Origin of the sequence: Streptomyces uncialis, from assembly GCF_001905345.1 — a bacterium.
In the GTDB taxonomy this organism is placed as follows: Bacteria; Actinomycetota; Actinomycetes; order Streptomycetales; family Streptomycetaceae; genus Streptomyces; species Streptomyces uncialis.
This window is the reverse complement of the sequence record NZ_LFBV01000004.1, coordinates 1-230,686: the sequence shown is the minus strand read 5'-3', so window position 1 is coordinate 230,686 and position 230,686 is coordinate 1. Positions and strand designations below refer to the sequence as shown.

175 protein-coding genes, 1 tRNA gene, 1 rRNA gene, 1 pseudogene and 1 riboswitch (1 of these 179 cut by a window edge) are annotated in these 230,686 nt (G+C 71.9%); of the genes and pseudogenes, 63 read left to right on the top strand and 115 right to left on the bottom strand.

The window, feature by feature from the left end:
* From AB852_RS18165 to AB852_RS18120, 10 genes are all read left to right on the top strand, one after another.
* On the top strand, positions 1–691 hold the 3' portion of the coding sequence (locus tag AB852_RS18165; protein WP_218623272.1) for a DUF1702 family protein. The gene continues 287 nt to the left of window position 1, outside the view; the window shows 691 of its 978 coding nt (coding positions 288–978); its start codon lies off the left edge, out of view; the stop codon is at positions 689–691.
* A 14-nt stretch (positions 692–705) separates the two neighbouring features.
* Positions 706–2,655, top strand: a complete 1,950-nt coding sequence (locus AB852_RS18160) for a CRTAC1 family protein (protein ID WP_073789568.1) — start codon at positions 706–708, stop codon at positions 2,653–2,655.
* Positions 2,652–3,653 carry an enediyne biosynthesis protein gene (locus AB852_RS18155; RefSeq protein ID WP_073789565.1) on the top strand — a complete coding sequence of 334 codons (1,002 nt, stop codon included), beginning with the start codon at positions 2,652–2,654 and terminating at the stop codon, positions 3,651–3,653. The genes AB852_RS18160 and AB852_RS18155 overlap by 4 nt, the downstream gene beginning before the upstream one ends.
* Positions 3,650–9,502, top strand: a complete 5,853-nt coding sequence (locus tag AB852_RS18150; protein ID WP_143201250.1) for a type I polyketide synthase — start codon at positions 3,650–3,652, stop codon at positions 9,500–9,502. The genes AB852_RS18155 and AB852_RS18150 overlap by 4 nt, the downstream gene beginning before the upstream one ends.
* Positions 9,495–9,929, top strand: coding sequence for an acyl-CoA thioesterase (locus AB852_RS18145; protein WP_073789563.1), 435 nt, complete (start codon positions 9,495–9,497; stop codon positions 9,927–9,929). Before AB852_RS18150 ends, AB852_RS18145 begins: the two co-directional genes overlap by 8 nt.
* A gap of 41 nt (positions 9,930–9,970) precedes the next feature.
* Positions 9,971–11,605 (top strand): MFS transporter, encoded by a 1,635-nt coding sequence (locus AB852_RS18140; RefSeq protein WP_079184727.1) that lies wholly within the window; start codon positions 9,971–9,973, stop codon positions 11,603–11,605.
* Between the two features lie 290 nt (positions 11,606–11,895).
* Complete coding sequence (locus AB852_RS18135) at positions 11,896–13,206, top strand: ABC1 kinase family protein (RefSeq protein WP_079184726.1); 1,311 nt, start codon at positions 11,896–11,898, stop codon at positions 13,204–13,206.
* A gap of 33 nt (positions 13,207–13,239) precedes the next feature.
* Positions 13,240–14,508, top strand: a complete 1,269-nt coding sequence (locus AB852_RS18130) for a KR domain-containing protein (RefSeq protein ID WP_073789558.1) — start codon at positions 13,240–13,242, stop codon at positions 14,506–14,508.
* Between the two features lie 73 nt (positions 14,509–14,581).
* Positions 14,582–15,901, top strand: a complete 1,320-nt coding sequence (locus tag AB852_RS18125) for a HEAT repeat domain-containing protein (RefSeq protein ID WP_079184725.1) — start codon at positions 14,582–14,584, stop codon at positions 15,899–15,901.
* Between the two features lie 43 nt (positions 15,902–15,944).
* The gene (locus AB852_RS18120) at positions 15,945–16,598 is read left to right on the top strand and encodes a DUF6073 family protein (RefSeq protein ID WP_073789556.1); all 654 of its coding nucleotides are present in this window, start codon (positions 15,945–15,947) and stop codon (positions 16,596–16,598) included.
* Positions 16,599–16,755: 157 nt separating this feature from the next.
* Here the strand turns inward: AB852_RS18120 and AB852_RS18115 are convergent, their stop codons facing one another.
* On the bottom strand, positions 16,756–17,820 hold the full coding sequence (locus tag AB852_RS18115; RefSeq protein ID WP_073789554.1) for a cobalamin-independent methionine synthase II family protein: 1,065 nt from the start codon (positions 17,818–17,820) through the stop codon (positions 16,756–16,758).
* Between the two features lie 560 nt (positions 17,821–18,380).
* Here AB852_RS18115 and AB852_RS18110 point away from each other — a divergent pair.
* On the top strand, positions 18,381–21,128 hold the full coding sequence (locus tag AB852_RS18110) for a hypothetical protein (RefSeq protein ID WP_073789551.1): 2,748 nt from the start codon (positions 18,381–18,383) through the stop codon (positions 21,126–21,128).
* Between the two features lie 161 nt (positions 21,129–21,289).
* Positions 21,290–21,826 carry an RICIN domain-containing protein gene (locus AB852_RS18105; RefSeq protein WP_073789548.1) on the top strand — a complete coding sequence of 179 codons (537 nt, stop codon included), beginning with the start codon at positions 21,290–21,292 and terminating at the stop codon, positions 21,824–21,826.
* 66 nt (positions 21,827–21,892) lie between these two features.
* On the opposite strand, the gene AB852_RS18100 is transcribed toward AB852_RS18105, so the two are convergent.
* Positions 21,893–22,687, bottom strand: coding sequence for an alpha/beta fold hydrolase (locus tag AB852_RS18100; RefSeq protein WP_073789545.1), 795 nt, complete (start codon positions 22,685–22,687; stop codon positions 21,893–21,895).
* Positions 22,688–22,769: 82 nt separating this feature from the next.
* Here AB852_RS18100 and AB852_RS18095 point away from each other — a divergent pair, with 82 nt between their 5' ends.
* Both AB852_RS18095 and AB852_RS18090 read left to right on the top strand, forming a co-directional pair.
* Positions 22,770–23,420 carry a TetR/AcrR family transcriptional regulator gene (locus AB852_RS18095; protein WP_073789542.1) on the top strand — a complete coding sequence of 217 codons (651 nt, stop codon included), beginning with the start codon at positions 22,770–22,772 and terminating at the stop codon, positions 23,418–23,420.
* Positions 23,421–23,729: 309 nt separating this feature from the next.
* The gene (locus AB852_RS18090) at positions 23,730–24,164 is read left to right on the top strand and encodes an ATP-binding protein (RefSeq protein WP_178391052.1); all 435 of its coding nucleotides are present in this window, start codon (positions 23,730–23,732) and stop codon (positions 24,162–24,164) included.
* 81 nt (positions 24,165–24,245) lie between these two features.
* Here the strand turns inward: AB852_RS18090 and AB852_RS18085 are convergent, their stop codons facing one another.
* The 6 genes and pseudogenes from AB852_RS18085 to AB852_RS18060 form a co-directional block, all read right to left on the bottom strand.
* Complete coding sequence (locus AB852_RS18085; RefSeq protein ID WP_079184791.1) at positions 24,246–25,520, bottom strand: serine hydrolase domain-containing protein; 1,275 nt, start codon at positions 25,518–25,520, stop codon at positions 24,246–24,248.
* A gap of 277 nt (positions 25,521–25,797) precedes the next feature.
* The gene (gene argF, locus AB852_RS18080; RefSeq protein ID WP_073789537.1) at positions 25,798–26,832 is read right to left on the bottom strand and encodes an ornithine carbamoyltransferase; all 1,035 of its coding nucleotides are present in this window, start codon (positions 26,830–26,832) and stop codon (positions 25,798–25,800) included.
* A gap of 320 nt (positions 26,833–27,152) precedes the next feature.
* Positions 27,153–28,385, bottom strand: coding sequence for an arginine deiminase (locus tag AB852_RS18075; RefSeq protein WP_073789535.1), 1,233 nt, complete (start codon positions 28,383–28,385; stop codon positions 27,153–27,155).
* Between the two features lie 229 nt (positions 28,386–28,614).
* Positions 28,615–28,932 (bottom strand): annotated as a pseudogene (locus AB852_RS18070) (response regulator transcription factor); the annotation flags it as partial.
* A 182-nt stretch (positions 28,933–29,114) separates the two neighbouring features.
* Positions 29,115–29,870, bottom strand: coding sequence for a class F sortase (locus tag AB852_RS18065; RefSeq protein ID WP_079184723.1), 756 nt, complete (start codon positions 29,868–29,870; stop codon positions 29,115–29,117).
* A gap of 61 nt (positions 29,871–29,931) precedes the next feature.
* Positions 29,932–30,507, bottom strand: coding sequence for a hypothetical protein (locus tag AB852_RS18060; RefSeq protein ID WP_143201249.1), 576 nt, complete (start codon positions 30,505–30,507; stop codon positions 29,932–29,934).
* A gap of 342 nt (positions 30,508–30,849) precedes the next feature.
* Here AB852_RS18060 and AB852_RS18055 point away from each other — a divergent pair, with 342 nt between their 5' ends.
* The 3 genes from AB852_RS18055 to AB852_RS18045 all read left to right on the top strand — a co-directional run bounded on the left by AB852_RS18055 (position 30,850) and on the right by AB852_RS18045 (position 36,212).
* Positions 30,850–32,430: a 3' terminal RNA ribose 2'-O-methyltransferase Hen1 gene (locus AB852_RS18055; RefSeq protein ID WP_073789530.1), complete on the top strand. Its 1,581-nt coding sequence runs from the start codon at positions 30,850–30,852 to the stop codon at positions 32,428–32,430.
* Positions 32,427–35,165 (top strand): polynucleotide kinase-phosphatase, encoded by a 2,739-nt coding sequence (locus AB852_RS18050; protein ID WP_245876820.1) that lies wholly within the window; start codon positions 32,427–32,429, stop codon positions 35,163–35,165. Before AB852_RS18055 ends, AB852_RS18050 begins: the two co-directional genes overlap by 4 nt.
* Before the next feature lie 123 nt (positions 35,166–35,288).
* Positions 35,289–36,212 (top strand): LLM class F420-dependent oxidoreductase, encoded by a 924-nt coding sequence (locus tag AB852_RS18045; RefSeq protein ID WP_073789528.1) that lies wholly within the window; start codon positions 35,289–35,291, stop codon positions 36,210–36,212.
* 248 nt (positions 36,213–36,460) lie between these two features.
* On the opposite strand, the gene AB852_RS18040 is transcribed toward AB852_RS18045, so the two are convergent.
* The 6 genes from AB852_RS18040 to AB852_RS18015 form a co-directional block, all read right to left on the bottom strand.
* Complete coding sequence (locus AB852_RS18040; protein WP_073789525.1) at positions 36,461–36,943, bottom strand: DUF6099 family protein; 483 nt, start codon at positions 36,941–36,943, stop codon at positions 36,461–36,463.
* A 164-nt stretch (positions 36,944–37,107) separates the two neighbouring features.
* Positions 37,108–37,605, bottom strand: coding sequence for a nucleotide pyrophosphohydrolase (locus tag AB852_RS18035; protein WP_079184722.1), 498 nt, complete (start codon positions 37,603–37,605; stop codon positions 37,108–37,110).
* A complete protein-coding gene (locus tag AB852_RS18030; RefSeq protein WP_073789523.1) occupies positions 37,605–38,912 on the bottom strand; it encodes an AAA family ATPase in 1,308 nt (435 codons plus the stop codon). The genes AB852_RS18035 and AB852_RS18030 overlap by 1 nt, the downstream gene beginning before the upstream one ends.
* 140 nt (positions 38,913–39,052) lie before the next feature.
* Positions 39,053–39,436, bottom strand: a complete 384-nt coding sequence (locus AB852_RS18025) for a cell division protein SepF (protein WP_073789520.1) — start codon at positions 39,434–39,436, stop codon at positions 39,053–39,055.
* A 368-nt stretch (positions 39,437–39,804) separates the two neighbouring features.
* Complete coding sequence (locus tag AB852_RS18020) at positions 39,805–40,251, bottom strand: pyrophosphohydrolase domain-containing protein (protein ID WP_073790404.1); 447 nt, start codon at positions 40,249–40,251, stop codon at positions 39,805–39,807.
* A 142-nt stretch (positions 40,252–40,393) separates the two neighbouring features.
* A complete protein-coding gene (locus AB852_RS18015) occupies positions 40,394–40,825 on the bottom strand; it encodes a hypothetical protein (protein WP_073789518.1) in 432 nt (143 codons plus the stop codon).
* 490 nt (positions 40,826–41,315) lie between these two features.
* Between AB852_RS18015 and AB852_RS18010 the strand changes: the two genes are divergently transcribed.
* Positions 41,316–42,245, top strand: coding sequence for a hypothetical protein (locus AB852_RS18010; protein ID WP_245876819.1), 930 nt, complete (start codon positions 41,316–41,318; stop codon positions 42,243–42,245).
* A 149-nt stretch (positions 42,246–42,394) separates the two neighbouring features.
* Here the strand turns inward: AB852_RS18010 and AB852_RS18005 are convergent, their stop codons facing one another.
* Positions 42,395–43,741, bottom strand: a complete 1,347-nt coding sequence (locus tag AB852_RS18005) for a M64 family metallopeptidase (RefSeq protein ID WP_073789513.1) — start codon at positions 43,739–43,741, stop codon at positions 42,395–42,397.
* Between the two features lie 740 nt (positions 43,742–44,481).
* Between AB852_RS18005 and AB852_RS18000 the strand changes: the two genes are divergently transcribed.
* Positions 44,482–45,792 (top strand): helix-turn-helix transcriptional regulator, encoded by a 1,311-nt coding sequence (locus tag AB852_RS18000; RefSeq protein WP_245876847.1) that lies wholly within the window; start codon positions 44,482–44,484, stop codon positions 45,790–45,792.
* A gap of 69 nt (positions 45,793–45,861) precedes the next feature.
* Here the strand turns inward: AB852_RS18000 and AB852_RS17995 are convergent, their stop codons facing one another.
* The 10 genes from AB852_RS17995 to AB852_RS17945 form a co-directional block, all read right to left on the bottom strand.
* Positions 45,862–46,659: an enoyl-CoA hydratase/isomerase family protein gene (locus tag AB852_RS17995; RefSeq protein WP_073789511.1), complete on the bottom strand. Its 798-nt coding sequence runs from the start codon at positions 46,657–46,659 to the stop codon at positions 45,862–45,864.
* Positions 46,656–47,786: a cytochrome P450 gene (locus AB852_RS17990; RefSeq protein ID WP_079184721.1), complete on the bottom strand. Its 1,131-nt coding sequence runs from the start codon at positions 47,784–47,786 to the stop codon at positions 46,656–46,658. The genes AB852_RS17995 and AB852_RS17990 overlap by 4 nt, the downstream gene beginning before the upstream one ends.
* 274 nt (positions 47,787–48,060) lie before the next feature.
* Positions 48,061–49,434 carry a cytochrome P450 gene (locus tag AB852_RS17985; RefSeq protein WP_178391051.1) on the bottom strand — a complete coding sequence of 458 codons (1,374 nt, stop codon included), beginning with the start codon at positions 49,432–49,434 and terminating at the stop codon, positions 48,061–48,063.
* 73 nt (positions 49,435–49,507) lie between these two features.
* The gene (locus AB852_RS17980) at positions 49,508–50,098 is read right to left on the bottom strand and encodes a GTP-binding protein (RefSeq protein ID WP_073789508.1); all 591 of its coding nucleotides are present in this window, start codon (positions 50,096–50,098) and stop codon (positions 49,508–49,510) included.
* Entirely contained in the window at positions 50,073–50,447 is a 375-nt protein-coding gene (locus tag AB852_RS17975; protein WP_073789506.1) for a DUF742 domain-containing protein, read from the bottom strand. The genes AB852_RS17980 and AB852_RS17975 overlap by 26 nt, the downstream gene beginning before the upstream one ends.
* Positions 50,444–50,848, bottom strand: a complete 405-nt coding sequence (locus tag AB852_RS17970) for a roadblock/LC7 domain-containing protein (protein WP_073789505.1) — start codon at positions 50,846–50,848, stop codon at positions 50,444–50,446. The genes AB852_RS17975 and AB852_RS17970 overlap by 4 nt, the downstream gene beginning before the upstream one ends.
* Positions 50,845–52,086, bottom strand: a complete 1,242-nt coding sequence (locus AB852_RS17965) for an ATP-binding protein (RefSeq protein ID WP_073790395.1) — start codon at positions 52,084–52,086, stop codon at positions 50,845–50,847. Before AB852_RS17965 ends, AB852_RS17970 begins: the two co-directional genes overlap by 4 nt.
* 876 nt (positions 52,087–52,962) lie before the next feature.
* Complete coding sequence (locus AB852_RS17955) at positions 52,963–53,673, bottom strand: anti-sigma factor family protein (protein ID WP_073789503.1); 711 nt, start codon at positions 53,671–53,673, stop codon at positions 52,963–52,965.
* Positions 53,670–54,236, bottom strand: coding sequence for a sigma-70 family RNA polymerase sigma factor (locus AB852_RS17950; RefSeq protein ID WP_073789502.1), 567 nt, complete (start codon positions 54,234–54,236; stop codon positions 53,670–53,672). Before AB852_RS17950 ends, AB852_RS17955 begins: the two co-directional genes overlap by 4 nt.
* A gap of 59 nt (positions 54,237–54,295) precedes the next feature.
* Entirely contained in the window at positions 54,296–55,282 is a 987-nt protein-coding gene (locus tag AB852_RS17945) for a DUF1996 domain-containing protein (RefSeq protein WP_073790393.1), read from the bottom strand.
* Between the two features lie 618 nt (positions 55,283–55,900).
* Here AB852_RS17945 and AB852_RS17940 point away from each other — a divergent pair.
* The 3 genes from AB852_RS17940 to AB852_RS17930 all read left to right on the top strand — a co-directional run bounded on the left by AB852_RS17940 (position 55,901) and on the right by AB852_RS17930 (position 60,088).
* Positions 55,901–56,407: a hypothetical protein gene (locus tag AB852_RS17940; protein WP_245876818.1), complete on the top strand. Its 507-nt coding sequence runs from the start codon at positions 55,901–55,903 to the stop codon at positions 56,405–56,407.
* A gap of 902 nt (positions 56,408–57,309) precedes the next feature.
* Complete coding sequence (locus tag AB852_RS17935; protein WP_143201248.1) at positions 57,310–59,067, top strand: hypothetical protein; 1,758 nt, start codon at positions 57,310–57,312, stop codon at positions 59,065–59,067.
* Positions 59,068–59,155: 88 nt separating this feature from the next.
* The gene (locus AB852_RS17930; RefSeq protein WP_073789500.1) at positions 59,156–60,088 is read left to right on the top strand and encodes an SCO0930 family lipoprotein; all 933 of its coding nucleotides are present in this window, start codon (positions 59,156–59,158) and stop codon (positions 60,086–60,088) included.
* Between the two features lie 656 nt (positions 60,089–60,744).
* On the opposite strand, the gene AB852_RS17925 is transcribed toward AB852_RS17930, so the two are convergent.
* The 3 genes from AB852_RS17925 to AB852_RS17915 all read right to left on the bottom strand — a co-directional run bounded on the left by AB852_RS17925 (position 60,745) and on the right by AB852_RS17915 (position 63,504).
* Entirely contained in the window at positions 60,745–62,019 is a 1,275-nt protein-coding gene (locus AB852_RS17925; protein ID WP_073789499.1) for an NAD(P)/FAD-dependent oxidoreductase, read from the bottom strand.
* Complete coding sequence (locus tag AB852_RS17920) at positions 62,019–62,342, bottom strand: 2Fe-2S iron-sulfur cluster-binding protein (RefSeq protein ID WP_073789498.1); 324 nt, start codon at positions 62,340–62,342, stop codon at positions 62,019–62,021. The genes AB852_RS17925 and AB852_RS17920 overlap by 1 nt, the downstream gene beginning before the upstream one ends.
* 229 nt (positions 62,343–62,571) lie before the next feature.
* On the bottom strand, positions 62,572–63,504 hold the full coding sequence (locus AB852_RS17915) for a LysR family transcriptional regulator (RefSeq protein WP_073789497.1): 933 nt from the start codon (positions 63,502–63,504) through the stop codon (positions 62,572–62,574).
* Between the two features lie 224 nt (positions 63,505–63,728).
* Between AB852_RS17915 and AB852_RS17910 the strand changes: the two genes are divergently transcribed.
* From AB852_RS17910 to cydC, 4 genes are all read left to right on the top strand, one after another.
* Entirely contained in the window at positions 63,729–65,081 is a 1,353-nt protein-coding gene (locus tag AB852_RS17910; protein ID WP_073789496.1) for a cytochrome ubiquinol oxidase subunit I, read from the top strand.
* A 122-nt stretch (positions 65,082–65,203) separates the two neighbouring features.
* On the top strand, positions 65,204–66,256 hold the full coding sequence (gene cydB / locus AB852_RS17905) for a cytochrome d ubiquinol oxidase subunit II (protein WP_079184720.1): 1,053 nt from the start codon (positions 65,204–65,206) through the stop codon (positions 66,254–66,256).
* 72 nt (positions 66,257–66,328) lie between these two features.
* Complete coding sequence (locus tag AB852_RS39835) at positions 66,329–68,458, top strand: ABC transporter ATP-binding protein/permease (protein ID WP_107499275.1); 2,130 nt, start codon at positions 66,329–66,331, stop codon at positions 68,456–68,458.
* 62 nt (positions 68,459–68,520) lie between these two features.
* A complete protein-coding gene (gene cydC / locus AB852_RS17890) occupies positions 68,521–70,260 on the top strand; it encodes a thiol reductant ABC exporter subunit CydC (RefSeq protein WP_073789495.1) in 1,740 nt (579 codons plus the stop codon).
* Positions 70,261–70,592: 332 nt separating this feature from the next.
* Here the strand turns inward: cydC and AB852_RS17880 are convergent, their stop codons facing one another.
* Entirely contained in the window at positions 70,593–71,813 is a 1,221-nt protein-coding gene (locus tag AB852_RS17880) for an McrC family protein (RefSeq protein WP_073789493.1), read from the bottom strand.
* Complete coding sequence (locus tag AB852_RS17875; protein ID WP_073789492.1) at positions 71,810–73,657, bottom strand: DUF4357 domain-containing protein; 1,848 nt, start codon at positions 73,655–73,657, stop codon at positions 71,810–71,812. Before AB852_RS17875 ends, AB852_RS17880 begins: the two co-directional genes overlap by 4 nt.
* Positions 73,658–74,090: 433 nt before the next feature.
* Between AB852_RS17875 and AB852_RS17870 the strand changes: the two genes are divergently transcribed.
* On the top strand, positions 74,091–74,780 hold the full coding sequence (locus tag AB852_RS17870) for a hypothetical protein (protein ID WP_073789491.1): 690 nt from the start codon (positions 74,091–74,093) through the stop codon (positions 74,778–74,780).
* Between the two features lie 373 nt (positions 74,781–75,153).
* Here AB852_RS17870 and AB852_RS17865 read toward each other — a convergent pair whose 3' ends face one another.
* The 7 genes from AB852_RS17865 to AB852_RS17840 form a co-directional block, all read right to left on the bottom strand.
* Positions 75,154–76,212: a TIGR02679 family protein gene (locus AB852_RS17865; protein ID WP_245876817.1), complete on the bottom strand. Its 1,059-nt coding sequence runs from the start codon at positions 76,210–76,212 to the stop codon at positions 75,154–75,156.
* 6 nt (positions 76,213–76,218) lie between these two features.
* The gene (locus AB852_RS40845; protein ID WP_245876816.1) at positions 76,219–76,395 is read right to left on the bottom strand and encodes a hypothetical protein; all 177 of its coding nucleotides are present in this window, start codon (positions 76,393–76,395) and stop codon (positions 76,219–76,221) included.
* A complete protein-coding gene (locus AB852_RS17860; protein WP_245876815.1) occupies positions 76,386–80,471 on the bottom strand; it encodes a TIGR02680 family protein in 4,086 nt (1,361 codons plus the stop codon). Before AB852_RS17860 ends, AB852_RS40845 begins: the two co-directional genes overlap by 10 nt.
* 38 nt (positions 80,472–80,509) lie before the next feature.
* Positions 80,510–81,748, bottom strand: a complete 1,239-nt coding sequence (locus AB852_RS17855; RefSeq protein ID WP_073789489.1) for a TIGR02678 family protein — start codon at positions 81,746–81,748, stop codon at positions 80,510–80,512.
* Entirely contained in the window at positions 81,745–83,307 is a 1,563-nt protein-coding gene (locus AB852_RS17850; protein ID WP_073789488.1) for a TIGR02677 family protein, read from the bottom strand. Before AB852_RS17850 ends, AB852_RS17855 begins: the two co-directional genes overlap by 4 nt.
* 621 nt (positions 83,308–83,928) lie before the next feature.
* The gene (locus AB852_RS17845) at positions 83,929–85,257 is read right to left on the bottom strand and encodes a class I SAM-dependent RNA methyltransferase (protein WP_073789487.1); all 1,329 of its coding nucleotides are present in this window, start codon (positions 85,255–85,257) and stop codon (positions 83,929–83,931) included.
* Positions 85,258–85,378: 121 nt separating this feature from the next.
* A complete protein-coding gene (locus tag AB852_RS17840; RefSeq protein WP_073789486.1) occupies positions 85,379–87,430 on the bottom strand; it encodes an APC family permease in 2,052 nt (683 codons plus the stop codon).
* 411 nt (positions 87,431–87,841) lie between these two features.
* Between AB852_RS17840 and AB852_RS17835 the strand changes: the two genes are divergently transcribed.
* A complete protein-coding gene (locus AB852_RS17835) occupies positions 87,842–88,510 on the top strand; it encodes a potassium channel family protein (RefSeq protein ID WP_073789485.1) in 669 nt (222 codons plus the stop codon).
* On the top strand, positions 88,510–89,187 hold the full coding sequence (locus AB852_RS17830) for a potassium channel family protein (RefSeq protein ID WP_073789484.1): 678 nt from the start codon (positions 88,510–88,512) through the stop codon (positions 89,185–89,187). The genes AB852_RS17835 and AB852_RS17830 overlap by 1 nt, the downstream gene beginning before the upstream one ends.
* 137 nt (positions 89,188–89,324) lie before the next feature.
* Here the strand turns inward: AB852_RS17830 and AB852_RS17825 are convergent, their stop codons facing one another.
* The 8 genes from AB852_RS17825 to AB852_RS17790 all read right to left on the bottom strand — a co-directional run bounded on the left by AB852_RS17825 (position 89,325) and on the right by AB852_RS17790 (position 97,110).
* Positions 89,325–90,119, bottom strand: a complete 795-nt coding sequence (locus AB852_RS17825) for a DUF3159 domain-containing protein (protein ID WP_073789483.1) — start codon at positions 90,117–90,119, stop codon at positions 89,325–89,327.
* A 3-nt stretch (positions 90,120–90,122) separates the two neighbouring features.
* The gene (locus AB852_RS17820) at positions 90,123–90,530 is read right to left on the bottom strand and encodes an OB-fold nucleic acid binding domain-containing protein (protein WP_073789482.1); all 408 of its coding nucleotides are present in this window, start codon (positions 90,528–90,530) and stop codon (positions 90,123–90,125) included.
* 209 nt (positions 90,531–90,739) lie between these two features.
* On the bottom strand, positions 90,740–91,423 hold the full coding sequence (locus tag AB852_RS17815; protein ID WP_073789481.1) for a response regulator: 684 nt from the start codon (positions 91,421–91,423) through the stop codon (positions 90,740–90,742).
* A gap of 62 nt (positions 91,424–91,485) precedes the next feature.
* Positions 91,486–94,029 (bottom strand): DUF4118 domain-containing protein, encoded by a 2,544-nt coding sequence (locus tag AB852_RS17810; protein ID WP_073789480.1) that lies wholly within the window; start codon positions 94,027–94,029, stop codon positions 91,486–91,488.
* 183 nt (positions 94,030–94,212) lie between these two features.
* The gene (locus tag AB852_RS17805; RefSeq protein ID WP_107499290.1) at positions 94,213–94,884 is read right to left on the bottom strand and encodes an ABC transporter ATP-binding protein; all 672 of its coding nucleotides are present in this window, start codon (positions 94,882–94,884) and stop codon (positions 94,213–94,215) included.
* A gap of 333 nt (positions 94,885–95,217) precedes the next feature.
* Positions 95,218–95,985, bottom strand: a complete 768-nt coding sequence (locus AB852_RS17800) for a DUF3710 domain-containing protein (protein ID WP_073789478.1) — start codon at positions 95,983–95,985, stop codon at positions 95,218–95,220.
* A 1-nt stretch (position 95,986) separates the two neighbouring features.
* Positions 95,987–96,529, bottom strand: coding sequence for a dUTP diphosphatase (dut, locus tag AB852_RS17795; protein ID WP_178391050.1), 543 nt, complete (start codon positions 96,527–96,529; stop codon positions 95,987–95,989).
* Positions 96,526–97,110 (bottom strand): PaaI family thioesterase, encoded by a 585-nt coding sequence (locus AB852_RS17790; protein WP_073789477.1) that lies wholly within the window; start codon positions 97,108–97,110, stop codon positions 96,526–96,528. Before AB852_RS17790 ends, dut begins: the two co-directional genes overlap by 4 nt.
* A gap of 90 nt (positions 97,111–97,200) precedes the next feature.
* Here AB852_RS17790 and AB852_RS17785 point away from each other — a divergent pair, with 90 nt between their 5' ends.
* Positions 97,201–97,659, top strand: coding sequence for a DUF3093 domain-containing protein (locus AB852_RS17785; RefSeq protein WP_073789476.1), 459 nt, complete (start codon positions 97,201–97,203; stop codon positions 97,657–97,659).
* Positions 97,660–97,722: 63 nt separating this feature from the next.
* On the opposite strand, the gene AB852_RS17780 is transcribed toward AB852_RS17785, so the two are convergent.
* The 4 genes from AB852_RS17780 to AB852_RS17765 all read right to left on the bottom strand — a co-directional run bounded on the left by AB852_RS17780 (position 97,723) and on the right by AB852_RS17765 (position 101,323).
* Positions 97,723–98,715, bottom strand: a complete 993-nt coding sequence (locus AB852_RS17780; protein ID WP_073789475.1) for a hypothetical protein — start codon at positions 98,713–98,715, stop codon at positions 97,723–97,725.
* Between the two features lie 13 nt (positions 98,716–98,728).
* Positions 98,729–99,025 carry a DUF4193 domain-containing protein gene (locus tag AB852_RS17775; protein ID WP_073789474.1) on the bottom strand — a complete coding sequence of 99 codons (297 nt, stop codon included), beginning with the start codon at positions 99,023–99,025 and terminating at the stop codon, positions 98,729–98,731.
* Between the two features lie 395 nt (positions 99,026–99,420).
* Positions 99,421–100,665, bottom strand: coding sequence for a sensor histidine kinase (locus tag AB852_RS17770; protein WP_073789473.1), 1,245 nt, complete (start codon positions 100,663–100,665; stop codon positions 99,421–99,423).
* A gap of 4 nt (positions 100,666–100,669) precedes the next feature.
* On the bottom strand, positions 100,670–101,323 hold the full coding sequence (locus AB852_RS17765; RefSeq protein WP_073789471.1) for a response regulator transcription factor: 654 nt from the start codon (positions 101,321–101,323) through the stop codon (positions 100,670–100,672).
* Positions 101,324–101,654: 331 nt separating this feature from the next.
* Between AB852_RS17765 and AB852_RS38660 the strand changes: the two genes are divergently transcribed.
* On the top strand, positions 101,655–101,834 hold the full coding sequence (locus AB852_RS38660) for a hypothetical protein (protein ID WP_073789469.1): 180 nt from the start codon (positions 101,655–101,657) through the stop codon (positions 101,832–101,834).
* Positions 101,835–102,098: 264 nt separating this feature from the next.
* Here the strand turns inward: AB852_RS38660 and AB852_RS17755 are convergent, their stop codons facing one another.
* Complete coding sequence (locus AB852_RS17755) at positions 102,099–102,917, bottom strand: inositol monophosphatase family protein (RefSeq protein WP_073789467.1); 819 nt, start codon at positions 102,915–102,917, stop codon at positions 102,099–102,101.
* On the bottom strand, positions 102,914–104,086 hold the full coding sequence (locus tag AB852_RS17750) for a ferrochelatase (RefSeq protein WP_073789464.1): 1,173 nt from the start codon (positions 104,084–104,086) through the stop codon (positions 102,914–102,916). The genes AB852_RS17755 and AB852_RS17750 overlap by 4 nt, the downstream gene beginning before the upstream one ends.
* A 210-nt stretch (positions 104,087–104,296) precedes the next feature.
* On the opposite strand from AB852_RS17750, the gene AB852_RS17745 reads away from it, so the two are divergent.
* Both AB852_RS17745 and AB852_RS17740 read left to right on the top strand, forming a co-directional pair.
* Positions 104,297–105,532: an MFS transporter gene (locus tag AB852_RS17745; RefSeq protein WP_073789462.1), complete on the top strand. Its 1,236-nt coding sequence runs from the start codon at positions 104,297–104,299 to the stop codon at positions 105,530–105,532.
* Positions 105,501–106,811: a D-arabinono-1,4-lactone oxidase gene (locus AB852_RS17740; RefSeq protein ID WP_073789459.1), complete on the top strand. Its 1,311-nt coding sequence runs from the start codon at positions 105,501–105,503 to the stop codon at positions 106,809–106,811. The genes AB852_RS17745 and AB852_RS17740 overlap by 32 nt, the downstream gene beginning before the upstream one ends.
* A gap of 201 nt (positions 106,812–107,012) precedes the next feature.
* Here AB852_RS17740 and AB852_RS17735 read toward each other — a convergent pair whose 3' ends face one another.
* Entirely contained in the window at positions 107,013–108,152 is a 1,140-nt protein-coding gene (locus AB852_RS17735) for a hypothetical protein (RefSeq protein WP_073789457.1), read from the bottom strand.
* Between the two features lie 545 nt (positions 108,153–108,697).
* Here AB852_RS17735 and sepH point away from each other — a divergent pair.
* On the top strand, positions 108,698–109,786 hold the full coding sequence (gene sepH / locus AB852_RS17730; RefSeq protein WP_073789455.1) for a septation protein SepH: 1,089 nt from the start codon (positions 108,698–108,700) through the stop codon (positions 109,784–109,786).
* Between the two features lie 120 nt (positions 109,787–109,906).
* Here sepH and AB852_RS17725 read toward each other — a convergent pair whose 3' ends face one another.
* Positions 109,907–110,734, bottom strand: a complete 828-nt coding sequence (locus AB852_RS17725; protein ID WP_073789453.1) for a sulfurtransferase — start codon at positions 110,732–110,734, stop codon at positions 109,907–109,909.
* 208 nt (positions 110,735–110,942) lie between these two features.
* On the opposite strand from AB852_RS17725, the gene AB852_RS17720 reads away from it, so the two are divergent.
* Positions 110,943–111,746 (top strand): VOC family protein, encoded by an 804-nt coding sequence (locus AB852_RS17720; protein ID WP_073789451.1) that lies wholly within the window; start codon positions 110,943–110,945, stop codon positions 111,744–111,746.
* 153 nt (positions 111,747–111,899) lie between these two features.
* Here AB852_RS17720 and AB852_RS17715 read toward each other — a convergent pair whose 3' ends face one another.
* From AB852_RS17715 to AB852_RS17700, 4 genes are all read right to left on the bottom strand, one after another.
* The gene (locus AB852_RS17715) at positions 111,900–112,559 is read right to left on the bottom strand and encodes a thymidine kinase (RefSeq protein WP_073789448.1); all 660 of its coding nucleotides are present in this window, start codon (positions 112,557–112,559) and stop codon (positions 111,900–111,902) included.
* Between the two features lie 95 nt (positions 112,560–112,654).
* On the bottom strand, positions 112,655–113,842 hold the full coding sequence (locus AB852_RS17710; RefSeq protein ID WP_073789446.1) for an alkaline phosphatase family protein: 1,188 nt from the start codon (positions 113,840–113,842) through the stop codon (positions 112,655–112,657).
* Complete coding sequence (locus AB852_RS17705; RefSeq protein WP_073789444.1) at positions 113,842–114,429, bottom strand: DUF5998 family protein; 588 nt, start codon at positions 114,427–114,429, stop codon at positions 113,842–113,844. The genes AB852_RS17710 and AB852_RS17705 overlap by 1 nt, the downstream gene beginning before the upstream one ends.
* Before the next feature lie 175 nt (positions 114,430–114,604).
* Positions 114,605–117,487, bottom strand: a complete 2,883-nt coding sequence (locus tag AB852_RS17700) for a bifunctional acetate--CoA ligase family protein/GNAT family N-acetyltransferase (protein ID WP_073789442.1) — start codon at positions 117,485–117,487, stop codon at positions 114,605–114,607.
* 349 nt (positions 117,488–117,836) lie between these two features.
* Between AB852_RS17700 and AB852_RS17695 the strand changes: the two genes are divergently transcribed.
* Positions 117,837–118,118 carry an HPr family phosphocarrier protein gene (locus AB852_RS17695; protein ID WP_073789440.1) on the top strand — a complete coding sequence of 94 codons (282 nt, stop codon included), beginning with the start codon at positions 117,837–117,839 and terminating at the stop codon, positions 118,116–118,118.
* 267 nt (positions 118,119–118,385) lie between these two features.
* Here AB852_RS17695 and AB852_RS17690 read toward each other — a convergent pair whose 3' ends face one another.
* The 4 genes from AB852_RS17690 to AB852_RS17675 form a co-directional block, all read right to left on the bottom strand.
* The gene (locus tag AB852_RS17690) at positions 118,386–119,090 is read right to left on the bottom strand and encodes a GntR family transcriptional regulator (protein ID WP_073789438.1); all 705 of its coding nucleotides are present in this window, start codon (positions 119,088–119,090) and stop codon (positions 118,386–118,388) included.
* Between the two features lie 290 nt (positions 119,091–119,380).
* A complete protein-coding gene (locus AB852_RS17685; RefSeq protein WP_073789435.1) occupies positions 119,381–120,169 on the bottom strand; it encodes a M23 family metallopeptidase in 789 nt (262 codons plus the stop codon).
* 13 nt (positions 120,170–120,182) lie between these two features.
* Positions 120,183–120,346, bottom strand: a riboswitch (cyclic di-AMP (ydaO/yuaA leader).
* A 394-nt stretch (positions 120,347–120,740) separates the two neighbouring features.
* Positions 120,741–122,111: a M16 family metallopeptidase gene (locus AB852_RS17680; protein ID WP_073790385.1), complete on the bottom strand. Its 1,371-nt coding sequence runs from the start codon at positions 122,109–122,111 to the stop codon at positions 120,741–120,743.
* A 20-nt stretch (positions 122,112–122,131) separates the two neighbouring features.
* A complete protein-coding gene (locus AB852_RS17675; RefSeq protein ID WP_245876846.1) occupies positions 122,132–123,508 on the bottom strand; it encodes a M16 family metallopeptidase in 1,377 nt (458 codons plus the stop codon).
* Between the two features lie 323 nt (positions 123,509–123,831).
* On the opposite strand from AB852_RS17675, the gene AB852_RS17670 reads away from it, so the two are divergent.
* Positions 123,832–126,282 (top strand): DNA gyrase/topoisomerase IV subunit A, encoded by a 2,451-nt coding sequence (locus AB852_RS17670; RefSeq protein WP_073789430.1) that lies wholly within the window; start codon positions 123,832–123,834, stop codon positions 126,280–126,282.
* Positions 126,283–126,433: 151 nt separating this feature from the next.
* Here AB852_RS17670 and AB852_RS17665 read toward each other — a convergent pair whose 3' ends face one another.
* Complete coding sequence (locus AB852_RS17665; RefSeq protein WP_073789427.1) at positions 126,434–127,579, bottom strand: CobW family GTP-binding protein; 1,146 nt, start codon at positions 127,577–127,579, stop codon at positions 126,434–126,436.
* A 277-nt stretch (positions 127,580–127,856) separates the two neighbouring features.
* Here AB852_RS17665 and AB852_RS17660 point away from each other — a divergent pair, with 277 nt between their 5' ends.
* The 3 genes from AB852_RS17660 to AB852_RS17650 all read left to right on the top strand — a co-directional run bounded on the left by AB852_RS17660 (position 127,857) and on the right by AB852_RS17650 (position 131,203).
* Positions 127,857–128,792 carry a ferredoxin family protein gene (locus AB852_RS17660; RefSeq protein WP_073789425.1) on the top strand — a complete coding sequence of 312 codons (936 nt, stop codon included), beginning with the start codon at positions 127,857–127,859 and terminating at the stop codon, positions 128,790–128,792.
* Between the two features lie 96 nt (positions 128,793–128,888).
* Positions 128,889–130,529 carry a sensor histidine kinase gene (locus tag AB852_RS17655; protein WP_073789422.1) on the top strand — a complete coding sequence of 547 codons (1,641 nt, stop codon included), beginning with the start codon at positions 128,889–128,891 and terminating at the stop codon, positions 130,527–130,529.
* Positions 130,526–131,203, top strand: a complete 678-nt coding sequence (locus AB852_RS17650) for a response regulator (protein WP_073789420.1) — start codon at positions 130,526–130,528, stop codon at positions 131,201–131,203. The genes AB852_RS17655 and AB852_RS17650 overlap by 4 nt, the downstream gene beginning before the upstream one ends.
* Before the next feature lie 140 nt (positions 131,204–131,343).
* Here the strand turns inward: AB852_RS17650 and AB852_RS17645 are convergent, their stop codons facing one another.
* Positions 131,344–131,592 (bottom strand): hypothetical protein, encoded by a 249-nt coding sequence (locus AB852_RS17645; protein ID WP_073789417.1) that lies wholly within the window; start codon positions 131,590–131,592, stop codon positions 131,344–131,346.
* A gap of 331 nt (positions 131,593–131,923) precedes the next feature.
* Complete coding sequence (locus AB852_RS41370; RefSeq protein WP_266507550.1) at positions 131,924–132,055, bottom strand: hypothetical protein; 132 nt, start codon at positions 132,053–132,055, stop codon at positions 131,924–131,926.
* A 146-nt stretch (positions 132,056–132,201) separates the two neighbouring features.
* Between AB852_RS41370 and AB852_RS17640 the strand changes: the two genes are divergently transcribed.
* Positions 132,202–132,897, top strand: coding sequence for a response regulator (locus AB852_RS17640; protein ID WP_073790383.1), 696 nt, complete (start codon positions 132,202–132,204; stop codon positions 132,895–132,897).
* Between the two features lie 321 nt (positions 132,898–133,218).
* Here AB852_RS17640 and AB852_RS17635 read toward each other — a convergent pair whose 3' ends face one another.
* Complete coding sequence (locus AB852_RS17635) at positions 133,219–135,342, bottom strand: DNA gyrase/topoisomerase IV subunit B (RefSeq protein ID WP_073789414.1); 2,124 nt, start codon at positions 135,340–135,342, stop codon at positions 133,219–133,221.
* A gap of 442 nt (positions 135,343–135,784) precedes the next feature.
* Between AB852_RS17635 and AB852_RS17630 the strand changes: the two genes are divergently transcribed.
* The gene (locus AB852_RS17630; RefSeq protein WP_073789412.1) at positions 135,785–136,018 is read left to right on the top strand and encodes a DUF7455 domain-containing protein; all 234 of its coding nucleotides are present in this window, start codon (positions 135,785–135,787) and stop codon (positions 136,016–136,018) included.
* A gap of 179 nt (positions 136,019–136,197) precedes the next feature.
* Here the strand turns inward: AB852_RS17630 and AB852_RS17625 are convergent, their stop codons facing one another.
* Entirely contained in the window at positions 136,198–137,139 is a 942-nt protein-coding gene (locus AB852_RS17625) for a S1 family peptidase (protein ID WP_079184719.1), read from the bottom strand.
* A gap of 107 nt (positions 137,140–137,246) precedes the next feature.
* On the opposite strand from AB852_RS17625, the gene AB852_RS39830 reads away from it, so the two are divergent.
* Positions 137,247–137,420, top strand: a complete 174-nt coding sequence (locus AB852_RS39830; protein WP_178391049.1) for a hypothetical protein — start codon at positions 137,247–137,249, stop codon at positions 137,418–137,420.
* Here AB852_RS39830 and AB852_RS17620 read toward each other — a convergent pair.
* The gene (locus AB852_RS17620; protein WP_073790381.1) at positions 137,417–138,955 is read right to left on the bottom strand and encodes an RNA polymerase sigma factor; all 1,539 of its coding nucleotides are present in this window, start codon (positions 138,953–138,955) and stop codon (positions 137,417–137,419) included. The two genes, AB852_RS39830 and AB852_RS17620, sit on opposite strands and share 4 nt — an antisense overlap.
* On the opposite strand from AB852_RS17620, the gene AB852_RS41365 reads away from it, so the two are divergent.
* A complete protein-coding gene (locus tag AB852_RS41365; protein ID WP_272925989.1) occupies positions 138,897–139,031 on the top strand; it encodes a hypothetical protein in 135 nt (44 codons plus the stop codon). The two genes, AB852_RS17620 and AB852_RS41365, sit on opposite strands and share 59 nt — an antisense overlap.
* A gap of 1,154 nt (positions 139,032–140,185) precedes the next feature.
* Here AB852_RS41365 and AB852_RS17615 read toward each other — a convergent pair.
* From AB852_RS17615 to AB852_RS17600, 4 genes are all read right to left on the bottom strand, one after another.
* Positions 140,186–141,073 carry a FadR/GntR family transcriptional regulator gene (locus tag AB852_RS17615; RefSeq protein ID WP_073790379.1) on the bottom strand — a complete coding sequence of 296 codons (888 nt, stop codon included), beginning with the start codon at positions 141,071–141,073 and terminating at the stop codon, positions 140,186–140,188.
* Between the two features lie 162 nt (positions 141,074–141,235).
* Positions 141,236–143,851: an ATP-binding cassette domain-containing protein gene (locus tag AB852_RS17610; protein WP_073789410.1), complete on the bottom strand. Its 2,616-nt coding sequence runs from the start codon at positions 143,849–143,851 to the stop codon at positions 141,236–141,238.
* A 241-nt stretch (positions 143,852–144,092) separates the two neighbouring features.
* Positions 144,093–144,854: an NUDIX hydrolase gene (locus AB852_RS17605; protein ID WP_073790377.1), complete on the bottom strand. Its 762-nt coding sequence runs from the start codon at positions 144,852–144,854 to the stop codon at positions 144,093–144,095.
* Between the two features lie 234 nt (positions 144,855–145,088).
* Complete coding sequence (locus AB852_RS17600) at positions 145,089–146,735, bottom strand: DUF4192 domain-containing protein (RefSeq protein ID WP_073789407.1); 1,647 nt, start codon at positions 146,733–146,735, stop codon at positions 145,089–145,091.
* Positions 146,736–146,869: 134 nt separating this feature from the next.
* Between AB852_RS17600 and AB852_RS17595 the strand changes: the two genes are divergently transcribed.
* Together AB852_RS17595 and AB852_RS17590 are read left to right on the top strand one after the other, a co-directional pair.
* The gene (locus tag AB852_RS17595; RefSeq protein ID WP_073789405.1) at positions 146,870–149,053 is read left to right on the top strand and encodes a RecQ family ATP-dependent DNA helicase; all 2,184 of its coding nucleotides are present in this window, start codon (positions 146,870–146,872) and stop codon (positions 149,051–149,053) included.
* Between the two features lie 316 nt (positions 149,054–149,369).
* Entirely contained in the window at positions 149,370–150,011 is a 642-nt protein-coding gene (locus AB852_RS17590) for a hypothetical protein (RefSeq protein WP_073789402.1), read from the top strand.
* A gap of 244 nt (positions 150,012–150,255) precedes the next feature.
* On the opposite strand, the gene AB852_RS17585 is transcribed toward AB852_RS17590, so the two are convergent.
* The 8 genes from AB852_RS17585 to AB852_RS17550 form a co-directional block, all read right to left on the bottom strand.
* Entirely contained in the window at positions 150,256–150,924 is a 669-nt protein-coding gene (locus AB852_RS17585; protein WP_073790375.1) for a hypothetical protein, read from the bottom strand.
* A 69-nt stretch (positions 150,925–150,993) separates the two neighbouring features.
* The gene (locus AB852_RS17580) at positions 150,994–151,695 is read right to left on the bottom strand and encodes a ribonuclease HII (protein ID WP_073789400.1); all 702 of its coding nucleotides are present in this window, start codon (positions 151,693–151,695) and stop codon (positions 150,994–150,996) included.
* Positions 151,696–152,032: 337 nt separating this feature from the next.
* A complete protein-coding gene (locus AB852_RS17575) occupies positions 152,033–152,671 on the bottom strand; it encodes a TetR/AcrR family transcriptional regulator (RefSeq protein ID WP_073789397.1) in 639 nt (212 codons plus the stop codon).
* Positions 152,672–152,838: 167 nt separating this feature from the next.
* On the bottom strand, positions 152,839–153,099 hold the full coding sequence (locus tag AB852_RS17570) for a hypothetical protein (protein WP_073789395.1): 261 nt from the start codon (positions 153,097–153,099) through the stop codon (positions 152,839–152,841).
* Positions 153,100–153,210: 111 nt separating this feature from the next.
* Complete coding sequence (locus AB852_RS17565) at positions 153,211–154,794, bottom strand: DUF4153 domain-containing protein (protein WP_425444174.1); 1,584 nt, start codon at positions 154,792–154,794, stop codon at positions 153,211–153,213.
* A 702-nt stretch (positions 154,795–155,496) separates the two neighbouring features.
* Positions 155,497–156,429: an ADP-ribosylglycohydrolase family protein gene (locus AB852_RS17560; protein WP_073789393.1), complete on the bottom strand. Its 933-nt coding sequence runs from the start codon at positions 156,427–156,429 to the stop codon at positions 155,497–155,499.
* A 12-nt stretch (positions 156,430–156,441) separates the two neighbouring features.
* Positions 156,442–157,101: a histidine phosphatase family protein gene (locus AB852_RS17555; RefSeq protein ID WP_073789391.1), complete on the bottom strand. Its 660-nt coding sequence runs from the start codon at positions 157,099–157,101 to the stop codon at positions 156,442–156,444.
* A gap of 165 nt (positions 157,102–157,266) precedes the next feature.
* The gene (locus AB852_RS17550; protein ID WP_073789388.1) at positions 157,267–157,872 is read right to left on the bottom strand and encodes a YdbC family protein; all 606 of its coding nucleotides are present in this window, start codon (positions 157,870–157,872) and stop codon (positions 157,267–157,269) included.
* 211 nt (positions 157,873–158,083) lie between these two features.
* Here AB852_RS17550 and AB852_RS17545 point away from each other — a divergent pair, with 211 nt between their 5' ends.
* Positions 158,084–158,620 carry a TerD family protein gene (locus tag AB852_RS17545; protein WP_073789386.1) on the top strand — a complete coding sequence of 179 codons (537 nt, stop codon included), beginning with the start codon at positions 158,084–158,086 and terminating at the stop codon, positions 158,618–158,620.
* Between the two features lie 228 nt (positions 158,621–158,848).
* Here the strand turns inward: AB852_RS17545 and AB852_RS17540 are convergent, their stop codons facing one another.
* Entirely contained in the window at positions 158,849–161,746 is a 2,898-nt protein-coding gene (locus tag AB852_RS17540) for a vitamin B12-dependent ribonucleotide reductase (RefSeq protein ID WP_073789384.1), read from the bottom strand.
* Between the two features lie 166 nt (positions 161,747–161,912).
* On the bottom strand, positions 161,913–162,458 hold the full coding sequence (gene nrdR / locus AB852_RS17535) for a transcriptional regulator NrdR (protein WP_073789382.1): 546 nt from the start codon (positions 162,456–162,458) through the stop codon (positions 161,913–161,915).
* A 717-nt stretch (positions 162,459–163,175) separates the two neighbouring features.
* On the opposite strand from nrdR, the gene lexA reads away from it, so the two are divergent.
* The gene (lexA, locus tag AB852_RS17530) at positions 163,176–163,961 is read left to right on the top strand and encodes a transcriptional repressor LexA (protein WP_073789380.1); all 786 of its coding nucleotides are present in this window, start codon (positions 163,176–163,178) and stop codon (positions 163,959–163,961) included.
* Between the two features lie 96 nt (positions 163,962–164,057).
* On the opposite strand, the gene AB852_RS17525 is transcribed toward lexA, so the two are convergent.
* The 5 genes from AB852_RS17525 to AB852_RS17505 all read right to left on the bottom strand — a co-directional run bounded on the left by AB852_RS17525 (position 164,058) and on the right by AB852_RS17505 (position 172,562).
* Positions 164,058–166,034 carry an ATP-dependent DNA helicase gene (locus tag AB852_RS17525; protein ID WP_073789378.1) on the bottom strand — a complete coding sequence of 659 codons (1,977 nt, stop codon included), beginning with the start codon at positions 166,032–166,034 and terminating at the stop codon, positions 164,058–164,060.
* A gap of 40 nt (positions 166,035–166,074) precedes the next feature.
* Positions 166,075–168,006 carry an IucA/IucC family protein gene (locus tag AB852_RS17520; RefSeq protein ID WP_079184788.1) on the bottom strand — a complete coding sequence of 644 codons (1,932 nt, stop codon included), beginning with the start codon at positions 168,004–168,006 and terminating at the stop codon, positions 166,075–166,077.
* A 153-nt stretch (positions 168,007–168,159) separates the two neighbouring features.
* A complete protein-coding gene (locus AB852_RS17515; RefSeq protein WP_073789376.1) occupies positions 168,160–168,882 on the bottom strand; it encodes a GNAT family N-acetyltransferase in 723 nt (240 codons plus the stop codon).
* A gap of 28 nt (positions 168,883–168,910) precedes the next feature.
* A complete protein-coding gene (locus AB852_RS17510; RefSeq protein WP_079184717.1) occupies positions 168,911–170,884 on the bottom strand; it encodes an IucA/IucC family protein in 1,974 nt (657 codons plus the stop codon).
* A 322-nt stretch (positions 170,885–171,206) separates the two neighbouring features.
* Positions 171,207–172,562: a diaminobutyrate--2-oxoglutarate transaminase family protein gene (locus AB852_RS17505; protein ID WP_178391065.1), complete on the bottom strand. Its 1,356-nt coding sequence runs from the start codon at positions 172,560–172,562 to the stop codon at positions 171,207–171,209.
* A gap of 316 nt (positions 172,563–172,878) precedes the next feature.
* On the opposite strand from AB852_RS17505, the gene AB852_RS17500 reads away from it, so the two are divergent.
* Complete coding sequence (locus AB852_RS17500) at positions 172,879–174,093, top strand: trypsin-like serine peptidase (RefSeq protein WP_073789372.1); 1,215 nt, start codon at positions 172,879–172,881, stop codon at positions 174,091–174,093.
* Between the two features lie 443 nt (positions 174,094–174,536).
* On the opposite strand, the gene hflX is transcribed toward AB852_RS17500, so the two are convergent.
* The 5 genes from hflX to miaA all read right to left on the bottom strand — a co-directional run bounded on the left by hflX (position 174,537) and on the right by miaA (position 182,483).
* Positions 174,537–176,036, bottom strand: a complete 1,500-nt coding sequence (gene hflX, locus AB852_RS17495; RefSeq protein ID WP_073789370.1) for a GTPase HflX — start codon at positions 176,034–176,036, stop codon at positions 174,537–174,539.
* A gap of 432 nt (positions 176,037–176,468) precedes the next feature.
* Positions 176,469–178,034, bottom strand: coding sequence for a M1 family metallopeptidase (locus AB852_RS17490; RefSeq protein ID WP_073789368.1), 1,566 nt, complete (start codon positions 178,032–178,034; stop codon positions 176,469–176,471).
* A gap of 125 nt (positions 178,035–178,159) precedes the next feature.
* The gene (locus tag AB852_RS17485) at positions 178,160–180,319 is read right to left on the bottom strand and encodes a RelA/SpoT family protein (RefSeq protein ID WP_073789366.1); all 2,160 of its coding nucleotides are present in this window, start codon (positions 180,317–180,319) and stop codon (positions 178,160–178,162) included.
* 599 nt (positions 180,320–180,918) lie between these two features.
* Positions 180,919–181,437, bottom strand: a complete 519-nt coding sequence (locus AB852_RS17480) for a hypothetical protein (protein WP_073789364.1) — start codon at positions 181,435–181,437, stop codon at positions 180,919–180,921.
* Positions 181,438–181,544: 107 nt separating this feature from the next.
* Positions 181,545–182,483, bottom strand: coding sequence for a tRNA (adenosine(37)-N6)-dimethylallyltransferase MiaA (miaA, locus tag AB852_RS17475; protein WP_073789362.1), 939 nt, complete (start codon positions 182,481–182,483; stop codon positions 181,545–181,547).
* Between the two features lie 181 nt (positions 182,484–182,664).
* On the opposite strand from miaA, the gene AB852_RS17470 reads away from it, so the two are divergent.
* On the top strand, positions 182,665–183,000 hold the full coding sequence (locus tag AB852_RS17470; protein WP_073789360.1) for a hypothetical protein: 336 nt from the start codon (positions 182,665–182,667) through the stop codon (positions 182,998–183,000).
* 480 nt (positions 183,001–183,480) lie between these two features.
* Here AB852_RS17470 and AB852_RS17465 read toward each other — a convergent pair whose 3' ends face one another.
* Both AB852_RS17465 and miaB read right to left on the bottom strand, forming a co-directional pair.
* Positions 183,481–184,206 carry a class III extradiol dioxygenase subunit B-like domain-containing protein gene (locus AB852_RS17465; RefSeq protein WP_073789358.1) on the bottom strand — a complete coding sequence of 242 codons (726 nt, stop codon included), beginning with the start codon at positions 184,204–184,206 and terminating at the stop codon, positions 183,481–183,483.
* A gap of 198 nt (positions 184,207–184,404) precedes the next feature.
* Positions 184,405–185,913 carry a tRNA (N6-isopentenyl adenosine(37)-C2)-methylthiotransferase MiaB gene (miaB, locus tag AB852_RS17460; protein WP_073789356.1) on the bottom strand — a complete coding sequence of 503 codons (1,509 nt, stop codon included), beginning with the start codon at positions 185,911–185,913 and terminating at the stop codon, positions 184,405–184,407.
* 206 nt (positions 185,914–186,119) lie between these two features.
* Here miaB and AB852_RS17455 point away from each other — a divergent pair, with 206 nt between their 5' ends.
* A complete protein-coding gene (locus AB852_RS17455; protein ID WP_073789354.1) occupies positions 186,120–187,115 on the top strand; it encodes a TAXI family TRAP transporter solute-binding subunit in 996 nt (331 codons plus the stop codon).
* Between the two features lie 217 nt (positions 187,116–187,332).
* On the opposite strand, the gene AB852_RS17450 is transcribed toward AB852_RS17455, so the two are convergent.
* Together AB852_RS17450 and AB852_RS17445 are read right to left on the bottom strand one after the other, a co-directional pair.
* Positions 187,333–188,736, bottom strand: coding sequence for a sensor histidine kinase (locus AB852_RS17450; RefSeq protein ID WP_073789352.1), 1,404 nt, complete (start codon positions 188,734–188,736; stop codon positions 187,333–187,335).
* A 9-nt stretch (positions 188,737–188,745) separates the two neighbouring features.
* Positions 188,746–189,444: a response regulator transcription factor gene (locus AB852_RS17445; protein WP_073790369.1), complete on the bottom strand. Its 699-nt coding sequence runs from the start codon at positions 189,442–189,444 to the stop codon at positions 188,746–188,748.
* A 533-nt stretch (positions 189,445–189,977) separates the two neighbouring features.
* Between AB852_RS17445 and AB852_RS17440 the strand changes: the two genes are divergently transcribed.
* The 8 genes from AB852_RS17440 (at position 189,978) to AB852_RS17410 (ending at position 197,098) form a co-directional block, all read left to right on the top strand.
* Positions 189,978–190,754 (top strand): amino acid ABC transporter ATP-binding protein, encoded by a 777-nt coding sequence (locus AB852_RS17440; RefSeq protein WP_073789350.1) that lies wholly within the window; start codon positions 189,978–189,980, stop codon positions 190,752–190,754.
* A 180-nt stretch (positions 190,755–190,934) separates the two neighbouring features.
* On the top strand, positions 190,935–191,852 hold the full coding sequence (locus AB852_RS17435) for a glutamate ABC transporter substrate-binding protein (RefSeq protein WP_073789348.1): 918 nt from the start codon (positions 190,935–190,937) through the stop codon (positions 191,850–191,852).
* Between the two features lie 153 nt (positions 191,853–192,005).
* Positions 192,006–192,653, top strand: coding sequence for an amino acid ABC transporter permease (locus AB852_RS17430; protein ID WP_073789345.1), 648 nt, complete (start codon positions 192,006–192,008; stop codon positions 192,651–192,653).
* The gene (locus tag AB852_RS17425) at positions 192,650–193,600 is read left to right on the top strand and encodes an amino acid ABC transporter permease (protein ID WP_073789342.1); all 951 of its coding nucleotides are present in this window, start codon (positions 192,650–192,652) and stop codon (positions 193,598–193,600) included. The genes AB852_RS17430 and AB852_RS17425 overlap by 4 nt, the downstream gene beginning before the upstream one ends.
* A gap of 397 nt (positions 193,601–193,997) precedes the next feature.
* Positions 193,998–195,590 carry an FAD-dependent monooxygenase gene (locus AB852_RS17420; RefSeq protein WP_073789339.1) on the top strand — a complete coding sequence of 531 codons (1,593 nt, stop codon included), beginning with the start codon at positions 193,998–194,000 and terminating at the stop codon, positions 195,588–195,590.
* A 252-nt stretch (positions 195,591–195,842) separates the two neighbouring features.
* Positions 195,843–195,890, top strand: coding sequence for a hypothetical protein (locus tag AB852_RS41645; protein ID WP_331454204.1), 48 nt, complete (start codon positions 195,843–195,845; stop codon positions 195,888–195,890).
* Between the two features lie 171 nt (positions 195,891–196,061).
* On the top strand, positions 196,062–196,559 hold the full coding sequence (locus AB852_RS17415) for a cupin domain-containing protein (protein WP_245876814.1): 498 nt from the start codon (positions 196,062–196,064) through the stop codon (positions 196,557–196,559).
* 131 nt (positions 196,560–196,690) lie between these two features.
* A complete protein-coding gene (locus AB852_RS17410; RefSeq protein WP_073790368.1) occupies positions 196,691–197,098 on the top strand; it encodes a rhodanese-like domain-containing protein in 408 nt (135 codons plus the stop codon).
* Positions 197,099–197,334: 236 nt separating this feature from the next.
* Here AB852_RS17410 and recX read toward each other — a convergent pair whose 3' ends face one another.
* The 4 genes from recX to AB852_RS17390 all read right to left on the bottom strand — a co-directional run bounded on the left by recX (position 197,335) and on the right by AB852_RS17390 (position 201,381).
* Positions 197,335–198,087 carry a recombination regulator RecX gene (gene recX, locus AB852_RS17405; protein WP_073789334.1) on the bottom strand — a complete coding sequence of 251 codons (753 nt, stop codon included), beginning with the start codon at positions 198,085–198,087 and terminating at the stop codon, positions 197,335–197,337.
* A gap of 3 nt (positions 198,088–198,090) precedes the next feature.
* The gene (gene recA, locus AB852_RS17400; protein WP_073789332.1) at positions 198,091–199,215 is read right to left on the bottom strand and encodes a recombinase RecA; all 1,125 of its coding nucleotides are present in this window, start codon (positions 199,213–199,215) and stop codon (positions 198,091–198,093) included.
* 402 nt (positions 199,216–199,617) lie between these two features.
* Positions 199,618–200,916: an AI-2E family transporter gene (locus AB852_RS17395; RefSeq protein ID WP_073789330.1), complete on the bottom strand. Its 1,299-nt coding sequence runs from the start codon at positions 200,914–200,916 to the stop codon at positions 199,618–199,620.
* A 270-nt stretch (positions 200,917–201,186) separates the two neighbouring features.
* Positions 201,187–201,381: a DUF3046 domain-containing protein gene (locus tag AB852_RS17390; protein ID WP_073789327.1), complete on the bottom strand. Its 195-nt coding sequence runs from the start codon at positions 201,379–201,381 to the stop codon at positions 201,187–201,189.
* A gap of 79 nt (positions 201,382–201,460) precedes the next feature.
* Here AB852_RS17390 and AB852_RS17385 point away from each other — a divergent pair, with 79 nt between their 5' ends.
* Entirely contained in the window at positions 201,461–202,456 is a 996-nt protein-coding gene (locus tag AB852_RS17385; protein WP_073789325.1) for a hypothetical protein, read from the top strand.
* 19 nt (positions 202,457–202,475) lie between these two features.
* On the opposite strand, the gene AB852_RS17380 is transcribed toward AB852_RS17385, so the two are convergent.
* The 3 genes from AB852_RS17380 to AB852_RS17370 are packed head-to-tail and all read right to left on the bottom strand — an operon-like array spanning position 202,476 to position 204,569.
* Positions 202,476–202,784, bottom strand: coding sequence for an AzlD domain-containing protein (locus AB852_RS17380; protein WP_073789322.1), 309 nt, complete (start codon positions 202,782–202,784; stop codon positions 202,476–202,478).
* The gene (locus AB852_RS17375; RefSeq protein ID WP_245876813.1) at positions 202,781–203,707 is read right to left on the bottom strand and encodes an AzlC family ABC transporter permease; all 927 of its coding nucleotides are present in this window, start codon (positions 203,705–203,707) and stop codon (positions 202,781–202,783) included. Before AB852_RS17375 ends, AB852_RS17380 begins: the two co-directional genes overlap by 4 nt.
* Position 203,708: 1 nt before the next feature.
* Entirely contained in the window at positions 203,709–204,569 is an 861-nt protein-coding gene (locus AB852_RS17370; protein WP_073789319.1) for an AraC family transcriptional regulator, read from the bottom strand.
* Between the two features lie 120 nt (positions 204,570–204,689).
* Between AB852_RS17370 and AB852_RS17365 the strand changes: the two genes are divergently transcribed.
* On the top strand, positions 204,690–209,552 hold the full coding sequence (locus tag AB852_RS17365; protein ID WP_073789316.1) for an ATP-dependent helicase: 4,863 nt from the start codon (positions 204,690–204,692) through the stop codon (positions 209,550–209,552).
* Between the two features lie 167 nt (positions 209,553–209,719).
* On the top strand, positions 209,720–210,517 hold the full coding sequence (locus tag AB852_RS17360) for an Fpg/Nei family DNA glycosylase (protein ID WP_073789314.1): 798 nt from the start codon (positions 209,720–209,722) through the stop codon (positions 210,515–210,517).
* A 187-nt stretch (positions 210,518–210,704) separates the two neighbouring features.
* Here AB852_RS17360 and AB852_RS17355 read toward each other — a convergent pair whose 3' ends face one another.
* The 10 genes from AB852_RS17355 to AB852_RS17305 form a co-directional block, all read right to left on the bottom strand.
* A complete protein-coding gene (locus tag AB852_RS17355) occupies positions 210,705–210,947 on the bottom strand; it encodes a hypothetical protein (protein WP_079184716.1) in 243 nt (80 codons plus the stop codon).
* A 260-nt stretch (positions 210,948–211,207) separates the two neighbouring features.
* Positions 211,208–211,678, bottom strand: coding sequence for a Dps family protein (locus AB852_RS17350; RefSeq protein WP_073789312.1), 471 nt, complete (start codon positions 211,676–211,678; stop codon positions 211,208–211,210).
* Between the two features lie 395 nt (positions 211,679–212,073).
* A complete protein-coding gene (locus tag AB852_RS17345; RefSeq protein WP_073789309.1) occupies positions 212,074–212,445 on the bottom strand; it encodes a helix-turn-helix domain-containing protein in 372 nt (123 codons plus the stop codon).
* A 109-nt stretch (positions 212,446–212,554) separates the two neighbouring features.
* Entirely contained in the window at positions 212,555–213,079 is a 525-nt protein-coding gene (locus tag AB852_RS17340) for a CinA family protein (RefSeq protein WP_073789307.1), read from the bottom strand.
* A complete protein-coding gene (gene pgsA, locus AB852_RS17335; protein WP_073789305.1) occupies positions 213,076–213,768 on the bottom strand; it encodes a CDP-diacylglycerol--glycerol-3-phosphate 3-phosphatidyltransferase in 693 nt (230 codons plus the stop codon). Before pgsA ends, AB852_RS17340 begins: the two co-directional genes overlap by 4 nt.
* Positions 213,765–215,291, bottom strand: a complete 1,527-nt coding sequence (gene rimO / locus AB852_RS17330; protein WP_073789302.1) for a 30S ribosomal protein S12 methylthiotransferase RimO — start codon at positions 215,289–215,291, stop codon at positions 213,765–213,767. The genes pgsA and rimO overlap by 4 nt, the downstream gene beginning before the upstream one ends.
* A gap of 228 nt (positions 215,292–215,519) precedes the next feature.
* Positions 215,520–216,374 carry a helix-turn-helix domain-containing protein gene (locus AB852_RS17325; protein ID WP_073789300.1) on the bottom strand — a complete coding sequence of 285 codons (855 nt, stop codon included), beginning with the start codon at positions 216,372–216,374 and terminating at the stop codon, positions 215,520–215,522.
* A gap of 426 nt (positions 216,375–216,800) precedes the next feature.
* Positions 216,801–219,569, bottom strand: a complete 2,769-nt coding sequence (locus tag AB852_RS17315) for a DNA translocase FtsK (protein WP_107499288.1) — start codon at positions 219,567–219,569, stop codon at positions 216,801–216,803.
* 361 nt (positions 219,570–219,930) lie between these two features.
* Complete coding sequence (locus AB852_RS17310; protein ID WP_073789294.1) at positions 219,931–220,611, bottom strand: response regulator; 681 nt, start codon at positions 220,609–220,611, stop codon at positions 219,931–219,933.
* A 241-nt stretch (positions 220,612–220,852) separates the two neighbouring features.
* Positions 220,853–226,393, bottom strand: a complete 5,541-nt coding sequence (locus AB852_RS17305; protein WP_107499273.1) for a HAMP domain-containing protein — start codon at positions 226,391–226,393, stop codon at positions 220,853–220,855.
* Positions 226,394–226,655: 262 nt separating this feature from the next.
* Here AB852_RS17305 and AB852_RS17300 point away from each other — a divergent pair, with 262 nt between their 5' ends.
* Positions 226,656–229,355, top strand: coding sequence for a SpoIIE family protein phosphatase (locus AB852_RS17300; protein WP_073789289.1), 2,700 nt, complete (start codon positions 226,656–226,658; stop codon positions 229,353–229,355).
* 64 nt (positions 229,356–229,419) lie between these two features.
* Here AB852_RS17300 and AB852_RS17295 read toward each other — a convergent pair.
* The 3 genes from AB852_RS17295 to rrf form a co-directional block, all read right to left on the bottom strand.
* Positions 229,420–229,492 (bottom strand) — tRNA-Thr (locus tag AB852_RS17295).
* 126 nt (positions 229,493–229,618) lie between these two features.
* Positions 229,619–230,353, bottom strand: coding sequence for a DegT/DnrJ/EryC1/StrS family aminotransferase (locus tag AB852_RS17290; protein ID WP_073789287.1), 735 nt, complete (start codon positions 230,351–230,353; stop codon positions 229,619–229,621).
* 102 nt (positions 230,354–230,455) lie between these two features.
* A 5S ribosomal RNA gene (gene rrf, locus AB852_RS17285) occupies positions 230,456–230,572 on the bottom strand.
* Positions 230,573–230,686 lie beyond the last annotated feature (114 nt).

Below are 230,686 nucleotides of genomic sequence, written 5' to 3'. Positions count from 1 at the left end.
CGCCGTCGGCCCGCGCCGCGACCGGGTGGCCGGCCTGCTGAAGACCTCGGGGGCCGCCCACACCTATATGGTCCATGTCGGCGCGGGCTGGGCGCTCGCACGGCTGCCGCGCCCCCTGTGGCGGCACGCCGTCCCCACCGACCCGCTGCTGCGCTGGCTGGCCCTGGACGGCTACGGCTTCCACGAAGCGTACTTCCGGACCCCGGCCCGCGCCGACGGACGGTGGTCGGCCCGGCTGCCCGGCTGGCCGGGCCTGCCGGACGCCGTTGCCAACGTTGTCGACCAGGGGATCGGCAGAGCCCTGTGGTTCGTGGAGTGCGCGGACCCCGAGCGCATCGCGGCACGGCTGCGCGGGTTCGCCCCGCGGCGCCACCCCGATCTGTGGGCCGGGGTGGGACTGGCGGCCGTCTACGCGCAGGCGGGCACCGACCAGGCGTTGCGGCTGCTGGTCGAGAAGGCGGGCGAGCACCTCCCCCCGCTGCGGCAGGGCGCGGCCTTCGCCGCGGAGGCCCGGACGCACGCCGGACTGACCACCGACCACACCGAGCACGCCGTGCGGGTGCTGTGCGGTGTGGACGCCCGTACCGCGGCGGCGGTCACCCGTGAGACCCGGCAGGCACTGCCCCCGGACGGGAGGGAGCCCGCCTACCAGGAATGGCGTCGCAGGATCCAGCGGCACTTCACCGACTGACGGATTGGACACCCATGCCCGGAGACCGCTCCTCCCGCCTACGCAAGAGCATCCCCGTCCTGGTCGCCCTTGTCCTGATGACGACCACGATGGTCGCCGCACGCAAACCCGAACCGTCGCCCGGAGCCGTGACCAGAACCGCCGCCGACTACGCCTTCACCCGCCTGCCGATCGCCTACCCCCCGGGCTACCAGCCGGGCGAGCGGACCGTCCGGCCGGTGCACCCCGCCTACAGCAGGATCCAGTCGTGGATCTCGTCGGTGGGCGCGGGGATCGCCATGAACGACCTGGACGGCACCGGCTCGTCCGCGGACCTGTGCGTCGTGGACTCCCGTACCGACAAGGTGGTGGTTACACCGGTCCCGGGGACGGGCACGCGCTACACCCCCTTCGTGCTGGACCCCGCGCCGCTGCCCATGGACTCCGTGATGGCGCCCATGGGCTGCGTCCCGGGCGACTACGACGAGGACGGGCGGATGGATCTGCTCGTCTACTACTGGGGCCGTACCCCGGTCCTGTTCCTGCGCGACGGCTCACGGACCCCGCTGTCCCACCGCTCGTACACCCCGCGTGAACTCGTACCGGCCGAGGGGCCGGCGGGCGGCACCTACCGGGGCCCGCGCTGGAACTCCAACGCCGTGTCCGTCGCGGACTTCGACGGCGACAGCCACCCGGACATCTTCGTCGGCAACTACTTCCCCGACTCCAGGATCCTGGACCCCGAGGGCACCGACGACGTCGTCATGCAGCACTCCATGTCCCACGCCCGGAACGCGGGAGGCGGGCATCTGCTGCGCCGCACCGCGGCCGGGGCCCGCTACACGGAGGTGCCGGGCGCCCTGCCGCGCGGCCAGGCGAAGGGCTGGACGCTGGCCGCCGCCGCCGCGGACATCGACGGGGACCTGCTGCCCGAGCTGTACATCGGCAACGACTTCGGCCCCGACCATCTGCTGCGCAACGACTCGTCGCCGGGCCGGATCGCCTTCACGGCGGTGCACGGGCGCCGGGGCCCGACGACCCCCAAGTCGAAGGCGCTCGGCAACGACTCCTTCAAGGGGATGGGCGTCGACTTCGCCGATCTGCGCGGCAGGGGACGCTTCGACATCTTCGTCTCGAACATCACGACGTCCTTCGGGCTCCAGGAGAGCAACTTCGCGTTCCTCAACGACGCCTCCGGACCCGAGGCGGCCCGGCGCGCGTTGAAGGACGGCCGTGCCCCGTTCACGGACCGCAGCGCGGACCTCGGGGTGGCGTGGAGCGGCTGGAGCTGGGATGCCAAGGCCGCCGACTTCGCCGGTGGCGGGCTGCCCGCGATCGTACAGACCAACGGCTTCGTGCGGGGCGACACCAACCGCTGGCCCGAGCTCCAGGAACTGGCCATGGCCAACGACGAACTGCTCAGGTTCCCCCAGGTCTGGCCGGATTTCGAACCCGGCGACGATCTGTCGGGCCGTCAGCCGCTGTCCTTCTGGGCACCCGACGGCAAGGGCGGGTACATAGACATCGCGGAGCGTCTCGGTATCGACGAGTCGATCCCCAGCCGGGGCGTCGCCCTCGGGCACTCCCGGCCCGGCGGCGGTCCAGGACTCGCCGTCGCCCGGCAGTGGGGCGCGCCCGTCTACTACCGCAACGACGCTCCGGCCGCCGACCGGCGGATCACCCTGGACCTGCGCAAGCCGGTCCGCGGGGACCGAGCGCCGTCCGGCGGCACACCGGCCGTCGGCGCCCAGGCCCGGATCACCGTCGACGGACGGACCACCCTGCACCAGGTCGACGGCGGCAGCGGCCACTCCGGCAAACGTGACTTCCTCCTGTCCGGCGGACTCGGCGACAGCGCGTCCGCCCACGTGGAGATCCGGTGGCTCGACACGACGGGCACCCCGCGACGGCAGTCGCTCACGCTGAACGCCGGACGGCACACGCTCCTGCTCGACGCCCGCGCCACGGAGGTGACCAAGCGATGACCCATCTCGCCCGGCCCCAGCAGGACATACCCGACCGGACGCGTCCCGGTGCCGACCGGGAAGCACCGCCCGGGACGGAGAAGAAACGTCCCCTCCCCGATCCCCGCTATGTGGCCCTGCGCAACTTCGCCCTGTCGATCTCGGTACTCAACATCCTCGGCTACACCGTGCTGGGCTTCGAACAGCCGTGGCTCTGGCCGCTGGCGGCGGTCGCCGCCGCCTACGCGACGGAGATCCTGCTGGAGTGGCTCACCGCCTGGAGCGAGCGGCGGCCCACGCGCTTCGGCGGGGGGTTCCGGGCGCTCTACGAGTTCCTGCTGCCCGCCCACATCACCGCGCTCGCGTGCAACATGCTGCTCTACGCCAACGACCACATCCTGCCGATGCTGTGCGCCGTGGTGATCGGCGTCGCCCAGAAGACCGTGCTGCGGGCGCCGGTGAAGGGCCGGATGCGGCACTTCATGAACCCGTCGAACTTCGGGATCACCGTCGTGCTGCTCGCCTACAGCTGGATCGCCATCGCGCCGCCCTACCACTTCACCGAGCACCTCAACGCGTACGGGAGCTGGGGGCTGCCCGCCGTGATCCTGATCGCCGGGACCCTGCTGAACGCCAAGCTGACCCGCAAACTGCCCCTGATCGCGGGGTGGGTGGGGGCGTTCGTCCTCCAGGCCGTGGCCCGCTGGCTGTTCCTGGACAGCAGTCTGGTGTCGGCGCTCTCGGTGATGAGCGGGGTGGCGTTCATCCTGTTCACCAACTACATGATCACCGACCCGGGCACCACCCCGTTCCGGCCCCGGGACCAGGTGGTCTTCGGGGCGAGCGTGGGTGTCGTGTACGGACTGCTCATCCTCGCGCACATCCCGTACACGCTGTTCTTCGCGGTGAGCCTGGTGTGCGCGGTACGCGGCGCGGGCTGGTGGGCCGCGCACGCGCTGACCGTGCTCCGCCGTCCGGCGCTCCCCTCGGGCGCGCCCGCCGCCGGGGCCGGCGCGTGAACGCGGCGCCGCGGATCAGCGTGGTCGGGATGGCCTGCCGCTATCCGGACGCGGACGATCCGGACCAGCTCTGGGAGAACGTCCTGGCGGGCCGCCGGGCCTTCCGGCCCATCCCGCCGGAGCGGCTCGACACCGCGGACTACCTCCCCGGGGCAGCGGGCGCCGACTCGTTCGCGCTGACGCATGCCGCGCTCCTGGAGGGATTCACCTTCGACCGGGCGGACTTCGGGATCGCGGGCACCACGTTCCGCACCACCGACACCGTGCACTGGCTCGCGCTGGACACCGCGCGCCGCGCGCTGCTCGACGCCGGTCTGCGGCAGGGCCGGGGGCTGCCGCGGGCGTCGACCGCGGTGGTCCTCGGCAACTCCCTCACCGGGGACAGCAGCCGGGCCAACTCGCTGAGGCTGCGCTATCCGTACGTCCGGCGGATCGTCGCACGACTGCTCGACGAGCGGGGCATGGGCCTGCGGGAGTCGGCCGAACTGCTCAGGGAACTGGAGCACCGGTTCAAGGCGCCGTTCCCCGAACCCGACGAGGACACCCTCGCGGGTGGGCTGGCCAATACCGTGGCCGGACGGATCTGCAACCACTTCGATCTGCGGGGCGGCGGGTTCACCGTGGACGGCGCGTGCGCGTCGTCGCTCCTCGCGGTCGCGGACGGCTGCCGGATGCTGGCCTCCGGTGAGGCCGACGCGGCGATCGTCGGCGGGGTCGACCTCAGCATCGATCCGTTCGAGCTGATCGGTTTCGCCCGTACCGGGGCGCTCGCCACCGACGAGATGCTGGTGTACGACCGGGCGTCGCGGGGCTTTCTGCCCGGCGAGGGCTGCGGGGTCCTGGTGCTGATGCGCGAGCGGGACGCCGACGCCGCCGGTCTTGAGGGCCGCGCCGTGCTGACGGGGTGGGGGGTCTCCAGCGACGGCGCGGGCAGCATCACCCGCCCCACGGCCGAGGGGCATCTGCTGGCCGTCCACCGGGCCTACACACTGGCCGGGTACGCGCCCGGGTCCGTCGGCTGCTTCGAGGGGCACGGGACGGGCACCAAGGTCGGTGACACCACGGAACTGGGCGCCCTGTCCACCGCGCACGGCACGGACGGGCCGCCCGCGGTCATCGGCTCGGTCAAGGCCAACATCGGTCACACCAAGGCCGCCGCGGGGGTCGCGGGACTCATCAAGGCGGTCCAGGCGGTACGGCACCGCGTGCTGCCGCCCGCGACCGGGGTGCGGCTGCCCCATCCGCTGCTGACCGCGCGGGGCCGGTCGCTGCGGCTCGCGGAGCGGCCGGAGGAGTTCCCCGCGGGCCCGGTCCGGGCCGGGGTCTCCGCCATGGGTTTCGGGGGGATCAACACCCATGTCGCCGTCGAGGCGGCCGGGCCGCGTCCGGCGGCCCGTACGGTGATGCCGCTCGCGGCCCGTACCCCCCAGACGTCCGAACTGCTGGTGCTCGCCGCGGCGGACGGCCCGGCGCTGCGGGAGCGGTGTCTGCGGCTCGCCGCCCTGACCGCGCGGATGTCGTACGCGGAACTCACCGATCTCGCCGCCACCCTGGCCGCCGGGCACAGCGGCCCGGCGCACGGGGCGCGGGGCGCCGTCGTCGCGGCCACCCCCCGGGAGGCGGGCGCCCGGCTGACCCGGCTCGCGGACCTCGCCGTCTCCGGGGCCGGTCAGGTCGTGGACCCGTCGGGCGGGGTGTTCCTCGGCCAGGGCTCCGGACGGCCACGGATCACCCTGCTGCTGCCCGGCCAGGGCGCCCGCGGCGCGGGACAGGCGTTCCGGGCGCGTTTCGACCGGGTGTGGGCCGAGGTCGCGGCCCTCGGCGGGGCCGGTGTCCAGGACGGCGCGGACACCCGGGTGGCACAGCCGCGCATCGTGTCCGCGTCCCTGGCCGCGCTGCGGGTGCTGACCGGGGTGGGGGTCGAGGCGGACACCGCGATCGGGCACAGCCTCGGGGAACTGACCGCGCTGCACTGGGCGGGGAGCTTCGACGCCGCGACCCTGCTGCGGCTCGTCGGGCACCGCGCGGAGCTCATGGCCGCGGCGCCCGGGGGCGCGGGCGCGATGACCGCGCTGGACGCGGCGGCCGACCGGGTGGAGGAGTGGGCCAAGGGCACCGGGGCGGTGGTGGCGGCGCTGAACGGGCCCCGGCAGACCGTGGTGTCCGGGCCGCCGCCGGAGGTCGCGGCCGTCACGGCCGCGGCGCGGCGGGAGGGGGTGGACGCCACCGCGCTCCAGGTGTCGCACGCGTTCCACTCACCGCAGATGGCCGGGGCCGCGCGGGCCCTCCCGGACGCGCTGGCCGGCGAGCCGGTCGGTCCTGCGCTGCGGCCGGTCGTCTCCACCGTCACGGGGCGGCTGCTGGGACCCGGCGACGATCTCTCCGCCCTGCTCGCCCGGCAGTTGGTCTCCCCCGTGCTGTTCGCGCGGGCGGTGGGCGCGGTGGCCGACACCACCGAACTGTTCGTCGAGGCGGGTCCCGGCCACTCCCTCGCGGCGTTCGCCGCGGCATGCGCCCCCGGGGTGCCGGTGGTCAGCGTCGCCACGGACGCCGCCTCCGTACGGGGGCTGCTGGACGTGGTGGCCGCGGCCCACGCGCTCGGTGCCCCGGTACGGCCGCGGGTCCTGTTCGACGACCGGCTGACCCGGCCGTTCCCCCTCGACCGGACGTTCCGGTTCCTGACCAACCCCTGCGAGGAGGTACCGCCCGCCCCCGCCGACCATGAGCCCCCGCCGAGCGCCGCGGACGGCACGCCCGGGAAGGCCGAGGGCCCGGCGGCCGGGATCGCGGACGCCCCCGCCGACGCGCTCACCGCGCTGCGGGCGCGTGTCGCGGAGCGGGCGGAGCTGCCGGTGGCGGCGATCGGCCCGGAGCTGGCGCTCCTCGACGACCTCCATCTGAGCTCCATCACGGTCGGTCAGATCGTGGCGCGCACGGCGGCGGACATCGGTGTGGATCCGCCGGTGGAGATGACCCCGATGGCCACGGCGACGGTCGGCGAGATCGCCGCGCTGCTCTCCGCCGGGCCGGAGCGCGCCGACGAGGCCGCCTCCGCGCCGGTCCCCGGGGTGGGTTCCTGGGTACGCGGGTACCGGATGGACTGGGCGGCGGACCCGCTGCCCGCCACCGGCCCGGACACGGAACCGGACACCGCGCCCACCGGTACCGAAGGCTGGCAGGTCGTCGCGGACCCGCGCGACGCGTTGGCCGGTGTGCTGCCGGCCGCGCTGGCCCGGGTGTCCCGGTCCGGCGGCACCCTGCTGTGCCTGCCCGCGCGCGCCGGCGCCGGGACGGCCGGACTGCTCCTGGCCGCGGCCGGCGCGGTCAAGGACGACGGTCTGCTGGTCGTGGTCCAGCGCGGCCCGGTGGGCGGCGGCTTCGTCAAGTCGCTGCACCTCGAACGTCCGGCCACCACCGTGTGTCTGATCACCGTCCCCGGGATCCCGGACGGCGAGCTGCGCGGGGAGCGGTGGGTGTCGCGGCTCGCGGCCGAGACCGCGGCGGCGCGGGGCTTCACCGAGGCGCGCTATCGCGCCGACGGCACCCGGCTGACCCCCGCGCTGGCCCCGGTCCCGCTCCCGGCCGCGCCGGGGCCCGCGCTCAGCGCCGACGATGTCGTCCTCGTCACCGGGGGCGGCCGGGGGATCACCGCCGAGTGCGCCCGGATGCTGGCCGCGGGGAGCGGCGGAGCCCGGATCGCCGTCCTGGGACGTACCCGGCCCGAGGACGACGAATCGCTGCGGGAGAACCTCGCCCGGCTCGGCCCGGACGTGCGGTACACGAGCGCCGATGTCACCGACCCCGAGGCCGTCAGGTCCGCCGTCCGCGGCATCCGGGCCGCCCTCGGTCCGGTCACCGTGGTGGTGCACGGCGCGGGACGCAATGTGCCGACCGCGCTGCGGTATCTGGACGAGGAGGAGTTCGACGCCACCGTCCGCCCGAAGGTGGACGGACTGCGGCTGGTCCTGGACGCCCTCGGCGACCGGGCCCCGCGGCTGCTGCTCGCCTTCGGCAGTGTCATCGGCCGTTCCGGGCTGCGCGGTGAGGCGCACTACGCCGCCGCGAACGAGTGGCTGCGCGCCTTCGTCGACGACTACCGCCGTGACCGGCCCGGCTGCCGGGGCCTGACCCTGGAGTGGTCGGTGTGGTCCGGCACCGGGATGGGCGACCGGCTGGGGGTCCTCGACTCGCTCGCGCGGCAGGGCGTCAGCCCGCTCACCGTGGACGACGGACTCGATGCCCTGGGCCGGGTGCTGGCCGATCCGGCGCTGGCAGGTCCGGTGATCCTCGCTTCCCGGACCGGCACCCCGGCGACCCTCGCGTACCGGGACCGGACCGAGCGGGACGGACGGTTCGCGGAGCGTGTGCTGGTGGACTGCCCCGGCGCCGAACTGATCACCGAGGCGGAACTGTCCCTGGGCACCGACCCGTACCTCCAGGACCATGTGCTGGAGGGCCAGGCGCTGCTGCCGGGGGTGATGGCCCTGGAGGCGATGGCCCAGACGGCGACCGCGGTCCGCGGGCCGTCCCGGGTCACGGCGCTGACCGATGTCGTGTTCCACCGGGCGGTCACGGTCGCCGAGCGCGGCACCACGGTCCTGCGCATCGCGGCGCTCGCCCGGCACGACGGCACGGTCGACGTGGTGATCCGCGGCGACGGGACGGGGTTCGCGGTCGACCATATGAGCGGCACGGTCCAGTTGAGCGGGACCGGCGATCCGGCCGCCGTCGCGGAACCGGAACCGGCGCCCGTACGGGAGATGCCGGCCGGCCCGGTCTCCGACGGCCGCGGACCGGCGCTGGACCCGGGGCGCGATCTGTACGGCGGCCCGCTGTTCCAGAGCGGCCGCTTCCGGCGGGTGCTGCGGTACCGGGAGATCGCCGCCCGCGGTTGTGCCGCGGTGATCTCCACGGCGGACGACGGCGACTGGTTCGGGATGTTCCACCCGCGGACGCTCGTGCTCGGTGACCCGGGCGCGCGGGACGCCTTCCTGCACGCCGTGCAGGTCTGTGTGCCCCATCGGACGCTGCTGCCCGTCTCGGTGGGCCGGATCACCTTCGGGCGGACCGCCCGGGCGGCGGGAGAACTGCTGCTGACGGCGAGGGAGACGGCGCACGACGGCGACGAGTTCGTCTACCGGCTCACCGTCACCGACAGCTCGGGCCGGGTGGTCGAGCGCTGGGACGACCTGGTGCTGCACGCCGTCCGCGCACCGCGTCGCGCCGGAGGCCCGCGGCCCTGGCCCGCCGCGCTGCTGCCCCCGCTGCTCACCAGGGCGTGGGGGCCCGCCGGGCCCGGTCCACGGGTCCTGGTGGAGCGCACGGGGGGCCCGGGCCGGGGTAGTTCACGGGATGTCCTCGCCCGGCTCACCGGGGGCGGCCTCCCCGGTACCCGCCGCCCGGACGGCAGGCCGGACCCCGAGGACGGCGGCCCGCACGTCAGCGCGTCCCACGGCGCCGGACTCACCCTCGCGCTCGCGGCGGACCGACCGGTGGGCTGCGACATCGAGGAGGTCGCCCACCGGGACGAGCCGGACTGGGCCGGGCTGCTGGGCCCGGGCGGCACGGCGCTGGCCGCCGCCCTGGTCACGGCCGGCTGGCCCGCCGCCGCGCTGCCCGCCGACCACGCGCGGACGGCCGTCTGGGCGGTGGCCGAGGCCCTGCAGAAGGCCGGTGGCGGTCGCGGCGACCGCCCCCATCTGCGGCGGGTCCGCGACGACGGCGGCGCCGAGTTCACGGCGGGCCGGTTCACGGCTCTCGCCTATCCGGTCGTCACCAGGACCGGGCCGGACGGGACGGTGCCCTGTGTGGTCGCCGTCGCTCATGAGGAAAGGGAGGGTCATGCCTGATTTCTTCGAGTACCGGCACATCGTGGGCTTCGAGGACACCAACCTCGTCGGCAATGTCTACTTCGCCCACTACGTGTCCTGGCAGGGGCGCTGCCGGGAGAGCTTCCTGAAGGAGCACGCGCCCACGGTGCTCGACGAACTGCGTGCGGGACTGAGGCTGTTCACCGTGAGCTGCCGTTGCGAGTACTTCCGGGAGCTGACCGCCTTCGACACCGTCGCCGTCCGGTTGCGGCTGGATGAACTCCTCAGCACCCAGGTCGGCTTCAGCTTCGACTACGTCCTTCTCGACGCGGAGGGCGAACACCTGGTGGCACGTGGTACCCAGCGGGTGGCCTGTCTGCGCAGCGACGGCCGGGAGACGGTACCCGTACCGGTGCCCGCCGCGCTGCGCGCCGCCCTGGAGCCGTTCCGCCGGATACCGGCGTGAGGGGCCCCCGCAGGTCAGGGAGCATCACCTTCCGCCGGCCGGTGGTCTTCTGGACCGGGACGGCCCTGGGCACCCTGGGTGCCGCACTGCATCTGCCCATGTACATCGAGGCGCGGTCCATGCATTACCACATGGCCGGGATGCGCCCCGACGCCACGATGAACATCGGTATGGCCGTGATCGTCCTCGGGGTCGGGCTGGTCCTGTGGGGTCTGCTGCCGCCGCGCCGGGAGAAGCCGGCCCCCGCCGACCTGCGCATCCGTCCGCTGGACGACTCACGGCTGCGCCCCGCGCACATGGGTCTGATCATCGTGCTGACGCTCGCCGTCACCATCGACGTGATGAAACCGACCACCCTCTCCTTCGTCGCACCGGGGATGGCCGCCGAGTACCACCTCACCTCGCCGCTGCACCCCGACGGAGGTCTCCCGGTGGCGCTGCTGCCGTTCTTCGGACTTCTGGGCACGGTGGTGGGCTCGCTGCTGTGGGGCACCCTCGCGGACCGCATCGGGCGGCGTCCGGCCATCCTCTTCGCGGGCGTGCTGTTCATCACCACGTCGGTCTGCGGGGCGATGCCCTCGTTCACCGGGAACCTGGTGATGTGCTTCTTCATGGGTGTCAGCGCGGGCGGCATGCTGCCGGTGACCTTCACCCTGCTGGCGGAGACGGTGCCCACCCGTCACCGCGGCTGGCTGCTCGTCCTCATCGGCGGGAACGCCGCCCTCGCCTACGCGATCACCAGTCAGCTCGCGGAGTCCCTGATGCCGCAGTACGGCTGGCGCATCCTGTGGCTGGTCGGCATGCCCACCGGGGTACTCCTGCTCCTGCTCAACCGGTGGATACCGGAGTCCCCCCGCTATCTGCTGCTGGCGGGCCGCGCCGACGAGGCCCGCGCGGTGATGGAGCGGTTCGGATCGGCGGCCGTCACCCCGGCGCGGACCGGGCCACCGGCCGGGCCGCGCACGGCGGAGCCCGGACCGCGTACGGAGTCCGGTACGAGGGCGGCGCCGGGGAGCGCGGCGGGAACCGGATCGCGAGCGGGGGCCGGCCACCAGGGCGGGCCGCTGCTGCTGGCCGGACTGCTGCTGCTGGCGCTCAGCGTCGGCATCGTCACCTACGGCTTCCAGTTGTGGGTACCGACCGACCTCCAGCGCATGGGCATCAAGGACATGGACGCCGACCGCATCCTGCGCAACGCGGCGCTGTTCGGACTGCCGCTGAACGTCGTGGCCGCGCTGGCCTACGGGTTCTGGAGTTCGAAGTGGACAGCCGTGGGACTGAGCGCCCTGACGGTGGTGCCGCTGGTCTGCTTCACCGTGCTCGGTGACGGGGTCGCCGACCGGCGCGGACTGCTGATGGCCCTGCTGGCGGTACCCATCGCCAGCATCTACGCCCTGGGGGCGATCACGATCGCCTACGCCGCGGAGATCTTCCCCACCGCCCGCCGCGGGGGCGCCACCGGACGGGTCGCCGGTCTCACCAAGTTCGGCGGGGTGGCGATGCTGGTGCTCACCCTGCTGTCCCTCACCGCACCGGAGTTGGGGGTCACGGCGGCGGCGGGCGCGATCCCCCTGGCCGCCGCCGTGCTGCTGCTGGCGGTGGCGGGGGTGGAGACCCGGCACCGCGCGATCGACGAACCCCTCGACGTACGACCCCGCCCGGTCGAAGTGCCGTAGTCCCGCCGCTCCCGGGAGCGGGCGGACGGCCGGACGGTGTCGTACGGGTCCCTGGCCGGCCGCTCCCGAACGCGCGGACGCCCTGGCCGTTCCGCTGGGCCGACCGGGGGACCCGCTCTGCCGGGTGCGCCGGAGGGGCCAGGCCGGGATCGGCCCACGAACAAACAACGACTATACGATTCTTAAGCTTCACCCTCGTGCCAACGCCCCCGCGCGGACCGGTCGGACGAGTTCCGGCCCGGTCCGCGCTGGAGCACCTGTCCGACGCCGGAACCAGCCGAGGAGACACGATGGCCGTGCACACCCCGTCCGGAGCGCAAGCCGACGCGGCGCCGCCAGGGCCCTCCCCTGTCGGCTGGCCCCGTCGGTCCGGCCGCCTGCTGTCCCTCACCGCGGTGGCCGCGCGGCATCTCGCCGCCGGGGCCGCCGACCGGCTGGCCCGCCCCGGGCGACGGGGCCGGCCGCCGGAGCGGCTGCCCCGGCTCCTCGGCGACCTGGGCCCCACCTATGTCAAGGGCGCCCAACTCCTCAGCACCCGCGCGGATCTGCTGTCCCCGGCGGTCTGCGACGCGCTGGGACGGCTGCACGACCGGGTCCCCGGGATGAGCGCGGCGCAACTGGACCGCGCCCTGTCCGAGGCGTACCCGGACGGCTCCGCATGGCCGTTCCGGACGTTCGACCGGACGGCCGTCGCCGGGGGCAGCATCGCCTGTGTGTACCGGGCGGCCCTGCTGGACGGCACCGACGTGGCCGTGAAGCTGCTGCGGCCGGGGGTGCGCCGGGCGATGGAGACCGACTTCGCGCTGCTGGCGTCCGGCGCGCGCCTGGCCGAACGGCTGCCGCCGCTGCGCGGGGTCCCGGCCCGCAGGGTGGTGCGGCAACTCGGCGACGCGCTGCTGCGCCAGGTCGACCTCGCACGGGAGGCGGACTCCCTGGCCCTGCTGCGGGCCAACCTCGCCGATCTGCCGTTCGTGCGGGTGCCCGCGCCGTTCCCCGCCGCCGCGGGTCCGGGCGCGCTGGTGATGGAGTACGTCGAGCGTCTCGAACGCTTCGCCCCGGGCGACTTCGGCAAGGAGGAACGCAGACAGATCGTCAGGAATGTGCTCCGGTGCGTGTACCGGATGCTGTTCATCGACGGTCTCGTCCACTGCGACATGCATCCGGGCAATCTGTATCTCGGCCCGGACGGCTCCGTGGTGCTTCTCGACGCCGGGTTCGTGGTCCGGCTGGAGCCCCGGGTGCGGCTGCTGTTCGCCCGGTTCTTCATGAACCTCTCGCTCGGCCGGGCGGCGGAGGCGGCCGAGTCGGTGCTGCGGAGCGCCGAGCACGTACCGGCCGGCTGCGACCTCGACGCGTTCCGGGCCGAGATCGGCGCCCTGGTGGAGGAGAGCGCCGGGCGGACGGCCGGCCAGTTCAGGCTCGCGCCGTTCGCGACCAGGCTGTTCGACATCCAGCGCCGCAGCGGGGTGGCGGCGGCCCCAGAGTTCGTCTTCCCGCTGATGTCGCTGCTGGTGCTCGAAGGCATGATCAACGACTTCGACGTGGACGTCGACTTCCAGGGCGAGGCCATCCCCACCCTGCTCGCCGCCCTGAACGGCTGACGACCGCCCGCCGATCCCGGAAGAGGCACCGCGATGGACGAACTCGCCGTACACCGGTACGCGCCGGGACCCCGGGCCCGGCTGGGCAGCGGTCCGCCCCGCTCCTGGTCCGTGCTCGGGGAACCCTCCACCGCCGCCGAGCGGATGCACCGGGCCCGGGTGAGCGGCGCCGCGCCGGCCGTCGCCGTCGTGCTCGGCGAGCACTACGGGCGGCACGCGGACCGCGCGCTGCTCCAGGGGCTCGCCCTGCGCCGGACGCACGGCTGGCCCCTGGTCCTGGTGCACCGGGGCGCGGGTGGCGGGAGCCTGTTGCGGGCCGTGGCGCTGGAGGAACCCGGCCCGCCGCTGGCCACGGTGGAACTTACGTGCGCCGGGGCCGAGGCGACAGTGGCCGAGGTCGCCCGTGCGGCGCTCGGCGACACCCGCTGGCCGGACCCGCCGGGAAGCCGCCGGGACGTACTGGCCGGCGCGGACGGGCGCACAGCCTTCGCCCACTGGCGGCCGTCGGCGCTCCCCCGCGGCGCGACCGCCGAGGGACCCGTGCTGATCACCGGCGGACTCGGGGGCCTCGGACTGCGGATCGCGGCGGTGCTGGCGGCGGCCGGTGCCGACGACATCACCCTGCTCGACGTGACGCCCCCGGGCGCGCTGCCCCGCGCGGACGCCGCGGTGCTGGGAAGGCTGCGGGCCCGGGTCCCGGGACTGCGAGTGCTGACCGCCGACGTGACCGATCGCGCGGCGGTGGCCCGGACGCTGGCCGGGGCACGGCCGGTGACCGTGGTGCACTGCGCGGGCCGGGTCGCCGGGGCCCCGGTGAGCGACTGCGCGCCCGGTGATCTCGCGGCACTGCGCGGGCCGAAGGCCACCGGGCTGTCCCATGTCCTCGCCGCGGTACGGCACTCGTCGTTGCGCGCCCTGCTGTGTTTCGGCTCGGTGACGTCCCACCGCGCGCACCGGATGATGGGGGGATACGGGCTCGCCAACGAGATCCTGCGCAGAAGGGCGCTGGCCGTCGCCCCCCGGCTCCCCGGCTGCGCCGTGGTGGTGGCCGAGTGGTCGCTGTGGAGCGGTGCGGGGCAGGCCCATCGGATGGGTGTGGTCGCCGGGGCGGCCCGTCAGGGCATGGCCCCCATACCGCTGCGGACGGGGCTGGACGCGGTGACCCGGCTGCTGGCGTGGCCCCGGGGTCCGGAGCACGCCGCCGCCCTGCTGCTCACTCCCGTCGCTTACGGCGCTCTGCCCACGGCGGTGGTCGACGAGGGCGACACGGCGGGGCACTCCGGCAGGCGTGCCAATCTCTGAGAAGCGCTCCCCACCTTCCCTCACTTAATTTGTCTATAACGACCAGCCGACTACATGGTAGGGAAGGACTGGTATGGCCATCGACTTGCGCCGAAAGTCACCGGCAGATCTGGCGGAGGGCCGGGCGAACGGCTGGGCCGATACGGTCGAGGACCCGGTACTGCTGGAGGACCTCGGCACCGAACAACGCGAAGCGCTGAACTTCGCCTACCGGACCACGCTCAGCAATGTGGACCCCCGGTTCGTCGCCGGTGACCCCGCCGCGTGGGCGAGCGACTTCGGGTACGCCCTGGACCGGGTGGCGATCCGACTGGACAACCGCAGCAACGAGGAGCTGCGCCGTGCGGCCCTCCAGCACGCCGACCCCGCGATGCGGGAGCAGGCGCTGTTCGAGTACGCGGACCGTGACCACGCGGACGCGATCGAGCTGCTGACCCAGGCGATCAGGCAGGACACCGACCGTCAGGTCCGCTGGGACGCGCTGTGGGCGGTCGAGAAGCTGGGCGGCCCCGAAGCCATCGCGGCGCTGCGGCAGTTCCTCGACGACCCCGACCCGGAGATCGCGGAGTGGTCGAAGCTGTTCATCAGCGAGTTGCAGACCGGTGACCCGGCCTTCGACGACCGTGAAGGCAGCTTCACCCCCGGCCGGACGTTCGACGAGACGATCTTCCTGCTGATCCACTGCGATCTGTATGTGCGGCTCGACCCGTCGAACCAGCACTGGGGCAAGATCTCCCTGGCCCCGCAGGGTCTGGCGCGCATCTACGGGCAGGCGCACGCGTGCCCGAACGTCGCCACGCGTGAGAAGCAACTGGTCATCGCGAAGACGATCGAGGGGCTGCACGCCGACGGCACCCCGCACGTGGACAACTATCTGTTCCGCGGGTTCACCGAGCGCAGCCGGCGGGACCGCGGCAACTTCTTCTTCGAGTCGCTGGTGCCCCGGCCGTTCTTCAAGTCCGGCCGCGCCGACGACCCGTCGGAAGGTGTCCGGGAGGCGAACATCGGCTTCGCCCGGTACGGGACCTGGCATCTCGACCCCAAGTTCCAGGTGCGCGGCGAGGCCGCCATCCGGTACGTACGCGGTCGCTTCCAGGGCTGGGGGCACGTCAATCTCTCCCGGATCGCCGGGCGCTCGCTGGAAGAGATCCTGGTCCCGGGCAACGGCGTCCTGTCGACCCTGCACGACGAGGAGGTCGGTCCGATGACCAACGCCTTCATCCTCGGCACGTTCAAGGGCAAGCTCAACGACTGGGACGGCGACGGGGTCATCGACCTCAACTCCCGGGACGTGTACTCGACGGCCGATGGGGACATCGACACCGATCAGGACGGGATCCCCGACCAGGCCGGACTCACCTGCTGCGACTGGACCACCCAGCAACTTCCGTGAGCGGCCGCCGGTTGCCACCTCCCAACGACGAAAGGCAATTGAGATGACCGACTCGTCATCCCGGCCCACCACCGTGTACGGCCGTCCGGTCACCACGGACGGTGTTCCCAACCTGTACGAGGGCACCGCGGTGGCCCCGTGGACACCTCCGGCGCCCGGTATCGACAATCTGGGCATCACCTCGGTCGACACCTTCGCCGTCCCGGGTGTCGGTGAGTACACCGTCGACTTCAGCGGCTATGTCCGGGTGGTGCGGTCCGAACCGACCTCCGAGGAATGGTCCAGCGCCGAGGTCTACACCAACCTGATCGAGATGAAGATGGTCGGTGAGTGCGCCGAACTCGGGCGCATCACCGTCACCCTCAACCCGGACTGCCTGTCGACGGGCCAGATCCGTACCCCGTTCGACCCCTACGCGGGTGAGGGTCCGGCCGCCAAGGCGTGCCGGATGGCGGTGGGAGCCATCTTCGACATGCCGAAGCTCGGTCTGCGGCTGGCGAACAAGGAACCCATCATCCTCACCATCGACGATGTGCGGCAGATCCCGCCCGCCGGTTCCCCCGGCAAGGGCCAGATCTACCGGATGCTGCCGCTGCACGACGTCCAGCGGCTCGACGACTCCCCGGTGGCCTATGTGACCAGCCTGCGCTTCACCATGGGCGGGTACACCACGGTGGAGGCCATGGCCGCACGGTGACGGCCGCCCGCGTCAAGGGGCGGGCAGGGGCCGGCTCCCGGCCTCTGCCCGCCGGGGCGCCCGGGCCTCCCTCCGCCCGGCGCCCATACCGCGGGCGGCACCAGGGTGCCGGACCCCGGCCCGGGTTCCGGCACCCCGTCGCGGGTGCGCTACCGCTTCAGAGTCCGAGGGCCTCGGCGGCCAGGGCGGTCCCCCGTACCCGCGCGTCGATCTTCGCGAAGGCCACGTCGCGCGAGGTGGACGTGTCGTCGGCGAACGGCGAGAAGCCGCAGTCGTCGCAGGTGCCCAACTGCTCCACCGGGAGGTGACGGGCCGCGAGCAGCACCCGGTCACGTACTTCCTCCGGGGTCTCCACCCTGGGGTCGATCGGATCGGTCACGCCCACGAACACCCGCACACCGGGCGGCAGATGCTCGGCGATGATGCCGAGGACGCGTTCGGGGTCGGGCTCGCTGGCGAGCTGGACGTAGAAGTTGCCCGCCTTCAGCTGGAAGAGCTTCGGCAGCAGGCCCGCGTAGTCGACATCGAGGCTGTGGGTGGAGTCGAGGTCGCCGCCGGGGCAGGTGTGCACCCCGATCCGGGCCCGGTCGGCCTCGTCGAACCGGCCGAGGACCTCATTGTTCAGGGCGATGAAGCCGTCGAGCAGGGCGCCGCCCGGGTCCAGCTTGAGTGCCAGACGGCCTTCGGTGAAGTCGAGCTGCACCACATGCGCGCCCGCTTCCAGACAGCCGCGGATGTCGGCCTCGGCCTCGTCGGCCAGATCGCTCAGGAACGCCTCGCGGGAGTATCCGTCGATGGCGTCGGCCGGGTACAGCAGGCTGAGCGCCGAAGGCGCGATGACCGCCTGCTTGAGGGGACGGCCGGTGTGCCGCCGGGCGTCACGCAGATACGAGTCCGCGCGGACCTGGTAGCGGAAGGGGCCCTCGGTCAGATGCGGCAGCTGCCGGACATGGCCGTCGGCGAAGGGGAGGGTGACGCCGTGCGGGTCGAGGGTGGCCAGACCCGCGACCGGGTAGGTGGCGAAGCTCGGCTTGGACTGCTCGCCGTCGACCAGGACCGGGCAGCCGAGCGCCTCCAGACGGGCGAGCGTGTCCACCGTCGCCCGCTGCTGAAGCTCCGTCAACTTCCCTTCGCTTAGGCGTCCTTGGGCGTGCTCACCGAGCGCCTCCTGGAGGGCGCGGGGCCGGGGGATGCTGCCGACAGGTTCTGTGGGGATGCTCATGCGCGGACCATAGGAAGCCTCCCTCCTCCCACGCAAGGCAGCGTGACCGGGTCGAGCGGTCGTACTCCCGGGCGGCGGTCCGGGGCGGGCGGACCTCCGGACGCCGTATCGCCCCAGGTCACCGAGTTCCTCGCGGCGCGACCGCCCGCCGGTACGCACCGTGGACCGGCCCGCGCGGCGAACCATGGGCCTTGGCGGGTTCACCGGTTCTGAGTACTTCCCCCGGTGCCGGACGGCGGCGGAGCGTGGCCCCGGATCGGAACCGACGACAGCTCCGCCGCAGCACCGACGCCACCCACGGGGAGCCCGCGCGCCGCGCGTCCGGACCGGGCGGCGCCGGCGTTCACGCCAAAGCCCGGCGGGGGCGTGCGCGGGCGGCGGCGGGGTGGCACCCCGGTTCCTCGTCGCAGGTGGGAGGTCCGGGCGCGGTGACACGGGGACGCCACAGAAATCGGACATCTCTTCTTGTTGTGGGGTATTCGGGGTGGTGCGGCGCTGCCAGAATCCCGCTCCGGCTGGGGCTTCCCCGGGCTTCAGGGCCTTCGAGAGGAGAGCGTGTCATGGGGTTCATGCGGTTCAGGACGACGGGCTACAACTGGGTGCAGGCGTATCCGGCGGGCGGTGAGTGGCGGCTGCTGTTCGGGCGGGGCAAGGAGGGTGCCCTGGTCAGCGAGCAGCGCTTGCTGAGCCAGGAGTGGCTCAGCACGATCGTGCCGAAGCTGGTCCACGCCCAGGGGCTGTACGCGAGTGACTGCGCGCTGCTGCTGTCCCGTCCCGGGGAGTCCCTGCGGAGCCTGTTCCTCCGGGGCGACACCTATGAGTGGTTCGACTGGGAGCAGGGGAGGGTCCTGAGCGAGGGGCCGTGGGCCGGGCTGGAGAACTGGGGCGCCGCGCTCCCGGCCGGGTGGCGTTCGCAGATCGACGCCCTGTTCCCGGCGCCCGACGCGGCGGGCGGGGCGCGGCAGACGTACTTCTTCAAGGGGAACCGGGTCCTCACCCTGAACTCGTCCACCGGGGTGGTGCGCGAGGCGCTGATCACCGACGGTCCGGACGCGTCGGACTGTGCGGGCTGGGCGCGGTTACCGGAGGAGTTCCGCCAGGACCTGGATCATGTCGCGGCGTACAAGGCGGCGTCCGACGGGACCCGGCAGAGTCTGCTGATCAAGGGCACCCAGGGTGTTCTGCTGAACTGGAGGACCGGGTTACTGGCCTCCGGCGCTCTCGACCGCCTCGGGATACCCGGCCTGGCGGCGCTCCCGGAGCGGTTCCGCGTTCCCTACCGTCCGGTCACCGGTCGCTGGACCGGTGCCGTCGGCAACCAGCGGATCGAGCTCCGGGTCGATCTGGAGGGCGAGCGTCCGCTGGGCGTCGTCAGCGGTGATCTGTTCACCGGCGACACCTGGACCGACTCCTTCCGCACCAGCGGCACTCTGATCGTCACACCGAGTGTCAACAGGTTCACCCTCATCCAGTCGGGTCTGTCCTGGGCGAACAACTCACCGCTGACCGACCTCTTCCTCACGCTCCCCCGGACCGCCGTGACCAGCCCCGAAGGCAGCAACGCCAGCCTGATCCTCCACGGCGCCGGCGCCGGCCAGGAACTGAACCTCGGCTGCTACTACGCCGGTCCGGCGCTGCGGTCGGTGGAGATGGAGACCGACGCCCTGGCGGGCACCCAGGTCTTCCAGCAGTACGACACCTCCCGGGGCAATGCCCCGCGGGGCTACCGCCACCGGAGCCTGACCGTCGCCTCCGCCTACGCCGAGGCGGGCGTCGAGCTGAAGAACGCGGGGCAGGTCAATGTGGTCGCCAATACCTCGGGCGACGACCTGCGGTGGTCGGAGGCGGAGCTGCATGCCGCGATGACGGCCAACTTCAGTCTGCACCGCGAGGTGGAGCAGTGGAAGATCTGGACCTTCGTCGCCACCCGCTACACCCTCGACGGTGCCGCCGGGCTCATGTTCGACCAGATGGGCAGGGAACGTCAGGGCATGGTCGTCTTCCACGACACCCTGCGGGACTACGGTCTCATCGGCGACTCCATGGAGCTGTTCTGCTACGTCCACGAACTCGGGCATGTCTTCAACATGCTCCACGCCTGGGAGAAGAACATTGCCAAACCGCCCGCCCCGCTGGGGCCGAACAGCGGCTTCGGCGAACTGTCGTGGATGAACTACCCGCAGGCGTACAACAACGGTGACCGGGCCGGAGGACAGCACTTCTGGCAGGACTTCCCCTACCAGTTCAGCGACAACGAACTGCGCCATCTGCGCCACGGCTACTACCGTCATATCGTCCCCGGCGGTGACAACGCCCTCACCAACGCCGCCCTTGACCTCAGCGCCACCGCACAGGCGTTCATCCTCCCGTCGGCCGGTGAGGACCCGGGGCTCTCCCTCTCCCTCGGGGGGAAGCAGGTCTTCGGCTACGGCGAACCGGTCATGGCCGAACTCCGGCTCTCCCGTACCGGTGTGACCGGGGACGCGACAGTGGCCGCGAGCATCGGCCCGAAGGGCGAACGCACCACCATCGTGATCAGCGACCCCTACGGCCGTACCCGCGCCTTCCGCCCCGTCGCCCGCGCCTGCACCGGCCACGGCGACGCCGAACGGACGGTCACCCTCACCGAGGACCGGCCGTCGGTGTACGAGACCGCCTACCTCGGCTACGGCAGCGACGGACTGTACTTCGCCGAACCCGGTACCTACCGGGTCACCGCCGTCCACACCGGACTCGACGGCGCCCGCACCGTCTCCGCCACCCGCACCCTCCGGGTCCGGACCCCGCTGGACCGCGCGGACCAGGAGGTCGGTGAACTCCTCACCGGCGACCAACAGGGCACCCTGCTCGCCTTCCTCGGCTCCGACGCCCCCCATCTCACCAGCGGCAACGACGCCCTCCAGGAACTGATCGAACGCCACGGCGACCACCCGCTCGCCGCCTACGCCCGCCTCGCACACGGCGCCAACGCCGGACGCCACTTCCAGACCATCGGTGACGGACAACTCCATGTCCGCCAACCCGACATCACCACATCGGTCACCCAGCTCACCGAGGCCATCGCCACGTCGCGCACCGACCAGGACACCGGACTCGACAACCTCACCCTCAACGCCGCCCTGCGCCGTCTCGCCACCGTCCACGCCAAGGCCGGTGACCTCGAACGCGCCGACGCCACCCTCGACACCCTCGTCACCCACTTCCACGACCAGGGCGTCCCGGCCCACGTCGAGCAGCGCATCCAGCAGCAGGCCGACGAGACCCGCACCCGGATCCACCAAGCGGCCGGAGAACCCACGGCTCCCTGAACCGGCAAGGCACCCGCCCCGGCAGCGGGGCCGTCACCCGAACGGCTGAGGTGACGGCCTCGGCTGTTTCCCTCGGTCTCCGCTGGCAAGCCATCAGCTTGCCAGCGGGGCGGGCATGTCACGGCGCCCCGTCCGAGACGCAGAGGAACCGAGGTGTCGTCATGCGCACACGTCACAAGGCGCTGACCGCTCTGGCCGTACTGGCCGCCGCCCTGGGCGCCGTCACCGGTCCGGCTGCCCTGGCCGCGCCCGAAGCCGCGGCGCCCGCCGAGCCGCCGGGCACCCAGGTCTCCATCGAGACCTTCGCCGCCAAATGCCTCGATGTGCGGACCCCGGACAGCGGCGCGCCGCTCGTCCAGGCCGACTGCGACAACACCTCCCGTACCCAGCGGTTCTGGGTGAACACCGTCGCCGGGGGTGTGGAGATCCGCACCGCCGACAACCTGTGTCTCGATCTGGAGGCCGCGAAGCGCGGCAACGGGACACGGATCATCCAGTACCCCTGCGGAACGCTTCCCAGGTTCTCCCAGACCTTCCTCACCTTCCCGGCCGCCGGGGACGCGACCCTGTCCACGATCCACACCATCGACCTCAGGTGCTTCGACGTCGCGAACGCCGACGAGGCGGCCGGCGCGGGCATCATCCAGTTCACGTGCAGCGGCGACTCCAACCAGAGCTTCAGGCTCCGCGAGGTCTAGCCGGGCTGTCGCGCCAGGCCGGGGGCGTGACCTGACACCGGCAGGCGGCGATCGCTCCGGTCCGCGTCAGCGTTCCAGGTGGTCCAGGAAGTCCGTGATGAGCGCCAGCCATGCTTCGGGGCGCTCGGCGAAGGGCAGATGGCCGGTCGGTATCCCGACGAGCCGGGCCCCGGGGATCCCCTCGGCCACCTCGTGGTGCAGCTCGGGACCGACCATGAAGTCCTCGGTCGTGGAGATCACGAGGACCGGCACCGCGATCCGGGCCAGATCCTCGCGGACGTCGGTCCGGACGACCAGGTCGGCGTGATCGCCGCCGCCCGGCGGGAGGGATCGCGCGGTCTCCCTCACCAGGGCGTCGAGCTCGTCCGAGCTCATGGCCGCCAGCGCCGACGTGCCGAGCGCCAGAGGTGTGAGGTAGCGGGCCAGCGGCACATGGGCGCCGGAGGTGTGGAGGTGCCGCCAGCGTTCGGCGAGACGGCGCAGCGCGGCGTCGGGCCGGGCCACCGGAGCGGTCAGCACCAGGGCGGTGACCCGCTCCGGGTGCCGGACGGCGGCCCGTATCGCGACGGCGGTACCCAGGGAGTAGCCGACGACCGCGAAGGTCTCCAGCCCCTCGGCGACCGCGGCGGCCACCAGCTGGTCGGCCAGCCCGTCCAGGGTGAGGGGTGCGGCCGAACGGGGGGTGGCCCCGGTACCGGGGTAGTCGGCACCGACGACGGTGCGGTTCGCGGCGAGCCCGTCGAGGATCGGTCCGTAGTTGCCCGCGACGCTTCCGCCCGCGCCGTGGGCGAGGAGCAGCCCCGGCCCGGCACCTTGGACGCTGCGGGCGAAAACCGGTACGGGCAGCGCGATTTCGGGCACGGGGATCTCCTCAGATGTTCTGTAGCGATCACTAGCAATCCGACGGTAGCAGGTTTCTTAGCGAGCGCTATAAAATGCCTCCATGACGAAGACCGGAGGCCGCCCCAGGAGCTTCGACCGTGAGGTCGCCCTGGAGCGCGCGCTCACCGAGTTCTGGCTGCACGGCTACGAGGCCACCTCGATCGCCGCGCTCACCGCGGCGATGGGGATCAACGCACCCAGCCTGTACGGAGCCTTCGGGGACAAGCGGAGGCTCTTCCGTGAGGCGATCGGCCGGTACCGGGTGACCTACGGCGCGTTCGGTGGACGGGCGCTGGCGGAGGAGACGACGGCGTTCCTGGCGATCCGGCGGGTGCTGCGCGAGGCCGCCCACGAGTACACCGACCCGGGCCATCCGCCCGGCTGCATGATCATCACCGCCGCGACCAACTGCACCCCGGCGGCCGACGAGGTCAAGGCCGAACTGCGCGCCCTGCGCGAAGCGGGCAGGGACGCGCTCCAGGAGAGGATCGCCGCCGACGCGCGGGCCGGGCGCCTGGCCCCCTCGGTCGATGTCCCCGCGCTCGCCATGTTCTACGCGGCCACGCTTCAGGGCATGTCCACCCAGGCGTGCGACGGTGTCGGCCGCGAAGCCCTGGAACGGGTCGCCGACATCGCCATGACCGCCTGGCCCGACGGGGCCGGGACCGACCGGGCCGGGACCGGTACCGACCGGGGCGGTGCGGTGCGGTAGCGGTCCGGGGGCAATGGTGGGGCGCGGCGGCGGTACCGGGGCGGCGCGGGGTACCAGGGGCGCGGCGGCAATGCCGGTGCTGGGCGGTGCCGGGGCGGGGCGGTGGCAGGGCTGGGCCGGTGCCGACGCGCGGTCGGCGGGGCCGGGGCGGGGCGGCACCCGGTCCCGGAACGGTGCGGTGGCGGTACCGGGCGGGGGGTCCCACCTGGGGTGGAGGGCGTGGGGGCGCCCTGCCGTCGGTGGGGCGGGGGCACCCCGTACCATTTCCTTGGTTGACGGCAGAACCATTCTCGCCCGATCGGATTCGCCTTGTACGAGCATTCCGCTCCCGCCTCCTGGCGTATCGCGTTGCCGCATTCCGCGGCCGCGGTGCCGGTGGCACGTGCGCTCGTACGGACCGCGCTCGCGGACATCGAGCACGCCGCCGACTGCGACACCGCGGAACTCCTCACGGCGGAGCTGGTGGCGAACGCCGTGGAACACACCTCGGGCGACGACCCGATAGAGCTGGTGGTCGAGCTGCGGTCGGGCGGCTGTCAGGTCGAGGTGCACGATCCCGACCCGTGTCCGCCGGGCAGTCTCACCCGGCCCGATCCGGCGGGACCGCCGGACCCCTGGCAGGAGCACGGACGGGGACTGCTGCTGATCCGCGCGCTGAGCTCGTCCTGCGGGCACCGCCCCACCGAGTCCGGCAAGGCGGTGTGGTTCACGCTGCCCGCGCTCCCCCGCCCGCGGCCCGCCTGACGCGACGGCCCCCGCCGCGGGACGACCGGCCCGGAACCGCGACGCGCCGTCGCCGGTGCGCCACCCGAGGTCGCCGGTGCGTCACCCGAGGCAGTCCCGGACGGCCTTGACCAGGTTCGCCGCCCGGGGGTCGTCCGGCCGGAAGTTCCAGAGGTTGGTGACATAGCCGAAACCGACACCGGCGTCGGGGTCCGCGAAGCCGATCGATCCGCCGGAGCCCGGGTGGCCGAACGACCCCGGCCCGAGCATCGGCATCGGCGGGCAGGCCCGCCAGAACCCGAGCGACATGTTGAAGGAGCGTTCCGCCGGGATGTCGAGCCCCGGCGGCAGCCCGTGCATCCGGGTGCCGCCGGTCTGGACGGCCGTCGCCCGCTCGACCGCCGGCGGATCGAGCAGCCGGACACCGTCCACGTCGCTCACCGTGGCGGCGTACATCCGGGCCACCGAGCGCGCGTCCGAGAGCATGTTGGCCGCCGGGAACTCCGCCGCGCGCCAGGCCCGGGTGGTGTAGTAGTCGGAGGTGTTGTCCAGCGCGCCACCGAGCTCGCCGCTGCGGGCCTGGACCGAGTCGGCGCCCCACACGGCCTCGACCCACGCGACGACCGTGTCCGGGTCCAGCCCGGTCGCCGCGGCCATCCCGGCGATCAGCTCCTCCAGACCGAACGGCGCGGCGGCCGCGATCCGGGCCACCCGGTCCTCCTGCTCCTCGGGCAGCCCGATCCAGGCGCTCAGTCCGAGCGGGGCGGCCACCTCCTCGGCGAAGAACGTACCGAGCGACCTGCCGGAGATCCGGCGCACGACCTCGCCGACCAGGAACCCGTACGTGACGCTGTGGTAGACGTGCTCCGTACCCGGCCGCCACAGCGGCTCCTGCGTTTCGAGCGCGCGGATCACCGGGTCCCAGTCGCATGCCTGCTCGAACGTCAGCGGTCCGTCGACGAGCGGCAGTCCGGCCTGGTGCGACAGCAGCCAGCGCACCGATATCCGTTCCTTGCCCGCGGCACCGAACTCCGGCCAGTACCGGACCACCGGGGCGTCCAGATCCAGCTCACCGCGCTGCGCCAGCATATGGGCGCAGATCGCGGTGGCACCCTTCGTCGTGGACGCCACCTGGACGATGGTGTCCCCGCGCCACGGCCGGTTCGCCTCGCGGTCGGCGAGGCCGCCCCACAGATCGACGACGGGCCGCCCGCCCACGTAGACACCACAGGCCGCACCGACCTCGCCGGGCTCCCCCGCGAAGTTCGCGCGGAACACGTCGGCGACCTTCCCCCAGCCGTCCTCGACCCCGTGCTCGGCCACCCCGTACCCGGCGTCCTCGCTCAGCGCGGGGGTCCCGTTCGTCGTGTTCTCCATGCTGTGTCCTCTCCGGCGCGGTGACGGCTCCGCGCTCCCCTGGTCCCTCGGCGTGAAGAACATCAGGTACCGCTCGACCGCGTCGACCGACCGGTGGGAGTTGTCGGGAAGCCGCCTGACGTGTGCCTTGTACACACGCCATCACCGCTGAACGCCGCTCCACCGGCGAGCGGTGGGACGGGCCAGGGCCAGGGTCAGAGCCAGAGTCAGGACGGGTACGGGGACGGGTACCGGGACCGGGACCGGGATGCGGGCGGCCGGGAGGAGCCGCCGCCCGTCAGCTGCCGGACCGGGCCTCCGCCGGGTCGGACAGGGTCGCCACCAGGACGGCCTTGATGGTGTGCAGGCGGTTCTCCGCCTCGTCGAAGACGACGGAGTGAGACGACTCGAAGACCTCGTCGGTGACCTCCAGCGACTCCAGTCCGTGCCGCTCGTACAGATCACGGCCCACCTGGGTGCCGAGGTCGTGGAAGGCCGGGAGGCAGTGCAGGAAGCGGACGTCCGCGTTGCCGGTGGCGCGCAGCACGTCCATGGTCACGGCGTACGGGCCGAGCGCGGCGATCCGCTCGTCCCACACCTCCTTGGGCTCCCCCATCGACACCCACACATCGGTCGCGACGAAGTCGGCGCCGCGCACGCCCTGCCCGATGTCCTCGGTCAGGGTGACGGTGGCACCGCTGGCCGCGGCCAGCTCGCGGGCACGGGCGACGACGGCGGGCGCGGGCCAGTACGCCTGGGGCGCCACGATCCGGACGTCCATACCCAGCAGCGCGCCCGTGACGAGGTACGAGTTGCCCATGTTGAAGCGGGCGTCACCGAGGTAGGCGAAGGCGACCCGGTCGAGCGACTTGGCGGTGTGCTCGGTCATGGTGAGCACATCGGCGAGCATCTGGGTGGGGTGCCAGTCGTCCGTCAGCCCGTTGTAGACGGGGACACCCGCGTACGCGGCGAGTTCCTCGACCGCGGGCTGGCTGTCGCCGCGGTACTCGATCGCGTCGTACATCCGGCCGAGCACGCGGGCGGTGTCCTTGACCGACTCCTTGTGCCCCATCTGGGAGCCGGAGGGGTCGAGGTAGGTGGTGGCGGCCCCCTGGTCGGCGGCGGCGACCTCGAAGGCGCAGCGGGTGCGGGTCGAGGTCTTCTCGAAGATGAGGGCGATGTTCCGGCCGCGCAGCAGGGGGGTCTCGGTGCGCGCCCGCTTCGCCGCCTTCAGCTCTGCGGCCAGGGCGACCAGGGCCCGGAACTCGTCGGCGGTGAAGTCCACCTCCTTGAGGAAGTGACGGCCGGTGAAACCGGTCGGGACAGTCACCATGCTGGGCTCCAGGGGCGTGGACGGCTGACGAAGAGGTGGGAGGACTTGGAAGTCTATACGACAGGTCACATTTCTATGCAAGCACCCCGGTCCCCTGCCGCCCCTGGTCCCCTGGTGTCCGCCGGCCTCCTCGGTCCTCTGGTCTCCTGATGCGCTGATGCTCTTGGTCTCCCGGTCCCCGGGTCCCCCAGTCCCTCGGTGTCCTGGTCCCTCGGTGTCCTGTGTCCTCGCGTGCCCGGGCAACGGGCCCGCACCCCGCCCGGCCCGGTCACGCGGTCACGCGGTCGCTCAGTCCACCCCGGTCACCCCGGTCACCCCGGTCACGCAGGGTCCCGTTGCAGCGGGCAGCTCATGCAGCGCGGGCCGCCCCGGCCACGGCCCAGCTCGCTGCCGAGGATCTCGATGACCTCGATGCCCTGCTTGCGCAGATGCGTGTTGGTCGTGGCGTTGCGCTCGTACGCGACGACGACCCCCGGTTCGACGGCGAGGACGTTGCAGCCGTCGTCCCACTGCTCCCGCTCCGCCGCGTGCACGTCCTGGGTGGCGGTGAGCACCCGGATCTCGCTGAGGCCGAGAGCGGCGGCGATCGCCCGGTGCATCTGCTCCGGCGGATGGTCGGTGACCTTCAGTTCATGCGCTGCGTCGCCCGGTTCGATGGTGTACGAGCGGAGCATCCCGAGACCGGCGTACTGGGTGAAGGTGTCGGCGTCGACCATCGTCATCACCGTGTCGAGGTGCATGAAGGCCCGCCGCTTGGGCATGTCCAGCGCCACGGTGGTGCGCGCGGAACCGGCCGCGAAGAGCCGCTGCGCCAGCATCTCGACGGCCTGCGGGGTGGTGCGCTCGCTCATCCCGATGAGGACCGCGCCGTTGCCGATGACCAGGACGTCCCCGCCCTCGATCGTGGACGGGTAGTCGGTCTGCCCCTCGGACCAGATGTGGAACGGGCCCGCCGAGGCGGGCCGGAACAGCGGATGGTGCCGGTAGATCGCCTCGAAGTGGACGGTCTCGCGGCGCCGCGCGGGCCAGCGCATCGCGTTGATGGAGACACCGTCGTAGATCCACGCGGAGGTGTCCCGGGTGAAGAGGTGGTTGGGCAGCGGGTCCAGCAGGAAGTCGTCCAGCTCCATCACATGGAAGCGGACGGAGACGGGCTCGGCGTGCCGCTCCAGGAACTCACGCTTCGTCATCCCGCCCACCAGCGCCTCGCACAGCTCCGCCGACGGCAGCCGCGCGAACGCGGCCCGCAGATGATCGGTGGCGAGCGGACCGTACTCCTTCTCGTCGAAGACCCGGTCCAGGACCAGCTCCCGGGCCTCCGGCACCTCCAGCGACTCGGTGAGCAGGTCACCGAACAGATGGACGCTCACACCCCGGTCGCGCAGGACGTCCGCGAACCCGTCGTGCTCCTGGCGGGCCCGGCGCACCCACAGGACGTCGTCGAAGAGGAGGGCGTCGCGGTTGCTGGGCGTGAGCCGTTTCAGCTCCAGGTCGGGCCGGTGCAGTATGACGTGGCGCAGCCGTCCGGTCTCGGAGTCGACGTGGAATCCCATGGAGCCATCCTTCCCCGACGCGGCGCATCGGGCGCGGCGTTCGCTCATCCGCCGACGGTAGCCCGCCCGGCCCGTGGAGGAGGGGCGCTCGTCGGCGGCGGCGCCGCGCGGGTCGCCGCCGTCGCTCGGGCGCCGGTCGGGCGCCGCTCGGGTTCGGCTCAGGCGCCGCTCGGGTTCGGCTCGGGTTCGGCTCGGGCTCAGCTCGGCTCAGGCGCTGCTCGGGCGGCGCTCAGGCGCGCAGGTATGCGAGGACGGCGAGTACCCGGCGGTGGGTGTCTCCGGCGGGCGGCAGGTCGAGCTTGGCGAGGATGTTGCCGATGTGCTTGACCACGGCCGCCTCGGAGACGACGAGTTCCCGGGCGACCGAGCTGTTGGACCGGCCCTCGGCGACCAGCGCCAGCACCTCGCGCTCACGCGGCGTCAGCCGTTCCAGCGGGTCACGGCGGCGGCGCAGCAACTGGCGGACGACCTCGGGGTCGACGACCGTGCCCCCGCCCGCGACGGTCCGCAGGGCGTCCAGGAACTGCTCGACCTGACCGATCCGGTCGGGAGGGGAACCGCGCACCCATGAACGACCCGCACAGGAACAAGTGCGCCCGCACGAGAGGACCCGGAGGCGCAAGCGAAGGCGCCCCGCGGGGAACCGCGCACCACCCGGCCACAGGCCCACAGGCCCACGGGACCCCGAGACCCCGGGGACCCCAAGAACCCCTGACCCGCCGGAAGGCTTCAGCGGACTCCGCTGAGGGTCGCGAAGACGACCACGTTGGCGTCGTAGCCCGCCTCACCGGTGAACGTCCCACCGCAGGTGATGAGGCGGAGTTCGGCGCGCCCCAGATCGCCGTAGACCCGCTCGGAGGGGAACCCGTCGCGTTTGAGGACCTCGATCCCGTACACGGTGAACAGGGCGGTCCGGCCGTCCGCGCGGGGCACCTCGACGGTCGCGCCCTTGTCCAGGGCGCCGAGCGGGTAGAAGACCGCCGGGCCGGTGCGGGTGTCCACATGGCCGGTGATCACGGCGGTGCCCCGTTCGCCCGGGGTGGGGCCCTGGGCGAACCAGCCCGCGAGGTCCGGCCGGTCGGGCGGCGGCGCCGCGATCTGCCCGCGCGGGTCGTACCCGATGTCCTGGAGCGGCGCGTCCACCCCGACGGCCGGGACGAGGACCCGGGCGGGGCGGCTGACGGCGAGGGGGGCGTGGGCGCTCCGGGCGGCCGGGCCGGAGGGTGCCGCCCGGACGGCCGCGGCGGGCGTGGGCCGTGGCGGCTCGGCGGGCGGCTCGCCCTGCACCAGCCGGATTCCGACGAGGACCGCGAGCGCCATCGAGGACCAGCCCACGCGCAGCCGTCTGCCGGTCTCGGCGCGGCTCGCCCGCTCATGGGCCGCGAGGGCCGCCCGCAGCACCTCGCCCTCGTCACGGCCCTGTTCCGTACCACCCGCAACGGCCGGAACACCCGCACGGCCCGAACCGCCCGTATACCGATCCATACCGAACCCTCCTCGTCACCCGCCGCGCACAGGCCCCCCGACCGCCCCCGGGCGGCGGACCTCAGACGGCCTGCCGCACCCGCCGCAGCCGGTACAGGTATCCGCCGCCGAGCGCGGCCCCGGTGATCAGTACGGCTCCGGCACCGGTCGCCACCGCGGAGCCGTCCCGGTCACCGCCGAACCCCGCGTGGGAGCCGCCCGAGGGCACGACCTCCAGCACTCCGGTGAGACGCGCGCCGCTGTCGCACGTCCCGTGGACGTTGTAACGGCCGGGGCGGGTGTTCCAGGGCACGTCGAGGCGTCCGCTCAGCTCGTCGCGTCCCCCGAGCTGCTGGCCGCGCCCGGCGTCCTGGTCACGGCCGTCGCCGCCGCGGCCGTCCCGGGTGAGCCGGACATGGCGTCCGCCGAGCGACTCCGTGTTGACCGTCGCGGACCGGCTGTTGCCGCAGGAGAAGGTGCGGACCGTCGTGTGGTTCCCGGCCCGGACCGGGTTCGGCGAGAACGACAGCGTCTCCGCGCCGGGCCGCGGTCCCGGCTCCCCGCCCGCCGGGGTGCCGGTGGCAAAGGCGAGCGGCGCGGTGAGGGCGACCGTGGCCGCGGCCACCCCGGCCGAGGCCAGCATGCGTCGAGCGTTCATTTGATCCTCCGTCAGGCGCCAGCCGCGTGCGGGGCCTTGCCCGCACGCTGACGAGAGCCGGTGCCGTCGCACCCTCATGTGACGGTCCGTCGGGTGCGAGCGCATCTCCACCGGCTCCCCGCACCAGCGGGGCGGCCCGCCCCACCGCCCCGTCCGCAGGGGATCACCGCAGGTCACCGCCGCCCGCGCCGGGCCACTCAGGTGATCTTCCGGCGGTACGTCCGCGCGGGTGGCCCGGCCCCGTACGGCGCACTCCCCCTCGCGGGTCCGGCCGGGCGGGAGCAGGGTGTACGCGGGAAAAGTCCCTCGCTCCGGACGGGCGGCGGGGGAATACTCGTACAGGTGCTTCTCACCGTCACCACCACCGGTACCCCCGAGCGTCCCGCGACCGACCTGGGATTCCTGCTGCACAAGCACCCGGACGGCTGCCAGGCGTTCTCCACGTCCCATGGCACCGCGCACGTCTTCTACCCGGAGGCGGCGCCCGGGCGCTGCACGGCGGCGCTGCTGCTGGAGGTCGACCCCGTGGCGCTGGTCCGCCGGAGCAAGGGCCCGGGGGGCTCCCCCGATCCGACGCACGCGAGCTATGTGAACGACCGTCCTTACGCGGCGACCTCGCTGCTCGCGGTGGCCCTCGCCCGGGTGTTCTCCAGCGCGCTGAGCGGTCGGTGCAAGGCGATGCCCGAGCGGGCCGCGCAGCCGCTGCCGCTGCGGATCGAGGTGCCCTCGCTGTCCGCGCGGGGCGGCCCCGAGCTGGTGCGCGCGCTGTTCGCGCCGCTCGGCTGGACGGTCACCGCGACCCCGGTGCCGCTGGACGAGCGGTTCCCCGAGTGGGGCGACTCCCGCTGTGTGGACCTGGTCCTGGAGGGCACGGAACACACCCTCGGCCAGGCCCTGCGGCATCTGTACGTACTGATGCCGGTGCTGGACGACGCCAAGCACTACTGGGTGTCGCCGGACGAGGTCGACAAACTGCTGCGCGCCGGGGAGGGCTGGCTGGCCGGCCACCCGGAGCAGCAGGTCATCGTGGGCCGCTATCTGTCGCACCGGGGGGCCCTGGCGCGTACCGCGCTGGCACGGCTGGCGCTGGAGCGGCTCGCCGAGAGCGACGGCACCGGGATCGAGGAGATCGACAACGCCGTCGACGAGGCCACGGACACCGAGGAGAAGCCCGTGCCGCTGGCGGTGGCCCGCCGGGAGGCGATCACGGCCGCGCTGCGTGAGAGCGGCGCGGCGCGGGTCGTGGATCTGGGCTGCGGTCAGGGACAGCTGGTGCAGGCCCTGCTGAAGGACCCGCGCTTCACGCGGATCGCGGGGGTCGATGTGTCGACCCGGGCGCTCGCGGTCGCCGCGCGGCGGTTGCGGCTGGACCGGATGGGCGAGCGGCAGGCGGCGCGGGTGACGCTGTTCCAGGGCTCGCTCACGTACACGGACCCCAGGCTGGAGGGGTACGACGCGGCCGTGCTGTGCGAGGTGATCGAGCATGTCGACCCGGCGCGGCTGCCCGCGCTGGAGTACGCCGTGTTCGGAGCCGCGCGCCCCGGGACGGTCGTGGTGACGACCCCGAACTCCGAGTACAACGTGCGCTGGGAGTCGCTGCCCGCGGGGCAGGTACGCCACCGCGACCACCGGTTCGAGTGGCGTCGCGACGAGTTCCGGGAGTGGGCAGGCTCGGTGGCCCGGCGCCACGGCTACACCGTGGAGCTGCGACCGGTCGGACCGGACGACCCGGAGGTGGGCCCGCCCACCCAGCTCGCCCTGTTCCAGCGGGACGACGAAGCGAACCCGACAGCGCGTACGGCCGAGCGGGCGGGTACGGGCACTCTCGCGGGCACAGGCGCAAGCACTCTCGCGGACGCGGGCAATGTCTCGCACACGGGCAACGCGCCCACCGACGCGGTGAGGGAGGACGGAGCGGCATGAACGACGCAGTGAACACCGGCGCGGGGTCCGCGTCGGACACCGGATCGCGGGCAGCACGGGACACCGACCGGGCCACGCCCCAGAACGCCTCACGTGACACGACGCGGGACGCCCCACCGGACACCGGACCAGACATCGCTCGGCACGCCGCGCAGGTAGCCACACCGGACACCGCACCGGACACCGCGCTCGTCACCGCGCCGGGGGCTCCCGCCCGCACGCTGCCGGTCACCGATCTGTCCCTCGTGGTGCTCGTCGGAGCGTCCGGCTCCGGCAAGTCGACCTTCGCCCGCAGACACTTCCGGCCGACCGAGGTGCTCTCCAGCGACTTCTGCCGGGGGCTGGTCGCGGACGACGAGAACGACCAGTCGGCGTCCGGCGACGCCTTCGACGTGCTCCACTACATCGCGGGCAAGCGTCTCGCGGCGGGCCGCCGGACCGTCGTGGACGCCACCAATGTGCAGTCCTCGGCGCGGGCCGGGCTGATCCGGCTGGCCCGGGAGCACGATGTCCTGCCCATCGCGATCGTGCTCGACGTGCCCGAGGCGGTGTGCGCGCGGCGCAACGCCGAGCGGGCCGACCGCGCGGACATGCCCGTGCATGTGATCCGCCGTCACCAGCGCGAACTGCGGCGTTCGCTGCGGGGACTGGAGCGCGAGGGCTTCCGCAAGGTCCATGTGCTGCGGGGGACCGAGGAGATCGACGCGGCCCGGATCGTCACCGAGAAGCGGTACAACGACCTGTCCCACCTCACCGGACCGTTCGACCTGATCGGGGACGTCCATGGCTGCCGCTCCGAGCTGGAGACACTGCTCACCGCGCTCGGCTACGCCGACGGGGTCCACCCCGAGGGCCGTACGGCCGTCTTCGTGGGCGACCTGGTCGACCGGGGACCGGACAGTCCCGGGGTGCTGCGCCGGGTCATGGGCATGGTCTCCGCAGGGAACGCGCTGTGCGTGCCCGGCAACCACGAGAACAAGCTGGGCCGCTGGCTGAAGGGCCGCAAGGTGCGGCTCACCCACGGGCTGCCGGAGACGGTGGCGCAGCTGGAGCGCGAGAGCGAGGAGTTCCGGGCGGAGGTCGCCGCGTTCGTGGACGGGCTGGTCGGCCACTATGTGCTGGACGGCGGCAGGCTCGTCGTCTCGCACGCGGGTCTGCCGGAGAAGTACCACGGCCGTACCTCGGGCCGGGTGCGTTCGCACGCGCTGTACGGGGACACCACCGGGGAGACCGACGAGTTCGGGCTGCCGGTGCGCTACCCGTGGGCGGAGGAGTACCGGGGCGCCGCGGCCGTCGTGTACGGCCACACCCCGGTGCCGCAGGCCCGCTGGCTGAACAACACCCTGTGCCTGGACACCGGCTGTGTGTTCGGCGGGAAGCTGACGGCGCTGCGCTATCCGGAGCGCGAGCTGGTGGACGTCCCGGCCGAGCGGGTCTGGTACGAGCCGGTCCGGCCGCTGGTCGCCGAGGTGCCCGGCGGGCACGACGGACGGCCCCTGGCCCTGTCCGACGTGCACGGCCGCCGGACCGTGGAGACCCGGTACGGGGGCCGGGTCGCGGTGCGCGAGGAGAACGCGGCGGCGGCGCTGGAGGTCATGAGCCGGTTCGCGGTCGACCCCCGGCTGATGCCGTATCTGCCGCCGACGATGGCCCCGACCGCCACCTCCAGGCAGGACGGCTTCCTGGAGCACCCGGCGGAGGCGTTCGCCCAGTACGCGGCCGACGGGGTGGCGCGGGTGGTGTGCGAGGAGAAGCACATGGGCTCCCGGGCGGTGGTCCTGGTCTGCCGGGACGCGGCGGCGGCCCGTGAGCGGTTCGGGGTCGACGGTCCCACCGGCTCCCTCTACACCCGGACGGGTCGCCCTTTCCTGGACGACGCGGCGCTCACCGAGGAACTTCTGGGACGGCTGCGGACGGCCGCCGGCAAGGCCGGGCTCTGGGAGGCGCTGGACACCGACTGGCTGCTGCTCGACGCGGAGCTGATGCCCTGGTCGCTGAAGGCGTCCGGGCTGCTGCGCGCGCAGTACGCGGCGGTCGGCGCCGCCGCGGGCGCGGCCCTGCCGAGGGCGGTCGCGGCCCTGGAGGCCGCCGCCGCGCGGGGTGTCGACGTCGGCGGGCTGGCGGACGCGCAGCGCGGACGGGCCGTGGACACCGCCGCGTTCACCGAGGCGTACCGCCGGTACTGCCGGCCGACCGACGGTCTCGACGGGGTACGGCTCGCGCCGTTCCAGATCCTCGCGGTACGTGGCCGGTCGCTGGCCGGGCTGCCGCACGACGAACAGCTCGCCCTCCTCGACCGGCTGGTGGAGCACGACCCGACCGGTCTGCTCCAGGGCACCCGGCGCCTCATGGTGGACACCGGGGACGAGAAGTCGGTGCGCGCGGGTGTCGACTGGTGGCTGGAGCTGACCGGCGCCGGGGGCGAGGGCATGGTGGTCAAGCCGCTCCAGGCGCTGGTGCGGGGCGCGCGGGACCGGCTCGTGCAGCCCGGCGTCAAATGCCGGGGCCGGGAGTACCTGCGGATCGTCTACGGACCCGAGTACACCCGTCCCGAGCACCTGGAACGGCTGCGCTCGCGGCACCTCGGGCACAAGCGCTCGCTGGCACTGCGCGAGTACGCGCTGGGGCTGGAGGCGCTGGAACGGCTGGCCGAGGGGGAGCCGCTGTGGCGGGTCCACGAGGCGGTGTTCGCGGTACTGGCCCTGGAGTCGGAGCCGGTCGACCCCCGGCTGTGAGCGGTACGCGCTCCGTGCCCCGGCCCCGGGACGCGGAGCGCCCGCCGTGCCGGGGCACCCCGCTGACCAGCGGTGACGTCCCCGGTCCGGGCCGGACCGGGGGGCGGCGGGCATGATGGGGGCATGGATCTTCGAGTTTTCACCGAGCCCCAGCAGGGCGCCACGTACGACACGCTGCTCCGGGTGGCGCGGACCGCGGAGGAACTGAACTACAGCGCGTTCTTCCGGTCGGACCACTATCTCCACATGGGGGCGGTGGACGGGCTGCCCGGTCCCACGGACGCGTGGACCACCCTGGCCGGTCTGGCCCGGGAGACCGAGCGGATCAGGCTCGGGACCCTGATGACCGCGGGCACGTTCCGGCTGCCCGGTGTGCTGGCGATCCAGGTGGCGCAGGTCGATCAGATGTCCGGCGGCCGGGTCGAGCTGGGCCTGGGCTCCGGCTGGTACGAGGAGGAGCACACGGCGTACGGCATCCCCTTCCCGAAGGAGAAGTTCGGACGGCTGGAGGAGCAGCTGGAGATCCTGACGGGGCTGTGGAACACGCCCGTCGGTGAGCGCTTCGACTTCGACGGCACGTACTACCAGCTCAAGGACTCCCCCGCACTGGCGAAGCCCCGGCAGTCCCCGCTGCCGATCCTCATCGGCGGGCACGGGGCGAAGCGCACCCCCGCGCTCGCCGCGCGCTTCGCCCATGAGTTCAACATCCCCTTCGCGTCGATCGAGGACAGCGAGCGGCAGTTCGGCCGGGTGCGGGCCGCCGCCGAGGAGGCCGGGCGGGCCCCCTCCGAGCTGGTGTACTCCAACGCGCTGGTGGCTTGTGTGGGCCGCACCGACAAGGAGGTCGCCCGGCGGGCGGCGGTGATCGGCCGTGAGGTGGACGAGCTGAAGGCCAACGGGCTCGCGGGCTCCCCGGCCGAGGTCGTGGAGAAGCTGGGCCGGTACGCCGCGGTCGGCTCGCAGCGGGTGTACCTCCAGATGCTGGACCTGGACGACCTGGACCATCTGGAGCTGATCGCCGCCGAGGTCATGCCGCACGTGGCGTGAGCCGCACCGGGTACGGGCGCGCCCAAGGGCCGCCCGTACCCGGCCTCGCACACCCGGGCCCCGCGCACCCCGCCCCACACACCAGCGGCTCCGCGCACCCGGGCCCCGCACATCCCACCCCACACACCAGCGGCTCCGCGCACCCCGTCCCGCCCGCCACCGGCTTCCCGCGTCCCACAGCCCGCGTGCCCGACGGACCGCCCGCCCGACAAGGCCGCGTACCCCACGCCGTGTGCCCTCGGCCGCCGCTACCACCTCTGCGCGCCCAGGTCCCGGCCCGGCAGGGTGCGGTCCGGGGGCGGGAGGCGGCGGATCATCTCCAGGACGCGGTCACGGCATTCGTCGGCCGCGTCGATCGCCTCCATGCACTGCCAGTACGCCCCCTGGTCCTCCGCCGCGCTGGCGATGCCGACCAGGGCGATACCGACCTCGCCCAGCAGATCGCCGAGGGCGTGGAGGGTGACATGGACGTCCGCGATCCCGGTGAGCCGCGCGGCGCGTATGCCGTCGGGGCCCAGGGACGGGATGTGCAGCGCGGAGCAGCCCCGGCCGCCGATCTCGCTCAGCCCCAGCGCCTCGCCCCGCAGCTCGGACAGCCCCGTGACGGCGAGTCTGCTGCCCACCGCCTGGGCCAGTGCCTGGGCCTGCCAGGACTCGACCATGACCTCCGCGGCGTCCTCGCTCGCCGCCAGTGCCCCGCCGGTCGCCTTGATGAGTCGCACCGCGTCCATAGCGCTGCCCCCGCCTTCCTGGATACCGGGAGGCGGAACACCTCCTGGCACCTCTCCTCAATCCATTACCCAGAGTGAGCGCATCTGAGACGAAGAACCAGAGGAAGGCCGAAATCTGTGGACAACAAGTCGATTCACGCACCGCCCACCACTCCGGAGAGTGACTAACGGGGAGGAGTGCGCTCCGGTTCGTCCACAGGTGCGGGGCGGTCCGTGCCGTCGGAACGGCCGGGCGTGGGGGCCGGGAACCGCTGCTCGTTGCGTTCGATCTTCGCGGCCAGCGCCGTCAGCGGGTCCACGCCCACGGCCGCGCAGAACTGGAGCAGATAGGCGAGCACGTCCGCGACCTCGTCCCTGACCCGGTGTGCCTGCCCCGGATCCTCCATCACCCGCGCGGACTCCTCGGGGGTCGACCACTGGAAGATCTCGACCAGTTCCGACGCCTCGACGCTCAGCGCGGCGACCAGGTTCTTCGGGGTGTGGAACGGCTGCCAGTGGCGGGCCTCGGCGAACGCGACCAGCCGGCGGCCCAGTTCCGCCGCCGAGGGCCCGTCGCCGTCACCGTCGGGTCCCGGCCATCCGGGCGCGGGCGGTACGGCGGACGGCCCCGCGCCGGGGTGGCGGGGGTGCGGAGAACCGGGGGGCTGAGGGGTCGTCGGCATCACCGTCCCAGGTCTACCACGGTGAGCATCCCGGCCTCCGACCCGTGTCCGCCCTCGGACCGGTATCCGTCACCGGCCCCGTATCCGTCACCGGCCGGGTGGTGTCCGTCCGCGGCCGTTCCGGCGGCGGCGACGCCCTCCCGGACCGCCGTGGCGTCCCGTACCGAGCCCACCAGCCGCACATGGCCGCGTGCGCACATCGACGCGGCGAGCCGGGCCAGCGCCCGGGTCTGCCGGTTGTCCAGACAGCGGTCGAAGTCGTCGGCGAGGACCGTGAGGCACTGGAACGCGGCCGGGACCTCGGCCACCGGGTCCACGTCGAGCACCCCGGGCCCGGTGAGCAGTACCAGGGCCAGGGCGAGATAGCGCAACTCGCCGTCCCCGAGCCGGTGCAGCGGCGTGAGATGGCCGTCCCCCCGGTCCAGCACCGCGCGGACCGTGCCGTCGGGCCGGTCCTCGGTCCGGACATCGGCCACGGGACCGGCGCATCCCGCGCGGGCGGCGACGACGAACCTGGCGTGCCGCTGGGGGCATTCCGCGCGGGTGCGGCGCAGCACCGCGGCGAGGTTCCCGCAGTCGGTCCGCAGCCGTCCGTGCTCCGGACCCGGACGCGTTCCGGCACGGCCGGGCGCGGTGGCGGGGGTCGCGATGGCAAGGGCGCGCATCCGGTCGGGGCGCGGATCGCAGACGAACACCGAGCGCAGGGAGACGACGAGTTGTTCGGCCGCGGCGAGCACCAGCCGTTGTCCTTCGGTGCTGCCCGCGACCCGCAGTGGCAGCAGGGCCGTGCCCAGCCGGTCGTCGGGGAGCGGGGCATGGGTCACCCGGGCGCCGCCGCCGGTGTGCCAGGCGGCCTGCACGGTGCGGCGGCGCGGGTCGCGCAGCGCGCTGCTGAGCAGGACGGTGCCGTCGGCGGTGGTCAGCCGTTCGGCCACGAGCCGCAGTTCGGGTTCCGCCTGGATCGTGAGGTCGAGCCGCACCGGACCGGCCGGGCCTGCGGTGGTGCAGCCGAGCCGGAACCCCCGGCGCCGCTGCGGGTCGGGGCGGGCGCGTTCCGGTACCCAGGCGCCGGGGTCGGGGAACGTCTCGTCGAGCGGGGCACCGCCGCCGAGCCGCGCGAGTGCCTCGTACCCGCGCAGGGCGCTCGTACGGCCGCTGCCGCTCGGGCCGCTGAGGAACGTCAGCGGGCCGCATCCGAAGGTGGTGCCCAGATGCGCGGCGCACGCGGTGAGACGCAGTTCGGTGAGGCCGGGCCGGACCGGCGGTCGCAGGACCGGGGCGGCCCCGGCAAGGGTGAGCGGGGTCATCCCTGGACGGTAGGGACCGTCGGTGGCGGCGAACCGTTACCTCCGTACGGCTTTCCTACGAACGGGGGAACGCCGGGCCGGGGGCTGCCGGATCAGTTCCGGCAGCCCCCGGCCCGGCGGCCGTCGGCGCGGTGGCCGGGTCAGGGGAACGACGCGCCCGCGACCAGGCCCTTGATCTCCGTGCCGGGCGGGGCCAGCAGGAAGACGTTCCGGTCGACCCGGTGCATCCCGCTGCCCAGGCCGAACACCACCCCGCTGCTGAAGTCCAGCACCCGCTTGGCGACATCCGTCTCCGCGCCGGTGAGGTCCAGCAGCACCGGGATGCCGGACATCAGGGTCTCGGCGACCTCTCGGGCATCCGAGAAGACATTGACCCGCAGTACCACGAAACGGCGTCTGGGTTCGGTCTCGGGTTCGCGTTCGGCCCGGTGGCCCGGCCATGAGGGCCACTCGTCCCGCCCCCGGAGCGGAACGACCTGGGCGAGCCCCTCCCACTGTTCATCTGTGACGTCGTGGCTGTTCAACGGCCCACCCCGTCCTGGCTCGCACTCGTCTTACGCACCACACCATTCTTACGTCACCTCACCCGATCGGCCCAACAGCGACACGGGTGGGAGTCGACCGCCGACGGAAATCCGACGGTCGTACGAAGGACGTACCCCGCGACCGGGGCACGGAAATCCTCCTTGGCGGGGTGTCTCGCGCGGACCTGGACGGACGGGTGTCCGTGCTCGGCCGCACCGCGGGCGGCTGAACGACTGGCCTGCTGACGGGGCCGGCCGGGTCCCGTCGGCTGAGGGGCGGTCAACTCCCCGCGACATGGCCGAACCGCGTCGCGCCGCGCGGGAACTCACCCGGTACGGCGCGACGTTGGACGGTACGCAAGGGGTGCTCAGCCTTCGGTGGGGCGGCCCCCGGCCGGGTCCCAGCCCTGGCCGCGCAGGACCGCCGACACATCGGGGGCCACGTAGTGGTCGCCCTTGAGGACCTTGCCGTCGGCGCGTACCTGGGGTGTGCCGTCGGGACCGAGCTTGGTCATGTTGGCGCGATGGATCTCGGCGATCACCTGGTCGAGGTCGATACCGTGGACCAGGGCGGTGCCGTAGGCGATGTAGACCACGTCCGCCAGTTCATGGGCGATCTTGTCGAGCGGTCCGTCCACGGCGACCTCCGCCACCTCGGCGACCTCCTCGGCCAGCAGGTCGTGCCGGTGGGCGGCGAGCGTCGGCGGGACCTCGGTGGGAACGCTGCCGGTTTCGAGCCCGAACGCCCGGTGGAACTCCCGGACGAACCGCGCGGGCGACGGGGCGGAGGACGCGGCGGTGCCAGTGGAACCGATGGGGCCAGTGGGGTCAGCAGATGATGTACGCACGGAACGGGAATCTACCGGGACGCCGCCACGGCCGTCGCCGGGCCGGGGAAGCACCCCGGCGCCCCATGGGGGCCGAGGGGCGGGAGGGGCGGACGGCGGTACCGAAGCGCTAGCGGAGCCGTCGTTCGGCCTCCGTGAAGAACGCGGCCGCCAGCCGGACGAAGTCCGCCTCGCGCAGCCGGACCCGGTCCCCCGCGGCGAGCCCCAGCACCGAGGACTGCCGGTCCGGACCGGGGTCGGCGCGCAGTGTGCCGTCCCCCGTCAGCAGGGCCTCGCTCAGCAGCCGTACCTCTTCGAGGGGGTCGCCGTAGGCGTCGCGGGGTCCGGGCGCGCGGTGGGCGAAGTGGAGTTCCAGGGCGAGCAGCAGATCGTTGAAGAAGACCGGCTCGAACGCGAGCAGCGAGGTCTGGAAGGCGATCTTCGCCTCCCCGCCCAGCTCGGCGGCGGTCGCCGCGAGCCGCCGGTACGACGCGACGCGGGCGGTGATCCGGGCGCGGCTGCCGTCGATGTACTCCTGGCCGTAGTGCTGGACGCTGGGCATGGCGGGCGCCGCCTCCCGTACGGTGACGGACTGCTGGGCCGGGCCCGGGGAGATCCGTCGGCACGCCCCGGACCGGGGGACACCTTCCGTTGTACACCGCGCGGGCCCGCCGTACCCGTGGCGGCACGGCGGGGTACTGCGGGGTACTGCGGGCGGGGTCCGGAGCGCGGGTCCGGCGGCGTGCGTCCAGGGGCGCGTGCTCAGGCCGGGCCGGGCGGGGCGGGGCGGGTCCGACGGGAGCCCGGGGCGGGGGACGTTCCGTACGCGCACGGTCCCGCACCGCGAGCGGCACAGGCGCACGGCGGGCCCCGGTGCGGGCCGCCCGGGAGGACGAAATCGGACTCCAGGGCCGTGTCCGCGGGTCGGGGCGGACGTTGACCGGCATGTGGATCGCGAGGAGCGCGGACCACATGTCCGATCCTGCTGGAGGTAGACGGTGTCACATCGGTGTCGGAGGCTGGGAGTACTGGCCACCGCGGCTCTCGTTCTGTTGGGTCCCTCGGTCACGCCGACCGCCGTCGCGGCCCCTCGGCCCCTCGGCGGCGCGCACGGGCAGGCCGTCGGTGCGGGTACGGCCGTCGAGGCGGACCCCGGCTTCGCCGAGCGGCGCCGGGCGGCGCAGAGCGCGGGGCTCATCGACGCCGACGGCAGGGTCCCGGGAAGTCAGCGCGCGGGGCTCCGCGCGTGGCCGCGCGACGACACGGGGTACCGCGTCCGGACCCGGGACCTGGCGTTCCTCGGGCTGAAGTGGCGGCAGGTCGACTGGTGGCGCCGCTACCAGGCGCCCTTGGGCACCACTCCGCAGCAGTTCAAGGACATGTCGTCGTCCCTGTACACGGCGCTGTGCGGGGCCTGCGAACGTCCCCAGGACTACGACGTACGGCTCCAGGGATCCTGGGCGTTCTTCTTCTCGGGCCGCCACAAGAACTTCCCGACCGAGCGGGAGCTGGCGGGGCAGCCGGTGGCGCTGGAGCGGTTCCGGGAGTGGATGGGTTCCACCCCGCCCGCCGAGCGGCCGGCCCGCCGTCCCTTCGAGACGCTGTACAAGCTGGGGGCGCTCGACGAGAAGGGGAAGCCGGTCGGCCCCAGCGACGGTGACCTCCATGTGTCGTCCGATGTGATGGTGACCGAGGCCCGTAAGAAGTGGGACGAGCTGAAGAACGACGGAAAGCTGACCGCTGACGAGCTCCGGACGGGGTTCATCCACCCGAAGTACAGCTTCGTCAACCGGACCGCGGTCCGGGAGGCGTTCCCGGATCTCGCGAAGTGGGCGACCGGGTGGAAGGAGCGGCTGGGACGTCCTGTCGCGCCCTCGCTGTTCCCCAGCTCCGGACCGCCGGACAAGTCCCAGGAGGGGACCGGGGTGTCCACCCACTACCGGGACTCCGACTGGGTGGTGGCGTACTCGCCGCAGTCCTGATCCCGATCCCGATCCTGTTCCCGGACCGCCGGTGCCCCGAGGCTCTGACCTCGGGGCACCGGCGGTCCGCGCCCACCCGCCTCCGGCGGACGGCTGACGGCTGACGGCTGACGGCTGACGGCTACCGGCTACCGGCTACCGGCTACCGGCTACCGGGCCATGGTCCAGGTCACCGTGCTGCTCGCGGCTTCCCGTACCTGCGGGTCGCGGATCGCGGAGGTCGTGTCGACCGCCCTCGCCGTGATCGTCCTGCCGTGCCAGTGGCCCCGGTGCTTGCGGACGCCCAGCTCACGGGGTGTCACCACGCGTTCCCCGCGTGCCTTGCGGACCTCGGCCCCGTCCACGTACCAGCGCAGTTCCACCCGGGCGATGCCCTTGCGGTCGAAGTCGGCGAGCCGGGCGCGCAGCCGCTGGTCCGACCGGACCGGGCGGTCCGTGGGTGTGGTGGTGGTGAGTGCCTTGGCGTAGCGGTAGAAGCCGTTGATCATGCCTTCGCGGCCGACGTGGTTGAAGGCGTCGGTGTCGAGCTTGCGCATCAGGGAGTTCTCGGTGGGCCGGTACAGGCCCTGGGGGTGGTAGCCGCTGCCCTCGTAGGTGCCGACCGTGCCGCCGGCCGGGTCCTGCTCGCCCATCCAGCGCCACCATTTGACGCGGTTGGCGAGCTGGTGGGGCGCCTGGTGGACGGAGGAGTTGCGGTCGGCGGGCTCGGCGCCCTGGTAGCGGCCGTAGCTGTCGTACGTGTACTCGTCGGCGAGATGGCCGATGGAGTGGCCGAGTTCGTGGGCCCCGATCAGGGTGGCGCGGTCGTTGTCGGAGGACATGGTGGCGATGCCGTCGTAGCCCACGTCGTTCTGGACGCCGCTGTAGCCCGCGCCGCCGTACATCGTGGTGTTCGCGAGGACGAAGACGATGTCGGCGGCCGGGGCCCGCGCGGCGTGCGCGCTGACCTTGTCGATGTCGACGCACAGCAGCCGCTCGATGTCACCGCACCAGAAGTACGAGGACAGCGCCGTGTTCCGTACGACGCCCTTGGTGGGGTCGCCGGACACCCCGGACTCCTGGGAGACGGCGTCCACGACCCAGATGTTGAACAGGTCGCGGTAGCTCTTGTACGGCTCGATCTGGAAGACGGCCTCGACCTTGGCCCTGGCGTCGGCCTGGAAGTCCCCCTGCTGGCCGGCGGTGTAGCCGTCACCCATCACGACGAGGTCCAGCCGGGCGTCGGTGGGGCCGGTGTCCTGGATCGCGCCCACCGCCGCCCGGGCGGGGGCCCGGTCCGGCGCGGACCGCTTCTGGGCGGTGAGCCTGCCGGGCGCGGAGGCCGGGACCTCGGTGTACCTGCCCTCGGCGTCCGGCGAGGGGAAGTACTCGACGGACACCTTCCCGGCGCCCGCGCCGGACGGTTCGGGGGCGGCGGCCGCCGGGCCGGCCGCGGTGGCGGCGACACAGAGCAGCGCGGTCGCGCCGACGGCGGCGACGCGGGGACGTATGCGCACGGGAGTCTCCTGGGTGCGTGGATCGGGGCGGGGCGTTGCGGGGGGCGGCCACCGGGGTGGCGCGGTCCGGGTCCGTCCGGGTGGCGGGCGGACCGGACCGCGCCCGGCCGTGGTGAGGCCGGTTGAGGAGCCGGATCGGGCAGGGGGTACGGCCGGGGACGGTACGGGCCGTACAGTGCTTAACTGCGTTCTTAAACGCAGTTGAATCACGGCTTAACTTAGAATCGCCGGACGCCGGGCGCAAGGCCCAAAGCGGGTACGGCACGGGGAAGCACCGTCAGGATCGGTTGGCCCAGAGGAGGTTCCGCCCGGTCCGGAGGGTCGGTCGCGAGAGCGGCCGTCCCATCGGGCGCGCGGGCCGGGCATCCGTGCGGCCCTAGGCTGGTGGGGCGTGACGGCACGTCATGGGCCTGATCGTGGGACGACGGAGCGGGGAGAGGTCGGCAGTGGCGCAGAGGGCGACAGGCAGACGAACGGCGGACGGACCATCCGGCGGCGGCCCCGCACCGCACCACCCGCCCGGCACGGCCCCGGACACCGCCGGGGACCTCACCGGGGCGGCCGGGGAAGCCCCGGACACGCCCGACACCGTGCCCACGACCGTGCCCGCCGCGGACACTCCGGACACCGCGACCGTGACCACTGCGGACACCCCGAACGACCCGGAAGCCCCAGCCGCCGCCGACACCCCAGCCGCCCCCTCCGCCCCGGACGGCTCCCCCGGGGCCATCGGCCGCCGGGTGCACCGGCTGCGCGCCGCGCTCGGGCTGACCCAGCGCCAGCTCGCCGAGCCCGCGTACACCGCCGCGTACATCTCCACCCTGGAGGCCGGGCGGGTCCAGCCCTCCGAGAAGGCGTTGCGTCATCTCGCCGAACGGCTGGGCAGCAGCTACGAGGAGCTGGCCACCGGACGCCCCGCCCATCTCGCGACCGGGCTGCGGCTGCGGCTCACCGAGGCGCAGCGCGTCCTCGCCACCCAGGACCCGGCGCGGGCCGCCGAACGGTACGCGGAGCTGGCCCGGGAGGCCGGACGGCACGGGCTGGACCAGGAACGCGCGACCGCCCTGGTCGGTCTCGGCCAGTGCGCGCTGGAGACCGGCGAGCTCGACGCGGCACGTGAGCACTTCGAGGCGGCGGAAGCCGTCCTGACCGGGCTCGGGGTGCCGCTGCCGCGGCGGGTGCCCGCGATCCGGGGCCGCGCTCTGGCGCATCTGCTGGCCGGAGAACTCCGCTACGCCTGCTACCTGGTCGAGAACGCGCTCGACGAGCTGAACGCGTCCGGGCTGCACGACCCCGACGCGCTGGTGCTGCTGTACACGGCGGCCATCGGCCCGTACATGGACCTCGGCGCCCACGCGCGGGCCGCCCAGGCGGCGGAACTCGCGCTCGCGCTCGCCCCCCGGGTGTCGGACCCGGCCCTGGTCGCCCGGATGCACCGGGGGGTCGCCCGTACGCTGATCGCGGAGGGCCGGGCCGCCGAGGCCGACGCCTCGCTGGCCAAGGCCGCCGCCTACTACCAGCAGCTCCAGATCGGCGCGGAGCTCGCCCTGTGCCACTGGATGCGCGGCTATGTCCGGGCCCAGGACGGCGATCTGGAGCGTGCGGAGGCCGAACTGCGCACCGCGCGGGACATGCTGACGGCCCGCCGGGCCACCCTCTACACCCATCAGGTCGGGGTGGAGCTGGCCGGGGTGCTGCACCGGCGCGGCAAGGACACCGAGGCGCAGGCGCTGCTCGGGGAACTGCTCGGGGGGCTGAGCCCGGAGCGGGGTTCGGTCCACGCGGGCGGCGCGCACCGGCTGCTCGGGCTCATCGCGCAGCGGCGCGGGGACACGGAGAGCGCCGAGGAGCACTACGTACGGGCGCTCGCCCTGCTCGAACACGCGGGTGCGGCGGGCGATCTGGCGGACATCTGCCGGCTGCTCGGGGATCTGCTGCGCCGCGCGGGCCGTACCGAGGCCGCGCTGGACGCGTACCGTACCGGGCTCGGGCATCGCGCGGCGCCCGGCACCACCACTCTCGGGCCCCCGCCCGCGAGCCCTCCGCTGTGAGGTGACCCCCGGCGGGCCAGGAGAGGACGCCCGGCCGGTCGGCCGGCCCGGCGCCCTCGGGAGCGGGTGTCAGACGGTCTCGCCGGGCCGCGCGTGGTACCGGGCGCCGACCACCGCGGCCAGCAGCTCCGCGTCCAGGCCCGTGGGGTCCGCGAGCCGGGTCGGCGCGGTGTACGAGGTGAGCATCGCCTTGGTGATCCGCAGAGCCATCGCGGGGCGGCGCACGATCGGCCCGGCCCAGGCCCGTACCGCGGCGTCCAGCGACTCCTCCGGCACCACCTTCTGGAGCACGGACAGCCGGTGGGCCTCCTCGGCGCGGAACACGCGAGCCGTGAGGACGAGTTCCCGTACCCGTGCCGCGCCGATCTCGTGCAGCAGCCGCGGCAGCGCGCCGCCCCACGCGGTGGGCATCCCGAGGGCGAGTTCCGGCAGCCGGAAGGTGGCCGTCTCGGCGCCGACGCGCAGGTCGCAGGCGAGGGCGAGGGCGAGTCCCGCGCCGATGGCCCGTCCCTGCACCCGGGCGATGGTGACGGCGGGACTGTCCGTGAGAGCCTCGACCACCCGGCGGGCCTTGGTCCCCATCCGCTGCACCTGACGCCCCGTGGGGTCGCCCTCCGCCAGGAGTCCGAACTCAGCACGGTCCCCGCCGAGGCAGAAGTCGTCGCCCGCCGCGGACAGCACGATGACCCGGACCTCGGGGTCCGGGTCCACGAGGGCGGCCAGGAGTTCGTCCAGCATCGCCTCGGACACCGCGTTGCCGTTGCCAGGGCTGTCGAGCCGTACCGTGAGAACGGCGTCGTCACGGGTGACGGCGACACACCCGGTCCGTGCGGCGGGCGGGAGGGGCGCGGCGATCGCCTCGCTCATACCGACACGCCCATGGAGGCCACCCGGCGGATCGCCATCCGCGGCTCGTAGACGGGGGGCGAGGTGACCCGCAGTCCGGGGAAGCGTTTCAACAGTCCGACGAGGAGCGCCCTGGCCTCCAGCCGGGCGAGGGCGGGGCCCATGCAGTAGTGGGATCCCGCGCCGAAGCTCAGATGGCTGCCCTGGCGGAGCATGTCGAAGGAGTGCGGGTCCTCGTTGCGCCGGGGGTCGTGGCTGGCCGCGCCGTACATCACATGCACCATGCTGTCCTTCGGTATCGGTACGCCCGCCAGGACGATGTCCTCCTGGGCGTAGCGGGTGTTGAAACGTATGGGCGGGTCGTAGCGCAGGACCTCCTCCAGGGCGTGGTCGATGTGTTCGGGGTGGTCGGCGAGCCAGGACCACCGGCCGGGTTCGCGCAGCAGTTGCCAGACCATGCTGGAGAGGTACGTCGCCGTCGTCTCCAGCGAGGCCAGGGCGATGAAGAAGGTCAGCGCGCGGAGCATCTCGTCGACCACCTCCCGGTCGGGTTCCGCGGCGTCCAGGTCCCGTATCCAGTGGGACACGGTGTCGTCCGCGGGGGCGGCCCGGCGCTCGTCGACGAGTGCGGCGAAGAAGTCCCAGAGTTCCGCGCTGGCGTCGCAGGCGTCGGCGAGCTGGACCGGGGAGGGCAGGAGTTCCTGCGAGTAGGCCTGGACATGGGCGAGCCGGACCAGCTTCGGGTGGGACTCGGCCGGGATGCCCAGCCAGCCGCCGACGGTACTGATCGGGAGCCGTTCCCCGACCAGGTCCGCGTAGTCGGCCTCACCGTGGGCCAGGGCGTCCGACAGCCCGTCGAGCAGCCGCCCGACGTCCTTCTCGACCTGGTCGGTCAGCGTGTTCATGGTGTCCCGGCCGAAGAGATTGCCCAGGCAGCGTCGCTGGAGCGGGTGGTCGGGGGCGTTGAGCCGGGTGAGCGTCTTGTTCATGTCCGACGATGCCCGGTTGTGCCAGCGGTAGTTCTCGGGCTGGCGCTCCTGCCACGCGGCGTCGAGCGCGAGCCAGTTCCTGCCGCGCAGCACCTGGCTGCACGCCTCGTAGCCGGTGACGAGATAGGCGTTCCACGGGGCGGGGACGACGTCGCCCATCGCGTGCAAAGCGTCGTAGATCCCCGCGGGGTTTGCCTGCCCTTCGGGTGACCGCAGTCGTCGCATCAGGGACACGACGGCACGGCGATCAGATGATATGTCGACTCTTTCACCCACGGAAGTCACTCAGGGGCTCCTTGAACTGGGAGGGGAGGGGGGCGGGCGAAACCTACCCACCCTCCTACCCAAGTCATGAGCCTCTGAGTGTTGCCTGTGTCACCTTCCCGGAGAATAGTCGCAGGGCCTCCGTGGATGTGCCCTTCTTGTGCGCTTCCTACATACGGAAGACATCAAGGAAGGAACTCCACCAGCCCTTCTGCTTCCGCGGTTCGGTCCTGGCGCCCTGGGGGCCGGGCATCATGCCGTCGGCGGCGCGGGCCGGGGCCGCGGGCCGGGGCGGGACCCGGCGGGCCGGCACCGGGCTGAAGTGCACCGGCATCGAGACGAGGGCCCGGTGGAAGGGGCCGGGGCGCCATTCCAGCTTCTCCTCGGGCACCGCGAGGGCGAGGTCCGGCAGGGCGTTGAGGATGCGCTCGATGGCCGCGATGGCGATCACCCGGGCCGGGGACTTCGCCGGGCAGGTGTGCGGCCCCGCGCCGAACGCCAGATGGGCGCCCTTGCTGAGGGTGAGCCGGGCGTCGGTGAGGCTGGGGTCCGTGTTGGCCGCGGCGAAGCTGATGACGACCGGGTCGTTGGCCCGCAGGGTGATGTCCCCGAGCATGATGTCCTGGACCGGGAAGTGCGTCGCGTAGTTGGCGAGCGGCGAGTTGTTCCACAGGACGTTGTCGAGGGCGTCCTCGACCAGCAGTCCGGTGCCTCTGCCGTGCCCGGTGCCGCTTCCGTTCAGCAGCAGGAGCACGGCGCTGCATATCAGGCTGCTCTGCGGCTCGATGCCGGCCGCCATCATGGTGACGAGCTGGTCCTTGAGCTCCTCGTCGGTGAGCCCGGCGTGGTGCTGGATCATCCAGGTCGTCACGTCCTCGCCGGGGCTGCGCCGCTTGAGTGCGACGAGTTCCAGCAGGGCCGAGGTCAGTTCCTCGTTGGCGCGGATCGCGTCCTGGCCGCCGTCGAAGATCCCGGCGATCCCCCGGGTCATCCGGTCACCGATGTCGGCGGGGCAGCCGAAGAGCTGGTTGAACAGCAGCATCGGGAGGATCTTGGCGTAGTCCCGGAGCAGATCGGCGCCGCCCCGCTCGCTGAACTGGTCGATCAGATAGTCGGCGACGCGCTCGACGTCCCGGGTGAGCCGGTTCATGTTGAGCTGGTTGAGGCTGTCGGTGGCCGCCTTGCGCAGCCTCAGATGCTCGGCGCCGTCGGAGAACAGGCAGTTGGGCCGGTAGTACATCATCGGCAGCACCGGGCTGTCGAGCGGCACCCGCCCTTCGTTCAGGGCCCGCCACCGCCGGGAGTCCCGGACGAACAGCGCGGGGTTCTGGAGGACCCGCAGGGCGGCCTCGTGCTGGATGACCAGCGTGGCGTCCACACCCGGCGCCAGTTCGACCGGCACCGCGGGGCCCTGGGCCCGCATCCGGTCGTACGTCCCGTACGGGTCCGCGGCGAACTCCTCCCCGTACAGGGGTGTCCGCCCCTGGTGCATCGGGCACCCGGGAGGAGGGGTCTGCGGGGTGGACCCCGAATGTGCGTCCATGCGTGTTTCCTCAGGGTGATCCCGGGGCCCACGCGGGGGCCCCGGGCGGTGGATGACGAAGTGCCGTGGGGGGTCAGGACGTCCGGGCGAGCAGGTGCTGGACGAGCGTGATCAGTGCCTGGGCCGACGAGTTCTGGTCACGTGCGTCACAGAACACGACGGGGGTGTGCGGCAGCAGATCCAGCGCTTCGCGCAGTTCCTCCTCGGCATGCCCGTTGTCCGCTTCGAAGCTGTTGACCGCGATGGCGTACTCGAGGCCGTACTTCTCGATCAGGTCGATGACAGGGAACGACTCGGTGAGCCGTGACGGGTCGACCAGGAGCAGCGCTCCCAGCGCTCCCCGCGCCATGTCCTCCCACAACTGCATGAACCGCTGCTGGCCGGGTGTACCGAACAGGTACAGCACCAGCTCCTCGCTCAGCGTCAGCCGCCCGAAGTCCAGGGCGACCGTGGTGGTCTCCTTGCCGGTGACCCCCCGCAGATCGTCGACGTGCGCCGACGCCTGCGTCATCTTCTCCTCGGTGCGCAGCGGTGTGATCTCCGACAGCGTGCCGATGAACGTCGTCTTGCCCACGGCGAAGTGGCCGACGACGAGGATCTTCGCGGCCGTGCGTACCGCCTCCGGTACGTAGACGCTCTCAGCCGAACCGGCGTTGGAGTCCATGCAGCACCTCTTCGAGGATCTTCCGGTCGACGAGCTTGGCGGCGGGGGGCGCCGCACGGCGGAGCAGATGGCCCTGGTCGGCGAGGTCGGTCAGCAGCAGCCTGACCACCCCGACCGGCAGCCCGAGCCGGCCCGCCACCTCGGCGACCGACAGATAGCCGCCCACGCACAGGGTCCAGATGGCCTGGACCTCCGGGCTGGGACGGGCCGGAGGCGTCCGGTCGGCACCGATGGTCACCAGGGTGACCAGGGACAGCTCCTCGGCGTCGGGCAGGGTCCGCCCGCCGGTGATGACGTAGGAACGGATGAAGCCGCCGCTGACCGGCTGCTCCTCGCCCGGCGCGGTCATATGTCGCTGCCCGCGTTCTGGCGCGGCGGCGAGGTCATCGCCTTGCCGAGGGCGCCCACCTGCTGCTGCATCCGGAACGACATGGACTCCATGTCCACGTCGGCGGAGGCGGCCGCCGCGAGATAGGCACCGCTGCCCGCCGCGATGAGGAAGATCCAGCCGTCCTCGTACTCCAGGAGGGTCTGCCGCCAGCGGCCCGTGGTCCCGCCCCCGATGAACGGCGCGACGGCCCGGCTCAGCGACTGCATCGAGCTCATGGCGGCGGCGACGGTCTCCGCGTCGTCGCGGCCGATCGCGCTGGAGTGCTCCAGCAGGAGACCGTCGGCCGATACGAGGATCGCGTGCCGCGCCCCGCGCACCTGGAGCACGTCGTTGAGCACCCACGACAGATCGGGGTTCACTGGTGGTCAGGTCCTTCCGTGGTCGACTTCGTATCGCGCCCGGTCAGCGTGCCGCGCTGGAAGGCGCCCAGCAGTGAGGCGGTCTCCTCCTGGCTGCGGGGCGGCTCGGCGGTGGCCGCCGGCTGCGGTACCACCGCGACCGACCGCTGCCTGCGGCGCTTGGGCAGACCACCGGCGGTGGTACCGCGTCCCGGGTACGCCTCTGATCCGGGGACCGAGGAGAAGAGAGGGGTGGGCTGGGCCTGCGGAGGCTCGGCCGGGGCCCTGCGCTGCGAGATCTGCGGGACACCGTCCTGCGCCTCGTAGCCGACGACGGCCGGCGCGGGCGGCGCGTCGCTGGTGAGGAGTTCGTCGGGCAGCAGGATCACCGCGCGTACACCTCCGTACGGGGACACGGAGTCGACGGACACCTTGAAGCCGTAACGGGCGGCGAGCATGCCGGAGACGGCGAACCCGAACTGCGGCGGATTGCCGAGCCCGGATATATGGATCGGGGACTGCGGGGAGAGGAGGGCGGACGCCCGGTCCTTCTCCTCCTGGCCCATTCCGAGGCCCGCGTCGTCGACGATCAGACAGACGCCCTTGGGGACGGCCTGGATGTTGATCTCGACGGGGGCGCCGGGGGCGGAGTAGTTGGTCGCGTTGGCGAGCAGCTCCGCGAGGACGACCGCCACGGGTTCGACGACCTTGCTGACGACCGAGAAGTTGACCTGGGCATGGATCTGGACCCGGTCGAACTGCCGTATTCGGCCCTGGGCGCTGCGGGCCACGTCGTAGACGGAGGCGACCGTCTCACGGCGCCCCAGCCAGCCGCCGCACAGCACCGCGATGCCCTGGGCCCGGCGCCCGAACTGGCTGTTGGTGTGGTCGATGGACATCAGGTCGACGAGCATCTCCGGGTCGTCCCCGTACTTCGTCTGCACCTTCTCGATGACGAGCTGCTGCTCGTCGGCGAGCCCCTGAAGGGTGCGCATGGCCGACTTGAGTACCGCCTTGGTCTCCTCCTCCGCGTCCTTGCGGACCTCTGCCAGCTCGCTGGCGTGGCTGTTGCGCAGACCGCTGTGCGCCGCTCCGAGTTCGTTGCGCTGGCGTAGCAGCGTCTCGTTCTCGTTCTTGAGGTTGGCATTGCGTCTGCGCAGCCCGATGTTCGTTTGCCGTGCCCGCAGGACCCCGCCTATGGCGGCCAGCACTACGGTGACCAGGACCCAGAAGAAAGGGTCCTGCACAAATGACGTCATGAGACTCTCTTCGAGTGACATCCCGGCAGGAGCGGTCGCTTCTTCCCCGGCCGGGGGCACCCCCCGCGACTCGTAGAGACGCGGACCGTGCCGTCCGGTGCGGAGAACGTTCCTCCGGGACGGGGCCCGAGCGGCTGATTCCCCCGGGCGCGTCTAACGCGCCGTCAGCCCACATGGAAGATCACACACTGTACCAGCGGGGCACATCCCGCACGCAAGTGTCCACGGGCCCCGGGAGCACGCTGCGCACCCGGACAGTTACCGCATCCAGGACCTTCCGGCACCTACTCATGTATATGCCAATCACCTCGGCGGCCGGGGCCGCGGGGACCACCCCGGGACCCCGGCGGAGGAACCACCGCACCGCCCGCACCGCACGGCGTACCGCCCGGGGCGCCCGCCACCTCGCCTTTTTCTGCAAGGACATGACAGGGCATCAGAGAACCGGAATCTGTCATTCCGCTCAAGGAGAGCGAAACTTCCCGGCCGCACCCGGCGCCACATCCACCACAAGATGAACACTTTGCGAAGAGATCGTGCGAGTGCCACGGTCACCGGCGGATTCCAGCCGATCACGGACCACTCCGGCCCCGCCCCGCGAACCCGGTGCACACTCCACGAAGGTGACGCAGCGTCACCTTCGCCCCGGCACGCCCTCCCGCTCCCCCGCGCAAACGCACCGGGCCGGGGCCACCCCCGCACCGCCACGATCAGGGTGGCGCGGTCACCGTGGCGGGCGGCGGTGCGCCGACCGGACGCTCACCGGGCCGGGGCCGCGCGCCGACCGGACACGCACCGGGCCGGGACCGCGAACCCGCCGCGGCCCCGGCCCCTGACCCGGAACCCGGGGCCCCTCCGGCCCCGGGGTGGATCACGTCAGACGATGTGCGCCGAAACGTACTGTTTGCCCTTGTCGTTCTCCACCAGGATCTCCTTGACGTCCTCCGGGGGCACCGCCGCCGAGCCGTCGAGATTGGCGCCCTTCTCCGCGCCCGCCACGAGCCAGCTCCCGGCGATCTCCCGGGTGCCGTCCCCGGCGACGACGACCAGCCGGCAGCGCTCCCCGGCGGGAATCCCGCTGACCGCCGCGTTCACCCGGACCCAGCCGACGGCCGGGGTCATCCGGACGGCGATCCGGGCACCGGTCCCGGGGTCGGTGGCCGAGGCGAACCGGGTGCCCTCGACGGGCAGCGTCGCCGTCGGCACCGCCCCCCGGTCCGGCTCCGCCACCTCATGGTCCGCGGTGCCCCGGCCGAACAGGAACCCGCCGCCGAGGACCGCCGCCGCGGCCACCGCCGCGACCGCGCCGACGACCGCCCGGCGCCGCGCACCCGCCCGGGTCCGCTCGGCGTCCGCCTGCCGCAGCGTGCGGCCCAGCAGCAGTTCGCCCCCTTCCGGGGGCCCCTCCAGGAACGCCTCGGGCGGGACCTCGCCGAGGGTGGACTCCATCTCCTCCAGCGCCGCCAGCTCAAGGCGGCAATCCCCGCACGCCTCCACATGTTCGTCGACCGTGCGCACCTCCCGCTCGTCCAGGGCGCCGAGCACATAGGCGCCGAGCAGTGTGTTGTCATGCTGCTGGATGCTCATGCCGCCGCCTCCTTCACCACGGCCAGCTTCGCTGTCCCGGGTCTCTCCGTGCAGAGCTGTCTCAACGCCTTCAAGGCATAGTGTGAACGGGATTTGACGGTACCCGCCGGTATCCCCAGGGACTTCGCGGTCTCCGCTACGGTCCGCCCCCGGAAGTAGATCTCCACCAGGACGTCGCGGTGCTCCGCGGAGAGCTGGTCGAGTGCCTCCATCACGACCATCGAGTCCACGACCGCCTCGGCGTGGTCCCGTTCCACCGGACCGGTGCCGGGCGACTCCGCGACCTCGGTGGGCCGCGCCGCCTTCGCCCGGTACCGGTCCGTCACGATGTTGCGGGCGACGGTCAGCAGCCAGCCGCGCACGGAGCCCTTGCCGTTCACCATGATCTCGGGGTGGCGCCAGGCCCGGATCAGCGTCTCCTGCACCACGTCCTCCGCGGCGCCGCGGTCCCCCGTGAGCCGCCCGGCGTACGCGAGCAGGGCTCTGCCGTGTTCCTCGTAGAGAGCCCTGATCAGTACCTCGTCACTCGTCCGCTGCCGAGTGCGCGACCACAGTGTCGCCATCCACTCACTCCGTCCTGGCCTGTCCGACGCGTTCAACACGGACGGCGGGTGCGGCCGGTTCACCCGGAGGCGCCCGGTGCCCCCGGACGGACCGCGCGGCAGCGCCGGCCCTCGTTGACGCAGTCCGTGAGCGCGGCGCGGCGCGCGTCGCTGAGGACGCCGATGAACATCGCGTGGTCGGTGACGGGCGCACGCCGCTGCTCGGGGAACGAGTCGACCGCGAACCGCACCCCGGCCGGGATGTCGTAGGTGAGGGTGAGCCGCAGCCTCGGCACCGGGAAGGTCGCCCGGGGGCAACCGCCGTCCGCGAGGGGGAACACGATGTGCGAGCGGTGGTCGGGGCTGTCCGTATGCAACCCGTTCCAGCAGCTCGGGAAGTCGAACGTACGGGTGACGCCGCTGCCCGCCGGACAGGTGGGGTAGTCCGTGGTGAAGCGTTCCGGATGGCCGGAGCAGCCCCACTGGGCGCGGGCCAGGCCGCGGTCGGTGGTCTCCGCCACCGGATCACCCGTGATCATCCGCAGCCCCTTCGGCGGGACGAGCACCTGGCTCACCGGACTGCCGTGGAACTCCACCCGGACCGCCGACGGGACAAGGATCTCCCCGGTGTTGCCGTGTCTGCCGCCGCCATGGGCCTCGGCGTCCGGCCCGTGCCGGTCCAGGCGGCGCAGCACGGGCCAGTAGTAGGCGGAGCGGTCGCCGCCCGCGCAGGTCGTCGCGGCGGCGGCCAGGCTCCGGTCGGTGGACAGCGCGTCGGTCGACACATTGCCCACATAGTCGTGCGTGTGGTGCGCGCCGCCGACCAGACCGGGCGAGACCACAACGTTGTCAGTGTTGCGGTGGCCGCGTTCGTTGCGTCCGCAGTCCACCGACAGCGAGCCGGTGGCCGCGTCCGGCCCGGGGCGCGGCAGGGGCGCCGGGTCCGGGATGTCCGCGAGGGCCGTGTAGGAGCCCTCCGGCGGCGAGGCGGGCGGCCCGGCCGGCCGGTTGGCCACGACACCCGTGACGACAAGTCCGAGGCACAGCGCCAACAGCGCTGACCTCATCGTCAACATGCCCCTGATAGAAGGGAGTTGCCTCACCACGATGTCAGCGTTCCAGCTTTCACCCAGGTGTTCAACAACGGTGGTTGAACCTTTTCGTACCGCCGTCCGTGCCCGGGGTGAGGCGGGTTCCGCCCGCCCTTCCGCGCGGTCAGGAGGGCCGATGGCCGAGATCGACGCTTCCGGTGACGACGAGCGGCCCACGGCCGCGCCGCCCGGACGAACGGGCGAACCGACCGGTATGAGGGCGGCCCGAAGCGGCGGAGGCATGGGGTGACCAGGGCACGTGGGGTGGTCGCGGTGCGGGGAGCGGGCCGAATGTGCGGGGTGACCGGGGTGGGTGATGTGCGCGAGTCGGGCGAGGGGACCGGGGTGCGCGGGGCCGGTGATGTGGCCGGAGTGGGTAGGGCGAACGGTGTGACCAAGGCGCTCGGGGCGGGTGGTGCGACCGGAGTGCCCGGGGCGGGTGGTGAGCCGGATTCCTTCGGTATCGCGGTTCCCGGGACGTGGACGCGGTACGACCTGCCGGAGGACGGGACTCCCCCGGCTTGCGCGGAGATCCGGCGCGGGACAGCAGTGAGCGGGCCGGGCGGGTTGGACGGGCCAGGTAGGCCGGGTGGGGTGCCGGGCGGGCCGGGCGGGGGCCGGTCCGACGAAGGGGTCAGCGGCGCCCGGCGCATCCTGGAGGGCGCGCGGCGGCGCGGGGCGCTGTACGCGGCGGGCACCACGCCGTCGGACGGGAGCGAGCCCCTGACGGCCGGGGTGATGATCTTCAGCGTCACCCCGCCGCCCGGGAAGGCGGCTTCCGCGCACGCGCTGGCCAGGCGGTTTCCGGCGGCGGGGCGGCAGTGGGCGAGGGGCGGCGCCCGGACCTTCAGCACGGAGACACTGCCCCGGGTCGGGCCCGTCCGACGGCTGATGGGGGTGGAGGAGGGCGAGCTGGCCGACGGGGCCCCGTACCGGTTGCTGGTCATGCACACCGTGGTGCCGGTGCCGGGCTCCCGGCGGGTGCTCGTCGTGCTGTGCTTCAGCCCGGACCTGCCGCTGGTCGTGCGCGTGCACGAGCTGTTCGACACGGTGACCGCGACGTTCTCCTTCGGGTACGGGCCGCCGACGGCGACCGGCTGAGACGGGGATGCCGGCCGGGGTGGGGAGGTTGGCGGGGGTGGGGATGCTGGCCGGGGTGCGGGTGATCGCCGGGATGCGGAGGTTCGCCGGGATGCCGGGGGCGGTGGCGGGGCCGTCGTCGGAGGCGGTGGAGCCGGCGCAGGGCCGTCGCCGGGGCGGTGCCGGAGCCGGGGCGGGGGCGTGCCGGAGCCGGGGCGGGGGCGTCGCCGAACGCCGGGCCCACTCGTCGCGCGGTGCGTCGTCGCAGGTATCCAGGCAGGTGTCCCCACGTCTGTCCTCGCGGGTGTCCCCACGTCTGCCCCCGCAGGTGTCCTCGCGTCATCAACGGGCCTCCTGGGCAAGGGAGTCGGCCCCTCGCATCCGACACGTGCGCAACTGAAGCGCGGTTCAGTATCGTCTCGGGCCGAATGCCCGTGAAATCCCTTCGGCGAACCGTTGAACCGAACCGGGCCCACCGTCCGTGTGCTCCCCGACGTGAGCCGTACGGCGCGCGTACGGCGCGGCGGGCGGACCCGGCACGGCCTGCCCGGCGGCCCGGGAATCCGGCGGAGAAGGAGACGGGGAAGATGCGAGACGCGCCCAGGAGGACGACCGCGCCTGCCACCGTTCGACGGCAGGGGAACCGGAACGGGAACACCCGGTCACTCGCCCATCGGCTGGGATCGGTACGGGGTCCCGCCGCGCGGCCGGTGGCACTGTACGGGGTGGCGCTCGGCGCCGCCCTCGCCGGAGTGCTGGCGCTGCCCACGGAGGCCCACGCGCGGCCGGGCGCTCCGGCGGCCAGGGAACTGGAGCTACCGGCTGCGACAGGCCCGGGGACACGGACGGGCCTGGGACCGGGGGTCCGGACGGGCCTGGAGCCGGGGACTTGGACGGCCGCGGAACCGAGGGTGCGGACGGCCGTGGCCCCGAAGGCACGGGCAGGGGTGGAGTCGGGGGTGCGGGCCGCGGGGGTCGGCCGGATCTCCGCGCGGGCGCCCGGGACCCTCCCCGCAGTGGACGAACTGAGCAAGTTCTATGTCGTCAAGGCGCCCGAGGACAACGGCGGCAGGGCCGAAACCCTGGTCGGCATCGCGGCCCGGACCCTGGGCGACGGCGACCGCGTCCAGGAGATCCTGGTGCTGAACACGGGGCGGGTGCTGCCGGACGGTGAGGTGTTCGCCGGAGCGGAACAGGTCGTGCCCGGCTTCGCCTTGCGGCTGCCCGTGGACGCGGAGGGACCCGGCGTCCGCTTCGGGGTGCTGCCCGACGGGCCAGGGGCCACCGGACCGGACGCCGGTCGGGCGGATGCCGCGCCGCACGTGCAGGTCGCGGTGGAGGGCAGGTCCGCCGGTCCGTCGACGTCCGGTGGCGACCCGGTCCCGTTCCCCGTGCTCGTCGGCGGAACGGCGGGCGTCGCGGCGCTGGCCCTGGCGGTCCTCGTCCGCCGGAACCCGGCCCCGGTGCCGGTGTCGGTGCCGCGCGGGGCGGGGGCGTCGGGGGCGGTCCTGGTCGGATCGGGCGCGGCGTGGGCCGTGGGGTCGGCGGGGGCAGTGGGTGTCGGCCGGGGGCGGGCGTCGGGGACGGGTGGGGCGTGGGGGCCGGGTGGAGCCCGGGGTCCGGGAGCGGGTACGGGCCGAGCGGTTCGGGCTTCCGGGACGGGCATGTCGCGGGTGGCGCGGGGGCCGGGGAAGGGAGCGGCGGGCGCAACGCGGGGTCCGGCGGTGAACGTGGCCGGAATGGCCCGGGTGTCACGTTCCCGGTGGCCGCGGAGCATGGCGCTGGCCGTGGTGCGCCGTCGCCGGGGCGCGCTGGCCAGACAGCTCGCGGCGGACATCCGCACCCCGGTGGTGGTCCGGCACGCGCTGGAGGAGCTGATGACGGCGGGTACTCCCGACGCGCCGGTCCGCGTCCACACGGTGCTCGCGGAAGGTGACCGGCTGCGTGCCTGTGTGTCGGGTCCGCCGACCGGTACCGCGCCGGAGCCCTGGACCGTCGTCGACACCACGCACTGGCAGCGGGAGGGGCTGCCGCCGGCCCTCGGCCCCGCGCCGCCCGACCCGGTCCTGCCGCTGCCGCATCTGGCGCGGCTCGGGGTGGACGGCCGGGGTGCCCAGGTGATGGTCGGCCTCGGCCAGCTCGACGGCGCGCTGAGCGTGCGGGGGGATCTGCGGGTGGCACGGGACACCGTCGCGGCCCTGGCCCTCGGGCTGCTGGAACCGCCCTGGCAGAACACCGTTGTGGTGATCGTCGGCCCACCGGCGGGTGTGCTGCCCGGACAGCACGGGCTGGTACGTATCCCCTCGGTGGGCGATGTCCGCGACCGCGCGCCCGCGGAGGTCTTCGCGACGGCGGAGGATCTCGGCATCGGACCCGTTCTCGGCTCGGCCCGTTCCGGCGGGGTGACCGGCTTCCTCCTGATGCTCCAGCCCCCGGGGCCCGAGGAGGCACGGGCGCTCACCGAACTGGCCGCGCCGCCCGGCGGCTGGACGGTCCTCACGGTCGGTGACGTCCCAGGCGCCCACTGGCGCTGGTACGCGGAGCCCGGGGGCACCGTGGATCTGGGGGTGCTGGGCCTGCGGGTGACGGTCCCGGCCCACTGCCCCGCCGACGCGAGGACGGCTACGCCCGTACGGAATTCCCGTCCCAGGAATTCGAGAACACTCCCCACCGGAATCTGAACCCCACTCACCGGACCGCTACTCATTCCCGCACCGGCAAGCGGTCGAAGAACCCAGGCAATTCCATGAACGGGAAACAGGAGCAGTCATGCGGAACCCACGGAAGACGCGGAGCGCGACGGTCACGGCGGCCGGGACGGCGACCGCTCTCGCCCTGCTGAGCGCTTGCGGGAGCGGCCAGGGCGAGCCGGGTTCGGTGCGGTCGACGGTCGCCTCGTCGCCCGGGACGGCGGAGAGGGATACGGCGTCCCCGGACGCGGGAAGCGGACCGTCGGCGGCGGGGAAGCTGGGTGTGCGGACGGGCGGGGCACTCGGGAAGGTGGTGACGGACAGCGAGGGCCGCACGCTGTACCGCTTCGACAACGACGCCGCGAGGCCGTCCAACTCCACGTGCGACGGCGGCTGCGCGCGGATGTGGCCCCCGGTCCTCGCCACGGGCGCCCGGGCGGCGCGGGGCATGGACCCGTCCCTGCTCGGCGAGGTGACCCGCGCCGACGGTTCCCAGCAGCTCACACTGGACGGCTGGCCGCTGTACCGCTTCGCCGAGGACACGGCGCCCGGCCGGGCCAAGGGGCAGGGGGTGGGCGGCACCTGGTTCGCGGCGGCCCCGGACGGCACGAAGGCCGGCGCCCCGGCCCCGGCGCCCGTCGAGCCCCTGCCCGCGCTGTCGACACGTGACGACGCGAGGCTGGGCGAGATCGTCAGGGACGCCGAGGGCCGCACACTGTACCGCTTCACCAAGGACAGGGCCTCGCCGAAGAAGCCCGCGTGCGCGGACTCCTGCCTCAAGAAGTGGAAGCCCGCGAAAATGCTGGCAAGGGCGGCGTTGAAGAACGCGAAGGATATCGATCCGAAGCTCATCATTCCGTACCGGCGCCCGGACGACGGCGGGGTACAACTCACCATCGACGGCTGGCCGCTCTATTGGTTCACCGGCGACCTGAATCCGGGTGACACGAATGGCCAAGGCGTGGGCGGAACATGGTTCGCGATACGAAAGACCGGCAACCTGGCGAAGTAGCCCTGGGGCCCCTCGCGGTACTCGTTCAGGTTGCCCGTCCAGTACGGGTCGCCTTCGCTCGCGCCCCTGGGTCTCCTGTGCGGGGCGCACTTGTCCCGGTGCCGTCGCTCGTGGGGTGCGCAGTTCCCCGCAGGTCGCCTTCGCTCGCGCTTCCCAGGTCTGTCCGGCTGGGCGCACTTGTCCCTGTGCGGGTCGCTCGTGGGGTGCGCAGTTCCCCGCGCCCCTGGATGCTGCCTCCTTGCGGTAGCTCTTCGGGTGCGGGTCGGCCCTCGTCTTTTGCGCAGTTCCCCGCGCCCCTTTGGGGGCGCCCCCTGAGGTTGTTCTTCACACTCCTCCCCGTGCAGTCGCAGGACTCACGTGAGGGGGTGGGCGGGAATCTCTGCCCGCAGACTCCGACGCCACCAGTACAGCCACTGGACGTCGTACCGAGCGCGTTGGAGCGAGGACGGAGAATCCCGACCGGCACCGACCCGAAGAACAAGCCGGATGCGCCCCAAAGGGGCGCGGGGAACTGCGCAGAGACGAGGGCGCACCCGCACCCGTAGAGCGACCGCAACGGGGCAGCATCCAGGGGCGCGGGGAACTGCGCAAACCACCGAACGACGGCGCAGCGGGGCCGACCCAGGACGACCGGCCTCCGCCCGGGCGGAGGCCGGTCAGCCGACGGAGCCCGCGTAGCCTCCGCTGCGATTCGCCACGTGGTCCTGGAGCGAGAAGCCCTCCCCCCTCGCCTCGTCGAGGGTCAGCCCGGCCCCCGGTTGCATGAGTCGGCGGGCCGCCAGATGGTCCACGGGGCGGTTGACGGATTCGACCGCCAGCAGGGTTCCGCCTCTGAACAGGAGGACGGAGAACGCCCTGGGGCCGTCGCCGAGCAGGACCTCCGCGTCGTGGCCCTCGGCATGTCCCGCGATCTGGAGCGTCGTCGAGAACTGGTCGCTCCAGAACCAGGGCGCTTCCTCGTAGGAGCCCGGTGCGCCGGTCAGCCGGGCCGCGACCAGCCGGGCGTGACCGACGGCGGTCTGGACCGATTCGAGCCGCCGCAGGTCTCCGGAGCGGACCTGCGGGAACGCCGCGCAGTCGCCGATGGCCGAGATGTGGGAGTCGCCGGTCAGCAACCGGGAATCGACGGTGATGCCGTCGCCCACGGCGAGACCGGCCGCGGCGGCCAGTTCCGTGCGCGGGGTGACTCCGACACCGATCAGGACGAGGTCGGCGGGGAGCCTTCGGCCGTCGGCCAGTTCCACCGCCGTCACCGCCCCGCGACGGCCCCCGTGCAGGGCCGCGACCCCCTGACCGCACAGCAACCGGGTGCCCTTGCTCCGGTGCAACCGTGCGAAGTGCCCGGCGGTCCGCGCCGAGACGGTCCGGGCGAGCGGGCGGTCCAGCGCCTCGACGACCGTCACCTCACAGCCCGACTCTCGCGCCGCCGCCGCGAATTCCAGCCCGATGAACCCGGCCCCCACCACGACCGCGTGCCGGGCGGAGGCGAGTGACGCCCGCAGCGCGACGGCGTCCTCCGCGGTACGCAGGACATGCACTCCGCGCAGTCCGGCCCCCGGCACACCGAGTGTGCGCGGCCGGGCTCCGGTGGCGAGGACGAGATGGCCGTACCCGTACCCGGAGCCGTCGGCGAGACGGACCGTGCGGGCGACCGGGTCGATTCCCGTCACCGTGCCCCTGACCAGGTCGATCGACCGGCGTACGTAGTACGTGGCGGGCCGCAGCCACAGCTGCGACTCGTCCGCCTCGCCCATGAGATACGTCTTGGAGAGCGGCGGGCGTTCGTAAGGAAGCGCGTCCTCGGCGCTGATGAGCGTGATGGGTCCCGGGTATCCGTGCTCGCGCAGGGACGCCGCTGTCTGGAACCCGCCCTGCCCCGCTCCCACCACGACGACGGATTCCGGCCGCGTGGGCCGTACGGCGGCCGTCATCAGTACTGCCGTTCGGGCAGGTGGACGATCAGTCCGTCCAGGGCGCCGGTCACCTTGAGCTGGCAGCTCAGCCGGCTGTTGGGCAGCCGGTCGGCGGCGGTGAAGCCGAGCATGTGCTCCTCCTCCGGCTGCGCCTGCTCCAGCGCGTCCAGGGAGGTCTCGTCCACGTAGACATGGCAGGTGGCGCACTGCGCGTTGCCGCCGCACTGGGCCACGATGCCGTCGATGTCGTTGAAGACGGCGCCGCGCATGACGCTGGTCCCGAGGGGGACTTCGACCGAACACGCGGTCCCGTCGACGGCTACATAGGTGATTTCGGGCATGGCGAAGCTCCTCGATGGCGTCCGGCGGCGCACGAGGGTGCGCGGGGGCACGGATGCCGGTCAGGGGGAATCGGAAGGTACGCGGAAAGTCGCTGATGGCCGGTGGGGGACGCGACACCCCTGCCGACCCGTATCGGACACCGGACCGTTCGGACACGCGACGTCCTCGGCCAGGGATACGGCAGCGCGATGGAAGTTAGCAGAGGAGTGCTGGGCGCGCCAGGGGTCGTCAGGAGGGGCGGCGGGGGGCGCGGCCGCGCCGCGGGTCCGGGAGGCGGTGCGTCATGAAGGGCCTGCTGGTGGTGAACTCGCGGAACTTGAGGGCCGCGTCGGAGAGGTAGGTGTCGCGGTTCCACACCAGGGTGAGCACCCGGTGGCAGTCCGGCGCGACCATGTGGACCCAGGCGACCGGGACATGCGACTCGGTGCCGACCCGGCGGGAGATGGCGGGGATCAGACCGATGCCGAGGCCGGCGCTGATCATGTCCTGGCTGGCACCCGGCTCGTCGCCCTCGCAGGACAGCAGCGGGGTCAGCCCCTCGGACGCGAACATCCGGTCGAGGAGCGCGCGCTGCCAGTGGCCCGGACGGGTGGTGACGAAGGGCTCGTGGGCGATCTCGGGGATCGTCACGCTCTCCCGCCCGTCGAGCCAGTGCCCGCGCGGCACCGCGAGCAGCACCTCCTCACGGGCGAGCTCCACCGAATCGAGGTTCGCGCCGGTCAGCGGCTGTGACGCGACGCAGAAGTCGACTTCCCCGGCGCGCAGTTGGCGGTCCATCTCCTCCGCCGTCGACTGATGGAGACGTACATCGGCCCGGGGGTACGCGGCCCGGAAGCTGCCGAGGAGATGGGTGATCGTCAGCAGGGTCTCCGAGGCCACGCCGACCCGGCCGAGCCCCGTGTCGCGGGCGTCGAGCAGGGCCCTGCGGCCGTCGTCGAGCTCGCTCAGGGCGCGGTCGACATGGCGCAGGAACATCGCGCCGTACTCGTTCAGCCGGATACGGCGGCCCCGCCGGTCGAAGAGCGTGGTGCCGAGGTCGGCCTCCAGCCGGGCGATCGTGCGGCTGAGCGAGGGCTGGGCGACGCGCAGTTCCTCCGCGGCACGGCTCATGTGCTCGTAACGCGCGACGGCCTGGAAGTAGCGCAACTGCAACAGATCCACGGTCCACCTCCACTGATGCCTCTGGAGTCATCCTCACATGGCGAAACCGGTCTTGGAACGCATAAGCGATTCTCCCTACGGTCTCCAGTGGGGTCACCGCACAGGTGACGGGCAACGGCGCCCGGCATCTGCACACGCGAAGCGGGGACCCCGCCCGCACCACTCCACCTCCCCCGCCCCTTCCACCACTTCCACCACTTCCACCACTCCCGAAAGGTCGCATCATGAGCGCTGCGGAGCTGGCCCGGCTCCAGTTCGCGGCCACGACCGGCATCCACTGGCTGTTCGTGATCCTCACCATGGGGCTCGTCCCTCTCGTGGCGGTCATGCACACCCGGGCCGTCTTCACCCGGGACCCCGCCAGAAGAGCCGTCCGGGAGCGCATGACGCGCTTCTGGGGCCAGCTCTACGTCATCAACTACGCGGTCGGCATCGTCACCGGCCTGGTCATGGAGTTCCAGTTCGGGCTCAGCTGGAGCGGACTGAGCAAGTACGCGGGCAATGTCTTCGGCGCCCCACTGGCACTCGAAACCCTCATCGCCTTCTTCGCCGAGTCCACGTTCCTCGGGATGTGGATCTTCGGCTGGGGCCGGTTGGGGCGCGGTACGCACATCACGCTGATCTGGCTGGTCACCCTGACCGCGTACGCGTCGGGGTACTGGATCATGGTCGCCAACGGCTTCATGCAGAACCCCGTGGGCCACGAGGTCCGCGGCGGCGTCGCCTATCTGACCGACTTCTGGGCGCTGCTCACCAACCCCAACGCGCTGATCGCCCTCGCCCACATCACCCTCGCCGCGCTGACGACGGGCACCGTCCTGGTCATGGGGATCAGCGCCTTCCATCTGCGCCGTGGCACCAAGGACACCGAACTGTTCCGGGGCTCCATGCGGCTGGGGCTTCTGGTGGGCACGCCCGCCGCCTGGTTCGTCGCCACGGTCGGCGAGATGCAGGTCCCGCTGATCCGCCGGAACCAGCCGATGAAGATGGCCGCCCTGGAGAACGGCGATGTCGCCCGGGTGGAAGCCGCGCTCGTCAAGGAGCACGGTCCCGGCGACTACGTGTTCGCGCACGACTGGCTGCGGTTCTCGATGGAGAGCATGACACTCATCGGCTACAGCATCTCCACGGTCACCCTCGTCGCCGTCGGCCTGCTGTGGAAGGGCCGCCTGTGGCGCGGGCGCCGCTTCGCCCTGCTGATGATCGCGATGATCCCGTTCCCGTTCCTCGCCTCGCTGGGCGGCTGGGCCCTGCGGGAGATGGGCCGTCAGCCCTGGATCATCTACGGCGAACTGACCGTCGAGGACGCGCTCTCCCCCGTGAGCAGGGCTTCCCTGATCGCGTCCTGCGTCCTGTTCATCGCCGTCTTCGTCGCACTGGCGGTGACGAACTGGACCCTGATCACCCGCTACGCCCGCCGCGGACCGGACGCCACCCAGTTGGGCACCACCGAACCGCTCCCCGACGACGTACCCGGGCCGCGCGCGGGACCCGGGACCGGGGGACGTGGTGGAGGCGCGGGTCCCGGAGGACCCGCGGACGGCGCGGGTCATGAGCAGCCGGTCCCGGCCTTCTGAGCCACCCGTCCGGCACGGCCGCGCCCGCCCCGGCCCGAATCCGGCCCGAACCGGATCGACCACCTGACTGCCCTCCACCCACCTGCCGGGACGATCCCCCCTCTCATGGAAAGTTGAGCGAGATGAGCTTGGAGACCCTCTGGCTGCTCCTCCTCGGGCTGCTGCTCGCCGGGTACTTCGTGCTCGGCGGCTACGACCAGGGCGTGCAGATGCTGCACCCCTTCCTCGGCTCCCGGGACGCACGGGACGGCCAGGACGCCGGAGTCCAAGGGAGGAACGGCCTCGGTGACCGGAACGCCGCCCTCGACGCCATCGCACCGTTCTTCCTGGGCAACGAGGTCTGGCTGGTCGCCTTCACCGGTGTCCTGTTCGGCGCCTTCCCGTACCTGGAGGGCACCCTGCTGTCCGGGCTGTACCCGCTGATCGTGGCGATCCTGGTCGGTCTGGTCCTGGGCAACGCCGCCGTCCAGCTGCGTGGTCGCGCCCGTACCGCCCGGGGCCGCCGCCGCTGGGACGCGCTGATCGTGTTCGGCGGCGCGCTGCCCGCCCTGTGCTGGGGACTCGTCCTCGGTCTGCTGCTCCATGGCGTGCCACGGCGGGCGGACGGATACGTCCGGATCGGAACCGACGACGTGCTCACGCCGTTCGTGCTGGCCTGCGGGGTGACCACCGCGCTGCTGTTCGCGGCACACGGGGCGGCCTTCGTCGCGTTGCGCTCGGAACCGGAACTCGCTTCCAGGGCAGGGAAGATGGGAGCCGCCTTGCTGCGTGCGGTGGGCGCCGCGGGTTCCCTCGCGTTGCTGCTGACCCTCTTCGGCGCGGGCGCGTCGATGACGAACCGGGCGGCTTCGGCGGTCCTCGCCGCCCTGTTCGCGACGGCCCTCGTCGTCGCCTGGTGGTGCCTCGTTCGCGGACACCGGGTCCGGGCGTTCGCGGCCACGTGCTCCGCGACCCTGCTGCCCGTACCGCTCTTGGGGGCCGGTCAGTATCCGTACGTCCTGGTCGACACGGCCGGCGGCGGACTGACGGTCCAGCAGGCCGCTTCGGACGGCGCCACGCTGACCATCCTGACCGCGTTCGGGGTCGTGGTGATCCCGGTGATCTTCGCGTACCAGCTGTGGAGCTGGTGGCTCTTCCGGGGCCGGACGGGCCGCCGTCACCCCCGCTACTTCTGAGCCACCGCCACCGCCACCGGCCACGTTCACCACCACTTCCCCCGATCCGCGGATGTCACGAGAGGTCCCAGGATGAAGCCGGTCGAACGCCGCATGCTGCGGGAACTGCCCGCGCTGCGCCGCCATATGACGTGTTCGGCGGTGCTGGCGCTGCTGGGCGCGGGGCTCGTCGTCGTCCAGGTGAGCCTGCTGGCGACGGTCCTCGCGGACGGCTTCGCGGGGCACGGGTTCCGGACGGCGACCCTGGCCGCGCTGGGTGCCGTCATGACGTCGCGCGCCCTGCTGAGCTGGACCCGTGGGGTGCTCGCGGAGCGCGCGGCGGCCGATCTCAAGCGCGGCCTGCGCGACCGGATCACCGCCCGGCTGCGGCAGACCGGCCCCGTACACATGGCGGCCCGCCGCCACGGCGAGACCGCGACCCTGCTCACCCGCGGTCTCGACGCCCTGGACCCGTACGTCGTGGGGTACCTGCCGACCATGGCGGCCACCGCGGTCGTACCCCTCACGGTCGTCGGCTGGCTGTGGTGGACCGACTGGACCTCGGCGCTGATCGTCGTCGTGACGCTGCCACTGATCCCCGTGTTCGGTGCGCTGGTCGGGATGCACACGGCTCGCCGCACCGCGCATCAATGGCGCCTGCTGGCACGGCTGGGCGGCCATTTCCTGGACGTGGTGGCCGGACTGCCCACGCTGCGCGCGTTCGGCCGTGAGCGGCACCAGACCCGGGTGGTGGGCGAGATGGCCGACGCCCACCGGCGGGCCACCATGCGGACACTTCGGGTGGCGTTCCTGTCCTCATTCGTCCTGGAGACGGTCGCCACCTTCTCCGTGGCGCTGGTGGCCGTCCCGGTCGGACTGCGGCTGCTCGGCGGCGGGACCGACCTGCGTACGGCACTGGTCGTGCTGTTCCTCGCCCCCGAGGCGTATCTTCCGCTGCGCGCGATGGGCGCGGCCTTCCACAACAGCGCGGAGGGCATCGCGGTGGCCGAACGGGTCTTCGCGATCCTCGACGACGAGGCCCCGACGCCGGGACGTGACGCCCGCGGTGGCCGGGCAGACGGCACCCGCCGTGGCCAGGCAAGCGGCACCCGTCGCAGTCCGGTACGCGACACCACGCGCCGTGGCCCGGTCGGCAGCGTCCGCCGGGACCTGGTCAGCGGTGCCCGCCATGGCTCGGTCAACGGTGCCCGCCAAGACCGGGTCGCCAGCACCCGCCATGGTCCGGTCAGCGACACCCGCGGTGACCCGGTCAGCGGTATGCCCGACGCCCGTACGGCGCCTCTGTGCCTGGACGGGGTCACGGTCCGCTACCCGGACCGGGCCGCGCCCGCCCTGCGGAACGTCTCCCTCTCCGTGCGCCCCGGCGAACACATCGCCCTGGTGGGACCGAGCGGCGCGGGCAAGTCCACGCTCCTGGCGCTGCTGCTCGGCTTCGTGGCACCCGCGTCGGGCCGGGTCACGCTCGGCGGCACGGACCTGGTCACGCCCGACGCCGTCCCGCCCGACCCCTGCCCGTCCGACCACTGCTCGCCCGACGCTTGCCAGCCCGACCCCTGCCCGCCCGACCTCGCCAGGCCCGACGCCTGCCCGCCCCACCGCTGCCCGCCCAACCGTTGCCCGCGCGACCAGGTCAGGCCCGACCTCGACGCGTGGCGCGCCCAAGTGGCGTGGGTGCCCCAGCGCCCGCACCTGTTCGCGGCGTCCGTCGCGGACAACATCCGGCTGGGCCGGCCCGACGCGAGCGACGCCGAGGTGCGGCGGGCGGCCCGTGCCGCGTCGGCGGACCTCTTCGTCGAGGCGCTGCCGCAGGCGTACGACACCCCGCTCGGTGAACACGGCACCGGGCTCTCGGCGGGTCAGCGTCAACGGATCGCGCTGGCACGCGCGTTCCTCATGGACGCCCCCGTACTGCTCCTCGACGAACCGACCGCCCATCTCGACCCGGAGAGCGAGGCCGCCGTCACCCGCGCCACGGTCGACCTGATGCGCGGCCGGACCTCGATCGTGGTCGCCCACCGCACCAGCCTGCTGCCCCACGCCGACCGGATCATCACGGTACGGGCAGGCGGCCTCGTCCTCCCCCGACCTGAACCGGAACTCGTACCCGCGTTCGTACCCGAACCCGTACCCGAACCCGAACTCGGACTCGCACCCGCACCCGCACCCGCACCCGCACCCGGGAAGGGAAAGGTGGCCCCATGACCCGAAAGGGTGCCCTCGTGGCCCGTAGGGATGATGCCCACAGGACCCGGAAGAGCGACCGCATGACCCCCCACCCCAGGATCGCGGACCCCGTCCGTACGCGCGGACCCCGCCCCACCTCCCGGCTGCTGCGCCACCTGCTCCCGTACTGGCGCAGACTGCTGCCCGCCGCGCTCGCCTCGGCGGGCAGCGAACTCGCCGGTGCCGCGCTGATGGCGACCGCGGCCTGGCTGATCACCCGCGCCGCCGAACAGCCGCCGCTGGCCTCGGTGAGTGTCGCGATCGTCGCGGTACGGGCCCTGGCCCTGGGGCGCGGAGCGCTGCGCTACACCGACCGGCTGCTGGGCCACGACGCCGCGCTGCGGGCCGTGGCGGGATTCCGTACGCGGGTGTACGAGTCGCTGGTGCCGCTGGCCCCGGCGGGCACCCCGGCCTTTCGTAGCGGCGATCTGCTGACGCGGCTCGTGGACGATGTCGACGCCGCGCAGGATCTGCTGTTGCGGGTGCTGATCCCGGCGTCGGCCGCGGTCGCGGTCGCGGTCACCGCCACCGCGACGGCCGCGGTGCTGCTGCCGCAGGCGGGTGTCCTGCTCGGCCTCTCCCTGGCCGTGGCGGGACTCGTCGTGCCCGCCCTGGTGCTCGCCCTGTCCCGTCGCACGGGCCGGACGGAGAAGGCTGCCCGCGCCGAACTCGCCTCGCTCACCCTCGACCTGACCCGGGGGGCGGCCGATCTCGCCGCGTACGGGGCGGGGGGCCGGGCCGAGGAGCGGGCCCGTCGGGCCTCGGCCCGGATCGCCGCGCTGGAACGCCGGGGAGCGCTGACCGCTTCGCTCGCCTCGGCCGTGGTCCTGCTGTTCCAGGGCGCCGCGACGGTCGGCGTCACCTGGCTCGCGCTGCGCGCCCACGCGGCAGGCGCGGTGCCCGCGCCGCATCTCACCGTGCTCGCGGTCCTCGCGCTGCTCTCCTTCGACGCGCTCACGCCGCTGCCGGCCGCCGCCCGCCGGCTCGCCGAGGTACGCGCGTCGGCGCACCGGCTGGCCGGCCTGCTCGACACCCCGCCCCCGGTCACCGAGCCGACCGACCCGGTCCCGCTCCCCACGGACGGGCCGCTCGGCGTGGAGATCACCGGCCTGCGGGTGCGCCACCACCCGGGCGGTCCCCCGGTACTCGACGGGCTGGACCTGCGGCTGCCGCCCGGCCGCCGGGTGGTGCTGCGCGGCGCGAGCGGCTCCGGGAAGTCCACGCTGATCGCGGCGCTCATGCGGTTCGTCCCGTACGAGTCGGGGAGCATCCGCGTCGGCGGACACGAACTGCGCGACTGCGCGGGCACCGATGTCCGCCGCGCGATCACCGGCGTGACCCAGGACGCACATGTCTTCCACACCACGATCCGCGCCAACCTGCTCCTGGCCCGACCCGACGCCACGGACAGCGATCTGCGCGCGGCGGCGGACCGGGCCCGGCTCCTGGACTGGATCGAGTCGCTGCCCGACCGCTGGGACACGGTCCTCGGCGAGAACGGCGCGGCGATGTCGGGCGGCCAGCGCCAACGCCTCCTGCTGGCCCGGGCCCTGCTGGCCGACCCACCCGTCCTCGTCCTCGACGAACCCACGGAGGGCCTGGACCCGGCCACGGCCACCGCGGTCCTCACCGACATCCTCACCGCCACCCACGGCCGCACCACCCTCCTGATCACCCACGCCCGCGCGGGCCTCACGGGGGCGGACCGGGTCGTGACGCTGGAGGGGGGCGCGGTGGTCACGGCCGGGGGACGGCAGACGGTCCGAACGGGCGGACCGTAGTCCGCGGTGGAGACGTGCGGCAGGAGAGGCATGGTCAGGACGGGAGAACGGCGGCTTCGCACACCTCGCCCGCCACGCGACAAGCCCACCCGTACACGTTCCGCGCCGCCGACCGGAACCGCGGGTGGCCACCACCGCTGACGACCTCGGCCCCGTGCGCAAGGGCATTCCGGGGCTGCTGCACGCCCTGCTCGGCGACGGTGGAGAACGCGTTCACCACCCGCACGGCCACCTTGCGAACGGATTTCAGCGACGCAGACCAAGGCTGATGGCGATGTTCGACCAACACGGCCTGCGGGAGCCCACCATCAGCTCATGCCGTACATCCGCCGTCACGAGCCGCCTTCACCGGCACCCGTGACCATACGCCGTGTCAGTGCCCGGACTTCCGCCAACAGAAGTGCCGGCTGTTGGTCCAGGTCGAGGGCGTGCTGGTGCAGGACCGTCCTGGCACGGCGTACCCGGTGACTGGCGTGCGGCGCATTGCCCTTCGCATAGACCAGGTGGCCCTCGGTCAGCCCCAACGCGGTGCAGTAGGCCAGCATCTGATAGAGATCCTCGTTCGGATAGCTCCGCCGCTTGTCGACCTTGTACTTGGCGTCAGCCACTATGCCTGGCACCCCTGCGCCCGTGTACCAGATGAAATCCGGCTTCAGGCGCACGGAATGGCCTTCGTCCAGGTGCGTGCCCCTGGCCTGAAGGACACTCCGTCCGCCGTAGGGCCGCATCGCCTCCCGCAGCGCCACGCACACGAAGTCCTCGTACACGCGGTTCATATCGAAGACGAAGCTGTCGATGCGCAGCCCGCCGGGCCGATGCTCGGCGGATGATCCGTCCAGAACCGCCTCGGCGAGGTGGAGGGCCTGGTGGTAGCGGGTGTTGAGACGGGTCGGTCGCCAGAGCGGGAGCGCCTGTCCCCGTACGACCGGTGTGATGTCCGCCAGCCGTGCCCTCTGGTGCACCAGGCGCGTCCGTACGGCCTTGGGCACACCTGGAAGGAGGAGCAGACGATCGACGGCGGAACGCAGAATCCGGTTCTCGGCGATATCGGTGGTGAACTCGTCGTATGTCACCTCCACCGGCAGAGACATGCCGAACCGGCGCCGGATCTGCTCGGTCTCCCGAACGCGGCCCCGTACGACGAAGGACGACTCCTCGACGCTCCGGTAGCCCTGCAGCAGGCCCCGTCCCAGAGCCCGGTCCGTCTGCCGTTCGACGGCATGGGCAAGAGCGGGGAGGAGTTCGGTGTGCTCGGCAGCATCGACCGTGCCGTCCCGCCAGCCGTGTGGGTCCTTGCTGTAGCCGAGCAGGAAGAAGAGGCGTGGGACGGGCACCTTGGGGGTGATCCGCACGGTGACCGTCTCCACACCGGGAACCGCGACGGCCACCGCCCCGACACGGCTCCCCGCACGCAGACGCCACACTCCCGGCTCATGGGCGTCGGGCGCGGCCTCTCCGAGGATCTTCAGGCCGGCCAGCGCGCGGCCGACCGCGTCCGGCAGTGGGAACCCCCTGGCAGGCGCGTGCTCGACGAGGGAGACGAGGACTGTCACTCCGGGTCGAACCCCTCACTCGTCTTCTCGTGACCCATGGCGACCGCACGGCGCAGCGCCGGCAGCCCGTAGCGGCCTTCGATGTCCACGTCGTCGCCGTAGTGGTGCTCCTCCAGCAGCGGAAGAATCTTGGTCCGCCACGTCCGCTCCAGCCCGCCGTCCCGGAAGACTCCCGGCTTCATCAGGTAGGAGGGTCCGATCCGGAAGTCGGCGTCATCGATCCGGGCGTTGAGCGCGTCGAGCAGTTCGGCCGGTTCGGGACCCCTGCCCTCGGCCGCCAGCCAGCGGCGCAGCAGCCCGGCGGTCGGCTCGATACGCGGAGACAGCTCGACGAAGGCGAAGCGCCGCCGCATCGCCGCGTCCACGAGGGCGATCGAGCGGTCGGCCGTGTTCATGGTGCCGATGATGAACAGGTTCCGGGGGAGGAAGAAGTCCTCCCCCGAATAGGTCAGCCGAACCGAGCGGTCGCGGTACTCCAGGAGGAAGTACAGCTCACCGAAGACCTTGGCGAGGTTGGCCCGGTTGATCTCGTCGATGATCAGGAAGTGCGGGACGTGCCGGTTTCCCTCACGGCCGGCCACCTTGGCGAACTCACGCAGCGGGCCGGCGGTGAGGCGGAAGGCGACCTCGTGTGTCTGGGGGTCCTCGATGGGACGGAAACCCTCGAAGAAGTCCTCGTACGCGTAGGAGGGGTGGAACTGGACCAGCTTCACCTGCTCGCGCCCGGCACCGAGGTACTCGGCGATCTCCTGCGCGAGGAAGGTCTTGCCCGTCCCGGGCGGGCCGTAGAAGATCAGCTGCTTCTCGTCCTCCACGAGATCCCTGATCTCCTGCAACCAGTCCACGTGATGGACGTTGAGCCTCTCCCGCAGCTCTTCCGTGGGCCGGGGCAGCTCCACCTCGCGACGAGCGGTGAGGGCCGCGGGCTCGGCTCCGGACTCGGCTGTGGTGTCCCGGGCCTCCTCCACGAGCTCTTCATCACTGACGCCCAGACCATCGATGATGGCCTTGGACGTCGTCAGGTCCACCACTTCGTGCTTCAGCAACAGCCGCAGGCGGAGTTCCTCGGGCAGGGTCTCCAGCGCGAAGCCCTCCCTGCCCCATTCCACGGGCCGCCGCAGATTGCTGCCGCCGTCCTCGGCGACGCGCTGCTCGACGCTTCCGGTGACCTCTCCGATGTAGAGGCGGCCCTCGGAGACCGCGCACACCGTGTCCCCCGGCCGCATCCGGGAGAAGAAGGCATGCAGTTCGTCGACGAGCTGCACCTTCTCGTTGTAGGCAGCGGTCGACTCGTAGTCCTCGTCGACGAAGGTGCGCAGTTGCTCCTTGCTGACGCCCTGGACGACCTCCGGCCGAAGCCAGGGCGCGGCGAGCGTCACCCTGCCCTCAGGGAGCCACACCCGCTGCACGAGGTCCGGGCCCGCGGGGTGGACGCCCCTCACGAGCCACGCGCGACTGGGACCCGACCAGACCTGCTCAAGAAAATCGGCGAGCGGCCGGCCGTCAGCGGTCTTCCACTCGAGCCATCCGTTGCTGCTGCGCCCCATCAGGATGTCGCCCGCGGCGGACGGTGAATTGCACTCGACGTCCCGGACGACCTCCAGCCATCCTGGAAAAGTGGTGGTCTCGCGTATCGCGCCTTCTGCGATCAGCTTCTCCCGCAGCCTGTGTGAGGAAGGCGTCCGCAGGAGGAAGGAGGGCACGACATCCGGGCGGGCCGGGGACCCGGCGAGCACGACCATCTTCTGGCTGCCGTTGGTCCCCATCTCGGAGAGCAGCCGCCCGTGTGCCGTCGGCCCGCCGTGCGGCAGGCGCAACTGGAACTCCGGGTATTCCTCGCCCATCGGGCTCCTCGTCCGTGTTGATGCGGTGACTCGTTCGGTCGATCTTGCGAAGGGTACGGTGGCGCGGCGGTCAGGCGGCCGAGCGCCCGCGACCTGCACGGTCGGCGCGCAACCGGGGTAGCCGGTGACCGGGGGTCGGCTGGGAACACGTGTCTGCCCGATCGGGCGTGGACCGACCGGGGTGCCCGGGTCCGGGCAAGGCCCGGGACAGGATCGTCCTCGCCCCCGCGACCTCCGTCGCTGAAGCCGACCGCCTCGGTTCATGGATGGGCATGGAGGCATTGTGGCCCGGATGATCGACTGTGACGGGATGTAACCCATTTCCGGCCAACGACGGCACCGGGTAGCCACGGGTTCCGGCCATGGATTGCCTCAGGCGGCAACCGCTGCCCATGATCTACAGCGAGGACACCGTCACAGCAAGGGGGAAACGGTGGGAATCAGAACACCTGAGGGCACGGCCAGGCATCCGCACACCGACGAGTTGGCCGCCGCTGTCTCCATGACGGGCTCTCAGCTGGCCCAGGCGGTGGGCCGCTTCGACGGCGACAAGGCTGCCATGGTGCTCGCGGCCGTGCGCACGGCCGAGCGGGCCTTCACTGAACTCGACGACTGCGACAAAGTCATCGACGAGGCATCGGAGACAGGCCGTGCCATCGCCGACCGATTGGGCGAACTGCTCGCGGCCGAGGCGGCAGACGAGATCCCTCCCCAGCTCGACGCGTTGGAAGCCACATCCGCCCGCGTACGCGACACGGACGGCCCACGCACCCTGTTGAACCGCCTCCTCGGACGCGAGGAGGAAGCCGGACAGACACCGTCCACGGTCCGGCCCCTCACGTCCGTCGACCTTCCCGGCCTCCCCTCTGCTTACCGGGACGAGGAGAGGTTCACGGACTTGATAGCCATGGCCGCACGGGGAGCGGAGCTGGCACCACGGCTGCGGCACGCCCACGCCGAGCGGCTCGGCGATGTGGCTGCCCATCTGGTGCGCGTGGTGCGACAGGCGGCCGACGTCGGCTTCGCCGAGCCAGTGTTCGCCGACGAGTCGGTTCATGAGGCCCGCCGCGCGTACGCACTCTGGCTCCGATGTCTCGCGGAGCGCAAACGGGACCTCGACTAGCCCGGTCACATCGACGAGCGGTCCTTCCCTCCCGCGGGTACGGACCCACCATCCGATGGATACCGCGTCCCCGAATCGCCCGAGAGAATCGATCTGTCCTGATGGCACCTGGCTGAGCCCCGGGCGGCAAACCCGTCGCGGTCACGTGCCCCGTCGGCCGCGTAGCCGATTGTCCAGCCACGACTTCCGCCGTACGCGGGTTCGGGTGCCCGCCTGACCTCCACCAGGGTCGGCAGCCGTCCGCATCCATGAACAAGCGATCCAGCCAGTACGTGGAGCCGTTCTCGTGCCTGGTGGGCGCCTTCCCTCCCTCTTCCCGTACACCCCGATCGCAACTGCCGACAGGCATGTCCGACGACACTCACCACCGACTTCACGCAAGGTCGGACAGCAGCACGTCGAGGACCGTCTCCTCCTCGACTCGTACAGCGAGTTGCAAGAGGGCCTGCCGCAGATCCGGGTCCCAGGGAGCTTCAGCCGGCGGCCCCGCGAGTGGCAGGCCATCGGGCCTTGCGAGCGCTGCGGCACGGTAGTCGGCAGCCGTATAGCGCCAGGGCCGCCAGGGCACGCGACGCAGCAGTGCGGAAGCGATACGGAGCCCGCCCCAGTCGAAGTCCCCGTGGTATCGCAGTGCTGCCCCGCCCTCGTTCAGCCGGCTCAAGAGGGTGAGCGCCGCGGCGGACGGCTGTCCCTGGACGCACACCAGCGGAGCGGAATCCGGCCCGTGGACGTCGGCTGCCGCTGCGAGGACCGCCGGGTTCTCGCAGATCCACACCGACGGGACGGAAAGGGCGACGGGGCAGCGGATGAGCTGACGGAGAGTGAGGACGGACGGCTCGCCCGCGTCGGCCATCCAGTCCATGGCGGGCGTGCCCCGCAGGTTCAGTGTCAGGACCGTCGAGGACAGCTCGTCGCGGAGCAGACCCGCTGATGCCCACGCCTCCCGGCGCCATGCGGCGCCCGTCCCGTCGGGAAAGCCTGTCAGCGCTCGGATGCCCGAGAGGGTGAGGGTGGCCAAAGGGGTGCCGTCGTCCAGGGCGTGGGCGCCACCGAGCAGCCGTGCCGCGAAGGCGGGAAGCGAGACGGGCGGGTCTACCGGCAGAGCACTCAGAACAGTGGCGACCTGATCCAGGAGGTCTTGAGCTGCGGCCGACGTGCCGGCGAGGCGGCGTACCAGGCCGTCGCCCCGGAGCCGGCCCGCCCATCCGGCAAGGCCCGGGGTCCGGTCCGCGAGAGCGTCGGTCACGGCGAACGCCTCTTGCCAGGCCCGTTCCTCGGCCTGGCGGGACGGGCCGAGCAGGACGGTCGGCCCGGTGAGCGCGACGACCGCTGCGGCCAGGCCCCCGGGACTGATCCCGGAGCGGCGCAGGACGGCGTCCACCTCGTCGAGCCGGATGGTCAGGGAGCGCCCCCTTCCGGGGGAGCGGCCCAACAGCAGCTAGGCTGCGGCCCGCTGGTCCGGCATGGGCGCCCTGAGGGAGACGGGTCCGGTGAGAGGCTGCTCACGCTCCAAGCGCCGACGCACCCGGTCGACCAGCCAGTCGAGGGCGGGATCGCCCAGCAGACGGCGCAGCCGGGCACCGTCGACCGGGCCGGTGGCGGACGTCAGGTCCACAGGGGCTCCGGCCCGGCTGTCGCCTCCGCGAGCGGGCCCGCTTTCGGAGTCTGCGACCGCACCGGGTCCTCTCGGCGGATCCTTCGGTTGCCGTCCCATTCCCAGCGGGTGACGAGTACCGCCGCCACCTCGTCGATCCGCGAGAGTTGGGCGATGGCGACGCCGGGCACCTGCGGGTAGCATGCCCACTCGCGCTCACTCGTCATCACCACGTCCAGGTCGAACGCGTGCAGCAGGCCGAGGCACTTGGCGCGCGAGTCGTCGTCCACTCCCGCGAAAGCCTCGTCGAGGGTGACCAGGCGTGGCGCGTACGGACTGCCGGCGCTCGCATAGTGCGAGGAAGCCGCGGCGAACAACGGTACGGACACGGCAAGGACGCGCTCGCCACCCGAGGCCGGGCCGGTGGCCGGGACCCAGCGGCCGTGCTGGTGCCGCTCGACCCCGAATTCGTGCCAGGCCCGGTAGTCGAGCGCGGCGGTGAGGTGTTCGAGCCAGCTGCCGGAGGTGTCGTCCGTCTGCTGCCGGGCGATCTGTGTCTGGAGGAACTCACCCACCGCCGCCCGGTCCTCCGGGGTCCAGGCGTCAGCGGACTGGCGCAGCCGCTCACGGGCGGTGGCGAGACCGGAGGGGGCTTTGCGGGAGGCCCGCCAGACCAGCCGCAGCTTCATCCCTGTGGAGGTGGGGCGGTCATCCAGCTCGGCGTTCATGTCCCGCACCTGGCGTTCGGCGGCCCCGATGAGCTCCTGGAGGGTACCCGCGACCTCGGTGATCAGATGGGTTTCGAGGATCTCCCGTTCATGGGCGGAGAGGATACGGGTGAGTTCGCCGACTTCGGCGGTGAGTGCCTCCGCGAGCTCCGGTACGGCGCGTTCACGGCCCTGGTAGACGATGTCGACGACCATGCCGTCCTCGACCATCCGGGCGGAGGCGGTGTGCCCGTGCCGGGACAGGGTGTCCTGAAGGGTCTTGAGTTCCTCACTCAGTCGCCGCTGTACGCGTTCCCAGGCGCTGTCCGAGTCGTCGGTCGACGCCAGCCCGGACTCGATGGCTCGGGCGAGCGTGATCGCCGGGGTGGCCGCCCAGGGTGTGTCCCCCGCCGTCGGCACCGTCAGGTCGGGCAGGGCGACCTTGATCAAGCCGGTGGCGGTGAACCGCTGGAGTCCCGCGATGGCTTCCGCCCGTGTCCCGGCGGCTTCCGCGAGGTTCTTCTCCAGACGCTCGATATGGCCTTCGGCCTTGCTCGCTTCGCGGTCGGCGTCGCCATGGCGCTGCCGGGTGGTCCTCTGGTCCGCCTCGCAGGCCCGCAGGGCTTCGGCGGTCTCGGTGAGGCGGCGTTCGAGTTCGACGACGGCGGCGCCGATGGTGGAGCGCAGGGTGGCGTGCCGCTCGTCGGCCGCCACCGCCTCGCGCCCGGCCTCGTCGGCGCGCCAGGTGAGTTCGGCGGTCCGCTCCCCGGCCTGCGCGACCTCGGTGCGTTCCTCCTCGGCCTGGAGGGCCGCCTCATCGCGTTCACGCAGGGTCGGCCACAAGGCGGCCAGGGACAAGGCGAGGGACCCAAGGGCCCGGCGCACCTCGGCAAGGCCCGCGCGGTCGGCCGGCAGACCGAGTTCGGCCGTGGTTCCCGCGAGTTCGGTGGTGGCCGCTTCGGCCCGCCCGGCCGCTTCCAGGAGGTCGGCGGCTCGCTCCTCGCGCCGTGAGCGAGTGCGACGCACCGCCTCGACGGCAGCGGTCACCTGGGCGTGCGCCCGGGTGAGCGGGCTCTCCTCGGGTACGCCGGCCAGCTCGGCATCGAGGGTGCGGCGGCGTGCGGCGACCCCTTCGGACCGCGCCACGAGGGTGTCCGACTCAAGTCTGAGAGCGCCGAGTTCTGCACGCAAGCTGGCGATGCGGGCCCGTCGCGCCGCCTCCCGCGCCCCCTCCCCGACGTACTCGGCGGCCGGTTTGGCCCAGCGGCCGGTCAGCGGGCCGACCCGGAAGCGCCCGTCCGGCCCCGCCCATGTGTCCGTTCCGCCGTCGCCTCCCACGCCGATGGCGGCGAGCAGTCGTGCGACTGTGTCCTCGCCCACCGCCGCGGCCTGCGCGTCGCCGCTGTCCACGGCTGGGCGCAACAGCCCGCCGAGCGAGGGCCCGGCCACCGGACCGGTCAGCGGAGCGAGGAGTACGTCGTACCCGTCCGCGGCGAGGGCGGTGCCGTCGGGGAGCACCCAGGCGTCAAGCAGTCCAGAGGCTTCCAACGCCGCCTCCAGTCCGGCGCGTTGCGCTTCCGGGAGGTGGTCGTGGAAGTCCACCAGGCGCCACAGGGGTGCGCCTGAGAGCCGCTCGCGCAGGCCGGGTGTGCGGCTGAGCGGCGGTCGGGGACCTCGTCGGCCGCCGGCCTCCAGCATGGTGAGTTCCTCGCGGAACCGGCCGATACGTACCTCCAGCTCCGCCGTCCGGCGCGCCGCGTCGGCCGCCTCGTCCGCCAGTCGCGCCGAGGCCGTGCTGTGCGCTCGTGCCGCGTGCACGCGGGCCGGGTAGGGCCCGTCGAGGTGTCGCGTCCAGTCCTGGAGTTCGTCGAGCAGGCCGACCGGGTCGGGGCAGACCAGCTCGGTCCAGGCGCGCGCGTTCTCTCGTACGTCGTCCAGCAGTGCCCGCGCTGCCCGTGCGGCTGCTTCCTCCGCCTGGCCTTGCGCCGCGACGGTCTGGTCGAGGTCGGTATCCGCCTCGTCGAGGCGGACGGAAGCCTGCCGCTGCCCCTGGGCCGCCCGCTCAGCCGTCTCCGCGAGGTCCTCCGCATGGGCGAGCGCACGATGCCCGCGATCCATCGACTGGTCGGCCGCGAGCCGCAGTTCAGGCCACCGCTGCCCGTCGTCCCCCGGTAGGTCGATACGTGCGGCGGCGGCCGCCTCCCGTGCGGTGCGGAAGGTGTCCTCGGCAAGCCGTTCGGCCGCCCCCAGCCGGTTCTCGGCCGTGGTGAGCCGCCCGAGCGCCCGGGAGTGCAGGCCCGCGGCCTGGTGCCGGTCGTCCCGGGCCTGGATGCGGGCGCGATCGGTCCGCTCCGCCTCCTTGGCCGCTTGCTCCAGCTCCCGGGCACTGCGCATCTCGGGGCCCTCGCGCAGGGCCGCGTCCTGGGCCCGCAAGCGTGCCCGGGTCTCTTCCAGGGCGGTGATCCGTTCTTCCGCCGCCGCCCGTGCCTCCTGGGCACGGGTCTGCTGGGCCTGTGCTTCGACGAGGTCCCGCTGGATGTGTTCGTAGCGGGAGTGTTCCCCGCGTGGGGTGCGGGCGCGTCGGCGGGTGGCGATCCGGGCATAGCGCCGGTAGTGGTCCAGGAAGGCTGTGGCGGCCCGCTCCGCGGCGGTGGCGGCCGCCAGTTCCTCCTTCTCCTCGTCCAGGGAGCGGAAGGCTTCGGCCACGTCGGCGATGACCGCCTGGTCCATGGGCGGCAGGGCCTCGGTGAGGGCTCGGGACAGGGCTGCCTCGTTCGGGCGCTTGGACAGCTGGGGCTGGCGCAGCTGGATGAGCAGGTCGACCAGAGCGCCGTACCGCTGCTCGCCGAGTCCGAAGAGGGCCTCGTCAACGGCCCTGCGGTAGGTCCTGGCCTGGTCGTACACCATGCCGTGCCCGGTGAGGGCCTCAGCGAGACGGTCCCTGGACAGGGCCGTGCCGGTGGCGTCGAGCAGGCTGAGAGACGCCTCGGCGGCGGGTGCCGGACCGTGGTCGACGCGCTGACTGGTGAGTGCGTACCAATGGCGTGCGATACCCCGCCCGCTGACTGCCTTCAGTCCGCAGAGCAGCGTACGGAAGTGCCGCTCGCCGGTGGATTCGTCCACCCTGCCGAACTCGATCCAGGTGTAGCCGAGCCGCTCGGAGTGCGGGTGCTCGCCGCCGAGCAGCAGATTCCACTCCATCCGCTTGCCCGGGTCGCCGTCGGGTTCGACACGGCGTGAGGTGAGGTCGCCGTCGAGCAGGAAGGGCAGTGTCAGGGCAAGCACCTTGGACTTGCCGGTGCCGTTGTTCCCCCGGAGGAGCAGGCGACCATCCTTGAAGTGGAACTCCTCCACGTCGTAGTGGAAGAGGTCGACGAGTCCGATGCGCAAGGGTTGCCAACGGGAGCGCAGGGGATCAGGGAGGCGGGTCACGGCTTGCTGGCCTTTCGCTGCGCGGGCATACGTGAGGTGCCGGGTTCGAGTACGACGGCCTCGCCGACCGCGTACCGGGCGAGGGCTGGGCGCGGTGCCACGCCGTGGGCGGTACGGGAGACCAGCCCGAGGGCGGCGAGCCGGGCGACGGCCTGCTCCACGAGTTCGGCTTCCATGCCGGGATCCCGCGCGGACTTGGCCCAGAATCCGCCGTGCTCGGCGGCGAGTTCCCGGACCCGGAGACCCAGTTGATGGGTGGTGAGGGGAGCGTCCGAGGCTGCCAGGTACTCGGCGAGCAGCAGCGTGACGTGGCCGTGGGTTCCCTGCTCGGGCATCCGGACGTCGGTGAGGTCGTCGTCCGGGTCGACCATCGCGATGCCCTCCGCGCGCACCTCCGGAACCAGTCCGGTCAGCTCGGTGATCCGGGCGGTGAGGAACCCGCGCTGCCGGGTGAGGTAACCGAGCTCCGCGTCGGTCAGCTCGTCGTAGTAAAGGACCGGATCGTCCAGGAGCCTGCGGGTCAGCGAGCGCCGCATCGCGCGGAAGCGCAGTTCGTCGCTGTCCAGAGCGGTCTCGGAGACGAGTTCGGCGAGGCGGTCCGCGAAAGCCTCGGCGTGCACGGTGGAGGGGCCGCGCCGCGCGGCGAGCAGCCCGGCCAGCACGCGCCGTTCCACGTCGTACAGCGCGTCGCCCGCTCCGCTGACGTACGCTTCCTCGTCGCCGGCCACCCTGCGCAGCACACCCAGGCTGAGCAGGAGTCTCACCACAGCGGCGAGGTCGAGGCGCTCGTCGCGGCGGTCCAAGGTGAACTGGATGCCCGCGCGGGCGAGGTGAGGGTCCGCAGCGTCGAGGACTACCTGGTCGGCGAGGCGGCCGAGGGCGATCTGGGCCTCGCCTCGTTCGAGGGCGGCGAGGGCGAGGCAGAGCAGGACGTATCGGCGGCGTGTGAAGGGGGCCGCCGCACGGGTCGCATCACGCGCGGGGTGCGTGGGGTCGCTGAGGACGCCGGGTATCTTGCGCAGCCGAGCCGCCTCGGCATCCGTCTGGAGGGACCAACCGGTGTTGCGGTCGAACCATTCGCGCAATTCCGAGGCGTGCCGACGGACGAGACGGAACTCGTCGGCGTATCGGCCGCGGGCGAGCAGGAGTGGCTGCTTCAGCAGGGCACGAGCCGCCTTGCGAAGGTCAGCCGCGTGCTGGCCGTCGAGCACCTCGGCGAGCGGGGTGCTGTTCATCGGTCCTCGCCTCCGTCCGTGAGGTCGATGATCTCGATGAGGTGGTCGGGACCGCGGAAAGCGCCCCCAGCCGTCCGGATCTCTGCCGTACCGCCGTCGGCGAGCGCGCTGAGCCGGATCCCCATGGAGCCGTCGTTGCTGGTGGCCACGGTGTGGCGCATACCGGGACGCCAGGTGGCCAGCGCGTCGCCGAGCAACTGGAGGAAGAGCCCGAAGGACGCCGGGTCCAGTTCACCGAGTCCGGACAGCCGGGTGATTCCGTCGGTGACGAGCCGGGCGCGTGCCGCCGCGGTCTCGGCGGCCTGCTTGGCGGCCACCTCGGCGAGTCTGCGGCGCGACTCCTCCCGGTTCTCGACCCTGCGTGGCTTGCCGCGGCGCTCATAGCTGCCCGTACGGCGCAGCTGCGGGCTGATCCGCAACGGCTCGGCGTCGGCCCAGGGAGTGGCCGTGGGGACCGGCAGTGCTGCGCGGGCGGCGAGGGTCCCGGCATCGACGGTGAGATGCCGGGCGGGGTACAGCCCGAAGGCGGTGCGCCACAGCCGGTGCCGGGCGTCGTCGTCCGGGGCCTCGGCGAACCACCGGGCAAGGGTACGGAAGTCGGCGGACCGGTCCGAGCGCCCGGCCCTGCGTTCGTTCAGCGACCGTACGACCGCGAGGAGCTGGGGAATCGCGCCGAGGGCCCGACCGCGCAGCAGCCTGGCCTGCGATTCACGCCCCTCCCTGCTGATGAACCACGCTGCGAGCCCGGTCCAGCGCCCGTACCAGCGCTGGTACGCCTCCCCCTCGGCGTGGTCCGCCTCCTCCGGTGAGGCGTCGGCAGCCTCACGGGCAGCGGCTGCCCGAAGCAGCGGTTCGATACGTCCGACGTCTTCCAGTTCCAGGATCAGGCGGGCGATGCGCCCGCCGAGGGTGATCAGATCCTGGATGAACCGCTCCAGGTACTGGATCAGCCGGTCCTTGTAGGCGAGGAACACTTCCTCTCCGACGTCATGAAGGTCGATGGTCTGCTGCAAGGACCCCATGAAGGCTCGGGCGTTGTCGGCCAGAGCTGCGAACCGGCTGGCCAGTACGTCAAGAGCCAGGTGGATCTTGGCCCGATCCGGCTGTTCCTCTGCTGCCAGCACGAGGAGGGCCCGCAACTGGGTGATGATGTCGTGCAGGGCGACGGCCTGCAGCGCGCCACGCCGCCCGAGCGCGTCGTCGTAGACGCCCAGGGCTTCCTCGGCCGCTTCCCCGGCCCGGGTGAGCTGGTAGATGAACCGCTTCCGGTAGAAGTCCTCCACGGCGGTGACACGCGCGGTGTCGGGATCGGCGCGGAGATTGCCCCAGCCCACGAGGCTCTCCAGCGCCTTCACCAAGGCGTCCAGGTCGGGGGGACGCACCTCGGCCGGCAGGGCCGTGTACACATCCTCGGGGCGCAGGTGTACGGCGAAGCGCTCCTTGGCGACGACGAAGGCCCCCATCACCTGACGGTAGAGGTCTGTGTTCTGCACGGTGAGGTGGGCAAAGGGGCTGAACCCGTACGGCAGCGGTTCCCGGGAGATGGTGGTGGCGGTCATTGCCGGCCATTGTCCCGCAGCGAACAGGATCGCAGACAGGGTCGAAAACAGTTGGCCGATTCACACCGGAATGTCATCTTGCGGACCTCTGTCCCACCGGACTCCGGAGGATGCCAGGCCCGTGGAAGGCAGCATGCGGATCTCCCGATCGACCGAGGCGGAGTCCATGTGAAGCAGCAGCTCGACGAAGGTCGGCCGGCGGTGTTGCGGTCGATCGGGCAAGCGTGCCCGAATCGGCTCCGGGAAAACAGCCCTACAGGACCAGCTGTCGGGCTCCGCAGGGGCGCGGGCTGCTGGAGCCGGGCGACGGGGACAGTGGAGCGCCGGACTCACCGACGCGGGCCAGCACTACCGGAAGCAGTCGTCCACGCCCGTCCCCGGGGTATCCAGGGGCGCTCGCGGACGGTTTCCGCTGCCATGGGCGTCGGCACACCATGGCAGCGAACAGTCAGGACTTCACGATGCCACGTCTCGGGACGCGGGCCCGGCGCCTATGTCACCTGCTCGAACACGGTGCTGGCGATCCGTCAGAACACGCGCCGGGACGAGGGCCGAACGCGCGTCAGGACACCGCCCGTAACGCCCCCCCACCGCACCTCACGCACACCGGCAATCCCCAGCTCACGCGTCCTTCTTCACCGGCTCCAAAATAGCCACGCACTCCACATGGTGCGTCATCGGAAACAGGTCGAACGCCCGCAGCGTCCGCACCTTGTACCCGCCCTCGGCGAAGTACGCGATGTCCCGGGCCAGGGCGGCCGGGTCGCAGGCCACGTAGGCGATCTTGCGGGCGCCGAGGCCCGCCAGGTGCTGGACCGTGCGGCGGCCCGCGCCCGCCCTCGGGGGGTCGAGGACGACCAGGTCGGCCTCGGTGATGCCGGTGCGGGGCAGCACCTGCTCGACCTTGCCCTGCTCCACCCGTACCCGGGGGAAGTCCCGCAGATTGTGCCGGGCGTCCTCGACCGACCGCTTGCCCGACTCGATGCCCAGCACCGCGCCCTGCTCGCCGACCCGGTCGGCCAACGCTCCGGCGAAGAGGCCGACACCGCAGTAGAGGTCCAGCGCGGTGTCGCCCTTGCGGGGCAGCAGGCCCTGCATGACCGCCTTCACCAGGGTGTCCGCCGCCTTGGGGTGGACCTGCCAGAAGCCGCCGTTGCCCACCCGGTACGTACGGTCGTCGGCCCGCTCGCGGACGAAGGGGCGGCCGTGCACCCGGTGCACCCCGCCGTCGTGCTCGTCGACGCGCAGCACCGACACCGGACGGTCCAGCTCCACCAGCGGCAGCCGCGCCCCGGGGCGCGGGGTGAGGATCACCTGACGGTCCTGGGACCCCGTCGCGGCGATCGCCTCGACCGACGCCATGCCCAGCCACTGCCGTGCCTCGACGCCCAGCTCCGTCACGCCCTGTGCGGCGATCATGCAGTGGTCGACGGGCTCCACCTCGTGCGAGCGGTGGCGCCGCAGCCCGGCACGGCCCTCCGTGTCGACCGCGTACTGCACCCGGGTGCGCCACGCGGGCACCTGGCCGACGGGCAGCTTGTCGCCCTCGACGGGCATCACCGTGCCGTCCCAGCCCACCTGCTCGGGGGTGAGCCCCGCGAGCCGCTGGAGCTGCTCGGTGACGACCTCGCCCTTGAGCCTGCGCTGCGCGCCCGGCTTGGCGTGCTGCCAGTCGCAGCCTCCGCAGCGGCCCGGCCCGGCGTACGGGCAGGGGGCCATCACGCGGTCCTTGGACGGGTCGTGCACCTTCACGGCGTCCGCGCGCAGGAATCGGGAGTCCTCGTCACCCTCGGTGACCCTGGCGAGCACGCGCTCCCCGGGCAGCGCGTGCCGGACGAACAGCACCTGACCGTCGTCGGTGCGGGCGACACAGTGCCCGCCGTGGGCGACGGGCCCGACCTCGACCTCGTACTCCTGACCCACCAGCGTTTTCTTCGGTTCTTCCTGCATGGCGGGGTGACTCCACTACTGGGTGAGGAAATGCGGCCGGACAACAGCCCACCAGTCTACGTGGGCGCCGTCCGGCCGCTCACCACCTCGGACCCGGGGCGGGCCGCGGCGGCAGGGGACGTCACTTCTTCGCCGTGGGCTCCTTCGGTGACCGCTTCTCCACCGGGCCCCGGCGCACCGCTCCCGGCGCGCTCCATTCCTGGCGGCGGCGGGCCCGCTTCTTGGCCGCCTCGGAGGACTCCAGCTGGTACGGCACCGAGGTCACCATCACCCCGGGGGTGAACAGCAGCCGGCCCTTGAGCCGCAGCGCGCTCTGGTTGTGCAGCAGGTGCTCGTACCAGTGGCCCACCACGTACTCGGGGATGATCACGCTGACGGCCTCGCGCGGGGACTCGTGGCGCAGGTTCTTGACGTACTCGATGATCGGGCGGGTGATCTCGCGGTACGGCGAGTCGAGGACCTTGAGCGGGACGTCTATGGCGCGCCGGTCCCACTCCTCCTTGAGGGCCCGGGTCTCCTCCGGGTCGACGTTGACGCTCAGTGCCTCCAGGGTGTCGGAGCGCATGAGCTTGGCGTAGGAGAGGGCCCGCAGGGTGGGGCGGTGGAGCTTGGAGACCAGGACGATGGAGTGCACCCGGGACGGGCGGACCACGTCGTCGGTCGGTTCCTCGGGGGCGCTGATCTCCTCGGCGACCCGGTCGTAGTGGCGGCGGATCGCGGTCATCGTCGCGTAGAAGATGACCATGCCGAGCAGCGCGACCCACGCGCCGTGCGTGAACTTGGTGACCAGGACGACCACGAGCACCAGGCCGGTGAAGAACGCGCCGAAGGCGTTGATCGCCCGGGAGCGCTTCATATGGCGGCGCTTGGCCGGGTCGTTCTCGGTGCGCAGATGGCGGTTCCAGTGCCGGACCATGCCGGTCTGGCTCAGGGTGAAGGAGACGAAGACCCCGACGATGTAGAGCTGGATCAGCCGGGTCGAGTCGGCTCCGTAGATCACCACGAGCAGGGTCGCGGCGCCCGCGAGGACGACGATGCCGTTGGAGAAGGCGAGCCGGTCGCCGCGGGTGTGGAGCTGGCGCGGCAGATAGCGGTCCTGGGCGAGGATCGAGCCGAGCAGCGGGAAGCCGTTGTACGCCGTATTGGCCGCGAGGAACAGCACCAGCGCGGTGGCCGCGGCGAGGACCACGAACAGGAAGGTGCCGTCCCCGAAGACGGCCGCCGCCACCTGGGAGATCACCGGGTCCTGGACATAGCCGTCCCCGACCGGGGCGCCGTCGTGGACGAGGTCCTTGGCCGGGTTCTCGGCCATCCGGACGTCGGAGGCCATGGCGAGGCCGATGATCCCGCAGAACATGGTGACGGCGAGCAGTCCCATCAGCGCCAGGGTGTTCGCGGCGTTGCGGGACTTCGGCTTGCGGAAGGCGGGGACGCCGTTGCTGATGGCCTCGACACCGGTGAGCGCCGCACAGCCCGAGGAGAAGGCCCGCAGCAGCAGGAAGACCAGGGCGAATCCCGCGAGCCCCTGGTGCTCGGCCTGGATCTCGAAGTCGGCGGTGGGCGCCTTCAGCGTGTCGTCGAGGACCAGCCCGCGGAACGCGCCCCAGGCGATCATCAGGAAGACCCCGGTGACGAAGACATAGGTGGGGATCGCGAAGAGCTTCCCGGACTCCCGCACCCCGCGCAGGTTCATCACGGTGAGCAGCACGATGATGGTGACCGCGACGAGGACCTTGTTCTCGACCACGAACGGGATCGCGGAGCCGAGGTTCTCGACCCCCGAGGAGATGGACACGGCGACGGTGAGCACGTAGTCGACCAGCAGGGCGCTGGCGACGGTGAGGCCCGCCTTGGGACCGAGGTTGGTGGTCGCCACCTCGTAGTCGCCGCCGCCGCTGGGGTAGGCGTGCACGTTCTGACGGTACGAGGCCACCACCGTGAACATCAGGACGACGACGGCGAGGGCGATCCAGGGGCTGAAGTGGTAGGCCGACACGCCCGCGATGGAGAGCACCAGCAGCACCTCACCGGGCGCGTACGCCACCGAGGAGAGCGGGTCGGACGCGAAGACAGGGAGAGCGATGCGCTTCGGCAGGAGCGTCTCACCGAGCCGGTCACTGCGCAGGGCGCGCCCGATGAGGATCCGTTTGGGCACGTCGGTCAGTTTGGACACGCAAGGGATCGTAAGCGTTCGAACGGGGGGCCGCCCACCCACCACCCCAGAAGTCATGGTGACGATCGGATGCCGTTCCCGGCGGTGCGGGCGGGTGCCGTCCCCCGACCGCGCGTGTGTAGCTTGGGCCCCGGTCTGAGACCCTGTTAAGCCTGAGTCGTCACGATCAGGGGGGACTTGGTAAAGCCCGGGTCAAGTCCGCAGGCCCGGCCCTCTCCTGACCCCGACCGACCCCGACGGCATCGCGGTCCGCCGCGACACCGTGTCCGCCACCGACGCCGGACAACGCCGGCGTCCACCACGACGTCAACCAAACCAACGACACCGAACGGTTCCTCCACGGCGGAGCGGCCGGGCGGTGGCGCCGACGAGATCCACGTCAACGACATATCGACAGCCGGAAGGACGGTCGTGCACATCGTCATCATGGGCTGCGGCAGAGTGGGCTCCGCTCTCGCCCAGACCCTGGAGCAGCAGGGCCACACGGTCGCCGTGATCGACCAGGACCCCACCGCCTTCCGGCGCCTGGGCTCCGGGTTCGGCGGCCGGCGCGTCACGGGTATCGGCTTCGACCAGGACACCCTGCGGGAGGCCGGGATCGAGGAGGCGGGCGCGTTCGCCGCAGTCTCCAGCGGCGACAACTCCAACATCATCGCGGCCCGGGTGGCCCGCGAGATGTTCGGGATCGAGCATGTGGCGGCCCGTATCTACGACCCCCGGCGCGCCGAGGTCTACCAGCGGCTGGGCATCCCGACGGTCGCCACCGTCCGCTGGACCGCCGACCAGATGCTGCGCCGGCTGCTGCCGTCCGGCTCCGAGCCGCTGTGGCGGGACCCGACGGGCGGTGTCCAGCTCGCCGAGGTGCACACCACCACCGCGTGGGTGGGCCACAAGATCAGCCGCCTCCAGGACGAGACAGGGGTACGGGTCGCGTTCCTCACCCGTTTGGGCGAGGCGATCCTGCCGACCTCGCAGACCGTGCTCCAGGAAGGCGATCTGGTGCACGTGATGATGCGTTCGGACGATGTCGAGAAGGTCGAGGCCGCGTTCGCGGAGGGCCCCGAGGAAGGCGGTCAGTGATGAGGGTCGCCATTGCGGGAGCCGGCGCGGTGGGCCGTTCCATCGCCGGTGAGCTGCTGGAGAACGGTCACGAGATCCTGCTGATCGACAAGGCGCCCACGGCGATCTCCGTCGAGCGCGTCCCGCAGGCCGAGTGGCTGCTCGCCGACGCCTGCGAGATCACCTCGCTGGACGAGGCGGCGCTCCAGCGCTGCAACGTGGTCATCGCGGCGACCGGTGACGACAAGGTCAACCTGGTCGTCTCGCTGCTCGCGAAGACGGAGTACGGCGTTCCCCGGGTGGTCGCCCGGGTGAACAACCCCAAGAACGAGTGGCTGTTCAACGAGTCCTGGGGTGTCGATGTCGCCGTGTCGACACCGCGGCTGATGTCGGCCCTGGTCGAGGAGGCGGTGAGCGTCGGTGATCTGGTCAGGCTGCTGCGCTTCAGCCATGGCGACGCCAACCTCGTCGAGCTGACGCTGCCGCCGGAGTCCGCGCTCGCGGGCACCCGGGTCGGTGACGTGGCATGGCCGCAGGACACCTCCCTCGTCACGATCATCCGGGGCACCCGGGTACTGGCCCCGACCCGGGAGGACTCGCTGGAGGCGGGCGACGAGCTGCTGTTCGTCGCGGCGCAGGCCCGCGAGGAGCAGTTGGAGGACCTGTTGTCGGTCCGCCGCGGACCTGAGGACGACTGAGGTACCGCGCCCCGGAGGAACGACGAGAGGGGGCGCCCGGATCACTCCGGGCGCCCCCTCTCTCACGCTCTCAGGCACCTACGTCACGCGCGGACTGTCGCGCTTACGTCACGCACGGGCCGTGCGCACCACCGGGGTCACGTCCGGTGGCCGGGGTCGTCCCCGGCCGGGGCGGCGGCACGCGCCGCCTTCTCGGCCTTCTCGCGCTCCTCCTGCGCCTCCAGCTCCGCGAAGACGTCGATGGGCGGCGGGGCCTTGGCCAGGAACACCCAGGTGAGCCAGACCGCGAGCAGGAACGGCGGGATCTTCAGCGCGACGAGGACCCAGCCGAGCTGGGTGGTGTCGGCCCACAGGTACAGCGGGAAGAGGATCGCGCACTTGGCGAGCAGGATCGCGCCCCACGCGTAGCTGGCCTTGGCGTACGCCTTCTTGCGGCCGGGGTTGCGGGTGCGCCAGGAGAGGTTCTCCTTGAAGACCGGGCCGAGGACCAGTCCGATCAGGGGGACGCCCGCGAGCGTGGTGATGATGTAGGCGAGGCCGAGGCCCAGCGTGTAGAGCATGCCCGGGAGGTAGAAGTCCTTGGCGTTGCCGGTCATCATCGCGAAGACCACACCGAAGGCGACCCCGAAGACACCGCTGAAGGCGTGCTTGACGGTGTCCTTCATGGCGATGCGCACCACGACCAGCAGCAGCGACACGGCGAGCGCCGCGATCGCGGAGATGTGCAGATCCTTGTTGATCGTGTAGATGGTGACGAAGAGCAGTCCGGGGAGGACCGTCTCGACCATCCCGCGCACCCCGCCGAACGCTTCGAAGAGCGCCGCCTCGGTCACGGCTCTGGAGTCACCGCCCGTGGCGCCGTCCCCGGCCGTGGGACCGGTGCCGTCCGGGTCTGCGTTCCGGTGGTCGGTCGGCTTGTCGAGGGACGTCACCGGCTACTCCCGTCCAAGGGGTCGGAGTTCGTACTTGGGGTTGAACAGCACCCGGCGGCCGTGGCTCATCGCGATCCGGCCGGACGCGATCAGTTTGCGGCCCGGTTCGATCCCGACGATGGAGCGCCGGCCGAGCCACACCACGTCGAGCGCGGCCGAACCGTCGAACAGCTCCGCCTCCAGGGCGGGTACTCCCGCCCGGGGGCGCAGAGTGACCGTGCGCAAGGTACCAGTAACGGTGACGACCTCGCGGTCGCGGCAGTCGCCGATCCGGACGCACCCGGCCGTCTCGGTGTCCTCGCGCAGCTCCTCCGACTCGATGTCCTCCTGGGACGCCGATATGTCGGCCAGCCGGTCGAGCATGCGCCGGAACCGGCCCGTCGGCTTCTCGGAACGTGGGACAGCGCTCATACCCGAAGGGTACCGGGGCGCGCCGGTACCCGGCCCGGCCAGGCACCGCCGTGCTCGCGGACGGCCACGGCGCCCGTCCCGCCCGCCACCGGCGCCCCGAGGACACCCACCCGCATCGCGCAGGCGGATACGGCGAGGTCACCATGACACGCGCCGTCACCGCGGGGTCACCTCGGCGGGGTCACCTCGGCGGGGTCACCGTGGCGGCGTCACCGTTCGAAGCGGTACCCCATGCCCGGCTCGGTGATGAAGTGCCGGGGGTGCGAGGGGTCGGACTCCAGCTTCCGCCGCAGCTGGGCCATGTAGACCCGCAGATAGTTGGTCTCGGTGCCGTAGGACGGCCCCCACACCTCCTGGAGCAGCTGCTTCTGGCTGACGAGCCGCCCCGTATTGCGGACCAGCACCTCCAGCAGATGCCATTCGGTGGGCGTGAGCCGTACGTCACGGCCGCCGCGGTTGACCTTCTTGGCGGCGAGGTCGACGGTGAAGTCGGCGGTGTCGACGATCACGTCGTCCTCACCGCCGCCCGTCGGCTCGGCCCGTCGCACGGCGGCCCGCAGCCGTGCCAGCAGCTCGTCCATGCCGAACGGTTTGGTGACGTAGTCGTCGGCGCCCGCGTCGAGCGCCTCGACCTTCTCGTCGGAGCTGTGGCGCGCGGACAGCACCAGGATGGGGACGCGGGTCCAGCCCCGCAGGCCCTTGATCACCTCGACGCCGTCCATGTCCGGCAGCCCGAGATCGAGCACCACGACATCGGGATGGCGGGCGGCGGCGAGCTGGAGCGCGGTGGCCCCGTCGGGGGCGGCGTCCACCTCGTACTTCCGTGCCTTGAGGTTGATCACGAGCGCGCGGACGATCTGGGGTTCGTCGTCGACCACGAGCACCCGGGTCATGGGCGCCTGCCTTTCTGGTTGTCCGGGGCCCGGGACGTCCCCGGTCCGGCAGGAGTACGCGGTCATGAGGTGACCTGGGCGGACAGTTCGGCGCGCGGGCGGGCGCGGCCGGCCGCCGCGGTGAGCGTGAGGACCATGGTGAGGCCGCCGCCGGGGGTGTCCTCGGCGGCGAGGGTGCCGCTCATGGCCTCGGCGAAGCCACGGGCGACGGCGAGCCCGAGTCCGACGCCGGCACCGCGCGGGGCGTCACCATAGCGCTGGAAGGGCTCGAAGATACGGTCCTTGGCGTCGTCGGGGACGCCGGGGCCCCGGTCGACCACGCGCAGTTCGACCCGGTCGCCGAGCGTGCTCGCGGCCACGAGGACCCGCTGGCCCTCGGGGCTGTATTTGACGGCGTTCTCGACGATGTTGGCGACGGCGCGCTCCAGCAGCCCCGGATCGACGCGGACCATCGGCAGGCTCTCCGGGATGTCCAGGCCGACGCTGTCCTCGGGGACTCCGCCGAGAGCCATCGGCACCACTTCGTCCAGGTCGATCTCGCGGATCAGCGGCTGGACGGTGCCGGTCTGGAGGCGGGACATGTCGAGCAGGTTGCCGACAAGGTTGTCGAGCCGGTCGGCGCCCTCCTCGATCGCGGCCAGCAGCTCGGCCTCGTCGTCGTCGGACCAGGCCACGTCGTCGGACCGGAGGGAGGACACGGCGGCCTTGATCGCGGCGAGCGGGGTGCGCAGATCGTGGCTGACGGCGGCGAGCAGCGCGGTGCGGATGCGGTTGCCCTCCGCGAGGGTGCGGGCGCGTTCGGCCTCCTGCTGGAGGCGCTGGCGGTCGAGGACCACGGCCGCCTGGGCGGCGAACGCGGCGAGGACCCGGCGGTCCTCGGCGGGCAGCACCCGTCCGGAGAGCGCGAGCGCCATATGGTCGCCGACGGGCATGTCGACGTCGGCGTCCTCGGGCCGTTCCACCGGGGCGGGGCCGACGCTGCCCGCGCAGGTCCACGGCTCACCGTCCCCGGCACGTTCCAGCAGGGCCACCGACTCCATCGCGAACGTCTCGCGGACCCGCTCCAGCAGTGCGTCGAGGGTGGTCTCGCCGCGCAGCACACTGCCCGCGAGGAAGGACAGGATCTCCGACTCGGCGCGCAGCCGGGCCGCCTGATGGGTGCGCCGCGCCGCGAGATCCACCACCGACGCCACCGCCACCGCGACCCCGACGAAGATCACGATGGCGACGATGTTCTTGGGGTCGGCGATGGTGACGCGGTGCAGCGGCGGGGTGAAGAACCAGTTGAGCAGGAAGGACCCGAAGGCGGCGGACGCCAGTGCCGGGAGGAGTCCGCCGAGCAGGGCGGCGGCGACCGTCAGCGACAGGAACAGCAGCATGTCGTTGGCGAGACCGAGGTCGGCGTCGACATTGGACAGCGTCAGCGCGAGGACGACCGGCCCGGCGACCCCGACGAGCCAGCCCCAGATGATCCGCGGGCGGCCGAGCCGGGCGCCCCGGGCGACGGGCAGTCCGCGGCCCTTCGCGGCTTCCTCATGGGTGACGATGTGCACGTCGAGGTCGGGTCCGGACTCCCGGGCGACGGTCGCACCGACCCCGGGGCCGAACACGTACTGCCACGCCTTGCGGCGGGAGGACCCGAGCACGATCTGGGTGGCGTTGACCCCGCGCGCGAACTCCAGCAGCGCGGAGGGGATGTCGTCCCCTATGACGTGGTGGAAGGTGCCGCCCATGTCCTCCACGAGGGTGCGCTGGACGGCGAGTTCCTTCGGGGAGGCAGCGGTGAGGCCGTCGCTGCGGGAGATGTAGACGGCGAGCACCTCTCCGCCCGCGCCCTTCTCCGCGAGCCGCGCGGCACGCCGTATCAACGTCCGGCCCTCCGGACCGCCGGTGATACCGACGACGATCCGCTCGCGCGCCTGCCAGGTGGTGCGGATGTTGTGCTCGCCCCGGTATGCCTGGAGGTATTCGTCGACCCGGTCGGCGACCCACAGCAGCGCCAGCTCACGCAGCGCCGTCAGGTTCCCCGGCCGGAAATAGTTCGACAACGCCGCGTCGACCTTGTCCGACTTGTAGATGTTCCCGTGCGCCATCCGACGCCGCAACGCCTGCGGCGACATGTCCACCAACTCGATCTGATCCGCCCGCCGCACCACCTCATCAGGCACCGTCTCCCGCTGCCGCACCCCCGTGATCGACTCCACCACATCACCCAACGACTCCAGATGCTGGATGTTCACCGTCGACACCACATCAATACCCGCGGCCAGCAACTCCGCCACGTCCTGCCACCGCTTGCCGTTCCGCGAACCCGGCACATTCGAATGCGCCAACTCGTCCACCAGCACCACCGCAGGACCCCGCGCCAGCACCGCGTCCACATCCATCTCCGTGAACACCGCACCCCGATACACCAGCTCCCGACGCCCCACCTGCTCCAGGCCGTGCAGCATCACCTCCGTACGCGGACGCCCGTGATGCTCCACAAAACCCACCACACAGTCCGTACCCCGCTCCACCCGACGATGCGCCTCCGACAACATCGCGTACGTCTTGCCCACACCCGGCGCCGCACCGAGATAGATCCGAAGCTTGCCGCGTCCCATGGCCCCATTGTCTTCCACTCATGACCGCACACGGCGTCGGCCGCGCTCCGACGGTACAGCCATGAAGTCCGACAAATCGGACGTGTGATCGATCGGGTGGGGTCCTTGACGCAACCCTGATACGGGTGTGCACGGAGAGAGGAGGTGCTGGTCACGCAGGGGCAGGGGGACGTACCGGGCCGGTCAGACGGCCTCGGTGATCTCCCCGTCGCTGAGCTCCAGGACCCGGTCCGCGAGGTCGAGGAGGGCCGTGTCATGGGTGGCCACCAGGGCGGTGACGCCCTCGCTGCGGACGACCGCGCGCAGCAGTTCCATGACGGCGTGCCCGGTCTCGGCGTCGAGCTGGCCGGTGGGCTCGTCCGCGATGATCAGGGACGGCTGGTTGGCGAGCGCGCGGGCGATGGCGACGCGCTGGCGCTGTCCGCCGGAGAGCTCCCCGGGCCGCTGGAGAGCGTGGTCGGCGAGCCCGACGAGCGAGAGCAGCAGGGAGACGCGTTCGTCGCGCTCCTTGGGGTCGGCCTTGCGCAGCCGCAGCGGTACCCCGACGTTCTCGGCGGCGCTGAGGATCGGGATCAGCCCGAAGGACTGGAAGATGAATCCGACCCGGTCGCGGCGCAGCTCCAGGAGCTCGTTCTCACCGAGCTCCGCGAGGTCGTGGCCGTCGACCCGGACGGAGCCCTGGTCGGGGGTGTCGAGACCGCCGACCAGGTTGAGCAGGGTGGTCTTCCCCGATCCGGAACGGCCCTTGAGCGCGACCAGCTCACCGCGCGGCACGCTGAAGGACACCCCGCGCAGCGCGTGGACGGCGGCCGCTCCGGTGCCGTACGAACGGTGCAGGTTGTCCACCCGCAGCATGGGGCCGCCGGTGTCCGGCCCGCCCGGGGCCACCGCCGTACCGCTGAGCCCACCGACTCCCTGCACCACAGCCCCTCCCCGGACCCGCGTTCGATCAGCCGACAGTATCCCCCGCCCACCCCGTGACGCGAGCCCCGGCGGTCGGCGGACCGGAGGTCGCACCGTCGTGCGGCGCCCACGGAACCCGTGCGGGAACGTGCACGGCCGGGCCCGCGGACCAGGCGCACGAGCGGGGGCGCCCCGCACCGGGCCCGGGCCCGCCCCCGGACAGAGCTGTGCCCCGCCGAAGGAGCGCAGCGGCTTCCGGCGGGGCACAGGCCCGATGTCAGGGGTCTAGCGGATCTCGGTGATCTCCGGGCCCCGGGCCAGCTGTCCCATTCCGCCGGAGAACCGGCTGTTGGCCTGGTCCTCCTGCTGCACCCCTTCGGGCACCATCTGCGCGTTGTTGGGCAGCTGGAGGACGATCGGGTCACGGGGCGCCATCGGGCCGTCACCGCGCACCACCACGGTGTCCCGGAAGATCTGCTCCAGCAGGCCCGCGGCCTGCGGCTGCACGGCGCCCTGACCGGAGATGACTCCCCGCAGGAACCAGCGCGGCCCGTCGATACCGACGAAGCGGACGACCTGGAAGCCGCCGGTGCCGTCGGGCAGCTGTACGGGCACCTGGGCCCGCAGCTCCCAGCCGAGCGGCCCCTCGACCTCGTCGATCACGCCACCCTGCTGGGTGATCCCGGAGGCGATCTCCTCGCGTACCTCGCCCCAGATGCCCTCACGCTTGGGGGCGGCGAAGCCCTGGAGCTGGATGGCGCTGTCCTTGAGCACGACGGTGGCGGCGACGATCGCGTCACCGGCGACCTCGACCCGCAGCTCCATGCCCTCGACCCCGGGCACGAAGAGCCCGCCCAGGTCGACCCGGCCCTCGCCGGGCTCGCCGACCTCGGTGCTGTCCCAAGGTCCGTCGGGGCGCGGCTCCGGCTCCAGCCGTACGCGCTCCGCCTCGTCCGCCGCGTCGGCGTCGACGACCTGCTCGGCCTCGCCCGCCGCGTCCGCCGCGTCCGCCGCGTCCTCGGCGGAGCTCATCTTCTTGCGACGTCCGAACACGTCAATGTCCTTCCCGGTCGGTTCCGACCGATGCGTATTGATTCCCACCCACGGGCCCGCCTGCGCCGCCCACCGAGGCGTGGCCCCCGGTGGAGCCGAAGCCCCCCTCGGCCCGTGCCGAAGCGGGAAGCTCCGCGACCTCTTGGAAGCGGACCCTCTCGATCTGCTGGACAACCAGTTGAGCGATCCGGTCGAATCGTTCGAACCGCACATTCTCGCGCGGGTCGAGATTCACCACGATCACCTTGATCTCCCCACGGTACCCGGCATCAACCGTCCCTGGGGCATTCACCAGGGCGACACCGCAGCGGGCGGCCAGTCCGGAGCGCGGGTGCACGAAGGCGGCGTACCCCTCGGGCAGGGCGATGGCCACCCCGGTCGGCAGCACGGCCCGTTCACCGGGGGCGAGTTCGCATGCCTCGGTGGTCCGCAGATCGGCCCCGGCGTCACCGGGCCGCGCGTACGACGGGAGGGGTACGTCGGGGTCGATGCGCCGCAGCATCACAGGGAGTTCGGGGCGCGTCACACCCTCGGTGCCGATCATGGGTTCACCTCGAAGGCGCGCACGCGCCGGACGCTGTCGGGATCGTTCATGGCGGCCCGGATCTCCTCCGGGCGGCCGTTGTCGATGAAGTGGTCGACCTTGACCTCGATGAAGAGGGCCTCGGCGCGTACGGCGACGGGGCCGTCGGGACCGCCGATCCGGCCGGTGGCGCGGCAGTAGATCTTCCGGCCGGCCACGGCGGTGGCCTCGGCGTCGAGGTGCAGGACGGTGTCGACCGGCACGGGCAGGACGTAGTCGGTCTCCAGCCGGCCGGTGACGGCGATGACCCGCAGCAGCCAGCTCAGCGAGCCGAGGGTCTCGTCGAGCGCGGTGGCGAGGACCCCGCCGTGCGCGAGCCCGGGGGCGCCCTGGTGGGCGGGCCGTACGGTGAACTCGGCCGTGACCCGGACACCGTCGCGGGCACGGGTCGCGAGGTGCAGTCCGTGGGGTTGCTCCCCGCCGCAGCCGAAGCACTGGTCGTAGTGGGAGCCGAGGAGTTCGCCGGGCGCGGGGGCGTCGGGATGCCGCACCGGCGCCGTGGCGTCCGCCGGGGGCGTCAGGACCGTAGAAGTACCACTCACAGGCGCAGACCTTACCCGTCCGCGCGGCCGTCCCCGGACGGGCGGGCCCCGCTCCTGGCGGGCCCCGCGCAGCGTGCCAAGCTTGCGTGCATGGAGCTTTCCGCACCCCCTTACGAAGAACGTCTCACCACGCCCCGTTCGTGGTGGGTGGTCGCGGTGCTGGCGGGGGTCTCGATGGCGCTGATCCTGCTGCCGCTCGGCACCCTGCCGATGCTGGGCGGTCTGGTCGGCGGTACGGCGGCCGTGGGGCTGCTGGCCGGTTCGTACGGCTCGGTCCGGATCAGGGTCGTGGCGGGGTCGCTGGTGATCGGTGACGCGCGTATCCCGCTGTCGGCGCTCGGGGAACCGCAGCCGCTGGACGCGGAGGAGGCCCGCGCCTGGCGTTCCCATCGGGCGGACCCGCGCGCGCACATGCTGCTGCGGAGCTACATCCCGACGGCGCTGCGGGTGCCGGTCACGGACCCGGAGGACCCGACACCGTACGTGTATGTCTCCACACGTGATCCGGAGGCTCTGGCGAAGGCGCTGACGGCCGCCCGTACGGTCTGATCCCGTACCCCGTCAGCCGGTCCGGGGTCCTGTCCGGACCCCGGGCGCCCGCTCCCGCGGGGCTCAGCCCTCGATCTCGCGGCGGCCCGGGTCGTCCTCCAGCTCGCCCCGCCGCCCGCGCGCGGGCAGCCGCGGCAGGTCGGTCAGCTCTCTCCACGGGATCTGCTGTTTGCGCAGATCGGCCCGGATACGGGTGGCGAGCTTCCTGGTGTCCCGCCGGTTCATCACGGCACCGACGGCCGCGCCGACCATGAACGGCATCAGGTTCGGCAGATTGCGCACCATCCGCTTCATGATCTGCTGACGCAGCTCGCGTTTCATGTGCACGCCGAGAGCGGCGTTGACCGTCGACGGCTTGGTCACGTCGATGCCCCGCTCCTGCGACCAGGTGGCGAGGTACACGGTGGTGCGTTCCTTGACGCCACCGGGCGGGCGCCGGCCGTACACCTCGTACAGCTCGGCGATGAGTTTCAGTTCGATCGCGGCGACGCCGGTGATCTCGGCGGCCATCTCCGCGGGCATGGCGGGCGGGACGGGCATCATCGCGGCGGCGCCGACCCCGGCACCGACCGTCGAGGTGGCGTTCGCCGCGCCGGAGACGAGCTTGTCGGCCAGCTGCTCCGGCGTGAGGCCGGGGAACTGGGCGCGCAAGGTCTCAAGATCGCGGACGGGTACCCGTGGTGCGTTCTCGATGATCCGGTCGGCGAGGAACGCCAGGCCCGCCTTGGCCCGGCTGCCGCTCTTGCGGACGCCGTCGCGTACGCCGTCCCGGACGGCCGCCACGCGGCCCTTGGCGGGCCCTGGCGGCCCGCTGTGCGGGTCGGACGGCACAACCGCCCCGGCGGCCAGCAGGGCGTCCGCCCATGCCGCCGTTCCGGACTGTTCTGCGTCCGCCCCTCGTATGACCCCTGCCTGCCCCGGGGAACCGTCCCGATCGTCGCGCGCTTCGAGCGAGGCCGGGTGGCCCCGCTCGTGGTCACGCGCGCCGTCGGACGGTCCTGTGTCCGCTCCCCGCTTCAGGAAGCGGCGCTTCCGGGGTGGGGTCGAGCCAGTCACGGCCGACCCCTCCTCAGTCGCAGTCGCGGCAGATGGGCTGGCCGTTCTTCTCCCTGGCCAGCTGACTGCGGTGGTGGACCAGGAAGCAGCTCATGCAGGTGAACTCGTCCGCCTGCTTGGGCATGACCCTGACGGCCAGCTCCTCGTTCGAGAGGTCTGCTCCCGGGAGCTCCAATCCTTCCGCGGCCTCGAACTCGTCGACATCGACGGTCGACGCCGACTTGTCGTTGCGCCGGGACTTCAGCTCTTCGAGGCTGTCCTCGTTGAGATCGTCATCGGTCTTGCGTGGGGTGTCGTAATCCGTTGCCATATCGCTCTCCCCCTCTGGGTGTCTGCGGGTGTCTCAGCGCACGTAACGCGTGAGAGGCCGGACTTGTGCCCGACCTGAGGCGGAGATTTTGCCTCACATCAAGGTCTGTTACTCAATCGACACCCGAACGGACCCCCCTGGGGTGATCCGCGTGGATGGCGATCGGGACCCTATCCGGTCCTGATGGCGCACCTCACGGGCGCCACCCCGTGTACTTCCCGTGATCAGGACCCCTGAAAACCCGGACTTTCCAGGCCCGTCAGCGGCTTTACCGATCACGGAGAGTAGAAAACGGGATTCTCGCTCTTGTGATCGATCACACACGGATTTCCCGGGAACAGGTCCCGAAAATTCCGCGTAAAGCGAACATCCCCTGCGTGTCGGAGGGCAGTGTGTCAGATCGGGAGCGTGACACGCATCACGAGCCCTCCCCCTTCCCGCGGCTCCGCGATGATACGGCCGCGATGCGCCCGGGCCACCGACCTGGCGATGGAAAGACCGAGACCCACACCCTTGTCGCTGTTGGTCCGCTCGGTACGCAGTCTGCGGAATGGCTCGAAAAGGTTGTCGATCTCGTACGCGGGGACCACCGGGCCGGTGTTCGACACCACGAGGACCGCCTGTCCGTGCTGGACCTCCGTGGTCACCTCGACCCAGCCGTCCTCGGGGACGTTGTAGCGGACGGCGTTCTGCACGAGGTTCAGCGCGATGCGCTCCAGCAGCACGCCGTTGCCCTGGACCACCGCGGGCGCGCGCTCCCCGCGGATCTCCACGCCCTTCTGCTGGGCCTCGCCGTGCGCCTGGTCGATGGCGCGGGAGGCGACCTCGGCGAGGTCCACCGGCTTGCGCTCCACGATCTGGTTGTCACTGCGGGCGAGCAGCAGCAAACCCTCCACCAGCTGCTCACTGCGCTCGTTGGTGGCCAGCAGCGTCTTGCCGAGCTGGTGCAGCTCGGGCGGCGCCTCGGGGTCGGAGAGATGGACCTCCAGCAGGGTGCGGTTGATCGCGAGGGGCGTGCGCAGTTCGTGGGAGGCATTGCCGACGAAGCGCTGCTGGGCCGTGAAGGCCCGCTGAAGGCGCTCCAGCATGTCGTCGAAGGTGTCCGCGAGCTCCTTGAGCTCGTCGTCCGGGCCGTCGAGCTCGATCCGCCGGGTCAGATCGGAACCGGCCACCTGGCGCGCGGTGCGCGTGATGCGGCCGAGCGGCGACAGGACCCGGCCGGCCATCGCGTACCCGAAGGCGAAGGCGATGACGCTGAGGCCGAGAAGTGCCATCAGGGAACGGCTGAGGAGTTCGTCCAGGGCCTGCTGACGGCGGTGGTTCAAACACTGCGCCAGGGCGTCGTTGATCGCGTCCTGGGTGCGCGGGGTGTCGGCGAGGTCGGGACAGCTCTGGCTGGAGACCTGGAGCTCGCCGGAGACGATCGTGAACGGCATCTTGTTGCCGACCCCGATGGCCTGGGCCGCCAGCAGGTAGATGATCGACAGCAGCAGGATGCCCGCGATCAGGAACATGCCGCCGTACAGCAGCGTGAGCCGTATCCGGATGGTCGGGCGCAGCCAGGGGAAGGGCGGCTCGGGACGTGCCGGGTCCCAGGTGGGTTTCGGGGGCGCCGTGGGCGGCGGCGGTGTAGCGGCCATGTGCTCAGATCCGGTAGCCGGAGCCGGGGACGGTGATGATCACGGCGGGCTCACCGAGCTTGCGGCGCAGCGTCATCACGGTGACCCGGACGACATTGGTGAACGGGTCGGTGTTCTCGTCCCACGCCTTCTCCAGCAGCTGCTCCGCCGAGACGACCGCGCCCTCGCTGCGCAGCAGGACCTCCAGGACGGCGAACTCCTTGGGGGCGAGCTGCACCTCCTTGCCGTCGCGGAAGACCTCGCGGCGGTTGGGGTCCAGCTTGATGCCCGCGCGCTCCAGGACGGGCGGCAGCGGCACACTGGTGCGCCGTCCGAGCGCGCGTACCCGCGCGATCAGCTCGCTGAAGGCGAACGGCTTGGGCAGATAGTCGTCGGCGCCGATCTCCAGCCCCTCGACCCGGTCGCTCACATCGCCGGAGGCGGTGAGCATCAGGACCCGGGTCGGCATGCCGAGCTCGACGATCCTGCGGCAGACGTCGTCACCGTGGACGAGCGGGAGGTCGCGGTCGAGGACGACGACGTCGTAGTCGTTCACACCGATCCGCTCCAGGGCCGCGGCGCCGTCGTAGACGACGTCGACGGCCATGGCCTCCCGGCGCAGCCCGGTGGCCACCGCATCGGCGAGAAGCTGCTCGTCCTCGACGACGAGTACGCGCACGTCGTAGTCCTTCCTTAGGCGCCCGCGCGCTCGCGGGCGCGGACGGGCGACATGAAAATCGTGGGGTGGGGCTCCATCCTGCCTCTTTCGGTCATAAACCGGCTGTAAGGCGGGAACGGCCTGTGGAAGGGCCCGGGAATGGGGGATTTTCTCGCGGGGTTCAGGTTTCCGTGGAAGAGCGTGGGGGGAGGACGACCACACACCCGCGATCACACTGTGCATATGGCACGCCATGAACAGCTTTCCGCAGAGCTGCGACAGTCGTGATCGCCCCTTCCCAGGGCACACCCCCGTGCCATCGACCCACGACCCAGGACGAGGGGGCGCAACCATGGACGCATTCACCGCAGGACTCGTGCAGCGCATAAGGGCGACCGAGTCCGACCTGACCCGGGCCCGCGAGACCGGCGACGAATTCCTTGTCGAGGTGGAGCAGTCCGAGCTGGACGATCTCCGCCGTCTGGCCGCCGAGCACGGCGTCCAGGTCGAACTCGGCGGCGCGCGAGTCTGAGCCACCACCGTGGGAGCCGTCCGCCCGGCGGTGCCCATGGGAGCAGGCACACGGCCGGCGGCCGTACCTGCGTCCGCGCCACGGGAGAACCCTGGACGGTCTCCGGGGACGGCGGACACAGCACACGTGAGACGCAGGGCCCGGCGGCTTCGCCGGGCCCTGCTCCGTTCGTGCGGCCCTGCCGGGGCCATGCGGGTGCCTTCCCGGCCCGTACAGCCTGTACGCGCCGTACAGGCCCATGGGGGGCCCGGGAGGGGGTCCCGGTCAGTCGTGCCAGGCGCCCAGCTCGTCCAGTCGGGTCTGGAGGAGTGCGAAGAGACCGGCCGGGGCCGCGACCACCAGGTCACCGGACGGGGGCTCACCGGGACGGCCACCGGTCAGGGCGCCCGCCTCCCGCGCGATCAGATCGCCCGCCGCCAGGTCCCACGGGTTCAGACCGCGCTCGTAGTAGGCGTCGAGTCGTCCCGTCGCCACGTCGCAGAGGTCGATCGCGGCCGATCCGCCGCGGCGGATGTCCCGCACCTTCGGAATGAGCCGGCGCACCACCTCGGCCTGCTGTTCGCGCCGCTCGGCGAGATAGCCGAAACCCGTGCCCACCAGGGCCCTCTCGAACGGGGGTGCGGGGCGGGTACGCGCGGGCTCGTCGTTGACGAAGGCCCCGCCGCCGAGGACCGCCCGGCAGGTCTCGCCGCGCATCGGGGCCCGGACCACCCCCACCAGGGTCTCGCCGTCCTTGCGGGCGGCGATGGACACCGACCAGCTGGGCAGCCCGTACAGATAGTTCACGGTGCCGTCGAGCGGGTCGATCACCCACTGCACGCCGGAGGTGCCCGTACGGTCGGCGCCCTCCTCCCCGAGCACGCCGTCGTCCGGCCTGCGCTCGGCCAGCAGCCCGGTGATCAGCTTCTCGGAGGCGAGATCCATCTCGGTGACGACGTCGACGGCGCTGGTCTTGGTCGCGGCCACCCCCAGATCGGCGGGCCGGGTGTCCCGCAGCAGGTCACCCGCGAGGCGGGCGGCCTCCAGGGCCACGTCCAGCAGCTCGGCCGTCAGCTCGTCGGTGGCTCGTACGCGCTCGTTCACGGTGTCGTCTCCTTCTCGCGGCCCCGGCCCTCGCCCCGCCGCTGGTCGTAGGGGCTGTCGGCGCCGGCCGCCGCCGCCTTGGGGGCCCGCGCCGGACAGCAGCCGACGGGGCACAGGTCGTGGCTGGGTCCCAGGGCGCCGAGGGCGCAGCGCTCCACCGGCCGGCCGCGCTCCGTCGCGGCCCGCTCCAGCACCAGCTCCCGGACCCCGGCGACGAACCGGGGGTCGGCGCCGACGGTGGCCGAGCGGCGGACCGGCAGGCCCAGTTCGGCGGCCTTGGCGGTGGCCTCGGTGTCGAGGTCGTAGAGGACCTCCATATGGTCCGAGACGAACCCGATGGGGACCATCACCGCCGCGGGCGCCCCGGCGGCGTGCAGCTCCTCCAGGTGGTCGCAGATGTCCGGTTCCAGCCAGGGGATGTGCGGGGCGCCGGAGCGTGACTGGTACACGAGGCTCCAGGGATGGTCCACCCCGGTGCGCTCGCGCACGGCGTCGGCGATCAGCCGGGCCACGTCGAGGTGCTGGGCCACATAGGCCCCGCCGTCGCCGTGCTCCCCCACCGGCCCCGAGGTGTCGGCCGAGGCGTCCGGGATGGAGTGGGTGGTGAAGGCGAGCCGGGCGCCCGCGCGCACGTCCGCGGGCAGGTCGTCGAGGGCCGCGAGGACTCCGTCGATCATGGGCCGTACGAAGCCGGGGTGGTTGAAGTAGTGCCGCAGCTTGTCGACGCCCGGCAGCGGAAGGCCCTCGTCGGCCAGGGTCGCCAGGGCGCCCGCCAGGTCCTCGCGGTACTGGCGGCAGCCGGAGTACGAGGCGTAGGCGCTGGTCGCCAGGACCAGCACACGCCGGCGGCCGTCCTGGACCAGCTCGCGGAGGGTGTCCGTCAGATACGGCGCCCAGTTGCGGTTGCCCCAGTACACGGGGAGGTCCAGGCCGTGGTCGGCGAAGTCTTCGCGCAGGGCGCCGAGCAGTTCGCGGTTCTGGTCGTTGATCGGGCTGACGCCGCCGAACAGGAAGTAGTGCTGCCCCACCTCCTTCAGCCGCTCCTTCGGGATGCCGCGGCCCCGGGTCACGTTCTCCAGGAACGGGACCACGTCGTCGGGGCCCTCGGGACCGCCGAAGGACAGCAGCAGCAGGGCGTCGTACGGTGTGGGATCGAGCGTGTCGGGCATGTCTTCGATCCTGCCACTCCGTACCGGGAGGACCGAAACGGCCATACGCGTGAGGTGTCCGTCCCCGGGGTGCGGCCGGTTCGTGGCCGCCCGTCCGCGCTGTGGTGCGCCCGTCCACGCGGTGCCGTGGGCGGTCGGGCCGCCACGTAAGCTGTATATGCCATCCATATGCCTGACCGGCTCCGTCGCGGGCCCGCAACGGAGCGTGCCGTGCCCAGCCCGTATCGCGTGATCTTCGCCAGCCCCGGCACCAAGGCCTTCTCGGCCGCGGGCTTCATCGGGCGGCTGCCGCTGTCGATGATGGGCATCGGCGTGGTGACGATGGTCTCCCAGCTCACCGGCCGCTACGGCCTCGCGGGCGCCCTGTCCGCCACCATCGCGCTGTCGGCGGCCGTGATCGGTCCGCAGGTCTCCCGGCTCGTCGACCGGCACGGTCAGCGGCGGGTGCTGCGTCCGGCGACGCTGGTGACCCTGGTGGCCGCCACGGGGCTGCTGCTGTCGGCGTCGATGTCGCTGCCGGACTGGACGCTCTTCGCGTTCTCGGCACTGATCGGCTTCACCCCGAGCATCGGCTCGATGACCCGCGCGCGGTGGGCGGTGCTGTACCGCGACACCCCGCAGCTGCACACCGCCTACTCCCTGGAGTCGGTGATCGACGAGGCGTGCTTCATCTTCGGCCCGATCATCTCCATCGGGCTCTCCACGGTGTGGTTCCCGGAGGCGGGCCCGCTGCTCGCGGCCGTGTTCCTCGCGGTGGGCGTCTTCTGGCTCACCTCGCTGCGGGCCACCGAGCCGGTCCCCCAGTCCCGCGAGCACCACACCAAGGGCTCCGCGATGCGCTCCCCCGGGCTCCAGGTACTGGTGGCGACGTTCGTGGGCACCGGGGCCATCTTCGGGGCCGTGGACGTGGTGACCGTGGCCTACGCGGACGAGGAGGGCCACAAGGCGCTGGCGAGTGTCGTGCTCGCGCTGTACGCCGCCGGTTCCTGTCTCGCCGGGGTCCTGTTCGGTCTGGTGCGCTTCACCGGCGACCCTTCGCGCAGATGGCTGCTGGGTGTGTGTGCCATGGGCGTGAGTATGATCCCGCTTCAACTGGTAGGGAACCTGCCGGTCCTGGCCGTGGCGCTGTTCGTCGCGGGGCTGGCGATAGCTCCGACGATGATCACGACGATGGCCCTGGTCGAACAGCACGTGCCGCGCGCCAAGCTGACCGAGGGCATGACCTGGGTCAGCACGGGGCTCGCGGTCGGTATCGCGCTCGGCTCGTCGGCGTCGGGCTGGGTGATCGACGCGCGGGGCGCCGAGGCCGGGTACGTGGTGCCGGGGATCTCCGGTGCCGTCGTGGTGATCGTCGGGTTCCTGGGATACCGCCGGCTGAAGCAGCCGGCTCCACAGCGGGGAGGGGCCCTCGGAGATGGCGAACGGGAAGAGCGGCGCGTGGCGTAACTGGGCCGGGAACGTCACGGCCCGACCGGCGCGGGAGGTCACTCCCGCCTCGGTGGACGAACTCGCCGACGCCGTACGCGAGGCCGCCGAGGACGGTCTGCGGATCAAGGCCGTCGGTACGGGGCACTCGTTCACGGCGGCCGCCGTCACGGACGGACTGCTGATCCGTCCCCGTCTGCTCACGGGGATCCGCCGGATCGACCGCGCCGCGATGACGGTCACCGTGGAGGCGGGCACCCCGCTGGCCCGCCTGAACCTCGCCCTCGCGCGCGAGGGGCTCTCGCTCACGAACATGGGCGACATCATGGTGCAGACCGTCGCGGGCGCCACCAGCACCGGCACCCACGGCACCGGCCGGGACTCCGCGTCGACGTCCGCCCTGATCCGCGGCATCGAACTGGTCACCGCCGACGGGTCGGTGCTCACCTGTTCCGAGCAGGAGAACCCGGAGGTCTTCGCCGCCGCCCGGATCGGACTGGGCGCGCTCGGGGTGATCACGGCGATCACGTTCGCGGTGGAGCCGGTCTTCCTGCTCACCGCGCGGGAGGAGCCGATGTCCTTCGACCGGGTCACCTCCGACTTCGACGCGCTGGTCGCGGAGAACGAGCACTTCGAGTTCTACTGGTTCCCGCACACCGCGAATTGCAGCACCAAGCGCAACAACCGCAGCGCGGGTCCCGCCCGGCCGGTCCCGCCGGTGAGCGGCTGGATCGAGGACGAGCTGCTCTCCAACGGCCTCTTCCAGGCCGTCAACAGCGTGGGACGCGTGATACCCGCCGCGATACCGGCCATCGCGAAGGTCTCCAGCCGCGCCCTGTCGGCCCGCACCTACACGGACATCCCGTACAAGGTCTTCACCAGCCCGCGCCGGGTGCGCTTCATGGAGATGGAGTACGCCGTCCCCCGCGAGGCGCTGGTGAGCGCGCTGCTCGAACTGCGGACCATGGTCGAGCGGTCCGGGCTGCGGGTGAGCTTCCCGGTGGAGGTGCGTACCGCGCCCGCCGACGACATCCCGCTGTCCACGGCGTCCGCGCGGGACACCGCGTACATCGCCGTCCATATGTACCGGGGCACCCCCTACCAGGCGTACTTCACCGCCGCGGAACGTGTCTTCACGGCCCATGGGGGCCGCCCCCACTGGGGCAAGATCCACACCCAGGGCGCGGAGTACCTCTCCGAGGTCTACCCGCGCTTCGGTGAGTTCACCGCGGTACGCGACCGGCTCGACCCCGAGCGGCGGTTCGGCAACGACTATCTGCGGCGGGTCCTGGGCGACTGAGCACCCGGCGCGACCGGAGCGGCGAACGCCCTCCCCGCGCGCGGGGAGGGCGTCGTCGTTCCCGGGGCCGCCGGTTCCCGGGTCCGCCGACCTCCTGGGTCCATCGGCTCCCGGGGCCGCCGACCTCCTGGGTACGCCGACCTCCCGGATCCGTCGGCTTCTTGGGTCCTTGGGTTCCAGGATCCGTCGGTTCCCGGTCCGTCAGGGCGAAGGTGTGGTGCCCTGGCGCTGCTCGGGGACGGACTGTGTGGGGCCGCCCGTCGAGGGCGACGGGGTCGGCGCGGGGGGCGGGGTGCTCCCGGTGCCGGTGCCGGGCGGGGTCGCGGTGCCCGGGCCGCCGTCCTGGCCGGTGCTGGGCTCCGGTTCGGTGCTGGGCTCGTCCGACGGCCGCTCGCTCTGCTGCCCGCCGGTCCCCGGGTCGCCCTCGGGCGTCGGTGCGGTCGGGTCGGTACCGCCGTCGCCGTCCCGGTCGGTGTCCTCCCCGCCGTCCGTGCTGTCCTGGCCGGGGCTGCCTGACGGCTCCTCGGCGGGCGCCTCGGGCGCGGGCGCCGGGTCGTCGGGGCGTGCGCCGCGACCGCTGTCGCCTGTGACCGCCTCTCCGATGGTGGTGCCCTTGCCCCCGCCGCTGAAGGTCTCCCCCGAGACGAGTTCATAGGTGGTGATACCGCCCATGGTCACGCCGAAGACCACCGCGGCGGCGATCAGGGGCCGCTTCCAGCGGCGGGTACGCGCGCGGTGCACCGTGCTTTCGCCGTACTCCTCGTACTCGTCACCGCCGACACCGTCCCCGTCGTGCGGGCCATACGGACCGCCACCGCGGTCCGCCCGGTCGCCGTGCGGGTGGGACGGGCGCACCGTGCCGAGCAGACGCGTGGGTGTGTCCCCCGCGGGTGGGTGACCGGGGCCGGCCGTGCCGAACCGTGCGGTGGCCTCCGGGTCCACGGCGGCGAGCAGTTGGGTGCGGGCCGGACCGGGGACCTGGGCACGCGCCGGGTCGCGGGTGTCGATGACGCGGGTCGGGTCGGGATCGCCGGGCACACCCTCCGGACCGCCGGGGAACGGGACCTGACGTGCCCTCGGCATCGACTGGACGGCCGCGCCACGCACCCGTTCACCGGTGCGCGCGAAGAAGTGCTGGAAGACCGAACCTCCACAGGTGGCGACGATGCTCACCAGTCCCGCGCCGATGATCGTGCCGTAGACACCGACGTTGGAGGCGAGTTTGGCGGCCACCACCGCGGCGACCGCGCTGCCCGCGACCTGAGGAACACTCAGGTCCAGCCGCTTCCTGCCGTCACTCTCCGCATTCGCGGCTTCCGTCACCCCGGAGCCCGTCGGCACCGGGTGATCTTCCGCTGTGCGCGTCGGCCGGCGCGCTCGGCTCCCTTCGTCTCCCTGTGACCGCCTGCCGGTATCCGGCTTCTCACGCATCTCCGTACCCAGCCTGCCTTTCTCGACGTCTTGCACGAGAAAGGGACGTACACACGAAGTGATTAGTTCCGTTTAGGGGGATTACGTGAAGCTTGCCACGTCGATCCGTCGAGCTCAGCGGCGTGTTCCGGCCCCGGAAGGCGGCTCGCGCGCGCATCAACTCCCGCCCTCCACGAGAACTTCGGCGGCGTGCCGGTCTCCCCGGGTGGCCCGAATGGAGTACTGTTGCGAGCCCTGGGTCCGGTCCCCCACAGGGGTGCCCGGAGCCTTCCAGACCCACCCGGGAGGGGACTCGTTGCACAGGGCGACCATCACGGTCACTTAGCGTTGCGATCAGGTCACCGTGTCATAACGGCGGCCCCGGGCCCTCGCCCGACACGCCGAATCATCTCGGCAAGGTTGTGGCAGGCCGCACCCGGGCAGGCCACACTCGACTAGCGGAAGCAGCGACGCACGTGACGTCGGCAGGCACCACCCGGGAGGTCCCCATGCCCGAACTGCGTGTCGTGGCCGTCTCCAATGACGGCACACGGCTGGTGCTGAAGGCTGCGGACAGCACGGAGTACACGCTTCCGATCGACGAACGTCTCCGTGCCGCCGTACGTGGCGACCGACCCCGCCTCGGCCAGATCGAGATCGAGGTGGAGAGCCACCTCAGGCCCCGTGACATCCAGGCCCGTATACGCGCTGGCGCCAGCGCCGAAGAGGTCGCCTCGCTCGCCGGTATCCCCGTCGACCGGGTCCGCCGCTTCGAGGGCCCCGTCCTGGCCGAGCGTGCCTTCATGGCCGAGCGGGCGCGCAAGACACCGGTACGCCGCCCCGGGGAGAACGCCGGACCCCAGCTCGGTGAGGCCGTCCAGGAGCGCCTGGTGCTGCGCGGTGCCGAGAAGGACACCGTCCAGTGGGACTCCTGGCGCCGCGACGACGGCACCTGGGAGGTGCTGCTCGTCTACCGCGTGGCCGGTGAACCGCACGCCGCGAGCTGGACGTACGACCCGCCGCGCCGTCTGGTGCAGGCCGTCGACGAAGAGGCGCGCTCGCTGATCGGCGAGACCGACGACATGGCGGCGCCCGAGCCGAGCTTCCCGTTCGTCCCTCGCATCGCCCGGCTGCCCCGCGACCGGTCGATGGACCGCGCCCTGGACCGGCAGACGGACCGCGCGGGACTGCCGCCCGGGGAGTCCGACGAGATCACCGCCGAGCAGAACCGTGACTCGCTCACCAGCCTGTTGGAGGCCGTCCCGAGCTTCCGCGGCGACATGGTCGTACCGGAACGCCCCCCGGCGGCCACCGCCGAGCACCAGGCCGACGAGCCCGAGGCCGACCCCGAGGCCGAGGAGCCGCCCGCCCCGGCGGCCTCCGCCGGGGCCGGGTCCGCCTACGCCGATGTCCTGATGCCGCGTGCCGTCACGAGCCACCGGGACCGGCTGGTCGGGGCCACCGACCGGCAGGCGGAGGCGGACGGCGTCCGGCCGGGCCGCCGCGCGGCGGTGCCCAGCTGGGACGAGATCGTCTTCGGCACCCGCCGTAAGAAGCCCGACTGACCCCGCGTCCCGACCTGCACGATCCGTGTCCGTCACGCCGCCCGGCCGGGTGGCGCGGCGGACACGCTCCACGCGCGCGAGGCGGCCACCCCCGGTGACCGCCCCTCATCCCGCCATCGGCTACTGGGGTTCCGGACCCGTCGCCACCGGACGGGAACCGTCCGACGACCACTCCGACCAGGAGCCCACGTACAGGGCCGCCGGGACACCCGCGACCGCGAGGGCCAGCACCTGGTGCGCCCCGGAGACCCCCGACCCGCAGTACACCCCGACCCGGCGTCCCTCCGACACGCCCAGCGACCCGAACCGCCCGGTCAGTTCACCGGCGGAGCGGAAGCGGCCGTCCGCGGTGACGTTGTCGCTCGTGGGGGCGGACACCGCGCCCGGGATATGACCGCCGACGCGGTCGATCGGTTCGACCTCGCCCCGGTAGCGCTCCCCCGCCCGCGCGTCGAGCAGCAGCCCGGTGCGGGCCAGCGCCGCGGCGCCGTCGGCGTCAAGCAGCGGGAGGGCGCCCGGCGCGGGCCGGAAGCTCCCCGGCTCCGGTTCCGGCTCTCCTGCCTCCAGCGGGCCCTCCCAGGCCGCCAGACCACCGTCCAGGACCCGGACCGAGGGGTGCCCGGTCCAGCGCAGCAGCCACCAGGCGCGCGCCGCGGCCCAGCCCTGACCGCCGTCGTACGTGACCACGTCCCGGTCGGCGTCGACCCCCGCGGCGCGCATCGCCGCGCCGAACTCCGCCACGTCCGGCAGCGGATGGCGGCCGCCCGCGCCGGCGGGACCCGCCAGATCGGCGTCCAGGTCGACGAACACGGCACCCGGTACATGCGCCTGCTCGTAGGCGGACCGCAGCGAGGGGCCGCCGAGCTGCCAGCGGACGTCGAGCACCACCGGCGGACGCGGGCCCGTCAGGTCGCTCGCGAGTTCGGATGCGGAGATGATGGCATTCATGGCCCCATCCTGGCGCACGGGCGGCCGACGCGGCCGTCCGCGGCTGGCATAGTGGGCCGGGCGTGGCTGAGCACTCGCTGTACGGGGCTGCGTACCCGGTGTACAAATGATCGGCATTGACTGCCCCACGGCGCAGAAATGACCGAGTGAGGTCGCTCGACGACCACTCCATGGCGACGGCGACCGGCAGACCAAGGAGAGACCGACGATGACCGAGGCACGGCAGGAAGCCGGCCGACGGGACGGCGCGGAACAGGTCCGGCGCGCTCCCGGCACACCCTGCTGGGTGAGTCTGATGGCGCACGGCATGACCGCGACCCAGGAGTTCTACCAAGCGTTGTTCGGCTGGGAGTTCCGTCCCGGCCCAGAGCAGCTGGGCCCCTATGTGAGGGCCCTGCTGGACGGACAGGAGGTCGCCGGAATAGGGCAACTGCCGGGCGGTGCCCGTCTTCAGGTGGCGTGGACACCGTATCTGGCGTCGGACCGGGTGGACCGGACCGCCGACACCGTGCGGGTGTGCGGCGGCACGGTGGCCGTCGGACCGCTGGACGCGGCGGACGCGGGACGGCTGGCCATCGCGTCGGACCCGGCGGGCGCGGTGTTCGGGATTTGGCAGGGCGCGGCCCATCTGGGCGCGGCCGTGTCAGGAGTGCCCGGGGCACCCGTCTGGAACGAGCTGATCACCCGCGACACCAGGAGTGTCGCGACGTTCTACCGGTATGTGTTCGGCTACGCGGAGGAACGCGCGCCGACCGCGGGCGGGGTCGACCGGCTGGACCTGCTGCTGGGCGGGAAGCCCGTGGCCACGGTCACCGGTGTCGGCACCCTGCCGCGGGACCGGGGCGCCCACTGGCTGACCTCGTTCGGGGTCAGCGACATCGACGCGTCCGTGGGGCTGGTCACCCGGCTCGGCGGCCGGGTCGTGCATCCGCCCGCGGCGTCCGACCAGGGACGGGCGGCGACCGTCGCCGACCCCGAGGGGGCAGTGTTCGCCCTCGTCGAGCTGGGCTGAGGCCGGGCTGAGGTGGTTGAGCCGTGAAACGACCGAACCCCGGAACGCTCATGGGCGTTCCGGGGTTCGGTCGTTTCACGGGCTGACGGTCGGCGGCCTTGCGGTTCCCGGCCGGACGGTCGCCAGCCGGGGGGCCGGTTCAACGGCCGGGGGTCAGTTCACGGCTGGGCTGTCCACCGGCAGTACGTCCGGGGAGAGGGCGCCCGCGCGCGCGGTGGCCGCTGTCGCCCGGCGCCGGTGATGGCGGCGGCACAGCACCTCGTACCCGACCTCGTCCGCCGCCTGGTTGACGTCCCCGACGACGACCTGGGCGCCCTCGACGACCATGCGTCCGCCTATGGTGCGCGCGTTGTGCGTGGCCCGTGCCCCGCACCAGCACAGCGCCTCGACCTGGAGGACCTCGACCCGGTCGGCCAGTTCGACCAGACGCTGCGAACCGGGGAACAGCTTGGAGCGGAAGTCGGTGGTGATGCCGAAGGCGTAGACGTCGATCCGCAGATCGTCGACCACGCGCGCGAGCTGGTCGATCTGCTCCGGGGACAGGAACTGCGCCTCGTCGGCGATGACGTAGTCGGCGCGGCTGCCCTGGGACAGCACGCTGATCAGATGCGCGTAGACATCGAAGTCCGCGGCGACCTCCACCGCGTCGGTGACCAGACCCAGGCGTGAGGAGAGCTTGCCCTCCCCCGCGCGGTCGTTGCGGGTGAAGATCATTCCCTGGAGGCCGCGCGCCGACCGGTTGTGCTCGATCTGGAGCGCGAGCGTGCTCTTCCCGCAGTCCATGGTTCCGCAGAAGAAGACCAGCTCGGACATGGGGAGGTGAGCACCTTTCGGGGGCGGGGGCGTGGGAACCCGCCGCGGGTCGCGGTCGTTCCCAGGGGGACGGGCGGCGCGCGGAGCGCGGGCCCTCAGGAGCGTACTTGCAGCAGGGGGACGAGTTGTTCGACGGGGGTCATGGAGCCGTGGTTGCCCACCAGGACGGATTCCTTGGGCTCGCGTTCGCTCGCGATGATCAGCATGTCGTCGCGGGCGGCGGCCACCACGTCACCGACCCGTCCCAGCACCCGCTCGTCGACCTTCGGGCCGAACCACCCGGCGGCGACCGCCTCGTCCCGGCCGGCCACCCAGAACTGCTCCCCCAGCACCTCGCGCCATACGGCGAGGACATCGGAGGCGGCACCGGGGACGGCGTACACATGGCGGGCGCGGCCCTCGCCGCCCAGCAGGGCGACGCCCGCGCGCAGTTCCCAGTCCTCGTCGAAGTCGATGCGGTGCTCGGGGCCGAAGGGGATGTCGAGCATCCCGTGGTCGGCGGTCACATAGAGCGCGGTGCGCGGCGGCAGTTGCTCGGCCAGCCGCTGCACCAGCCGGTCGACGTACATCAGCTGGCCGCGCCAGGCGTCGGAGTCCACGCCGTAGCGGTGTCCGTTGCCGTCGACCTCGGAGTAGTACGTATAGACGAGCGAGCGGTCCCCCGCGGCGAGCTGCTCGGCCGCCAGGTCCATCCGGTCCTCGCCGGTCAGCCGTCCGTGGAAGGTGCCGCCGCTGAGGGCGATCTTGGTGAGCGGGGTGTTCTGGAAGTGCGGTGCGGAGACCTGCGCGGTGTGGACGCCCGCCCGGTCGGCGAGCTGGAAGACCGTCGGATAGGGCTGCCAGACCTCCGGCGGGGTCCAGGGATACCAGCGGAGCTGGTTCATCAGCTGGCCGGTCTCGGGGTTGCGCGCGGTGTAGCCGGGCAGTCCGTGCGCCCCGGGCGGCAGTCCGGTGCCCACCGAGGCCAGCGAGGTCGCGGTGGTGGCCGGGAAGCCGGTGGTGAGGGGGCGGCCGGTGCCACCGAAGGAGCTGCCGAGGAGGGCACTCATGAAGGGTGCTTCCTCGGGATGGGCCTTGAGCTGTTCCCAGCCGAGCCCGTCGATCAAAAAGACGCAGTTCCGGTCGGCTGGGGTCAGCTCCGGTATCGCGGCGGTCGTCCCGGGGACGCCCATTCCCGCGGCGAGGGTGGGCAGCAGATCGGCCAGCGAGCCCGAGCCGTAGGCGGGCACGGGCGCGGAGCCGATGGGCAGCGGCTCCACCGGGTCCCAGTCGGGCTGGGCCATCAGCGGCTGGTCTCCACGGTCGCCTCGGACAGGGCCTGGGCGAAGGCCAGCGTATGGCGGACGGCGTCCAGACCGTCACCGGCCTCGCTGACCCGCAGGCTGAGGTCGTCGGCGGTGGAGTTCCCGGTGTAGCCGTGGTCCGCCTCGCAGTTGGGGTCACCGCACGCGGCGGGCTCCAGCTCGATCCGGGAGACGGCGCCCCATCCGATGGTCAGCACGACCTCGCGCGGCAGGGTGCCGGGGCTGTACGCCTCCGGGTTGGCGACCACCCGGCTGACCACGACGGAGGAGATGCGCTCGACCTTCACGGACTCCGTGGAGGTGGTGGCGTACGGCGTCGGGGAAGTGCCGTCGGCGGCCTGCTCGTCGGTGTGGCTGACGATGAAGCGGGTACCGGTGAGGACGAGCACGGTGACGTGCCTGCGGACCTCGTTGGCGTCGAAGGTGGTCTCCTGGTGGACCAGGTACGAGCCGATCGGCTCGCTGCCGACCGCGGCCTCCACCGCCTCGGCCACAAGAGCCGGGTAGTAGCCGCTGCGCTCGATCGCCGTGCGCAGCCCCTGGGTCGTCGTACTGGTCTTGGCCATGACGCCCATCCTACGGCCCCCGCACGTGCCTGAGGTGACCGAAGAGGTGACCTGGTGGGCGGGAGTGGGCGGCGCCACACAGGGAAAGGTTCACGCCACTCGCCGCGAGGCGGTCCGCCGGCGCCCGGGTGGGGACGGCCGGACCCGGATCAGGCCCGGCGGGAGGCGTGCGCGGTCAGTACGCGGGGAGCGTGCGCGGTCCCAGGTCGTCACGGGCGGGCGGATGCGCGAGCCGGACGGAGGCGCTGAGGACGGAGAGCCCGTGCTGGGCGACGACGACGGGTTCCAGGGTGATGCCGACCACCTCCGGGTGCTCGTCGACCAGCAGGGACACCCGTAGGAGGAGTTCCTCCAGGGCGTCCGTGTCGGCGGGCGCCGAACCGCGCCAGCCGAAGAGGACGGGCGCGGTACGGATGGCGCGCACCACCGACCGGGCGTCGCGGTCGGTGACCGGTATCAGCCGGTGCGCGGTGTCCCCGAGCAGTTCCGAGGCGGCTCCGGCGAGACCGAAGGAGAGCACCGCGCCGGCGACCGGGTCGATCACCGCCCGGACGACGGTGTCGACGCCGCGCGGCGCCATGGCCTGGACGACGGGCCGCAGCTCCGTCGGCCTGCCGAAGCTGTCGGAGAGTTCGGTGTAGGAGCGGCGCAGCTGGTCCTCGTCGGCGAGGTCGAGCCGGACCCCGCCGAGGTCGGCCCGGTGGCGTAGATGCGGGGCGGTGGCCTTGAGCGCGACGGGGTAGCCGAGGAGCTGGGCCGCCGCCACGGCCTCGTCCGGGGTGGGCGCGGGGAGCGTGGTGTGGACGCCGATGCCGTAGCGGGCGAGCAGTTCCCGGGCGGCTTCGTCGGGGAGGGTGAACCCGCTCGGGTCGTCGTCCGCGGCACCGAGCAGTGTCCCGATCAGTTCGGCCGCCCCACCGCTGTCGACACCGTCGAACTCGGGCACCCGGCCGGGATCGGCGGCCTCCCGGCGCCACTGGGCGTACTTCACGGCCTCCCCGAGCGCGCGGACGGCCCGCTCGGTGGCCGGGTAGGCGGGGATACGGACCGCCGCGGCGAGGGTTTCGGCGGGGGCGGGGGCGGGTGCTGCGGCCGGTGTGGGGGCTTCGGCGGAGGCGGGGCGGGGCGCGGGTGCCGCGTGCGGGGCGGGGGTGCGGGGCCGGGCCTGGGCGTCGTCGGCACCCGGTCCCGTCCCGACGGCCTCCGAGAGGGCTTCCGCGAGTCCGCCGAGTTCCACATGGGCCACGGCGACCGGCTTCGCCGGATGGGCCGAGGCGGCGGCGCGCAGGGCGTCGGCGAGGTCCTCGTCGGTGCCCTGCCCCTCACCGACCCGGGGGATCGCCGTGACGATCACGGCGTCGCAGGTCCGGTCGGCGAGGGCCCGGCCCAGCGCGTCCCGGAAGTCGTCGGGGGTGGCGGCCGTGCCGAGGTCCAGCGGCCCGAGCGGGCGCAGGCCCTCGGACAGGCAGGCGTCGTACGTGAGCAGGCCCAGCGACTCGGAGTTCCCGAGGATGGCGACCCGTGGCCCTTCGGGCAGCGGCTGACCGGCGAGCATGAGGCCCACGTCGACGAGTTCGGTGATGGTGTCGACCCGGATGACACCGGCCTGCCGCAGCAGGTCCGACACCGTGGCGTGCGGCAGCCGGGTCACGGGCACCGCGTGCCCGAGGGGCGCCACCCCGCTGTGGCGGGCGCCCTGGACGACGACCAGGGGCTTGGTGGCGGCGGTGCGCCGGGCGAGCCGGGTGAACTTGCGCGGGTTGCCGATGGATTCGAGGTACATCAGGGCGACGTCGGTGTCGGGGTCGTCGTACCAGTACTGGAGCACGTCGTTGCCGGACACGTCCGCGCGGTTGCCCGCCGAGACGAACGTGGACACGCCGTGCGCGCCGGTCACGGCGCCGCCCCGGCGGTGCAGCCGGGACAGCAGGGCGATACCGATCGCGCCGGACTGGGCGAACATGCCGATCCGGCCGGGCCTCGGCAGTTCCGGCGCGAGGGAGGCGTTGAGGCTGGTGGCAGGGGAGGTGTTGATGACGCCGAAGGCGTTGGGGCCGATGATCCGCATGCCGTACGAGCGTGCCTGGCGCACCAGCGCGCGCTGCCGCGCCCTGCCTTCCTCGCCCTGGTCGGCGTAACCGGCGGAGACCACGACGAGTCCTCGCACGCCGTGCGCCCCGCACTCGTCGACCACGGCGGGGACATGTTCGGCGGGCACGGCCACGACGGCCAGGTCGACTCCGCCCGGGATGTCCGCGACGGACCGGTGGGCGGGTACGCCGTCGAGTTCCGCGAGGTCCTCGGGGAAGGCCCGGTTGACCGCGTGCAGGGGGCCGGTGAATCCGGCGGCGACCAGATTACCGAGGAGGGTGCGGCCGACGCCTCCGGGAGCCCGTCCGGCGCCCACGACGGCGACGGAACCGGGGCGCAGCAGCCGCTGCACGGAGTGGGCCTCGGCGCGCTGTTCCCGGGCCCGCTGCACGGCGACGGACGCCTCCGTCGGCTCCAGGTCGAACTCCAGCCGGACCACGCCGTCCTCGAAGCTGCGCTTCTGCTGGTAGCCGGCGTCCGTGAAGACCTTGATCATTTTGGTGTTGGCGGGGAGCACCTCGGCGGCGAAGCGTCTGATGTCGCGTTCCCGTGCGACGGCGGCGATGTGTTCGAGCAGCGCGGAGGCCACCCCGCGCCCCTGGTGGGCGTCCTGCACCAGGAACGCGACCTCGGCCTCGTCGGCGGGGGCGGTCGCGGGCCGTCCGACGGCGTCGATGCGGTCGTAGCGCACGGTGGCGATGAACTCGCCGCCGATGGTCGCGGCGAGGCCCACCCGGTCCACGAAGTCGTGGTGGGTGAAGCGGTGCACGTCCTTGTCGGACAGCCTCGGGTAGGGCGCGAAGAAGCGGTAGTACTTCGATTCGTCGGAGACGTGTTCGTAGAAGCTGACCAGCCGGTCGGCGTCATCCACGGTGATCGGTCTGATCCGGGCGGTGCCGCCGTCGCGCAGCACCACGTCGGCCTCCCAGTGCGCGGGGTACTCATGCCGGTCCGACGGGGTCTGCATGGGGCCAGCGTACGGGTCGCGCCCCGGTCGGGCGCGGGGCGGAGGCCGAGGGCTTCCGGCGGTCGGCGGGGCGGGCCGGGCGGGCCTCAGCGCGGGGCGCGAGGGGGTGCGGGGAAGGCTTGGGGGGCGGAGCGGAGGGGGTCCGGCGTGGATCTCCCGGCCGGGGGGCGACGCGGCCCGGGAGGGGGCCCGCAGGTGGGGCGGGCGCGGCCCGGAGGTGGCCCCCTCAGGTGAAGCGGACACGGACACGCGGCCCGGTCGGCCCGGGGTCGGCGTACCCCGCTGTGGGACACTGGTCTAGACAACCATGCACAGCGAATCGCAACCTTGAGCACCCGAAGGGCATCACATGGCTGAGCGCCGCGTCAACGTCGGCTGGGCCGAGGGTCTCCACGCCCGTCCCGCCTCCATCTTCGTCCGTGCGGCCTCCGCTGCCGGCGTCCCGGTGACGATCGCCAAGGGCGACGGCGACCCGGTGAACGCCGCCTCCATGCTCGCGGTGCTCGGCCTCGGCGCCCAGGGCGGCGAGGAGGTCGTCCTGACATCCGGCGCGGACGGCGCGGACGCGGCGCTGGACCGGCTCGCGAAGCTGGTCGCCGAGGGTCTGGACGAGCTCCCCGAGACCGTCTGAACCGGGAGCGTGCGACCCCGGTCACGGTGAGCACAGGGCGATGTCCGCGACAGCGGGCATCGCCCTTTTCGTCGCCCTGCTGCCGCCCCGGGGCCCTGCCGGCACGCGTCCATAACCGCGCCACAACAAATACCGACACCGATCGCACCATCAGGAATTCACCGGAAATGGGCACGGCGATTTCGCACCGTCGGACCGGATCCGCATTCTCACGGTCCATGTGAATACCGCTTCCGGAATTGCGCTTCCCTGTATAAGGCCGCTTTGTTACCGAAGGCCGCCTGTTGTGTGTACGGGATGTTGCGGGTGCGGCGACAGCCGGGAGCGGTTGCGGGGCTCCGGGCGGCCCGGGACCCGCCGGTGGTACGCGGAGGCGGCGCGTTCGGTGTGCGCGGCCATCAGCGCGCGGGCCCGCTCGGCGTCACCGCGGGCCACCGCGTCGACGATCGCGCCGTGCTCCGTCCAGGTCTCGGCGGGGTACGCGGCGGGCTCGACCACGTACATCCAGGCGATCTTGTGCCGCAGCTGGGTGAGCAGCGAGGTCAGGGGATGGCTGGCGGACGCCTGGGCGAGGGTCTCGTGGAACCAGCCGTCCAGGGCCCGCAGATCGTCGCTGGTCCCGCTTCTGGCCCGGTCCTGGCCGAGCTTCACGAGTCCGCGCAGCACCTTCAGATGCGCGTCGGTCCGGCGCTGGGCCGCGCGGGCGGCCCCCAGCGGCTCCAGGAGCGCGCGGGCGTCCAGCAGGTCCGCGGCCTCCTGGACGGTCGGTTCGGCGACGCAGGCGCCCGCGTGGCGCCGCGCCACCACGAACCCCTCCGCCTCCAGGGTGCGCAGCGCCTCGCGCACCGGGACGCGGGAGACACCGTAGCGGCGGGCGAGGACCTCCTCGGTGAGTCTGCTGCCGCGTTCCAGCGCGCCGCTGATGATGTCGTCCCGGATGGCCGTGCATACCGAGTGCGCGGGAATACGCATGACCGGACCTCCGCCTGAATCACCGCGAGTCGCGGTCGATCGCCGCTGATCCGGAGACTCTATTGCAGCGCGCGGCGATTTCCGACGGCGCACGGTATTCCGATGATGTTTTTGGACAACCGAAGCGGTACGGGACAGCGAAAAGCCCCGGCGTGGAGCCGGGGCTTTCGGGGGGTGCGCGACGGGAGGTCGTCCCTGTGCCCTCGTCCGTCACATGCGCGCGCGTGGGGGGTGTGCGCCGGTCCTCGGGGCGGGTCCGCCGGACGCGCCCCGGGGGCCGGGCGGCGCGCTCAGAGGTTGACGCCGTGTCCGCGCAGATAGGCGAGCGGGTCGAGGTCGGAACCGTAGTCGGCGGTGGCGCGGGCCTCGAAGTGGAGGTGCGACCCGGTGACGTTGCCGGTGGCGCCGGAGATGCCTATCTGCTGACCCGTGGTGACGGCTTGGCCGGCCTGTACGGCGACGGAGAGCAGATGCGCGTACTGGGTGTACGTGCCGTCGTGCATCTTGATGACGACGTTGTTGCCGTACGCGCCACCCCAGCCCGCCTCCACGACGGTGCCGTAGCCGACGGACTGCACGACGGTGCCGGTCTCGGCGTGGAAGTCGATACCGGTGTGGGTGCCCGAGGACCAGACGGCGCCGCCCGCGCCGTAGGACGTGGACACATGGCTGCCGGCGATCGGGCTGACGAAGGTGTTCAGTCGCTTGCGCTCGGCCTCGCGCGCGGCGCGCTCCCGTGCCTCGCGCTCCTTCTTGGCGTCGGCCTCCGCCTGGCGCTTCTGCTCGGCGGCGCGCTGCTTGGCCTCCGCCTCGGCGTGCTCCTTGGCGGCGCTCTCCTGGGCCGCGATCTGCTGGGCGGTGGCCTGGGCGTCGATCTCGCCCGCGACCGCGTCGCCGATGGAGATGGTCTTGGTGAGGCCCGTGTCCTCGAGCGAGGTGTCCTCCGCGGCGAGCGCGGGGGAGGCGAGGGTACCGATGACACCGGTGGTGGTGAGGGTGGCGACGCCGGCGACGTTCGCGGTGGTCCGCGACATTCTGCTCGGACGGCGGTGCTTCCCGGTGGCGCGGGTGAACGCCATGGAGTGGGTGGTCCTTTCCTTCCTTCTCGCCTACCGGGTTAGCTGACGGGTTCGGAGCAGGAAGGTCTCCTACGGGCCCCCTCCGCGCGAGGCGACGGGCGTCCGATTCACCCCAGGGACGGTTGGGTCCCCGGCTCCCCTGGCTCGCGCCGTACGGGGACTCGGCGATGACTGCCCGCTGCCGCGGGTGCGGCGTACTGCACGACGAACAGCCGGACCGACGCTAAGGGGAGGATCTTTCGATCGACAAACGAATCATCGATTTTGTAGCGCACGCCACACCCGGGACGGGGCAGCGCACCGGTTTCAGGACAAAGGAGTCGTTGCCGGACGCGCCGGACCGGGGCGCGGTGGCCGGTTCCTGACGGCGGATGAGGCGGCGCCAAGGCGCGCGGGAACGCGGCACCGCCCCCACACACGCCCGTGGGGCGGCGGTCGGATTGGCGGACCTCGATCCCGGCGTCGGCCCCCACGCGAGTCCGTGGGGCGGCTCACGGCGGGGTACGACGGCCCCCGGCCGGTCGGACGGGCCGACCGGCCGGGGGCCGGGGTGACACGGAAAGCGGGCGGACTACTGGCCGCCGACCACGGTCACTTCGCCGAGGCCGAGGGCCTTCACGGGCTCCTCGATCTGCGCCGCGTCCCCGACGAGGACGGTCACCAGACGGTCCACCGGGAAGGCGTTCACGACGGCCGCGGTGGCCTCCACGGTGCCGGTCGCGGCGAGCCGCTGGTAGAGCTGCGCCTGGAAGTCGTCCGGGAGCTCCTGCTCGACCTGGTCGGCGAGGGTGGCCGCGACGGCCGCGGCCGTCTCGTACTTGAGCGGGGCGACCCCGACGAGGTTCTGCACGGCGACATCCCGCTCGGGGTCCGTCAGGCCCTCCCGCGCGAGGGTGCGCAGGACCTTCCAGAGGTCGTCGAGCGCCGGGCCGGTGGAGCCCGTGTCGACGGAACCGGAGATGCCGAGCATCGCCGCGCCCGATCCGTCCGCCGTCGACCGCAGCACCTGCGCGAAGGCCCGCACCCCGTAGGTGTAGCCCTTCTCCTCGCGCAGGACCCGGTCCAGCCGCGAGGTGAGGGTGCCGCCCAGGCAGTACGTGCCGAGGACCTGCGCGGGCCACACACGGTCGTGCCGGTCGGCGCCGACCCGGCCGATGAGGACCTGGGTCTGGACCGCTCCGGGACGGTCCACGATGAAGACCCGCCCGGTGTCGTCGGCGGACACCGGGGGCACGGGCCGGGGCTCGGCCTGACCGCCCGTCCAGGCGCCGAGGGTGTCCGTGAGGACCTCGTCCACGTCGACACCGGTGAAGTCCCCGACGATGACGGCCGTCGCGGTGGCGGGCCGCACATGCCGCTCGTAGAACGCGCGGACGGCCGCCGAGTCGATCGCCGAGACGGTCTCCTCGGTGCCCTGCCGCGGCCGGGACATCCGTACCTCGGCCGGGAAGAGCCGCTTGTACAGCTCCTTCGCCGCGCGGCGGGCCGGGTTGGCCGACTCGTGCGGGATCTCGTCCAGGCGGTTGCGGACCAGGCGCTCGACCTCGCTGTCCGCGAAGGCGGGCGCGCGCAGGGCGTCCGCGAGCAGCCCGAGGGCCTTCGGCAGCCGGGAGACGGGCACTTCGAGGGAGACCCGCACACAGGGATGGTCGGCATGGGCGTCGAGGGTGGCGCCGCAGCGCTCCAGCTCCGCGGCGAACTCCTCCGCCGAGTGCTTGTCGGTGCCCTCGGAGAAGGCACGCGCCATGATGGTGGCGACACCGTCGAGTCCGGCCGGTTCGGCGTCCAGCGGGCTGTCGAGCAGGATCTCCACCGCGACGACCTGCTGACCGGGACGGTCGCAGCGCAGCACGGTCAGGCCGTTGCCGAGGGTCGCGCGGGTGGGCGCCGGGAAGGCCCACGGCTTGGCCTCGCCGGCCTGCGGCTGAGGATGGAAGTCCATGGTCACGGTGGGCTGGGTGGTCACTTGGCGGCCTCCTCGTCTGCGTGTCCGCCGGCCGCGGCGGCGGGTTCGGGGGTGTCGGCGGCCTCGTCCTGGTCGCCCTGGTCGGTGGGTTCGTACACGAGCACCGCGCGGTTGTCGGGGCGCAGCCGTGCCCCGGCGATCTCGCGGACCTCCTCGGCGGTGACGTCCAGCACGCGCTGGACGGCCGTCAGGGCGAGCTGCGGGTCACCGAACAGCACCGCGTACCGGCACAGTTCGTCGGCGCGTCCCGCGACCGTCCCGAGCCGGTCCAGCCACTCGCGCTCCAGCTGCGCCTGGGCGCGCTCCATCTCCTCCGGGGTGGGCCCGTCCTGTGCGAAGCGGGCCAGCTCCTCGTCGACGGCGGACTCGATGTCCGGGACCTCGACACCCGCGGACGTCTTCACGTCCAGCCAGCCGAGCGAGGGGGCGCCCGCGAGACGCAGCAGCCCGAATCCGGCGGCCACCGCACTGCGGTCGCGGCGCACGAGGCGGTTGTACAGGCGTGAGGACTCGCCGCCGCCGAGGACGGTGAGCGCCAGGTCGGCGGCGTCGCACGCGCGCGTGCCGTCCTCCGGGAGCCGGTAGGCGGCCATCAGCGCGCGCGAGGGCACCTCCTCCTCGACGACCTCGCGCAGCTGCTCACCGATGGTGTCGGGCAGCGCGCCGTCCCGGGGGGCGGGCTTGCCGTCGTGACCCGGGATGGAGCCGAAGTACTTCTCGACCCAGGCCAGGGTCTCCTCCGGATTGATGTCCCCGACGACCGACAGCACCGCGTTGTTCGGCGCGTAGTAGGTGCGGAAGAAGGCGCGGGCGTCCTCCAGGGTCGCCGCGTCCAGGTCGGCCATCGAGCCGATGGGCGTGTGGTGGTACGGGTGGCCCTCCGGGTAGGAGAGGGCGGTGAGCTTCTCGAACGCGGTGCCGTAGGGCACGTTGTCGTAGCGCTGACGCCGTTCGTTCTTGACGACGTCACGCTGGTTGTCGAGGGACTCCAGGTCGAGCGCGGCGAGCAGTGAGCCCATCCGGTCGGCCTCCAGCCACAGCGCCAGCTCCAGCTGGTGCGCGGGCATGGTCTCGAAGTAGTTGGTCCGCTCGAAGCTGGTGGTGCCGTTGAGGGAGCCGCCGGCGCCCTGGACCAGTTCGAAGTGGCCGTTGCCGCCCACCTGCTTCGACCCCTGGAACATGAGGTGCTCGAAAAGGTGAGCCAGGCCGGTACGGCCCTTGACCTCGTGGCGTGAGCCGACGTCGTACCAGAGGCAGACAGCGGCGACCGGGGTCAGGTGGTCCTCGGAGAGCACCACCCGCAAGCCGTTGTCCAGGCGGTGCTCGGTCGCTGTCAGGCCGCCGGAGCCGGCCTGCGTGGCCGTGTGACCCATGGGCATGTACGTCCCTTCGATCGCGGAAACAGAAGAAGTTCCTGCCGGTTCTGCCACTGTATGCAAGCGTGCTGACACCTGGCGAAGTTCCCGGCCCGGCTACGCCGTGAGCGAGCGGCGCGGATCGTGCCGTCCCCGCCGCGCGCCGGCCGCGCGAGGCGGCGGAACACGTCGCCGGGGCCCGTCCGCGGGTCCGTCCGACGGCCGTCGCACACACCGTACGGACGGGTCGCGGTCCGCGTTGTCGGTGCGTCGGGCCACAATGGTCCGCGTCCGTTCCCGTTCGATGCCCTGGCACACACTGTGAAGGAGCCGCAGCAGCGATGGCCCGCCGCAGCACGAAAACCCCGCCGCCCGACGATTTCGAGGAGAAGATCCTCGACATCGACGTCGTCGACGAGATGCAGGGCTCCTTCCTTGAGTACGCGTACTCCGTGATCTACTCACGTGCCCTGCCGGACGCACGTGACGGTATGAAGCCGGTACAGCGCCGGATCGTCTATCAGATGAACGAGATGGGCCTGCGCCCGGACCGCGGCTATGTGAAGTGCGCCCGGGTCGTCGGCGAGGTCATGGGCAAGCTGCACCCACACGGTGACGCGTCGATCTACGACGCGCTGGTGAGGATGGCGCAGCCGTTCTCGATGCGGGTGCCCCTGATCGACGGCCATGGCAACTTCGGTTCCCTGGGCAATGACGACCCTCCGGCCGCGATGCGGTACACGGAGTGCCGGATGGCCGACGCCGCCACGTTGATGACGGAGTCCATCGACGAGGACACCGTCGATTTCTCGCCGAACTACGACGGCCAGGAGCAGGAGCCGGTGGCTCTCCCGGCCGCCTATCCCAACCTCCTGGTGAACGGCTCGTCAGGGATCGCCGTCGGCATGGCGACGAACATGCCGCCGCACAACCTGGGCGAGGTCATCGCCGCGGCACGGCACCTCATCCGCTATCCGGGCGCCGACCTGGAGACGTTGATGAAGCACGTCCCGGGCCCCGATCTGCCGACGGGTGGCCGGATCGTCGGCCTCTCGGGGGTACGGGACGCCTACGAGACGGGGCGGGGCACGTTCAAGATCCGTGCGACCGTCTCCGTGGAGGCGGTGACGGCGCGCCGCAAGGGTCTCGTGGTGACGGAGCTGCCGTTCTCGGTCGGTCCCGAGAAGGTGATCGCCAAGATCAAGGACCTGGTCGGGTCGAAGAAGCTCCAGGGCATCGCGGACGTCAAGGACCTCACGGACCGTGCGCACGGTCTGCGGCTGGTGATCGAGATCAAGAACGGCTTCGTCCCGGAGGCCGTCCTGGAGCAGCTCTACAAGCTGACGCCGATGGAGGAGTCCTTCGGCATCAACAACGTCGCCCTGGTGGACGGCCAGCCCCTGACCCTGGGTCTGAAGGAGCTGCTGGAGGTCTATCTGGACCACCGCTTCACCGTGGTGCGCCGCCGCAGCGAGTTCCGCCGCGCCAAGCGCCGCGACCGGCTGCATCTGGTGGAGGGTCTGCTGGTGGCCCTCGTCGACATCGACGAGGTCATCCGGGTGATCCGGTCCAGCGACAACTCGGCGCAGGCCAAGGAGCGGCTGATCGAGCGGTTCTCGCTGAGCGAGATCCAGACGCAGTACATCCTGGACACCCCGCTGCGCCGGCTGACCAAATTCGACCGGATCGAGCTGGAGTCCGAGCGCGACCGGCTGAACGCGGAGATCGCCGAGCTGACGCGCATCCTTGACTCGGACGCCGAGCTGCGCAAGCTGGTCTCCGGTGAGCTGGCCGCGGTGGCGAAGAAGTTCGGCACCGACCGGCGCACGGTCCTGCTGGAGTCCTCCGGCACCCCCGCGGCCACGGTGCCGCTCCAGGTCGCGGACGACCCGTGCCGTGTCCTGATGTCGTCCACGGGCCTGCTGGCGCGTACGGCCGACGGCGAGACGTCCTCGGAGGACGGCGGTCGCCGGGTGAAGCACGACGTGATCGTGTCCGCGGTGCCCGCCACCGCGCGCGGGGAGGTCGGCGCGGTCACCTCCACGGGGCGGCTGCTGCGGATCGCGGTGGTCGATCTGCCACAGCTTCCGGGCACCGCTTCGGCGCCCGTGCTGTCGGGCGGCGCGCCGATCGCCGAGTTCCTCACCCTGGAGGGTGACGAGACGGTCGTCTGTCTGACGACGCTCGACGAGGCGTCACCGGGTCTGGCGATCGGCACCGCCCAGGGTGTCGTGAAGCGTGTGGTGCCGGACTATCCGACGAACAAGGACGAGTTGGAGGTCATCGCCCTGCGTGACGGTGACCGGATCGTCGGGGCGGTGGAGCTGCGTACCGGCGAGGAGGATCTCGTCTTCATCACGGACGACGCGCAGTTGCTGCGCTTCCAGGCGTCCCAGGTGCGTCCCCAGGGCCGTCCCGCCGGAGGCATGGCGGGCATCAAGCTCACGGACGGCGCCAAGGTGATCTCGTTCACCGCGGTCGACCCCGCGGTCGACGCGGTGGTCTTCACGGTCGCCGGTTCACGCGGCACGCTGGACGACTCGGTGCAGACGACGGCGAAGCTGACGCCGTTCGACCAGTACCCGCGCAAGGGCCGTGCCACGGGCGGTGTGCGCTGCCAGCGGTTCCTGAAGGGCGAGGACTGTCTGAGTCTGGCGTGGGCGGGCGCGGCGCCCCCCCGCGCGGCGCAGAAGAACGGCACTCCGGTGGACATGCCGGAGCCGGACCCGAGACGGGACGGTTCCGGACTGCCCCTCGGCAGGACGGTCTCGGTGGTCGCGGGCCCGGTGTGACGGCCCGCCACGCGCGCGTGGCGCCTTCGGGTGCCCCGCGCGCGTGGACGGTTCCGGGGCGATGGTCCCGCCGGTGACCGCGATGCGCGGGTGCCGCGCGTGCGGACGGTTCAGGGGCGGGCGGTGTCCGCGGTGTCCACCCCGCGGTGAGTCACCCGTCGCCGTACGGGTCGCCCAGTTCGGCCGGGTCGGCGGGGTCGGCGGGGTCGTCCTGACCGGACCCGTCCCCGTCGGGTTCCGGCTCGGGGACGTAGCGCAGCACTCCCCACATGACGTGCTCCTCGACGGCGCCTTCCGCGTCGCCGAGGGGACACAGGTCCAGCCGGGCGCGCAGTTCCCCGGTGTCGATGCCGGAGCCGATGAGGACGAGCTGGGTGAGCCGCCGCGCGTCGGACGGCCAGGGCTCCGGGGTGAAGCGCAGGAAGCGGCCCACCGCGTGGACGGCGTACCGGTTGCGCGGGTCGGCGGCCCCGAAGTCGACATATCCCTTGATCCGGTACAGCCCGTCCGGCCTGCTGTCGAGGAAGTCCAGCAGCCGTCGCGGGTGCAGGGGCCGGTCGGCGGTGAAGGACACCGTCTCGTAGCCGGTGTGGGGATGCGCCGCCGGGTGTCCGTGACCCGGTGCGGCCTCCTCGCAGCCGTCACCGGCGAGCGCGGCGAGGTCGTCGAAGGTCAGCTGTCCGACGCGTTCACGGACCGCCTTGGGGTCGAACAGCAGCTCGGGGTCGACCCGCCCGTGGACGGAGGTCACCACGGCCGCGCCGTCGACGAGCCCCCGGACCGTCCCCAGCACCCGGCCCAGCGCCCCGTCGTCCACCCGGTCGGCCTTGTTCACGACCACGAGGTCGGCGATCCGCAGATGCCGGTCGAGCTCCGGATGGCGTTCGCGGGTGGCGTCGAACTCGACTGCGTCCACGACCTCGACGAGCCCTCCGTACACGATCCGCCGGTTGTCGCTGGCGAGGACCATCCGGACGAGTTCCTGCGGTTCGGCGAGGCCGCTGGCCTCGATGACGATGATGTCGATCCGGGCGGCGGGACGGGTGAGCCGCTCCAGATAGGCGTCGAGTTCGCTGACGTCGACCGCGCAGCACAGACAGCCGTTCCCGAGGGACACCGTGGAGTCGCCGAGCCGGCCGGCCACCGCCATCGCGTCGATCTCGATGCTGCCGAAGTCGTTGACGATCGCTCCGATGCGGCTTCCCCCGCTGGTGTGGAGCAGATGGTTCAGGAGGGTGGTCTTGCCCGACCCGAGGAAGCCCGCGAGGACGACGACCGGGATCTGCTGCTGACTCAACGCGCGCTCTCTCCTGCTGCTCGGGCCACTGCTGCTCGGGCCACGCACGCTCGCACGCACCCGCTGGAGCCCTTCCGGCACCGCCGGGGCACCTGGGACCGGCCCGGACCCAGGGCGGGACCCGGCCCGGTCCCAGGATACGAGGGCGCCCGGACACTCCCGGTCGCCCGTCGGCCTCCGAGCGGGCCAGGGCCACGTCCCGCGCGCGGGAGGTCACCGACGGGGACCGGCCGCGCCCGGAAGTCCCCGTCGAGCACGTCAGGTTAGGCTCACCTCTGTGAGTACGTGCGCAACCGCTTCGCGGAGCTCCGACGAACCGCTGGCCGGCACCGCGGCCACGGCCCGCACCTGGCTGCTGCTCGAACAGCCCGGTCCCTGGGGCGCCAAGGCGCTGACGGCGAGCCATCTGGACCCGGCGGTGGGGCGTGCCCTGGAGTCGGTGGCGGAGGGCACCGGGGTGCGGATCGCGCTGATCCGCAGACCGGGCAGGCACGCGGACCGTCACACGGACGGCACCCGCCGGGTGTACGCCGCGCACACCGTGCCGGGCGGGACCTGGCTGCGGGAGGCCGACATCGACGACCCGGCGCGGCTGCTCGGCCTGGACCTCGGGGCGCTCGGCGCGGGCGACGCCGACGGCTTCGACCGGGCGCTGGACGGGCGGGCGCACACGGGCGCCCCCCTGATCCTCGTCTGCACCAACGGCAAGCGGGACCGCTGCTGCGCCCTGCTGGGGCGCCCGCTCGCCCAGGAGCTCACCGACTCCGGTGAGCGCGGCGTCTGGGAGGTCACCCACCTCGGTGGGCACCGCTTCTCGCCGACGCTGCTGGTGCTGCCGTACGGCTACGCGTACGGCAGGGTCGAGGCCCCGCTCGTCAAGGAGATCTTGGAGGCCGTCACCGACGGCCGGATCGTGACGGAGGGCTGCCGGGGCGGCTCCGCGTGGGAGCGTCCGGGCCAGGCGGCGGAGCTGGCCGTCCGCAAGGCGGCCCAGGAGGCCGCAGCGGGCGTTCTGAGCGTCGAACGGACCGAGGGGGCCGCTCCCCGCTGGGAGGTCTCCGTTCGGCACGTGGACGGCCGTACGTGGCGTGTCACGGTCGCGCGGGGGGCGTCCCTGCCCGCCCGGCCGGAGAGCTGCGGGGCCGCCCTGGCGACCCCGGCGCGTATGGACGTCGTCGCGGTACGTGAGCTGGTCACCGCCGCGGAGGGCTGAACGGCGCGCCGCCGAAGGACCCAGCACAGCAAAGCCACGAGATCCGCACCACAGGGGCTTCGACTGGGACGCCCGCGCCCCGTACCGTTCGTACGCATGAGCCCGTCCCCCCCCGTCCGGCGCCTGCGTCTCGGTCTGCCCCGCCGGGTCTTCTCGCAGGTGCTCCTGATGCAACTGGCGATCGCCGGCGGAGTCGTGGTGCTCGCCACCGGCCTGTTCCTCGCGCCCCTCAGCAACGAGCTGGACGACCAGGCCATGCAGCGCGCCCTGGCGATAGCGCAGACCACCGCGGCCCAGCCCCAGATAGCCGCGGACATGAAGACCTCGCTACCGACGGTCGACGGTCCGGTGCAGGCGGTCGCGGAGCGCATACGGCACGCGAGCGGCGCCGAGTACATCGTGATCATGAACATGGACGGGGTCCGCTGGTCGCACACCGACACCCTCCAGATCGGCAAGGTCGTCTCCACGGACCCCAGCGTCCCGCTCGCGGGCCGGGAGATCATGCAGATCGACAACGGCACCCTGGGCCGCTCCGCGCGCGGGAAGGTGCCGCTGCGTGACGCGAGCGGCGACATCATCGGCGCGGTGTCCGTCGGCATCGAGTACGACAGCGTCCGGGCGCGGCTCTTCCACACGATCCCCAGCCTGCTCGCCTACGCGGGCGGGGCGCTGGCGGTCGGGGCACTGGCGGCGTACCTGATCTCCCGGCGGGTGCAGAAGCAGACCAGGGACCTCGCCTTCTCGGACATCTCCGCGCTGCTCGCGGAGCGCGAGGCGATGCTGCACAGCATCCGCGAGGGTGTGGTGGCCCTGGACCGCGGCGGGCGTATCCGGCTGCTCAACGACGAGGCGCAGCGGCTGCTGGGCCTCGGCACGGAGGTCGTCGGCAAGTCGCTGGACTCGGCGCTGGGCCCGGGCCGCACCACCGATGTCCTCGCGGGCCGGGTGACGGGGACGGACCTGGTGACCGTGCGGGGGCAGCGGGTGCTGATCGCCAACCGGATGCCCACCGACGACGGCGGCGCCGTGGCCACGCTGCGTGACCGTACCGAGCTGGAGCAGCTCGGCCGTGAGCTGGACTCCACCCGTGGTCTCATCGACGCGCTGCGCGCGCAGGACCATGAGCACGCGAACCGTATGCACACCCTGCTCGGGCTGCTGGAGCTGGAGATGTTCGACGAGGCCGTCGAGTTCGTCGGGGAGGTCGCCGGGGCCCACCGGGTGACCGCCGAGCAGATCACGGAGAAGATCCACGACCCGCTGCTGGCGGCCCTGCTGGTCGGCAAGGCCACGGTCGCGGCCGAACGCGGTGTGACGCTCGCGGTGTCCCCGGACACCTCGCTGCCGGACCGGCTGATCGACCCGCGTGGGCTGGTCACCATCGTGGGGAACCTCGTCGACAACGCGCTGGACGCCTCGTCCGGATCGCCCCACGCGCGCGTGGAGGTCGTGCTGCGGGCGGAGGGCCGGGCCGCGGTGCTGCGGGTGCGGGACACCGGTCCCGGTGTCCCGCCGGAGCAGCGGGAGACGATCTTCATGGAGGGCTGGACCACCAAGAAGATCCCCGCGCGCGGCAAGCGCGGCATCGGTCTGGCGCTGGTGCGCCGGCTGGCCGAGCGGCAGGGCGGCGGCGCCGAGGTCGGCGAGGGCCCGGACGGCGGCGCGGAGTTCATCGTGCGGCTGCCGGAGGCCCTGTCGGAGGCACCGCTGGCGAGCGCGGAGGAGGTGCGGTGATCGCGGTCCTGGTGGTGGACGACGACATCCGGGTGGCGGACGTCAACGCGGCGTACGTCGAGAAGATCGCCGGTTTCCGGGTGGCGGCGAAGGCGCACAACGCCGCCGAGGCGCTGCACTGCGTGGAGACCGACGAGGTCGATCTGGTGCTGCTCGACCACCATCTGCCCGACGAGACCGGGCTGGACGTGGTCCGCAGACTGCGGGAGCGCGGCCATGAGACCGACGTGATCATGGTGACGGCCGCCCGGGACGTGGGCACCGTGCAGGCGGCGATGCGGCTGGGCGCTCTCCAGTACCTGGTGAAGCCGTTCGCGTTCTCCGGGCTGCGGACCAAGCTGGAGGCGTACGCGGCCCTCCAGCGCACCCTCAGGGGTGGCGGCGAGGCCGAACAGGCGGAGGTGGACCGGATCTTCGGCGCGCTCACGGTGTCCGCCGAACCCGAACTCCCGAAAGGCCACTCCCCCACCACCGCGGAACTGGTGCGCAGGGTGCTGATGTCCGCCGAAGGACCGGTGTCCGCACAGGAACTCGCCGACAGCACCCAGTTGAGCCGGCAGACGGCCCAGCGCTACCTCAAACTGCTGGAGCGCGCCGGGCGGGTCCGGCTCAGTCTGCGGTACGGGGACACGGGCCGCCCCGAGCACCGGTACCGGTGGGCCACCCGGGGGTGAGCCCCCGCGCGGCGGGGGAAGTGGCGCGGGGGCTCACGTGGCGGGCCCGAGCGGTCGCGGCGCGCGGTGCGCGGCGGTCGCGTACGGGCCTTGCGGGCGGCGCACCTCGTACGGTGCGGCGCCGCGTCGGTGGCCGGGGTTCAGCCGTCGGTGGTGGCGGACCGGGCCCCGGTCGTGGTGCCGAAGTCGGCGGGCAGGGTACGGCCCGAGCGCCGGTTCACGGGCGCTTCACGGCGTTCCGCCTCGTCGACGGTCGTCCCCACATGACGCGGGGTGCGGGAGCCGTCGTCGCCGACACCTCCGCCGCTGACCGATGAGAGCCCCACGAGTGCGCCCAGCGCCATCATCCCCGCACCGGCGGCCGACGCCCATCTGGTGGTGTCCCGCATGCGCATCACGTCCTTGTGAGATGAAACGGCCTCAGAGCCCCGCCAGGGGCCTGGGGTTCTTCGGTCCGCCCCGGGGGACGGATGCGGTCTCGGAGGCCCGCAGCGGGGCGTACAGCGCGACTGTGGGCACAAAGCCGGGCGGGGGACGGGAACCGGAACGGGACGGGCGGCGGACCGGAGTACGGTCGACCGGCCGTCGGCCGCCCACGAGCGCCCGCCACGATGCGAGCCGCTCACGGGTTCACGCTCCCGTGACGGAAGAGCGGTCCGTCACCCCGGCGTCGGGGGCGGTGCCCCGTCGACGGGTCGCGCTCAGGGTTCGGTGCCGGGCTCAGCGGTCCTCGACCACCGTGGCGTCCGGCCCCTCGGGGCACCTCCGCTTCCCGGCTCCGGGCAGCGTGCCGCGCGAGGACTCCCCGCCCGCGGTCCGTGACCCGGTGGCCCGGTTGGTTTCTGTGCTCATGGCCCGGCACGGTAAGTGCGATGTGCGTCGCAGTGCGATCCTTGTGCGCGCTGGCCCATCTTCTGATTGCAAACCCCTGTTGTGCTCATTTTGCGCGCGCTAGAACACGAAGCCTCACCATGGGCTTAACCAGAAAGGCCCGGTCGATGATTGACGTCCTGGTCGTGGACGACGATTTCCGAGTCGCAGAGATCAACGCCCGCTACGTGGCCAAAGTCCCGGGCTTTCGTGTGGTCGGTCGCGCCCACGACGCCGCCCAGGCGCTCGCCACCGTGGAACGCGAGCAGATAGACCTCGTCCTGCTCGACCACTACCTCCCGGACCGGACCGGGCTGTCGCTGGTGCAGCACATGCGTCAGCTCGGCCATCGCACCGACGTCATCATGATCACGGCGGCGAGCGATGTGACCACCATCCAGGACGCCATGCGGCTCGGCGCCCTGCACTACCTGGTGAAGCCCTTCACGTTCGACGCGCTGCGCAGCCGCCTGGAGGCGTACGCCGCCCTGCGCCGCACGGTCGACCGGGTGGGCGGCAGCGGGATGGCCGCACAGGAGCAGGTCGACCGGATCTTCGGCGCGCTGCGCACGACCACGACGACCCCGCCCCAGGGACTGCCGAGCGGTCACTCGCTTCCCACCACCGATTTGATATGCGGCGTTCTGCACCGTGCCGCTCAGCCGTTGTCCGCACACGAGGTGGCCGCCCAGACCGGTTTGAGTCGCTCTACCGCCCAGCGTTACCTCCGTCATCTGGAGCAGGCGGGCCGGCTCCAGCTCACGTTGCGTTACGGCGACACCGGACGGCCCGAGCACCGCTACGCCTGGGTGTCGCCCCGCTGACGCCGACCCCCTCCGGCCCCGCGCCCCGGCCCGCGCGCGTCGGTCGTCCCGAGGGGCCGGTCGTCCAGGTCGTCCCGGAACACACGTCGCCCTCCCGTCCCGGACGGCGCAACCCGGGTGGGGAGGGCGACGAAGCATGTCCGCGGCGGCGGACGCGCGCGGCGGGCACGACCCCGACCGGGATCGGCCCGACCTGATTCGGCCCCATCCCGGACCGACCGGAGCCGGTACGACCCGAGCCGATCCGAGGCCGGTACGACCCGGGCCGGTACGGCCCGGCCCGGCCCGGACCGGACCGGACCGGACCGGCAGACGGCCGGATCAGGCGTCGATACGCGAACGGTCGAGGGTGGCCGCCGAGCTGGTGATGAACTCCTTGCGCGGGGCGACCTCGTTGCCCATCAGCAGGTCGAAGACCCGCTCGGAGGACTCCAGATCGGAGATGTTGATCCGGCGCAGGGTCCGGAACCGCGGGTCCATCGTGGTCTCGGCCAGCTGGTCGGCGTCCATCTCACCGAGCCCCTTGTAGCGCTGGATGGAGTCCTTGTAGCGGACGTTCTTGCGCTGGAACTCCAGCAGCGTGTCACGCAGCTCCCGGTCGGAGTAGGTGTAGACGTACTTGTCCTGGCCCTTCTTGGGCTGGACGAGCTCGATCCGGTGCAGCGGCGGCACGGCGGCGAAGACCCGCCCCGCAGCGACCATCGGGCGCATGTACCGCTGGAACAGCGTCAGCAGCAGGCAGCGGATGTGCGCGCCGTCCACATCGGCGTCCACGAGCAGGATGATCTTCCCGTACCGGGCCGCGTCCAGGTCGAAGGTACGCCCCGAACCCGCTCCTATGACCTGGATGATCGCCCCGCACTCGGCGTTCTTCAGCATGTCCGAGACGGACGACTTCTGGACGTTGAGGATCTTGCCCCGGATCGGCAGCAACGCCTGGAACTCGGAGTTGCGGGCCAGCTTCGCCGTACCCAGCGCCGAGTCACCCTCCACGATGAACAGCTCACTGCGCTCCACGTCGTCACTGCGGCAGTCCGCCAGCTTCGCCGGCAGCGACGACGACTCCAGCGCCGTCTTCCGACGCTGCGCCTCCTTGTGCTGACGAGCCGCGATCCGGGTCCGGGCAGCCGCGACCGCCTTGTCCATCACCGAGCGGGCCTGCGCCTTCGCGTCCCGCTTGGTGGACGTCAGGAACGCCTTCAGCTCCTTGGCGACGACCGCCGCGACGATGCGGTTGGCGGCCGACGTACCGAGGACCTCCTTGGTCTGCCCCTCGAACTGCGGCTCGGCCAGCCGTACGGTGACGACCGCGGTGAGGCCCTCCAGGGCGTCGTCCTTGACGATGTCGTCCTCGGCGACCCGGAGCAGCTTCTGGCCGCGGAGCACCTCGTTCATCGTCTTGGTCACGGAGCGTTCGAATCCGGTGACATGGGTGCCGCCCTTGGGGGTGGCGATGATGTTCACGAAGGACCTGAGCTTGGTCTCGTATCCCGTGCCCCAGCGCATGGCCACGTCCACGCCGAGTTCCCGGGTGACCTCGGTGGGTGTCATATGGCCGCGGTCGTCGAGGACCGGGACGGTCTCCTTGAAGCTGCCCGTGCCGGAGAAACGCAGGACGTCGCAGACCGCCTTGTCGGTGGCCAGGTACTCGCAGAACTCGCTGATACCGCCGTCGAAGCGGAAGGACTCCTCGCCCTTGCTGCCGCCCTCGCCCAGGCCGTACTCGTCGCGGACGACGATGGTCAGGCCGGGCACCAGGAACGCGGTCTGCCGCGCGCGCTGGTGCAGGGTGTCCAGGGAGAGCTTGGCGTCCTTGAGGAAGATCTGGCGGTCCGCCCAGTAGCGCAGACGCGTGCCGGTACGGGCCTTGGGGACGCGCTTGGTCTTGCGCAGACCGCTGTGGGGTTCGAAGGGCGACTCCGCCCCCGGCTTCGCGAAGGCCCCGGGAACGCCCCGGCGGAAGCTGATCGCGTGGGTGCTGCCACCGCGGTCCACCTCGACGTCCAGACGCGCCGAGAGCGCGTTCACGACGGAGGCGCCGACGCCGTGGAGGCCACCGGAGGCGGCGTACGAGCCGCCGCCGAACTTGCCACCGGCGTGCAGCTTGGTCAGGACGACCTCGACACCCGACAGCCCGGTCTTCGGCTCCACGTCCACGGGGATGCCGCGGCCGTTGTCACGGACCTCGACGGACCCGTCGTCGTGCAGCACGACATCGATGTGATCGCAGTAGCCGCCCAGGGCCTCGTCGACGGAATTGTCGATGATCTCCCAGAGGCAGTGCATCAGGCCACGGCTGTCGGTCGACCCGATGTACATACCGGGCCGCTTGCGAACCGCTTCGAGGCCCTCCAGGACGAGCAGGTGCCGCGCGGTGTAGTTGGAACCGTCCCGGTCTGCTCCGGTCAGCAGCGCAGTGGACGGCACGGACGTATCGGCGGTCACGCGGTTCGCTCCTCGCTGAATTTCAGATACGACCCTTTGGGGTAAGGGCCCGGCTTCGGTTGCCGCTCAGAGGGTACCGAGCCCTGGTAGAGCCGTTGTCACGCCACCCTCGCGCAGAACCAGCCTAGTCCAGAGTCGCATGCTTGTTCGATGCCTCGATGGAGTGAAGGGCATATCACGTTCCCTTCGAGGCATGAACCATTTAGGCTCCGGGCACGTCCTCTTGAACAACCGGCAAGCCAGCCGGGAGGACCGGACCCCATGCAAACCGCGCGAACCCGTAAGACACATAGACACGCAATACGGCACATTCGCCGCCAATGGGCAGCAGACAGCCACCTCGGGGAGAAATTTTCGAGGAGAAGCCGCGAGCGGGAACGTTTTCGGCCTGGTTGGATGTTGACCCTGGTACGACAGCTCGTCGAGCTAGAGAAGAGGCGACGTGACTACTGTTCTGACCCCCGCGAGCCCGCTGACGGCCGCTGACCGCTGCGACCGTTGCGGCGCCCAGGCTTACCTGCGCGTCGTCCTGTTGAGCGGCGGTGAACTGCTCTTCTGCGCCCACCACGGTCGCAAGTTCGAGCCGGAACTCAAGAAGATCGCCGCTGAGATACAGGACGAGACGGAGCGCCTGACCGCCGTCCCGGCCTCGGCCGAGGAGCAGCAAGAACGCTGACACCTCGCATCCACCGACGAGCCAGCACCGGCCCAGGCCGGCGAAATGGGCGGCACCCCGTACGCGGGGTGGCCGCCCGTTCACGTTCCCGCACCGCCCGACGCTCCCAGCGCCGGGCGGTCTCAGCGCCTGGCGGTACCAGCGCCCGGCGGTACCAGCGCCCGGCGGCCGGGCGAATGTCAGCGCCGGGCGGTTTCCGGTGACTCGGGGGTGGTGCCACCGGGGAGGCGCGCCATGACAGGCCCTGCCCGGCCCCTGTCGCCTCGCTCAGCACCTTCCGGGGCCGGTCCGGTCCCGGACACCTCGGGCTCGCCCAGCGCGGCGGAGAGGCGCGTGTAGACGCCCGGGCTGCCGGCCCTGCCGCAGCCGCTCCCCCACGAGACGAGACCGATGAGCCGTCCTTCCGCGACGAGCGGGCCACCGCTGTCGCCCTGGCACGCGTCCCGTCCCCCTTCGCGCACCCCGGCGCAGAGCATGGAATCGGCCAGATACCGGCCTTCGGGTCCACCGGGGTACGCGTCCTGGCAGAGTTCGTCGGGCAGCACCTCGACCCGCCCGACCCGCAGGCTCCGCGCGTAGTCGCCCCGTCCGGTGGCGTCCCCCCAGCCGTAGACGGCCGCGGGGGTACCTGCCCGATACGCGGGGTCACCGGACTCCGCCATGGGGATCACATGGCTGTCGGGCAGCGGCTCCGCGAGGGTCAGCACGGCGAGGTCCCACGCGTTCGTCGTACGGTCGTGCTCCGGGCTGACCCAGGTGTCACGTACCCGGACCTCCGTCCCGCCACCGGCCAGCAGATCGCCGCGGCCCGCGATCACCGCCAGATCACCGACCTCGCCGGGAGACGTGCCGAGCACCTCCGGCCCCACACAGTGCGCGGCGGTCAGCACCGTCGTGGGCCCCACCACGGCACCGCCGCAGAACTGTCCGGCACGGGTACCGCCGAACCGGTCACGGCTGGAGAGGGCCACCACCCAGGGACTGTGGACGATGTCGGCCGGTTGTCCGCCCACCACCAGACTGTCGGCGGCGGCGGGCCGCGGGTGGGCCAGGGGCAGCACGGTGGCGGCGGCCGTCAGGACCAGCACACCGGTCAGGGCGCGGGCATGGGGACGGGACATGCGCTCTCCTCACTCAGGGTCGCGATCTCCCACCCAGCGTCGATCAGCGGTACCGGACCCGCACCCGCGCATGCCGAAGGGCCCGGCTCCACGAAGGAGCCGGGCCCTTGGCCACGGTCACCGGCCGGCGTGCCGACCGATGGACGACCGCAGACCGTCCGTCCGGTCCGCACCGGTCGGCGGTGATCCTGGATCCCGTCCAGGTGGCCCCGGATCCGATCCCGCTGATCCCGGACCTGATCCGAGTGGCCCCGGATCCGATCCGAGTGGTCGCGATCTAGTCCAGGTAGTCGCGCAGTACCTGCGAACGCGACGGGTGGCGCAGCTTCGACATCGTCTTCGACTCGATCTGGCGAATGCGCTCACGGGTGACGCCGTACACCTTGCCGATCTCGTCGAGGGTCTTCGGCTGACCGTCGGTGAGACCGAACCGCATCGACACCACACCCGCCTCACGCTCGGAGAGGGTGTCGAGCACGGAGTGCAGCTGCTCCTGGAGCAGCGTGAAGCTGACGGCGTCGGCGGGCACGACGGCCTCGGAGTCCTCGATGAGGTCACCGAACTCGCTGTCACCGTCCTCGCCGAGCGGGGTGTGCAGGGAGATGGGCTCACGGCCGTACTTCTGGACCTCGATGACCTTCTCGGGGGTCATGTCGAGTTCCTTGGCCAGCTCCTCCGGGGTGGGCTCGCGGCCCAGGTCCTGGAGCATCTGGCGCTGCACCCGCGCCAGCTTGTTGATGACCTCGACCATGTGCACCGGGATACGGATGGTGCGTGCCTGGTCGGCCATCGCGCGGGTGATCGCCTGACGGATCCACCAGGTGGCGTACGTGGAGAACTTGTAGCCCTTGGTGTAGTCGAACTTCTCCACCGCGCGGATCAGACCGAGGTTGCCCTCCTGGATCAGGTCCAGGAACAGCATGCCGCGGCCCGTGTACCGCTTGGCCAGGGAGACCACGAGACGGAGGTTGGCCTCCAGCAGGTGGTTCTTGGCGCGGCGGCCGTCCTCGGCGATGATCTCCAGCTCGCGCTTGAGCTTGGGCGCCAGCTTGTCGGCGTTGGCGAGCTTGTCCTCGGCGAAGAGACCGGCCTCGATGCGCTTGGCCAGCTCCACCTCCTGCTCGGCGTTGAGGAGGGGGACCTTGCCGATCTGCTTCAGGTAGTCCTTGACGGGGTCGGCGGTGGCACCGGCCGCGGCGACCTGCTGCGCGGGCGCGTCGTCCTCGTCGTCGTCGGACAGGACGAAGCCCTGGCTCCCGTCCTCCGCGGGCTCCTCACCGGGCTTGCCGGGGGTACCCGAGGTCTCCTCGGCCGACTCGTCGTCGACGATCTCGTCGGAGTCCTTCTTGCCGGTCGCCTTCTTGGCCGCGGTCTTCTTGACAGCGGTCTTCTTGGCGACCGCCTTCTTGGCCACCGTCTTCTTGGCGGCGGCCTTCTTGGCGGGCGCGCCCTCGGCGTCGGACGCGTCGCCCGACGCGGCGGTGGGGGCGGTCGCCGCCTTCTTGGTCGTGACCGTCTTGGCGGCCACGGTCCTGGTGGCGGTCCGCTTGGCCGGACTCTTCGCTGCGACGCTCTTTCGGGTGCGCTTCGGTTCCGCGGCACTGACCATCAGCGTCACACCCTCTTCCTCGAGGATCTGGTTGAGGCTGCGCAGTACGTTCTTCCACTGAGTGGCCGGAATCTGGTCAGCTTCGAAGGCCCGACGCACGTCATCGCCGGCGATCTGCCCCTCAGCCTTTCCCCGCTCGATGAGCGCCATGACAGAGACGGACTCGGCGATCTCCGGCGGGAGCGTACGGGATGTGCTGGCCGACACGAACAACCTCTCGGAACGTTGGAAAACGGCTTCCGGCCCCGTCCACAACGGACTGGGACCGACGACCGCCGACTAGGGATGGGCCGGCGGCGCGGGCGTGGTCCAGGAGATTCACAGCGCCATCGGCGGCTGCTGCATTCCCTCCTCGACTGTCACCTCTTAGGTCATCGCGCAGTTCCCAGGAGCGTTACGCCCAATCTGCGTGGCCCGAGTCACACCCCGTAAGCATACAAAAGCTTCTAGATACGGTCAGAAGTGGTCAGGTTTTGCGACTGTCTGCCCCACCTCGATCCGTCGCCGCCGCATTAGGTCATGTTCTTGACCTGGCGGGGCCGCCGAGCGGGGCAACCGGGCCCGATGACCGACCGACGGACCGCACGGTCGGCGGACACGGGGCCGGTCGGGTGTGCGACGGTCGGGACCAGCACACACCTGCCGGGTAGAAGGGATGCTTCCCCGTTCGATTCAAACCACGCATGGGACCACCCGGAGCAACCGCCCCGGGGCGGTTGGGGACACCCTCCCCGGGACCGGGAACCGGCTGCGGGCCGGGGGTCCGGCGGCGGACGGGAAAGACCGGCGGAGGGGAACCGGCGGGGAGCGGGTGAGGGCCGGCGGGAGCCGTCGGTGGCGAGAAATGAGCTGCGGCAGAGCTGGGCGGGGCGGGTGCCGTTCGTGGGGCGGGTGCCGTCGCGGGATGGTTTCGGTTGCTGCGGCGGGGCGGTTCCATGGGCCGGCGGGGCGGGACCGGGCGGGGCGGGTATCGGGTGCCGTCGTGGGGCCGGGCGGGATGGGTGCCGTCGCAGGTGGGGCGGGGCCTCGGGGAGGACGGCGGAGCGGGAGTCGTCGCGTGTACGCCCCGGAAAGCGCGGCGGCCGGACCCGCCGCCGGGCCGGGTGCGGCCGCCGGGGAGGGTCCGGCCCGCATCAGATGCTGTGCCGGGGGTGTGCCACGTGTGCACACGGAGTTCGGATACGCGAGGCACACGCGCGTGGCCGTCGCGGGGGAACGCGAGAGGTGCAAGAGGCGCAGGAGGCGGGGAACCGGGCGGGCGGGTGCCCGTACGCCTCGCCGGGGCGACCGCGGCGCCGCTCGTGCGCGGCGATACGGACGACACCTGGCGGAACGGTTCCCTGGGGCAGACACACGAGGGCCGTTCGCGGACGCGGTTCACGCGTGGGAACCGCCGACCGCGGGATGACCCGCGCGAAGGTGAGCGGAACGGTCCGCTCAGTGCTCCCGGGGGGCGGGAACCACCCGCTCCACCTCGGGGTGGACGGTCAGCAGCTGACGCATCGCGGCCTCGGCGGCGGCGGCGTCCCCCTGGGCGAGGGCTTCGGCGATCCGGGCGTGGTGCGCGAGCGAGTGCTCGTGCGGACGGTCACAGCCTGTGACAGGACCGCCGGAGACATGGAGCGCGGACGAGACGATCCCGGACAGGTGCTCCAGCATGCGGTTACCCGCGAGCTGGATCAGCAGGGCGTGGAACTCGGCGTCCGCCCGGCCGAAGGTGATCGTGTCGGCCTGACCGAGGGCGTGGCCCATGATCTCGACCATGTCCGTCAGCCGCTGCTGCACGTCCTCACGTCCGTGCCCGGCGGCGAGACGGGCCGCGAGCGGCTCGATCGTCCACCGCAGCTCGCTGAGCTCACGGCGCTGGTCGTCCCGCTGGGGGCCGAAGGCCCGCCACTCGATGATGTCCGGGTCGAGGAGGTTCCAGTCGCTGACCGGCCGTACACGTGTGCCGACGTTGGGGCGGGCGCTGACGAGCCCTTTGGCCTCCAGCACCCGCAGGGACTCCCGTACGACGGTGCGGGAGACCTCGAAGCGCTGTCCGATCTCCTCGGGCACGAGCGGACGGTCGGCGCCCAGATCGCCGGAGACGATCATCTGGCCGAGCTGCTGGACGAGTTGGCCGTGCAGACCGCGGCCGCGGGTGCCCGCGGTACGGCGGCCGACGCGGCCGAGTTCCTGATCTGCGCCGTCCCACACGGAGGCGCCGGCTCGTTCGGCGGCGGGTGCCTGCGGGTACGGGTAGCGGTCGAGTTCGCCCGGTCCGGCGATGCCGGACTCTGTGGAACGGGCGTTGGTCATCATGGTGTGCGCAAGGGTACTCACGGAACCTTTGTCGGCCTTGCTCTCAGGCGCCTTGAGGTCTTTGGTGAAAAGCACACGAAAGGGTGATCGCTCACCTCTTCGCAATTGACGCCTTATCGGAAAGAAGTGAGCGCCACCCGGGAAGTTGTGTCCGGCGGCCGACCAAGAGGGCAACTTCGGTCGTCAACGCGCCCTGCTGCGTACGGTCATGAGCAGATACGCGCACAGCAGGGCCGTCAGTGACAACGTCAACGCACTCCCGACCGGTTGAACGATCATCCGCAGACCTGCGGCGAGATATCGCTCGGTCCCGAACGGCCACATGGTGAGGTCACGCAATCGGGCCGGGAGACCCATCGCGGTGCGCACTGTCGGCCCCGCCAGCGCCTGCTGCACCGCGGGACCGACAAGCACCGGGACCGCGACGACGGCCGCCAGCCCCGCGGCGGTCGACTTGAAGATCCCGGCCGCGAGAACCCCTGCCCAGGCGCATCCGATCACCAATGCGCCCCAACTCGCCACAAGAGTGGGCCAGTGCGGGGGAACTACGCCAACTTCCTGTCCGTACACGAGGTGGAGCGCCAGAGCGTCGCAGCCCACGGTGAGCAGCGCGAGGAGCAGCGCGGTCGCCGCCGCGACGGCGAGTTTGGCGCCGAGCAGCCCGAGCCGGCGGGGGACGTTCCCGCGGTCCACGGCGAGGGCGGGGTGTCGGAACTCGTCGCCGAAGGCCAGCGCGCCGAGCAGTCCCGCCCCCAGGGCGGCGGGCGGCAGCGGCAGTTGTACGGGCCAGGCCGCCAGCAGTCTGGCGTGGGAGGTGTGACCGTTCCGGGCCAGGAAGAGGGCGAGGACCACCGAGGTGACGAACACCGCCGCGCCGGTGCGGTAGCCGGCGCCGATCCCGGCGGCACGACGCAGCTCGTACCGCAGCGGCCGAAGGGGAACGCGTACGGAGCGCACGGTGATGGCGGGTGGCAGCAGCGAGAGATCCGCGCCGCCATCGGGGTACGGGGCGGGGGGGCGGAGGACAGAGGGGCCCGTGGCCGTGGGATGGGGGGCCGTGGGATGGGGGGCCGTGAGCTGGCTCCGGGGTCGTTCGGGGGGCGCGGTGCGGTGGGAGGTGCCTGCGGGGAGAGCGGTGTCCGGTACGTCGGCGGGGAGCGCGGCGGTGGCCTGCGGCTGCTCCTGGCCCTCGGGGTGGGCCGGCTCGGGGCGAGCGAGCTGGGCGTAGGTGGGCTCGGGGTGGGTGGACTCTGGGTGGGTGGACTCTGGGTGGGTGGACTCTGGGTGGGTGGACTCTGGGTGAGCGGGCTCGGGGTAGGTGGACTCTGGGCAGGCGAATTCGGCGGGGCCGGGACCTGGGCTTTCAGGATCGGCGGGGTAGGGGTTGGGGTCCGTGCGCTCAAGGTCTTCGCGGGCCGGGAGGTTGCCGTCGGGGTCGGGGTCGGGGTCGGGGTCCGTACGGTAAAGGCCTTCGTGGTCGGGGAGGTTGCGGTCGAGGGCGTGGTCGTTGACGTCCAGGCGGTCGTGGTCAGGAAGGTGGCGTTCGGGGCCTGGATCGGTGACTGCAAGGCCGTTGGGCTCGGAGGTGGTGTGGTCAGGCCCGGTGGGGTCGGGGGCGGTGGGGTCGGGGGCGGCGGCCTCAAGTTCGGTGACCGGCGGTTCGGCGGTGTCGGATACGGCGCCTTCGAGCCCGATGCCTTCGAGGGCGGCATGGGCCGGTACGTACGGCACGCCCAGTCCGTCGTCGCTGATGGCCGCGCCGACGGAGTGGGGTGAGCGAGTGTCGACAGCGGAGTCGGTGGCGATGGCCGGGTCAGCGGCGGGGTCGGCGGCGCTGGATGTGGCGGTGGCCGGGTCGGCGGCGGGGTCGGCGGCGGGGTCGGCGGCGACGGCGGTGGCCGGGTCGGTGTCCGTAGCGCCTCCCGGTCCCATGTCCCCCGTCTCGTCGGCGAGCTGATGGACGAGGATGCCGTGCCGGTACGCGGCGTCACCGACGTCCGCGCAACTGCTTCCGTACACCGAGAGCCGGTTGCCGCCCTCCTGCACCACCTCGACCGAACGTCTCGCGGAGCGCGCCTCCTGAGTGATCAGCAGTCCGAGACGGGCGGCGTGCGGGCTGCGTACGGCGACCCTCGGCCGCAGTCGTGTCCTGGCGAAATCTGTCGCTTCCTGATCGGCGACGACACGCCCCTCCCCCAGCGTCACGACACGATCCGCGTTCCGGGCCGCCTCCTTGGCGTCGTCCGTCGTGAACAGCACGGTGCCGCCCAGCGATGTGTGGGCGCGCAGGACGCCGTGCAGCCAGGACCGGTCGCGCGCGGACAGGCCGTGCGTGGGCGCGTCCAGCACGAGCGTGTGCGGGTCCGCGAGCAGGGCGCAGGCGACCGCGAGACGGCGGTCCAGGGCGCGGGAGAGGATGCCCAACGGCTCGTCACGCTGGCCGACCAGCCCCACGGTCTCCAACACGTCGTCGGCACGCTGGATCGTCACCCCGGCGGCCGCGCACAGCATCCTCAAGTGCCCTCGCACCGTACGTGCGGGGTGTCCCGGTACCTCACCGAGGACGACGCCGACCTCGCGGGCGGGATGGGCGATACGGTGCAGGGGGCGGCCCCGGAAATGGGCGACGCCCCGCCCCCGCTGGAGTTCGAGCATCAGACGCAGGGTCGTCGACTTCCCCGAACCGGGAACGCCGAGCAGTGCCGTGATCCGGCCCGTCGGAGCCTCGAACGACACGTCGTCGACGGCCGGCGGAGACTCCTTGCGCGGTGTGCTGGTCAGTCCGATGGCCTGGATCATCGCTTCTCTCACGGGAGGGGCGACCGTCTCGGCGGCGGGGGCCGTCAGCCGAGCGAGGCCGTCCGCCGGGCGGGGACGGACGACCCCGTGGATACCCCAGCAAGATAGCGCGACATTCCAGACTTTTCGGGCATCGACCACCGTTGAGTGTTGCCCCGGTAGCCGATCAGGAACGTACAGAACCGGTCAGGGCCCATCGTCACCCGAACCTCGCCGTCTGCGGCGGCCGGCCTCAGGACGCTCAGACCTCCGGTCGCAGCATCGGCGGATTGAGGAGTGTGGCGCCGCCCGCGCGGAACAACTGCGCGGGACGACCCCCCTGGCGCGTGGTCGTGCCACCCGTCGGAACGAGAAAGCCGGGTGTTCCGGTCACCTTGCGATGGAAGTTCCGGGGGTCCAGGGCCACGCCCCAGACGGCCTCATAGACCCTGCGCAGCTCCCCCACGGTGAACTCCGGTGTGCAGAAGGCGGTGGCGAGCGACGAGTACTCGATCTTGGACTTGGCGCGCTCCACCCCGTCGGTCAGGATCCTCGCGTGGTCGAACGCCAGTGGAGCGGCCTGCTCCCCTTCGCGCCCGTATCCCCCTGAGGCGAGAAGCTCCTCCACAGGAGCCCAGCGTGCGTTGCTCGCGTCGCCGCCCGCGCGGGGCGCGGGCAGATCGGGCGCGAGGGCGAGATGCGCGACACTGACCACCCGCATCCGGGGGTCCCGCTGAGGGTCGCCATAGGTCGCGAGCTGTTCGAGATGCGCACCTTGGGCCTGTGTCGGGGTCGACGGATCATGAGCGGAGAGCCCGGTCTCCTCGACGAGCTCCCTCGCCGCGGCCAACGACAGATCCTCATCGGCACGCACGAACCCGCCGGGGAGCGCCCAACGCCCCTGGAACGGCGCCTCACCGCGCCGCACCGCCAACGCGCACAGGGCGTCGCGCCGCACGGTCAGTACCACCAGGTCGACGGTGACGGCGAAGGGCGGGAAAGCTGACGGGTCGTAGGGCGGCATGCTCGTGATCATAGTCGTCTGCCTGACGATAAACACTCCCTCGCCGAGCCACCGACCGATTCGTTCGCAATCCCTGGCCACGCCGGGGCGCCACCCGGATCGCCCGCCCGGTGCGCCCACCTGCGCGGCGAACCGCCCGGCGCCGGTGCCGCCCGGGCCCTGAGCACGTTCGGGCTGCGAACCCGGGCCATGATCGGCACAGGCACTTGAGGCGCGCCCGGAGTGTTGGTGCCCTCATCGCTGCCTCCGGCTACCGCCCGACCGGGCCGGGCGGCCGCCGGGACGGGTGGACGGCCCCTTGGGACGCGGGCCGCGGGCTCCTCCGGCCGCCCGCTGCCGGGCATTGGCTCGCCGGAGGGCGGCCCCGGTCCGCGACGACCTCAGGGCGGTGGCCCCCACGGCGGGCAGGACGGGGCGGGAGGAGCCCATGCCCTCGGCGGCCTCGGCCTCACGCTCGACCGCTGTCAGCTCACGGTTCGTGGCTGTCAGCTCCTGGCCCGCGGCTGTCTGCTCGCCGTCCGCACCTGTGGCCTCGTCGTCCACGTCTGTCGGCTCATGGCCAACAGCCGACCCGCGATCCTCGGCCCCAGCCCCGGCAGCGGCAGCGGCAGCGCGCTCCTCGGCCGCCGCTTCGCGTTCGGCTCGACCCCGCCTGATGCACTCGCGGATCGCCTCGGCACCGAGCCCTTCGTTGCATGCCGTGTGCAGCAGCCAGGCGAACAGGTAGTCGGGGTCCGCAGCGAGTGCCATGGCCAGCGCCTCACGCGCCTCCAGACTGTCGCCCGTCGACCAGGCGGCCCAGCCCGCGAGGGTCAGTAGCGCCGCGGCGTGATCGCCGTACGGGCCGACGCAGCGACGGGCCAGCGCCCGCCAGAGCCTGAGGGCGAGCTCCGCGTCCGTTCCCTCCATCCACTCCGCGGCCTCGTCGCGGGTCTCGCGGTCCTGGAGTCCGACGATGAGCGCCGCCGCCTCGTCATGGGTGAGCAGTGCGTCGTCCTGGTCGTCCATGTCCATCCGGCCGGGAGTCGTGGGCCGGTCGGCCAGGCGGACCATCGCACGGCGGGCCAGATCGAGTGTCGCGGTGGTCACGGCCGGTCGGCTCGTCTCGTCGTCGATCCTCGGTCGGAGCGTGCGACGTGCCGCGTCGAGCGCGGCTTCCTGCTCGGGGGCGGCGCCGTCCTTCGGCCGCAGCCGGGCCTGGAACTCCTTCAACGATCCGCGTACCTGAAGTCCGGCGTAGGTCGCCGCCGCGGCCAGCGCGGAGGAGCCCGGCAGTCCCATGGACGTCCCCTCGGGCGGGCAGCATCCACCCGGGCAGCAGTAGGACCAGAAGCGACCGTCGGAGATGCACAGGGCCTCGACCACCGGCACCCCGAAGTCACCGCACGAGGTGCGCAGAAGCTGGACGAAGAGCTGAAGCCGGTCGCGCACGCGCCGGCCTGTCTCGCCCTCCGTCGGCTCCTTGCAGACGAAGACGACGATGGCGTCGGACCTGTCCCCGCGGTGCTCGCCTCCGATGATCAGGGACCGCGCCAGCTGGCGTGCCACGGCCGGCCAGTCCTCGGCTCGGGCGGGGATTCCGAGGCGGACGCGACCGCCGAAGCGTCCGTAGCCGTCCCGCTGGCGGAGCCCCAGCAGGACGACGCAGTCCTCCGGGCGGTAACCGAGGATGTAGGGCAGCGCGTCCGCCAGCTCCGAGGCGGATCGCACCTTGATCGGGGTGTCCGGCTCGGGGCAGTCGATCGGGTCGACCGCGCCACCGAGGCCAGGGACACCGGGTCCGCCGGGGTGAGCGCCGTGCGCCGGGCGGGATACCGGGGTCGGTCCGTGCGGGTCCGGCTGGTGCTCGGCGGGACCGGTTGCTCCGTTGTGGTTCGTCATGTGGCGACCATCTCGCGGAACTCAAGATTCCGGTTCTGCCTGTGGATAACCCACGACAGGGACACGACATTACTTGTCCACAGGTCAGGGAGGTGTGGTCGCGCGATGTCGGACCCATCAGGTTGCATGGGGGCATGAACAACGAAGACCTGCGTACAGCGGCGGACACCGTCCTCTCCCGGCTCGTCGGCGACCCGGCCGCCCGGCTGCGTGGGGACCAGTGGCGCGCCATCGAGGCGCTGGTCGCCGACAGACGCCGGGCCTTGGTGGTGCAGCGCACCGGCTGGGGCAAGTCCGCGGTGTATTTCGTCGCGACCGCGCTGCTGCGGGAACGCGGCGGCGGCCCGACGGTGATCGTCTCCCCCCTGCTGGCGCTCATGCGAAACCAGGTGGAGGCCGCGGCACGTGCGGGTATCCACGCCCGCACGATCAATTCGTCGAACCCGGAGGAGTGGTCGACCGTCCAGGCCGAGATCGGCGCGGGCACCGTCGATGTCCTCCTGGTGAGCCCCGAGCGGCTGAACAACCCCGATTTCCGGGACAACGTCCTGCCCGAGCTGGCCGCGGCGACCGGACTCCTGGTGGTCGACGAGGCGCACTGTATCTCGGACTGGGGGCACGACTTCCGGCCGGACTACCGACGGCTACGGACGATGCTGGCCGACCTGCCGTCCGGCGTACCGGTCCTGGCCACGACGGCGACGGCGAACGCCCGGGTGACCGCGGACGTCGCCGAGCAGCTCGGCACCGGCGGGCACCCGTCCGCGCCGGGTTCCAAGGAGGGCGAGGGGGCGCTGGTGCTCCGAGGCCCGCTGGACCGGTCGAGCCTGAGCCTGAGCGTCCTCGAACTGCCCGACGCGGCCCACCGTCTCGCCTGGCTCGCCGAGCACCTGGACAACCTGCCGGGCTCAGGGATCATCTACACCCTGACCGTCGCGGCCGCCGAGGAGGTCACCGCCTACCTCCGTCAGCGCGGGCACATCGTGGCCCCGTACACCGGCAAGACGGAGAACGCCGACCGTCAGCAGGCGGAGGACGATCTGCTGGCCAACCGCGTCAAGGCACTGGTCGCCACCTCCGCCCTCGGGATGGGCTTCGACAAACCGGATCTCGGATTCGTGGTCCACCTCGGCTCCCCCGCCTCCCCCATCGCCTACTACCAGCAGGTCGGACGCGCGGGCCGAGGCGTCGAGCACGCGGAGGTGCTGTTGCTGCCGGGCAAGGAGGACGAGGCGATCTGGCAGTACTTCGCCTCGCTGGCCTTCCCCTCCGAGGACCAGGTCCGCCGCACGCTGGACGTCCTCGCGGCAGCCGGGCGGCCCCTCTCACTACCCGCGCTGGAGCCCTTGGTCGAACTGCGGCGCAACCGCTTGGAGACGATGCTGAAGGTCCTGGACGTGGACGGCGCGGTGCGGCGCGTGAAGGGCGGCTGGATCTCCACCGGTGAGCCCTGGGCGTACGACAGCGAGCGCTACGCGTGGGTGAGCAAGCAGCGATCGGCGGAACAGGAGGCGATGCGGGAGTACGTACGGACCACGGGATGCCGCATGGAGTTCCTCCGCCGTCAGCTGGACGACGAGGAAGCAGCGCCTTGTGGCCGGTGCGACAACTGTGCGGGCGGCCGGTTCAGCGCGGAGGTCTCCGGCTCCTCGCTCGACTCCGCGCGTGACGAGCTGCGCCGCCCCGGCGCTGAGGTGGAACCCCGCCGGATGTGGCCCACGGGGCTGTCCGCCGTGGGGATCACGCTCAAGGGCCGCATCCCCGCGACCGAGCAGGCCTCGACCGGGCGTGCGCTGGGCCGGCTCTCCGACATCGGCTGGGGCAACCGGCTCCGTCCCATGCTTGCTCCGGACGCGCCGGACGGGCCGATCCCGGACGATGTGGCACAGGCCGTGGTGGAGGTTCTCGCCGACTGGGCCAAGGGGCCGGGCGGCTGGGCCTCCAAGGCTCCCGACGCGATGCCCCGCCCCGTCGGCGTGGTGACGATGACCTCGCGCGCCAAGCCCGGTCTGATCCACTCACTGGGTGCCCGTATCGCCGACGTAGGGCGCCTCCCCCTGCTGGGCACCATCGAGTACGCCCCGGGACACGAACCCGCGCATGTCCCCAGGAGCAACAGCGCCCAGCGGCTCAGGGTCCTCGACGGCGCTCTGGTCCTGTCGCCGGAGCTGTCCGTGGCGTTGAAGGCCGCTGAAGGCCCCGTCCTGCTGGTGGACGATCAGACGGACACCGGCTGGACGCTCGCCGTGGCCGCGCGGCTGCTCAGACGTGCGGGGGCGTCGGCGGTGCTGCCGCTGGTGCTGGCGGTGCAGGGCTGACCTGCGTTCCCGGCGGGCGAGCAGCCTTTGGGGCGCGTTGCCCCGGCGCACGGCGTCACGGGTGACGGTGGGATGCGATCATGGGAAACAACGGGTGGACACGTCGCCCCGAGATCTTCGGGTCAGGGATATAAGCGACGAATGGCAACACATGGGTCGACAGTCCCAATTGCTCGTTGCCGCAAGCCAATACGACGGGAAGAATTGGCATTGCTCCCCTGCGGCTCGCCCGTCACCCAAGAGGGTTTCGCCGTGGTGCGCTCCCCCACGTCCGACCCCGCCCCCAGTGTGTGGGCGCGTAGCCGAAGGGAGGGCCGTGACCTTCGGATTCGCTCCGTCCAAGGCGGCATCGATGTCTGCGTCCCCGACGCGTGCAAACATGCCGACCGACGCCGCCAACCAACTCGCCCGGATGCTCGAACCCGCCGAATGGGCAGAGGCCGGGATTCCGCTGTTGCGCAATCCGCGCGAGGTCGTCAGCGGGCTCCACGCCCGACACCGTCCGACACCCGCCACCGCGGTCGTCGCGGTCCTCGACCCGGATGAACGGCTCAACGCCAGCGCGTCGTTCACCCGCCGCGCCCCGACGGCGGACGGGTGGGTGTTCCGCAACGCCCTGCTCGCCCAGCTCCGCCGGGTGATCCCGCACGATCTCCGGCGCCGTACCCCGGTCCGTACCGCGGTGTTGCTCTACTGCCGGGACGGAGACGCCCGCTGGACCGAGGAGGACGGTGCCTGGATGTGGGGACTGCGCGACGCGTGCACCCTGCATGGATTGCGTTGCGGGGCGTACATCACGCTGACCCGTGACGGATGGCAGGTTCTCGGTGAGGGCCGTGGCGGCCGTCGCCCGAGTTCCCTGTCGTCGTCGCAGGACTTCGTCACGGATCTCGCTCCGCCTCAGCCACGAGCCGGTGGCGCCGCTTCGGATCTGCTGCGCCGCGCGGCGGCCCGCTGAGACCGCGACAACCAGGGCGGTGAGGCCTCCGAGCACGGCGACCTCACCCGCCCACCAGGTCGTGGACCCGAGGGAACCGCGCGGGCACCCGAAGGACGCGAGGCAAGGCACATATCCGGCCACGGCCGATCAACGAGCACATCGGGCCCGGCCGCGCCGTCGCACGGAACCCGGGAGTCACACACGTACAGCCGGTTCCGGTGTCCGCACCCGGCGAACTCCCGGGTGCGGACACCGGAACCGGTCAGACGCCGACGCCCAGGATCGCGTTGACGCGCTGGGCCTCACCGCAGACGATGAGCAGAGCGCCCGCCTTGGCCAAGGCCAGCGGCAGGGCGGTCGCGGCGACGGAGTCGGCACCGCCATTGACAGCGGCGACCACGACCGGCCGGGACGCGGCCCGGTCGAGGGCAGCCGCGTCGGCGTAGAAGACATCCTCGCCCGCGTCGTGCTGTGCCCAGTAGGCGTGCTCACCGAACGACAACTCGTGCGCGGCCCAGGGGTGCGGATCGCCGGTGGTGATCACCAGGATCTCACTCGGGGTCCGACCGGAGTCGAGCAGCAGGTCGACGGCTTCCTCAGCGGCGTCCAGCGCACCCTCGGCCGAGGCCGGGATGAGCTGGAGCTGAGGAGTGGCCGACGCCCGGGAAGCGGGTGCGGGGGCCGACTGCCCGGGAACGGCGGCAGTCGCGACCGGGGCGGACGGCCCCGGCTCGGCGGTCGACGACTCGCGCGGCGTGCGCTGCGCGGGTGGCGTGGGCCGCAGCGGACCCGGACGGCCGGGGCGGGGTGGCGCCACGGGACGAGGACCGGGTACGGGACGAGGGGTCGGCGCGGTACGGCCGCTGGCCGGAGTGGCGCGGGGACCCTGGGCACTCTCGTGAATCTGAGGCTCCTCGGGAATGAGAGGAATGAACTGATATCTAACGAACGCCGGTGCGGCTCGCGTCGGCGGGTGGCACATGAGTGCGAGCGAGAACGATCAGAAGTCGAAGCCGAGCTGCCCCTCGATCTCCGGAACGCTTTCGTCCGCCCAGCTGCGGACCTTCTTGAGATGCCGCCACTGGGGCAGCGCATCAAGATACGCCCACGTCAGCCGGTGGTACGGGGTGGGGCCCCGTTCCGCCAGCGCGGCCTGGTGCACCGGTGACGGGTAACCGGCATTGGCCGCGAAGTCGAAGTCTGCATGGTCGACCCCCAGTTCGGCCATCATTTTGTCGCGGCGCACCTTGGCGATCACGGACGCGGCGGCCACGGCGACGCAGGAGCGGTCGCCTTTGATCACGGTACGCACACGCCAAGGCCCGCCCAGGTAGTCGTGCTTGCCGTCGAGGATCACCGCGTCGGGTCGCACCGGAAGCGCCTCCAGCGCGCGTACGGCCGCCAGCCGCAGCGCGGCCGTCATGCCCATGGCGTCGATCTCGTCGTGCGAGGCGTGGCCGAGGGCATGGGAGGTGACCCAGCTCTCCAACTCGGCGGCGAGCGGGGCGCGCCGCTTGGGGGTGATCAGCTTGGAGTCCGTGAGGCCGTCCGGGGGGCGCCGCAGTCCGGTGACCGCCGCGCAGACGGTGACAGGTCCGGCCCAGGCCCCGCGGCCCACTTCGTCGACACCCGCGATGACCTTCGCTCCCGTGGTGGCGCGCAGTGAGCGCTCGACGGTGTGCGTGGGTGGTTCGTATGCCATGACGTCTGTCAGCCTACGCCGCCCGGTTCACCCGCCGACACACCGGTCCCGGCCAACCGCGATACCGATGGCCGTTCCGCGACCGGACGGAGCGACGCCGGACGTCGCGACCGCGGGCCGACCACGCCTCACCAGGGCTGATCGGAGGCTGCCAGCTGTGCTGCGGACACCCTGACCACCCGACGCATGGGAGCGTGGGCGCCCCAGCCGCCCGACGGCACGGCCGCATGGGGCGTGACCGGATGACCACCCGCCCGCGTGAAGACGAGGGGCGTAACCGCGCGACCGACGGTGCCGCCCCAGGGCCGGCACCGCACCCCGAATCGGGGCCGATAGCTCAACTCCGCTGCCGCCAGGCGTCCGTGGGACGTAGCAGCGGGACCATGACCCGGTCGATCATCCGCGTCAGTTCACCCTCCGTCCATTCGCTCGCGCACATCTTGGATCGGTACATCATGAGGGCGGGGATGACATCGCAGACGTAGTCGTCCAGAGCTTCGGGTCGGACCTCTCCACGTTCCACACCACGGGAGATGACTTCCTTGATCAGCCTCGCGCCGGGCTCGACCACACCTTCGTCGATCACCGAGTGGAACCGGTCCGCGGCTGCCGCATCGCATTCGTGAATCACAGAACGCAAGGCCATCCCGGATCGTGAGTACATGACCTCGCGCATTCGAAGGCAGAGACTCAGCAGATCGTCGCGCACGCCTCCGAGGTCGGGCGCGCCATGGAACATCGGCAGCGCGACCCGGAGGGCGTCGGCGACCAGATCCTCCTTGGACGGCCAGCGGCGGTAGATCGCGGCCTTGCCCGTGTGGGCCTCGGCGGCGATCCCCTCCATGGTGAGCGCGCTCCATCCGACGCTACCGAGCTGCGCGAGGACCGCTTCGAGGATCGCGTGTTCCAGGACCGCGCCACGGCGGCGGGAGGGGCCGGCCGGGGCAGGGCTGTCGGGTCGGCGCGAACTGTCCATCTTCAAGTCTCCGAAGGGCCGTGGGCGGGCGGAAGGGCTGTGGGCGGGCGGAAGGTGCGGGTGCGGGTGCGGGTGCGGGTAACCCGAACGAGGGACATCCCCAGTGAACGCTTGCGTTCACTATCGCGACCTCCCTACGGTGGAAGAACAGTGAACGAGGGCGTTCACTATTTTCCGGGGGACTCATTCATGCCGATCTTTCCCTTGAACCATTCCGCGAAGCCGGGTGCCGGACGCCCCTTCGGGCGCCGGGGCCCCGCTCCGATGGCGATCGCGGCCTGCCAGCTCATGACCATGCTGGCCGCCACCGTCGTGAGCTCCGCTATCGCCCTGCCCCGCGCCCAGGATGCGTGGAGGTTCCTCACCCCGGATCTCGCCCAGGTCATCAGCGTGCTCGGCCCCGCGATCGCCGTAGCCGCCTTGGCCATGCTCCTCCAGGCCGAGTCGGCCAAGGTCCGCAGAAGAGATCCGGCAGAGCTGTCACCGCGGCCGGGGCCACGGTCGGCTCTGTTGCCGACCACCCGCTCCGCTGCCACCCGTCACCGATACGCCGTCGCGTGTGCCGCCTCCTGGCACTGTTCCCATGTCGCCTTCACCGGGCGATTTTTGAGAACGGCGCGCGCCCGGACCACACCAAGGCTAGTGGCGTGCCAGGGATCGTCTTCGTACCGCAGATCCTCGTCGATCACCTGAAGCGCACAGGAGCGAAGCGGCTCGGGCAATGAGTCGAGGGCAGGGACGGCATCGGCGGAGAGCTCCCTGACGTACTGGAGGTCGAGCCTGCCCGTCTCCTCATAGCGTTCGGCGTTGCGCTCGGCGATCAGGGCGTCCGGGGACACCAGTCCGAAGGCCAGTACTCCGAAGGCGGCACTGGCGGCGACGGCCCTCGGAAGCCACCGCGCGCCCCACACACCGGCCGCCATGATCAGCAGGATCACGACACCCAGCCACAGCTCGACCGTCACGACCGAGATCCGCAGCCGGGTCAGACCGTATGCCTCGACGTACATGTCCATCCGCCGCACCGCGGACGCGACCACGACAAGCGTGAGAACGCAGAGGGTTCCGAGCACTCCCCGGACGAGTGCGCGATCACGCGGTCCACCGCGCGGCGCCCAGCGCAGGGCGACAACGATCACGACCAGCACGAGGAGGGTGGCGAGAAGAAGATGCCAGAAGCCTTGGCGGGCGTATCGGGCATACGAGAGGCCGGTCTTGTCCAGAACCGCGTCGTAGCCACCGAAGAGCACGGCGAGTTGGACGGCGTTGAACGCGGCGAAGAGCGCGTTGAGCACCAGCAGGGGCAAGGCCCACTCCGCCCGGCCACGAGCGCGCCAAGGAGTCGGCGAGACCTTGTCCCACTTCACCGGAGCGGCGGCCGTGTAGGCAGCCCCCAGAGCGCCCGCCAGCCCTGCGGCAAGCAGAAGGAGGTGCATCGGTCCGTCGGACGGGGACGTGTCGGGCACCAGGCTGCCCAGCAGGTCGGCGAAAGCCGCGTCGGCCGCGCTGAACAGCGCCCCGAAGACGAGCAGCAATCCGGCCGTGACTCCAAAGACACGTAGCGCGGGACCGACCCGGCTGGAGGTGTCGCCCGTTCGGGCACGCAGCCCGCGCCAGCCCCAGACGAGTCCACGAGGTACGGCCTCGACAAGGCCCACGGCGCTCAACGCGATTCCCGCCCAGGTGCGCGAACCGTGCAGGGCGAGTGCCCCGAGTCCGAACGCCGTGGCGACTGCGAGGAAGGAGGGCCATGCCGCGTCACGGAGCACGGGTACCACGAGCAGGGCGACCCCGCCGACGCCCCATAGCAAGGTCCAGGGGCGCGCCCGCCTCCCCGCCTGCTCGGCGGCGTAGTAGGCGGCGAGCGACGCCGGTAGCGCGACGATCAGGAGGTTGAGGCCGATGCCGTCACCCAGCAGAAGCGTGCTCAGGACACCGGTGGCGAGGACGGCCCACAAGGTGGCCGCGCGGATCGCGGCGGGTGGGTCGCCACGCAGTGCGGCGATCCTCTGATCGAGGGGCGCTACCTGCGGATGGTTCCGACCGGGCCGCGAAGGGAGGGAGTGCCCGACCGGCGACTGCTCCTGGGGGGACGTGGTCCTGGCCGATGCACGACGGGGCACGGCGGATGGGTCCTCGTTCGGCGCGCCCTTCGCGGCAGTGGCCCCTTTCGGAACGATCGGGTCCGTGGCCGACAGCGCACCGGGGGTCGCGGGGTCGGGCGCCGGCGCCGGTTCGGAGACGGCCGGGGAGACCCCTGGCCCGGGTAGCGGCAAGTCCGCCGCGACGGGCCCGGAGCGCACGGTCGTCCCGGGTGGCTTCTTGGAATCAGCGGGTTCCGGCCGATCGGACGGCACAGGCTTCTCGGTCACGGGCCCCTCCACTCCGCTCCCGGCACACGTGTGACGCCGAAGCAGTGGGGAGCAGGTCCTCATACGGAGCACGCCATCCATGATCGACAGACGTGCGAGCGCCAGCGTAGGACGCGGACCGGGTCGGGGAAACGGTGGGAGACCACCCTGTGGCACGACCGTGACAGTTGGTACGGGTGGGGCGAAAGGCCCTGGGAGGGGGCGGGGAAACGATGCGGTGAAAGTGTCGCCAGGGGTGGGAGGCCAGGATGGCAGGGCGAAGGCTGATCGTGCACAACTCCGGGCAACGCGTCCGGCCCGTGGGCCGGCCGACCGACCCGTCGCGCCACGGCATCTCCCTGCCGGGGTGGCGACAGCGAGTACCGAGCCGCGGGGCCGCGACACGATGCGGAGCCCTGGCCATCGTGCGAGCGGGGGCACCGGAGCGTGCCAGGTTGGCTTCGGGCGGTGGGGTTACGTGCTCGGGACGCCGTCCGAGCCGGGCAGCCGAAGAGGTACCCAGCCGGGCAGTGGTTCGGTGCGTTCCAGCCACGCGGCGGGCGGGGCGCCGGGCGCCGCGGCCGCCACCACTCCCCCAGCGATAGCGCAGGTGGTGTCCACGTCCCCGCCGACCTGTGCGGTCTGCCAGAACGTGGCCTCGAAGTCGCGGAGGCCCTGGGCGGCCGACCACAGGGCGAACGGGACGGTGTCATGGGCGCTGGTCCGTCGGCCGCACCCCAGGACAGCGGCGACGGTGCCCGGGTCGCCGTAGTCGAGCATGTCCCGGGCTCGCCTCAGTCCCGCTTCCACGGCGCTGCGCGGCATCAGGGCGATGACACCGTCGAGCAGTTCCTCGGCGGTGGGCGGCCCCGAGGGAGCCGCGGCGAGGGCGGCCGCTGCGGCGACCGCCATCGCGCCGACGACGGCCTCGCGGTGCTGATGGGTGGGGTAGGCGGAGATCTCGGCCTGGTGCGTCGCCTGTTCGGGATCGTCGGCGTACCACGCGCCGAGAGGCGCGATCCGCATGGCGGCGCCGTTGCCCCAGGAGCCCTGACCCTCGAAGAGGGCGGCGGCCAGTTCACGCCAGTCGCCACCTTCGCGGACGAGCCTCAGCAGCCTGTTCACGGCGGGGCCGTAGCCACGGTCGAAGTCATGGCGCTCGGCGAAGGACAGCGCCAGCGCGTCCTGGTCGGCGCGCTGGTGAGCGGCGAGCACGGTGACGACGGAGCAGGCCATCTCGGTGTCGTCGGTCCACTGCCAGTCACCTGCGGGCAGTTCACGACGCTTCAGGAGGGGATGGTTCGCGGGGACGAAGAACTGGGAGCCGAGCGCGTCCCCCACGGAGAGGCCGCGCAGACTGGCGAGGGCTCGCCCCAGGCGCTGTTCGGGTTCGGTGGCAGCGGTCATGTCTTCATCACTCTATCCGGTGATTCCGTACGGTTCCGGCTCTCGCCAGCGTTCGAATGGGCGGTTCAGCGTGTACCGGCCGTCGGCTCCGAGTTCCAGGACCCGGACCTCGCCGTTGCCGGGATTGGACAGCGATTCGAACTCGGCGACGCTCCAGTGGAACCAGCGCATGCAGAACAGCCGCATGGTCAGTCCATGGGTGACCAGCAGGACGTTGGGCGGATGGTCCGGTTCCTCGAAGCTGCGGAACAGGCTCTCCAGGAAGGCGCCCACCCGGTCGTACACATCGGCCCCGGACTCGCCTTGGGCGAAGCGGTAGAAGAAGTGGCCGTAGGCATCGCGGTAGGTCTTCTGGAGGCGTACGTCCTCGCGGTCCTGCCAGTTGCCCCAGTCCTGCTCGCGCAGTCGCGGTTCCTCTCGGACCCGCATCGACCCGGGGGCGAGATCGAAGGCGCGCAGTGTCTGATGGGTGCGTCGGTAGGGGGACACGTACACACTGACACGCTCGGGACCGAACAGGTCCCGGAGCTGCTTGCCCGTCTCCTCCGCCTGCCGTCGCCCGGTGTGGGTCAGGGCCAGTGCGTGGTCGGGCTCACGCTCGTAGACGGTGTCGTCGGAGTTGCCCTCCGACTCCCCGTGCCGGACAAGAACGATGCGGCGTGGTCGTACCATACGGAAACCCTAGATCGCTTCGCCGTTCGAGGGGTTGTCCGGGGGTCGCGCGGCGGGTCGTCCTCCGCGGGGACGTCCGAACGGTTCCCGAGCCGGCGGTGGCCGAAAACGTTCACACAGGTGGGGCCGCCCTGTCGGGCTCCTCTCGTCGGGCGCAGCCCCGGGTCAGACGGTCCATCCCTTCTCCATGTCCACGATGTCCCCGCTCAGCGCGGCCACATCAGCCTCCGTCTGCGCGCGCAGGGAAAGTCGTTCCACCCGCTCGGCACGGTACTTGCCGTGCTCGGCGTCGGACTGCCACATGGACAGGATCAGGAACTCGCTGCCCGGCGCCTCACCGAACAGACCGCGCACCATGCCCGGCGAACCAGCCATGGCGGGGTTCCAGACCTTCTCCTGCATCAGCGCGAAATGCTCGGCCCGTTCGGCGTGCACCCGGCAATGGGCCACCCGCAGCAGATCGCATTCCGTGAAGCGGGGTTCGAATCCGGTCTTCACATCGAAGCGGTGGTCGAACAGCTTGACCTGCGCGTTCGTGAACGTCCCGGCCTGAGAGGCGGCCAGCCGGTCATGGGAGCGCGCCATGAACGAGTCGTAGAAGGCACGGCTCTCCCAGAACGAGAAGACATGGGCGACACCCTGCCGGGTCCGGCTCCAGCCGCCGCCCTGCCCCCGGAACCCCGGCTCACCGAGAAGCCCCGCCCATTTCCGCTGCCCTCGTTCGAAACCACGACGGTCGACGACGGTGCAGCGAATCCACTTGACCAGCACCGCGCCATGGTAAGGCCGCGGAGCGTGGCGGGGACCATGCTCCGGTGGAGTGCGCCCCCTCGGTCCTCCCGTGAGCGGGGTACGCGGGTCCTTCACCGCTCACGCCCCTGCGCGTGCGGTATCCGACCGGGCACTGTCGGTGGTGCGTGGCACCATGGAGGGCAACACAGACATGGCATGCGGAAGTTGACCTCGACCGGAGGGGGAACTGGTGAGCGGCGGACTCAACAAGGGGCTCGCGAAAGTGGAAGTGGGCGTCCGGTGGGACCCGAGTCCCGCAGGTACGTCCGCGCACGATCTCGACATCATCGCGGCGGCGTACGCCAAGGACGCGCCCTACGGCTCCCCCGAGTACCTGGTGTACTTCGGCAGCCGTTCGCCGGACGGCACGATCACCTTGAACCGTGACAGCCGTACCGGCCAGGGCTTCGGGTACGACGAGGTCATGATCCTCGAACTGGACCGGCTCGCCCCGAGGTTCGAGCGCGTGGTCGTGGGGGTCGCCATCCAGCAGCCCGCCCAGGAGCTGACCTTCGGCGACATCGTGAACGCCTCGGTCCGTATCCGTACCGGCCCGACGGACATCGCCCAGCACGACTTCGTCGAGGTCCGGGAGCGGAACGCGACGACGGTGGCCGAGTTCACCCGGGATTCCTCGGGTGCTTGGCAGTACCGCCGGATCGTCCAGGGGTTCGACGCCGATCCGGCGTCGTTCGCGGAGCAGATGGGCCGAGTGATGAACCCCTGAGCCGTTCGTCGTCCACGGCGGTCTGGCGTGAGCGGTGGGCCGCGCCGACCGGCATCGCACAGCCGACCGGCATCGCATAAACGGGTCACCGCGGCCGGAGCGGAAGGCCTCGGCACCCAGGGCGGAAACCGCTCGGGAATGCCGGTGGGGCGGGGAGCACATCGTCGTGTGCTCCCCGCCCCACCGGCCCGGTCCGGCCCCGCCGAGGCGGGTCCGGACCTCACACGGTCAGCTGCAACCGCTGGTCGAGCCGCATCCCTCGCAGATGTAGCACGAGCCGGCGCGCTGCATCTTCGTCCCGCAGGAGAAGCACAGCGGTGCGTCCGCCTGGATACCGAGCTGCATCTCCACCAGCTCGGCGCTGGTGTGCGCCTGCTGAGGAGCGGGCTGCACGGCCGGCGACTCCGCCTTGGGGGTCACGACCGCCTTCAGGGGCTCCGTCTGGCGGGGTGCCGACTGGGCCAGACCCTCGACGTCGACCTCGTCCTCGGTGGGCTCGTACGAGCCCGTCTCCAGATGACGCTGACGCTCCTCGGCGGAGTGGATGCCGAGCGCGGAGCGCGTCTCGAAGGGCAGGAAGTCCAGCGCGAGCCGTCGGAAGATGTAGTCGACGATCGACTGCGCCATCCGGACATCGGGGTCGTCGGTCATCCCGGCGGGCTCGAAGCGCATGTTGGTGAACTTCGAGACGTACGTCTCCAGCGGCACCCCGTACTGGAGGCCGACGGAGACCGCGATGGAGAAGGCGTCCATCATGCCCGCGAGGGTCGAGCCCTGCTTGGACATCTTGAGGAAGACCTCGCCCAGCCCGTCGTCGGGGTAGGAGTTGGCGGTCATGTAACCCTCGGCGCCGCCCACGGTGAAGGACGTGGTGATGCCGGGACGCCCCTTCGGGAGCCGCTTGCGCACCGGGCGGTACTCGACGACCTTCTCGACCGCGGCACGGATCGTGCCCTCGGTCTTCTCGGTGATCTCGGCCTTCGCGGTCTCCTTCTTCTTCGCGGAGAGCGGCTGACCGACCTTGCAGTTGTCGCGGTAGATCGCGAGCGCCTTCACACCCAGCTTCCACGCCTCGAAGTAGATCTCCTCGACCTCTTCGACGGTGGCGGACTCGGGCATGTTCACGGTCTTGGAGAGAGCGCCGGAGATCCACGGCTGGATAGCGGCCATCATGCGGACATGGCCCATCGCGGAGATGGAGCGCTCGCCCATGGCGCAGTCGAACACCTCGTAGTGCTCCTGCTTCAGACCGGGAGCGTCGACGACAACGCCGTGATCGGCGATGTGGGCGACGATCGCCTCGATCTGCTCCTCGTGGTAGCCGAGCCGACGCAGGGCCTGCGGCACGGTGCCGTTGACAATCTGCATCGACCCACCGCCGACGAGCTTCTTGAACTTGACCAGGGCCAGGTCGGGCTCCAGGCCGGTCGTGTCGCAGGACATGGCCAGACCGATGGTGCCGGTCGGGGCGATCACCGACGCCTGCGAGTTGCGGAAGCCGTTCTTCTCGCCGAGGCGGATCACGTCCTGCCACGCCTCCGTGGCGGCGGCCCAGATCGTGCTGTCCAGGTCGTCCACGCGGATGGCCTTGGTGTTGGCGTCGGCGTGCTGCCGCATGACCCGCTGGTGCGGCTCGGCGTTGCGCGCGTACCCGTCGTACGGGCCCACCACGGCCGCCAGCTCGGCGGAGCGGCGGTACGAGGTGCTCGTCATCAGGGAGGTGATCGCACCGGCGAGGGCCCGGCCACCGTCGGAGTCGTACGCGTGACCGGTGGCCATCAGCAGGGCGCCGAGGTTGGCGTAGCCGATACCGAGCTGGCGGAAGGCCCGGGTGTTCTCACCGATCTTCTGGGTCGGGAAGTCGGCGAAGCAGATGGAGATGTCCATCGCGGTGATGACCAGCTCGACGACCTTGGCGAAACGCTCGGCCTCGAAGGACTGGTTGCCCTGACCGTCGTCCTTCAGGAACTTCATGAGGTTCAGCGAGGCGAGGTTGCACGACGTGTTGTCCAGGTGCATGTACTCGCTGCACGGGTTCGAGCCGTTGATACGACCGGACTCGGGACAGGTGTGCCACTGGTTGATCGTGTCGTCGTACTGGATGCCCGGGTCGGCGCAGGCCCACGCGGCCTCGGCCATCTTGCGGAAGAGGGACTTGGCGTCGACCTCCTCGATGACATCGCCGGTCATCCGCGCGCGGAGGCCGAACTTGTCGCCGTTCTCGACGGCCCGCATGAACTCGTCGTTCACCCGGACGGAGTTGTTGGCGTTCTGGTACTGGACGGAGGTGATGTCGTCGCCGCCCAGGTCCATGTCGAAGCCCGCGTCACGCAAGGCGCGGATCTTCTCCTCCTCCTTGACCTTGGTCTCGATGAAGTTCTCGATGTCGGGGTGGTCGACATCGAGGATCACCATCTTGGCCGCGCGACGGGTGGCGCCGCCCGACTTGATCGTTCCCGCGGAGGCGTCGGCACCCCGCATGAACGAGACCGGGCCGGAGGCGTTGCCGCCGGAGGAGAGCAGTTCCTTGGAGGAACGGATGCGGGACAGGTTCAGACCCGCCCCGGAGCCGCCCTTGAAGATCATTCCCTCTTCCTTGTACCAGTCGAGGATCGACTCCATGGAGTCGTCGACGGCCAGGATGAAGCAGGCGGACACCTGCTGCGGCTGAGGGGTACCGACGTTGAACCACACCGGAGAGTTGAAGCTGAACACCTGGTGCAGCAGGGCGTAAGCCAGTTCGTGCTCGAAAATCTCCGCGTCGGCGGGAGAGGCGAAGTACTTGTAGTCCTCACCGGCCTTCCGGTACGTCTTCACGATGCGGTCGATGAGCTGCCGCAGACCGGTCTCACGCTGCGGAGTGCCCACGGCACCGCGGAAGTACTTGCTGGTGACGATGTTGACCGCGTTCACCGACCAGAAGTCGGGGAACTCGACGCCACGCTGCTCGAAGTTGACCGAGCCGTCGCGCCAGTTGGTCATCACGACATCACGGCGTTCCCAGGCCACCTCGTCGTACGGGTGCACACCCGGGCTGGTGTGGATGCGCTCCATACGCAGCCCCTTGGTGGCCTTCGCCCCCTTGGCACGGGAACCCCGCGCCGGGCCGCTCGCCGTCTCTGTCATGCCGCCTCCCTGTATCGGGCGATAACGCCCTGAAGTGCCTCGTTCTTCCCGTGGCACGGTGTGATGTGTACGCACCGGAGGCGTCACTGTGCCGCCCCCGGCAGATCTGTGGTCGCCGTCGACCGTCCGGTCGCCCCGGGTGACCCCACCCGGTCCGGCGTGTGTGTCAGCCGCTGGCCGTGGCGGGTGCGGGAACGTCCGCCGTCCGCCCCGCCGCGCGCCCGGTGGCCTCGGCCTCCGCCCCCGCGCCTGCGGCGGGTGAGCGGTCCGGCTGCTCCCGCAGCTCGGTGATGGCGGCCTCGAAGTCCTCCAGCGAATCGAACGCCCGGTAGACGGACGCGAAACGCAGATAGGCGACGAGGTCGAGTTCCTGCAAGGGGCCGAGTATGGCCAGTCCCACGTCGTGGGTGGTCAGCTCGGCGCTCCCGGTGGCCCGCACCGCTTCCTCGACCCGCTGGCCGAGCTGGGCGAGGGCGTCCTCCGTGACGGGCCGTCCCTGGCATGCCTTGCGCACGCCGTTGATGACCTTCGTCCGGCTGAAGGGTTCGGTGACTCCGCTGCGCTTGACCACCATCAGTGAGCACGTCTCCACTGTCGTGAAACGACGGGAGCAGTCCGGGCACTGACGGCGTCGGCGGATCGACGTACCGTCGTCGGTCGTACGACTGTCGACGACACGGCTGTCGGGGTGCCTGCAGAAGGGGCAGTGCATTACGTCCAAGCCTCCTTCGCGGCACGTCTCCATGGCCTCGCGGAACCCGCAGGTCCCTCGAAGCAGCCCCCAGCATAGGCGATGACCGGAGAGGCGAAGACCTCGGGACCACAACTTCTGGGCTGCTGTCGCAATCCAACCACTAGATCTGGGGTTTGGCCGCAATTCGCCGTCTGCGCGTGTCGTGATCCGACAGCCTCCCGGCGAGGCCGGCCGCCCCAGTACGGGCATTCAGGACGCGCGCCACCGCACCGCCCCCATGACCGGCCGCCATCGGGCGGCACTCGGCCCGGCACGGCACCTCGGCCCGCACTCCACCGGATCGGGGACGACCGCTCCGGGCGGCACGGGCCGACCGGACAGGGCGAAACACTCCCCGATCGGGGCGGCGGCCACACAGAGTGACCGACGTCCGGACCCCACCCACCGTAGCGACCCCGGGCCCCGGTCCGAGGACAGGGGCGCCTCCTTGCCGACGCCGACCAGGATGGCAGACTGAGGCCCGGTACGGAGCCCTCGCGCGAGCCCGCCCCGGCGGTGAAGCGCGGCGGGGGCCACGTCGGGCCGCTCAAGCGACCGACTGTCGTCCATACACCTGGACATGCGATCGCGTCAGTCTCTCCCCGGTTTTTCACTCGAACGTGTGTTTGGCGCAACCTTTCGAAAGCAACTACCGTTGGCTAGCTAGGGAGAGCACATTCGAGAGGGGCCGCCGAGATGACCACCACCGCAAACAGCGCCACGATCACCGCCCAGGACCGTACCCGGGGCCGACTTGAGGCGGTGCACGCCATGACAGACGCAGCCACGAACCCGGAGGGGCCCAAGCCCGCCCGCTCCCTTCCCGGGCGACCTCCAGGCATCCGCGCGGACAGCTCGGGCCTCACCGACCGGCAGCGCCGCGTCATCGAGGTGATCAGGGATTCCGTGCAGCGGCGGGGCTATCCGCCGTCCATGCGGGAGATCGGCCAGGCCGTGGGCCTCTCCAGCACCTCATCGGTGGCCCATCAGCTGATGGCCCTGGAGCGCAAGGGTTTCCTGCGCCGTGACCCCCACCGCCCGCGCGCGTACGAGGTACGGGGGTCCGACCAGTCGACCGCGCAGCCCACGGACACCGCGGGCAAGCCGGCCGCGTCGTACGTCCCGCTGGTCGGCCGGATCGCGGCCGGTGGCCCGATCCTCGCCGAGGAGTCCGTCGAGGATGTGTTCCCCCTCCCCCGGCAGCTCGTGGGTGACGGTGAGCTCTTCGTGCTCAAGGTCGTCGGTGACTCCATGATCGAGGCGGCCATCTGTGACGGTGACTGGGTGACCGTGCGTCGCCAGCCCGTCGCGGAGAACGGTGACATCGTCGCCGCGATGCTGGACGGCGAGGCGACCGTGAAGCGCTTCAAGCGCGAGGACGGCCACGTCTGGCTGCTGCCGCACAACTCCGCGTACCAGCCCATCCCCGGCGACGAGGCGACGATCCTCGGCAAGGTCGTGGCAGTACTCCGACGCGTCTGACCGTTCCCCCGGGCCACACGCCCACTCCCCCTGGCCGACCCCGGAACCTCCTGCGCCTGGTTCCGGGGTCTGTTCTTGCCCGCGAACGCTGGTCGGCTATTTGGCGTCGTCCGCCGCCGCGTCGATCGCCGCGAGCGAGCGACGTACCTGATCACGGTCCGTGGTGTACCAGAACTCGGGCAGCGACGACTTGAGGTAGCTGCCGTAGCGAGCGGTGGCGAGCCGGGAGTCGAGGACGGCGACGACCCCCCGGTCGCCGGAGGCCCGGACGAGACGACCCGCCCCCTGGGCCATCAGCAGCGCCGCGTGGGTGGCGGCCACCGCCATGAAGCCGTTGCCCCCCGCCTCCTCCACCGCCTTCTGGCGCGCGCTCATCAGCGGGTCGTCGGGACGCGGGAAGGGGATCTTGTCCATGACGACGAGCTGGCAGCTCGGGCCCGGCACATCGACCCCCTGCCAGAGGGACAGCGTGCCGAACAGGCAGGTCCGGGGGTCTGCCGCGAAGTTCTTGATCAGCTCGCCCAGTGTCTCCTCGCCCTGGAGAAGGATCGGGTACTCGGGGATGCGCGAGCGCAGTTCCTCGGCGGCGTTCTGCGCGGCGCGCATCGAGGAGAAGAGCCCGAGGGTGCGGCCACCGGCGGACTGGATCAGGTCGGTGAGCTCCTCCAGCATGTCGGCGCGGTCGCCGTCACGGGCGGGCCGGGCCAGATGCTTGGCGACATAGAGGATGCCCTGCTTGGGGTAGTCGAAGGGCGAGCCGACGTCGATGCCCTTCCAGACGGGCTGATCGCCCTCGGCGGTCGCCGTGCCCTCGGGCGCGAGTCCGAGGGAGGCGCCCACGCCGTTGAAGTCGCCACCCAGTTTGAGTGTCGCGGAGGTGAGCACCACCGAGCGTTCGGCGAAGAGCTTCTCCCTCAGCAGCCCGGACACCGACAGCGGAGCGACCCGCAGAGAGGCCCCGAAGCGGTCGTGCCGCTCGTACCAGACCACGTCGTACTCGGAGCCCAGGGTGATCCGCTCCGCGACCGCGTGGACCGTCTCGACGGAGGCGATGGCCTGTTTGCGGACGGCGTCCTCGTCCTGCACGGACTTGTCGCGTGTGGAGCCCAGCGCCACGATGACGTTCCGCGCGGCGTCCCGCAGGGCCATCAGCGCGTATCCGAGGTCCTCCGGGACCTCCTCCAGACGACCCGGCAGCGCCAGCTCCATGACCCGTTCGAAGCCCTCGGCGGCGGTCTGGAGCTGGTCGGCGACCTTCTCGTCGGCGAGCTTCGCGCAGCGGCGGACGGCACGGTTGACCTGGCCGGGGGTCAGCTCGCCCGTGGCGACACCGGTGACCCGGGAGACGAGCTCATGGGCCTCGTCGACGATCAGCACCTCGTGCGGCGGCAGCACCGGGGCACCCTCGATGGCGTCGATGGCGAGCAGCGCGTGGTTGGTGACCACGACCTCGGCCAGCTTGGCGCGCTCCCGGGCCATCTCCGCGAAGCATTCCGCCCCGTACGCGCAGCGTGAGGCGCCGAGGCACTCCCGGGACGACACGGAGACCTGTGCCCAGGCACGGTCGGAGACGCCCGGGGTGAGGTCGTCGCGGTCGCCGTTCTCGGTCTCGCCGGACCAGTCGCGCAGCCGCAGCAGGTCCTGGCCGAGCTTGCTGGTGGGTGCCGCCGCCTCGAACTGGTCGAAGAGGCCCTCTTCCTCGTCCTGCGGCATGCCCTCATGGAGCCGGTGCAGACACAGATAGTTCGACCGGCCCTTCAGCATCGCGAACTCCGGGCGGCGGCGCAGCAGCGGATGCAGCGCGTCGACCGTACGCGGAAGGTCGCGTTCCACCAGCTGCCGCTGGAGTGCCAGGGTCGCTGTCGCGACGACGACACGCTCGCCCTGGGCGAGGGCCGGGACCAGATAGCCGAGGGACTTTCCGGTGCCGGTACCGGCCTGGACCAGCAGGTGGGAGCCGTCGTCGACAGCTTCGGCGACGGCTTCGGCCATGGTCACCTGGCCGGGGCGCTCCGTACCGCCGACAGCGTCGACGGCGGCATGCAGGAGGTCGGGGAGTGAGGGCTTCGTCATAGGCCGACCAGCCTACGGGGCACCACTGACAACGCGCCGGTCACGTGCCGCTCAGCGGGTTGGGCACGGTCCCGTGGACGGCGGCGTGGGGGCGCTCGGCGCGGTCCCGGTAGCCGTCGAGGTGCAGTCGGTTCCGGTTCAGGCACAGGCGGGCGATCTCGGGGGTCAGCAGGTCGAACGTCTCGTACCGTTCCTTGAGTTCCGGGAAGCGGGTCTGATGCCGGAGGATCTCGGCCCGTACCAGTGACCAGAAGTCGGCCTCCGGCACACCGAGCTGCTGTTCGCACAGGAGCGCGAGGTAGCGGAAGACGCCGACGAAGAGCCCGGAGTGGATGAACTGGATCAGGTATCCGGGCGGCTCGGTGAGAAGCACCTCGCGGACCTCGTCGGGCATGGTGGCGTGCTCGGGCAGGGCCTCGGAGCTGACGTTGACGTCGTCCACGAAGTCCTTGACCGCGAGCCTGACCGGGACGTCCCGCTCGTCGAAGATCACGATGGCGTTCTCGCCGTGCGGTGAGAAGACGGTGCCGTACTTGTAGAGGAACCGCAGCAGCGGTGGCAGCAGGGCGGCGAAGAGATGGCGCAGCCAGGTGTGCGGGGGCAGGCCGGAGCGGGCGACGAGTTCCGCGGTGAAGGCCGTGCCGCCGGGGTCGGTGTGGAGCAGTGCGGCGAGGGTACGGGCGCGTTCGCCCGGGGCGAGGTGCCGGCCGAGGGGTTCGCGCCAGATCGCGCCGAGCAGTTCCTTGTACTGGTACGGCACCTCCCGGAGGGTGTCGTAGACGGGGTGCTCGACGGTGACCGACGCGACCTCGCCCAGCAGGACCACGCCGCACTCCTCCCGTAGGAACGGGTCGGAGTCCCGCAGCCCCAGCATCCAGGCGGTGACGGCGGGAGCCGCGAGGGTGCGTTCGGTGGGCAGCCCGCGCCAGACGAGGGTGTTGAGGACGGACAGCGGCAGTTTGAGGGTGTGCCGGTCGGGTCGGGTGACGTTGAGGAACGAGCGGATGGACTGCTGGGGCAGTCGCTGGTCACCGTCGGTGGGGAGCGGGATGATCGCGTCGGCGGCCACCGCGGGGGCGAAGAGCGTCAGCACGATGTCGTCCCACTGCCAGGGGTGCACCGGCAGATAGAGGTAGCCGGACGGATCGACCCCCCTGGCCCGGAGGGTCGCGGCGAACGTGTCCCGGGTCTGCTGCTCCAGCTCCGCGGCATAGAGGTCGGCGGCCCTGTCGAGGCCGCTCACGCCCCGGTATGTGGCGAGGTCCTGGCGGACGGCGAGCCACGGCAGGGTGACCGGGGTGCGGGCTTCCGGGGCCCAGCGTTTCGTGTCGGTGGCCGAGAACCCGATACGGCCCTTGTTGAGGACGAGCCAGGGGTGACCGGTCTGGTGCCCTTCGAGGTCCGCGTACGAGAGGTCCGCGAGGGTCGCCGCCGAGAGCGCGAAGTGGTCGAGCCGTGCGTCGGCGGCGAGGGTGGCGGTCAGTTCGCGGATCACATGGCCGAGGGTCGCGCCGTCGATCCCGAGGGTCTTGCGCGCCCGGGCGAGGAACGACAGCGGATCACCGAACGGCTTGGGCCACGCCCCGGCCTCGGTGAGGGTGATCGTCTCGGGGTCCACCTGCCAGCTGTCGTAGGCGTAGCGGCGGGCGTGAAAGGTCAGGTGGGTGGTCGGCGCGTCGAGGACCAGGGTGAAGGGTGCGAATCGCTCGGCGCGGTCCGGCAGGAGGTAGGGCGGGGCGATGTCGCCGTGGAGGTCGTCGTCGGTGCGCGGGGGTGGCACGGGTCCGTGGTGCGGGAACGACATGCGGGCGGACGGCGAGCCGTGGTGAGCGGGCGGCGTGCCGTGGCCCGCCAGGGGTTCCCCGCCGGGGAGAAATCCCTGGACCGGTGACGTTCCGTGGCCCGGGAGCGGGGCAGGGTCCACGCCCGGCACCGGCCGGATGATCTCCTCGTACGCGAACTCCCCGAGCATCTTGGCCAGCAGGCGTCGGCCCACCCGGGCCCAGTTCTCGCTGGTCAGCTCGGGTGGGACGGTCGGCGGGACTACGGCGCCGGAGGGCTGTTCGGCGTACGGACTCGGCACGGGTGCTCCTCGGGGCGGAACCGGATCGGGTCGGGCGGTGTACTAGGAGTGATGGGGGCACAGCGGATCGTCAGGGGATCTGTCCCGGACCATCAATGCGGCTCGTTTGTCGGGGAGGGCCACCTCGGCGGTGAGTCGGAACCCCGCTCGCAGAAAGGCGGTGACGGAGGGGATGTTGCGCAGATCCGGCTCCGCGACCACCCGGGAGCAGGCGGGCCGATGGTCGAGGATGAGGTCGGCGACGGCCCTGATCAGCAAGGAGCCGAGCCCGCGTCCGCGTCGTATGGCTCCCCCGATGAGGAGGTGAACACCTGTGTCATGAGGACGGGCGGGGTAGTGATCGGCGAGCGGATCGAGGTCGGCCCGGTAGATCTCCCAATAGCTCATGGGGGTGGTGCCGAGGACGCCGAGACAGGGGACGCTGCGTCCGTCACCGTCGAGTTGGGGGCGCAGATGCCGCTCGCTGACGGACGGGGGGCCGGCGAGTTCCCAGTAGGCGTCGACAGCGGGCGCGTTTATCCAGTGGGTGATGAGCGGAAGGTCCCGGCCGAGCGAGACGGGGATCAGCCGGAAGCTGCCTGCCGGGGTGGTGGCGGGGCACCAGTCGGCCAGACCGTTCAGGAGGTCGTCGCCAGCAGGTGCTGTCGCCGGAGTCGCACCGTCGGGTCCTTGTCCGGGCCGGAGCACGGAACGGGGGGTGCGAGGGTCGAGAGTCTCCCCTACCGGGTCGACACCGGGTGCGGGCTGGGCGTCGGTGGGTGGCACGGTGGCGTCCTCTCAGCGGAGGGAGCGGTCATGTTCCACAGAGATGAAGGGGGTTGGTGAGTGTGACGTAGACGGACTGGGTGTCGACCGGGCCGACGAGTTCGTCCAGGCCGTGCAGTCGGGTCAGCAGGTTGGCCTTGCAGCGCAGGACCGGGGAGTCCAACAGCAGTGGTGGCAAGGAGGAGCGCAGTCGGGTGGGTCCTGTGGCGGCGTCGGTGAGGAAGCGGCGGAAGGCCGCGATCAGCAGTCGCTCGTCCGCGAGCCGCTGGGACCCGAAGGCGCCGATCAGACCGAGGACGTTGTTGATGGCGAGGTAGTAGGCGAAGCGCTCGTCCGCGACGGCGTCCGCGACGAAGGTGTCGCTCTGCTCCCCGACGCCGGGGAGTCTGCGGTCGAGTTCGGCGCGGCGCGACTCGCGGAAGTAGTAGCCCTGGTTGTCGCGGTACCGGCCACCGATGGGCCAGCCGTCGTGGTCCAGCAGCAGGAGGGTGTTCTGTTGGTGTGCTTCCAGGGCGATCCCCGCTTCGCTGTCGAGCCACAGCACCGGACGGACCACATGGTGGAGGTACCGCAGGAACCACTCGGTGGCCACCGCTCCGCGTGGTCGGCCGGTGCGTCCGGCGAGCCGGGTGATGATCTCACCGAGTCGGGAGCGCATCGGGCCGGCGGAGGGGTCCGGGGTCCGGCCAGGGGTTCCTGGTAGCGGTCCGATGCTGTCCCGGGCGGTCGGCTGGTCATGGGGCCGGTCGGTGGTGTGGCCTGTGGGCCTGGGTGAGACAAGCCCAGCTACACAGATCGCGGCGACATCGCTGGTGAACGGGTTGTGGCGGATCATCACATCGAGTCCGGCCACGGCTTGTCCATCGGTTCCGGTCACACCGAGCCAGGCCGGGTCTCGGACGATGTCGAAGCCGGGGTGGGCCGTCTGCCACTGCTCGGCGAGTCCGCTGCGGAGCAGTCGGTGCACTTCCACTCCGCGGTGGAGTTCCTTGCGGAGGTTCTCCCGGCGGGAGTTGGTGATCCGCAGTCCGAGCGACAGTTTGAGCATGGCGGCGGCGCCGGACCGGTAGAGCGTTCGCACGGAGGAGGTGGGGAACCAGGCCGGGCCATGGGCGCCCATGTCGCGCAGGAGTCCGGAGTCGAAGAGGTCCGCGACATCGGGACGCGGGGTGAGCTCCCGCATCTGCCAGGGGTGCAGGGGGAGCGCGGCCCAGCCGTCGGGCAGGGGCAGGGTGGTACCGGCGAGACGGGCGGTGAGCTGCGGCGCGGGGACGGCGCGACCGCGTTCGGTCCAGGCCGAGTCACCGGCCAGCACGGAAGGGGCGACGGCGAGCCAGTGCAGGGGGAAGGAGCCGCGCAGCTCGGGTGAGTAGCGATCCGATTCGGTGTCCGAGAGGCCCTCGCGGCTCTTCGGGGTGGGGTGCAGGGGGTGTCCGAGCAGCAGCGCTTGCTCGCCGGCGAGGAAGGTGTCGGGGCCGTCCTCGGGTCGGTGCCGTCGGTCGGTGACGAAGGACGAGGTGCGGCGGACCGAGTCCGCGACCCGTCCGGCGAGGTCCGTGGTGTCCGTGTGGCCGGGTGCTTCACGGCCGAGGAGTGCGGCCAGCGTCACCGCGTCGATGGGCGGCGCCGTCTCGGGGGCGCCTTCCAAGTAGGGCGGGCCGAAGCGGTGCCATCCGGTGGCCGACCAGTACCGGACGGCGACGAGAAGGGCGGTGGCACTCGCCGGAAGGGGGATACGCAGGACGCCGTGTGCGGGGGCGGTCAGATTCAGCTCCCGGACCCAGCAGCGAAGGAGGTTCTCGGTGGCCGCGGCTTGGGCGGCGATCCAGGGGTCGGGGTGGTCGAGCAGGTCGGCGGTGGCACCACGCAGCCGTTCCGTCCCGTGGCTTCCCCCCTTCTGCCGGGGAACCGTACGGGGCTCCGCCACCGACAGGGACGGTACGGCGCTCCGGCCCCGTACCGAGAGGTGGGGAGGGTGATCGGGTGCGGGGTTGGCGTTCACGAGGGCTTCCTTGGAGGGTTGTCCGGCCTGTGCGACGACGGGCCCGGTTACTCAGTCTTCTTGGCTTCCTGCGGGGGTCCGGGAATGCGGCGGGGCGGGGGTGGGGGTGGGGCAGTCGGGACGAGCTACATGCGCCGGCTCCCGGTGCGCCGGACCGCGTGACCGGTCCTGGGGCCGACCTGGACCTGAGGCCGGTCCGACCCTGGGCCGGCCTGCTCCCTGGAGCCGGCCTGGGCGTGATCTCTGGGGCTCAGGTCCGGGCCCTGGGTGCCTGGTCGTGGAGTGAGCGGGCAGGTGGGGAGAGGCTCGGGGGCATGGCTGGTCAGCGTCCGGTGGACAGGGTGCGGGCGGTGGTGGTGATCGCGTCGGCCAGTCGGTCGAGCACGGCGGACGCCTGTTCGTCGGTGAGATTGAGAGGCGGGAGAAGGCGGATGACACTGGCGTCCCGGCCGCCGAGCTCGATGATCAGACCGCGGCGCAGGCATGCGCGCTGGACGGCTGCGGCGAGTTCGGGGGCGGCGGGTGGTGGTCCCGGGGCGGTGAGCACCGCTGCCGCAGGGTCGACCAGTTCCACCCCGATCATCAGGCCACGGCCCCGGACGTCACCGATGCAGGGCTGCTCGGCAGCGAGGGCCCGGAGCTGGGCGAGCATCCGGGCACCGAGCTGCGCGGCGCGTTCGGCCAGCCCGTTCTCGCGGACATGGGCGAGGGTGGCGGTGCCCGCGGCCATCGCGAGCTGGTTGCCGCGGAAGGTGCCGGCGTGGGCGCCCGGTCCCCAGACATCGAGGTCGTCCCGGTAGACGATGACAGCGAGCGGCAGACTGCCGCCGATCGCCTTGGAGAGGACCATGATGTCGGGCGTCACCCCGCTGTGCTCGACGGCCCAGAAGGCTCCGGTACGGCCGACCCCGGTCTGGACCTCGTCCACGATGAGGGGGATGTCGCGGGCGGCGGTGACGGCACGCATCCGGCGCATCCAGTCGTCCGGGGCGGGGATGACACCGCCCTCGCCCTGGACGGGTTCGAGGATCATGGCGGCGGGCCGGGGGACACCGGACTTGCTGTCGTCGAGAAGGGACTCCGTCCAGCGCGCGGAGAGTTCGGCGCCGTGAGGTCCGCCGGTCCCGAACGGGCAGCGGTAGTCCTGTGGATAGGGCAGCCGGGTCACCCGTACGTCGCGTGCGCCGCCGGACGCTTCGAGCGCCCCCGCGGTCATCCCGTGGTAGGCGCCGGTGAAGGCGAGGAGTCCGTCGCGGCCGGTGGCCGTCCGGGCGAGTTTCAGGGCGGCTTCCACCGCGTCCGTACCGGCCGGGCCGCAGAACTGGATTCGGGCCCGGCGCGCGAACTCCTCGGGCAGGGTGCGGAAGAGTTCGGTGGTGAAGGCGTCCTTGACGGGGGTGGCGAGATCGAGGACGTGCAGGGGCGCACCGGAGTCGAGCACCTTGCGGATGGCTTCGAGGACGACGGGATGGTTGTGGCCGAGGGCGAGGGTGCCCGCTCCGGACAGGCAGTCGAGGTAGCGCCGCCCGTCGGCGCCCTCGATGGTCAGTCCCCGAGCCCGGACGGGCACGATCGGCAGTGCACGGGCGTAGGTGCGTGCCGCCGATTCCCGGGCCGACTGTCTGCGGAGGATGCCCTCATGGGCGGTGGTCACCGCCGAGGGCGCGGGCTCGGTCATGGCCACGGCTGTTGTTCCTCCCGCTACGGATGTCGTCTGCCCGCCGGGGCGGCGGGTGGGCAGGGGGATGAACGCCGTCAGCGAGTCCCCCGTACGTACCAACGACGGGAGTTGCCGGGGATCACGGGTGATCGGAAGATCCTTGCCGTGACGGAACCGTTGCGGTTCCGTCGGCCGTCCCCCACCGCACCGGCATAGTGTGGGGGGCCGTTCGGCTGTATCGGAGCAGGTGGCGTCACTCATGGCGCCGTTCGTCCGGTCCACCGGACGCCGCACTCGGCAGTACACAGGACCCGAAGCCAGGGGGAGTCACACCATGCGATCCATACGCCCGCTCTTCACCGCGCGCCGTGAAGGGGGCGCGCGCCGTAGAAGGCCGTTGACGGCCGTGGTCGCACTGGGCGCGGCCCTCGCGCTCACCGCGACGGCCTGCGGTTCGGAGGACGACACCGTGGGCGGTCAGCAGACCGGCCAGGCCGCCGACGACGGCAAGATCCAGATACCCGACGACATCAAGAACCGTCTCAAGGATCATGGGATCGATCTGGACAAGTGGCGGGACGGCGCCTGGAAGGACTGGGACAAGGACAAGTGGCTGCGCGAGGCGCAGGACTACGTCAACCCCATCATCGACGGTCTGTGGGACCCGGATCGGATGCGTGACGCCGAGCAGCCCGACCAGGGGGTCGAGGAGGGCGACATCTCCGACGACCAGGGGGTGACCGATCCGACGCCGGAGCCGGTGGACGCGCAGCCGGTGACCGCGCCGTACCGGACGGGTGCGGCCGAGGCGGGCAAGGTGTTCTTCGACGGCCCCGACGGTTCCATGGTGTGCTCGGCGACGGTCGTCAAGGATCCGGCGAACCCGGGCAAGTCCAACCTCGTCTGGACGGCCGGGCACTGTGTCCACGCGGGCAAGAGCGGCGGCTGGTACCGGAACATCGCGTTCGTGCCGTCGTACAACAACAACGGCAAGTCGTCGGCGGAGCTGGAGAGCGCGGCCCGCGAGGAGGTCGCTCCGCTCGGTGTGTGGTGGTCCAACTGGGCGCAGACGTCGACGCAGTGGATCGAGCAGGGCGGTCCGACCGGTGGGCAGGGCGCCCCGTACGACTTCGCGGTGCTGCATGTGACGCCCGAGGAGGGCGGCGACGGACGATCGCTGGAGGAGACGGTGGGCGCGGCGCTGCCGGTCGACTTCGACGCCCCGGAGGCGTCCGAGATCGGGAGCGTGACGGCGAAGGGGTATCCCGCCTCGGCACCGTTCGACGGACAGAAGCTGTTCCAGTGCCCCGACACGCCTGGACGGCTGTCGCTCTCGGCGAACGAGCCGACGATGTACCGGATCGGTTGCACCATGACGGGCGGCTCCTCCGGCGGTGGCTGGATCGCGGAGGGTTCCGACGGTCAGCCCGCCCTTGTCTCCAACACCTCGATCGGCCCGGTGACGGCCGGCTGGCTCGCTGGGCCGAATCTGGGCACGGAGGCGAAGGGTGTGTACGACGCGGTGAGCAAGAAGTTCGCCGGTCAGTAGCCTCCCGACGGCCGGTGTCCGGCAGTCGGGAGCCGTAGCCGTAGCCATAGCCGTCCGACGGCTGGTATCCGGCATCCGGCGGTGACGGACCCGGGCAGGCTGTCGGGCCTGGACGGAATGGACGCCACACCCATCCGGCAAGCACGGCTTGGCCTTGGAAGGCGAAGGGGTGGTGCTTGGTCCCCCGGGATCAGCACCACCCCGTCGTGGCGCCGGGGTGCCGGGTGCCGGGTGCCGGGGCCCGGTGGGCGCCGGGGTGCCGGGGTTGCCGGAGGCGGAATCCCTGTCCGCCCGACGACGACGGCCCTGTGCCGGTCCTCCAGGGAGGACCGGCACAGGGCCGTCGATCATGACTGCTACGGGCCTGGCGGCGGTGCCGCGAGGTCCCCGGTACGACGAGCAAGGGGCGGAGCACTCAGGCGCCGCCCCCGCTCCTCACCGGATCAGGCTGTGGCCGATGCCTGGGGAGCGTACGGCGCCAGGTCGGCCGCCAGTTCCTGATGCACCCGGGCCTTGAGCAGGGTGCCCTCCGGGGTGTGCTCCTCGGAGATCACCTCGCCGTCGGAATGGGCGCGGGCGACGAGCTGACCGTGGGTGTACGGCACCAGGGCCTCGACCTCGACCTCGGGCCTGGGCAGTTCCGAGTCGATCAGCGCGAGCAGTTCCTCGATGCCCTGGCCGGTGCGCGCGGACACGGCGAGCGAGTGCTTCTCGATCCGCATGAGTCGCTGAAGGACGAGCGGGTCCGCCGCGTCCGCCTTGTTGATCACGACGATCTCGCGCACATGGGTCGCGCCGACATCGCGGATGACCTCGCGCACGGCGGCCAGCTGCTCCTCCGGCGCCGGGTGGGAACCGTCCACGACGTGCAGGATGAGATCGGAGTCCCCGACCTCTTCCATGGTGGAACGGAACGCCTCGACCAGGTGGTGCGGCAGATGCCGGACGAATCCGACGGTGTCGGCGAGCGTGTACACCCGGCCGCCCGGGGTCTCGGCCCGGCGCACAGTCGGGTCGAGGGTGGCGAAGAGGGAGTTCTCCACGAGTACTCCCGCACCGGTCAGCCGGTTCAGCAAGGAGGACTTGCCGGCGTTGGTGTAGCCCGCGATGGCGACCGAGGGGACCTTGTTACGCCGACGTTCCTGGCGCTTGATCTCGCGGCCGGTCTTCATCTCCGCGATCTCCCGGCGCATCTTGGCCATCTTCTCGCGGATACGGCGCCGGTCCGTCTCGATCTTGGTCTCACCAGGGCCTCGGGTGGCGAGACCGCCGCCCTTGCCGCCGCCCATCTGACGGGACAGCGACTGACCCCAGCCGCGCAGTCGCGGAAGCATGTACTGCATCTGCGCGAGCGCGACCTGCGCCTTGCCCTCACGGGACTTGGCGTGCTGGGCGAAGATGTCGAGGATCAGGGCCGTACGGTCGATGACCTTGACCTTGACGACGTCTTCCAGGTGGATGAGCTGGCCCGGGGAGAGCTCTCCGTCGCAGATGACGGTGTCCGCGCCCGACTCGATCACCAGATCGAGCAGTTCGCGGGCCTTGCCCGAACCGATGTACGTGGCCGCGTCGGGCTTGTCACGGCGCTGGATCACGCCGTCCAGCACCACCGCGCCGGCGGTCTCGGCCAGGGCGGCGAGCTCCGCGAGGGAGTTGTCCGCGTCCTGTGCGGTGCCGGAGGTCCACACCCCGACGAGAACCACACGCTCCAGGCGGAGCTGGCGGTACTCGACCTCGGTGATGTCCTCCAGCTCGGTGGAGAGACCCGCCACGCGCCTGAGGGCCGCGCGTTCGGAGCGGTCGAGCTGCTCGCCGTCCCGCTCGCCGTCGATCTCGTGGCTCCAGGCGACGTCCTCTTCCATCAGGGCATCGGCCCGAAGACCTTCGGTGTAGTTCTGAGCGAAGTTCTGCGTGTCCTGGGAAGGGGATGAAGAGGAGGTCATTTGATCCTTACGCCGTGGGGAGAGGTGGCTGGACGGGTGCCGACCCGACCGTACGACGAGCTGATGCCCGTCACTTCGTCAACGTGCGGGGCCGTCCGGAGATTCCCGGAGGTCCCGCTTGCGGCCGCGCTTCCTCGTGGAAGCGGAGGCGTCGCCGACCTGATGATGGTCGCACGGCACGGGCCGTCTCGTCACTGAGGTTTTCCGCAGAGCGCACTGAGGTTTTCCGCAGTGTCCATCGCCCGGCCCGGACCGGACCGTGGCCGGGGAGCCGGTGCCGCCCGCGGGCGGGCGGGCGGGCGGAGCAGCCAGGGCCGAAGTAGGCGAGACCGGAGCAGGCGGGACCGGAGCAGGCGGGGCAGGAACAGGCCCGTGCGCGGTTCGGCCGGGGCGGCCTCACCAGGTGAGGCCGGCATCGCCGGGCGGTCGGCGTCATGGCCGGTGGTGGTGGGCCGTCGGGGCGGTCGGCTCGGCGTCGGGCGACTCGCCGCGCGAGGTGGCCGGGGGCGGTGGATCGCTCCATTCGGGATGGCCGGGCATGGGCGGTGTCGTCGTGCCGTGGAGCCAGCCCTGGAAGAAGTCGCGCAGGTCGCGCCCGGAGACCGCGGACGCCAGGTCGGTGAAGTTCTCGGTGGTAGCCGTGCGGTCACGGTAGGTGGTCACCCAGAGGCGTTCGAGCCGCTCGAAGGCGCGGTGGCCGATCTTCTGCCGCAGGGCGTACAGGACGAGCGCGCTGCCCTCGTACACGATGGGTCGGAAGATGCTGATCTTCTGGCCGGGCTGTGCCGCCTTGGGCATGGCCGGCGGTCCTCCGGAGGCCCGCCACTCGTCGGATCTGAGGTAGGCGTCGCGCATCCTCGTTTCGAGCGGCCGGTGCCCGTTCTCGTCGGCGTGGACGGCCTCGTACCAGGTGGCGTGTCCTTCGTTGAGCCAGAGGTCGGACCACGCGCGCGGGGTGACGCTGTTGCCGAACCACTGGTGGGCGAGTTCGTGCACCATGATCGATTCGATGTACCAGTCGGGGTATCGCCCGCCGAGCAGGAGGTCACGTTCGAACAGGGACAGGGTCTGTGTCTCCAGTTCGAACCCGGTGCGTGCCTCCGCGACCAGCAGCCCGTATGTCTCGAAGGGGTAGCCGCCGACCTTTTCCTCCATCCAGGTGATCTGTTCGGGGGTGCGGCGCAGCCAGGGTTCGAGGGTGTCGCGGTCCTTGGTGGGGACGACATCGCGCAGGGGCAGTCCGTGCGGGCCGTCCCGGTGGACGACGGTGGAGGCGCCGATGGACACCTGGGCCAGTTCGGTGGCCATGGGGTGGACGGTGCGGTAGGTCCAGGTGGTGGTCCCGCCGTCCCGGGTGACACCGGCGGGCAGTCCGTTCGCGACGGCTGTGAGGGCGCTGGGAGCGGTGACACGGAAGGTGAAGTCGGCCTTGTCGGAAGGGTGGTCGTTGCAGGGGAAGACCCGGTGGGCGGCGTCGGCCTGGTTGGCCATGGCGAGCCCGTCGGTGCTGCGGACCCAGCCGCTGTCGTGGTCTCCGCCGGGTGCGGGATCACTGGTGTGGTGCACGGTGACGCGCAGGTGGGTGCCCCGTGGGACGGTCGTGGCGGGGGTGACCACCAGGTCCTCCTCGACGGCCGCCCAGCGCGCGGGGGCGCCGTTGACGACGACGGAGGTGACCCGGCCGTACGCGAAGTCGAGGTTGAACCGCTCCAGCCGGTCGACGGCGAGGGCGTCGATCCGGGTCACCGCCGCCAGGGGCTTGTCGTTGCTGCCGGGGTAGGTGAAGGACAGGTCGTAGGCGGTCACGTCGTAGCCGGGGTTGCCGAGGTTCGGGAAGAGCCGGTCGCCGACGCCCAGCGGGACGGCCGGGGCGGGGACGCTCGCGGCGACCAGGGAGAAGGTGGCGGCGACGGCGAGCAGCGCGCCTCTGGTCCGGGGTGCCTTGGGGCCGGGCGGCCGGGACGGCCTGGGGGCCCTGGAACGGTCGATGAGCAACATGGATCACCGCTACCAGCGGTCGGCCCCCGTGCCGTGGCGACGCGCGCCAGGCGCACCCGAACGAGACCCACGCGCGCGGGTCGTGTCCCGGCCCGTCACCCTCCACGCGCGCGTGGAGGGTGCTTCTACGGTGCGGCGCCCGCCGGGTGCTGTGCGCGGCTGACGTCGTACACCCCCGCGACGTTCCGCATGGCCTTGATGAGGGCGGGGAGCCGGGCGGCGTCGGGGAGTTGCAGGGTGTAGGTGTGGCGTACCTGCTGACGGGCGGGGGGCTCGACGGTCGCCGAGACGATCGCGACGCCTTCCTGGGCGATGGCCTCCGTCAGGTCGGCGAGCAGATGGGGGCGGCCGAACGATTCAGCGACGAGGGTGACGCGGTACTCGGAGGTGTCTCCCCAGCGGACGCCGACGGCGGGGCGTCCCGCGCTCAGCATGCGGGTGACGGCGGAGCACCGGACGCGGTGGACGGTGGCCGCTCCCCCGCGGACGGCGAAGGCCGTGATCTCGTCCGGGGGCACGGGCGTACAACAGCCCGCCAGACGGACGGAGGCGCCGGGCAGGTCCACGACGGCCCCGGCGGCCCCGGGGCGGGCGGAGGGAGCCGTCACGGGCGTCCTGGGGGCGTTCTGGGGGGTCTCGGTGTCGTCGGGGTGGGCGGCGAGCCAGCGGCCGATGGCGATCCTGGCGCCGGGGGTTACCGCGTGGTCCAGCCACTCCCTGGAGGGCCCGGACGAGGTGTCCTGGCTCATGAGGAGATGGACGGTGTCGCCGTCCCGCAGCACGGTGCTGAGCGTCGCCAGACGGCCGTTGACGCGGGCCCCGATGCAGGCGTGGGCGTCCTCGCCGTACCGGGCGTAGGCGGCGTCCACGCAGGTGGCGCCCGCCGGGAGCCCGAGGGTGCCGCCGTCGGTGCGGAAGACGGTGATCTCCCGGTCCTGGGCGAGGTCCGCGCGCAGCGTCGACCAGAAGGTGTCGGGGTCGGGCGCGGCGCGCTGCCATTCCAGGAGCCGGGAGAGCCAGCCGGGCCGGGTGGGGTCGGCGCGCTCGCCTTCGGGCAGCATGCCGCCCAGGGTGGCGTCGGCCGTGCCGGGTGCCGCGGCGACGGGAACGGCAACCGGCTCGTCGGTGCCGGTGTACGGGTTGCCGAGGGCGACGACGCCGGCTTCGGCGGCCTTGTGCATCTGGTGGGTGCGGATGAGGACTTCGGCGACCTCGCCGTCGGTGCGGGCCACCGCGGTGTGGAGCGACTGGTAGAGGTTGTACTTGGGGACGGCGATGAAGTCCTTGAACTCCGAGACGACCGGGGTGAAGCAGGTGTGCAGTTCCCCGAGGACCGCGTAGCAGTCGGCGTCCTCGTTGACGAGGACCAGCAGGCGTCCGAAGTCGGCGCCGCGCAGCTCGCCGCGCTTGAGGCGGACCCGGTGCACGGAGAGCAGATGCCGTGGCCGGATGAGGACATCGGCCGGGATGCCCGCTTCCCTGAGGACCGCGCGTACCGCGTCGGCGGTCTCGGTGAGCGGGTCGTCCGCGCGGGCGTCGTTCTCCGCGATCAGGTGCCTGGTGTACGCGTACTCCTCGGGGTGGAGGATCGCGAAGACGAGGTCCTCCAGCTCCGTCTTGAGCGCTTGGACGCCGAGGCGTTCCGCGAGGGGGATGAGGACATCCCGGGTGACCTTGGCGATGCGTTCCTGTTTCTCGGGGCGCATGACGCCGAGGGTGCGCATGTTGTGGAGCCGGTCGGCGAGTTTGATGGACATCACCCGGACGTCGTTGCCGGTGGCGACGAGCATCTTGCGGAAGGTCTCGGGTTCGGCGGCGGCCCCGTAGTCGACCTTCTCCAGTTTGGTGACGCCGTCGACGATGAAGCAGACCTCTTCGCCGAACTCCTGGCGTACCTGTTCCAGCGTCACTTCGGTGTCCTCGACGGTGTCGTGGAGCAGCGAGGCGGTCAAGGTGGTGGTCTCCGCGCCGAGTTCGGCGAGGATCAGGGTGACGGCGAGCGGGTGTGTGATGTACGGCTCACCGCTCTTGCGCATCTGTCCCCGGTGGGAGGACTCGGCGAGCACGTACGCGCGGCGCAGGGCGTCCAGCGCGGCGTCGGGGTGGTGGGCACGGTGGGCTTCGACCACATGCCCGATGGCGTCCGGCAGCCGGTCCCTGCTCGCGGGCCCCAGCAGGGCGGCGCGGCCCAGTCGGCGCAGGTCGATGCGGGGGCGGCCGCGCCTGCGGTGGGCTCCGGGCGTCAGGGAGTCTGGGGTCGCAGGGTTTGTGGCCTCCGCGCTCATGGGCACCTCCGGCTGCGTCGACCGGCGGTGCGGAAAGGTCGCCTCCAGGCGTTCAACTGCTGGAGGTGTGCGGGTGGTCTCCCGTCCGGGCCGGTGCTTGATGCTACCGAGCTCACCACGTCCGGCGGACCGGCTCTCGACGAGCGTGAAACGGATCACCCGTTCGTGGGAGTGATCGTGGGTTTACACATCCGGGAACGGGGAGATGGGTTCCGGCCAGGGTGAGCTTTTTCAGCCGTACGGCGTAGCCGTGGGGGGCGCCACGCGACTTCGGGCGCCCCGTTGCGCGCGCCCCGGAGGCGGCGTCTCGAAAGGTTCTTCGAGGAGTGCGGGGAGAACGCGGACACGACGTCCCACGCGCGGGACGTCACGGGATGGGCTCGATGTCCCGCGCGCGGGGCTGCCATCGGGGACACGGGTGGGTGCGCTGCGCGGCTCGCTGCCACGGGCGGGTGCCATGCGGGTCGGGACCCACAGGCGGGTGTCGTACGCGGGTGCCCTAGGCGGCCATGGGGCGGGTGCAGCCGGAGAGCGTCGCCCCGCGCGAGGGCTCGGACAAGCCCCGGGGGTCGACCTCAGTGGCGCGAGCCGGACGGGGGTCAGCGCAGGCGGGCCACTCGCCACACGGCGAGGGCGATGACAGCGGCGACGACGACCACGTAGAGGGCGATGACCCGCCAGTCGGGGCGGCGGCCGGAGCCGCGCTGCGGCAGGCCCGGCCAGGTGTAGCCGACCCGGCGGGCGGCCATCATGCCCCAGCCCGCGGCGCAGGAGCAGATGAGCAACCCCAGCATGGCGACGACCGCACCACCGTCACCGAACTCGAAGGCGAGCGGGAAGGCGAACATCAGCGAGCCGAGAGCGCCGAGTCCGACGATCGGGGCGAGCTGCCACAACCGCAGTTTGCCCCGGGGCCGCAGTTCCACCTCGACCTCGGGCCCGGTGTCGATCACGTCGGCCGTGAGGCCGTCGACCGGGACGATGCCGGAGATGCTGTCGGGTCCGTCGGGGGTGAGTCCGTCGCCCGCCTGGGGCGGTACCCGCGGGGTGCGGGCGGCGTCCGCACGCGCTGTCCCGCGCTGGTCGCCTGGTGCGGTGTCACGAGGGCCGGCCTCCATCGCCACGCGCCCTCCCACTTCGGACTTCACTGGTCGATCGTCGCTCGATGATGGCACGGCACAGGGGGCCGGGATGACGGCCGGAGCGTCCCGATGCCATCACGTGATCAGGCTGTGACCGCTCGTTCGAGCAACGCCAGGGCACGTGCCGGGAGTTCCCGGTGATCCGGCAGGGCGCCGCTGAGCCAGTGGACCCGTGGGTCGCGGCGGAACCATGAATCCTGGCGGCGCGCGAAGCGCTTGGTGGCGCGGACGGTCTCGTCCCGCGCCTCCCGTTCGCCGTACTCCCCCGCGAGCGCGGCGAGCACCTGCTGGTAGCCGAGGGCCCGGGCGGCGGTACGGCCCTCACGCAGTCCCCGCTCCTCCAGTGCCCGCACCTCGTCCACCAGGCCCGCCTCCCACATACGGTCCACGCGCGTGGCGATGCGCTCGTCGAGTTCGGCGCGGGGGACGTCGACACCGATCTGCACGGTGTCGTAGACGGACTCGTGGCCGGGAAGATTGGCCGTGAACGGCCTGCCGGTGATCTCTATCACTTCGAGGGCGCGCACGATACGGCGGCCGTTGCTCGGGAGGATCGCGCGGCCCGCGTCGGGGTCCGCGGCCGACAGTCGCGCGTGGAGGGCTCCGGAGCCGCGCAGGGTCAGCTCGTCCTCCAGCCGGGCCCGCACGACCGGGTCGGTGCCGGGGAACTCCAGGTGGTCGATGGCGCCGCGGACGTAGAGGCCGGAACCGCCGACGAGGACGGGCCAGCGGCCCTCCGCGAGCAGACGGTCGATCTCGGCACGGGCGAGGCGCTGGTACTCGGCGACACTCGCGGTCACCGTGACGTCCCAGATGTCCAGCAGATGATGCGGGACACCGCCGCGTTCCCCGGTCGTCAGCTTGGCGGTGCCGATGTCCATCCCCCGGTAGAGCTGCATCGAGTCGGCGTTGACGACCTCGCCGCCGAGTCGCTGGGCGAGGAAGACGCCCAGATCGGACTTTCCTGCCGCGGTCGGCCCGACGACGGCGATGACCCGCGGCGCGGGGGGTGCGGTACTCACCGCCCCAGTCTCGCAAACCTCACGCCCCTTCCCGAACGAGTTACGTGACGGCACGCGCGCGGGGTCGTTGCCTGTTGCGAGGTCCTGGCGCCGGATTCGAGAACGGGGAACCCGGGGCGACGCAATGGGACGCACCGGACGGCGAGGGATTTCGCCCGAACGAGCAGGGTATGGAGTAGTTATGAGCGTTTTCGCACGGTTTCTCCGCAAGCCGAAGGGTGCGGAGGAGGCGTCGACGGCCAAGGCTGCGGATGTGACACCGGCAGCCGACGCCCCGGCCGAAGAGGGGTCGGCCCCTTCGGCCCCTTCGGCCGCCTCGGACACGCCGGAGGCCCGCACCGAGGACGCTCCCCGGAGTGATGTCCAGGAGAAGTCCGCGAAGGCTGCGCAGACCCCGGACGCCGCCGGGTGCTGCACGAGCAGGACGGGGGCGGTGGCGGAGCCCGTCGAGATCCCCAAGCAGCAGTCCGCCGAGCAGGCGGCGGACAACGAAGCGGGTGAGGGCGCCCGCAAGTAGCGGTCGCCCGCTCACCGATCCGGTTGCCGTCCGATCGGCCCGGCCTCGGTCGCGAGTACAGCGACAAGATCCACCCGGGCTCCGGCAAGGCCGAGGACACCCTGGACCGGCCGACCACGAAACCCCCACCGGACGGCGCCGCCCCACCGAGTGCCACGAGCGGCCCGGCCGGGCAGGGACCCGGGGCCGGGGCCGGGGCCGGGGAACGGTCCGCGGACGGTCGCGCCGCAGGGCCCGGGTCCAAGGACGCCCAAGGCCCGCCGGAGGCCGTACCGGCCCCGCTGACGGCGGCGGGGGCACCGCGGGCAGGCCGGACGCCTCCTGGACCGGACTCGGCGGCCTGAGGCATGATCTGGGCGGCTGATGGGGCGCGTCCCGCCCCATCAGCCGCCACCCCCCGTGGTCCGCCAGCCACCCGCTCCCCGTGGTCGACCCACCGCCCGCAACCGTCACTCGTGCTCCCGAGGGCGCCGCGGCGGTTCAGCTCCAGGACGCCACGAAGTAGCCCACCCCGTAGGGCGCCGCGTCGTAGAGCAGCCGCCCCCCGAGGGCCGGGCCGGCGGCGCCGTCCAGGACCTGCCAAGGGGACCGTCCGGAGATCATCAGCTCCCGGGCCAGGTCCGCGTCCAGCCAGGGGAGGAAATGGTCCGTGCCGGTGCGGGCGAGTGCCGCGGCGATACCGGCGTCGGCCTCCTCGGCCCGCTCGTCCAGGTACCCGGGCGCCTTGAGGTCGCGACGCGCGCTGCCGTCGCCCATCACCAGGAGCCCCACCCTCTCGGCCAGGGCGGCCACCCGGACCCCGTCCTCGCTGTTGGCCGGCCACTCGCGGCCCGCACCGACCTCCAGCCCGCGTACCGGGCCCCGCCAGCCCGCCCGCTCCAGCAGCCAGGCCCCCACCGTCAGCGACAACGGAAGCGGCGACCGCAGTACGGGCACCCCGGCGCCGCCCGCGGGTGTGGCGCCGAGCCGTACGTCCACCGCGACGCCGTACGGCCGGAAGCTGCCTGGCGCGCCCTGGTCGTGCCAGGCGGAGTCGGCCGCCGGACCGGGGCCGACGACCACGATCAGCTCGGGCCGGGCGTCGAGCACGGTGCGCAGCGCCTCGTCGCACGCGGCACGGAGCCCGTCCAGTTCGGGGGCGGCTCCCGCGGCGACCTCGGGCACGAGGAGCGGTGGACAGGGACAGACGGCGGCGGCGACAAGCATGATCGGCAGGGTAGTCCCGCGCGCGGGTGATGTCCCAGCGCGCCCACGCGCGGGAGGGCCGCCCGACCGTGGCACCCCACCGGCCGCGGTGACCGTACGCGCGGACAGGCCCCCCGCCCAGCGGTCAGGAGCTCACCACGAGTACCGCACGTGTCGCACGTGTGGCGCGTCGGCGTCGTTCCCCCCGCGCGGCAGCCGTCACCGACCGCCGCAGGCGCCCCCGGTGGCGGCGGGCAGGGGCGCGGGGACACCGATGCCCGGCAGGCCGAGCATGACTCCGGCGGACGGCGCGGCGGGCTGAGCGGTGCGCTTCTCCCAGGCGTCCCCCGCGCGCGTGCGGCGCACCTTGATGACGTCGCCCTCGGCGAGCAGATGGTGCGGTGCCGCGTAGGTGACCTCCACGGTCACCACGTCACCCGGGCGTACCTCTTCGTCGGGCTTGGTGAAGTGCACGAGGCGGTAGTCGGGGGCGCGGCCGGACAGCCGGTGCGTGGCCCCGTCCTTGCGGCCCTCGCCCTCGGCGACCATGAGGTCGAGGGTGCGGCCGACCTGCTTCTTGTTCTCGTCCCAGGAGATCTCCTCCTGAAGGGCGACCAGCCGCTCGTAGCGGGCCTGGACGACGGCCTTGGGGATCTGGCCGTCCATCTCCGCGGCGGGCGTGCCGGGGCGCTTGGAGTACTGGAACGTGAACGCCTGGGTGAAGCGGGCCTCGCGCACCACATGGAGGGTCTGTTCGAAGTCCTCCTCGGTCTCGCCGGGGAAGCCCACGATGATGTCGGTGGTGATCGCGGCGTGCGGGATCGCCTCGCGGACCTTCCGGATGATGCCGAGGTAGCGCTCCTGGCGGTAGGAGCGGCGCATGGCCTTGAGGACGGGGTCGGAGCCCGACTGGAGCGGCATATGGAGCTGCGGCATGACGTTCGGGGTCTCGGCCATGGCGGCGATCACGTCGTCGGTGAAGTCACGCGGGTGCGGCGAGGTGAAGCGGACCCGTTCGAGACCGTCGATCGTGCCGCACGCGCGCAGGAGCTTGCTGAACGCCTCGCGGTCCCCGATGTCGGAGCCGTACGCGTTGACGTTCTGCCCGAGGAGGGTGATCTCCGAGACGCCCTCGGCGACGAGCGCGTCGATCTCGGCGAGGATGTCGCCGGTCCGGCGGTCCTTCTCCTTGCCGCGCAGCGCGGGGACGATGCAGAACGTGCACGTGTTGTTGCATCCGACGGAGATGGACACCCACGCGGCGTACGCGCTCTCTCGGCGGGTCGGGAGGGTCGAGGGGAACGCCTCCAGCGACTCGGCGATCTCGATCTGCGCCTCTTCCTGGACGCGGGCCCGCTCCAGCAGCACCGGCAGCTTGCCGATGTTGTGTGTGCCGAAGACCACGTCGACCCAGGGCGCGCGCTTGACGATGGTGTCGCGGTCCTTCTGGGCGAGGCAGCCGCCCACGGCGATCTGCATACCGGGGCGCTTGGTCTTCATCGGGGCCAGGCGGCCGAGGTTGCCGTACAGACGGTTGTCGGCGTTCTCCCGGACGGCGCAGGTGTTGAAGACGACGACATCGGCGTCGCCGTCGGCGCCCTCGGGCGCGCGGACGTATCCGGCGCCCTCCAGCAGCCCCGAGAGTCGCTCGGAGTCGTGGACGTTCATCTGACACCCGTAAGTGCGCACTTCGTACGTTTTCAAACCGTCCACTGTTCCGCCAGCCACGTCGTTACCGCTCACCTGTCCAGGGTAAGGGCTGCGGTCGGCCGGTCCGCCAGGCCGTCCTCCACGCGGTGGCGGACCTCGACGGGAAACCTGTCGGTGAGCCCGTCGGACACCTGGCGCGCCCGCGCGGGCGCCGCACCCGGGACCGGTTCGGTACCCCGATGAACACTATCCAGCCACGGCCCCGGCCTGGCAGGATCGCGGCCATGTTCCCGGCACTGCCCCGTATCGACCGACGCCGCGCCCTCCGGGGCGGCACCGGGGCGCTCGTCGTGCTCGGTCTGCTGCTGTGGTGGGTGCTGCCGCTGGAGGAGGACTCCCCCCGGGGCGAGGTCACCTTCAGCACCGGGGTGCGGTCCGGCGTCTACGAGCGCTACGGAAAGCTGCTGCGGACCGCGCTGGCCCGCGACGTGCCGGACCTCGACGTGACGCTGACCCCCAGCGAGGGCTCCCAGCAGAACGTGCGGCGGGTGGCCTCAGGGTCCGCCGACTTCACCGTCGCCGCGGCGGACGCCGTCGAGAAGTACCGGCTGGACGGCCGGCCGGGAGCGGACCGGCTGCGCGGCTGCGCCCGCCTGTACGACGACTACGTGCAGCTCGTCGTGCCACGCGGCTCCTCTGTGCTGGCGGCGGACCAGCTGCGCGGCAAGAGGGTCGCGGTCGGCCAGGTGGGGTCCGGGGTCCGGCTGATCGCGAACCGTGTGCTGAGGGCGGCGGGGCTCGATCCGCAGCGCGACATCGAGCCGGTGTCGATAGGGATCGACACCATGACGAGCGCGTTGAAGGGCGGCGACATCGACGCGTTCTTCTGGTCCGGCGGTCTGCCCACCAACTCGGTGCGCGAGCTCTCGGAGGAGTTCGACGTGCGCTTCGTGGAGCTCGGTGACCTGGTCGACGCACTGCACGACCAGGGCGGCGCCTCGCGCTACTACCGGGCGTCCGTGATGCCCGCCGACGCATACCCGTCGGCGCAGCAGGGCACCGCGGTGTCGACCCTGGCGGTGGCGAATCTGCTGGTCACCACGGACCGGCTCGATCCCGAGCTGACCGAGCGGCTCACCCGCACCGTGATCGACAGCCGCGACCACATCGGGGGCAGGGTCCACGCGGCCCAGCTGGTCGATCTGCGCACCGCCCTCTACACCGACCCGCTGCCGCTGCACGACGGCGCCCGGAGCTACTACCGCTCGGTGAAGCCGTAGGGACGTCCGGCACCAGTCCGGCCGGACCACGCGGTCGGCCGAGGCTCGCGGCACTGGCCCTGGCCCGCGTTACCCGGCGCCGGCGACCAGGAGATGCCTCGCCCCCAGGGTCAGAGACGGCTCCGGCGGGCCCTGGGCGCCCCGTGGAGCCCGTTCCGGGGGCCAGGCGGAGCCCCGGACGCCTGGAGGGCCCTCGGCCCTCAGAAAGGCTCCCCCGTCATTCGCCCCGCGTACGCGGCAGCGTGACGGTCACCCGCAGGCCGCCCGGCTCGTCACGGGCGTACTCGATACGTCCGCCGCCGGGGGTCAGCAGGGCGCGGGCGATGGACAGGCCGAGGCCCGAGCCCTTGATGTTCTGGTGCTGGGCGCTGCGCCAGAACCGGTCCCCCACCCTGGCCAGTTCCTCGTCGGTGAGGCCGGGGCCGCCGTCCGTCACGACGATCGTGGAGCAGCCTCCCTCGGCGGTGACCGTGACGCCCACCTCCGCTCCCCCGGGGGTGAACTTGAGGGCGTTGTCGATGACCGCGTCCAGCGCGCTGGACAGGGCGATCGGATCGGCCCACGCCGTGACCGCGGGGGTGCGGTGCCGCAGGTGGACGCCCTTGTCGTCGGCGACGGGCCGCCACGCGTCGGCACGCTCGGCGGTGAGCGCGCCGACGTCGATGAGCCGCAGATCCGCCTCGGCGTGCTCGGCCAGGGCCAGATCGAGCAGATCGTCGAGGACCTGGGCGAGCCGCTTGCCCTCGGTGCGCACGGAGGCGATCTCGGCGTTGTCCTCCGGGAGCTCCAGGGCGAGCAGGTCGATGCGCAGCAGCAGCGCCGACAGCGGATTGCGCAGCTGGTGGGACGCGTCGGCGACGAAGGCGCGCTGCTGTTCCAGGACGTCCTGGACGTTGTCGGCCATCTCGTTGAACGACCGGGCCAGACGTCGGAGTTCCGGAGGGCCGCCGGAGGGCGCCACGCGTGACTTCAGCCGCCCGGTGGCGATGTCGTGGGTGGTGGCGTCCAGGACGCGGACGGGGCGCAGGACCCAGCCGGTCAGCCGGAGCGCGGCGCCGACGGCGACGAGCATCGCCGCCGCCTCACCCAAGGCGATCAGCAGCCAGCCGCGCAGGGTCTTGTACCGCATCTGCCCGGTCGGCGAGTCCGTGACGACGACGGCGATCACGTCGCCGTCCCTGATGACCGGGGAGGCCACCACCAGTCGGCCGCGCTCCCAGGGCCACACCTGCGCGGGGTCGTGACCGGGGCGCGACAGCAGGGCCTCGTCGAACGCGTCACGGACGTCGCCCTGTTCGGGCAGGGCCCAGTTCGCGGGGGCGCTGGCCATGGGCGCGTCGTCGCGGAAGTAGACGCCGGCCCTGATCCCGTAGACCTCGTGGTAGCGGGAGAGCTCCTGCTGGAGGGTCTCCCGGCGTTCGTCGGTGGTGGACACCCGGGAGCCGGTGCCGCGCGCGGTGACGAACTGGGCCAGCGACGCGAACCGTGCCGTGTCGTCGATCCGGTCGATGACGACGGTCTGCTGTTCCTGTGCCGCGACACTCGCCCCCAGCGGGAAGCCGAGGGCGAGCAGGACACCCGCCATCAGGACGATGAGCAGCGGGAGAAGACGTGCGCGCACCCTCGGCCTCTACGGTGCCGGGGCGACGAGCCGGTAGCCCACGCCACGGACGGTCTCGATGAGGGCGGGCATCCGCAGTTTGGAGCGCAGGGACGCGACATGCACTTCCAGGGTGCGTCCCGTGCCCTCCCAGCTGGTGCGCCACACCTCGCTGATGATCTGCTCCCGCCGGAAGACGACACCGGGGCGCTGGGCGAGCAGTGCCAGCAGGTCGAACTCCTTGCGGGTGAGCTGGACGGGGGTGCCGTCGACGCTGACGCGCCGGTTGGGCAGTTCGATGTGCACGGGCCCGAGCCGGAGTTCGTCGCACGCGGTGGTGGCCGTCTCGCCCGGGGCGCCGCGTCGGCTCACGGCGTGGATGCGCGCGAGGAGCTCACCCGTGTCGTAGGGCTTGACGACGTAGTCGTCGGCGCCGAGGTTGAGGCCATGTATCCGGGACCGTACGTCGGAGCGTGCCGTCACCATGATCACGGGGGTGCCGGTGCGTTTGCGGATCTTGCCGAAGACCTCGTAGCCGTCCTGGTCGGGCAGCCCGAGGTCGAGCAGGACCACGGCGAACGGCGGCTGGTCGGGTGCCGTGTCGGGCAGCAGCGCGCGCAGGGCCTCCTCACCGCTGCGGGCGTGGACGACACGGATGCCGTGCCGTGCCAGCACCGCGGACAGGGCGGCGGCGACATGGTCGTCGTCCTCGACGAGGAGGAGTCTCATGCGGGCTCCCTCCAGTTCACGTTCGGTTCCGTTCCGGTACGTCCGTACGTCGTCGTCGGCCTGTACACCTGTTGTCGGTGGGCGGGTGCCGGTCCGGGGACCGGGCGTACCGTGCCCCGCGGTGAGGCGGAGTGTGCCCCACGCGCGGGTGCCCGTCGCCGGGCGGACCACGCTGTGCGGCGGGCGCCGGTCCGCCGCGACCGGGGGTGCCGGACGGGACGTGACCGGGACGCCGGACGGGACAGCCGCGGCCGATTCCCCGTGAACGCTGTCCCACCCCCGCCGGTACGCACGCGCGATTCCCGTTCCCACACGTGTCCACGCATCCACTCCGATGACAAAGGACCACGTCAAGGGCGATCGGAGGCACGACGCGTTCCGTTACCCACCCGGTACGCGAGCGTGGTGCGATCCTCACACAACGTGAGTGTGCGCGATCAGATCGTTATGCTCAAGTTCCCCTCAGATGTACTGACTATGGCATCGGAGCGTCACTACTGTCCTCCCAACCGACGAGGACGGAGCTATGGCCGATGACTGAAGTGTCGGTGACCAAGGACGCCGCACCCACCGCCGACGAACTGGTCGTGCTGAAGAACGTCAACAAACACTTCGGCGCGCTGCATGTGCTCCAGGACATCGATCTGACCATCACCCGTGGTGAGGTCGTTGTCGTCATCGGGCCCTCCGGTTCGGGCAAGTCGACCCTGTGCCGCACGATCAACCGGCTGGAGGCGGTCGACTCGGGTGCCATCACGATCGACGGCCGGCCGCTGCCCCAGGAGGGGCGGGAGCTGGCCCGGCTGCGGGCCGATGTCGGCATGGTCTTCCAGTCGTTCAACCTCTTCGCGCACAAGACGGTGCTGGAGAACGTGATGCTGGGGCAGACCAAGGTCCGCAGGACCGAGAAGAAGGCCGCGGAGGAGAAGGCGCGCGCGCTGCTGGACCGCGTCGGTGTCGGCACTCAGGCGGACAAGTACCCGGCGCAGCTCTCCGGCGGTCAGCAGCAACGCGTGGCGATCGCGCGGGCGCTGGCGATGGACCCCAAGGTGATGCTCTTCGACGAGCCCACCTCCGCACTGGACCCGGAGATGATCAACGAGGTCCTGGAGGTGATGCAGCAGCTCGCGCGTGACGGTATGACGATGGTCGTCGTCACCCACGAGATGGGCTTCGCCCGCTCCGCCGCCAACCGGGTCGTCTTCATGGCCGACGGCCGCATCGTGGAGGAAGCGGTCCCGGAGCAGTTCTTCAACAACCCGCGCAGCGACCGCGCCAAGGACTTCCTGTCGAAGATCCTGCACCACTGACCTCCGCCCGGCCGCCCGACGGCCGCAGACGCCCCGGGAAGGCCCTCCAAGGCCCTTCCCGGGCGTCTTCCGCCACTTCGGACCGCGGGCGAGGTGCCCGCGCCCCGACGAACGCCGTACGCGCCGATTCCGCCGCTCCGCCGATCTCGCTGTTCCCGCCGACACGAAGGATGCCCCCTGATGAAGCTCCGCAACTCCGCCGCTGTGGCGGCGATCGCCGTACTCGCGCTCACCCTGACCGCCTGCGGCGGCGAGTCCGGCAACGCCGGTGACAAGCCCGCCGGGGGCACCGACGGCAAGGACGCCCCGAAGCTGCCCACCTACACGGTCGCCAAGGACGTGGCCGTGGACTCCCCGGTCCTCAAGAAGGCCCAGGGCAAGGGCAAGCTCGTGATCGGCGCCAAGAACGACCAGCCGTTCCTCGGCTTCGAGGCCACCGACGGCGAGCGGTCCGGCTTCGACATCGAGATCGCCAAGATGGTCGCCGCCGACCTCGGCTTCGCGGCCGACAAGATCGAGTTCAAGACCGTCGACTCGAACGTCCGCGAGACCGCCATCTCCAAGGGCGAGGTCGACCTGTACGTCGGCACATACACCATCAACCCCGAGCGCAAGAAGCAGGTCGGCTTCGCCGGTCCGTACTTCCTCGCGGGCGCCGACCTGCTGGTCCGCAAGGACGACACCGCCATCACCGGGTCGGACTCCCTCAAGGGCAAGACGGTCTGTTCCATCAAGGGCTCCACCCCGCTCACGGAGATCAAGAAGCCCAAGTACGGCGCCAAGACGGTCGAGCTCTCCAAGTACTCCGAGTGCGTGCAGCAGCTGCTGAACAAGGAGGTCGACGCCGTCACCACGGACGACGCGATCCTCAAGGGCTACGCCGCGCAGCGCCCGGAGAAGCTCAAGGTGGTCGGCAAGACGTTCACCAAGGAGCCCTACGGCATCGGCATGAACAAGGACGACAAGGCCCTGCGGACCGCCGTGTCGGACGCCGTCGAGGCGCACCAGAAGAACGGCGACTACAAGAAGGCGTACGACGCGACGCTCGGCCTGTCCGGCTCCTCGTACATCGAGCCCCCGGCGCTCGAACGCTACTGAGCCGCTCCCTGACACCTCCCGCGGCCGTCCTCCGACGGCCGTGAGGAGGTCCCCGGTTCCCCGGCAGCACTCCGGCCGCCCCGGACGGCTCCTCCCCAGGACACGTCCGGCGGCGGCCCTCCCTGCCCGCCCGCCGCCCACGAGGACATCCCCGTGAACGTACTGCTCGACCATCTCCCGGAGTTCCGCGAGGGTTTCATCGGCACCATCCTGCTGACGCTGGCCAGCGGGCTGCTCGCGATGCTGCTGGGTGTCATCATCGCCGGATTCCGTGTCTCCCCCGTCCCCCCGCTGCGCTACTTCGGCACGGCCTGGGTGACCCTCTTCCGCAACACCCCCCTGACGCTGCTCTTCCTCGTCGCCTGGTTCGTGGTGCCGGTCATCTTCATGCCGGGGCTGAGTCCCTGGACGAAGGCCCTGCTCGCACTGGGCTGCTACACCTCTGCGTTCGTCTGCGAGGCCGTGCGCTCCGGCATCAACACGGTCCCCTTGGGCCAGGCCGAGGCCGCGCGCTCCCTCGGGATGTCGTTCTTCCAGACCCTGCGGCTGATCGTGCTGCCCCAGGCGACCCGGACCGTGCTGCCGCCGCTCAGCTCGATCTTCATCGCGCTGACGAAGAACTCCGCCATCGCGGGCGCCTTCAGCGCCACCGAACTGTTCGGCGTCCAGAAACTCCTCAGTGACCAGGGCTTCGCGATCGCCTGGATCTTCCTGTGGGTGGCCCTCGGCTACCTGATCATCACCTTCACCATCAGCGGCATGTTCCGGCTGCTGGAGCGACGCATGGGGGTCGCCCGATGAGTTCGAGCGTCCTGTACGACACACCGGGGCCCAAGGCCCGCGTACGCAACCGCGTCTACACCGTGGTCGGCTCCGCGGCCGTGCTCGCCCTGATCGTGTTCGCCGTGTACCGGCTGAACGTCAAGGGCCAGCTGGAGCCCGAGGTCTGGAACATCTTCAACAACGCCGGGGTGCGCGCCGACATCCGGGACGGCCTGCTGAGCACCCTGAAGGTGTTCGCCATCGCGGGCCTGCTGTCGTTGGTGCTGGGGCTGCTGCTCGCGGTGGCCCGGCTGTCCGACCACAAGCCGGTCAGTCTGGCCGCCACCTGGTTCATCGAGCTGTTCCGCGCGATCCCGCTGCTGATCACCATCTACGCGCTGTGGGTCGTCTTCCTGTCCTACCGGGACAGCCTCGGCCCCATCGGCGACAACACCGCCTTCTGGGCCCTGGTCATCGGGCTGAGCGTCTACAACGGATGCGTCCAGGCGGAGGTCCTGCGCGCGGGGATCAACGCCGTCCCGCGCGGACAGGTGGAAGCGGCGTACGCGCTGGGTCTGCGCAAGTCGCAGGTGATGACGATGCTGCTGCTGCCGCAGGCGGTGCGCTCGATGCTGCCGACGGTCATCAGCCAGCTCGTGGTGACCTTGAAGGACACCTCGCTCGGCTACATCATCCTCTACCCGGAGCTGCTGTTCGAGGCCCGCGAGATGGCCAACAACATCATCGTGAACGGCGAGAACCCGATCACACCCGTCGTCATCGTCGTGGGCGCCATCTACGTCACCCTCTGTCTGGCGCTGGCGTCGCTGGCGAGCTGGATCGAGCGACGCGGCAGCCGGACCAAGACCGGGATCGCGGTCGCCGCGACCACCGGTCCGGAGCCCTCGGACATGATCCCCGCCCAGCCGGCCGGGGAAGGCCCGGCCGTGGAAGCGGCGGGCGTCAAGAAGTCCGACCTGCCCTGAGAACGGCCGCCCTGGCGCCGCCCCGGGAGTCCGCAGGGTCTCCCTGGGGGCTCCCGGGCGGCCTTCCGGGGGCTTCATTCGGGCTCGGCGGCCTTCCAGAGGGCTCCCCGGGCGGCTCCCTGAGAGCTCCCGGCACCGCGCCCGGCCGGGCGGTCCGAGGCGGGGTGTGCGGCGCGGCACAGGTCGCGTAACGTGGTCATCTGACGTCGTGTGAGCTGAATGTGTGCCCAGGAAGGCAGTGGCGTGCTCGCCACTGCCTTCGTCGCTTGACGCAAGCACCGGCAATGGGTTGCATACGTTCTGTGATCGCGCACCCTGCTCCGTTGTTCCGCCGCAGTACGTTCCGTACATCTGACCAGCCGTCACGGACACCTCTCCGGGCAGGGGGCGCCACACCGTGGACCCGGTGATCGTCGTCGGAGCGGGCCCGGTGGGGCTCACGCTCTCCCTCGCGCTCGCACGGCACGACGTACCGTGCGTCCTGCTCGACGAGGGCCCCGGCAAGGACGAGCAGCGCCCCGCGCGGACCGCTGTCCTGCGCGACGACACGGCGCAGCTCGTCCAGCGGCTGACCGGGACCCCGCTCACGGAAGCGGGCGTCGGGACGCGCTGGACGGGCTGGCGCGCCCAGCGCCGCAAGCAGCTGGTGCAGCAGGTCACCTTCGACGACGCCGATCCGTCGCCGGTCCACCTCGCCCAGCACTCGCTGACCGCCGCGCTGCGCGACGCGATCGCCAAGGAGACCCTCGTCAAGGTCTCCGTCGACAGCCGGGTGGACGCGATCGAACAGGAGCGGTCCGGTCTGACCGTCCACACCCGGGGCCCCAAGGGCACCTGGTGGCGCGGCAGTTACCTGGTCGGATGCGACGGCCCGCGGTCCACCGTCCGCAAGCTGCTCGACATCCGCTTCCCGGGCCGGACCGCCGTCGAACGCCACGCGGTCGCCGCGCTCCGCACCGAACTCCCCTGGGCCGGCGAGGCGCTGCTGCACCGAATGCCGCCCTGGCGGCTCTCCGGCAGCGAGGTGACCGGCCGGCCACTGGCCGACGGGGTGTGGCGCCTCGACTGGCTGCTGCCCCCGAGGAACGAACTGGTCACCCCCGAGGCACTCGTCGCACGTGTCCACGAGACCCTCACCGGCTGGAACGGCGGAGTCACACCGCCCTACGAACTCATCGACACCGGGGTCCACACCGTCCACCACCGGCTGGCCCGCCGATGGCGCGTCGGACGGGCCTTCCTCGCCGGGGACGCCGCCCATCTGCTCGGCGCCCTCGGCACCCAGGGTCTCGACGAGGGGCTGCGCGACGCCGAGAACCTCGCCTGGAAGCTCGCCCACGCCTGGCACCACGGCCCCTCGGACGAACTGCTGGCCAGCTATCAGACCGAGCGCCGGGCCCTGGTGGCCGCCCGGCTGCGCGCCGCCGACCAGTCGCTCCCGGCGCTGCGCGGGTCGGGCGGGCTGCGGGCCTATGTCCCCGGCACCACCCGTGGGCATGACGCCCTGCTCACGGACGGTCATCTGGGGCGCGGCCCGCTCGGCGCGCCCGGCACCCACGCGGGCTCACCCCTGACCCCCGCGCCGTTCCCCGAATCCGTGCCGGTGGGCACCCCCGTGGGGGCGCTCGCCGTGGATGTGCGGGTGACGGCAGAGGACGGCTCCTTCGTGCGGTTGCGCGAGCGGCTGGGCCTCGACCATCTGATCGTGCTCCTGGTCGCGCCCGGCACCGGGGTGTGGGAACGGCGGCACTGGGCCGGTGCCGGGATCATGCCCCGGCTCACGGCGGCGGTGGCCGCGCTCCCCTGCCGTGCCGAACTCCTCGTCACGGAGTCGTACCCCCGGGCCGCGGCGCACACCGTGCTGCTGATCCGTCCGGACGGACATCTGGTGGCCGCCTTCAACGGCGTCCAGCCCGGCGCGCTGTACGCGGCGGCCGATATCGCGCTGGGCGGGGCCGGGGAGGCCACGGAGACGTCCGACGCCGGATGACACCCCGCGCGCGTGGGCGTGTTCCCGGGGGAAGCACCGGGAGCACCGGCGTCCCGGCCGACCCGGCGGGACCGTCCTGACGGGGTCGGTCGGGGCACCGGATCACGGGGCGCACGCCGGATCGCACACGCTCCGTGGCCGTTTGCCCCGTGCGACGTCCGTACTGCGACACTCGGTTGACCGGTCTTTCGGCACCATGGTCTACTCCGGAACGTGACCGACACCGATGTGCGCCTGTGGCGGAGGGTCCATATGGACCTCGTCCGCTACGCGGGCTGCGTGTGTCGCTCGTCCTGCTGACTTCGCTCCCCTCTTCCCACGCCGCCGCCGTACGGTTCCGCTTTCCGTACGCGCGTACCTCCGTGTACGCCGCGTCCCGTCCGTGTCCGGCGCGTGACCCCTGCGAACCTCCAGGACGGCACCGTGTCCCCTTCCGCGTCCGTAGCCCCCTCCTCTTCCGCCCCCGGGTCCGTGCGACCCCCCGCGCAGGCGGAACTCCTCGACTTCGTCCGCCGCGCCGCCGCGGACACCGGCCTCATCGCCTCCCTGCCCCTGGACCCCGAGGGCCGTACCTGGGTCCGGATCGAGGGCCCGGGAGGCAGTGAGGCGTGGCTCATCGGCTGGCCGCCCGGGACGGGCACCGGCTGGCACGACCACGCCGAGTCCGTCGGCGCCTTCCTCACCGCGCGCGGTGAGCTGAAGGAACACTCCCTGAGCGCGCGACTGCCCAGCGACGGCTGGCGGACCCTCGAACTCACCGAGGGACTCGACCGGGAACGACGGCTGACCGCCGGCCAGGGACGCGCCTTCGGCCAGCATCATGTGCACGAGGTGCTGAACGAGTCGGTGACCGAACACGCCGTCTCCGTGCACGCCTACTACCCGCCGCTGCCCCGGATCCGGCGCTTCAGCCGCTCGGGGCAGGTCCTGCGACTGGAGCAGGTCGAACGTCCGGAGGACTGGCAGTGAGCGACGAAGGTACGCCGACCACGGTGACGCGATCCGTGACGCGATCCGAGAGGGACGACGTCCGCCGGGAGGAGTCGGCCCGGGGCAGCCGCACCGGCGGTTCCCTCCAGACCGACGGCCGTCCGGCGAAGGTGTCCATCGACGACCGGCTGGAGCAGGCGCGCGCCGGACTCGACCGGGTGACCGCCGAGGAGGCGTACGCCGCCGCGCGGGCCGGTGACGCCCTGCTGGTCGACACGCGGTACGCGGCCCTGCGGAATCGTGACGGGCTGATCCCCGGGGCCCTCGTGGTCGAGCGCAACGAGCTGGAGTGGCGGCTGGACCCGCAGGGCAGCCATCGCGCGGCCGAGGCGACGGGTCACGACCTGCGGGTGGTGGTCGTCTGCAACGAGGGCTACGCGTCGAGCCTGGCCGCCGAGTCGCTGCGGGGGCTGGGCTTGCACCGGGCGACGGATCTGATCGGCGGGTTCCAGGCGTGGAAGGCGGCACGACTGCCGGTCACGGAACCCGAGGCGGCCCACCCCAGGACGGCGAACTAATTCCTCTTCCGCCGACGAACGGGCGGTGAGCGGGTACGCAGGCCGGTGGCCGGTTGCGGTGGCTGACGGCTAACGGCTAACGGCTAACGGCTAACGGCTAACGGCTAACGGTCCGTCGTGGAGGGCGCCCGGGTGAAGGGTGCCCTCCCTCCCTGGCGGCCCACGCCTGCGCTGGCCCGCGCCTGCGGCGGCCCACGACCTGTGCGGCCGGGCCGGAGCCCGGCGGGGCGCCCGGCTCACTCCTGCGGGTACCCCCACTCGTCCGTGTCCTCGCCCTCCTGCTCCAGTGCCTGGCGTACGACTCTGAGGGCCAGGCCCTCGGAGTAGCCCTTGCGGGCCAGCATCCCCGCGAGGCGGCGGAGCCGCTTGTCACGGTCGAGCCCACGGGTGGCGCGCAGCTTACGGGCCACGAGCTCGCGGGCGGTGGACTCCTCCTGGTCGGAGTCCAGCTGGGACACGGCCTCCTCGATGAGGGTGGCGTCGACGCCCTTGGTGCGCAGTTCCTGGGCGAGGGCGCGCCGGGCGAGGCCCCGGCCGTGGTGACGGGACTCGACCCAGGCGTCGGCGAACGCGCCGTCGTTGATGAGGCCGACGTCCTCGAAGCGGGACAGCACCTCCTCGGCGACCTCGTCGGGGATCTCCCGCTTGCGCAGGGCGTCCGCGAGCTGCTTGCGGGTGCGCGGGGTGCCGGTGAGCAGACGCAGACAGATCCCGCGCGCCCGCTCGGCCGGGTCCCCGGGCGGCTCCCCCTTCTCGGCCCTCGACGAGGAGGGGGAGCCGCTGTCCTGGTGGGCACGGGGGCGGCCGCGCCGGCGGGCGCCGCGCCCGTGCTCCTCATGGGCCGGTGCACCGACGGCACCGGGCCCGGGGTGGACGGCCCCGGACTCCTCTGCCGCCGGGTCGTCCTCCCGGTCGCCGTCCGACGCGCGCGCGTGGCGCGTGGGGCGGGCGGGCTCCCAGGGGTCCGGCCAGTCGGTTCGCCGTGTCACGGGCTAGCTCTTGGCCGCCGTGGCCTTGGCCTTGGTCATCTTGGCCGCTGGCGCGGGAACCGTCTTGGCGTCCTCCGCGGGCGCGGGGACGGCCGCGTCCGTGGCCGGCTCGACGGCCGGGGTCTCCACCCTCACACCGACACCGAGCTTCTCCTTGATCTTCCTCTCGATCTCATTGGCGAGATCGGGATTGTCCTTGAGGAAGTTGCGGGCGTTCTCCTTGCCCTGACCGAGCTGGTCACCCTCGTACGTGTACCAGGCACCGGCCTTGCGGACGAAGCCGTGGTCCACGCCCATGTCGATCAGACCGCCCTCACGGCTGATGCCCTGGCCGTAGAGGATGTCGAACTCGGCCTGCTTGAAGGGCGGCGCGCACTTGTTCTTGACGACCTTGCAGCGGGTGCGGTTGCCGACCGCGTCCGTGCCGTCCTTCAGGGTCTCGATACGGCGGATGTCGATCCGCACCGAGGCGTAGAACTTCAGGGCGCGACCACCGGTGGTGGTCTCCGGCGAGCCGAACATGACGCCGATCTTCTCGCGGAGCTGGTTGATGAAGATCGCGGTGGTCTTGGACTGGTTGAGCGCGCTGGTGATCTTCCGGAGGGCCTGGCTCATGAGCCGGGCCTGGAGGCCGACGTGGGAATCGCCCATCTCGCCCTCGATCTCCGCGCGCGGCACCAGCGCGGCGACGGAGTCGATGACGATGAGGTCGAGAGCACCGGAGCGGATCAGCATGTCCGTGATCTCCAGGGCCTGCTCGCCGTTGTCGGGCTGGGACAGGATGAGGTTGTCGATGTCGACGCCGAGCTTCTTGGCGTACTCGGGGTCGAGGGCGTGCTCCGCGTCGATGAAGGCCACCTGCCCACCGAGCTTCTGCGCGTTCGCCACGGCGTGCAGGGTGAGCGTGGTCTTGCCGGAGGACTCCGGCCCGTAGACCTCCACCACCCGGCCGCGCGGCAGCCCGCCGACCCCCAGGGCGACGTCGAGCGCGGTCGATCCGGTGGGGATGACCTCGATGGGCTCGTTCGGCCTCTCACCCAGACGCATCACCGCGCCCTTGCCGAACTGCCGTTCAATCTGTGCGAGCGCGGCGTCGAGCGCCTTCTCGCGGTCGGTTCCTGCTGCCATGGGTTCCACCCGATTTACTTGAGTCGATCGCTTCACGTTCAAGACGCTAACGCCTGCCACTGACAATGGGTCCCGACGCCCGGTCCAGCCTGTGGATAACTCGGGGCGGAAGCGCCGCTGGACATCTCCCGGACACCCATAAGAACGGATGTTCGATTTTGGTGTCAAGCGAGCCACGCGGCACCACCGAGCGTACGTCCGGGCCGGTACGGGCGGGCCTGAACCGGCCCCGCCACTCATCCCGCCACACGTCCTGACCTGGGGCGGGGCACGTGGCGGGGAAGGGCCCGAGCAGGGCGGGGAGATGCCCCGGAGCGGGACCGGGCACCGCCCGAAAGGGTGCCCGGCAGGTTCACTGTCCGGCGCGGGCCCGCTGCCGCCGACCGCTACCGGCGGGTGTTTTCACCCGTTACCGGCGGGTGTGTCGGCCTTGGGTACGGTTCCCGCGCCGGAGGAGGCGGCGGGAGCGGCGGAGCCGGTCCGGGCCGCCGCACCGCTCAGCACGGTCCGCACCCGGGTGAGCACACCCCTGGCCCCCTTGCGCCGGTGCCCCTGGACCCTGGGGTCGTCCGTGACGTCGTACCGCTTCACATAGGCCCCGAGGAACGCCTGGAGGGTCGCCACCGCGGGGATGGCGATCAGCGCGCCCACCGCGCCCAGCAGCGCCGTGCCCGCGATGACCGAGCCGAACGCGACGGCCGGGTGGATGTCGACGGTCCTGGCGGTCAGCTTCGGCTGGAGGAGATAGTTCTCGAACTGCTGGTACACGAGGACGAAGAGGAGGACCCACAGCGCGTACCAGGGATCGACGGTGAACGCGATCAGCATGGGCAGGGCACCGGCCAGATACGTACCGATGGTCGGGATGAACTGCGAGATGAGCCCGACCCACACCGCCAGCGCGGGCGCGTACGGCACACCGAGGGTCTGGAGCAGCACATAGTGCGCGACGCCCGACACCATGGCCATGAGCCCGCGCGAGTACAGGTACCCGCCCGTCTTGTCGACGGCGATCTCCCACGCGCGCAGCACCTCGCTCTGCCGCGCGGGCGGGAGCACCGAGCACACCCCGCGCCGCAGCCGTGGCCCGTCCGCCGCGAAGTAGAACGAGAACAGCAGGACCGTCAGCAGCTGGAACAGACCTCCCAGTACCTGCGCGGAGACATCGAGGACGCCCGTCGCGCTGTCCTGGAGATACTTCTGGAGCCAGTCCGAGCGGACGAGACTGTCCTGGATCTTGACGCGGTTCAGCTCGGTGCTGAACGTCGTGTTGCTCCAGTTGATGACGGAGTCGAGGTACTTGGGGAAGTCCTCGGCGATGCTCGTGATCTGGCTGGCGAGCATCGAGCCCATGAGGAGCACGAAACCGGCCGTGACGACCACGATCCCGAGGAACACCGTGCCGGTGGCGGCCCCCCTGCGCATCCCCCGGGACGCCATCCAGCTCACGGCTGGTTCGATGGCCAGGGCCAGGAAGAACGCGATCAGGATGTTGATCAGCAGCCCGGTGAGCTGGTGGAACGCCCAGCTCCCGAGCTGGAAGCTCGCGTAGAGCCCGAGTGCCAGCACGATCGCGCGGGGAAGCCAGCGGGGCATACGGGTGCTGTGGTCGGCCACCGTGCCCGGCGGGGGCGGGGGCGGCGGAGCGCCCTCCGAAGCGGGTTCCTGGGCTATGCGCGCGGTCTCGTCAATGGGTGCCACGGCCCAAGTCTCGCCCACCGTGTACGAAATCCACCCCATCGCCCTCGGAAACCACCGTCCGCGGGAGTGCGTGGGCATACTCAGGGGCCCGCGCGGGCGGGCCCAGAGGGTCGTCCATCGACCCGCGCGCGTGCGTGGGTGGTGGCTGTCCGTGGGCCCACAGAGCGACCACGCGCGACCCGCACACGCGTGTGCGGGCGGCGGGTCGTCCCCGGGCGGCCGTGGCCGGTACGGGGGTGGCCGGTACGGGGGTGGCCGGTACGGGGGTGATCAGCGCCGATGGGCGGGCACGTCCATCGCGTGGCACACCGCGCGCCACACGTCCTTCGCCTCCCAGCCGGCGTCGAGCGCCTCGTTCACCGTGCGTCCGCCCAGCTCCGTCATCACATGGTCGCGCGCGAACGAGTCTGCGTACCCGGCGCCGAAGTGATCCGTCATCCGCTGTCTGAAGACCGTCAACCGCATGCGTCCAGTATCCCGCCCCTGAGAGTGCAGCCGAGCCGGTACGCCTCCTCGCGCGGGCGGCGGGCCCTACGGTCGTGCCATGGCCGAATCCGGAGCTTTCCCCCTGCCCACGACGTCCACCGGGGCATCGCGCCCCGCCCCGGGGACCGGGGCGCCGCAGCCCGTCCCGGCGCACACGCCGCTCGCCCGTGCGGCGGACTTCCTGTGGCTCACCGCGCGGGTGCTGGAGCAGCGCCGGTTCGCCTACGAGTTCCTGGGCGCGGGCGACGGCGGGGCCGACGCCGTGGAGACCGCTCTCGACGCCTACCGCACCGAGGACGGCGGCTACGGCGACGAACCGGACCTCAGGGGACCCGTGAGCCAGCCGCTGCACGCCGCCCACGCGCTGGGCGTCCTCGACTCGATCGGGCGGTGCGGCGGCCAGCGCGTGGAGCGGCTGTGCCGCCATCTGACATCCGTGTCGACCCCGGACGGCGCGCTGCCCTCGGTACTGCCCCGTCAGCGGGCCTATCCGTCGGCACCCTTCGTGCCGATCGTGGACAACCCTCCGGGGGACCTCCTCGCGACCGGCCCGGTGGTGGGACTGCTGCACCGCAACGACGTCTGGCACGCCTGGCTGTTCCGTGCGACGGACTTCTGCTGGCACACCGTCGAGTCGCTGGAGAAGTCGCACCCCTACGAGGTCGAGGCCGCGATCGTGTTCCTGGACTCGGTGCCGGACCGCCCGCGCGCGCAGGCGGCGGCCGACCGGCTGGGGCGGCTGGTGCGCGAGCAGCGGCTCGCGGTCCTGGACCCCGACCGGCTGGATGACTTCCCCGTGGCGCCCGGTTACGCGCCCCGGGAGCACCACTTCCCGCACCACTTCGCGCGCTCGCCCGGGTCGCTGGCGCGCGCGTGGTTCACGGACGCCGAGATGTCACGGTCGCTGGACGTGCTGTCCGCGCAGCAGGAGAGCGACGGGGGCTGGCCCATCCACTGGCGCCTCTGGGCCCCGGGGACGGCCCTGGAGTGGCGTCCCCTGGTCACCCTGGACGCGCTGCGGACGCTGCGGGCCCACGGCCGGCCCATCGGCTGAGCCGGGCGTGGGGAGCCGCTCAGCCGGTCATGGCCCGCACCCCGGCCGTCACGATCACCGCGGCGGCGACGACGAACAGGAACGGGGCTCGCAGGAGCAGCACGACGGCGGCCGCGGCGAGCCCGGCGGCCCTGGCGTCCAGGACCACGGCACGGCCGTCGGCGAAGGTCTGCTGCGCGGTGAGCGCGGCGAGCAGCGCGACGGGCACCAGGGCGGCCATACGGCGGACCAGCGGGCGCTCCAGGACGCCCGCGGGCACCAGCAGCCCGAGCAGCTTGACCGCGTAGCAGCTGACTGCGGTGAGGCCGATCGCGATCCATACGGTCATCGCTCCGCCTGTCCCGTGCCGTCGCGCCCGCGCTGGTCGTCCCCGCGCTGGTCGTGCGTGTCGTCGCCGGTGTCCGCGCCGGTCCCGGTGCCGGTACCCGTAGCGCTCTCGGTGCGGGTGCCCGGGTCCGCGGCGGTGTCCGGGTGGTGACCGTTGTGGGCGTCGCGCCCGTCGGTGCCATGGGGGGCGTCGTCCGTGGTGTCCTCCCGCGCGGGGGAGCGTCGGCCGGCGACGTACAGGACGGCGGGGGCGGCCAGCGCGGCGAGCAGGACGGGCACGCCGGCGGGCAGGACGGGCAGCAGACCGAGGCCGATGACGACGGCGAGGGCCGCGACCGCGCGTTCGGTGGTGGACGTGAGCATGGGCGCCAGCAGGGCGAGGAACACGGCGGGTCCGGCGGCGTCGAGCCCCCAGGCGTCGGTGTCGCCGATGGCCTCGGCGCCCAGCGCGCCGAGGAGGGTGGTGAGGTTCCACAGCACGTAGAGGGTGGCCCCGGTCACCGTGAAGCCGATCCGGGCGGCGCGCCGGGTGGGCTGGGCCAGTGAGACGGCCGTCGTCTCGTCGATGACCCAGTGCGCGGCGAACGGGCGTACCGCGCGCGGGAGGGCGAGCAACTGGGAGAGCCGTAGCCCGTAGAAGGTGTTGCGGACCCCGAGGAAGAACGCCCCGGCGGCGGCCGTGTACGGGTTGCCTCCCGCGGCCAGGGCGCCCACCAGCGCGAACTGGGACGCGCCGGTGAACACGAGCAGGCTGAGGGCGCAGGTCTGGAGCAGGGTGAGGCCGCTGCCCGCCGCGGTCACGCCGAAGGCGAAGCCGGAGAGTCCGACGGCGACCCCGACGCCCAGGGCGTCCCTGACGACGGCGGCGTCGCTCTTGGCCGGTGATGGGGTGCCCGCGCGTGCGGGCGCTGTCTGTTCTGCCACGTCACCGACGGTACGGCGGCCCGGCGGTCGGGTCTTGTACGTTCTTGCGCTCGCGCTGGTAGGCGCCCGGGGGGACACCGACGATCCGGGTGAAGTGGCGGTTGAGGTGCGGCTGGTCGGTGAAGCCGACGGCGACGGCCGCGTCGGCGGGGGCGGTGCCGTCGTCGAGGAGTCGGCGGACACGCCGTACGCGCGCGTCGGTGAGCCAGGTGTGCGGGGGCATGCCGTAGGCGTCGCGGAACGCGCGCAGCAGGGCGAACGGGCCGGTGCCCAGCTCGGTGGCGAGACGCTCCAGGGTCGGGGGCCGGTCCATGCGTTCCTCCAGCACGGCACGCGCGCGGGCGGCGACGCCGCCTCCGGCGGAGCGGACGGTCCGCTGGGGCAGCGGGCCCCCGGTCCGTCGCAGCAGCCGGGTGACCGCCACCCGCAGCAGGGTGTCGGCGGCGAGCGCGTTGCCCTCGTCGGCGGCCCGCAGTACCCGGTGCACCAGCTCCGCGGCGTACGGGTCGTCCAGGACGGGGCTGGTGAAACCCGGCGCGCCCCGGATGCCGGTGGTCTCGGCGGCGATCTCGGCGACCAGGCAGGGGCTGGGGTAGACCGCCCCGTAGCGCCAGCCCTCGGGCCCTCCGGCGCGGCCCGTGTGCGAGGTGTCCGGGTTGACGAGGGCGAGGCTTCCGGGGCCCGCGTACTGGTCGGAGCCGCCGTGGTGGAATATCTCGACGCCCTGGCTGATCGCGGCGATCACGAAGTGCTCGTGGGTGTGCCGCACGAAGGTCTTGCTGATGTAACGGGCCCGCAGCAGGTCGACACCGGGCAGTTCCGCGTACCGCCAGTGCCGTGCGCGCTCCCTCTCTCCGGACATGGCCCCATTCTGTGCCACCGGGCCCGCCCGGCTCGGGGGACGGGTCCCCGCACCACGCCGGGTCCAGGGCGTTTGCCCAGGTCGGAGCGGATTGTCAGTGGCGGGGTGCAGGATGGGGGCATGGTGAGGTCCGCGCTCGACGCTTTCTCCCCCGCGACCCGCGGCTGGTTCTCGGGGGCGTTCTCCGCGCCCACGAGCGCCCAGGCCGGTGCGTGGCGCGCGATCGGTGAGGGCTCCGATGTCCTGGTCGTCGCGCCGACCGGCTCGGGCAAGACGCTGGCCGCCTTCCTGGCCGCGCTGGACCAGCTCACCTCGGCGCCCCTGCCCGCCGATCCGCGCAAGCGGTGCCGGGTGTTGTACATCTCCCCGCTGAAGGCCCTCGCGGTGGACGTCGAACGTAATCTGCGCAGCCCGCTGACCGGTATCCGCCAGGAGTCCGTCCGGCTCGGACTGCCGGAGCCCGAGGTGCGGGTCGGCATCCGGTCCGGGGACACCCCGCCCGCCGAGCGCCGCGCCCTGGCGACCCGCCCGCCGGACATCCTGATCACGACCCCGGAGTCGCTGTTCCTGATGCTGACATCGGCCACCCGGGAGGCCCTGGCCGGTGTGGAGACGGTGATCCTGGACGAGGTGCACGCGGTGGCGGGCACCAAGCGCGGCGCCCATCTGGCGCTCTCCCTGGAGCGGCTGGACGAACTGCTGCCGAGGCCCGCGCGGCGTATCGGCCTGTCCGCCACGGTCCGCCCGGTGGACGAGGTCGCGCGCTATCTGTCGCCGCACCGCAGGGTGGAGATCGTGCAGCCGCCGTCGGGCAAGGAGTTCGACCTGTCGGTGGTGGTGCCGGTGCAGGATCTGGGTGAGCTGGGCGGCTCCCCCGCCTCGGACGCCGCGGAGGGCGGTGAGCGGCCGTCGATCTGGCCGCATGTCGAGGAGCGCATCACCGATCTGGTGCAGTCGCACCGCTCCACGATCGTGTTCGCGAACTCCCGGCGGCTCGCGGAGCGCCTGTGCAACCGCCTGAACGAGATCGCGTACGAGCGGGCGACGGGCGTCCCGCTCGACGAGGCGCACTCCCCCGCCGAGCTCATGGGCGGTTCGGGCGCGGCCCAGGGGGCGCCCCCGGTCATCGCGCGCGCCCATCACGGCTCGGTGTCCAAGGAGCAGCGGGCGCTGGTCGAGGAGGACCTCAAGGCGGGCCGGCTGCCCGCCGTGGTGGCCACGTCCAGTCTGGAGCTGGGCATCGACATGGGCGCGGTGGATCTCGTGATCCAGGTGGAGTCGCCGCCGTCGGTCGCCTCCGGACTCCAGCGGGTCGGCCGCGCGGGACACCAGGTGGGCGCGGTGTCGACCGGTGTGGTGTTCCCGAAGTACCGGGGCGACCTGGTGCAGTCCGCCGTGGTCACCGAACGGATGCGCGTCGGAGCGATCGAGTCGCTGCGCATCCCCGCGAACCCGCTGGACGTACTGGCGCAGCAGCTCGTCGCGATGACCGCGATGGACACCTGGCAGGCCGACGACCTGCTGGCGCTGGCCCGCCGGGCCGCCCCGTTCGCGTCGCTGCCGGACTCGGCGTTCACGGCGGTGCTGGACATGCTGGCGGGCCGCTATCCGTCCGACGCGTTCGCGGAGCTGCGTCCGCGCGTGGTGTGGGACCGCGTGGCCGGTACGGTCACGGGCCGCCCCGGCGCGCAGCGCCTCGCCGTCACCTCGGGCGGCACCATCCCCGACCGCGGGCTGTTCGGGGTGTTCCTCGCCGGAGCCGACCCCAAGAAGGGCGGCGGCCGGGTCGGTGAGCTGGACGAGGAGATGGTCTACGAGTCCCGCGTCGGGGACGTGTTCACCCTTGGTACGAGTTCCTGGCGGATCGAGGACATCACCCGGGACCGGGTACTGGTGTCCCCGGCTCCCGGGGTGCCGGGACGGCTGCCGTTCTGGAAGGGCGACCAGCTGGGCCGTCCGCTGGAGCTGGGCCGCGCGGTGGGCGCGTTCCTGCGGGAGGTCGGCGCCCTGTCCGAGGAGGACGCCCGGCTGCGGCTGCTGGCCGCCGGGCTCGACGCGTGGGCCGCGGACAACGTCCTCGCGTATCTGTCGGAGCAGCGGGAGGCGTGCGGGCACGTACCCGACGACCGCACGATCGTGGTGGAGCGGTTCCGGGACGAGCTGGGCGACTGGCGGATCGTCGTGCACTCCCCGTTCGGCGCGCAGGTGCACGCCCCGTGGGCGCTCGCCCTCGGGGCCCGCCTCGCCGAGCGGTACGGCATGGACGCCCAGGTCATGCACGCGGACGACGGTCTGGTGCTGCGGCTCCCGGACGCCGATCTGATGGGCATGGACCTCCTCGACCGGGAACCGGGCAGGGCGGGCACCGAGTACGACTCGGAGCAGGCGCCGATCGGCGCCGCGGACGTCATGTTCGACAAGGGCGAGGTCGCCCAGGTCGTCACCGACCAGGTCGGCGGATCGGCCCTGTTCGCGGCCCGGTTCCGCGAGTGCGCGGCCCGCGCGCTGCTGCTGCCGCGCCGCAGTCCCGGCAAGCGCACCCCGCTGTGGCAGCAGCGGCAGCGCGCGGCGCAGCTCCTTGAGGTGGCGAGCGAGTTCGGGTCCTTCCCGATCGTCCTCGAAGCGGTCCGCGAATGCCTTCAGGACGTGTTCGACGTACCCGGCCTGACAGAGCTCATGGGGGACATCGAGTCCCGCCGGGTCCGGCTCGTGGAGGTCACCACACCCGAGCCCTCGCCCTTCGCCCGCTCACTGCTGTTCGGCTACGTCGCCCAGTTCCTCTACGAGGGGGACTCCCCGCTCGCCGAGCGGCGCGCGGCGGCCCTGTCCCTGGACTCCCGGCTGCTCGCGGAGCTCCTCGGCCAGGCCGAGCTGCGGGAACTGCTGGACGCGGAGGTGCTGACCGAGCTGGAGCGCGAGCTCCAGTGGCGCACCGAGGACCGGCGGGCGAAGGACGCGGAGGGTGTCGCGGACCTGCTGCGGCTGCTGGGCCCGCTGACGGCGGCGGAGCTGGCCGAGCGGGGCGCGGAGGAGAGCTGGGCCCGGGATCTGGCGGGCGCGCGGCGGGCGATCCCGGTGCGGATCGCCGGGGCCGAGCACTGGGCGGCCGTGGAGGACGCGGGCAGACTGCGGGACGCCCTGGGCACAGCGCTGCCCGTGGGGGTCCCGGAAGCGTTCACGGAGCCCGTCAAGGACCCGCTGGGCGACCTGCTCGCGCGCTACGCGCGCACGCACGGTCCGTTCACCTCGGCCGCCGCGGCGGCCCGGTTCGGGCTCGGCCCGGCGGTCACCGACGGAGCGCTCCACCGGCTCGCGGCGAGCGGCCGGGTCGTCCAGGGCGAGTTCCATCCGGCGGGCATCGGCCAGGAGTGGTGCGACACATCCGTGCTGCGCCGGCTCCGCCGGCGCTCCCTGGCCGCGCTGCGGCAGGAGTTGGAACCGGTGCCCCCGGCAGCGCTCGCGCAGTTCCTGCCGCGCTGGCAGCACGTCGGCGAGCGCGGTGGGCTGCGGGGGACGGACGGGCTGGTGCGCGCCGTCGAGCAGATGCAGGGTGCCTCGGTCCCCGCGTCCGCGCTGGAGAAGCTGGTCCTGCCGTCCCGGGTCGGCGGATACGGCCCCACCATGCTGGACGAGCTGACCGCGGCCGGGGAGATCGTATGGGCGGGCGCGGGAGCCCTGCCGGGCAAGGACGGCTGGATCTCCCTGTACCTGGCGGACGCGGCGCCGCTGCTCCTTCCGCCGCCGCATCCGCTGGAGCTGACGGGGCTCCATGAGTCCGTCCTCGCGATCCTCTCCGGTGGCTACGGGCTGTTCTTCCGCCAGATCGCCGACCAGGTACGGGCCACCACGCATCCCGAGGCGGCCGATCCCCAACTCGCCGATGCCCTCTGGGAGCTCACCTGGTCGGGCAGGCTCACCAACGACACCCTCGCGCCCCTGCGGGCGCTCCTCGGCTCGGGCCGCACGGCCGGGTCGACGGCGCATCGCGCCCGCCGGGCCGTCCCCCGGGGGCGGTACGGCGCTCTCACCGCGGGTGCCCGACCCGTGTCGCGCGGCGGCCCGCCCACGGTCGCCGGGCGCTGGTCGCTCCTGCCCGCCGCCGAACCCGACGCGACGTTGCGCGCGCACGCGCTCGCCCGGACCCTGCTGGACCGCCACGGGGTGGTGACCCGTGGCGCCGTCGCGGCGGAGGGCGTCGAGGGCGGGTTCTCCGCGATGTACCGGGTGCTGTCGGTCTTCGAGGACAGCGGTCAGGCCCGGCGCGGCTATGTGGTCGAGGGACTGGGCGCGGCGCAGTTCGCGATGGACGGGGCCGTCGACCGGCTGCGGGCCATCGCGACCGCGCGGGAGCGCGGGGACCGCGCGTCGGGCGACTTCCCCGGCGCCATGGCTGGGTCCCCCGGCGCCACGCGGGAAGCCGACGGCCTCCCGGGGGCGGGCGGGCCGGGCATCGCCCGGCCCGGAATCCCGGACTTCCTGGAGGACTTCCCGTTCGACGAGAACGGGGGCCGCCGCCCCACCGCGGCCGACCGCGGCGTCACCCCGCCGCCCCATCGCCGTACCGGTCCCGGCGGGCGGCCCTCGGATGCTCCGCGCGGGCTGGTGCTGGCCGCCGCCGACCCGGCCAACGCGTACGGTGCCGCGCTGCCCTGGCCCGAGCCCCCGACGGGAGCGGGGCACAAGCCGGGCCGCAAGGCGGGCTCCCTGATCGTCCTGGTGGACGGTGAGCTGGCGCTGTACATGGAGCGCGGCGGCAAGACCCTGCTCGCCTGGCCCACCCACCCCGACACCCCGGCCGACCGGCACGACGCCCGGCTGGTGACGGCGGCGGAGGCCCTGGCGACCGCCGCCCGCGCGGGTTCCCTGGGGACGGTCACCGTGGAACGCGTCAACGGCACCCCGGCCCTGACCTCGTCCGTGGGCACGGTCCTGGAAGCGGCCGGGTTCCACGCGACACCGAAGGGCCTGCGCCTGCGCGTATGACGGCACGGCGACCCACCGGCCGCGAGCCGCGAGCCGCTGGGCGCACTGGACACCACCTGCCACCGACCCGCGGCACGGGCACCGGGCACCGACCGCGACACCCGTCCCGTCACCCGTCCCCCCACCGTCGGCCTCGCCCGCCCCCACCCCCGTGCGACCCTGGAGCCATGCCAGAAGGAGACACCGTCCGGCAGGCCGCGCGGCGTCTGGACCGCGCGTTGGGCGGGCAGATGCTGACCCACTGCGACCTGCGGGTTCCCCGGTTCGCCACCGTGGACCTCACGGGCCGGACGGTGCTTGAGGTGGTGCCGCGTGGCAAGCATCTGCTCACCCGTGTCGAAGGCGGGGTCACCGTCCACTCGCATCTGCGGATGGACGGTTCCTGGAAGGTCTACGGCCCCGCCGAACGCTGGCGCGGTGGCCCCACCCACCAGATCCGTGCCGTCCTCGGGACCTCCCGGTCCACCGCAGTCGGCTACCGGCTGCCGGTACTGGACGTGCTGCGCACCAGCGACGAACACCGGGCCGTGGGCCATCTCGGACCCGATCTCCTCGGTCCGGACTGGGACCCGGACCAGGCCTTGGTGAACCTGCTCGCGCTACCGGAGCGCCCTCTCGGTGAAGCCTTGCTCGACCAGCGCAACCTCGCCGGGATCGGCAATGTCTACAAGTCCGAGCTGTGCTTCCTGCTCGGCGTGACGCCCTGGACCCCGGTCGGCGCCCTGCCCGCCGACATCGCCGCCCACACCCCGGAACTCGCGCGACGGCTGCTCGTCGCCAATCAGGACCGTCCGAACCGCTCGACCACGGGGCGCGAGGACCAGAGGCTCTTCGTCTACGGACGGGCACCCCGCCCCTGTCGGCGGTGCGGCACCCCGATCCGCCGCGCCGAACAGGGCGACGGTTCCCGCCCACGCCCCACGTACTGGTGCCCCACCTGCCAGCCCGGCCCCGCACCGACCTGACCCCGCACCCGCCGCACCATCACACCGAACAACCGTCCCCCGGCCACCCTCAAGCCGCACCCGCACCCGCACCCGCACCCGCACCCGCACCGGAACACGCAGGCACACCCGCACAACACGTTCCCGCACCCACCCCCGCACACCCGCCGGCAGCCGTCCTCCGCCCACGTCAACGTCTGCGTCTGCGTCAGCGCCCAGGGGCCCGTACCGTCCACACCCGGCGGACCGTACGGGCGGCCTCGTCCCGCGACACGCAGTGGACCGGGAGCAGGCTCAAACCCCAGCCCCCGGCGGCGACCGCCCCTTCCAGCACCCCGGCGTCCGGGGCCAGTGCGAGCCGCAGCACCGCCCACCACCAGAGCGCACCTAAGACAGCGGCGGCGGCCCAGCGCGCCGCTCTGCGCGCACCGGAACCGCCGCCTCCACCCACTCCAACCACCCGCACAGCCGACGGCAGCCACCCGCGAACCGCACGCGCCACCCTCGGCACCCACGCGCGAACCGACGGCGTCACCGCCCGTCCGGGCTCACCACCGCCAGGCCCACCGCCGGGCCCACCGCAGAGCGCGCCATCGGGCTCACCTCCGGACGCACCGCAAGCTGCACCGCTGGACGCACCGCAAGCCGCACCGCCGGACACACCGCTGGGCGCACCGCGCGAACCGCGGGACGCCCCCACGGCCCGGGGCCTCAGCCGTTCTCGGCCTGGAACATCCAGTGGTGCTTCTCAAGATCGGCCGTGATCCCGATGAAGATGTCCTGGCTCACGGGATCGGCCTCGGCGGTGACGCCGACCCGTTCCCGCATCCGGGTGATCACCGCGCCGAGCGCGTTCACCAGCGTGCCGACGGCGTCCGTGTCCTTCATCCAGCCGTCCGGCACGTCCGCGATCCCGCTGGTGCGGGACACGGTCGACGCACGGCCGTCCGGGGGGACACCGAGGGTCGACGCGCGCTCGGCGACGGTGTCGGAGTGCAGTCGGGCCGTGTCCACCACCTCGTCCAGCTGGAGGTGGACCGAGCGGAAGCGCGGGCCGACGACGTTCCAATGGATCTGCTTCGCGATCAGGGACAGGTCCACCAGATCGACCAGCGCGCCCTGGAGCGCGTCGGCCACGGTCTTCATGTCGGCGTCGGACAACGGGCTCTTCACCACGTACATCCCAGTCCTCCGGTTCCACAGTCGGGATCATGCATCTTCAACCATGGCACACCTGCCCAAAAGGGGTCACCTGAACCAAGGCCGATCTGTGACCTGGCACACGGGACGCCGCCACCCCGGCGACCGACCCCAGCGACCGTCCCCCAGCGTCCCGACCTGCGGCAACCCACCCGGAAGCACGAGAAAGCACCGGCAAGCAAGCACGAGTAAAGCGCCGGCAAGCACCCTGGGAGCTTGCCCGGAACCCCGCAGCACCCGGAAAGACGAAGGCCCCGCCCGGGAGCAGCCCCACGGACGAACCGTGGAACCACCCCGGACGGGGCCCTGCAAGCGTCAAAAGGCGCTACGAAAAGCCGCCGGTCCCGCGGAAGGACCGGCGAGGACGTGCGAAGCCGTCAGGCCGCGACCACGTCGACCGCTTCCGTGGGCGCCTTGATCGTGACCCGTTCCGGTGGCACACCGGTCACCGAGACGGAATTGAGCATCGGGCGCACCCCCGCGGGCACCGGCTCGGCCGCAGCCGAGACCGCCAGCTCGGCGAGCGCGAGCTCGTCGCTGACCTCACGCATCAGCTCGGACATCCGTACGTCAAGCGCGTCGCAGATAGCGGAGAGCAGCTCGGAGGATGCCTCCTTCTGCCCCCGCTCCACCTCGGAGAGATAGCCGAGTGAGACTCGGGCGGACGAGGAGACTTCGCGCAGAGTACGGCCCTGGCGCTGGCGCTGCCGACGCAGCACGTCACCCAGCAGGCGACGGAGCAGAATCATCGGTTGCTCCCTCCTCGGACCGTGTAGCCGCATCCTTCACGCCCCACCGTACCGCCTTGCGCGGCGGCCGTGCGGGGAGCGATGTCGTGTTCACTCAGGGCTGCAAACATCAAGTCCCCCCGTTCTCTTCCGTATCCTGTGCCCGCTCATTCCCCGCCTGTTCACCGGACAGCCGATCCTGTAGGAGAGCGAGCACGCTGCGTACACTCTCCCTACGGATTTCCGTCCGATCGCCTTTCAACCGCAATGCGACCACTTTGCCGCCGTCCTGTGGCCCGCGCACGGCGACGTACACAGTGCCGACCGGCCGGCCGTCCTGCGGTTCGGGTCCGGCGACCCCGGTGGTGGCCGCCCCCCAGTCGGCACCGAGGGCGGTACGGACGCCGGCCGCCATCTGGAGCGCCACTTCGGCGTCGACGGCCCCGCGGACCGCGAGCAGATCGCCGTCCACCCCGAGCAGTCGCTCCTTGAGCGGGGTCGCGTACGCCGTCACCGCGCCGCGGAAGGAAGCGGACGCGCCGGGTACGTCGGTGATACCCGCCGCGACCAGACCGCCGGTGAGCGACTCCGCGACGGCGAGGGTCTCCCCCCGCGCGCGCAGCAGCCGCAGCACCTCGGCGGCCTCCTGACTCACCGCTCGGCCTCACGGTCCGCGGCGGCCACCGCGGTGGCGGCGAGCGCGCGCCGCTCGGCGATGCCCTGCCTGCGCAGCACGACGGCCTGCTTGATGTAGTCGAGACCGGTGACGACGGTCAGGACGACCGCCACCGCCATCACCCAGAACCGCAGGGTGGCGAGCGGCCCGGTCAGCGCCAGGACGTACATCCCGACGGCGGTGCCCTGGGCGAGGGTCTTCAGCTTGCCGCCCCGGCTGGCCGGGATGACCCCGTAACGGATCACGACGAACCGCAGCAGGGTGATGCCCAGCTCGCGGCCGAGGATCACCCCGGTCACCCACCAGGGCAGATCCCCGAGCGAGGACAGGCAGATGAGCGCCGCGCCCATGATCGCCTTGTCGGCGATGGGGTCGGCGATCTTGCCGAAGTCGGTGACCAGGTTGTACGCCCGCGCCAGATGACCGTCGAACAGGTCCGTGATCATGGCGACGGCGAACGCGGCCCAGGCGAGCGAACGCCACGCCGGGTCGTAGCCGCCGCCGGCCAGCATCAGGGCCACGAAGCCGGGTACCAGCAGCAGCCGGATCATGGTGAGGATGTTGGCGATGTTCCACAGGCTGGCCTGGTTGACCGCCGCGGCGCCCAGCTTGCCGCCGGGCGCCGGCCTGCCGGGACCGCCCGCCGCGGATGCCGGGACTCCGGTCATCTGGCCGCCTCCTCGGTGCCTACGCCGCTCGTGGTCAGCTCCATGACCTCCGCCAGGAGGTCGACGCCCTCGGTGCCCACCACCCTCGCCCTGACCATACGGCCCACGGTGAGCCCGGCGGCGCTCACGAACCGGACCTGTCCGTCGGTCTCCGGTGCCTGGTGCGCGCCGCGCCCGAGCGCGGGCTCGTCGGCGTCCAGGTCGTCACCGGGCGTGGCGGCGGAGCCGAGGGACTCGACGAGTACCTCCAGTGTCTCGCCGTGCCGCTCGTCGGCGCGCTGCGCGGTCAGCTCGTCGGCGAGGCGTGCCACGCGCGCGAGACGCTCGGCGACGATGTCGGGGTCGAGCTTGTTCTCGTAGGTGGCAGCTTCGGTGCCGTCCTCGTCCGAGTAGCCGAACACACCGATGGCGTCGAGGCGGGCGTGGGTGAGGAAGCGTTCCAGCTCGGCCAGGTCGTCCTCGGTCTCGCCGGGGAAGCCCACGATGAAGTTGGACCGGACACCGGCCTCGGGCGCCTTGGCACGGATCTGGTCGAGCAGTCCGAGGAAGCGGTCGGTGTCCCCGAAGCGGCGCATCGCCCGCAGCACGGCGGGCGCCGAGTGCTGGAACGACAGGTCGAAGTAGGGGGCGATCTTCTCGGTGGAGGTCAGCACGTCGATCAGGCCGGGGCGCATCTCGGCGGGCTGGAGGTAGCTCACCCGGACCCGCTCGATGCCGTCGACGGCGGCCAGCTCGGGCAGCAGGGTCTCCAGGAGACGGATGTCGCCGAGGTCCTTGCCGTACGAGGTGTTGTTCTCGGAGACCAGCATGACCTCCTTGACGCCCTGCTCGGCGAGCCAGCGGGTCTCCCCGAGGACGTCGGAGGGGCGCCGGGAGATGAAGGAGCCCCGGAAGGACGGGATGGCGCAGAAGGTGCAGCGCCGGTCGCAGCCGGAGGCCAGCTTCACGGACGCGACGGGCGAGCTCCCGAGCCTGCGGCGCAGCGGTGCCCGGGGACCGGACGCGGGGGCGAGCCCGGCGGGCAGGTCGAGGGGGGCGGGGGTGTCCACCGGCGCGTGGCCCGGCAGGGCGACCCCGGCTCCCGCGCGCTGGCGCTCGGCGGGGCTGATGGGCAGCAGCTTGCGGCGGTCACGCGGGGTGTGGGAGGCGTGGACGCCGCCGTTGAGGATGGTCTGGAGGCGGTCGGAGATGTCCGCGTAGTCGTCGAAGCCGAGGATGCCGTCGGCCTCGGGGAGCGCTTCGGCGAGGTCCTTGCCGTACCGCTCCGCCATGCAGCCGACCGCGACGACGGCCTGCGTTCTCCCGTGTCCCTTGAGGTCGTTGGCCTCCAGGAGGGCGTCGACGGAGTCCTTCTTGGCGGCGTCGACGAATCCGCAGGTGTTGACGACGGCGACGTCCGCTTGTTCGGCGTCCTCGACGAGCTGCCAGCCGTCCGCCTCCAAGCGGCCTGCCAGCTCCTCCGAGTCCACCTCGTTACGGGCGCAGCCAAGAGTGACGAGAGCGACGGTGCGGCGTTCGGGCATGGGCTCAAGACTACTTCGTCCCGGTGACACCCCTCGCCCGCGCCTCGGGCGGCGCTTCGGGGCTCCCGCACGACGTACGGCGGACCCCTCGACCCGGGGTCCGCCGTACGTCGTGCCGCTGTCCTGCTGTGCCGCCGTGCTGTGTCCTGCCGTGTCGCTGTCCCGCTGTCCTGTGTACTGCGCCGACGGGGTGCGGGAGGCCGCCGCCGGAGGCGGCGCCCGGTGGGGTCAGCCCGCCGCCGGGTCGCCCTTGGTGTAGGTCAGGCGCTCGACCTGACCGGGCTGGAAATCGTCCTCGACGGCCTTGCCGTTGACGGCGAGGTCGATGGCTCCGGCGTTGCCGAGGACGAGGTCGATGCGCTGCTTGTCCTCGAACGACTTGGCGTCGCCCTGTTCGAGCGGACCGTCGAAGAGGGTGCGGCCGTTCTGGTCCTTGACCGAGATCCAGCTGCGTCCGTCGGGCGCGCTCACCTTGACGGTGACCTTGTCCTGCGGGGCGGCGGCGATCGCGCTGTCGGACGGGTCGGGCTTGGGGTCGGCGGGCCGCGACGCACCGGTGCTCGGCTTGGCCGCGGGCTTGCTGGCCGCGGGTGCGGAGCCGCCGGCGGTGGGCGAGCCCGCGCCGTCATCGCCGCCGTTGAACGCGGTGAAGCCGACGAAACCGATCACGGCGACGATCGCCGCGACCATGGCGGCGGTCCAGTTGGGGCGGCGCCGCTCGGGCCGGATGCGCTCGGCCTCGAACAGGGGTGCGGCGGGGGTCGGCGCGGGACGGCCGCCGTACTCCGTGGCGTACCGCTCCAGCAGGGGCGCCGGGTCGACACGCACCGCTCGCGCGAGGGTCCTGATGTGCCCGCGCGCGTAGACGTCGCCGCCGCAGCGGCTGAAGTCGTCCTGCTCGATGGCGTGGATGATCGGGATGCGCACCCGGGTGGCGGCACTGACCTCGTCAACGGTCAGCCCGGCCTCGATACGCGCCTGCTGAAGGACGCGTCCGATCGTGGGGCCGTCGTCCGCCGGGGCACCGGCGGGACCGGTGTCCTCGGTCGGGTGGTCGTCTTCAGGGGATTTGCCGATGGACACGGGGGCGCCTTTCGAGCGTGAGCCACCTGCTGGAGGTTCAGTCTAGGGGGGTTACGAAAGGGTGGGGCAACCGGGCGGTACGACTTTGTACGCCATCGGAATGGCCGGTTTCCCGGATGTGGTGGCGGATGGTTGTCCCTTCCCTCAACTTGACGAACGCGACCGGGAAACGGTTGCCCTGGATTCCCGAACGAGTGATGCCGGATTGACCCAGGCGGACGTGTGGTGCCACGACCGCCCGGCGGACCCGTCGTACAGGCCGGTGCACGCCCGGCGGACCGGACCCTTCCGCGGGCCCGGCGCACACCCCGGCGCGAGCACGACGAGCACGGCGCGCGGACACCGCCGGGACCGCGCGTACAGCGTGAGCACCGGGCGTGTGCACCGCCGGCGCCCGACGCGCGTACTCCGTCGCGACGACCGGTCCTAGTTCTGCGTCTCCCCCCGGATGACGGCGAGCACTCCGTCCAGCTCATCGGCCTTCACCAGAACATCACGTGCCTTGGAACCCTCGCTGGGGCCGACGATGGCGCGCGATTCCATCAGGTCCATGAGACGCCCGGCCTTCGCGAAGCCGACGCGGAGCTTGCGCTGGAGCATCGACGTGGACCCGAACTGGGTGGAGACGACCAGTTCGGCGGCCTGGCACAGCAGGTCGAGGTCGTCGCCGATGTCCTCGTCGATCTCCTTCTTCTGCTTGCTGCCGACGGTGACGTCGTCCCGGAACACCGGCGCCATCTGGTCCTTGCAGTGCTGGACCACCAGCGCGACCTCGGCCTCTGTCACGAAGGCGCCCTGCATCCGGGTGGGCTTGTTGGCGCCCATCGGCAGGAAGAGGCCGTCGCCCTTGCCGATGAGCTTCTCGGCGCCCGGCTGGTCGAGGATCACCCGGCTGTCGGCCAGCGAGGACGTGGCGAAGGCGAGCCGGGAGGGCACGTTGGCCTTGATGAGCCCGGTGACCACGTCCACGGAGGGCCGCTGGGTCGCGAGCACCAGATGGATACCGGCCGCGCGCGCGAGCTGGGTGATCCGCACGATGGAGTCCTCGACGTCCCGCGGGGCGACCATCATCAGATCGGCCAGCTCGTCCACGATGACGAGCAGATACGGATAGGGCTTCAGCTCGCGCTCGCTGCCCGGCGGGGCCTTGGTCTTGCCGCTGCGGACGGCCGCGTTGAAGTCGTCGATGTGGCGGAAGCCGAACGCGGCGAGGTCGTCGTACCGCAGGTCCATCTCGCGGACCACCCACTGGAGCGCCTCGGCGGCCCGCTTGGGGTTGGTGATGATCGGGGTGATCAGGTGCGGGATGCCCTCGTAGGCCGTCAGCTCGACCCGCTTGGGGTCGACCAGCACCATCCGGACGTCCTCCGGTGTCGCCCGCACCATGATCGAGGTGATCAGACAGTTGATGCAGGACGACTTGCCGGAACCGGTGGCACCGGCGACGAGGATGTGCGGCATCTTCGCCATGTTGGCCATGACGTAGCCGCCCTCGACGTCCTTGCCGAGCGCGACGAGCATCGGGTGATCGTCCTCGGCCGCGTCCGCGAGCCGCAGCACATCCCCCAGGTTGACCATCTCGCGGTCGGTGTTCGGGATCTCGATACCGACGGCGGACTTGCCGGGGATGGGGCTGATGATGCGGACATCGGGGCTGGCGACGGCGTACGCGATGTTCTTGGTCAGCGCGGTGATCCGCTCGACCTTCACGGCCGGTCCCAGCTCGACCTCGTAGCGCGTCACCGTGGGCCCCCGGGTGAACCCGGTGACCGCGGCGTCCACCTTGAACTCCATGAACACATTGGTGAGCGAGGCGACCACGACATCGTTCGCGGCGCTGCGCGACTTGCCGGGACCGCCGCGCTCCAGCAGGTCCAGGGACGGCAGCGAGTACGTGATGTCGCCGGAGAGCTGGAGCTGCTCCGCGCGCGGGGGCAGCTCCCGGTGCTTCTCGGGCGCCGACTTGGTGAGGTCCGGTACGGCGGACGTGCCGCGCGGTTCGTCGATCCGGGCGCCCTTCACACGCGCGGGCGGCACGGACGGCGTCGGCTCGGGGTCGCGTTCGACGCCCACGCCCTGGGTGAGGTCCGCGACGAGCGGCGAGGGCGGCATTCCGTGCATGACGGCCCCGTCGAGGGCGGCGGCAGCGGCGGCGGCCACGTCGACCGCGTCCTGCGGCCGGTCCCCGGCGGGCCGTGCGGGGCCCTTGCGCGGCTTGCGGCGCCGGACGGGCGCCTCGTCCTCGTCCTGCCCCGGGTCGTACGCCTCCGGGGGCGCGGAGCGCCGTCCGGGGCGCGCGGGCAGCGCTTCGCGCCACTGGTCGTCGTAGCGGGAGTCGTCCTCGCCGTAGCCGTCGTACCCGTCGGAGAGGTCGTCGGGGCCGGGCTGCACGAGCCCGAGCCGGACCCCGAGCGACCGCAGCCGCTCGGGAACGGCCTTGACGGGCGTCGCGGTGACGACGAGCACCCCGAAGACCGTGAGCAGTACCAGCAGCGGCACCGCGAGGACCGCGGTGACCGTGTACGTCAGCGGGGTCGCCGCGCCCCAGCCGATGAGGCCGCCCGCGTCCCGTATGTCCTGCATACCGTCGCTGCGGGCGGGTGCGCCGCAGGCGATGTGCACCTGGCCGAGGACGCCGATGACCAGCGCGGACAGACCGATGACGATCCGTCCGTTGGCCTCGGGCCGCTCGGGGTGCCGGATGAGGCGGGCGGCGATCACGGCCAGCAGTATCGGGACGAGCAGGTCGAGGCGGCCGAAGGCGCCCGTGACGAGCATCTCGACCAGATCACCGACCGGGCCCCGCAGATTCGACCAGGTCCCCGCGGCGACGATCAGGGACAGCCCGAGCAGCAGCAGCGCCAGCCCGTCCTTGCGGTGGGCGGGGTCGAGGCCCTTGGCGCCACGCCCTATCCCGCGGAACATCGCGCCCACGGCGTGGGCGGTGCCGAGCCACAGCGCGCGGACGAGCCGGTAGAGGCCGCCGGTCGGACTGGGCGCCGGTTTCGGCGGGGGCTTGGGCGCGGACTTCCTGGCCGTCGGCTTCCTGGCCGTCGGCTTCCTGGCGGGGGCCTTCCGGGCCGGGGCCTTCCCCGGGGGCGGCTTGCGGGCCGCGGCCTTCCTCGCCGGAGCCTTGGCCGGCGCGGTCGCCTTCTTGGCGGGCGGCTTCTTGGCTGCGGGCTGACGTGGGGCCATGGAGGTGAGGTTACCGGTGCGGGACACAGGGGACACCCGTGCCCACGGCTTCACCCGTTCGTGTCGCTGTCACGGAGGACAGGAACTGACGCCTCCCCATCCATGGGTCCTGACGCCCGTGTCCACCAGCCCCGGCTTCCGCGTTGGCCTGTCCTGACTGCCGCATCCGCAGGTCCCGGCCCCGTGTTCGCAGGCCCTGGCGGCCGCGTCCGCAGGTCCTGACGCCCGCTCACCCGGCCGTGGAGCACGCACGCACCCGAGGCGGCCCCGGGGGCCTCCTACCGAAAGACCCGACCACACACACCAAAAGGACCCGCCCGACTTCAGGACGGGCCCGCCCGGTTTCCTCGGCGGCCGGTGTTCAGTTCTGCGAGGGAAGCGCGGCCGCGCCGCTGCCCGTACCGGGCTCCAGCGCGTCAAGGGCGCGGCGCAGACCGGTGAGCTTGCGCTCCAGATGAGCGGCCGTCGCCACCGCGGCGGCGTCCGCCGAGTCGTCGTCGAGCTGCTTCGACAGCGCTTCCGCCTGCTCCTCGACCGCCGCCAGCCGCGCGGACAGCTCCGCGAGGAGACCCGCTGGCTCCTTGCCGCCGTCCCCCGCGCGGGCGCCGCCCTCCAGCTGAAGCCTCAGCAGGGCCGCCTGCTCCCGCAGTTGGCAGTTCTTCATGTACAGCTCCACGAAGACCGACACCTTGGCGCGCAGCACCCAGGGATCGAACGGCTTGGAGATGTAGTCCACGGCACCGGCCGCGTAACCCCGGAAGGTGTGGTGCGGGCCGTGGTTGATCGCGGTCAGGAAGATGATCGGGATGTCCCTGGTCCGCTCCCGCCGCTTGATGTGCGCGGCGGTCTCGAAGCCGTCCATGCCCGGCATCTGTACGTCCAGCAGGATGACCGCGAAGTCGTCCGTGAGCAGTGCTTTGAGCGCTTCCTCCCCGGACGATGCCCGCACCAGTGTCTGATCGAGCGCGGAGAGAATGGCCTCCAGCGCCAGCAGATTCTCCGGCCGGTCATCGACCAGGAGGATCTTGGCCTTCTGCACCATGGCCCGCCCTCCTCGTCCCGGCAGTGCGCCGGGCGCCGCCCCTGAGGACGACTCTGTAGCGCCGTCCGTTCTTGTGCCGGTCATCGTAGCCGCACCCCACCTGTCGCCACACCCTGTCACCGCGATGTCACTGTGCACATAGCAAAAACGCCGCGGGGGTCCAGAAGGTTCCCCGAATCCCGCACTTCTACACGGGATCGGCCGGAGTCAGCCGACGATTCCGGGGAACCGCGCCCGCGGTTCACTCCTCCCGCATCCACCGCTCCATCACGGTCAGAAGATAGTCGGGATCGACCGGCTTGGTCACATAGTCGGACGCCCCCGACTCGATGGCCTTCTCCCGGTCGCCCTTCATGGCCTTCGCCGTCAGCGCGATGATGGGCAGTCCGGCGAACTGCGGCATCCGGCGGATCGCCGTCGTCGTGGCGTAGCCGTCCATCTCCGGCATCATGATGTCCATCAGCACCAGCGTCACATCGTCGTGCTGCTCCAGGACCTCGATCCCCTCCCGGCCGTTCTCCGCGTACAGCACCGACAGACCGTGCTGTTCGAGGACGCTGGTCAGCGCGAAGACATTGCGGATGTCGTCGTCGACGATCAGCACCTTCTCGCCGTCGAAGCCGAAGCTCCGTACCGCGGAAGTCAGCTGCTGCTCCTGCCCGTTGTCCTGTCCGGTGTCGTCCCGGCCGCCCGAGGCGCGGCCCAGCTCCGGGAACCGACCGCCCGGCGCCGCCCCCGGCCGGCCCGAGGGCGGGGCGGGCTGCCGCAGCCCCGGCGTGGGCACCGCGGCCCTGCGCCGGCGGCGGAAGTTCGCGGCGGGACCGTTCTGGGTGTCCCGGTACGAACGCACCTCCGGCGGGGTCCCCGTCAGCACCGAGGGCGCCTCCAACTCGGGCAGCGCGGAACCCGGTTCGATCGCGGGCGCGATCTGCGTGTACCCGTGCGGCGGCAGCCCGCTCGGGTGCAGCGGCAGATACAGCGTGAACGTCGACCCGCGGCCGGGCTCGCTCGCCGCGTGGATCTCCCCGCCCAGCAGCCGCGCGATCTCCCGGCTGATCGACAGACCGAGACCCGTACCACCGTACTTGCGGCTGGTCGTCCCGTCCGCCTGCTTGAACGCCTCGAAGATGACCCGCATCTTGCCCGCGGCGATCCCGATCCCGGTGTCCGCGACGGAGAACGCGATCAGATCGGCGTCCGCGTCACCCAGCGAACCCGCCTCCAGGAGCTGCTCGCGGATCGCGACCGGAACGTCCGACCCGGCCGTCCTGATGACCAGTTCGACCGCGCCCGAGTCGGTGAACTTGACCGCGTTCGACAGCAGGTTGCGCAGCACCTGGAGCAGCCGCTGCTCATCGGTGTGCAACGTGGCCGGCAGCTCCGGCGACACCCGCACCGAGAAGTCGAGACCCTTCTCCGCGGTGAGCGGCCGGAACGTGGCCTCCACGTAGTCGACGAGCTGGACGAGCGCGATCCGGGTCGGGGACACGTCCATCTTGCCCGCCTCGACCTTCGACAGGTCGAGGATGTCGTTGATGAGCTGGAGCAGATCGGAACCGGCGCCGTGGATGGTTTCCGCGAACTCGACCTGCTTCGGCGTGAGATTGGCGTCCGCGTTGTCCGCGAGCAGCTTCGCGAGGATCAGCAGCGAGTTCAGCGGGGTCCGCAGCTCATGGGACATGTTCGCGAGGAACTCGGACTTGTAGCGCATCGACACCGCGAGCTGCTCGGCGCGCTCCTCCAGGACCTGCCGGGCCTCCTCGATCTCGGTGTTCTTCACCTCGATGTCCCGGTTCTGCTGGGCGAGGAGCTCGGCCTTCTCCTCCAGCTCCATGTTGGAGACCTGGAGCGCCTTCTGCCGGTTCTCCAACTCGGCCGAGCGCTCCCGCAGTTGCTCGGTCAGCTCCTGCGACTGCCGGAGCAGGACCTCCGTCTTGGTGTTGACGCTGATCGTGTTGACGCTCGTGGCGATCATCTCGGCGATCTGGTTGAGGAAGTCCTTCTGGATCTGGGTGAACGGCTGGAACGACGCCAGCTCGATCACCCCCAGAACCGTTCCCTCGAACAGCACCGGCAGCACGATGACATGCGCGGGCGGCGCCTCACCGAGCCCCGAGGAGATCTTCAGATACCCCGGCGGGACGTTCTCCACCAGGATCGTGCGCTTCTCCTTGGCCGCCGTCCCGATCAGCGTCTCGCCCGGCAGGAACGACGTCGGCATGGACCCCATCGAGTAGCCGTACGAACCCTGCATCCGCAGCTCGTAGGCGTCGTCCTGCGCCGAGCCGATGTCCTGGCCGTCGTCGATGGGCATCGCCAGGAAGAACGCCCCGTGCTGCGCGGACACCACCGGCGTCAGCTCGCTCATGATCAGCCCGGCCACGTCGTCCAGGTCACGGCGGCCCTGCATCAGACCGGAGATCCGGGCGAGATTGCCCTTCAGCCAGTCCTGCTCGTTGTTCGCGATGGTCGTGTCCCGCAGGTTCGCGATCATCGTGTTGATGTTGTCCTGGAGGACCTGGATCTCGCCCGCCGCGTCCACGTCGATCTTCAGATTCAGATCACCGCGGGTCACCGCCGTGGCGACCGCCGCGATGGCCCGCACCTGACGGGTCAGGTTCCCGGCCATCTCGTTCACCGACTCGGTGAGGTCCCGCCAGGTCCCGTCCACGTCACGCACCCGCGCCTGACCGCCGAGCTGCCCCTCGGTGCCCACCTCACGGGCGACCCGGGTCACCTCCTCGGCGAACGACGACAGCTGGTCGACCATCGTGTTGATGGTCGTCTTGAGTTCGAGGATCTCCCCGCGCGCGTCGATGTCGATCTTCTTGGTCAGATCACCCTTGGCGATGGCCGTGGTGACCATCGCGATGTTGCGGACCTGACCCGTCAGATTCGACGCCATCGAGTTCACGGACTCGGTCAGGTCCTTCCAGGTGCCCGACACCCCCGGCACCCGCGCCTGACCGCCCAGGATGCCGTCGGTGCCCACCTCGCGGGCCACCCGGGTCACCTCGTCCGCGAACGACGACAGGGTCGTCACCATCGTGTTGACGGTGTCCGCGAGCTGCGCGACCTCGCCGCGCGCCTCCACGGTGACCTTCTTGGTGAGATCGCCGTTGGCGACGGCCGCCGACACCTGCGAGATGTTCCGCACCTGACTGGTCAGGTTGTTGGCCATCAGGTTGACGTTGTCGCTGAGGTCCTTCCAGATGCCCGTCACCCCGGGCACCCGCGCCTGACCGCCAAGATTGCCCTCGGTACCCACCTCACGGGCCACCCTGGTGACCTGCTCCGCGAAGTTCGACAGCTGGTCCACCATCGTGTTGACGGTGGTGACGAGCTCCAGGATCTCGCCCTTGGCGTCGACCGTGATCTTCTTCGACAGATCACCCCGGGCGACCGCCGTCGTCACCTCCGCGATGCTGCGCACCTGGATCGTCAGATTGTTCGCCATGAAGTTGACGGACTGGGTGAGGTCCTTCCACGTACCGGACACCCCCTGCACCTCGGCCTGACCGCCGAGGATGCCCTCCGTACCGACCTCACGCGCGACCCTGGTGACCTGCTCCGCAAAGTTCGAGAGCTGGTCCACCATCGTGTTGAGGGTGTTCTTCAGCTCCTGGATCTCGCCGCGCGCGTCCACGTCGATCTTCTGCGACAGATCACCACGCGCGACCGCCGTGGCGACCTGCGCGATGTTGCGGACCTGACCCGTCAGATTCGACGCCATCCCGTTCACGGAGTCCGTGAGGTCGCGCCACACCCCGGCGACCCCCGGCACCTGCGCCTGACCGCCCAGCCTGCCCTCGGTGCCCACGTCCCGGGCCACCCGGGTCACCTGGTCCGCGAACGCGGACAGCTGGTCCACCATCGTGTTGATGGTGTTCTTCAGCTCCAGGATCTCCCCGCGCGCGTCCACGTCGATCTTCTGCGACAGATCACCACGCGCGACCGCCGTGGTCACCTGCGCGATCTGCCGCACCTGCGACGTCAGGTTCCCGGCCATGAAGTTGACGGAGTCCGTCAGCTCCTTCCACGTACCGCTGACGCCGTCCACCCGCGCCTGGCCGCCGAGCCGCCCTTCCGTACCCACGTCCCGCGCCATCCGCGTGACCTGGTCCGCGAAGCTCGACAGCTGATCGACCATCGTGTTGACGGTGTTCTTCAGCTGGAGCATCTCGCCGGACACATCGACGGTGACCTTCTGCGACAGATCACCGTTCGCGACCGCCGTGGTGACCTGCGCGATGTTGCGGACCTGACCGGTCAGGTTGCGGAACGCCGTGTTGACGGAGTCCGTGAGGTCCTTCCAGGTACCGGCGGCACCCTGCACATGGGCCTGACCGCCCAGTTCACCCTCCACCCCGACCTCGCGGGCCACCCGCGTCACCTCGGCGCCGAAGCCGGAGAGCTGGTCCACCATCGTGTTGACGGTGTTCTTCAGCTCCAGCATCTCGCCCGCGACATCCACGGTGACCTTCTGCGACAGATCACCGTTCGCGACCGCCGTCGTCACCGCCGCGATGTCCCGCACCTGCGTGGTGAGATTGCGGAACACCGTGTTGACGGAGTCCGTGAGGTCCTTCCAGGTACCCGCCGCGCCCGGCACCTGCGCCTGACCGCCCAGCCGGCCCTCGGCACCGACCTCGTTCGCCACCCGGGTGACCTCGTCCGCGAACGTCCGCAGCGTCTCGGTCATCTGGTTGATCGTCTCGGCGAGCTGCGCGACCTCGCCGCGCGCGCTGACCGTCACCTTCTGCGACAGATCACCGTTGGCCACCGCCGTCGTCACCTGCGCGATGCCCCGCACCTGCGCGGTGAGATTGCCCGCCATCAGGTTGACGGAGTCGGTCAGGTCCTTCCACACGCCCGCGACACCAGGCACCTTGGCCTGGCCGCCCAGTTCACCCTCGGTACCGACCTCACGCGCGACCCGCGTCACCTCGGACGAGAACGACGACAGCTGGTCCACCATCGTGTTGACGGTGTTCTTGAGCTCCAGCATCTCGCCGTCGACATGGACGGTCACCTTGCGCGACAGATCGCCCTTGGCCACCGCCGTCGTCACCAGCGCGATGTCCCGCACCTGCGCCGTCAGCCGGAACGCCATCGTGTTGACGGAGTCCGTGAGGTCCTTCCACGAACCGGACATCCCCCGCACCCGGGCCTGACCGCCCAGCTTGCCCTCCGTACCGACCTCGCTGGCCACCCGGGTGACCTCGTCGGTGAACGTCGAGAGCTGGTCGACCAGGTTGTTGACCGTCCGGCCGACCTTCAGGAACTCACCACGCAGCGGCAGCCCGGCGCCGTTCGCCCCGTGCGGACGCAGCTCCATCCGCTGCTCCAGATCGCCCTCCGCCACCGCGGACAGCACCCGCCCCACCTCGGACACCGGCCGTACGAGATCGTCGACCAGCGCGTTCGACGCGTTGATCGCGGCGGCCCAGGACCCCTCGCAGGGGCCCGTGTCCAGCCGCTCCGTGATCTTTCCCTCACGGCCGACCATCCGCCGCACCCGTGCCAGCTCACCCGTGAGATGCAGATTGCGGTCCGCGACCTCGTTGAAGACGGTCGCGATCTCCGCGAGTACGTCGTCACCGGCCACCGGCAGCCGCTTGCGGAAGTTGCCGTCCCGCATCGACTCCAGTGCCGCCAGCAGACGGTGCAGCTCAGCCGTCTCCACGGGGGTCGTCCCCTTACGCGCGGGGCGTGCCCGTTTCACGGACTGTCCGCCCTTGCCTCGCGCGCTCGTGCCCCGCGCTGCCGCGCCAGACTCCACCGTGTCCCTCCCTGAAGGGTCGACCTCGTGCCTCGGACCGTCCTCTGAAGCCTGCCCAGTGTTTCACCCCGAAGGAACCAGGCCATAACAGTTCGGCAGCTTCGCACACCGCCGCCACACCCTGGGGGTGGAATCACTGACGGGTGGCATCCGCACGGACCGCGAAGGTAAGTAACCTGGCATGCGGCTGTCCACCCGTCCCGGCCCGCCCGGCCAGGAAGGTGGCAGAAGTACGAGCGGGCATCGGAGGCGCGGCCCCAGCATGACCACCGGACTGCAACTGCCCGGGGGGCAACCCCCGGAACCCCGGACCCGGCGTGACGCCGGCCCGGGAGCACAGCACGTCGAATCCCGGACAAGGAGTTCTGTGATCACCGCGCGCGCGGCCGCCACCTTCCCACCCGCGGGCAGATCCGTGGCAACGGCCCGTTCCTTCGTCCGGGACACGCTCCAGGGCTGGGGCTTCGCCGACATCATCGACGACGCCGTCGTCCTCACCAGCGAACTCGTCACCAACGCCGTCATCCACGCAGGTACGTCCGCCGAGGTGCTGTGCCTGCGCTCCGGCGACACCGTGCGGATCGAGGTCGCCGACCGCTATCCGGAACGCGAGATCCCGCTCCAGCACTCCCCCGGCGACATGGGCAGCCCCGACCGGGAGAGCGGCCGCGGCCTCCAGCTCTGCGCGGCCCTCGCCGGACGCTGGGGCGTCGAGTACAGCCCCTCCCACAAGCGCGTCTGGTTCCTGATGGAGCTGCCCGACCGGCCCGTCGGCACCCGCAGCGCGGGCCCCAGCCTGCCCGTGGCCCTGCTCCCCGTCACCGACGGCCGGGTCAGGGTCGCCGTCATCCAGATCGACGGCGCCGCCACGGTCTCCGCCTGGAACGAGGACGCCGGGGAACTCTTCGGCCACCAGCCCGACCAGGTCATCGGCAAACCGCTCACCGACCTCGCCGCCTGGCCCCACACCCCCGGCACCAGCACCGGCATCGCCGAGGCCCTCCAGCTCTCCCGCTGGGAGGGCAGCTACGGCATCCGCAACGCGGCGGGCCGGGTCGTCCCCGTCTACGCCTCGCATCTGCGGGTACGCGACACCGACGGCGAACCCTCGACGGTCTGTCTGCTCGTCCGCGACCACGAACGCGCCGTCATCCAGACACCCCTGCGGCTCCCCGCGGCGGACACCGGAGCCCTCCCCGACAGCGGACCCGCCGATCCGTTCGAGGTGTTCATCGGTTCCCCCGCCCCCGACGACCTCGACGGACTGCTCCAGCGCACCGTCGAACGCGCCCGCGACATGCTCGACGCCGACGCCGCGTTCCTGCTGCTCGCCACCGACGACGAGACGGAGCTGGAGGTCCGCGCGTCCACCGGACTGCCCTCGGCCCGCCAGCGCTTCGCCCGGGTCCCCGTCGAGGCGGGCCCCGGCCGGTACGGCTCCGCCCGGATGCCCGCCGTCCACGAGGATCTGTCGGTCGTCCCGGGCGCCGTTCCGCTGCTCATCGGCACGGGCATGCGCTCGGTCGTCACCGTCCCGCTGAAGGTCGAAGGACGCCTCACGGGCTCCCTCGGGGTCGCCGCCGAGTCCCCCGACCGCTACTCCAACGAGGAGGCCCTGCGCCTCCAGTTCGCCGCCGACCGGATCGCCCTCGCCGTCGAGTCGGCCCGACTCGGTGAGCTGGAACGGCTCCGCCGCGGCTCGCTGAGCTTCCTGGTCGAGGCGTCCGATCTGCTCGCGGGCACCCTGGACCGAGACCAGACGCTCGCCCTGATGGCCCAGATGACCGTCCCGACCCTGGCCACCTGGTGCGCGGTCTACACGATCGCCGACCAGGCCTCCGACCCGTTCCTGTCGTACGTCCTGCACGAGGACGAGGACCGCATCGACGGGCTCAAGGAGCTGCTGTCCAGGATCGCCCCGCCCGACCCGGTACCGACCCCGGGCGCCCGGGTGTGGACGGCTCCCGCCCGCGCCGCGCAGGAGGCCGCGCGGGGCACCTCCCGGCGCAGCTTCGACCCCGAGTCGATGTCCGTCCACAACACCGCCTCGTCGGTCGGCGGCGAGACCGTGGTGCTGCCCCTGGTGGCCCGCAACCGGGTCATCGGCATGCTGACCCTCGGCCGGCCGGCCGACGACCACTTCCGCCAGGAGATCCTGGAGCTGGCCGAGGACCTGTCCCGCCGAGCGGCCCTCGCCCTCGACAACGCCCGGCTGTACTCGGAGCGCACGGCGATCAGCCAGTCGCTCCAGCGCAGTCTGCTGCCCCCGCAGACGCCCGAGATCCCGGGCGTCGAGGTGGAGGTCATCTACCGCGCCGCGGGCGAGGGCAACGAGGTCGGCGGCGACTTCTACGACCTCTTCCCGATCCGTGACGGCGCCTACGGCTTCGCCATCGGCGATGTCTGCGGCACCGGCCCGGAGGCCGCCGCGGTGACGGGTCTGGCCCGGCACGCGCTGCGGCTGCTCGCCCGGGAGGGCTTCAGCGGCCCGGCGGTCCTGGAACGGCTGAACGCCGCGATCCTCGACGAGGGCGCCCGCAGCCGCTTCCTCACGCTCCTGTACGGCGAGCTGTGGCCGCAGGAGGACGGCAGCGCCGTACTCAAGGTGGTCTGCGCGGGCCACCCGCTCCCGCTGCGGCTCCGCCAGGACGGCACGGTCGAGGCCGCCGCCGAACCTCAGCCGCTGCTCGGCGTCATGGACGACCTGGAGCTGTACGAGCAGACGGTGACCCTCGACCCGGGGGATGTCCTGCTGTGCGTCACGGACGGCGTCACCGAACGCCGTGAGGGCAGCCGCATGCTGGGCGACGACGGTCTGGCGGAGGTGCTCGCGTCGTCCACGGGTCTCACGGCCGGCGCGGTCGCCGCCAGGGTGATGCGGGCGGTGGACCGCTTCGCCACCGCGGCCCCCTCGGACGACATGGCGATCCTCGTGATGCGGGTCCCCGGCCTCCAGATCTGAGGCCGGGCCCTCCGGGGCACACAAAAGGCCCCGGCCGATCGGCCGGGGCCTTCCTTTTGCGCTGAGCCCCCAAACGGAATCGAACCGTTGACCTTCTCCTTACCATGGAGACGCTCTACCGACTGAGCTATAGGGGCCTGTCGCTTCGCGGTGTTTCCCGCTTGGCAACGGAATAGATCATACCCCGAACGCGGGGGTGTTCGGCACCATCGGCCGCCCGACCGTCGGCCCGGTTCCCGCGGGTGTCCGGAAAGCGGGAGGGTTCAGAAAGCGGCGGCCATCCGGAATCCCGGCTCGGCCCGGAGCGGTCCGCCGAGCGCGTTGCACGCGGCGACGACGCGCCGGACCTGGCGCCACGTCAGGGACGCGGCCATGGGCAGCGCCAGCGTCTCCGCGGCGGCCCGTTCCGTCTCCGGCAGCAGCACCCCGCGCCGAAAGCCCGGCATCCGGTGCACGGGCGTCCGCACCGGCACGGCGCACTCGACGCCCCGGGCCCGCAGCGCCCTGGCGAACGCGTCCCGGTCGGGCCGGCCGTTCCCCGGCACCCGGACGACATAGCTCCGGTACGTATGCCCGTCGCCGTGCGGCGGGGTGCGTACCCCACGCAGCCGGGAGTCGAAGTACGCGGCACGCGCCCGCCGCAGCCGCACCTGTTCCAGCTCGTCCAGCTCACCGACGCCCAAGGCATCCGGCGAGGTGTCTTCGTCGTCCTCCTCCAGTACCAGCAGCCCGTGCCGTCGCCCCAGTTGCCGGAGCCGGCCGAGGTCGGCGGGCCGCCCGAAGCGATGCACGGCGACGACGGCGACCGTACGTGGACTCACCATGGCGGCCACGGAATCGGCGTCGAGGCAGTACGACGACGGGTCGATGTCCGCGAACACGGGTGCCGCCCCCACGGCGACCACCGCGCCGGCCAACCCGATGTCCCCGAACGACGGTACGACGACCTCGTCCCCCGGTCCGATCCCGGCGGCACGCAGTATTGCGACTGTCCCCATGCCGATGATGCTCACGCCACGATATGAACGGCGGATGAAGCAAACAAAAAAGGAGCAGGTACCGGATCATAAGATCCGGTACCTGCTCCTTCTATAAAGTTAGTTCGGCGGTGTCCTACTCTCCCACAGGGTCCCCCCTGCAGTACCATCGGCGCTGTAAGGCTTAGCTTCCGGGTTCGGAATGTAACCGGGCGTTTCCCTCACGCTATGACCACCGAAACACTACGAAACACACCCCGCACACCCCCACCGGCCCACACGACCATCACTGGTCGGGGCAGGGGGGTGTTGGTTGTTCGTGGTTTCAGAACCAACACAGTGGACGCGAGCAAC

Bases quoted from the DNA above. Each gene is read 5' to 3' on its own strand.
- AB852_RS18160 (WP_073789568.1), top strand. From the start codon at position 706: ATGCCCGGAGACCGCTCCTCCCGCCTACGCAAGAGCATCCCCGTCCTG.
- AB852_RS18155 (WP_073789565.1), top strand. From the start codon at position 2,652: ATGACCCATCTCGCCCGGCCCCAGCAGGACATACCCGACCGGACGCGT.
- AB852_RS18145 (WP_073789563.1), top strand. From the start codon at position 9,495: ATGCCTGATTTCTTCGAGTACCGGCACATCGTGGGCTTCGAGGACACC.
- AB852_RS18135 (WP_079184726.1), top strand. From the start codon at position 11,896: ATGGCCGTGCACACCCCGTCCGGAGCGCAAGCCGACGCGGCGCCGCCA.
- AB852_RS18130 (WP_073789558.1), top strand. From the start codon at position 13,240: ATGGACGAACTCGCCGTACACCGGTACGCGCCGGGACCCCGGGCCCGG.
- AB852_RS18125 (WP_079184725.1), top strand. From the start codon at position 14,582: ATGGCCATCGACTTGCGCCGAAAGTCACCGGCAGATCTGGCGGAGGGC.
- AB852_RS18120 (WP_073789556.1), top strand. From the start codon at position 15,945: ATGACCGACTCGTCATCCCGGCCCACCACCGTGTACGGCCGTCCGGTC.
- AB852_RS18115 (WP_073789554.1), bottom strand. From the start codon at position 17,820: ATGAGCATCCCCACAGAACCTGTCGGCAGCATCCCCCGGCCCCGCGCC.
- AB852_RS18110 (WP_073789551.1), top strand. From the start codon at position 18,381: ATGGGGTTCATGCGGTTCAGGACGACGGGCTACAACTGGGTGCAGGCG.
- AB852_RS18105 (WP_073789548.1), top strand. From the start codon at position 21,290: ATGCGCACACGTCACAAGGCGCTGACCGCTCTGGCCGTACTGGCCGCC.
- AB852_RS18095 (WP_073789542.1), top strand. From the start codon at position 22,770: ATGACGAAGACCGGAGGCCGCCCCAGGAGCTTCGACCGTGAGGTCGCC.
- AB852_RS18085 (WP_079184791.1), bottom strand. From the start codon at position 25,520: ATGGAGAACACGACGAACGGGACCCCCGCGCTGAGCGAGGACGCCGGG.
- argF (WP_073789537.1), bottom strand. From the start codon at position 26,832: ATGGTGACTGTCCCGACCGGTTTCACCGGCCGTCACTTCCTCAAGGAG.
- AB852_RS18075 (WP_073789535.1), bottom strand. From the start codon at position 28,385: ATGGGATTCCACGTCGACTCCGAGACCGGACGGCTGCGCCACGTCATA.
- AB852_RS18065 (WP_079184723.1), bottom strand. From the start codon at position 29,870: ATGGATCGGTATACGGGCGGTTCGGGCCGTGCGGGTGTTCCGGCCGTT.
- AB852_RS18060 (WP_143201249.1), bottom strand. From the start codon at position 30,507: ATGAACGCTCGACGCATGCTGGCCTCGGCCGGGGTGGCCGCGGCCACG.
- AB852_RS18050 (WP_245876820.1), top strand. From the start codon at position 32,427: ATGAACGACGCAGTGAACACCGGCGCGGGGTCCGCGTCGGACACCGGA.
- AB852_RS18045 (WP_073789528.1), top strand. From the start codon at position 35,289: ATGGATCTTCGAGTTTTCACCGAGCCCCAGCAGGGCGCCACGTACGAC.
- AB852_RS18040 (WP_073789525.1), bottom strand. From the start codon at position 36,943: ATGGACGCGGTGCGACTCATCAAGGCGACCGGCGGGGCACTGGCGGCG.
- AB852_RS18035 (WP_079184722.1), bottom strand. From the start codon at position 37,605: ATGCCGACGACCCCTCAGCCCCCCGGTTCTCCGCACCCCCGCCACCCC.
- AB852_RS18030 (WP_073789523.1), bottom strand. From the start codon at position 38,912: ATGACCCCGCTCACCCTTGCCGGGGCCGCCCCGGTCCTGCGACCGCCG.
- AB852_RS18015 (WP_073789518.1), bottom strand. From the start codon at position 40,825: ATGCCCAGCGTCCAGCACTACGGCCAGGAGTACATCGACGGCAGCCGC.
- AB852_RS17995 (WP_073789511.1), bottom strand. From the start codon at position 46,659: ATGAGCGAGGCGATCGCCGCGCCCCTCCCGCCCGCCGCACGGACCGGG.
- AB852_RS17990 (WP_079184721.1), bottom strand. From the start codon at position 47,786: ATGGGCGACGTCGTCCCCGCCCCGTGGAACGCCTATCTCGTCACCGGC.
- AB852_RS17985 (WP_178391051.1), bottom strand. From the start codon at position 49,434: ATGGACGCACATTCGGGGTCCACCCCGCAGACCCCTCCTCCCGGGTGC.
- AB852_RS17980 (WP_073789508.1), bottom strand. From the start codon at position 50,098: ATGGACTCCAACGCCGGTTCGGCTGAGAGCGTCTACGTACCGGAGGCG.
- AB852_RS17975 (WP_073789506.1), bottom strand. From the start codon at position 50,447: ATGACCGCGCCGGGCGAGGAGCAGCCGGTCAGCGGCGGCTTCATCCGT.
- AB852_RS17965 (WP_073790395.1), bottom strand. From the start codon at position 52,086: ATGACGTCATTTGTGCAGGACCCTTTCTTCTGGGTCCTGGTCACCGTA.
- AB852_RS17955 (WP_073789503.1), bottom strand. From the start codon at position 53,673: ATGAGCATCCAGCAGCATGACAACACACTGCTCGGCGCCTATGTGCTC.
- AB852_RS17950 (WP_073789502.1), bottom strand. From the start codon at position 54,236: ATGGCGACACTGTGGTCGCGCACTCGGCAGCGGACGAGTGACGAGGTA.
- AB852_RS17945 (WP_073790393.1), bottom strand. From the start codon at position 55,282: ATGAGGTCAGCGCTGTTGGCGCTGTGCCTCGGACTTGTCGTCACGGGT.
- AB852_RS17930 (WP_073789500.1), top strand. From the start codon at position 59,156: ATGCGGAACCCACGGAAGACGCGGAGCGCGACGGTCACGGCGGCCGGG.
- AB852_RS17925 (WP_073789499.1), bottom strand. From the start codon at position 62,019: ATGACGGCCGCCGTACGGCCCACGCGGCCGGAATCCGTCGTCGTGGTG.
- AB852_RS17920 (WP_073789498.1), bottom strand. From the start codon at position 62,342: ATGCCCGAAATCACCTATGTAGCCGTCGACGGGACCGCGTGTTCGGTC.
- AB852_RS17910 (WP_073789496.1), top strand. From the start codon at position 63,729: ATGAGCGCTGCGGAGCTGGCCCGGCTCCAGTTCGCGGCCACGACCGGC.
- cydB (WP_079184720.1), top strand. From the start codon at position 65,204: ATGAGCTTGGAGACCCTCTGGCTGCTCCTCCTCGGGCTGCTGCTCGCC.
- AB852_RS39835 (WP_107499275.1), top strand. From the start codon at position 66,329: ATGAAGCCGGTCGAACGCCGCATGCTGCGGGAACTGCCCGCGCTGCGC.
- cydC (WP_073789495.1), top strand. From the start codon at position 68,521: ATGACCCCCCACCCCAGGATCGCGGACCCCGTCCGTACGCGCGGACCC.
- AB852_RS17875 (WP_073789492.1), bottom strand. From the start codon at position 73,657: ATGGGCGAGGAATACCCGGAGTTCCAGTTGCGCCTGCCGCACGGCGGG.
- AB852_RS17855 (WP_073789489.1), bottom strand. From the start codon at position 81,748: ATGAACAGCACCCCGCTCGCCGAGGTGCTCGACGGCCAGCACGCGGCT.
- AB852_RS17850 (WP_073789488.1), bottom strand. From the start codon at position 83,307: ATGACCGCCACCACCATCTCCCGGGAACCGCTGCCGTACGGGTTCAGC.
- AB852_RS17845 (WP_073789487.1), bottom strand. From the start codon at position 85,257: ATGCAGGAAGAACCGAAGAAAACGCTGGTGGGTCAGGAGTACGAGGTC.
- AB852_RS17830 (WP_073789484.1), top strand. From the start codon at position 88,510: ATGAGGGTCGCCATTGCGGGAGCCGGCGCGGTGGGCCGTTCCATCGCC.
- AB852_RS17820 (WP_073789482.1), bottom strand. From the start codon at position 90,530: ATGAGCGCTGTCCCACGTTCCGAGAAGCCGACGGGCCGGTTCCGGCGC.
- AB852_RS17815 (WP_073789481.1), bottom strand. From the start codon at position 91,423: ATGACCCGGGTGCTCGTGGTCGACGACGAACCCCAGATCGTCCGCGCG.
- AB852_RS17810 (WP_073789480.1), bottom strand. From the start codon at position 94,029: ATGGGACGCGGCAAGCTTCGGATCTATCTCGGTGCGGCGCCGGGTGTG.
- AB852_RS17805 (WP_107499290.1), bottom strand. From the start codon at position 94,884: ATGCTGCGGGTGGACAACCTGCACCGTTCGTACGGCACCGGAGCGGCC.
- dut (WP_178391050.1), bottom strand. From the start codon at position 96,529: ATGATCGGCACCGAGGGTGTGACGCGCCCCGAACTCCCTGTGATGCTG.
- AB852_RS17785 (WP_073789476.1), top strand. From the start codon at position 97,201: ATGGAGCTTTCCGCACCCCCTTACGAAGAACGTCTCACCACGCCCCGT.
- AB852_RS17775 (WP_073789474.1), bottom strand. From the start codon at position 99,025: ATGGCAACGGATTACGACACCCCACGCAAGACCGATGACGATCTCAAC.
- AB852_RS17770 (WP_073789473.1), bottom strand. From the start codon at position 100,665: ATGGCCGCTACACCGCCGCCGCCCACGGCGCCCCCGAAACCCACCTGG.
- AB852_RS38660 (WP_073789469.1), top strand. From the start codon at position 101,655: ATGGACGCATTCACCGCAGGACTCGTGCAGCGCATAAGGGCGACCGAG.
- AB852_RS17750 (WP_073789464.1), bottom strand. From the start codon at position 104,086: ATGCCCGACACGCTCGATCCCACACCGTACGACGCCCTGCTGCTGCTG.
- AB852_RS17740 (WP_073789459.1), top strand. From the start codon at position 105,501: ATGGCGAACGGGAAGAGCGGCGCGTGGCGTAACTGGGCCGGGAACGTC.
- AB852_RS17725 (WP_073789453.1), bottom strand. From the start codon at position 110,734: ATGAATGCCATCATCTCCGCATCCGAACTCGCGAGCGACCTGACGGGC.
- AB852_RS17720 (WP_073789451.1), top strand. From the start codon at position 110,943: ATGACCGAGGCACGGCAGGAAGCCGGCCGACGGGACGGCGCGGAACAG.
- AB852_RS17715 (WP_073789448.1), bottom strand. From the start codon at position 112,559: ATGTCCGAGCTGGTCTTCTTCTGCGGAACCATGGACTGCGGGAAGAGC.
- AB852_RS17710 (WP_073789446.1), bottom strand. From the start codon at position 113,842: ATGGCCCAGCCCGACTGGGACCCGGTGGAGCCGCTGCCCATCGGCTCC.
- AB852_RS17705 (WP_073789444.1), bottom strand. From the start codon at position 114,429: ATGGCCAAGACCAGTACGACGACCCAGGGGCTGCGCACGGCGATCGAG.
- AB852_RS17700 (WP_073789442.1), bottom strand. From the start codon at position 117,487: ATGCAGACCCCGTCGGACCGGCATGAGTACCCCGCGCACTGGGAGGCC.
- AB852_RS17695 (WP_073789440.1), top strand. From the start codon at position 117,837: ATGGCTGAGCGCCGCGTCAACGTCGGCTGGGCCGAGGGTCTCCACGCC.
- AB852_RS17690 (WP_073789438.1), bottom strand. From the start codon at position 119,090: ATGCGTATTCCCGCGCACTCGGTATGCACGGCCATCCGGGACGACATC.
- AB852_RS17685 (WP_073789435.1), bottom strand. From the start codon at position 120,169: ATGGCGTTCACCCGCGCCACCGGGAAGCACCGCCGTCCGAGCAGAATG.
- AB852_RS17680 (WP_073790385.1), bottom strand. From the start codon at position 122,111: ATGGACTTCCATCCTCAGCCGCAGGCCGGCGAGGCCAAGCCGTGGGCC.
- AB852_RS17675 (WP_245876846.1), bottom strand. From the start codon at position 123,508: ATGGGTCACACGGCCACGCAGGCCGGCTCCGGCGGCCTGACAGCGACC.
- AB852_RS17670 (WP_073789430.1), top strand. From the start codon at position 123,832: ATGGCCCGCCGCAGCACGAAAACCCCGCCGCCCGACGATTTCGAGGAG.
- AB852_RS17655 (WP_073789422.1), top strand. From the start codon at position 128,889: ATGAGCCCGTCCCCCCCCGTCCGGCGCCTGCGTCTCGGTCTGCCCCGC.
- AB852_RS17645 (WP_073789417.1), bottom strand. From the start codon at position 131,592: ATGCGGGACACCACCAGATGGGCGTCGGCCGCCGGTGCGGGGATGATG.
- AB852_RS41370 (WP_266507550.1), bottom strand. From the start codon at position 132,055: ATGAGCACAGAAACCAACCGGGCCACCGGGTCACGGACCGCGGGCGGG.
- AB852_RS17640 (WP_073790383.1), top strand. From the start codon at position 132,202: ATGATTGACGTCCTGGTCGTGGACGACGATTTCCGAGTCGCAGAGATC.
- AB852_RS17625 (WP_079184719.1), bottom strand. From the start codon at position 137,139: ATGTCCCGTCCCCATGCCCGCGCCCTGACCGGTGTGCTGGTCCTGACG.
- AB852_RS41365 (WP_272925989.1), top strand. From the start codon at position 138,897: ATGACAGAGACGGACTCGGCGATCTCCGGCGGGAGCGTACGGGATGTG.
- AB852_RS17610 (WP_073789410.1), bottom strand. From the start codon at position 143,851: ATGATCCAGGCCATCGGACTGACCAGCACACCGCGCAAGGAGTCTCCG.
- AB852_RS17605 (WP_073790377.1), bottom strand. From the start codon at position 144,854: ATGCCGCCCTACGACCCGTCAGCTTTCCCGCCCTTCGCCGTCACCGTC.
- AB852_RS17600 (WP_073789407.1), bottom strand. From the start codon at position 146,735: ATGACGAACCACAACGGAGCAACCGGTCCCGCCGAGCACCAGCCGGAC.
- AB852_RS17595 (WP_073789405.1), top strand. From the start codon at position 146,870: ATGAACAACGAAGACCTGCGTACAGCGGCGGACACCGTCCTCTCCCGG.
- AB852_RS17580 (WP_073789400.1), bottom strand. From the start codon at position 151,695: ATGGCATACGAACCACCCACGCACACCGTCGAGCGCTCACTGCGCGCC.
- AB852_RS17575 (WP_073789397.1), bottom strand. From the start codon at position 152,671: ATGGACAGTTCGCGCCGACCCGACAGCCCTGCCCCGGCCGGCCCCTCC.
- AB852_RS17570 (WP_073789395.1), bottom strand. From the start codon at position 153,099: ATGGCCAAGGCGGCTACGGCGATCGCGGGGCCGAGCACGCTGATGACC.
- AB852_RS17560 (WP_073789393.1), bottom strand. From the start codon at position 156,429: ATGACCGCTGCCACCGAACCCGAACAGCGCCTGGGGCGAGCCCTCGCC.
- AB852_RS17555 (WP_073789391.1), bottom strand. From the start codon at position 157,101: ATGGTACGACCACGCCGCATCGTTCTTGTCCGGCACGGGGAGTCGGAG.
- AB852_RS17540 (WP_073789384.1), bottom strand. From the start codon at position 161,746: ATGACAGAGACGGCGAGCGGCCCGGCGCGGGGTTCCCGTGCCAAGGGG.
- nrdR (WP_073789382.1), bottom strand. From the start codon at position 162,458: ATGCACTGCCCCTTCTGCAGGCACCCCGACAGCCGTGTCGTCGACAGT.
- lexA (WP_073789380.1), top strand. From the start codon at position 163,176: ATGACCACCACCGCAAACAGCGCCACGATCACCGCCCAGGACCGTACC.
- AB852_RS17525 (WP_073789378.1), bottom strand. From the start codon at position 166,034: ATGACGAAGCCCTCACTCCCCGACCTCCTGCATGCCGCCGTCGACGCT.
- AB852_RS17520 (WP_079184788.1), bottom strand. From the start codon at position 168,006: ATGCTCGGGGAGTTCGCGTACGAGGAGATCATCCGGCCGGTGCCGGGC.
- AB852_RS17505 (WP_178391065.1), bottom strand. From the start codon at position 172,562: ATGACCGAGCCCGCGCCCTCGGCGGTGACCACCGCCCATGAGGGCATC.
- AB852_RS17500 (WP_073789372.1), top strand. From the start codon at position 172,879: ATGCGATCCATACGCCCGCTCTTCACCGCGCGCCGTGAAGGGGGCGCG.
- hflX (WP_073789370.1), bottom strand. From the start codon at position 176,036: ATGACCTCCTCTTCATCCCCTTCCCAGGACACGCAGAACTTCGCTCAG.
- AB852_RS17490 (WP_073789368.1), bottom strand. From the start codon at position 178,034: ATGTTGCTCATCGACCGTTCCAGGGCCCCCAGGCCGTCCCGGCCGCCC.
- AB852_RS17485 (WP_073789366.1), bottom strand. From the start codon at position 180,319: ATGAGCGCGGAGGCCACAAACCCTGCGACCCCAGACTCCCTGACGCCC.
- AB852_RS17480 (WP_073789364.1), bottom strand. From the start codon at position 181,437: ATGGAGGCCGGCCCTCGTGACACCGCACCAGGCGACCAGCGCGGGACA.
- AB852_RS17470 (WP_073789360.1), top strand. From the start codon at position 182,665: ATGAGCGTTTTCGCACGGTTTCTCCGCAAGCCGAAGGGTGCGGAGGAG.
- AB852_RS17465 (WP_073789358.1), bottom strand. From the start codon at position 184,206: ATGCTTGTCGCCGCCGCCGTCTGTCCCTGTCCACCGCTCCTCGTGCCC.
- AB852_RS17455 (WP_073789354.1), top strand. From the start codon at position 186,120: ATGTTCCCGGCACTGCCCCGTATCGACCGACGCCGCGCCCTCCGGGGC.
- AB852_RS17445 (WP_073790369.1), bottom strand. From the start codon at position 189,444: ATGAGACTCCTCCTCGTCGAGGACGACGACCATGTCGCCGCCGCCCTG.
- AB852_RS17440 (WP_073789350.1), top strand. From the start codon at position 189,978: ATGACTGAAGTGTCGGTGACCAAGGACGCCGCACCCACCGCCGACGAA.
- AB852_RS17435 (WP_073789348.1), top strand. From the start codon at position 190,935: ATGAAGCTCCGCAACTCCGCCGCTGTGGCGGCGATCGCCGTACTCGCG.
- AB852_RS17425 (WP_073789342.1), top strand. From the start codon at position 192,650: ATGAGTTCGAGCGTCCTGTACGACACACCGGGGCCCAAGGCCCGCGTA.
- recA (WP_073789332.1), bottom strand. From the start codon at position 199,215: ATGGCAGCAGGAACCGACCGCGAGAAGGCGCTCGACGCCGCGCTCGCA.
- AB852_RS17390 (WP_073789327.1), bottom strand. From the start codon at position 201,381: ATGCGGTTGACGGTCTTCAGACAGCGGATGACGGATCACTTCGGCGCC.
- AB852_RS17385 (WP_073789325.1), top strand. From the start codon at position 201,461: ATGGCCGAATCCGGAGCTTTCCCCCTGCCCACGACGTCCACCGGGGCA.
- AB852_RS17380 (WP_073789322.1), bottom strand. From the start codon at position 202,784: ATGACCGTATGGATCGCGATCGGCCTCACCGCAGTCAGCTGCTACGCG.
- AB852_RS17370 (WP_073789319.1), bottom strand. From the start codon at position 204,569: ATGTCCGGAGAGAGGGAGCGCGCACGGCACTGGCGGTACGCGGAACTG.
- AB852_RS17365 (WP_073789316.1), top strand. From the start codon at position 204,690: ATGGTGAGGTCCGCGCTCGACGCTTTCTCCCCCGCGACCCGCGGCTGG.
- AB852_RS17360 (WP_073789314.1), top strand. From the start codon at position 209,720: ATGCCAGAAGGAGACACCGTCCGGCAGGCCGCGCGGCGTCTGGACCGC.
- AB852_RS17350 (WP_073789312.1), bottom strand. From the start codon at position 211,678: ATGTACGTGGTGAAGAGCCCGTTGTCCGACGCCGACATGAAGACCGTG.
- AB852_RS17345 (WP_073789309.1), bottom strand. From the start codon at position 212,445: ATGATTCTGCTCCGTCGCCTGCTGGGTGACGTGCTGCGTCGGCAGCGC.
- pgsA (WP_073789305.1), bottom strand. From the start codon at position 213,768: ATGACCGGAGTCCCGGCATCCGCGGCGGGCGGTCCCGGCAGGCCGGCG.
- rimO (WP_073789302.1), bottom strand. From the start codon at position 215,291: ATGCCCGAACGCCGCACCGTCGCTCTCGTCACTCTTGGCTGCGCCCGT.
- AB852_RS17315 (WP_107499288.1), bottom strand. From the start codon at position 219,569: ATGGCCCCACGTCAGCCCGCAGCCAAGAAGCCGCCCGCCAAGAAGGCG.
- AB852_RS17310 (WP_073789294.1), bottom strand. From the start codon at position 220,611: ATGGTGCAGAAGGCCAAGATCCTCCTGGTCGATGACCGGCCGGAGAAT.
- AB852_RS17300 (WP_073789289.1), top strand. From the start codon at position 226,656: ATGACCACCGGACTGCAACTGCCCGGGGGGCAACCCCCGGAACCCCGG.
- AB852_RS17290 (WP_073789287.1), bottom strand. From the start codon at position 230,353: ATGGGGACAGTCGCAATACTGCGTGCCGCCGGGATCGGACCGGGGGAC.